The following is a 225,210-nucleotide window of genomic DNA, read 5'->3' as shown; positions in this document are numbered from 1 at the left end:
ACGTAGTAGATGGGCGTGGTGATGTAGAAGGGCTTGGACACGGCAACTCCGAGCCTTCCAGTCTACCGGCCCCGGCCCTGCTCGGCGAGTCAGGCCCGTCGGCCCTTCCAGCAGGTGGCCACATGGTCGTCCACCAGGCCCATGGACTGCAGGTAGGCGTACATGATCGTGGGCCCCACGAACGTGAAGCCCCGCTTCTTGAGGGCTTTGGACAGGGCCTCGGCCTCGGGGCTCACGGCGGGCACCTCTGCCAGGGTCTTCGGATGGTTCACCTTCGTCCTCCCGTCCACGAAGGCCCACAGGAAGGCGTCGAAGCTGCCGCACTCCTTCTGAACGGCCAGAAAGGCCTGTGCGTTCTTCCGGGCCGAGAAGACCTTGAGCCGGTTCCGGACGATCCCCGGGTCCTGGAGGACGGACTCCAGCTCGGCGTCCGTCATGGCGGCGACCTTCGCAGGATCGAGGCCTTGGAACAGTCTCCGGTAGGCCTCCCGCTTGCGCAGGACGGTGATCCAGCTCAGCCCCGCCTGGGCCCCCTCCAGCACCAGCTTCTCGAAGAGGCGTCGGTCATCGTGCTGGGGAACGCCCCACTCCTCGTCGTGGTAGGCCACGTAGAGCGGGTCTGTCCCGCACCACCCACAGCGAATCTTCCCGTCCATGCCTTCGTCCCTCCCCTACAAAAACAGGGCGGCGACGCCGCCCTGTTTTTCGCATGAACCTCAGGAAGCTTAAGCCTCCACCACCGTCGCCTTGATGATGCGGTCGTTGGCGCGGATGGCCTGGACCACCTTGATGTCGGCGTCGGAGGCGCACTGGCCGAAGACCGTGTGCACGCCATCGAGGTGCTGGACATTGCGACGGTCGCCGTTCACCACGAAGAACTGGCTGCCGCCGGTGTCCTTGCCGGCGTGGGCCATGGAGAGGGCGCCCAGCTTGTGCTGGTGGGGGTTGCCGGCGGTCTCGCACTTGATCTTCCAGCCGGGGCCGCCGGTGCCGGGCATGCCCGAGGCGCCGGGACGGGTGTTGGGGCAGCCGCCCTGGATGACGAAGTCGGGAATGACGCGATGGAAGGCCAAGCCGTCGTAGAAGCCCGATTCGATGAGCTTCACGAAGTTGGCCACGGTGCCGGGGGCCTCCTTGGGGAAGAGATCCAGGTTGATGTCGCCCTTGTCGGTCTGGAACAGCACACGGGTCATGGTTCACCTCTCTGCGTCAAACCACCAGAATAGAAGGCGGATCTCCCGGAGTCAGCATGAACTTCCTGCGCGCCCTGCCCTGCCTCTTCCTGGCCTTCGGCCTCCGGGCCCAGGCCCCGGGGCTCGAGGCCGTGGTCCGCGGGGGCGGAGACCTCACCCTCGATGGGATCCCTTATCGCCTGGAGCTGGCCTCCGTGGCCTCCATTCCGGCCCGGTCGGGCCTGCCGCCCCTGATCCGCCTGACAGGCCGTCTGGTCCCCGAGGAGCCCGCCCGCGCCTTCGACCTGGAGCTGAGCGTCCTCAAGAACGGTACTCTCTACCTGCTGCGTGTGGTGCGCCAGAAGTCCGGCGGTTACCCCGACTCCTGGGCCGCCACGGGAAAGACCCGGGTGCGGTTCACGCGGCTGGAAGACCGCAGCGGGGGGCGGCTGGAGCTGGCCTGCTCCGGTCCACTGACCGGCGTCATCGGCCGGAAGCCCAGGAACGCCACCTGGCACGGCTCCCTCTGGGCCGAGCTGCCCTGAGACCTCGGGGCCGTTGATCGCATATCATCAAAGGTTCCGGAGGTTTCATGAAGCTCCACCCCCTCGTTCCCGCCCTCGTGCTGCTGGGATCCGTCTCCTTCCTGGGTTGCCGCAAGATGCCCCTGACGCCCAAGACGCCCATCCCTGCGGGAACGGTCGTGTTCCGCTTCACGCGGAAAGTGCAGGGCCCGGTGGAGCTGAGTCTTGACGGAGCCCGCATCCCGGTCCAGCAGCTGCCCAAAGGGGCCACCAGTCTCATCGTGAAGGGCCTCGCCTCCGGCAAGCACCGCTTCTTCCTCACCAGCCAGCACGAGACCTTCAGCCCCGATCTCGGCGAGCTGGACATGGCTGGAGACAAAGGCCTCTACCAGATCACGCTGGTCCAGAAGCTGGATGCCGTCCTCTACGGCAAGCCGGATCCCCTGCCCACCGCCGAAGGGCTCCCCGGGGTGACCGCGGCCCTCGCCAGGTAGTGATGGCGCTGGTGGCCCGCACCCGTCGGGCGAACCTCACCGCAGACCTCATCATCGGAGGGCGGGGGACCCTGATGGACCGGTTCCTGGCCGCGGGCCTGCCCGTGGCTTCGGCCTGCTCAGGCCGGGGAGCCTGCGCCCGGTGTGTGGTCACGATCCTGAGCGGCGCCGCCCACCTGACGCCGCCCCGCCCCCATGAATCCCAGACGTTGGCTCGCAACGACGCAGGACCGGACCAGCGGCTCAGCTGCCAGTGCCAGATCACGGATCCGACCTCTGAGGTCCTTGCCACGACGGGCTACTGGTGACACGCGGGGCCTGGTTGTCCCTGGGCACCCTGCCCCTCCTGGCTGTGGGGGGATTCATGGCATGGAAGTCCCGGGCCGTCGCCAGAGAGCTGGTGGACCCGCCCTTCTACCGTCCCCAGCCTCTGTCGCGGGTGGAGGCCACCTACCGGGAGCTCGCCACTGGCGGGGATGGAGACCCCGGCGGCGTCTGGTCCTCCGAGGAAGTGGACGGCCTCCAGCTCTGGCAACTCCATCGACGCGCGCACTCCCCCGGCATCGTGCTGCTCCTCCACGGGTTCGGAGATGATCGCTGGGGAACGAGCCCGGCCCTGAAGTGGTTCCCGGAACTCGATGCGGCGATCTTCACCTATCGGCGGCGGGACGACGCCCTGCGTGCGGGCAGCGCAGCCCCCGCTGTGACCTTCGGCGTGAGCGAATCCCAGGAGGTGGTCCGCATGGTCCACCACCTGGAGGCCTCAGGCATCCCCCGCCGGAGGATCCTCCTCATGGGCCGGAGCCTGGGCGCCTCCGTGGGCCTCCTGGCCCTGGCGGACTTGGAGCGGGAGGGCCGCGGGCCCCTCGCCGGCCTGGTGTGGGAAGGGGCCCCCGCCAGCAGCCGCAGCTTCGCGGAGCGCCTGGTGCGCGGACCGGCGGACCGGTGGTGGCACCTTCTGGCTCCCCCCATCGGGGCCCTGGCCAGCCGAGGTGCGGGCCACATGGGCGGCTATGATCCCGCGGACACGGATCTGCTGCGCCGCACCAAGGGCCTCCGCTTCGCCACGCCCAGCCTCTGCTTTCTCGCCACCCAGGACCGCTTGGCCCCTCCCGAGGTGCAGCGGGCCATGGCCGCCCGATTCCTCACCAGCCAGGTGATCGAAGTGCCGACCTGGCACCTCCACTGCTCCGAGGTGCTGGGCCCCCGGTATGCCGGAGCCATCCGCGAGGCCACGGACGCCTGGTTCCGGAATGAGGAAGGGGGCCGCTGAGGGCCCCCTTTCCAGGTCGCGACGGATGGACGGGCTAGTCTTCCTCGTGGGCCGCGACCGTGGCGCGCAGCAGCTTGGGCGTGATGCGCTGGACGATGGGCTCGAAGACCTTGTTCACCAGCTCCTCGTCGTACTGGACCTCGGCGCCGGTGCCCGCCACCTTCACGCTGGTGTCGTTGACCTTGTCCTCGTCCTTCCAGGCGCCCAGGATCTCCCCGGTCTCCACTTCGATGAGACGGATGTCCAGACGGCCTGAGAACGAGGCCTTCTTCACGTTCACGCTGCCGGCCACCGCGCCGGCCGTGCTGTCGCCCGTGAGCTTGCCCACCAGGGCGCCCACGCCCCAGCCGGTGCCGAAGCCGCCCTCCTTGTAGGCGAAACGGGTGACCTTGCCGGTCATCACGTACTTCACGCCCAGCAGCTTGCCGATCTTCTGGACCGTGCTTGTGTCCACCTCGCCGCTCTGCTGGAAGTTCAGCTCCTCGCGGATCTCGGAGAGCCGCTCGCGCTCGATGACGCGGATCTTGCCCCGGCCCTTCTCCATGATCTCCGTGGTGAAGAGGTCGCGCAGCTGGTTGGAGATGGTGCCCATCTGGTTGCCCCAGCCGCCGAAGCGCCAGCCGTGCCAGGCATCCGGTGCGGCCTTGAATTCGAGAATGGCGATGCGGGGCAGCTTGGCCTTCTCTTCCTTGGAGAGTTTCTTCTGGGCAAGGGCCGGCGTGGCGACAGCCAGGGTGGCCAACAAGGCCAGGAGCAGCTTGCGGAAACGCATGGGGACTCCGAGGGTGGGGGTAGTTGGCTATTCGTCGATCAGCTTGCTGCGAAGCTCCTTGCCGAGCTTGAAATAGACCACACGCTTCGGCGGCACCTGGATGCTCTCGCCGCTGCGGGGGTTCCGGCCCTGCCGGGCCCGCCGGTCCCTCAGGCGGAAGCTGCCGAACCCGCGGAGTTCCACCCCTTCGCCGGTCCGGAGGGACTCGATGATGCTCTCCAGGAACGTGTTCACCAGGAGATCCGCATCCTTCTTTCCCAGTTCGAGCCGCTCCATCAAGTGCCGGGAGAGGTCAGCTTTGGTGAGGGTCTCCATCGCTTCCATGGGAACTCCGAAGGGGGTGAGGGCTCAGGTGGCTTGAAGGCAGTCCTCAATAAATCCCCATCCATGCCTCCCGGTCAAGGGGGATATCTTCACCCATTTGAAAAAAAGGGGGGCGATGCCCCCCTTTGGCCAAGCCATCGGGCAGATCAGTCCATGAGCCATTCGAGGAGGAACCGGGGGCCCTCGCCGCTGGCGCCGTGGGTCCGGTAGTCCCGTTCCTTGCCCGACCAGCTGCCGGCAAGATCCACGTGCGCCCATGAGGCGTCGCCCACGAATTCCCGGAGGAAGAGACCGGCGGTGATGGTGCCGCCCCACCGGATGCCGGTGATGTTCTTCAGGTCGGCCAGCGGGCTCTTCAGCAGCTCGGCATACTCCTCCACCAGCGGCAGCTGCCAGAGATGCTCACCCGCGGCGCTGCCGGCATCCAGCAGGCGGTCCACCAGCTTCTGGTCCGTGCCCATGACCGCTGACACGCCATCGCCCATGGCCACCAGGGCCGCCCCAGTGAGGGTGGCCAGATCCACCACGTGATCCGCGCCCAGTTCCCCGGCGTAATGGAGGAGGTCCGCCAGGACGAGCCGGCCCTCGGCATCCGTGTTGAGGACCTCGATGGTCTTGCCGCTGCGGCTGCGGAGGACGTCCCCGGGCTTGTAGCTGGTGCCCGAAGGCATGTTCTCCACCAGGCCCATGAGCCCAGTCACCTGGACCGGGATCTCCAGCTGGGCACAGGCGGCCAGGGTCGCGAGCACGATGGCCGCGCCGGTCATGTCGTCCTTCATGGTCTCCATGCCTGATGCGTCCTTGAGGGACAGGCCGCCGGAGTCGAAGCAGACGCCCTTGCCCACCAGCACCACGTGCTTCTTGGGCTTCTCCTTGGGCTTGTACTCGAGTTTCACCACCCTCGGGGCGCGCGGGCTCCCCTGCCCGACCGCCAGGACCGAACGGAAGCCACCCTTTTCCAGGGCGGGAACATCCAGCACCTCACAGTGGAGCTTGTGCTGCTTGGCCAATTTCACGGCCATTTCGGCGAACACTTCAGGATAGAGATCGCCCGCGGGGGTGTTGGCCAGGTCACGGACGCGATGGCAGGCGGCCACGCCGGCCTCGATGGCAGGCAGCTTGCGGCGGGCCTTCCGGGTATCGTCGCCGTTGGTGAAGATCTCGATGGACGAGAACTGCTTCGGGTCCTGTTTCCCGCCCTTGAACGTCACGAGGTCGTAGTTCGCGAGCAGCGTGCCCTCGGCCACGGCGGCCTGCACGGCGTCGTGGTCCAGGGTGGACGTGGATGGCGAGAGCACGCCGATCTTCTTCCACTTCTTCTTGAGGCAGAAGCGACCAGCGGTTCCCACCGCCTTCCGGATCTTGTTGAGCGTGACCTTCTCTTCGTCGCCGAGGCCGACAAGCACCATCCAGCGGCTCTCCTTGACGCCATTGGGATGATGAAGCGGCACAACTTCGAGATAGTCCGCCTTGAAATCCTCTTCATCCATCACCTGGCGCGCGACCTTGCTGATGGCAAGTGGCAGGCGATGGCGTTCACGCCCCGAGAACACGGGGACGATCAATGCGTCTCCCGCGAAGTCCTTACCCGTCTGTGAGCTGATATCCACTGAAGGCATGGAGGTTCCTCCTGGCCCAAGAGCCTAGGTCCTGATCGAAAAAAAGAAAAGCCTGTTTTTCGTCATTATTTGTCATGAACATCTGATTTATTAGCTGCAACTTTTTCAACACTAGCCATTAGAAGGAATTCCGGCCTCCAGTGGGATGATGTCCTCCATGGACCTCACCCCCCGGCACCGCCGGCCCATCCCTCTTCCCGGCCCCTGGCCCGACTGCGCCCAGGACCTGCTGAGGCGCGGGGCCGCCTGGCTCCATACCGGCTGCACCGGGGACGGGCTCCTCGGTCTGCCGGGGGGGCCGATCCTGGCTTCCCGGTGGTCCGGCGCCGCCTGGGCCAGCCGCCTGGATGGCAGGCCCTGGCCGGGGTCCCCCTGGGAAGCCCTGGAAGCGGCGCTTCCGGAACACCCCGGACCCTGGATCGGCGCGGCCTCCTTCGAGCTGGCCTGCGATGAGGCTTCGCTGCCCCGCCAGGAGTGCGCTCCCGGCACCCTGGGTCAGCATTGGCAGGGCATCCAACAGGCACTGCACGTCCAGAACGGAGAAGCCGAGCTGTGGTCCTGGAGCGAGGTGCCCCCGGACCCGGAGGCCTGGACATCCTTTCTCCGCCCCGGGGCCCCTTCCGAATCACCGTCCTTGAGCCTCCAGGCCCGCTGGACCGAGGCCGAACATCGGGCTGCCGTGGAAACGATCCGAGAGCGCATCCTCGAGGGTGGCTTCTATGTGACCAACCTCTGTGTTCCCTTTGATTCCATCTATCCAGGAGATCCCGTGGACCTGGCCCTGGGGGCCTTCAGGCGGGCCCGCCCGCCCTTCGGCGCCCTGCTGGACCTGGACGGCCTCCGGCTCCTCTCCTTGAGCATGGAGGGGCTCCTGTCTCGCCGGGGGAAACGGATCTGGTCCCAGCCCATCAAGGGCAGCGTTCCCCTGACGGGCGATGCGCCGCAGGACCAGCTCGCCGCCGAGGCCCTGGCCGCGGATCCCAAGGAGCGGGCCGAGCACACGATGATCGTGGACCTGGTGCGCAACGACCTGGGCCGCGTGGCGCGGACCGGCACCGTCACGGTGAGCCGCCCCATGCGCGTGGAACGCTACCCCACCGTCCAGCACCTGGTGAGCACGGTGGAAGCCGAGGCCCGTCCGGGGCTGGGACTGACCGACCTGCTTCGTGCGGTCCTCCCCGGCGGCAGCGTCACGGGGGCTCCCAAGCAGGCTGTCTGTGCGCATCTGGCCCGGACCGAGGCGGCGCCCCGGGGGTTCTATTGCGGGGCCCTCGGGTGGATCGCCCCCAACGGCGACCTCGACCTCGCCCTGCCCATCCGCACCGCCCAGATCCGCGGCGAAGCCCTTACCTACTGGGCCGGAGGGGGCATCACCCGGCGCAGCGACCCGGCCCGCGAGTGGGCGGAACTGTTCCTCAAGACGCGGGCGCTGACGGGGTGAGCGGGGTCCCAGCTCAAAAAGGGGGAAGACTTCCACGAAGGACACGAAAAAATCGCGTCCTTCGAATGCCAGCAGAGCTCTTCGGGGAGGCTTATCAGGACGAAGCGAAACTCGCCTCAGGCGGCGCTGGCCCGCTTCAGCAGCTCTTCGAAGCGCTCGAAGAGGTGGGCCCTGGGGCCCTTGGGCTGGCGCTTGAGGACCATGCCCGCCTGATCGGGGGTGCGTCCCCCCTTGTTCTGGTTGCAGATGAGGCAGCACCCCACCAGGTTCTGCCAGGTGGTGGAGCCGCCCTGGCACAGGGGGACGACGTGATCCACGGTCGTGGCCTTCCGCTGGCACCCTTCGTACTGGCAGAGGTAGTGATCCCGGCGCAGGACACGGCGCTCCAGCCGCCCGATGAGAAGCTTGGAATCGCTGCAGGCCTGAACGTTCGGGAAGATGATGAGTTCGAGACTCCCCTCCAGGCTCCCGTGCCGCTCGAAGGTGGCGGGGTTGAGCACGTGGGCGCGGCCCGCCACCACGGCGCAGAGGGCGCGCCTTCGGCTCACTTCCTGCATCGGGACATAGTTCCGGTCGACGGCAATCACCTCACCTGCCCCGTGACGTTCCCGGCCCTTCAGCATCACACCCCCGGATTGGGCCGTATCCTAAGACATTCCTCTGATTTGTGAAGTGAATTATTCTGCTTGATTGGATAAATAAGGCATAGATGATTTCTGGAGCTCCAGTGACAGGCCCGCAGGGCCGACCTCCGGAGCCGCCTCCACGCCGGCAAGCTTCTTTTCCATCTGGTCCCGCCGGGCCGCGACATCCCCCAGCTTGCCGCTGGCCTCCTCCAGCTTCCTCTGGACCGTCGCGAGGGCCGCGCCGAAGCGGCCGAACTCCGCCTTCACCTGGCCGAGCACCTTCCAGATCTCGCTGGTCTGCCGGCTGATGGCCAGGGTCTTGAAGCCCACTTGGAGGCTGTTGAGGAAGGCCGTGAGGGTCGTGGGACCCACCAGGATGACCTTGCATTCGCGCTGCAATCGCTCGAAGAGGCCCGGACGACGGAGGACCTCCGCGTAGAGTCCCTCGAAGGGAAGGAAGAGCAGCGCGAAGTCCGTGCTGCTCGGCGGCGCGATGTACTTGTCGCGGATGTCCCGGGCCTGGGAGAGCAGCCGGATCTCCAGGGCCTTGCCGGCAGCCTCCATGGCGACGAGGTCGCCGGTTTCGTAGGCTTCGGTGAGGCGCTGGTAGTCCTCCAGGGGGAACTTGGCGTCGATGGGAAGCCAGACGGGACCGCTCTCGTCAGGTCCAGGCAGCTTCACCGCGTATTCGACCACCTCCGGGGACCTCGGGCGGATGTGGACATTGGCCTGGTACTGCCCCGGCGACAGGAACTGCTCCAGCAGGGCTCCCAATTGCGCCTCGCCCAGGACACCCCTGGCCTTTACATTGGTCAGGGCCCGCTTGAGCCCGCCCACGTCCTGGGCCAGTCCCTGCATCTCACCCAGGCCGCGCTGAACTTGCTCCAGCCGCTGGGCGACCAGGTTGAAGCTCTCGCCCAGGCGCTTCTCCAGGGCCTCGTGCAGCTTCTCGTCCACGGTGCGGCGCATCTGCTCGAGCTTCGCCTCGTTGGCCGCCTGGATGGCGTCGAGCCGCTCCTGGACCTGCTGCTGGACCTGCCCGAGCTGGGCCGCCTGTTCAGCGCGGGAGGACCGCAAGGCTTCCTGGATCGTGGCCGAAAGCAGGCGGAACCCTTCCGCCAGCTTCTCGGCCTGAGCCGTCCGGAGCTCCCCGAGCTCCGCCAGCAGAGGCCTGATCTGGGCCGCGAGCGCCTGGTGCGATTCGGCACGGTCCCTGGAAGCCAACTCCTCGGCGTGGCGTCGCAGCGCTTCGAAGGGCGCAGGATCGGGGGGAGTCCGGCGCATGGCCGACCACGCGGCGAAGAGAGCCGCCAGACAGGCCATGAGGGAGAGGGCGAGGGAAAGGCTCATGCCCCATCATCGTCCGCTGGATCCGTCAGGGTATGTCCATTCGGCCCAACGCCCTTCGCCCTCGGGAACCAGCACTAGCTCGGCCACCCAGTCCGTGGGCCAGGGGCCGTCCTGGCCCGCCCACTCAACCACCAGCCGGTCCCCGGGTCCGATGGTCTCCTCGAGCCCCAGAGCCCAGGCGCCTTCAGGGCCCGGCCGGTAGAGATCCAGGTGGAAGAGGCGCCCCTCCGGCAGATCGTAGCGGTGGAGCACGGCATAGGTGGGCGAGGCCACCTCCTCCGGGTCGCCGCCCAACCCCCGCAGGAAGCCCCGGGTCCAGGTGGTCTTGCCCGCGCCCAGCTCGCCCCGCAGCAGCCAGGTTCCGCCCGGCGGCGTGACCTGGGCCAGGGCCTCGCCCAGGGCCTCGGTGGCGGCATCGTCGGCGAGGTACCGCTCAGCCACGCAGCAGCCCCGGCAGCTGGTCCGCCAGGTCCCGCGGCAGCAGGCCCGCCCCCGGTAGAAGATCGGCCGCGGCCCCATGGAACCAGGCGGCGGCGGCCACGGCCTCGCGCATGGGCAGGCCCTGGGCGCGGAAGCCCGCCACCATGCCCGCCAGCAGGTCTCCGCTTCCGCCGGTGGCCAGACCGGGATGGCCTGTGGGATTGATCCACAGGTCCTCGCTGGCGCCACCGGCCAGCACGCTCTGGGCACCCTTGAGCAGCAGGACGCCTGGCTTTCCGGCGGCCACCTGGCGGGCCTGGGCCAGGCGCTCATCCATCAGCAACGGCCGGGGCAGCCGGAACAGGCGCGCGAACTCGCCGGGATGCGGCGTGATGGCCGTGCCAGGGCGTTCCATCCAGCGTCCCCCTTCACCTTCCTTCAGGGCTGACGCGTCCAGAACCAGGGGCCCGTCCCATTCGGGCACCTGGGAGATGCCCCCTGGACCGGCGAGGAGGACATCGGCCTCGGGTGGCACGCTCCCCTGCCAAGGCCGCACCATGGCCTCGGGCACCTGGGCGGCCACCTCGGCGCGAACGTCAGGATCCGTCAATACGGTTACGAGGCCCGCGCCCACGCGCAGGGCCCCCAGGGCCGAGAGCACGGCGGCACCGCTCATGCCCAGGCTGCTCGCGCGGATGGCCACATGCCCGAAGCTGCCCTTGTGGGCGTCCCAGGCGCGCGGCGGGAGCGCGGGACGCTCCAGAAGCTGCAGGGCGGCCGTGGGCGTCCGATCGAGGGGAATGGGCACCACGGTGATGTCGCCGCAGGCCTCCCGCGCGGGCATCAGTCCGTGACAGACCTTGCGGTGCCCGAAGCAGGCCGTCCGCGTCGCGCGGACGGCTTCGCCCGGGATCTCCGCAGAACTGGGGTCCAGGCCGGAGGGCAGGTCCAGGGCGAGCACCGGAAGGCCGGACGCGTTCAGGGCCCGCGCCCAGGCCAGGGCCGCCCCCTCCAGAGGCCGCGAGGTACCCAGACCGAAGAGCCCATCCACCACCCACCCGCGCCAGAGCTGCATGGCCTCGGTGGGGGCCGCCGAGGTGCGGATTTCGCCACCGAGGCCCTTCCAGAGGCGGGCCTGGTGGGCCGCGTCGCCGCGCCACCCCGGCTGCGCCGATGGGGACCACACGGACACCTCCCGGCCCTCCAGGCGCGCGAGGCGAGCCAAGGCCAGGGCGTCGCCGCCGTTGTTGCCCGGGCCCGCCAGCACATGCACGGGTTCGCCTGCGGGAATCAGGGCCAGGGCTCCGAGGGCCGCATGCTCCTGGAGCACCAGGGACGGGATGCCCCAGCCTTCGATGGCCTGGCGCTCCGCGGCCCGCATGTCGTCGGCGGTGAGGAGGGGAATCATGGGAGCAGTCTAAGGCTCTTCAGCCAGATATGCCCGCAGTGCCTTCGGATAGAGTTCCATCTCCGCCGCATAGACCCGCCTCTGGAGATCCTCGGGGGTGTCGCCAGGAAGGACGGGGACGCGCATCTGGTCCAGGATCCGGCCATGGTCGTACTCGGCATCCACCAGATGCACGGTGGCCCCGGACTCGGCTTCGCGGGCTTCCAGCACAGCCCGGTGGACGTGCATGCCGTACATGCCAGGTCCGCCGAACCGGGGCAGAAGGCCCGGGTGGATGTTGAGGATCCGCCCCTCCCAGCGCCGGGGCACCGTCAGCTTCTTCAACCACCCGCAGAGGCAGATGACCTCCGCCCCGGCCTGTTCCGCCCGTCCGTAGCAGGCCTCCGAGAACGCCTCGTCCGAATCGAAATCCTTCCGTATGACCGCGACCGTGGGCAAACCCTCCGCCTCGAGCCGGGGGATGCCCCCGGCCTTGGCGGTGGAGGCGAGGCCCAGGACCGGAACGGCGGGCACACGGCCTTCCTGGCAGGCCCTGAGCAGGTTCAGGGCGTTGCCGCCGGTCCCGGAGATGAAGAGCGCGATCCGTTTCACTGGAGGGCCGTCAACACCGCCACGTCCGCGATGTCCTGGGGGCTGCATCCGCGGCTGAGGTCGTTGGCCGGGCGGGCCAGCCCCTGGAGCAGCGGACCCAGAGCCACGGCGCCGCCCAGGCGCTCCGTGAGCTTGTAGGAGATGTTCCCCGCGTCCAGGTCAGGGAACACCAGGACGTTGGCCCGGCCCGCCACCGGTGAGCCCGGCGCTTTCCGCTGGCCTACGGAGGCCAGGAGCGCGGCGTCCGCCTGCAACTCGCCATCCACGGCGAGGTTCGGCGCCCGCTCCTTGATGAGAGCCAGGGCGGCACGCACCTTGTCCACCCGGGCGTGCTCGGCGGAACCACGGGTGGAGAAGCTCAGGAGGGCCACGCGGGGCTCCACGTCCAGCACCCGGCGGGCATTCTCCGCCGAGGCCAGGGCGATGTCCGCCAGCTGTTCGGGTGTCGGATCCGGCACCACGGCGCAATCCGCGAAGATCATGGCGCCCTGCTCGCCGAAGGCGGTATCGGGATGGATCATCAGGAAGAAGCTGGAGACGGTCTTGATGCCGGGCGCGGCGCCGATGGCCTGGAGGCAGGCGCGCACCGTTTCCGCGGTGGTGTTCAGGGCGCCCGCCACCATGCCGTTGCAGGAACCCGCCTGAACCATCATGGCCCCGAACCAGAGTGGGTTCTTCACGGCCTCCAGCGCCTGGGCCTCCGTGATGCCCTTCGACTTGCGGCGCTCGAAGTAGGCCCCGGCCAACTCGGGCAACAGGGCGCTGGCGAGGGGATCCACCATCGCCGCCCCCTTCAGGGAGAGGCCCTGGGCCGCGCCCCGCTTCGCCATGTCGGTGGGGTCACCCAGCAGGGTGATGCGACCGAGCCCCTGGTCCAGCAACAGCTGGGCGGCCTGGAGGGTCCGGTCGTCCCGGCCCTCGGGCAGCACGATGTGGCGCTTGAGGACCTTGGCGCGATCGCGGAAGCGCGCCATCCAGCGGGCGTGATTGGCGTGGCTCATGGGAGTCTCCGGTGTCGGGTGGAGGGTTTGGGTGAAGGCGGGTCCGCCAGGAAGAGATGCGGGTCCTGGCCCGTCCGGTCGCAGAACGTGTCCGCCAGGCTGGGCGCGCCAGAGCTGGGCTCGTCGAGGTACACGGTTTCGACGCGGTGCATGGGCAGGAAGCGGGTGCTGAGGGCCACCTGGTCGGTCTGGCCCGTGCGGACGAGGGTGAGGACCTCCGCCCAGGGCGCGAGGTCGACGCCCCGGATGGCGATGCCCGCGGCCTCGAGCCCCAGGAGCCTGCCCCACACCCGCTCCCGCGGGGAGTGCAGCACCACCACCACGAGATCGCCGGAACGGAAGGGCATGGACAGAGGCATGGGTCGGCTCCAGGTCGATTCTTACAGGGCCGGACCTTCGACGATGAGACGGCCTTCGGTGAAGCCCTCCATCGCCCACCGGGGACCTTCGAATCCGTTGCCGCTGGCCCGCACCCCACCGAACGGGGCCGCATCCAGCCGGAAGGTGGGCGGCAGGTTCAGCAGGACGCCCCCGGCCCGCAGGCTCGCCTCCGCCAGGCGGAGGTGCCGCTGGTCCCGGCTGTAGGCGCTGGCCCGCAAGCCATAGCGCGTGGCGGCGGCCCGGTCGAGGCCCTCCTCGAAGCTGTCCACAGGCGTAAGCACCGTGATGGGGGAGAAAGCCTCCTCGCATTGGAAGGGGTCGTCTTCGGGCAGACCCGCAAGGATGGCGGGCGGCAACAGCGCCCCCTGCCGGGATCCCCGCAGGAGCACTTCGGCGCCCGCAGCCACCGCCCGGTCGAGGCCCTCGTCCATGCGGCGGGCCGTGGCCTCGTCGATGAGGGGACCGACCACGGTGGCGGGATCCATGGGATCGCCCACGGGCATGGCCTTCACGGCCGCCACGAAGGCCGGGGCGAAGGACTCCCAGAGGTTCCGGTGCACATAGATCCGCTGGGCCTTGGAGCAGCTCTGCCCCGCTCCGGCCACGGCGGCGGGCGCCAGCGAGCGCGCCACAGCCGCGGCATCCACCCCTTCATCCACCACCACAGCGCCGTTGCCGCCCAGCTCCAGAAGCAGCCGCTTGCCGGCGAGCACCTGCTCCAGATGCCGCCCTACCCGCTCGGAGCCGGTGAAGCTCACCGCCGCGATGCGCGGATCCTTCGCCATGGCCTCGGCCGAGACTGGATCCGAGGGCGCCAGCTGGAGCAGGCCGGCGGGCGCCCCGGTGCCCCGGCGGGCCGTCTCGAATGTGTCCCACAGCAGCGTCGAGGTGAGAGGCGCCTGGGGGCAGGGCTTCCAGATGGCGCTGCAGCCCGCGGCCAGGGCCGGTCCAAGCTTGTGGACCGCCAGGTTCACGGGGAAGTTGAAGGGCGTGATCGCCAGGACGGGTCCTACGGGGAAGCGCCGGAAAATCGCCCGGCAGCCATCCGCGCCGGCCATCAGGTCGTAGGGCACCGCCTCCTCCCCGAAGGTCCCGATCGCCTCGGCGGTTGCCCGGAGGGTCGCCTCGGCCCGGCCCACCTCGCCCCGCGCCAGGGTGATGGGCTTGCCGGTCTCCTGGGTCAGGAGACGCGCGAGTTCCTCTCTCGCGTGGCCCACCTCCCCGAGCCAGGCGTCGATGAGCCGCCTGCGCTCCAGGCGGGAGGCGGCCCGCCAGGCGTCGAAGGAGCTCAGGGCCGCTTCCACCATGCGTTCCCCCGCCGCTGTCACCATGGTCATCCCCCCCCTGGAAGGCCCAGGCTGCGCCCCGCCTCAATCCAGATTAACCCCGGCTGGGGAGCATGCGATTTGAGGTCAGTCACATCCGCGCCGACGGGGCATTGGCATGCTGGGCTAGAATCGAAGCCAGGAGCACTCCCATGACCAAGCCACTCGTCCCCGCCGATCTCCTGAAGCAGGTCCAGGCCGCGGACAAGCCGGTTCCAGTGTCCACCACCGGAAAACCGAAGGCCGATGCCCACCCCAAGCCTGTGGTCAAAGCTTCCGCCCGGCCCCAGGGCAAGAGCGGCGTCGCTCATACGCGAATGAGCAACCGCGGGAAATAGGCCCTGCGGGCACAGGTTTCAGAGAACCACCATCGCCAGAGCCGCCACCAGCGAGGCAGCCAGCATGGCGGTCAGGCGCATGCCGAAGGCACGGCCGCCGGAGATCCAAGCGAATCCGGCCTTGGCGAGGGTGTTCGCGCCGATGGCCAGGACGATGGCCAGGACGGCCGTCCGGGAATCCAGGCCGATCGAGTGGACCTGGCTGCTCACCGCCAGGGTAATGGGCGTCACATCCGCCAGTCCTGAGATCCCGGCCGTCACCAGCAGCCCCCGATCCCCGAACCAGGCCCGGGCCGCGGCCGACAGGAGCAAGACCGTGGCCAGGGCCAGGCCCCAGGCCAGGGCGCGTTTCAGGTGGAAGGGGTTGCGCAGGGGCATGTCGTCCGTACCGACACCCAGGCCCTCGCCGGACCGGTACATCCACCAGGTCGCAGCCAGCAAGGTCGCCACCATGGCTGCCATGGGCAGCAGGAGCGGACGGAGGAGACTCCCTCCGCCGACGACTCCCGCGAGGAAGGCCACGCGAACCGCCATGGTGGCGCAAGCCAGCATCACGGCCACCTGGCCGGCGCTCCGCATCGAAGGGTGCTCCCGGGCCTGCCTGGACATGGTGACGGCCACCACCGTCGAACTGACCATCCCACCCACCAGGCCCGTCAGCGCGGCCCCCCGCCTGGATCCCAGCACACGGCTAAGGGCGTACCCCAGAAAATCCACGGACGCCACCAGAGCCACCATCCACCCCACCTTCTGCGGCGAAAGCACGCCCCACGGATCCAGCACCCGGGACGGCAGCAGCGGCAGAAGGATGGCGAAGACGAGGAGCAGCTGCATCGCCGCGATCAGGTCCTCGCGATGGAGCCGGGGGATCCAGGCGCGGATCCAGGGCTTGGACAGCAGGAGCAGGGTCATGATCACGGCCAGCGCCACCGCCAGCAGGGCGTCCCGGGTGAGGAGCATGCCCAGCAGCGGCGCGGCCAGGGCGGCGACCTCCGTGGTCAGCCCGCGGTCCGGCGAACTGTTCCGGAAATAGAAGAGGCCGATCAGGATCGCCGCGAAGGCCTGGACGGCGATGGGCATGGCGAGGCTTCCGCCCCCCACCTTCACCGAAATCCAGCCCAGAAGGGTCAGCAGGGCGAAGGTGCGCGCCCCCAGGGCGCCCTGAAGGCCCTCGACGCGGTCGGTCTCGCGGCGGTTCAGCGCCTCCTGGCTCTCGCGGCTCCGCTCGAACCCGCTGCTCTCCCGCTCCAGCCCCATCATCAGGCCCAGGGCGGCGGCCATGATGGCTTCCTTCAGGGTGGAGAAGTCGAGGGTCAGCATGGTGCGCTCCCGTTGGTCTCTAATCGGCGGGATGCCAGGTTTGGATGTGGCTGATGCGTTTCAGGACTTCGGAGACCAGGCCCGGGGCCTCTGGACCGAGGCTCCTGACCTGGAACTGGTCAGCGCCGGAGAGGTGGACCACATGGACCGCTGCGCCGCCCGGGAAATCCGGATGCAGGCGGAGAGGGCGACCCAGGGACTCGAGATCCAACCCCTCAAGCCAGTCCTCCGGCAGCGGTGCGGTGCGAGCGCCGGGCACCCGTGCGCCGACCTCCCGGGCCTGGACCAGCACCAGGTGCCACCGACCCTCAGCTTTCCCGCGCCAGCACAAGAAGGGGGGAAGGTTGCCGAACCCGATGCCGCCCTTACGGATGTCCGGCCAGGCCCTCAAGGAAGCCAAGCCGGCCGCGTCCGCCGCCTCCATGGCCAGCGCCCCGAGATCCGGCGAGGCGGGGGGAATCCAGGGTTCCACGCTCCACATGCCGTCGAGCATGGCAGATCGGTTAGGCTGGGCCCATGGGTACGACGCGCCGACTGAAAAGGCCCGAGATGAACAGAGGGGGAAGGCCGTGAATCCCAAGCCCGTCATCGCCACCGGCCAGCAGATCGGCGCCGGTTGGAGCCCCGCCCTGTCCGTGGCCAAGGCCCTCGCCGCCCTGGCCGAGGCCCGCCGAACCGGGGCCGAGGCGGTCTATTGGCTGGCCGACGAAGACCATGATCGGGCTGAGGTGGCGTCCGTCGTCGGCGTGACTGGGGGCCGCCTCGCCCGTCACCGGTTCCGCTTCGACGCGAGGCTGGGCACAGCCACCGGCTGGCTGCCCTGGACCTCCGTCCACCAGGCCGAGGCGGAGGCCCTCTGGGGCCCCGTACCGACGCCCGATGAGCCCACTCTGCGCGGCCATGTCCTGGCCCTGGGTCGGGCTCTCTGGGATCGCGGTCTCCGTCCCTTCTCCCCCACGAACCCCACCGTGCGCCAGCCCATCCAGGCGGAACTGGAGCGCTGGCGGAGCCTTGGCCTGGAAGCCGACCTGGTCCGGCAGGCGGGGCGGCTGGAGGCGGAAGGCGCCCCGCTGCCCCTGGATCCCCGCGTGCAGGCCGCCTGGTTCTCGCTGGACCCCCGGACCGGCCATCGCGAGCGCCTGGACCCCGGCCAAACCCTGCCCGCGGGCCGTTGGCTCAGCCCCGGGGCGGCCATCCGTCCCCTGATGCAGTCCCTGCTGATGCCCGTGGCCGCGGTGGTCCTGGGTCCTTCGGAGCGTGCCTACTGGCGGCTCTGCGAGCCTCTCTGGGAACGCGTGGACCTTCCGGCGCCGAAGATCCTTCCGCGCCCCAGTGTCTACGTGGTGCCGACGGGCTTCCATGCCACCCCGGGCCACCTGGAGGCCCTGCGCCTGGGCGCCTGGGACCGCCTCGCCGCCTGGCCGGGCGAGCTCCCAAGTTCCAAGTTCCAGACCACGAATCCGGACGAAGGGTGGCCGGCCTCCCTCCAGGCCCGATTCCGGCAGGAGCAGGAGCGCACGCGACAGCGACTGGCAAAGCTGGACCGGCGCCTGCACAGGGAAGCGGCCGCAGCCATGGTGGGCGGTGACCCCGAGCGGCTCCGCCAGGCCCTCTTCCCTTTCGGCGCCCCCCAGGAGCGGGTCATCCCGGGCCTCACCTGGCTGAGGAACGAAGCCCTGCTGGAAGCCATCCTGGCGCGCATGGACGGCGCCCCCGTGATCTTGGTGGAGGAACCATGAGCCACGATTTGGATCTGCTCGCCCTTGGCGCCCACCCCGACGACGTGGAAGTCCACGTGGGCGGGATCCTGGCCCTGGCCTCGGATCGGGGGATGAGGGCGGCCATCCTGGATCTCACCAGCGGCGACCTCGGCACCCGCGGTACCGCGGAGACCCGCCGCGCCGAGGCGCAGGAGGCGGCACGAATCCTCGGCGTGACCCGCACGGTCCTCGATTTCCCCGACGGGAGGTTCACGGAGGATGAGGCCTTCCGAATCCGCCTCATGGCGGAGATCCGCCGGATGCGGCCCCGGGTGCTGATCCTCCCCGCCCCGGACGACCGCCACCCCGATCACCGCCGGGCCCATCGCCTGGCCCGGGAAGCCGCCTACTACGCGGGTCTGAAGAACTACCCCTGCCCCGGGACGCCCTGGCGGCCGGAGGCGGTGGCCTGGGCCGGCGGCGAGAACCCGGCCCAGCCGCACCTGCTGGTCGACGTGAGCGCTGTGTGGGCCCGCCGCATGGCCGCCTTCGACGCCTTCGGGAGCCAGTTCAACCAGGATCCCTCCCAGCCCGTCACGCGGATCGCCCATCCCGCCTTCCGCCGAGGTGTCGTGGGCCGGGCCATGCACTGGGGCTCCCTGCGCATGTGCGAATGGGCCGAGGCGCTCTGGTGCGACCTGCCCGTGCCGAAGGCGCTGCTGGAACTCGTGGGACGGCTGGACCCCCCCGCATGAACCGGTTCGAATCCGACCTGTTCGCGCAGATCCAGCGCCGGGGCGATGGCGTCCATGGCCGCGTGCTGGTGGCCTGCTCGGGCGGCGGGGATTCGACCGCGCTCCTCATGCTCCTGTGGACGCTCCGGAAGAGCCTGGACCTGGATCTGGCCGTACTCCACGCGGACCACGGCCTGCGCGCGGAGTCGGGGGAGGATGCGGACTTCGTGCGCCAGCTCTGCCGCGCCCTCAACCTGGATCTCGCCGAGGCCACCCTCGGCGTCAGGGCTCACGCGGATGCCCACCGGCTTGGCCTCGAGATGGCCGCCCGGGCCCTCCGGTGGGATTGGTTCCGCCAGGAAGCCAGGCAGAGCGGCGCGACAGCCGTGGCCACGGGCCACACCCTGGACGACCACACAGAGACCGTCTTCCTGCGCCTGACCCGGGGCGGCGGCCTGGGCTGCCTGCAGCCTCTGGCGCCGCGTCAGGGCCTCCGCTGGTCGCCCCTGGCGGAGATCCGCCGCGCCGATCTGAGGTCCTACCTGGCGGCCCGGGGCATCCCCTGGCGGGAAGACGCCAGCAACGCCGAGCCCTTCACGGCGCGGAACCGCTGGCGGCCCCTCCTCGACACCCTGCGGCGAGAGGCGCCCGACCTGGACCGCCATCTGTTCGAGACCCACCTCCAGGCTGAGGAGGCCAAGCACCTGGCGGGTCTGCTCATCGCTGGCTGGGAGGGCACCCGCTGGTCCATTGCCGATCATGGAATCACCTTCCAGCGAGGCGCGTGGGCCGAGCCGGAGCTGCGCTGGACGCTGGAATGCGCCTTCCGCCGACTCGACTGGCCGCGGGAGGCGGCCCTGTTGCGGGGCCTCGCGCCCTGGCTCGCCGCGCGCCTTGAGAGGGGCCGCAAGCCTTCCTCCTGGGGGAATTTCCATCTGGATTCCGAACCAGAGGGCGATTACGTGCATCTTAGGTTCAGCCGCCTTCCGGGGCCTAGTACACTGGAAGGACACTTGGGCGAAGGCCCGAAGGAGTGACCCTTTGAATTCCATGATGAAGAGCGTGCTGGTCTGGCTGGGCATCATCGCCCTCTTGGTGCTGGCCTTCCGCCAGATCCCCCAGAACAGCCGCCAGATCGAGATCCCCTTCTCGACCTTCTACACCGAGGGCGTCAGCGGCAAGTACAAGTCCGTCACGCTCTCCGGCTTCGATGTCGAAGGCACCTACAAGCAGCCCGACAAGAACCCCAAGACTGGCGAGGTCATCGAGAAGTTCCGCACCGTGGCCCCCCCCATGCAGGACCTGGGCAAGGTCATCCTCAGCTGGAAGACCGAGGGTCAGCTCGATGAGTTCAAGGCCGCCAAGCCCAGCGAGAACAACTTCGCCTATGTGCTCATGTTCTGGGCGCCCCTGCTCGTCTTCGTGGTGCTCTGGTTCGTGTTCATGCGCCAGGCCCAGATGGGCGGCAACAAGGCCCTGAGCTTCGGCAAGGCCCGCGCCAAGGGCCTCTCCAGCAGCGCCAAGCGCGTTACCTTCGCCGACGTCGCCGGCTGCGACGAGGCCAAGGAGGAGCTGAAGGAGATCGTGGAGTTCCTGAAGGACCCCGCCAAATTCGTGAAGCTGGGGGGCAAGATCCCCAAAGGCGTCCTGCTCATGGGCCCTCCGGGGACCGGCAAGACCCTCCTGGCCCGCGCCATCGCCGGCGAGGCCAAGGTCCAGTTCTTCTCCATTTCGGGCTCGGACTTCGTGGAAATGTTCGTGGGCGTGGGCGCCAGCCGCGTGCGCGACCTCTTCGAGCAGGCCAAGAAGAGCGCCCCCTGCATCGTGTTCATCGATGAGATCGACGCTGTGGGCCGCCATCGCGGCGCCGGTCTGGGCGGAGGCCACGACGAGCGCGAGCAGACCCTGAACCAGCTGCTGGTGGAAATGGACGGCTTCGAGGGCAATGAGGGCGTCATCCTCATCGCCGCCACCAACCGCCCCGACGTGCTGGATCCCGCCCTGCTCCGCCCCGGCCGCTTCGACCGGCGCGTGGTGGTGGACCGCCCCGACGTGAAGGGCCGCCACGAGATCCTGAAGGTGCACACCACCGACAAGATCCCCCTCAGCCCGGACGTGGACCTGGAAGTCATCGCCCGCGGCACTCCCGGCTTTGCCGGCGCCGACCTGGCCAACCTCTGCAACGAGGCCGCCCTCACCGCCGCCCGCGGCAGCAAGAAGTGGGTCGAGATGATCGACTTCGAGAACGCCAAGGACAAGGTCTACATGGGCGCCGAGCGCCGCAGCCTGGTCATGACCGAGGCGGACAAGCGCATCACCGCCTACCACGAGGCTGGCCACACGGTCGTGGCCCACGTGGTGCCCGACAGCGACCCGCTCCACAAGGTCACCATCATCCCCCGGGGCCGCGCCCTGGGCGTCACCTGGCAGCTCCCGACCACGGACCGCTACAACACCACCCGCGACTACATGGAGAGCCGGATCGCCATCGCCATGGGCGGCCGCATCGCCGAGGAGATCTTCTTCAACCAGCTCAGCACCGGCGCCGCCAATGACATCCAGCAGGCCACCGAGATGGCCCGCTCCATGGTCACGGAGTACGGCATGAGCGATAAGCTGGGCCCGCTGAACTTCGGCGGCGGCCAGCACGAGGTCTTCCTGGGCCGCGACTTCGCCCAGCACCGGGAGATCTCCGAGGACACCGCCCGCCTCATCGATGTGGAGGTGCAGGAGTTCGTGCTGCGCAACTACCGCCGTGCCAAGGCCGCCATCGAGGCCCACCGCGACAAGCTGGTGGCCATCGCCGAGGCCCTCCTGGTGCGCGAGACCCTCGACGGCGAGGACATCGACATCCTCATGAAGGGCGGCACGCTGCCCCCGCCCAAGGGCGGCGGCACGCCGTCCGCCCCGGCCACCGTGGAGGGGCCAAAGACCGATCCCGGCCTGAACCCCGCCCTCAAGCCCGCGTGAAGTCCGCACCGTTTCAATGGGGACCGCTCCTGGAGGGTGGTCCCCTTTTCCTTGGCATCCTCAATCTGACGCCGGACTCCTTCAGCGACGGGGGACGCTACCTGGATCCCTCTGCGGCCCTGACCCAGGCCCGGCACCTCGTGGCCGCCGGGGCCCGCATGCTCGACCTGGGTGCCGAAAGCACCCGCCCCGGATCCGCCGTGGTGGACGCCACCACGGAATGGGGCCGCCTGGAGCCTGTCCTGGCGGCGCTGCGGGATGCTCTGCCGGACATTCCCCTCAGCCTGGACACCCGGCACGCCGCGGTGGCTGCGAAGGGCCTGGACGCAGGGATCGCCGTCATCAACGACGTGGCTGGCCTGGCCGACCCCGCCATGCTGGAGCTGGCCGCCGGCTCCGCCTGCGGCCTCATCGCCATGCGCAGCCGGTGCCAGGGCGAGGGCTTCCTCATGCCCCCCTATGATGATCCCGCCCCGAAGGACGCGTCCCTGGCCATCGCGGAGCTGATGGGGGTCCGAGACCGCTTGCGGGGCGCCGGCATCGCGGACCAGCGCGTATTGCTGGACCCCGGCTTCGGCTTTGGCACCACCTTCGCCGAGGACCTTGCCCTCTGGAACGCCCTCCCCCGGCTGCCGGAGGCGCTTGTGTGGTCCGCCGCACGAATGTGCATCGGCATCTCTCGCAAGCGGTTCCTGGTGGCCCGCGCCGGCATGTCCCTCGCCCCGGATCAACGGGACGGCCTCACGGCCGCCGCCCACGCCGAGGCTGCGGGGTGGGGATACAAAGTCTTCAGGACGCACGCCATCAGGTAAACTTCCGGCATGAGTCTCTGCTACTTCGGAACCGACGGCATCCGCGGGGTCGCCCTGCGCTCCCCCCTCACCCTGGAAGAGGTCTCCCGCTGGGGCGCCGCCTGGGCCCAGGTGGCCCGGAAAGCCGGCGTAAAGCGGATGGTGATCGGCTGGGATCCCAGGTCCAGCTCCGGCCCCATGTCCGAGGCTTTCATCCTGGGCCTCGGGATGGGCCTGAGGGTACTGGTCCTCGGCATGGTCCCGACCCCGGCCGTGGCCTGGACCGTGGCCCATCTGAGCGCGGAGGGCCCCAAGACCTGGGGTCTCATGATCTCCGCCAGCCACAATCCGCCGGAGGACAACGGCCTCAAGGGCTTCAATGAACTGGGCGAGAAGCTGGAGGAAGATCAGGAACAAGCCATCGAGGCCGCCTTCGAGGCCATCCCCGAGCCGACCACCATCTCGATCCCCCCGGAGCATCTGGATCTCGGGCCCTACCTGAGGCACCTGGGCGGCATTGACCTGCCCCGGAACTTCGGCGTGGTCATCGACTGCGCCCATGGAGCCACGGCGGAGGCGGCCCAGGAGCTCTTCCGGGGCCCTGCCATCGACTGGATCGGTGTGCCCGCCGATGGCCCTTCCATCAACGTGGGCGTGGGTTCCACGCATCTCAACGCCCTGTCCGCAGCCGTGGTGGCTCGCGGCGCCCAGCTGGGCATCGCCTTCGACGGTGACGGAGACCGCTGCCTGCTGGTGGATGGGCGGGGCGACCTGGTGGACGGCGACCAGATGGTATGGCTGCTCGCCCAGGACCGCAAAGCCAGCGGGGACGCGCCGCCAGGCGTGGTGGGCACCGTGATGACCAACGGGGGCCTTGCCCAGGCCCTGGCCAGTGCGGAGATCCCCTTCGTCCGCACCCCCGTGGGGGACAAGTTCCTGCTGCGGGAGATGGCCAAGCGAGGCTGGGATCTGGCCGCGGAGGCCTCGGGGCACCTCATCCAGAAGCGCGTGGGCCCCAGCGGTGACGGCATGGCCGCCGCCCTCGGCATCCTCCGCGCGCTCTTGCATCGGCCTGCGGATCGCCGCTGGGCCTGGGCCTTCCGCCCCTGGCCCCAGCGTCTGGTGAATGTGGTCGCCAGAGACCGCCGCGATGTGGCGGCCTGCACGGACCTGGTCGCCGCCATGGCCGCCATCGACGCCCGCTGGGGCGAAGGCGTGCGCCAGGTGGTGCGCTGGTCCGGGACGGAGCCCAAGCTCCGCCTCATGGTGGAAGCCCAGGAGACCGCCTGGGTGGACCAGGCCCTCCACGAGCTCGAGACCGCCGCCCGCCGCGACCTGGCTCTGGCCTAGGAGCGGACATGGCCCCGGATGTCCGCCGCCCCGTCGACCGCTGGCTGGTGCTGTTCGCACTCGCGCTGGTGGCGGTCGGCATGGTGTGGATCTACTCCGCCTCCGCCATCAAGGCTTCCCAGAACCACGCGGCGGCCACCGCCTTCCTGACCCGCCAGCTCATGGGCGGCGTCATCGGCATCGCCTTCATGCTGGCGCTCTCCCAGGTGGACCTGGCGCCGCTCCAAGACCATTCCCGCCCGCTCCAGATCACGTACGGGATCCTGGTGCTCCTGCTGGTGGCGGTGCTCCTCTTCGGCCCCAAGGTCAACGGCGCCCACCGCTGGATCCGCCTGGGGGCCATGAGCCTCCAACCCTCGGAGCTGTTCAAGCCCCTGTCGGTGCTCCTCGCCGCCGGTTGGATGGTGCGCCACCGCGAGGCCTGGTCGAGCCATCGCGACGCCCTGCCCAAGCTCCTGGGCCTGGCCGGCATCATGCTGGTTCCTCTGGCTCTCATCCTGCGCGAGCCTGACTTCGGGACCTCGTTCCTCATTGTCTTCGTGACGTTGATGGTGGTCTTCCTCGGCGGTGCTCCGAAGTGGATCTTCGCCGTGGCCATCCCCGTCCTGGGCGCGCTGGGAACCGCCTTCGTGGTGCTGTCGCCCTACCGCCTGGCCCGGGTGACGAGCTTCCTCAATCCCTCGGCGGACCCTCTCGGCAAGGGGCATCAGGCGCTCCAGAGCCTTGTGGCTGTCGGCAACGGCGGCTTCATGGGCGTGGGGCTCGGCGGCGGCAAGCAGAAGCTCTTCTTTCTTCCCGAGGCGCACACGGATTTCATCTACGCGGTGATCGCCGAGGAAGCCGGCCTGATCGGGACTGTGGCGATCCTGGCGCTCTTCCTCGCGATCCTCTGGCGCGGCCACCGCATCGCCCGGCGCGTGAACGACCCGTTCCTGAAGTTGTGCGCCATGGGCTTTGTACTGCTGCTGGTGGTGCAGGCTCTGATGAACATGAGCGTGGTGCTGTCCCTGGCCCCCAACAAAGGCATCCCCCTGCCCTTCATATCCTTCGGCCCCAACAGCCTCATCGCCAGCCTGGTCTGCCTGGGGCTCCTGCTGGCCATCAGCAAGGAGGCCGGTTCAGCCTAGCTGGATCGGCTCGTCATCATCCTCATCCACCAGGATGATGTTGGAGCCGCCGCCGAGCAGCACCGCGTCCTCGTACATGTTCTTGAGCTTGGGCTCGAAACGGTCTGCCTGGGCCAGGCGCGGGTCGGGCTTCAGGTCCAGGGCCAGGCGCACGAGACCGCGGAGCGCGGCCGTTTCGAGCCCCAGGATCGCCGCATGGATCTTCAGGGGGTTGCCTGCTTCGGAGCTCCTGGTGCGGGTCGTGCTTACGAGAACGTCTCCCTCCCATCGCAGTTCCATCACGAGCGGCCGCAGATTCAACGGCTTGACCTGCTTGCGGCCCTCGATCCGCCCCTCTTTCTCCCAGAGCCATTCCGTCGCGGACAAGAAGCCCCTGGTCCGCTGCCTGGCGCCGTTCGCCAGGTCCGCGGGACAGGTCCAGCGCCAATGGGAAGCCTCGGCCAAGTCTGCCAACGACGAAGCGTAGGGGGGATGGGGCTCCCAGCGGTGGATCCGCAGGCCTTCTGGAAGGCGGTTGTTCAGGGCTGACATCAGAGCCTCGGGCGAACCGGAGGGTTCCACCCGGAGGACCACCGCCGCCCATTCGCAGAGCCCACCAGCCCCTGAGGGAAGCGGCAGTTCGAGATGCAGCGCTGGGCGGGGCCGCTTGCCAAGATCCAACGCCAACCGGATTCCCTCGAGGCGGAAGGCCTGGAGGAGAAGCGCATGCACCTCGCCCTCATCGAAATCGATGGCCTCGCCCTCTTTCGCATAGCCCACACGCACGCAGGCGCGCCGGGTGTCCAGCTGCCACGTCGCTTCGCGCCGCTTCTGGGACCGGGACGCCAGAGGCGCCAGGAGCGCGGAGATCTGCTGGAAGGATTGCGGGTCTGCAAGGTGGCGATCGGCGCGAACCAGGCAGGCCCCTTCTTCGATCAGGTCCTCTTCCACCAAAGATTGGATGAGGGCCGCCGGGTCGGCGTGCTTTCCGCGCAAGGCGTCCTGAAGGGCCCGCAGAGCGGCTGGTTCGCGGCTGGCTGATCCCTGCTCCATGGCGGCCAGAAGCGCCGAGAGACGGGCCTGCCGGGCCAAGGCCTCTGCGGGGATGGAGGGATGGTGAGTGCGCGCGTCCACGACTCCAGAATAGTGACGCCGAACCGGATGCGCCGATGAAACCCCACTTGGATGGGCGTGCAGAAATCGAGAAAGAATTCACCTCGTTACCGAGAAGAGGTGTTGGGATTTCCACATCCTTTGTGGGAAGCGCGACTGCAATCCGGAAGAATTCCTTCCATCTCAAGCCACTTGGGTCCGTGCTGATTTTTGGTGGCAGGTTCCCGCCTGCGGCGGCAGTTGACAGCTGTCGTCGGACTCGTTCCAACGAACATTCGGACACACCCTTTGCCTTCCGCCTGCGGACCCGCCAAGCTGGAATCCACATGATCCATGACCCTTACATCGTCCCTCCCCTGCCGGCCTCCTGGCCGTACGAACCCGGCAAGCCGCTCAAGCCGCTGGGCTGCCGCGTCAACCTCGACCTGCCCGGTCTGGGCGGTGGCTGGCGCATCTGCACGCCGGGCGGGCAGCTCATCACAGGCGAGGCCGTTCCCCTGGAAGGCGCCTTCGGCCGCGGGGGTATCCTGCGCGTCGGCGACCTCGTGATGCGCCCCTACCGCCGCGGCGGCCTCCTGCGCCACTTGAACGAGCGGACCTACCGCACCCACCTTCGGTTCGCCGCGGAGCACGCGGTCCACCGCGGCCTCTGGGAGGCCGGCTTCCCCACCGTCGAGCCGCTCGGCTATGCCTGGCGCCCCAGCGGTCTCGGAGTGGAAGGCGTGCTCTTCACGCGGTTGGCCGAAGGCGATGCCTGGCCGCGCCGGTGGGACTTGAGCCTCGAACGGGCCGGGGACATCCGGCGTGCCATCGCCGCCCTCGGCGAATGGGGCCTGTGGTCGCCCGATCTGAACGCCACCAACATCCTCCTGCCTCCCGGCGGCGGAGCCCTGGTCCTCGATTGGGATCGGGCCCAGTTCGAGCCCTCAGGCACCGACCTGCAGCCCCGCTACCGCCGACGGCTCGAACGCAGCCTCCAGAAGCTGAATGCGCCTGCGGAGGCCCTGGCCGTCATTGGATCTGCACCGCTTCCTTGATGAGCACCGGCTTCACGGGCAGGTTCAGGAAGTCGCTGCGCTTGTTGCTGGTCTTGACGGCCTTGATGCGATCCACCACGTCCATGCCCTTGATGACCCGGCCGAACACGCAGTAGCCCCATGTCTTGTCGTTGGCCTTGCCCTTGAAGTCCAGCGAGGGGTTGTTCACCACGTTGATGAAGAACTCCGCGGCGGCGCTGTGGGGATCCGGCGTCCGCGCCATGGCCACGGTGCCCCGCTTGTTCTTGAGCCCCGCCGCCAGGGCACGGTCGGCCTCATTGGGGATGGAGGCATCCGTGCGCTTCTTCCCGAGGTAGTCCACGTAGCCGCCGCCCTGGATCATGAACCCTGGAATGACGCGGTGGAAGATCGTGCCGTTGTACTGGCCCTTCCTCACGTACTTCAGGAAGTTCTCCACGGTGCGGGGCGCCGCCTGCGGCTCCAGCTCCATGACGATCACGCCCATGGACGTGGTGAGCTTCACCTGGGGCTTGGGGCCCGCGCTCAGGGCCATGGCGGCGAAGGACAGGAGGGCGGCGATCAAAGGTCGCATCGGGGATTCTCCAGGGGGGGTTCTCCAGCATAGCGTCACCTCTCCCCTGGTGCGCCAGAGGACAGACCCACCGTTGCAGGCAGATCGCCGGCGGCGTAGGGTGGAAGCCTCGCCACACGATATTTGAGGGAGCTGCCATGCCCGCCACCCAGCTCACCGTGAACGGCCGCGCCCGGACCGTGGACGCCGACACCGACACGCCGCTTCTCTGGGTCCTCCGGGACAACCTCGGGCTCACCGGCACCAAGTTCGGGTGCGGCCAGGGCGTCTGCGGCGCCTGCACGGTGCACCTGGACGGCCAGGCCGTGAAGTCCTGCCAGACGAGCCTGAAGGAGGCTGCCGGTCGCAGCGTCGTCACGGTGGAGGGCCTGTCGAAGGATCGCTCCCATCCCGTGCAGAAGGCCTGGATCGCCGAGGACGTGGCCCAATGCGGCTACTGCCAGCCGGGCATGATCATGACCGCCGCGGCCCTGCTCAAGCGCAAGGCCCATCCCACAGACCACGACATCGACGAGGCCTTCGCCGACCACATCTGCCGCTGCGGAACCTACCCCCGCATCCGCAAAGCCGTGAAGCGCGCCGCCGGAGGTGTGCAATGACCAGCCGGCGCGACTTCCTGAAGGTGACCGGCGCCGCGGGCGCGGGACTCGTGCTCGGACTCCACCTCGAAGCCAGACCCCGGTCTGGAGAGACCACCAAAACCGCCTTCCACCCCAACGCCTTCCTCACCATCCGTCCGGATGGCACGGCGCAGATCACCGTCCCCAAGACGGAGATGGGCCAGGGCGTGCGCACGGCCCTGCCCCTGGCCGTGGCCGAGGAACTGGACCTCGACTGGTCGAAGGTCGAGGTCGTCACCGGCCAGCCCGGCCCGGAGTTCAAGTCCATGCAGACCGGCGGAAGCACCAGCGTGAGCACCACCTGGACGCCCCTGCGCAAAGCCGGAGCAGCCGCCCGCGAGATGCTCAAGGCCGCCGCGGCCGCCCGGTGGAAGGTGGGAACCGCCCAGTGCCGCACCGAGAGAGGATTCGTGCTTGGGCCTGACGGGCAGAAGCTCGGCTATGGCGACCTCGCCGGAGCCGCGGCGAAGCTGCCTGTGCCGAAGGACGCCCCTCTGAAGAAAGCCGCGGACTACCGCCTGGTCGGCAAGCGCACGCCCCGATTCGACGGCCCAGCCATCGTCACCGGCAAGGCCATCTTCGGCCTGGATGTGCGCCGCCCGGGCCAGCGCTTCGCCGCTGTGTTGCGCTGCGCCGTGATCGGAGGGCAGCCGAAGGCCTGGGATGATGCCAAGGCCAAGGCCGTGCGGGGCGTGAAGGCCGTGGTGAAGGTGCCCACGGGCCTGGCCGTGATCGCGGACAGCACCTGGGCCGCCTTCAAGGGCCGGGACGCCCTGGCCGCCACGACCACCTGGGAAGAGGGAGCCGCGCGGGATTTCAGTTCCTCTGCACTCGCGGCCAAGATGAAAGCCGCCCTCACGGGCCCCGCCGACGACGCCCGCCGCGAAGGTGATCCCGCCAAGGTCCTGGCCGCAGCCGCCAAGGTGCTGGAGGCGGAGTACAGCTTCCCCTACCAGGCCCACGCCACTGTGGAGCCCATGAACGCCACGACTGCCCTGAGCGAGGGCGCGGCTGAGATGTGGATGGGCAGCCAGTCGCCGAACCGGGCTCAGGAGCGGGCCGCGGCCACCTTGGGGCTCAAGCCAGAGCAGCTGAAGGTGAATGTCGCCCTCATCGGCGGCGGCTTCGGGCGCCGGCTCGGCACAGACTTCAGCACCGAGGCCGCCCAGGTGGCCAAGGCCGCCGGCGGCGGGCCCATCCAGGTGGTGTGGGACCGGGAGGACGACCTCCGCCATGACCTGCACCACCCCGCGACGCTCCACCGCCTGCGGGCGGGGATCGACGGCGCGGGTGCCCTCGCGGCCTGGACCCACCGCATCGCCGGTCCCGCCGTGCTGCGCTCCTGGACCGGAGGCCAGAAGGCACCTTCGCAAGCCACCACGGAGACCAACGGCGCCTACGACATCCCCTACGCCATCCCTGCCGTCGCCGTGGACTTCGCGGAGGTCGAGGCGCCCACGCCCCTGGGATGGTGGCGCGGCATCCAGATCGTGCCCAACGTCTTCGCCCGGGAGTGCTTCCTGGACGAAGTGGCCCACGCGCTCGGAAAGGACCCGCTCCGCTTCCGACTTGATCTGCTCGGCAATCGGGGCATCGTCAAATTCGGCCGGGACAAGGCCGACATCCGTCGCCTGAAGAAGGTGCTGGAGGTGGCCGCCGCCAAGGCCGGCTGGGGCCGGAAGCTGCCCGCGGGCCGCGGCCTGGGCCTCGCCTGCCACGCCTACGACGGCCGCACCTACGCCGCCGAGGTGGCGGAGGTCTCCGTGGTGAAGGGCCGGCTCAAGGTCCACAAGGTCACCTGCGCCGTGGACTGCGGCCTGGTGGTGAACCCGTCAGGCCTCGAGTCCCAGGTGGAGGGCGGCATCGCCTTCGGCCTCTCCGCGTTGTTCTCTCAGATCACCTGGGAGAAGGGCCGCACGGTGCAGACGGGCTATCACGACTTCCCCGTGCTCCGCCTGGCGGACATGCCTGTGGTCGAGACCCATGTGATCCCCAGCGCCGAGGCCCCATCCGGCATGGGCGAACCCCCGGTGCCGGTGGCCATCCCAGCGGTGCTGAACGCGGTCTTCGCGGCCACTGGGAAACGGATCAGGAAAGTTCCCATTGAAGATGGATTGATCTAGTTTTTCATATCGCACCCTCGCTGGAGAAAGGGCGTAGCATGGGGGCCGCCATCCCAGATGGAGGTGCCCATGGCGGAGTACACCCTCTCGGTCAACGGCCAGTCCCATACGGTCGAAGCCTCCCCGGACATGCCCCTGCTGTGGGTGCTCCGCGACCGCATCAAGCTCACGGGCACCAAGTTCGGGTGCGGGCAGGGCCTCTGCGGCGCCTGCACCGTCCACCTGGGCGGGGAGGCCGTGCGGTCCTGCGTGACGCCGGTGAGCGACGTCGGCACCAAGCGCATCACCACCATCGAGGGCCTGGACCCTCACAGCGCCCACCCCCTTCAGAAGGCCTGGATCGAGGTGGACGTCGCCCAGTGCGGCTACTGCCAGACGGGCCAGATCATGACCGCCGCGGCCCTCCTGGCCAGGCATCCCAAGCCCACGGACCGGGACATCGACCAGGCCATGGGCGAGAACGTCTGCCGCTGCGGCACCTACCTGCGGATCCGCGAGGCCATCCACCGGGCCGCAGGCCAGCGGAAGGAGGTGGCCCCATGAGCACCACCCGCCGTGACTTCCTCAAGACCACCGGCGCCCTGACCCTGGCCTTCGCCCTGCCTGTGCGGCTGAAAGGCGCGGCGGCGCAGCCCACGGAATCCGCCTTCCAGCCCAGCGGCATGCTCCGCATCGACCCGGACGGCTCCGTCACCATCTGGGCCACGCGCACGGAAATGGGCCAAGGCGTCCGCACCAGCATGGCCATGGCCATCGCCGAAGAGCTTGAGGCGGACTGGTCCCGCGTGAAGATCCTCCAGGCCTCCACCGCACCGAGGTTCGGCGACCTCGGCGTCACCGGCGGCAGCCAGACCACCCTCTCCACCACCCAGGCCCTGCGCAAGGTGGGCGCCCAGGCCCGGGAGATGCTTCTCCAGGCCGGCGCGGACACCTGGGGCGTGGCCAAGTCCGAGTGCCTTGCCCGGGGCGGCCACATCCAGCACCCGCCCACGAAGCGGAGCCTGGCCTATGGCGAGCTGGCGGCCCGCGCCGGCAAGCTTACGCCACCGCCGGAGCCGCCGCTGAAGGCGCCCAAGGACTTCCGGATCCTCGGCAAGGATGCACGGCGCCTGGACGGCCCCGACATCGTGGCCGGAAAAGCCCAGTTCACCACGGACCTGCACCTGCCTGGCATGCTCGTGGCCAGCATCGAGCGCTGCCCGGTGTTCGGCGGGAAGGTGAAGTCCTTCGACGCCTCGGCCGCCCGGAAGGTGCCCGGCGTGAAGCAGGTGCTGGAGGTGCCCAGCGGCGTGGCCGTATTCGGCGAGGACACCTGGGCGGCCTTCGCGGGTCGCGAGGCCCTGAAGGTCCAGTGGGACGAGGGGCCGGCCGCCAAGATGGACAGTGCCTCCATCCGCAGGCAGTACGAGGAACGGCTCAAGACGCCCGGCAAGGTGGTGCGCCAGGCCGGTGATGCCGCCCAGGCCCTGCCGAAGGCCGCCAAGCGCATCAAGGCCACCTACGACGCGCCCTTCCTGGCCCACGCGACCATGGAGCCCATGGTCGCCGTGGCCGACGTGAAGCCTGGCCGCTGCATGATCTGGGCGCCCACCCAGGCCCCGGGCATGGCCCTGCCCGCCGTCGAACAGATCACCGGCCTGAAGGCCGACCAGATCGAGATCCAGGTCATGCTGGCGGGCGGCGGCTTCGGCCGCCGGGCCATGGCGGACTTCATCGCGGACGCCGTGGCCTGCTCCAAGGCCGTCGGCGCCCCCGTGAAGGTGCAGTGGACGAGACCCGACGATTTCCGGCACGACGGCTACCGCCCTGCCACGCTGCACGAACTGGAGGCGGGCCTGGACGCCCAGGGGCGGCCCTTGGCCTGGATGCACCGGTTCGTGGGGCCTTCCATCGCCGCCTCGAACCACTTCCCCTGGCCACCGGAGGCCACCGAGCTGGCGGGCGCAGCGGACCTGGCCTACGACATTCCGAACTTGCACGTGGAGTGGGGCCAGAGCGACACGCCCGTGCCCATCTGGTTCTGGCGCGCCGTGCCCGCCAGCTTCAATCCCTTCGTCACCGAGTGCTTCCTGGATGAGCTGGCCCACGCGGCCGGCAAGGACCCCCTGGCCTTCCGGCTGGCGCACTTGCCGAAGGCCCCCCTGAAGCTGGGCCAGCACACCTTCGATCCCGCCCGCTACCGCGCCGTGCTGGAGCTGGCCGCGGCCAAGGCCGGGTGGCGCACCCGCAAGCTGCCCAAGGGCCGGGGCCGAGGCATCGCGGCGCACGCCTACCTGGACTGCGGCACCTATGTGGCCCAGGTGGCGGAGGTGGAAGCCAAGGCGGGCGGCGGCATCCGCGTCCATCGCGTGGTCTGCGCCGTGGACTGCGGCATGACGCTGAACCCGGGGAACGTGAAGGCTCAGATGGAGGGCGGCATCGCCTTCGGTCTCAGCGCGGCCCTCTACGACGAGATCACCCTCAAGGATGGCCGCGTGACCGCCGACAGCTTCTCGGACCATCCGATCCTCCTGCTCCCGTCCATGCCCAAGGTGGAGGTCCACATCGTGCCCAGCGAACTGCCGCCGGGTGGCGTGGGCGAGCCGGGCCTGCCGCCACTGGCGCCCGCCGTGGCCAACGCGGTGTTCGCGGCCACCGGCATGCGCCTGCGCAGCCTGCCACTCCTTCCCCCGGCGCTGCGCAAGGCCTGATCGCAGGGCATAATCCCCTCATGCACAAGGAACTCCAGGACATCCTGGCGCTCGTCCGGGGCCGCGGAACGCCCGTGGCCCTGGCCACGCTGGTCCGCGTCGAAGGCTCCAGCTACCGCCGCCCCGGCTCCCGGCTTCTGACTGATGGCGAGCGGATCCTGCGCGGCTCCCTCAGCGGCGGTTGCCTCGAAGGCGAGGTCATGGCCCGCGCCCGGGAGGCCCTTGCCGACAGCCAACCCCGCCTGCTCCGCTACGACCTGCGGGGCGACGCGGATCTGGTCTGGGGCAGCGGCAGCGGCTGCGAGGGCCTGCTGGACATCCTGGTGGAACGCCTCGATCCCGCCACGCCACCCGAGTGGCTGGCCTGGGTCGAGCGGGCCCTCGGCTCGCGAACCCATCTCACCCTCCACACCGACCTGACTCCCGATCACTTGGGTATGCGCAGCATCTCCAACCAGCCGGACGCGCCGACATCCGGCTTCACCGAGACCTTCACCCCGGCGATCGCCCTTTGGATCCTGGGCGCCAGCGACGACAGCCGGCCCCTGGTGCGGATGGCCAAGGAGCTGGGCTGGCGGGTGGGCCTGCTGGATCACCGGCCCGCTTTCGCCCGGCCTGAGCGCTTCCCCGAGGCGGACGCCGTTCTCTCGGGCCATCCGGCCCAGCGGATCCCTGGGCTGGGACTGGACGCGCGCAGCGCGGTGGTCCTCATGACCCACAATTACTTGAAGGATCTGGAGGCCCTGCGCGCGCTGGCGGCTTCAGGAGCCAGCTATCTCGGCCTCATGGGCAGCCGAGCCCGTAGCGCGAAGATCCGCGAGGAGCTCGCCGCGGAAGGCATCTTCCCTGGAGACCGCCTGCACAGCCCTGTGGGCCTGGACCTGGGCGCGGAGGATCCCGAAACCATCGCCCTTGCGGTGCTGGCTGAGATCCAGGCCTCCTTCCGAGGTCGGACCGGCAACTCCTTGCGCGCCACGCGCACCACGGTATCGGCCCCGTGACCGCAGCCATCATCCTCGCCGCGGGCGAGGGCCGCCGCATGGGCCGCCCCAAGGCCCTGCTGCCCTACGAGGGAGAGACGCTCCTCCGCCGCGCCACCCGGACCGCCCTGGAAGCCGGATGCAGCCCGGTGATCGCCGTGGTGGGCGATTGGAACCCGGGGCTCGAGGGTCTCGATGTGCTGCCCGTCATCAACCCTGAGGCCGCGGAAGGCATGGCCAGTTCCATCCGGACGGGCATCGCCGCCCTCCCGCCGAAGACCCCGGCCGTCCTGATCCTCACGGTGGACCAGCCTGCTGTGGACACCTTCCTTCTGCGCCGCCTCCTGGCCCTGGCCGCCACCGACCCCGACCGTCCCGCCGCCTGCGCCTACGCGGGCACCCTCGGCATCCCGGCGGTGCTGCCCCGGCGCTGCTTCCCCGACCTACTCGCGCTGCGCGGAGACGTAGGCGCCAAGGCCATCCTCCTGCGGGAAGCCGCGCAAGGCCTCCCCTTCTCCGAAGGCGCCCGCGACCTGGACTTCCCCGAGGACCTTCCCCCGGACAGCATCAGGCGCTGAGGGCGGGCTCTGCCCGACCGAGGCGCGGGGGCCCGGGGGGACATCGCGAGCGAAGCGAGCAGGCGGTCCCCCCGGACAGCATCAGGCGCTGAGGGCGGGCTCTGCCCGACCGAGGCGCGGGGGCCCGGGGGGACATCGCGAGCGAAGCGAGCAGGCCTCCGCCTGGCGCCTCGCTCCCGCGAGGCTCCTGCTTCCGCTACGCGGCTCGCAGAGGCGGAGCCTCCCCCCCGGACAGCATCAGGCGCTGAGCGGGGGCTTCTTCTGCAGGTGGTCGTAACGCTTGCGCGCCTGCTCCAGCTCGGACAGGTGGGTGCCGGCCCACTCGCACAGGGCACCGAGGGGTCCGATCAGCGTGTGACCCAGCTTTGTCAGCTCGTACTCCGTGCGGGGCGGCACCTCTGGATAGACATGCCGGGACACGAGTCCGTCCCGCTCGAGCTTCCGGAGAGTCTGGGTGAGCATCTTCTGGCTGATGCCGCCCACCTGGCGGTGCAGGTCGCCGTAGCGCTGCTTCCCCTTCGCCAGCAGGTAGATGAGCAGGGTGGTCCACTTGTCCGCGATGAGATCCAGCGCTTGGCGCGTGGGGCATTGGGCGCTCAGGACGTTGGGTTCGAGGGAGCAGGCTTTACGAACCATGGGGTTCCTACCTTCCGAAATAGTGCCTACTTTCTTTTGGAATGTAAGCTTCCTAAGTTTGGGTCACGGGCCGATTGAATGCAATCGTCCAGATAGGAGCCAAAGATGACCCAGATCTCCATCGTGTTCCACAGCGGCTACGGCCACACCAAGGTGCTGGCCGAGCAGGTCAAGGCCGGTGCTGAGACCGTGCCAGGCGCCAAGGCCACGCTCATCCCCGTCGAGGACATCGAGGCGCACTGGGGGGACCTGGAGGCGGCGGACGCCATCGTCTTCGGCAGCCCCACCTACATGGGCAACGTGAGCGGCCCCTTCAAGACCTTCATGGACGCCAGCTCCAAGCCTTGGTACGAGCGCAAGTGGAAGGACAAGCTGGCGGCCGGGTTCACCATCAGCGGCAGCCCCAGCGGCGACAAGCTGAACACCCTCCAGTCGCTGATGATCTTCGCCATGCAGCACGGCATGGTGTGGATCGGCACGGCGGACCTCCCCGGCAGCGAGGAGGGCATCAACCGGCTGGGCAGCTTCAGCGGCCTCATGGCCCAGGCCGGCCAGGTGGCCCCTGAGGTCGAGCCCAACGAGGCGGACCGCAGGAGCGCGATGCGCCTGGGCCAGCGCCTGGCCGAGGCCTCCGTGCGCTGGGCCAAGGGTGCCTGACGAAGGCCACGGCGAGGCTGAAGCGATTGTCATGACCGGGAACCCCTCCAGATCCGTTAACCTGGAGGGGTTCCGCAGGAGCCTCCGAATGTCCGATCTCATCCAGCACCTGACCGACCAGACCTTCACCGAGGGCGTCGCCCATGGCTACACGGTGGTGGACTTCTGGGCCCCCTGGTGCGCACCCTGCCGCGAGCTGGCTCCCCTCACCGAGACTCTGGCCGCGGAGCTCGCGGGCAAGGTCCGTTTCGCCAAGCTGAACGTGGACGATTTCACTCCCCTCTCCGAGCAGTACGACGTCCTCAGCATGCCGACCCTGGTGATCTTCAAGGATGGCGAACCGATCGACCGGATCGTGGGCTCCATGCCCATCGACCAGCTGCGGGCCCGTATCCAGCGGTCCATCTGAAGCTCATTCCCACATCTGAATCCGAGGTAACCGTGAGCATCATTCCCGGCGACAGCCTGCTCCAACAGCTGAACTGGCGCTACGCCACCAAGAAGTTCGACCCTGCCAGGAAGATCTCTCCCGCGGACTGGGCGAGCCTCGAAGAGGCCCTGATCCTTACGCCTTCCAGCTACGGCCTCCAACCCTGGAAGTTCATCGTGGTCACTGACCCGGCCCTCAAGGCCAAGCTGCGCCCCGCCTCCTGGAACCAGTCCCAGGTCGAGGACTGCAGCCACCTGGTGGTCCTCACCGCCAAGCAGGACATCACCGAAGCCGATGTGGACCGCTTCGTGGCCCGCATCGCCGAGGTGCGTGGCGTCTCCACCGAGAGTCTGGCCGGCTACAAGGGCTACATGGTGGGCGACCTGGTGAAGGGTCCCCGCCACGCCGTCATCCAGGAATGGGCCGCCCGTCAGACCTACATCGCCATGGGCAACCTGCTGACCGCCGCCGCCCTGCTGGGCGTGGACGCCTGCCCCTTCGAGGGCATCGAGCCCGCCAAATACGATGAGATCCTGGGCCTCAAGGGCAGCGGCTACACCACCATCAGCGCTTGCCCCCTGGGCTACCGGGCGGCGGACGACAAGTACGCCGCCACCCCCAAGGTCCGGTTCGAAGCCAAGGACGTCGTCGAACATCGCTGAGCGGGCAGACCAAAGCACGCGCAGAGGGTAGCTGGGAGGACGGAGGCCGCAGAGGCGAAGGAAAATCCTTCCTCTGCGGCCTCCGCCTTCTCATTCTTTTCTTTGCGAGAGTATTTCGTCCTCGTGGCTTCCACTGGCATCCAAGGAGCAGCCCTATGCTGACCCGCACACTCGGAACCCAAGGACTCACGGTGTCCGCCCTGGGCCTCGGCTGCATGGGCATGTCGGACTTCTACGGCCATCGAGATGATGCCGAATCCACCGCCACCCTCCGCCACGCCGTGGACCGGGGCGTCACCCTCTTCGACACGGCCGATGTGTACGGCCCCCACACCAATGAGGTCCTGGTGGGCAGGGCCCTGGCTCCGGTGCGGGACAAGGTGGTCATCGCCACCAAGTTCGGCATCGTGCGCGACCCGGCCAATCCCGCGGCTCGGGGCGTCTGCGGGCGTCCCGACTACGTCCGCAGCTCATGCGACGCCAGCCTGAAGCGCCTGGGCGTGGAGATCATCGACCTCTACTACCAGCACCGGCAGGATCCCGAGGTTCCCGTGGAGGACACCGTCGGCGCCATGGCAGAGCTCGTGAAGGCCGGGAAGGTCCGCTTCCTGGGCCTGTCCGAGGTGAGCCCCGCCACCCTGCGCCGGGCCCACGCGGTGCACCCCATCAGCGCCGTGCAGTCCGAGTATTCGCTGTGGACCCGCGATCCCGAAGGCGGGCTGATCCAGGCATGCCGGGAGCTGGGTGTGGGTCTTGTGCCCTACAGCCCCCTGGGCCGCGGCTTCCTCACGGGCCAGATCAAGCGCTTCGAGGACTTCGAGCCGGACGACTACCGCCGGGACTCGCCCCGCTTCCAGGGGGAGAACTTCCAGAAGAACCTGGACCTGGTGGCCCGCCTCCAGGACATGGCGGCCGCCCGGGGCTGCACGGCCTCCCAGCTGGCCCTGGCCTGGGTGCTGGGCCAGGGGGGCGATGTCGTGCCCATCCCCGGCACCAAGCGACGGGATCGCCTGGACGAGAACCTGGGAGCCCTGGACCACGTGCTCTGCCCCGGCGAGCTCGTGGAACTCGGCGGCCTCTTCCCTCCGGGCGCCGCCGCGGGGGCCCGCTACCCCGAATCGATGATGCATCTGGTGGGCCGCTAGCATCCAAGGACACGGGAGGCGCCATGGCCCGCCGTACGGATGTCCCAGCTGACAATGTCCCAGGCCCCTTTTTCGTGGACCGCACCTGCATCGACTGCGGCACCTGCTATCAGTTCGCCCCAGAGACCTTCGAGGGCGGTGAGGACCGCGCGCGGGTGCACGCGCAGCCCGGCGATGCCCAGGCGCGCCTGCGGGCCGCCATGGCCCTGGTGGCCTGCCCGGTGGGGTCCATCGGGACGGACGACCGGACCGATGTCCCCGCGGCGACGAGGGCCTTCCCGCACCCTGTGGCGGAGGGCGTCTATTTCTGCGGCTACACCAGCGAGAAGAGCTTCGGCGCCTGGAGCTACCTGATCCGGCGGCCCGGGGGCAATGTGCTGGTGGATTCCCCCCGGGCCTCCGAGCCGCTCATGAAGAACCTGGAGACCCTGGGTGGCGTCGCAACCATGGTCCTCAGCCACCGGGATGATGTGGCCGACCATGCGGCCTACCACGCCCGGTTCCAGTGCGAACGGATCATGCACGTGGCGGACGGCTTCACCGGACTGGAGCACCCGGTGGACGGCGACGAGCCCATCCTGCTGGCAGAGGACCTCCTCCTCATCCCCACCCCGGGCCACACGGCCGGGAGCGTGTGCCTGCTGCACCGGGACATCCTCTTCACCGGCGACCACCTCTGGTGGAACCCGGTCCAGGGGCGCCTCTCGGCCTCGCGCACCTACAATTGGCACAGCTGGGCGCAACAGCTTGACAGTCTGCAAAGGCTGCTCGCCTTCGAGTTCACCTGGGTGCTGCCGGGGCACGGGAGCATCCACCACGCAAATTCCCCGGCGGCCATGCGGGCCGATCTGCAACGGGCCCTGGCTCTCCTCCGCCGGTCTTGATCGCCGTCCCGGGCGGGCCGTGGGAAACTAGGGGCCCTCCGTCGGAGTCCCCCATGACCACCGCATCCGAAGCCCCCGTCCTTTCCGCGCCCCGCGGCACCCACCTGCACTGCAAGGGCTGGGTGCAGGAGGCGGCCCTGCGGATGCTCATGAACAACCTGGATCCCGAGGTGGCCGAGCGCCCCGAGGACCTGGTGGTCTATGGCGGCCTGGGCAAGGCGGCCCGCAATTGGGACTGCTTCCATGCCATTGTGAAGGAGCTGAAGCACCTGAACGATGACGAGACGCTGCTGGTGCAGAGCGGGAAGCCCGTGGGCGTGGTGAAGACCCACCCCGATGCGCCCCGCATCCTCATCGCGAACTCCAATCTGGTGCCCAAGTGGGCCACCTGGGAGCACTTCCGCGAGCTCGACCAGAAGGGCCTGATGATGTACGGCCAGATGACCGCCGGGAGCTGGATCTACATCGGCAGCCAGGGCATCGTGCAGGGCACCTACGAGACCTTCGCCGAGGCGGCCCGCCAGCACTTCAAGGGCACGCTGGCCGGCACCTGGACGCTGACCGCCGGCCTGGGCGGCATGGGCGGCGCCCAGCCCCTGGCCGTCACCATGAACGGCGGCGTCGCCCTCTGCGTGGAAGTGGACCAGACCCGGATCCAGAAGCGCCTGGACACCCGCTACCTGGACGAGTGGACGGACAACCTCGACACCGCCCTGGCGCTGGTCCAGCAGTACGTGGACGCCCACGAGGCCCGCAGCATCGGGCTGCTGGGGAACGCCGCCGAGGTGCTGCCCGAGATCCTGAAGCGCGGCTTCCAGCCGGACCTCGTCACCGACCAGACCAGTGCCCACGACGAGTACAACGGCTACATCCCCGCGGGCCTCAGCCTGGAGCAGGCCGCCGCGATGCGGAAGGACCAGCCGGAGGCCTACGTGCAGCGGGCGCTCCAGTCCATGCGTACCCACGTGGAGGCCATGATCGAGTTCCAGCGCCGCGGCGCGATCACCTTCGACTACGGCAACAACATCCGTGCCCAGGCCCAGCGCGCCGGCTGCGGGAACGCCTTCGCCTTCCCGGGGTTCGTGCCCGCCTTCATCCGGCCGCTCTTCTGCAAAGGCATCGGCCCCTTCCGATGGGCGGCGCTCTCGGGTGATCCCGAGGACATCGCGGTCACCGATGCCGCCATGATGGAGCTGTTCCCCCAGAACGAGGGGATGATCCGCTGGCTGAAGGCCGCCAAGGAGAAGATCGCCTTCCAGGGCCTGCCCGCGCGCATCTGCTGGATCGGCGCCGGCGAGCGCCACCTGGCCGGCCTCAAGTTCAACGAGTTGGTAAGGACCGGCAAGGTGAAGGCGCCCATCGTCATCGGCCGCGATCACCTGGACAGCGGCAGCGTGGCCAGCCCCAACCGCGAGACCGAGGCCATGAAGGACGGCTCCGATGCCGTCAGCGACTGGCCGTTGCTGAACGCCATGACCGCTGTGGGCGGAGGCGCCTCCTGGGTGAGCTTCCACCACGGCGGCGGCGTGGGCATGGGCTACAGCCAGCACAGCGGCGTGGTCATCGTGGCCGACGGCACCGAGCGCGCCGACCGCTGCATCGCCCGAGTCCTCTGGAACGACCCCGCCATGGGCGTCTTCCGCCACGCCGACGCCGGCTACGGCACCGCCCGCGACCACGCCGAAGCCATCGGCCTGCACATCCCCATGAAGGGCTGACCATGTCCCGTCCCTGCCCCTGCACGTCCAAAAAGCCCTATGACCGCTGCTGCGGCCCCTTCCATGCGGGCACGGCCGCGCCGGAGACGGCGGAGGCCCTGATGCGCTCCCGCTTTTCCGCCTACGCCCTTGGCAAGGTGGACTACCTCATCGCCACCCGACCCGAGGCCAACCGGGCTGAGGAGAACCGCGACGAGCTGCTGCAGTACTGCAAGTCCGTGAGCTGCGTGGGGCTCAAGATCATCAGCAGGGAGAAGGGCGCCAAGGGCGATGACACCGGCGTAGTCACCTTCCACGCCAGCCTCCAGTCCAACGGACGCCGCACCCTCCACATCGAGACCAGCACCTTCGCCCGGGAGAACGGCCGCTGGGTGTACGTCGACGGGGTCGTGAAGTCCTAGGACCCGCCGTTCAGAAGACAACCAGGGTGCGAGTGCGCAGCTTGTGCACCAGCAGGCCCACCGGGATGAAGAAGATCCGGAGCGCGGGGCTGTGCCGACGACGGTCGTCTCGAGAGCGCAGGGCACGTCGCTCGGTTCCGGCTTCGCGATCGTAATTCAAGGGACTCTGACTGATCCGTCGATTCATCTTCGGGTCCCCTCCCGGCTAGAAATATACGGCAAGAAGGTAGGGTCCGCCCTAAATCGCTTCCATCACATCGGATTTGCCGGGTTGTGGGCCAGATCGGGTTCGAAAAAGGGTGTCGGCAAACCAGCCGGATTCGGACTGCGTCTGGCTTCGCCAGCTGACAGTCCCGCTCTGGGGTTGAGAAGGGGCGCCGACCCACTCTCGCGGGATTCGAACCGCACCCGGCTTCGCCGGGTGCCGGCCTTCTGCGGCGCGACATCTAGTCGCGCCTCGGGCGGTCCCACTCGACCCAAGATCCTCGCGGCGCATGCGCCGCGAGGGCAGGTTCGAATCCCGAAGGTATTACTCCAGAGAAAAGAGCCCCCCGCTCGGGGGGGCCCTTTTCTCTGGAGCCAACTACAGGATTCGAACCTGCGACCTGCTGATTACGAATCAGCTGCTCTACCAGCTGAGCTAAGTTGGCGCTGGCCTCCCAGTTTGCCCTGGGAGGCCGCTGGAATCAACTACTGGAGGAAGCCAGAGGGCAGCTTCATGTGGAGGTTCTTGACGAGAAAGGCCCACAGGTCGGCGCGCTCGGCGATGAGCTTGCGGGTGGGCTTGCCGGCGCCGTGGCCCGCGTTGGTCTCGATGCGGGTGAGGACGGGGGCGGAGCCGGCCTGGTCGGCCTGGAGGGTGGCGATGAACTTGTGGCTGTGGGCGGGCACCACGCGGTCGTCGTGGTCGCCTGTGGTCACAAGCGTCGGGGGGTACTTCACGCCGGGCTTCAGGTTGTGGAGTGGCGAGTACTTGATGAGGTTGGCGAAACCCTCCGGCGTGTCGCTGGACATGTAGTCGCTCTTCCACATCCACCCGATGGTGAAGGTGTGGTACCGCAGCATGTCCATGACGCCAACGGCGGGCAGGGCGGCGCCGAAGAGATCCGGGCGCTGCGTCATGCAGGCGCCCACCAGCAGGCCGCCGTTGGAACCGCCTTGGATGGCGAGCCGGGGGGTGCTGGTGTACTTCTGCGAGATGAGCCACTCGGCGGCGGCGATGAAGTCGTCGAAGACGTTCTGCTTCTTCTCCCGCTTGCCGGCTTCCCACCATTCCTTACCGTACTCGCTGCCACCCCGGAGGCAGGCCACGGCGTAGACGCCGCCCATCTCCATCCAGACCTGTGAAATGGGCGAGTAGCCGGGAGACTGGGCGATGTTGAAGCCGCCGTAGGCGTAGAGGAGCGTGGGGTTGGTGCCATCCAGCTTCAGCCCCTTCTTGTAGGCGAGGAACATCGGCACTTTCGTTCCGTCCTTGCTGGGATAGAAGACTTCCTTCACCTCGTACTCGGCGGGCTTGATGTCCACCTTGGGCTGGCGGAACACCGTGCTCTTGCCGGTCTTCAGGTCGTAGCGGTAGAGCGTGGGCGGCTGGTTGTAGGAGGTGAAGGTGTAGAAGGTCTCGGTGTCCTGGCGGCGGCCGTTGAAGCCGCTGAGGTTGCCCAGCCCCTCCGGCTTGATCTCCTTGAGGAACCGGCCCTTCAGGTCATAGAGCTTCACCACGTTGAGGGCATCCACCTTCCAGGTGATGGCCAGGGTATTGCCGAACAGATCGGCTCCCGCCAGGACGTCCCGGCCCTTCCCTTCAGGGACGATGGCTCGCCAGGCCTTCGGGCTCGGGTCCTTCAATTCCACGGCCACGATGCGATGGCGCGGCGCGCCGGCGTCGGTGTGCACGTAGAACGTATCGCCGTCATTGCCAAGGATGGAATAGGATCCGTCGTACTTGTCGAAGAGCGGCACGACGGGACTGCCGGCCTTGCGGAGGTCTTTCAGGAAGACGCGGTTCTTCCGCTCAGTGCCCTGGCGCTGAAAGATGACGAGCCAGTGGCCGTCGTCGGTGACCTGCGCGCCGAAGCCCCAGTCCGGCTGATCGGGACGCTCGTAGACCACCGCGTCCTTCCCGGCGGGATCGCCCAGCTTGTGGAAGAACAGCTTCTGGTTCTTGTAGACGGCGGTCAGGGCCTTGCCGGCCGCCACTTTGGGATAATCGGTGTAGTAGAACCCGCTGCCGTCCTTGGCCCAGTCGTTGACAGCCATGCGCCCGGCCGGGAAGGCATCCAGAAGGTCCGCGCCCGTGGCCACGGTGCGAACTTTCCAGGTGCTCACGTCGGAGCCGCCCTTGGACAGGCTGTAGGCCACGAAGGCGCCGTCCTCGCTGAAGCGCAACCCACCCAGGGCCACGGTGCCGTCCTGGCTCAGGGCATTGGGATCGAAGAGCACGCGGCCTTTCTCCTCCAGCCGCTCCGTGAGGTAGACCACGGCCTGGTTCTGGAGGCCGGAGTTGTAGGAGTAGACGTAGTACTTCCCGTGCTTGCTGGGCGCGCCGTACTTCTCGTAGTTCCAGAGGCGGGTCATCCGGGCCTCGATGGCCTTCCGCTCGGGGATCTGGTCGAGGTAGGCCCGCGTGACCTTGTTCTCGGCCTCCACCCAGGCCGCGGTCTCGGCGGAGTGGTCATCCTCCAGCCAGCGGTAGGGGTCGGCCACCTTGGTGCCGAAGTAGTTGTCCACCACGTCCGCCTTGCGGGTGGCGGGATAAGTCAACGGCGCCTGGGCCATGAGGGCGGTCGCCGCCAGGGCCAGCGCGCACGCGCGGGATCGGATGCAGGTCATCTGGGAACCTCCGGGAACATGGGGAGGTCCCCAGGATACATCGTAACACTATGTTTGCACCGGAAAACGCTATCGGGAAGGGTGGATCAAGGGGTCTTCAAGCCCAGGTTCTTCACCAAGAAGGCCAGCACATCGGCCCGCTCTTCGATGACCTTGGCCGTGGGCTTGCCTGCGCCATGTCCCGCGCTGGTCTCGATGCGGGTGAGGATGGGCGCCGGTCCCGCCTGCGCGGCCTGGAGCGTGGCCGTGAACTTGTGGCTGTGGGCAGGCACCACGCGGTCATCGTGATCGCCCGTGGTGACGAGCGTCGGCGGGTACTTCGTGCCGGGCTTGATGGTGTGCAGGGGCGAGTATTTCATGAGGGTCTCGAAGCCCTCCTTGGTCTCGCTGCTGCCGTAGTCGCTCTTCCAGCCCCAGCCGAGGGTGAACTTGTGGAAGCGCAGCATGTCCATGACGCCCACTTCCGGCACCGCGGCGCCGAAGAGGTCCGGTCGCTGGGTGAGGCAGGCGCCCACCAACAGGCCGCCATTGCTGCCGCCGTTGATGGCCAGCTTCGGCGTGGAGGTGATCTTGTGGGCGATGAGCCACTCGGCCGCGGCGATGAAGTCATCGAAGACGTTCTGCTTCTTGTCTTTGCGGCCTGCGTCGTACCACTCGAGGCCGTACTCCCCGCCGCCGCGGAGGTTCGGCATGGCGTAGACCCCGCCCATCTCCAGCCAGACCATGCGCGAGACGGAGAAGGCAGGCGTCAGCGACACGTTGAAGCCGCCGTAGCCGTACAGCAGGGTCGGGTTCTGGCCGTCGAGCTTGATCCCCCTCTTGTGCACCAGGAACATGGGGATCTTCGTGCCGTCCTTGCTGGGGTAGAAAACCTGCTCCACCTCGTAGTCCGCGGGCTTGAAGGCCACCTTCGGCGCTCGGAAGACGGTGCTCTTGGCGGTCTTCAGGTCCAGGCGGTAGATGGTTCCGGGGTAGGCGAAGCTGCCGAAGGTGTAGAAGGTCTCGGTGTCCTGCCGCCTCCCGCTGAAGCCGGTGACCGTTCCCAGGGTGGGCAGGGCCAGCGCGCCGGCCTTCTTCCCCTTCATGTCATAGAACTCCACGGCGGAATGGGCATCGCGCATCCAGGTGGCGATGAAGCGATTCCCCACGAGGGAGACGGATTCCAGGACATCCCGGCCCTTGGCCTGGGGAATGATCTCGGTCCAGCTCGCGGGCTCAGTCTGGCCCTTCCGGATGGCCACCAGGCGGTTGCGGGGCGCCCCCTGGTTGGTGACGACGAAGAAGCGGTCACCCTCGTTGTCGACCACGCCGTAGGAGGCGTCCATGCGGTCCAGGAAGGGCTCCACGGGGCTGCCGGGCTTCGTGAGGTCCTTGAGAAACAGGCTGGTCTCGGGGTTGGTGCCCTTGTTCCCGGTGATGACGAGCCAGCGACCGTCGTCCGTGACAGTGCCGCCGAGGTACCACTCGGGCTGATCCGGGCGCTGGTAGATGAGCGCGTCCTCGGACTGGGGTGTACCGAGCTTGTGGAAGTACAGCAGGTGGTTGTTGTTCACGCCCGTGAGCGCTCCGCCTTCCTTTGGGGCCTCGTAGCGGCTGTAGAAGAAGCCGGTGCCATCCTTCAGCCAGGAGGCGCCGCTGGCCTTGGACCAGCGGATCTCATCGGAGAGATCCTTCCCGGTGGCCACGTCCCGCACCTTCCAGGTCTGCCAGTCCGAGCCGGCCACGGAGACGGAATAGGCCATGAGGCCCCCATCCTCGGTGAAGCTCGCGCCGCTGAGGGCCACCGTGCCGTCCTTGCTCAGGGTGTTGGGATCAAGGAGCACCCTTCCCTTCGCCTTGGGGTCCTCCGTCACGTACAGGACCGACTGGTTCTGGAGGCCGGTGTTGTAGGAGTAGAAATAGCGACCGCCGCGCTTGAAGGGGGCGCTGAACTTCTCGAAGTCCCAGAGGCGGGTCATGCGCTCCCGGATCGTCGCCCGCTGGGGAATCTGGGCGAGGTAGGCGAAGGTGACCTTGTTCTGGGCCTCCACCCAGGCCTTGGTCTCGGCGCTGTTGTCGTCCTCCAGCCAGCGGTAGGGATCGGCCACCTTGGTGCCGAAGAAATCATCCACGACGTCGCCTTTCCGTGTGGGCGGATAGGTCAGGGGGGTCTGGGCGGACAAGGCGGTGGTGATGGCAAGAGCCATGGGGAGGATCCTCATGCGGTGGTCTCCAAACGGGCTGACATTCTCCCACCAACGAAAGGCCCATTCCCAGCCGTGCATGGCCGGCCGCTTGGTGGTAGGCTCCGGCCAGCCCTGGAGGTCTCTTTGGTCCCACCATCCAGCAAGAAAGTCTTCGTCCTGGATACGAACGTCCTCCTGCACGATCCGAACTCGATCCTCCACTTCCAGGAACACGATGTGGTGCTGCCCATCGTCGTCATCGAGGAGATCGACCACTTCAAGAAAGACCAGACCGAGATCGGCCGCAACGCGCGGACGATCTCCCGCATGCTGGACAAGCTCAGGGCCAGTGGCAGCCTCAGCCGCGGCGTGGCCCTGGGCGATGGCGGATCCCTGAAGGTGGATGTGGAGAGCCACCCCCTGGATCTCGGCATCCTCCGCGAGGACAAGCACAAGGCCGACAACCAGATCCTGGCCTGCGCCAAACAGCTTCTCGGCACGTCCAAGGAGAAGGTGGTCCTCGTCACCAAGGACACGAACCTCCGCATCAAGGCCGACGCCATCGGCATCCTGGCCGAGGACTACACCACGGACCGGGTGGAGATGGATGAGCTCTACTCAGGCCACAAAAGCTGGGAGGTGGATCCGGCCCAGGTGGACCTCCTCTACGACGGCGGCCTCCCGCCCGACCCCGAGCTGCACCTCCAACCCAACCAGTTCGTCACCTTGATGGACCGCTCCAACCCCAGCCACACAGCGCTGGCCCGCTTCATGGCCGGCGAGGCCCTTCTCCGGCCCATGCGCCGCATCGAGGCCTATCCCTGGGGGATCAAGCCCCGCAACCGCGAGCAGCAGTTTGCCATGGAGCTCCTGCTGGACCCCACGGTCCAGGTGGTCACCCTGGTGGGCAAGGCCGGCACCGGCAAGACCCTGCTGGCCATCGCCGCAGGCCTGCAGCAGGTGGTGGATGACGAGGCCTACGACAAGATCCTGGTCAGCCGCCCCGTCATGCCCATGGGACGCGACCTGGGCTATCTGCCCGGGGACGTGGGCGAGAAGCTGCGGCCCTACATGCAGCCCATCTACGACAACCTCGAATTCATCGTGGCCGCCAACACCGAGGCCCGGCGCCGCAGCACCATGACCGCCGGCCAGCTGGAGGAGGCGGGCTACCTCAGCGTCGAGCCTCTCACCTACATTCGGGGCCGCAGCATCCCCAAGCAGTACCTCGTGGTCGACGAGGCCCAGAATCTCACGCCGCACGAAGTGAAGACGATCCTCACGCGCGCGGGAGAAGGCACCAAGGTGATCTTCACGGGCGACCCGTACCAGATCGACAATCCCTACGTGGATTCCAGCACCAACGGTCTCAGCTTCCTCGCGGACCACTTCAAGCATCTCGATGTATCCGGCCACGTCACCCTGATGAAGGGTGAGCGCAGCAAGCTGGCAGAATTGGCGAGCAACCTGCTCTAGGAGCCCCATATGGCAGATTCCTCCTGGGACAACGGCGGGCACGGCGTCCCCCTCAAACCGGGCCTGCCCCTCTGGGCGAAGGTCGCCATGGGCTGCGGCATCGCCTTCCTGGTGGCCCTCGTGACCTGCGTGGGCGGCGTCGCCTATGTGGTCAACAAGGCCAAGAAGGATCCCGAAGGCTTCAAACAGAGGGCCATGAGCGCCGTGGCAGACCGGCTTCGTCCCGACTGGGAGGACTTTCGCGCCGTGGTGGAGCAGCTCCGGACACCAGAAGGCTGCCAGGCCTTGTACCGTGCAAATCCTGGACTCTCGAAGACCTGGCCCACCGAGTCCGAATTCCTGGATGCCTCTTCCAGGTGGCACAAGGAGATCCTCCCGGCCCCAGCCGAGCTGACCTTTGACCTCATGGAGCATGGCGGCCTGCAGATCAACCACACCTTCGGGAGTCAGGTCAAGGTGGGCTGGAGTCCCAAGGGAGGCCGGTCCGTCTACGTCACCTTCGAGCGCACTCGGAAGGCGGGCGACCGGGGTCCGCGCCTGGTCGCTGAGCTCGATGTCCGCTGACTGATCTGGATTGAGGATCTGCGGGTTTTCCGCCAAGATTCAAGCATGACCGCCGCTTTCGGATCCGTATCTGACGCCCTCGCCCTGCTCATGAAGGGCACCGTGACCTGCCACAAGGTGGAACAGCTGGAAGCGAAGCTGAAGGAGGGGCGGCCCCTGCGGATCAAGGCGGGCTTCGATCCCACGGCGCCAGACCTGCACCTGGGACACGGCGTGCTCATCCGCAAGATGGCCCAGTTCCAGAAGCTGGGCCACGAAGTGACTTTCCTCATCGGGGACTTCACCGGCCTCATCGGCGACCCCACCGGCAAGAAGGCCACGCGCCCGCCCCTGTCCCGCGAGGAGGTGCTGGCCAACGCGGAGACCTACAAGGCCCAGGTCTTCAAGATCCTCGATCCCGAAAAGACCAAGGTGCGCTTCAACAGTGAGTGGCTTGGCCCCCTGCACGGCGAGCAGTGGATCCGCCTGGCCTCGCGGTTCACCGTGGCGCAGATGCTGGAACGCAATGATTTCGCCAAGCGCATGGAGGCCCGTGAGCCCATCTCGCTTCACGAGCTGCTCTACCCCCTCACCCAGGCCTACGATTCCGTGGCCCTCCAGGCGGATGTCGAGCTGGGCGGCAATGATCAGCTCTTCAACCTCATGCAGGGCCGCATCCTCCAGGAGGCGTCGGGCCAGAAGCCCCAGGTGGTGCTCACGGTCCCCCTGCTGCTGGGCCTGGACGGCGTGGAGAAGATGTCGAAGTCCCTCGGCAACTACATCGGCTTCATGGAGGACCCGGACACGCAGTTCGGCAAGGCCATGAGCGCCAGCGACGGCCTCATGTGGGACTGGTACCTGCTGCTCACGGACAAACTCCCCGCCGAGATCGAGGTCCTCCGCCAGGGCCACCCCATGGACGCCAAGAAGGCGCTGGCCAGGCAGATCGTGTCCGATTTCCACGGCGCCGCCGCAGGCCGCGAAGCCGAGGAGCGCTGGGTGCGCCGGTTCTCCGAGCGCAGCCAGGAGGAGGCTCCCGAGGTCGCCATGCCCCCCACGGATGGCGAGGTCCCCCTCAGCCGCCTGCTGGTGGACCGCGGCTTGGCCGCCAGCCGCAAGGAGGCCGAGCGCCTCATCGGCCAGGGCGCCGTCAGCCTGGACGGCCAGAAGGCCGGGGATCCAGCCCTGCGGCTGGCGCTGCGTTCCGGCCAGTCCCTCCTGGTGAAGGTGGGCAAGCTCAAGCTCGAGCGCTGGATGATCTCATGAGCCTTCCGGCCCTCAAGGACCTCTTCGCCCGGCATCGGACAGGAGCCACCGGCCTGTGGCGCCTGGGCCTGGAACCCAACCGGATCGTCTATTTTGAAGCCGGGAACGTGGTGTTCGCCGCCAGCAGCCACCCCCAGGACCGCCTGACCCACCTGCTGGTGGAACGCGGCAAGCTCACCCAGGTCCAGCTCGACTACGCCATGGCCAACCTCAATCCGACCATGTCCATCGGGCGGAACCTCATTGAAATGGGGTTCATCACCCAGCGGGACCTGCTGGACGTGGCCCGGGCCCAGGTGGAGCGGGTGGTCTGGGCGGTCATGGCGGAAACCCTGGAGCGTCCGACCTTCGAGGCCAAGGCTCTGGATGCCTCCACGGTCCGTCTCCCCTTCGATACCCCGGGCATGCTGTTGGCGGGCGTGCTGAACCTCCAGGACCGCGAGCCCCTGCTGGCGGAACTTGGCCCCCTGGACCAGGTGGTGGCCCTGGAGGTCCCGAGCCTTCCCGAGCTCAACCTCCCCCCCGACCTGGTCCGTCTCCCCGATCTCCTGGGCGGCAAGCGAACCCTCCTGGACTTGAGCCGCGAGGCCGGGGTCGAACCCTTCCGCCTGGGGGCTTTCGCGCTGTACCTGAGGGAGATGGGCTGGGCCCGCCTGCAGATGGCGCCGCCGTCCCCCGAAGCTCCCCGGATCCCCGAACCGGAGCCGATCCTGATCGCGCCGCCTGTGGCGCCCCCCGCGGCATTGCCGGTTCCGCCGCCTTCTCCGGCCGTCCCCTCCCTGATCCAGGCCATCGAAGCCAGCCAGGTCCCCACCACGAACCTGGAGCACCTCTCCGAAGCCCTGGACCAGCTGGGCCCGGAGGACGAATGGGAGGAGGCCGGCCAGGGTGGCCTCCAGCCGCCGCTCTCGCAGGAACGCTCCCTGCCCATCCATCAGACCGCCGCGGGCAGCACGGAACCTCCTGATTTCGAATCACTTGAAGCTAGGAAGACCTCCCGACGCCCCCTCTACCTGTTCGGGATTCTTCTGGTGGTCGCGGGTCTGTGGGGCGGTCTGCGGTGGTACCAACGAAACCCTATCATTCTTCCGAAACTGGCCCAGTCTTCCCCGCTGAACCCTCCCGCGCCGGCACCGAAACCGGAGCAGCCCATCTCCGAGGCCACCCCGGGGGCCGAGGTGAAATCAGCGCCCAAGCCTGAGGCCCAACCCGCCCCGAACTCCGACGCGAAACCGGTTTCCGAACCGGCCCGGGCGGCCAAGCTGATTCCCCCGGCCCAGCCGAAGGTCGCTCCCAAGCCCTCGGTTTCCTCCCAGACTGAGCGCCTGAAGGCCATCCAGGCGGGCAACTGGAAGCTGGCCCACAGCCAGGGCCTGGCCCTGTGCGCCGCCAGCCACGGCAAGTGGTCCCTGCGCCTGGAAATCGCGTGCCAGGGCGATACGATCCAGCGCGCGGCCAGTCTCCTGAGGAGTCAGAATCCGGATCTCTTCCTCCTGCCCATGACCATGCGGAACGGACGCACCTGCCATCAGATCTTCCTCGGCACCTATGAATCGGAGGCCGCCGCTCTGGCAGCCGCTCGGCGGCTTCCGCCCCCCTTCCTGGCCGAGGGGAACCGTCCAAAGCCGTTCAAGGTGGACCAGATCCCCAGCCGGCAATAGGCATAAGCAGCGGTTTCGTTGCACATATTCCTATTCCAATTTGCAGTCCTTTACAAAAGGGCTAGGCTTCGCCATACTTTATATGTATACGAACTGGTCCATTAAACGTGACCTGTTGATCTTTGTTTGTGGAGCCCGATGCTGTCACCCTTCCATCCCACCAATTGGAGCAAGGCCTGTGCGCTCTGGATCCACGAGATCCACATCGCCTTCGACCCTCCGACGCCGGTGGACCCAGGCAAAGGCGGGTTTCTCAGAGTCATGCGCTGGAGCACCCCTCGGGTGGCCACCCTGGTCGCCCTCAGCTTCACCCTCCACTGCACCCGTCCCCCGGCGACCTACGCCTCCCCCTCCGCCGGTTCCCGCGATGGCGCCCGGCCTGCGGATGGCCAGGCCTACGTGGAGGAGGGTGTGGCCAGCTGGTATGGCGGGGATGACGATGGATTCGCTGGCCGGCAGACGGCCAGCGGGGAAATATTCGATCCCGAGCAGTACACCTGCGCCCACCGGACCCTTCCCCTGGGCAGCTTCGTGGAAGTCGAGAACCTGGAGAACCGGAAGCGTGCGGTCTTCCGGGTGAACGATCGCGGCCCCTTCATCAAGGGAAGGGTATTGGACCTCTCCAAGCAGGGCGCCAAGGACCTGGGGTTCCTGGGCCGTGGGACCGCCCGCATCCGCCTGCGGTCTGTGGATGCCATGGGCCTTCCCACGGCGCTGGATCCGGCCGTCGACCATGCGGACCCCTTTGTGGTCCAGGTGGCAGCACTTTCGGATCCCAAGAATATCGAGTCACTTACACGTGAACTTGAAAACACCTTCGGCGTCGTGACGCTCCAGAGCGCCACCACCCGCGGCGGCGTGGCCGTGAAGCGGGTCCGGGTGGGCAGCTATACCAGTCGCCAGGACGCGGAGCAGGCGGCCGAACGACTCGCCAAGCTCATGAAGGACCGCGGTGTCGAACCCTTCATCACCCGTCAGCGCTGACATGGTCCTGGGGGAACCGCCTGCTCGCTCCGCTCGCGATGTCCCCCCTGGGGCCCCTCACGTGGCGCCCGGGCCAAGCGCGCTCGCCACGCCTGATCACCTCCACCCCTACTTGATCATCCCGGCCGGGGGGCGGGGCCTGCGCATGGGCGGCGGCCTGCCCAAGCAGTTCCGCGATTGGGGCGGCCGCCCCCTGCTCCAGGCCACCGTGGAAGCCTTCCTGGCCCCCGGCATGCCCCACCTTGCAGGTATCGCCTTGGCCGTGCCTGAAAGCCACCTGGAGGAGACCCGCTCCTGGTCCTTCAGCGTGCCCTGCTGGGTGGTGCCGGGTGGCGACACCCGGCAGGCCTCCGTGTGGGCCGCCCTCCGGGCCCTGCCCGACCAGCCCCTCGCCCCGGTCATGATCCACGACGCCGTCCGGCCCTTCCCTCCGGCGGCTCCGTTATGGGAGGCCCTGGACGCGCTGAACCAGTTCGACGGCGTCCTGCTCGGCGAACCTTCCACCGACACGCTCAAGCGGGTGGACGAGAACGGTCGGGTGCTCGGCACCGAACCCCGGGAGGCCTTCTTTCGGGCCCAGACCCCTCAGATCGCGCGCCTGGGCACCTGGCTCAACGCCTTCCGCGCCGCCGACGCCTCGGGCTTCAATGCCACGGATGACGTCGCCCTCCTCGAGCGACTGGGCCTGGCGGTGAAGCTGATCCCCAGCCCCAGCTCCAACCTGAAGCTCACCACCCCCGAGGACTGGGAGCGCACTCGGCCAGGCTGACCACGGTGTGTGGTGGATGGACCCACATCCATCCCTTTTTCATAACAAGTCAAATCATGAAATGATTTGACTTGTATAACGGCACAGAAATGGCTTGTCAGTCTGCGAGGACGAACCATGCCCCGCAGCACCACACCCCAGACCCTGAGCCGCGAGATCACCCTCTCGGGCCATGGCCTGCATGGCAACCGGCCCTGCTCGGTGCGCCTGGTGCCCGTGGCCGAGCCTACGGGAATCCTGTTCGTCCACACGCCCACCGGCACCGCGATCCCCGCCAAGGCGGATCTGGCTGGCGATCTGGTGCTGGCCACCACCCTGGTGAAGGATGGCGTGCGCCTCCAGACCATCGAGCACCTGCTGTCGGCGCTCATGGGCCTGGAAGTGGAGCACCTCCGCATCGAGGTGGACGCCGAGGAGCTTCCCATTCTCGATGGCAGCGCCGCCCCCTGGGTGGAGGCGATCCTGCAGGCGGGCGTGAAGGCCCTGGAAGGCCGCCGCCGCTTCATGAAGATCACCCAGCCCATCGAAGTCCGGAACGGCGACCGCTGGATCCGGGCCCTCCCCTACGATGGCCTGCGCCTGCGCTACGTCATCGACTTCCCCATCCCCGCCCTGGGCCGCCAGAGCCGCGAACTGAGCCTCACCCCCGACAAGTACCGCCGGGAGCTGGGCTCCGCCCGCACGTTCTGCCTGGCACAGGAGATCGACTTGATGCGCGCCCGCGGCTTGGCGCTGGGCGGCAGCCTCGACAACGCCGTGGTCTTCGGCGCCGATGGCCCCCTGAACGAGTCCCTGCGCTACGAGGACGAAGCAGTCCGCCATAAGATGCTGGACCTGGTGGGCGACCTGGCGCTGCTCGGCGCGCCCCTGCTGGGCCTCGTGGAGGCCCATGCCGCCGGCCATGCCCTGCATGTCGCCTTGGCCCAGGCCATCCTCGCGACCCCCAGCTGCTGGGAGTGGACCGAGGAAACCGAGCCCGCCAGCGTGCGCTTCTTCTTCCAACCCGCAGGGCTCACCGCCGCGGCGCAGCCTGCCTGAACCGATTTCCGGTTGCGGCCCACGACAGGGACCTGTCAGCCTGTTCCCTTCACCCGAGAGGTGCATAGGTGTTACTTCATCTCCTTCAGTGACCTGACGAACCGGGCGGAATCGCCTGGGCAGGTGAGCGACTGGGTGGCCGCGCTGGCGCGGAACGGGGAGATGGAAGAGGACACGCGGAAGGCCGTCAAGGCCATCCTGGCGGACGTGTGCCGGGATGGCCTGAAGGCCGTGCTCGACTGGACGTTGCGTCTTGATGGCGTGGCCCTCGATCCCGCCGCTCTGCGCATTCCCGAAGCGGCCCTCCAGGCCGCCCGTGCGGACCTGGACCGCCGCCAGCCGGACCTCATGGCCGCCCTGCGGGAGATGATCGCCAACGTGCGCCGGTTCGCGGAGGGCCAGCGCGGCTGCCTGCGCGACCTGGAGCTGACCCTGCCCGGGGGCGGCACCGTAGGCGAGCGCTGGTGCCCCCTGAAGACCGCGGGCGTCTACATCCCCGGCGGGCGGGCCTTCTATCCGTCCACCCTTGCCATGACCGTCATCCCCGCCCAGGTGGCCGGCGTGGGCCGCATCGTGGGCGTGACGCCGCCCAAACCCCAGCCCACCCTGCCCCAGCCCTCGCAACCTAGGACCTGGGGCGTGGACCCCCTGGTGCTGGCCTGTGCGGCCGAGCTGGGCCTCACGGAGCTCTACCCCTTCGGCGGCGCGCAGGCCCTGGCCTGGCTGGCCTTCGGCGAACCCGCCGTGGACCTCATTGCCGGCCCCGGCAATCGCTTCGTGGCCGAGGCCAAGCGCCAGCTCATCGGCACCTGCGGCATCGACGCTCTGGCCGGTCCCACGGAGCTGCTGGTGATCGCGGACGGCAGCGCCGATCCCGCCTGGCTCGCCGAGGACCTCATGGCCCAGGCCGAGCACGACCCTGACGCCGCTGCCGTGCTGGTGAGCGCCGACCGCGCCCTGCTCAAGGCCGTGGAGGCCGAGCTCCAGGCCCGTGTGGAGGCCTCGCCCCGCCGCGCCATCCTCGAGCAGAGCCTGGGCGTCCACGGGCGGCTGGTCTGCGCCGAGCGCGACCTGGCCATCGCCCTGGCCCAGGCCTGGGCGCCCGAGCACCTCGAGCTCTGCGTCCGCGATCCGGAAGCGTGGCTGCCCTCGCTCACCACCGCCGGAGCCGTCTTCATCGGCAGCGCCAGCGCCGAGGCCTTCGGCGACTACGGCGCAGGCCCCAACCACGTGCTGCCCACGGACCGCAGCGCCCGCTACACCAGCCCCCTGGGCGTGGCCACCTTCCTCAAGCGCCAGAGCCTGCTGCGGCTCTCCACAACCGACGCGGCCGCGATGGCCCCCTGGGTCGAGAAGCTCGCCGAGGCCGAGGGCCTCACCCACCACGGCCGCAGCGCCGGCCTGCGCGGCCATCACCACCCCTAGGGAGCGCCTCCTCGCCGAGCGCTCCGTTCTGCTTCTTCTCACCTGGAAGCCTGGTTTCCTCCTACCCTCATCCCGAGTCGCCCATGTCCTTCCTCCGACCTGACCTCGCCGACCTGCCCGCCTACCGGCGGCCTCCCGAGCCGCCCACGGGCCTCCGCCTGCACATGAACGAGGCCGGGTCCGATTGGCCGGCCGAGGCCCGCGAGGCGCTGCTGGCGCGGCTCCAGTCCATGCCTTTCAACCTCTACCCCGAGCGCCAGGAGGAGCTCACCGAGCGCCTGCGGAGGCGCGTGGGCGCGCCCGAGGGCGGCCTGCTCCTGGGTCCCTCCAGCGGGGCCCTGCTCGACCACGTGGCCATGGCGGGCCTGAGCTTCGGCGACACGGTGGCCATCCCGGATCCGGGTTTCAGCCTCTATCCCATGCTGGTGCGCCGGAACGGCGGCCAGGTGCGCAAGGTGCCCCAGGGCGCGGGCTTTCCGCTGGAGCCCTGGTTCGAAGCGCTCGACTGCCGCCAGATCTGGCTGACCCTGCCCAACAACCCCACCGGCGCCTGGGTGTCTCCGACGGAACTGGAACCTCTGCTGGCCGCCGCCGCAGCCCGTCCAGTGCCGCCACTGGTGGTGATGGACGAGGCCTACGCCGAGTTTGCCCCGGCCACCCACCGCCTGGCCGTGGACCGCTATCCGAACGTGGTGCTGTTGCGCACCTTCAGCAAGGCACTGGCCTCCGCCTCCTGGCGCCTGGGCTACCTCCTGGGCGATCCTGCCCTGGTGTCCAAGCTGGCCACGCTACAGCTGCCCTACTCCATCCCCGCCGCCAGCCTGGAGGCCCTGGACGTGGCCCTGGACTTCGCGCCGGCCTTCGAGCCCGCCGTGCGGGCCCTGCCGGAGCGGCGCGACCGACTGGCGACGTCCCTGGCGACAACCCTGCCCGCGCACCGCGTCGCCCCCAGCGCCGGCAACTTCCTCCACGTGACGCCGGATCCTTCGGACACGCTGGAAGCCGAGGGCATCAAGGTGCGCCGCCTGCCCGGCACCGGTGCCGCGCGGCTCACCATCGGGACGGAGGCGGACACGGCCCGCGTGGCCGCGACCCTGGGCGCGGCGCTGCCGAAGCCTGCGCCGCGGTCCCGCCGCCGCCTGCTGGTGCTGGACATCGACGGCGTCCTCATCGACGCCGACCGCAGCTTCCTGGAGGCCGTGGCCCGGGCCCTGGCGGAGCTGCGGCCGTCCCTGCCCTGGTCCGATGGGGACTACCGCGCCTTCAAGCGCCTGGGCGGCTACAACAACGACTTCCGTCTCGCGGCCGGCGCCCTGGCCCTGGCCGAGGTGCATGGCGACGTGGACCTCCAGCCCGTGATCGAAGCGGCGGACCGCCGCGGCTTCCCGGAGCTCGACGCGCGGACGGAAGCCCTGGAGCCCGCGGCGCAGGTCGTGGTGCAGAAGCACTACGCGGACACCATCCGCCTGGAGCGCCCCCTGGTGGACCTCGCCGAGCTGCAGGCCACGGGCTGGGAGCTGGCGGTGCTCACCGGGCGGCCGCCCGAAGAGCTGGACTTGGCCTGGAAGGTGCTGGGCTTCTCGCTGCCCGCCGTCTGCGACGCCGCGCCCCACCTGCGCAAGCCCGAGCCTGCGGGCCTGCTCCAGCTGGCGGACGCCTACCGGGCGGAGGAAGTCGTCTTCGCCGGGGATACCGTCGACGACGCGCGCTGCCTGAGGGCGGCCGCGAGACTGAAACCCGAGGTGGCCTGGCGCTTCGCGGCCGTGGGCCCCGATCGGGCCCGCTTTGCCGCGGCAGCAGATGTCCAATCCGAGACCCTGCGCGACCTGCTGCCCACGCTGACCCAGGAGAAGCCATGAGAACTGCCACCCTGACCCGCGCCACCACCGAGACACGGGTGAAGCTGAGCCTCTCCCTGGATGGAGGTGAGGCCCGCATCCGCACGGGCCTGGGCTACTTCGACCACATGCTGATGCAGCTGGCGAGGCACGGCGGCTTCGGCCTCGAGGTGGAGGCCACCGGCGACCTGCCCGTGGACAGCCATCACCTGGTGGAGGACGTGGGCCTCTGCCTGGGGGATGCCCTGAAGTCCGCCCTGGGCGATCGGGCCGGCCTGGCCCGCTTCGCCCACGCCTACGTGCCGCTCGACGAGGCCCTGGCCCGCGTGGTCGTGGACCTCTCGGGCCGGCCCTGGTGCGAATTCCACGCGGACTTGCCGCCGGTCGTCCTCGGCGACGGCTTCCAGGTGGAGATGGTGCGTGAGTTCTTCATCGCCTTGGCCATGCGCGGCGGCCTCGCCGTCCACGCGGACCTCATCCGCGGCGTCAACACGCACCACAAGGTCGAGGCTCTCTTTAAGGCCCTGGCCAAGGCCCTTCACCAGGCCACCCGCCTCGAAGGCGCGGAGGTGCCCTCCACCAAGGGGACCCTGTCCGCATGAGCACCCTCACCCTCATCGACTACGACGCGGGGAACCTCGCCTCCCTGGAGGGGGCCCTGGAGCGCCTGGGCTTCAGCTACGTCCGGGCGGCCTCGCCTGATCAGGCCGCGGCGTCCGGTCCCGTCGTGCTGCCCGGCGTGGGCCACTTCGAGACGGCCCAGCGCTCCCTCCGCGAGCGGGGCTGGTGGTCCGAGCTGCCGGGCCTGGTGGCCGGCGGCCGCCCCCTGCTGGGCATCTGCCTGGGCCTCCAGCTGCTGGCCGAAGGCAGCGAGGAGGCCCCCGGCATCCCAGGGCTCGGCCTCATCCCCGGCCTGGTGCGGCGCCTGGGCCCCGGCGTGAAAGTCCCGAACATGGGCTGGTGCCAGGCGCGCCAGGCCCGCCCCCACCCGGCCCTTCCAGACGCCTCCGGCGCCTGGCTGTACTTCGTGCACAGCTATGCCCTGGAGCCCACGGACGACACCCTGCTCGTCGCCGAGCACGGCCGCCCCTTCGCGGCGGCCGAGGCCCGGGGCAGCGTGATGGGCTTCCAGCCCCACCCCGAGAAGTCCGGGCCCGACGGCCTGCGGCTGCTCCGCGCGGCGCTCACCTGGATGGGCGCTGCCGCTCCGGAGGCCCCATGCAGCTGATCCCGAGCCTGGACCTGATGGAGGGCCGCCTCGTGAGGCTGCGGCATGGCGACCGCAGCCAGGCCACTTTCTACGGCTTCACGCCCGAAGCCTGGGTGGAGCGCCTCGTCGCCGCGGGCGCCCGCCGCATTCACCTCGTGGACCTGGACGGAGCCTTCGGCGAGCCCCGCCAGGGCGCCTTCACCGCCTTCCCCGCCCGCTACCCCCAGGTCCGCTTCCAGCTGGGCGGCGGCCTGCGCGACCGTGCCGCCATCGAGGCGGTGCTGGCCCTTGGCTTCGACGCCGTGGTGGGCACGCTGGCGGTGGAACAGCCCTCTGCCCTGCGGGGCCTCCCGGGCGACCGCATCGTGGCCGCCCTGGACCTCAAGGGCCAGCGCATCGTCACCCGGGGCTGGCAGGCCCCCAGTGCCTGCGAGTCCACGGACGTCTTCGAGGCCCTGCTCACCCTGGGCTTCGACCGGGCCCTCGTCACCGATGTCAGCCGCGACGGCACCCTCGAGGGGCCGGGCCTGGAGGCCGCCGCCTGGGTCGCCCGGGAAGGCTTCCGTGTGCAGGCCTCCGGCGGCGTGAAGGACCTCTCGGACCTGCCTGCGTTGGCCGCGCTGCCGGGCGTGGTGGGGGCCATCAGCGGCAAGGCGCTCATGGAGGGCCACATTCCCCTGGAGGATCCGCACACCCGCGCCGCCCTGGAAGGAGGCGCCTGATGCCCGCCAAGCGCGTCATCCCCTGCCTCGACGTGAAGAACGGCCGCGTGGTGAAGGGCATCCAGTTCAAGCAGCTCCGCGACCTGGGACATCCAGCGGAGCTGGCCCGGCGCTACGACCAGGAGGGCGCGGACGAATTGGTCTTCCTCGACATCGCCGCCTCCCTGGAGAACCGCGGCACGCGGGAAGCCTGGGTCCGCGACGTGGCGCGGGAGCTGAGCATCCCCTTCACCGTGGGCGGTGGCGTCTCCAGCGTGGACGACGCCCGAAGCCTGCTGCGCGCCGGCGCCGACAAGGTGGCCGTGAACACGGCCGCCGCCCTGCGCCCGGAGCTCGTGGCCGAGCTCGCGGACGCCTTCGGAAGCCAGTGCGTGGTGGCCGCCGTGGACGTCAAGCGCGACGCCGACCTGGGCTGGCGCGTCTACCTCAAGGGCGGCACCGCGCCCACGGAGCTGGCGGCCGTGGAATGGCTCTGGGAGCTCAACGACCTCGGCGCGGGCGAGATCCTGCTCACCTCCATGGACCGGGACGGCACCGGCGACGGCTTCGACCTGCCGCTGCTGGACCTGGCCTCAGAGCTGCCCATCCCCCTCATCGCCTCCGGCGGCGCCGGCCAGGAGGTCCACTTCCTGGAGGCCCTGGAGCACGGCGCCGACGCCGTACTGGCCGCCACGCTCTTCCACGAGGGCATCCTGCCCATCCCCCGCCTCAAGGCCTACCTCGCCCAGCAGGGCCTCTCCATCCGGATCTGACATGGACCTCGACACGCTCCGCTACGACTCCCAAGGCCTCATCCCCGGCATCGTGCAGGATCGCGCCGGCGAGGTGCGCATGGTGGCCTGGCTCAACCGCGAGGCCCTCCAGCTCACCCTCGACACTGGCCTCGTCACCTTCTGGAGCCGCTCCCGCCAGTCCCTGTGGGTGAAGGGGGAGACCAGCGGGAACCGGCTCCGCCTGGTCGACATCCGCCCCGACTGCGACTCCGATGCCTTGCTCCTCGTGGCGGACCCCGAGGGCCCCAGCTGCCACCGCGGGACGCCGAGCTGTTTCGATGGCGATGCCTGGCCGGCCACCCTGCCCTGGCTGGGCCGCCTGGAGGCCCTGCTGAAGTCTCGCAAGGCGCTGGCGGATGTGGACGGCAGCTACACCCAGAAGCTCTTCGCGCAGGGCGTGGACCGCATCGCCAAAAAGGTCGTGGAGGAGGCGGGCGAGGTGGTCATCGCCGCCAAGAACGACAACCGCGATGAGTTCCTCGGCGAGGCCGCGGATCTGCTGTTCCACCTCGACATGCTGCTGCTCGAGCGCGGCGCCAGCCTGCTGGACGTGGTGGAGGTGCTCCACCGCCGCCACGCCGACCGCACGGGAGGGCCCGCCTGATGGCCGTCCGCACGCCCCACTTCCCCGACCTGCTCTTCAACTCCGCCGCCCGGCTCCGCCGCTGGGAAGGCGCCCTCATGGGCCACTTCGCGGCCCACGGCTACCGCGAGCTGCACCCCTCTCTCGTCCTGCGCGAAACGGTGCCCGAAGGCGCCCTGCGCTTCTTCGACGGCGACGACCTGGTGGCCCTGCGCTGGGACTTCACCGTGGCCCTGGCGGGCCTCCTCACCCGCACCTTCCCCGCGCCGCCGGACCGCGTGGCCTATGCCGGCGCCGTGTTCCGGCGGCCTGTGCAGCCCTGGGAGGCGGTGGAACGTTTTGAGGTGGGTTGCGAGCGCATCCAGCCCGAGGGCGAGCCCGCCGCCGAGGCCGACGTGGAGCTGGCCCGGCTGCTGATGGCCGTGCCCGGCCTCCTGGGCCTGAAGAGCGCCATCCTCCACCTGGGGAATGCGGCGCTGGTGCGCCGCCCCCTGGAAGCCGAAGGCCTGTTCGGCGAGCTGGCAGACGCCGTGGTGGCAGCCCTCTCCCGTCGCGCCCCCCACCGGGTGCGGGAGGCCCTGGACGGCCATCCTTCTGCCGCACGGCTGACGGCCCACGCCGAAGCCCTGCTCTCTGAGCTCGACGGCCCCGGAACCCTGGGCGCCCTGGCCGCCAGCCCCTACGCGACCCTGCTGGAGGAGGAAATGCACCACATGGACCGTGCCCTCCAGGCCCTCCTGCCCATCCTCCCGCCCAACCTCGAGCTGAGGGTGGATCTGGCGGACGTGGCCGGTCTCGGCTTCTACACGGGCCCCACCCTGCGCCTGTGGGCCCCCGGCGCCCAGCAGGAACTGGCGGCGGGCGGTCGCTACGACCGCCTATTCCCGGGCTTGGGCCGGCCCTGGCAGGCCGCGGGCTTCTGTGTTCGTCTGTCGCGTCTGCTCGACCTGGCCGTCACCCGCCCCGACCTGTTCGAGGAACCCCGATGAACCAGACCCTGCTCATCGCCTTTCCCAAGGGTCGGCTCGGCGACGAGCTGGTGCCCCTTCTGGCGGGCACGCCCCTGGCCCTCGACGCCGCGGCGCTGAAATCCCGCGTCCTGCGCATCCCAACCGCCACCCCCGGCGTGGCGGCCCTCCTGCTCAAGGGCGCGGACCTGCCACGCTACGTGGCGGCTGGCGTCGCCTCGCTGGGCATCGTGGGCTCAGACACCCTGGACGAGATGGACATGGACCTTTTGGAGCTGGCGGACCTGGGCTTCGGCGCCTGCCGCCTGTCGCTCTGCGCCAAGGCGGGCGTCAGTCTGGATGACCTGCGCGCCAAGCCCCACCTGCGCCTGGCCACCAAGTTCCCGAAGGCCACCGAGGCCTGGCTGGCCCGGGAGGACCTTACCGCCGAGCTGGTGCCCCTGAGCAGCAGCGCAGAGCTGGCGCCCCTGCTGGGCCTGGCGGACGCCATCGTGGACCTGGTGCAGACCGGTGGCACCCTCAAGGCCCACGGTCTCGTGGAGACGGCCATCCTCGGCCGCTCCTCCGCCCGCCTCGTGGCCGCCCGCGGTGCCTACCTCAGCGAACCCGGCCGCATCCGTCCCCTGGCGGACATGCTGCTCGGGGCGCTGAAGGCAAAGCGCTAGACCAGGAGCCGATCACCCGGATGCGCCCGGACGGACGCTGAGGACCTCCAGGCGCATCGTCCCGGCAGGTCGCCGCCACACGACCTCGTCGCCGGATTCGGCGTTCAGCAGAGCCTCGCCCAGCGGCGAGACCCAGCTGACCTTCCCCCGGGAGGGATCGGCCTCGTCCTCGCCGACGAGGGTGTACGTCGTGATGACGCCGGCTTCGTCGCAGACCTCCACGGTCGCCCCGAAATGCACCCGGTCCCTCGACTTGCCATCGGGGGTCACCAGAACGGCGCGGTTCAGTCGCTCCTGGTAGTAGCGCAGGTCGCGCTGGACGATGGCCAGCTCCTGGGGGTTGGCCAGCTTCCCCTCCGCCAGCAGCCGGCCCTGGCGGAGCTCCAGGGCCTCCTTCACGTCCTGCAGCTGCCGCAATCCGGCGGGCGTCACATAGTTCGTGTGGGGACTCTGGGGCCGATCGGGGAGGACTTCGGGGCGCCCCGCGTCATCCGGATCCTTGATGAAGGCTCGATTCACCGTGTCGCTCTGATATCGGTTGGGGGGGCATCCAGGGGTGCGTCCCTGAATGGTCGCAGCCCATGGTGAGTCCTGCGGCCGGATCAGATCAAGCCCCGGAGGCCCAGAACCGATTCTGGAGGCTACACTCAGGGCTTTCCTCTTTTCAGGACACCATGGACTCCCACCTCCGCCGAACGCCCATCGATGACGACCTGGGCCTGGGCCTCCAGGCCGGCCGCGATCGCGGAGTCAACAAGGACGGCTCCTTCAACGTCCGCCGCCTGGGCCTGCCACGCTTCCGCCTTTACGACCTCTACCACCACCTCATCACCATGGGCTGGGGGCGCTTCCTGGGGCTGTTGTTCCTGGCCTTTCTCGCCACCAATGCGATCTTCGCCTTGATGTACCTGGGCATCGGCATGGAACAGTTCACCCGCCAGGGGGGCATGGCATTCCGGGAGCGGCTGCAGGACGCGTTCTTCTTCAGCGCCCAGACCCTCACCACGGTGGGCTACGGCCACATCAGCCCCCAAGGGTTCCTCGCCAACGCGGTCGCCGCGCTGGAATCCCTCCTGGGCCTCCTGAGCTTCGCCCTGGCCACGGGCCTGCTCTACGGACGGTTCTCCCGGCCCCAGGCGTGCCTGCGGTTCAGCAACCTCGCCGTGATGGCCCCCTACCAGGGCTTCGACGGCTTCATGTTCCGCCTCGTGAACATGCGCAGCAACGAGCTCATCGAGGTGGAGGCCACGGTGAGCCTATCCCTCCAGGATCCGGCCTCGACCACCCGGCGCTTCATGCTGCTGCCCCTGGAGCGTCCGAAGATCCACCTGTTCCCCTCCAGCTGGACGGTCGTGCACCCCATTGATGAGACCAGCCCCCTGTTCGGCCTAACGGAAGCGGACCTCCGCCGTGCCAAGGCCGAATTCATCGTGCTCATCAAGGCCTTCGACGACACCTTCTCGCAGACCATCTACGCCCGGACGTCCTACACCGCCGACGAGGTCCGCTGGGGGGCCCGGTTCAAGCCCATGGCCTTCATCGGGCCGGACGGCATGACCGAGATGGATGTGGCGCGCCTGGACGCTGTGGAGGACCTGGCTCCCGCCCACCGGGACTGATCACGGGGGCGGGCTCAGCCCTGGACTTCGCCGTAGATGTTGTCCCGCTGCCAGGGCTCGTAGCCGGCGGCGCGGATCATGCGGGTCATCTCGTCCTTGTTCACGCTGTAGCACGTGCCCGCCGCGCTGACGACGTTCTCTTCGAGCATGAGGCTGCCCATGTCGTCGCAGCCGTAGTGCAGGGCCACCTGGCCCGTCTTGCGGCCCATGGTGACCCAGCTGCTCTGAATGTGCGCGAAGTTGTCGAGGAATATGCGCGCCACGGCGATGGTGCGGAGGTACTCCACGTCCGTGGGCTTGGGCACCTTCCCTTCCCAGGGCGTGTGGCCGCTCTGGAAGGGCCAGGCGGCGAAGGCTGTGTAGCCGCCGCCATTGTTCCGCGCCAGGGCCCGGTCCTGCTGGTCCCGCAGGGCCTCGAGATGCTCGATGCGCTCGGCCATCGTCTCCGTGATGCCGAACATCATGGTGCCGGTGGTCTTCACACCCTCCTCGTGGGCCGCCTCCATCACTTCCAGCCACTTCTCGCGACCGCCCTTGAGCGGCGCGATCTTCTTGCGGATGCGGTCCACCAGGATCTCCGCACCGCCGCCGGGGATGGAGCCGAGGCCGGCTTCGCGCAGGTCGGCGATGGTCTTGCCCAGGGTCTGGCCGCTGAGCTTCGCCATCATCTGGATCTCCACCGGCGAGAAGCCGTGGACCCAGATGCCCAGGTCATGGTGGAGGTAGCGAACCAGGTCCAGGTAGTAGTCCCAGGGCAGATCGGGGTTCACGCCGCCCTGCAGCAGGAAGCCGGTGCCGCCGATGGCCTGCGTCTCCTCGGCCTTCTGCTTCAGCTGTTCCTTCGTGAGCACGTAGCCGCGGGTGTCCCCGGGCTTGTGATAGAACGCGCAGAACGTGCAGTAGACATTGCAGACGTCCGTGTAGTTCACGTTACGGTCGATGACGTAGCTCACGCGACGGGGATCGTTGTGGCGATCCCTGGCGGCGGTGGCGGCCACGGCCAGGTCGGGCAGTTCCGCCTGCTCCATGAGCACCAGGGCTTCCGCGGCGGACACGCGACGGCCCTGGAGAACACCCTCCAGGATCGCCTCAGAGGTATCGAGGACCTTCAGCATGCCTAGACCTGGTACCCCATGACCTGGAGGCACCGGCGGCAGACGCACTCCTGACCGGGGATGCCGTGCTGGAAGTGCTCCAGCGTGTAGGGATTGCGGCACTTCTCGCAGATCTGGGTGGGCTCGGTGGTGGTCTTCGGGGCGTAGAGATGGGTGGGATCGGGCATGGCGGACTCCGGAACCTCCAGGATATCAAAGGCGGTCTCGGAGGACCGCCTTTGATTCGGAAACGTGGGAATGGCTACTCTTCGACGGCGCCGGCCTTGGCGCTTTCATGGGGCCGGTCGTTGCGCTTGCCCTGATGCTTGTGGGCCTGCACATCCAGCTTCTCGATGGCCTGGGTGATGCTGGCATACATGTCGGCGGTCGTGGCCGAGGCCACGAAGGCGTTTGCGCGGGTCTTCAGCGTGATCTCCGCCTCATGACGGTGCTTCTCCACACCCAGGATCACATGGACGTCGATGATGTCGTCCAGATAGGTGGCCATCTTGTCCAGCCGCTCTTTGGTGAACTGCTTGAGGGGCTCGGTGAGCTCCACGTGACGGCCGGTGTAGTGGACCTTCATGGGACACTCCTGAAAGGGGCCGGGTGGCCCGGGAATCGTGGAACCGGCGCAGGAGGGGCCTAGGCCCGCTACCGACGTCGACGCTGGGAGGCCGGAGGAATCTTGAGTTCCTCACGGTACTTGTTCACCGTTCGGCGGGCCACCTTGATGCCGTCCCGCTCGAGCAGGCCGGCGATGGCCTCGTCGGACAGCGGCTTGGCAGGGTCCTCGGCCTGCACGAACGCCTTGATGCGATGTTTGACCACGGTGGCGGAGATGTCCGAATCCTTGGGACGCGCCGAGAAGAAGTAGTTCAGGTCGTAGAGGCCCTGGGGCGTGTGGATGGTCTTCGCCTTCACCACACGGCTGATGGTGCTCTCGTGGAAGCCCGTGGCCTCGGCCACGTCGCGCAGCACCATGGGGCGCAGGCTCTCGATGCCGTGCTCGAGGAACTCCTTCTGGAGTTCCACGATCTGCGCGGAGACCCGCAGAACGGTGCGGTTGCGGTCCTCCACGCCCCGGATGAAGTCCCGCGCGCTGCGGAAGCGCTCGCGGATGAAGTCCTTGTCGGACTTGGCCTCGCTGGAGGCCAGGAACCGCTGGTAGTCGCCGTTCACGCGCAGGCGGGGGAGGCCCTCGTCGTTGAGGTAGATCTTCCAGTTCCCGTCCTCGCCCTTGAGCACCACCACGTCGGGCTTCACCACCCGCTCGCCCTCGGGGTCGAAGGCCCGTCCCGGCGAGGGGTTGAGGTGCTTGAGCTGGTCCATGGCCACGCACAGCTCCGCGTCCGTGCAACCCAGGGCGCGGCGCAGCTTGGCGCTGTCCCGCTGGGCCAGAAGGGCGGAGTGATCGTGGATGATGCGCACCGCCAGGTCGTCGGGCTCGGCGCCGGCGTGACGGAGCTGGAGCAGCAGGCTCTCCTGCACGGTGAAACAGCCGATGCCCGAGGGATCGAACTCCTGGAGCACATCGAGGGCTTCACGCAGGGCTTCCTCCGTGACGCCCATGTCCGCCGCCAGCGCGGCGGGCGTGGTCTCCACGGAGGGCTGATCCGGATCCAGACGCAGGAAACCTTTGGGGTCCAGGCGATCGATGAGGCGCTCCACCAGGGCGGCGCGTGGATCCTCGTGTTCCAGGGTTTCGTAGAGCTGACCCACCAGGTGGTCCTGGAGCGATTCATTGGCGCTGAGGCGGTCCTCCCAGGAGAGGCGATCCTCCTCCGGCAGGTTGCTGGTGCGGGGGAGATCCTGATCCCAGCTGTTCTCCGCACCCAACTCGGTCTCCTGGACCTGGGCCACCCCCTCCTCAGTGAACTTCTCCAGGTCGCTCTCGGGATTCATCTCACCCGCCGCATCCAGGATCGGTCCCAGATCCATGGTGTCCACCCCTTCGGGCAACTCCACGCCCTCGGCGGCCTGGTCGGAGGTGGCTTCCGTCACATCCGAATCCCGCCCTTCCTCGATGGCCTCGAGGGTCGGCACTTCGTCGCTGTCGTCGGCCAGCTCCAGCAGGGGGTTGTCCTCGAGCTCCCGCTCGATGGTCTGCGACAGTTCCTGCAGGTTCATCTGCCACAGCTTGAGCTTCAGCTGCATGGCAGGTGTCAGCGCGAGGGTCTGGCTCTGGGCCAGCCGCTGGGAGAGGTAGGGGCCCGCCACCATCAATCCAACCTGAACCGGTCGCCCAGGTAGACCCGGCGGATGTCCGGATCCTCTGCGATCTCGCTGGGCAGGCCGTGTTTCATGATCATCCCGTCCGCCAAGATATAGGCCCTGTCGGCGATCTGCAAGGTCTCGCGGACATTGTGATCCGTGATGAGAACGCCAATGCCTCGCGCCTTGAGGTCATCGATGAGGCCCTGGATCTCCAGTACCGACTTGGGATCCACACCGGCGAAGGGCTCATCCAGGAGCATGATCCGGGGTTCGGTCACGAGGGCGCGCGCCAGCTCACAGCGGCGTCGCTCGCCGCCGGAGAGGCTCATGCCCAGCGTGTCCCGCACCTTGCCCAGGTGAAAATCGGCCAGCAGCCGCTCGCAGCGGTCCTTCTGCTCCGCCTTCGGGATGGGCTGCAATTCCGCCAGCGCCATGAGATTTTCCCACACCGTCAAACCCCGGAACACGCTGGATTCCTGAGCCAGGTAGCCGATGCCCAGCCGCGCCCGCCGGTGCATGGGCAACGCGGTCACGTCCTGGCTCAGCCACCGGATGTCCCCGCGGTCCGGGGCCTCCACGCCCACCACCATGTAGAAGGTCGTCGTCTTGCCCGCGCCGTTCGGCCCCAGCAGCCCCACCACCTCGCCCATGCCCACGCAGAGGCTCACGTCCCGCACCACGGTGCGGTCGCCATATCGCTTCTGGAGGTTCACGGCCTCGAGGCAGGGGGTGGGCTCTGTCATGGTTCTATCAGAACATACTGCCCCGCCTGATGGCGTTGAAGGCGCGCGCCGTGACCGGCGCGCGGAATGGAAAAGGTTCAGCGGAGGGCGCGGCCGGGGGTGTATGGGGCCTTGGCGGCATCCAGAGTTTCTTCCAGGGACTTGAGCGCCACCTGCGCCGTGTCGAACCGGCTCTGGAACACCTTCAAGGCTTCCTCGGCCCAGGCCAGGTTCTGGCGCTGGGTGCCGGTGGGCAACTGGGTGGTGCCCCACACGCTGCCGGTCACGTCGCTGATGCGACCCACGATGCCAGGGCCCGTGGGCTCCTGGTACCTGGCCACGGTGGCGTCTCCGCTGAGGAGGGTGCGCAGGTCCTTCAGCTCCCCATGGAGCTTCCTCGCCTGCTCCAGACGCGTCGCATCGGTGGCAGGCGTCTCCAGCAGCGCCTTGCGGACGAAATCGAGGCGGGTCTGGACCTCGCTCAGCCGCTCGGAGGCGCCCATGGCCCGGCGCTGGGCCTCGCCCATGCGGGCGCAGAAGGCGCTGTACTCAGTCCACTGGGCTGCGGTGAGGCGGTCGGCGTCGAGGGGTTTCACGTCGAACGCGACGGGACCCGCCACGGGCTTCAGCACGCCATCCACCTGGAAGGAGAGGGTGGCCTGGTATCGCCCGGGCGCCGCCAGGGCGCCATGATCACCGTAGTCCCAAGGATCCCGGTCGCCCGCGGCCTTGAGGCGGATGGGGGACGGGTCCTGAAGGCGGAGGTCCCACGCCATGCGGTGAAGGCCCTTCTCGGGCTTCGCGGCAAGGCGCCGGACGATCTGCCCGTCGCCCGCGGCGATGGTCAGCACCACCGCGGGCGGGATCTCCCGGTCCTCGGCGCGGAGCGCGTCCCAGGCTGGAATGGCGGGGTCCTGGCCTGCCTTGGCGGCCTCCTTCTCCTTCTCGTGGCGCTGGCTCTTCAGGGCCCTCGGCTCCTCCTTCACGTGGTAGGTGAAGACGGCGCCGAAGGGCGGATTGGGCGAGAGGAAAAGCGAGTCGCCCTGGAAGGATTTCCCCGGTCCGCCGAATGGGACGGCGGGGATGTAGGCCTGGGCCGACCTCAGGCCGTAGAGGTGCGCTTCTGCCACGAAGTCCTCCGGCTTGGCCTCGCGCAGTGCCGTCAGGTCATCGAGAATGAAGAAGCCACGCCCGAACGTAGCCACCACCAGATCACCCTCCCGCGCCTGGATGGCCAGGTCCTTCACGGCGATGTTCGGCAGCTTGGAGAACTTCGACCAGGACTTGCCGGCGTCGAGGCTGAAGAAGAGGCCGAACTCCGTGCCGCAGTAGAGCAGCCCCTCCCGGGCGGGATCCTCGCGCACGGTGTAGACGCTGCCGCGCTCCGGCAGCCCGGCGGTGATGGATTCCCAGGTGCGCCCGCGGTCGCGGGAACGCAGCAGGTAGGGTCGGAAGTCGCCCGTCTTGTGGTTGTCGAAGGCCGCGTACACCGTGCCGACCTGGTGGGGGCTCGCCGACAGGCAGGACACGTAGGTCAGGTCGGGCACGCCGGGAAACCGGTCCGTCTTGCGCCAGGCCTTGCCGCCGTCCTCGCTGACCTGGAGCAGGCCATCGTCGGTGCCCACATAGAGCAGGCCCTCGGCCCGGGGACTCTCCGCCAGGGCCACGATATTGCCGAAGAAGCTGGTGGAGGTGTTGCGGGCCACGGCGTCCACGCCCCACACCTTGTCCATGATCTTGAGGCGGCTGCGGTCGATCTTCCGAGTCAGGTCCGGGCTCACGGCGGTCCAGTTGTCACCCCGATCGTCGCTGCGGAAGACCTTCTGGGCGGCGAAGTAGAGCCGCTTCCCGCTGTGGGGACTGATCAGCAGCGGTGCGTCCCAGTTCCAGCGGAAGGGCTCCTCGCCGGGCGCGGGCTGGGGCTGGAGCTCCACCCGCTCACCCGTGCGGCGATCGAAGCGGGCCAGGCCGCCGTACTGGCTTTCGGAGTACACGGTGTTCGGATCGTCCGGATCCACCTGGCTGTAGAAGCCATCTCCGCCCTGGGTCACGAACCAGTCCTGATTGGTGGAGCCGTGCAGGTTCCGCGTGCGGCTGGGGCCGCCCATGGAGAAATTGTCCTGGGTGCCGCCATAGATGGTGTAGAAGGGCTTCGCGTTGTCGACGGCCACCCGGTAGTACTGGATGACCGGCAGGTTGGCGGTGAAGACCCAGGTGGCGCCCCGGTCCCGGCTCTCGTACAGGCCGCCGTCGCATCCGGCGAGCAGGTGCTCGCTGTTCGCGGGGTCGATCCACAGTGCGTGGTTGTCCACGTGCTTGTGTTTCTCACCCACGCGGCGCCAGGTCTTGCCGCCGTCCTCGGTCACCTGCATCCAGGTGTCCATGGAATAGACGCGCTGGGGGTCCTTCGGATCGCAGAAGAGTTCCTGGTAGTACTGGGCGCTGCCGGAGACCTGCTCGTTGCGGCGCTCCCAGGTGCGGCCTCCATCCGTGCTCCGGAAAAAGCCGCCGGCCTTGTTGGCGGCTTCGATGGTGGCGTAGACCGTGTCCGGCTCGCCTTCGGGGACCGCCAGGCCGATGCGGCCCATGTCCTCCTTGGGCAAGCCATCCTTGAGCCGGGTCCAGGTCTGCCCGCCATCCGGGCTCTTGTGGATGCCGCTGCCCGGTCCGCCGTCGATCATGCCCCAGACGTGGCGCCGCCGCTGGTAGGTGGCCGCATAGAGGACGTCGGGATGCCGCGGGTCCATCACCACGTCGGTGACGCCCGTGTGCGCGTCGACCGTCAGCACGGCCTTCCAGGTCTTCCCGCCATCGGCGGTCTTAAAGAGCCCGCGCTCCCCGCCGTCGTTCCAGAGGGGCCCCTGCGCAGCTACGAAGACCACCTGGCTGTTGCGCGGATCCACGAGGATCTTGGCGATGTGCTCGCTGGCCTTGAGCCCCATGTTCTCCCAGTGCTTCCCGCCGTCGAGGCTGCGGTACACGCCGTCTCCGTAGGCCACCGAGCGCTGGGAGTTGTTCTCGCCGGTGCCCACCCACACCGTGTTCGGGTCATGGGGATCCACGGTCACGCACCCGATGGAGAAAGAACCTTCTTTGTCGAAGAGGGGCGTCCAGGTGGCGCCGGCGTTCACAGTCTTCCAGACCCCGCCGGAGGCCACGGCCACATACCAGGTGTCCGGCCTGTGGGGATCGACGGCGATGTCCGACACCCGTCCCGACGTGACCGCCGGCCCCAGGTTCCGGAGGGGCATGTCCACCAGGGGCGAATCCTTGCGGGCCTGCGCGGCCTTGGCCGGCGGGGCAGCCAGCACCGGCACGACCGCCAGAAGAAAGGCCAGGGATGGCAGGGACCGGAACCGGTTCATGGTGCCTCCTATTACGATGTTCAACCCATCATGCCCGAGACCGGCCGGGGATTCACCACCCGGGTCCCGCGCCCTTGCCGCGCACGCGGCCTTGCCATTTGGCTGTCTGTGTCCCGGGCTCGAGATCGAGGGCCTCGCCCTGCCCCTCGCCGAGGCGGCCTTTGAGCGTGACCGCGCCCTGGGCCTGGATCAGCTTCGCCGTGCGGTCCGGCCCCACCATGACCGTCACCCTGTCCGCCGCCAGCCGCCAGCCTTGGCCCTGGCACTCCACACCGCCGCTGAGCAGGATCTTCTGGCCTTCGCTCTGCCCCTGTTCGGCTCGCAGGTACAGGTCCCCGTCGGCCGCGGCCAGGGTGCCGTTCAGTCCTTCCGGGAAGGCCACCGTCTCCCCCTTCCTGAGGATGCGTGGGCCGGACAGGCGCTCCCGCAGGCGGCTCCAGGCCGCGGGCCGGCCAGTGAGCGACCAGAGCGTGTCCTCCCAGACAAGCCGGGCCCCCCGCAGATTGCCTCCGGAGAACAAGTTCACCTGCACCGGTCCTTCGATGGTCCACGAGTGGGGATCGCCCTGCCCCGCCCCGCCGCTGAAGGTTCCATCCTCGCCGCGGCCCATCACCGGGGACTGCAGCTTCCAGCGCCGAGTGGCCCGCTCCACGGAGATGCGTGGGGAGGACAGATTCCGCCGTCCCCAGGTGAGAATCGGATGCCCCTCCGCCACGGCGTGGCCCACAGGCAGGGACTCAGGAAGATCGCCACCCGGCTTTTCACGCATGAGCACCCGCGGAGCCCTGAGCACGAGGCGCTGGCCATCCATGGGTTGGTCCCACACCACGTTGCCCTCCAGGCGCAGCCCGGAGGGCGTCCACCGGGCACCCTCCGTGGAGAGAACCTCTTCGCCCTCGGGTCCCGGACGCCGGGCCCTGAAGGTGCGGAACTCCACCTGCTGGAAGGTCGCCCCCGGCGCGGGCCGGGGTGCCACGCCGCCCTTGGCGTCGCCGTGCCAGCCATCGGAGCGTTCGAAGGACAGGGGGCCCGGCCAGGTGACCGTGGCCGGGGTCAGGTCCGCCACCGAGGCCTGCAGTGACCCTTCGGTCAGGCGGGCCTTCACGCCCTCCAGATGGCCCGTCTGGAATCCGGGCATGGCCCAGAGCCGCTCGGCCTCCATGGCCTGGAGGGTGGCCGGTCCGGTCCCGGCGGGGGGGGCCTGCCAGCGCACGGGGCCCTGGTCCACGCGGAAGCGGCCATCCGCCTCGCGCCGCCACCCGGCGGGCAGGTACCATACGCCCCGGGCGGAGCCTTCCAGGGCCTCCCAGCGCAGGGGCGCCAGCCCCTCCCATTCCCCCCCGACCCAGCGCAGGGCGGGGCCGGCGTTCTCCACGCGCCCCTTGCCCAGGAGCGCTTTGGTGGCCGGATCGGCCACTTCCAGGTCCAGAGGGCCCTCGAGTGCCCACACCCCCGCCTGGCGGTGAGCCTTGGGCGACAACATGCGCCACTGTCCGGTCTGCTCATCCAGGCGCCCCGTCACCGTCTCCAGGTGGAGGTCCTCCTCCGAGCCTTCGATGGTCCGGTAGGTCAGCACCATTCGGTTGGGCCCCAGCTGCTCCGTGAGCGTCCCCAGGGTGCCCTTGGTGCCGGCGCCGAAGAGGGGATCGCCGCTCGCGGTCCGTCCGGGCATGCCTTCGTTGCCCACCATGAGGAAACGCAACGTGAAGCCCAGGGTCCCAGCCGCCAGGGCCCATCCCAGGCCCCGCCAGAGCGGGTGCCGTGCAGGGGGGAGATCCTGGAGCAGGGCCCGTACCTTCATGGCGCCATCTCCCCGAGCGGGGCATCCACCAGCCAGGAACGGCCCCAGCGGGCGCTGCCCTGGGGCGTGGCGGACACGCAGAGCCGATCCCCCACCTGCGGCTGTGCAGGGCGCGTGTGGCCGGCGAACCAGGTGACGGGATCCGACAGGCCTGCCAGGCGCAGCTTCCAGTGGTCGGCTCCGAACGAGGACGAGGAGGCCACCGGGCCCTCCAGCCTCGCCAGGGGGGGCGCGAACCCTTGGCCGAAGGGCTCCAGGCGGGCCAGATCCGCATCGTCCGGAAGGTCCCCAGGTGCGCCATCCACCAGGAGCGGCTGAATCGCTCGCCCTCTGGCCTGGGCCTGCGCAGCCTGTGACTGGGCGCCCCGCTCCAGGGCCTGGCGGACGAAGGCCAACCGCGAGGCCTCGAAGCTGAGGCCCGCGGCCGCCCGGTGGCCGCCGCCGCCCAGGATGAAAGGCTGGGCCAGGACCAGCAGCTCGCCGAGGTCATAGCCTTCCGGAGCCCGCAGGCTGCAATGCGCCACGCCGTCGATCACCGTGCAGACACCCGCGGGCCGTCCCGTGGCGCGCATGCGGTGGCCCGCCACGATGCCGATGACGCCCTTGTGGGCGGTGGGATCCAACGCCAGATCGAAGGCCGCGCCGTCCGGGCGCGGCAGACGAGAGGCCAGTTCCTCCTGGATGGCCCGGCGCTCCTGGTTGAGGGCCTCCACCCGGGCCATCAGCACCTCGGCCTCGGCAGCGTCCCGCGTGAGCAGGAGGCGCACGGCATCCTCCGCTCCACCCATGCGGCCCACGGCATTGAGCCGCGGCGCCAGGCCGAAGGCGATGTCCTGCCCGCCCAGGGCACCTTCCTTCTTCGCGGCCCGCAGCAGGGCCGCCAGGCCGGGGCCATTCTTCCCGCCCAGGGAATCGAGCCCCCGGCGTACCAGCAGGGCGTTCTCGTCCCGCAGCGGCATCACGTCCGCCACGGTGCCGATGGCCACCAGCTTGAGCATCCCGTCCAGGAAGGCCGCGTCGGCGCCCGTGGGGTGGGGCACGGCGCCGAGCAGGGCCTGGGCCAGCTTGAAAGCCACGCCCACCCCCGCCAGAAAGGGGTTGGCGTAGCCGTCGAGGTGGGGATGCACCACGGCGCAGGCTGGCGGCAGCTCCGGGCCCAGCGCATGGTGGTCCGTGATCACCCAGTCGAGGCCCAACTCCGCGCTGGCCTTCACCTCGGCCACGCTGCGCACGCCGCAGTCCACGGACACGATGAGCCCGGGGTCTCGGGCCTCCTTCAGCTCCCGGATGCAGTCCAGGTGCAGACCGTAGCCGTCCGAGAACCGGTTGGGGATGAAGAAGGAGACATCGGCCCCGATGCGCTCCAGGGCCCGCACCAGCAGGGCCGTGGCGGTGACGCCGTCCACGTCGTAGTCGCCGTAGACCACGATGCGCTCACGGGCCTCCACGGCGCGCCGGATGCGCGCCACGGCCGCATCCACGCCCGGAAGCAGGTGCGGATCCGTGCTCCGCGCCCATGAAGGGTCCAGCCGCCAGCCCAGGTCCTCGGGCCGGTCCACGCCCCGCAGCCAGGCCAACCGCGCCAGGCGCGGCTCCAGGTTCCAGGCCGCGGCCAGGGCCTTCCAGGGCGACGGCCCCGCCGGGATCTCCCGCCGGAGAGCCCAGATCTTGGCATCCATCTCAGCCCACGCTGCCCATGCGGGCGAACTTCTGGTACCGCTCCTCCACCAGCTGCTCGGCGGACAGCTCGGACAGCTCCGAGAAGGCCTCGATGACCGCCTCCTTGAGGGCAGCGGCCGCAGCGTCGAAATCCGAGTGGGCGCCGCCCAGGGGCTCCTTCACGATGCCGTCGATGACGCCCAGCTCCAGCAGGTGCGGGGCCGTGAGCTTGAGGGCCTCGGCGGCCTTGGAAGCCTGGCTCGCATCCTTCCAGAGGATGGAGGCGCAGCCTTCGGGCGAGATCACGGAGTAGATGGCGTTCTCCATCATGAGCACGCGGTCGGCCACGCCCAGGGCCAGGGCCCCGCCGCTGCCGCCTTCGCCCAGGACGATGGCCACCACCGGCACTTCGAGCTTGGCCATCTCCAGCAGGTTGCGGGCGATGGCCTCGGCCTGGCCGCGCTCCTCGGCGTCGACGCCCGGGTAGGCTCCGGGGGTGTCGATGAGGCAGAGGACGGGCCGCTGAAACTTCTCAGCCAGCTTCATGAGGCGCAGCGCCTTCCGATAGCCCTCGGGCTTGGGCATGCCGAAGTTGCGGAGGATCTTCTGCTTGGTGTCCCGGCCCTTCTGCTGGCCGATGATCATGACGGGGTTGCCCTCGATCCAGCCCATGCCGCCCACGATGGCCGCGTCGTCGCCGAAGCGCCGGTCGCCGTGCAGTTCTTCGAACCGCTCGCAGATGCGCTCCAGGTAGTCGAGGGTGTAGGGACGCTTGGGGTGGCGGGCGAGCTGGGCCCGCTGCCAGTCCGTGAGGTTCGTGAACAGCTCGGCCTTCAGCTTGTCCAGCTTCTTCTGCAGCTTTTCCCGTTCTTTCGACTGGGAGGGGTCCATCTCCATGGCCCGGATCTGGGCCTCCAGCTCGAGCACCGGCTTTTCCAGCTGCGAGAGATCCATGGCCTGTTCGGGTGTCGCGTCTTTCATGTGACCTCGGGTCAAGAAGAGGAACGAACCAGTGTAGCCGAGACTCCGGATTCAGGCTCCGTGCCGTTCCGGGGCGGTTGAGCGCAGAATCAGGAGGGAGCCGCCATGCTGACGTCACCCTTTCCCCTCCTTGGCCTCACCGGCGGCATCGCGGCGGGCAAGAGCTTCGTGGCAATACAGATGGCGGATCGGGGCTGGGCCGTGATCGATGCCGATGCGCTCGCCCGGGAGGCGGTGCGGCCCGGCGGCGACGGGCTGGCGGCCGTTGTGGCGGCCTTCGGGCCCAGCTGCCTCCAGGCGGACGGCACCCTGGACCGCGCCTGGATGGCCGTCCACGTGTTCGCGGACGACGGGGCGCGGGCCCGGCTGAACGCCATCCTCCATCCCCGCATCGAGGCCCTCCTGGCGGAACGCCTCCTGGCGCTCCCTCCCGGCACCCGCGGCGCTGTGCTGGACGCGGCATTGTGGGTGGAGCGGGGCCGAGCCCACCACTTCGACGCCTTCTGGGCCGTGGACGCTCCGGAGGACCTGCGGCTGGCGCGCCTCCAGGCCCGGGACGGCATGCCCCGGGAGGCGGCCCTGGCCCGGCTTCGGGCCCAGGCCTCGGCCCCGGAGCGCGCGCTCCATGCGGACCTGGTGATCCCCAACGACGGCAGGGATCTCGCGGAGATCCTCACAGGAGCCGAGGCCTCCCTTCTGTCAAACTGGAAGATCCGCCGCGCGCGGACCTGGAGATCGCCGATGCCTGCACCCTTCACCGCCGACCAGCTCCGCGAGGTCCTCACCATCCTGCTCGGCCGGGGCGGCGACTACGGCGAGGTCTTTGTGGAACGCCGGAGGGCCCACGCCCTGGGCATGGACGACGGCCGCATGGAGGATGTGCTCTCCTCCGAGACCTTCGGGGCCAGCCTGCGCCTGATGGACGGCGAGACCACCCGCTTTGCGGACCTCATCGCCCCCGCCTTCGAGGAATTGGTGGAGGCCGCCCGCACCCTCGCGGCGCCGGGCACCGGCTCGTCTGCAGACGTCCCCGCCCTGGCGTTGAAGATCCATCCCACCCCCAGCCCCGTGGAGCGGGATCCCGACACGGTACCCCTCGACGAGAAGGTGGCCCTGGTGCGCCGCGCCGAGGCCCTGGCACGGACGGAGGCCGAGGCCCTCCGGCCCGGCGCGCTGAAGCAGGTGTCCGTGGGCTACGGCGACAATACCCAACGGGTGTGGATCGCCGCGGCAGAGCGCAATGACGGCGTCTGGACCGGCCGCCTAACTGAAGACCACCGCACCCAGGGCGTCCTGCGGGCCAATGTCACCGCCGGCGATGGCAGCCAGCTCCAGACCGGTTACCAGGCCCTGGGCGAAACGCGGGGCTTCGAGCTGTTCACGGACGAGGCCGTGGCCCGCACCGTGAAGGAGGCCGTGCGCCTGGCCATCCAGGCCCTCGACGCCCAGCCCGCGCCTGCGGGCACCTTCCCCGTGGTGCTCAGCAGCAGCGCCGGCGGCACCATGATCCACGAAGCCTGCGGGCATGGCCTGGAGGCGGATCTCGCGCTCGCGGGCATGAGCGCCTTCGCCGGCAAGCTGGGCCAGAAGGTGGCCGCCGACGGCGTGACGATCATCGACGACGGCACCCTGCCCCACAAGCGCGGCAGCCAGGCCATCGACGACGAGGGCAACCCCGTCAGCCGCGTGGTCCTCATCGAGAACGGCGTGCTGAAGGCCTACCTGCAGTCCCGCAAGACCTCGCGGAAGATGACCACGGAGCCCACGGGCAACGGCCGCCGGGAGAGCTACCGCCACCTGCCCATCCCCCGCATGCGCAACACCTTCCTGGCCGCGGGAAGCGAGGCGCCTGAAGCCATCCTGCGCGACCTGGACCGCGGCCTGCTGGTGAAGCACATGGGCGGTGGCCAGGTGGATACCGTGACCGGCAACTTCGTGTTCCAGGTGACGGAAGGCTACTGGGTGGAGAACGGCGTGCCTAGGTATCCCGTGAAGAACGCCACCCTCAGCGGCTGCGGCCCCGAAGTGCTGAAGCAGCTCACCCGCATCGGCAGCGACCTCCACCACTTCGACATCGGCACCTGCGGCAAGGACGGCCAGGGCGTGCCCGTGAGCGACGCGCTGCCCACCATCCTCTGCCCCTCCCTGGTGGTCGGCGGCACCGCCGAGCCCCTGCCGAGCGTGATTTGACGGAAGCGCGCCTGCGGGTGGTGCAGGCCGACATCACCACCCTTGCCGTGGATGCCATCGCGAACGCCGCGAACAGCAGCCTCCTGGGCGGCGGCGGCGTGGACGGGGCCATCCACCGCGCCGCGGGACCGGGGCTGCTGGAGGAGTGCCAGGCCATCCGGAACCGCCAGGGCGGGTGCAGAACGGGACGGGCCGTCATCACGGGTGGTCACCGTCTGCCCGCGACGTTCGTGATCCACACGGTCGGGCCTGTCTGGCAGGACGGGGACTCCGGCGAGGACGACCTGCTCGCATCCTGCTACCACGAGAGCCTCCGCCTGGCCGAGACCCAGGGATGCCGCACCGTGGCCTTCCCCGCCATCAGCACCGGCATCTACGGGTTCCCCGCAGACCGCGCCGCCGGCATCGCCATCAGGGTCTGCCGCGAGTGGCTGGCGGCCCACGACCTCCCACAGACCATCACCCTCGTGGCCTTCGATGGCCCGGCGCTGGCGATCCTGCAGTCCGCCCTCAAGAAGGAAGCCTGACATGACCGATCCGTTCCGCACCTTCATTCCCGAGTCCCTCGAAGCGCGCCTCCAGGACGGCATCCAGCACGCCCTGAAGCTGGGCGCCGAGGGGGCCGAGGCTTTCGTCTCCGTGTCCCGCGGCCGCAAGGCCAAGGTGCAGAACGGCGCGCTCGAGGACCTCACCACCAGCAAGCGCGGGGGCCTGGGCGTGCGCGTGATCCGGGCCGGCGGCCAGGGCTTCCGCACCGGCCTGGCCACCACCACGGACCTGGCCGCGGCGAATTTCCAGGAGCTCTTCGCCCAGGCCTGGGAGCTGAGCGCCCTGGGGGACGAGGACCCCTGGCTGAGGCAGGCGGATCCCGAAGGCACGGATGATCTCCCCAGCCGCTTCGATGGCGCCGTGGAGGCCCTCACGCCCGAGCAGCGCATCGCCTGGGCGCTGGAGCTCGAAGCCGAAGCCCGGAAGGCCTCCCCGAAGGTCGCCGCCGTGCGGGAGTCGGCCTGGAGCGACGGCTCCGGCGCCAGCCTGCTGCTCACGCAGAAGGGCGTGCGGACGCCGGATGCCTGGTCCAGCTGCTCCGCGGCCATCGAGCTGGCCGTGGCCGATGGCGACGAGCGGCAGGCGGCCTGGCACTGGGACGTGGCCCGCCGGCCGGGCCTTGACCTCGCCGCCATCGGCGCTGAGGCGGCCCTCAAGGGCGAGCGGAAGCTCCATCCCCAGCGGCTGCCCGCCGGAAAGTACCCCGTGGTGCTCCACCCGGAGGTGGCCGTGGACCTGCTCGGCATCGTGGCCGGGATGCTCGACGCCGAGTCCGTGATCAAGGGCCGCAGCCTCTTCGCCGGCAAGCTGGGCGAACCCATCGCCTCGCCTCTCCTCACCCTGGTGGACGATGGCCGGCTCGCCGAAGCCCCGGGGCGCCCGGCCCTCGGCACGGAGCCCTGGGATGCGGAGGGTCTGCCCACGCGGCGCAACGTCCTCATTGAGGGCGGCACCCTGAAGACCTACCTCCACACCCTCAAGACCGCCGCTGAGCTGGGCCAGGCGCCTACGGCCAGCGCCGGCCGCGGCTTCGGCAGCCAGCCCGGTGCCACCACCTTCAACCTGTTCCCCCTGGCCGGGGACACCGCTCCCGACGCCTTGTACCGCATGGCCGGAAACGGCGTGCTCATCACCGAGATCATGGGCCTGCACACGGTGGATCCGGTCAGCGGCGACCTCAGCGTGGGCGCCTCGGGCCTCCGCATCCGCGACGGCGTGCTCGCCGAGCCCGTGGACAAGCTCACCTTCGCGGGCAACCTTCGGGACTTCCTCACCCGCATCGTGGCCCTGGGCAGCGACCTTCGCTGGTACGGCGGCAGCGCGGGGCTGAGCCTCCTGCTGGAGGACATCGCCCTGGGAGGCGCGTGATGGGCCGCGAATTCTGGGACACACGCTATTCGGAAGCCGAGCTGACCTACGGCGCCGAGCCCAACGATTTCCTGAAGGAGATGGCGCCGCGCATCCCGCCAGGCCCCGTGCTGGGGCTGGGCGAGGGTCAGGGCCGCAACGCCGTGCACTTGGCCACGCTGGGCCATGCGGTCACGGCCGTGGACCAGTCGGCGGTCGGCCTGGCCCGTGCCCGGGAACTGGCCATCAGCCGGGGTGTGGCACTCTCCACGGTGGTCGCCGACCTTGCGGACTTCGACTTCGGGACCGCCCCCTGGAAAGGCCCTTGGAGCGGCATCATCTCCATCTTCTGCCACCTGCCGTCGGCCCTTCGACGGGATCTGTACCCACTCTGCGCCGCGGCCCTCGTGCCCGGCGGGGTCTTGATCCTGGAAGGCTACACGCCTCGCCAGCTGGACTATGGTACCGGCGGGCCGAAGGAGCCGGATCTGCTAGACACCCTCGACGAGCTGCGGGGCCTCCTCCCCGGCCTGGAGCTGGAAGTGGGCCGGGAACTGCTGCGAGACATTCGCGAAGGCGCCCACCATCAGGGTCTCGGAGCCGTGGTACAGGTGGTGGCCCGCAAGCCCACCACGTGACCTTCCGGACCTGATCTGCAATCCTGGAATGTTGCCCAAGGACCTTCCATGAGCCTGGATTCCGCTCGCGCCTACCTCGCCTTCCCCCACCTGGAGCCGGAACTTCGGGCGGAGCTGGAGCCCATGCTCAAGGCTGCCGAGGCCGGAGATGCCAAGGCGGCGGCCGAGCTGGAAGACCGGTTCTCCGAGCCTCTCGCCTTCGGCACGGGAGGCCTCCGGGGCTTCATGGCCGCGGGGCTGCGCCGCATGAACCGACCCAACGTTCGCCGGGCCACCTTGGCCCTGGCTGCCGTGACCCAGCGCCGGGCCCCGGGCAAGAGGGTGGCCGTGGTGGGCTATGACACCCGGATCAACTCGGATGTCTTCGCCGCCGAGAGCGCCGCCGTGCTGGCGGCGGCAGGCTACCAGGTGTTCCTCGGCACCCGCCCCCTGCCCACGCCCTTCCTCTGTTTCGCCATGCGCCGCCTGGGCTCGGCCTGCGGCGTGATCCTCACCGCCAGCCACAATCCCAAGGAATACAACGGCTTCAAGGCCTACAACGACCTGGGCGGCCAGGTGGTGGAGCCTTGGGACGCGGAAGTGGAGGCCCACATGGCCGCCCTTCCCCTGGTGCCCGAGCCGCCAGTGGCGCCGGCCGGCCGCATCCAGCCCATTCCCGCAGAGGTCGAAGAGGCCTACCTCGCCATGGGCCAGGATCTGCTCCAGCATCCAGAGGCCTTCGAGGCCGCCCGCATCCTCTACACGCCCTTCCACGGCACCGGCGTGGCCTTCGTGCCCGCCCTCTTCGAGCGGGCCGGCCTGCCGCTCACCCTCAGCCCCAGCCAGGGCATCCAGGACGGCACCTTCCCCACCGCCCCGCGCCCCAACCCCGAGGAGCTCGCCGCCTACGCCGCGCCCCTGAAGGAAGCAGAGGCCATGGGAGCCGAGGTGATCCTCGCCAATGACCCGGATGCGGATCGCATCGGCGTGGTGGCCAAGCGCGACGGCGCCTGGGAGCTCATGTCCGGCAATGACCTGGCGGGCCTCACCCTGGATTATCTCTGCACCCAGAAGGGCCGCAGGGGCGCCGTGGTGAGCACCGTGGTGACCTCCGACTTCATGGCCGAAGTGGCCCGCCACCATGGCCTGCCCGTCGTGTGGACCCTCACGGGCTTCAAGAACATCGCCGTGTGCATGGACCGCCTGCTGGAACTGGGCGAGCCCTATGCCTTCGGGGCCGAGGAGAGCTACGGCATGCTGCTGCCGCCGGACCTCCGGGACAAGGACGGCGTCACCGCGGCCCTTGTGGTGGCCGAGATGGCCGGGCACTACAAGGCCAAGGGGCAGACTCTGTTCCAGGCTGTGGAGGCCCTCATGGCCCGGGTGGGCTCCTTCCACAACCGCCTGGTGAACCTGGAGGATCCCCGGCCGGGCGGGGCCAAGCGTTTTGCCGAGGCCATGGGCCGCATCCGCGCCGCGGGCCTGGCCTCGCTAGGCGGCGAGAAGGTCGTCAACTGGGAGGACTTCCAGACCGGCCTCTGGCATGGCGACGGCCGCACGGAACCCATCCTCGACCGCCCTGACCAGCGCGACCGTGCCCTGGCCATCCCGCGCAGCAATGTCCTCAAGTTCCGCCTGGAGAGCGGCGCCTTCGCCGCGTTCCGTCCCAGCGGCACCGAACCCAAGCTGAAGGTCTACCTCCAGGGACGCGGCGAGGCTTCCCAGCTGGACCGCCTGGAGGCCGAGGCCCGTTCCCTGCTCGGCCTTTGATCACCCCCAGAAAAAGGGCGGCGCCGTTGCCGGCGCCGCCCTTTTTCTGGAGCAGGAGGACTACTTCTTCTTGAAGGTGGTCAGCTTGCCCTCGGCCCAGCCGTGGCAGTCCTTGCACTGGGCTTCCTTGTACTTGGCGAGCATCTTGGTGGTCGCGGCATTGAACTTCTTGTCCTTCGGCGCGCCCTCGTGGCAGGCGGTGCACTTGGCGCCCTTCACGGTGGTCATCTTCGCCATGGCCGCCGGGGCGGCCGCGAGGATGAAGGCGGTGGTGAGGAGGGTGATGCGGCGCATGTCAGCTCCTTCATGGGGTGGTGATCCGATCCGCGCGGGATCAGGGTGAGGGGGAAAGGCAGATGGACGGCCGGAGTTCCGGTCGCGACCACCCGGCCCCACCCGGGAGGGCGGGGCGCGGATCTGCGTGGTCGTGGTGTGCCAAAGATCGGGTGGATCCGGTGCTGAGCGGCCTCAGTGCGCCAGGCGCGAGGTCATGGCGTAGATGATCAGGAAGAGCAGCACGAGGCCCACGCCGAAGAAGATGTAGCCGGCGCTGCGAGCGATGCCCTTCCAGGCTTCCCACTCGTCCTTGACGCGGAAGCTGTCCAGGCGGCCTTCGGCCACCAGGCGGTCATACCAGCGCTTCCGCTCGTGGAGCATTTCGGACTTCGAGATGCGGCCCGAGAAGATGACCGTATCCATGGGGAACTTCTCCAGCCGGAAATGGGTGTTGAAGAAGTGCACCGTGAAGATGAAGCCGGCTGCCAGCAGGGCCTCATCGGAGTGCACGATCAGCGAGACATTGATCATCCAGCCGGGCATGAACTTGCTGAAGAACTCCGGGAACCACATGATCAGGCCCGAGACGCCGATGGCGAAGACGCCCCAGAACACGGCCAGGTAGTCGAACTTCTCGAAGTAGGTCCACCGATCGAACTCGGGACGGGGCCCCTTGCCGAAGAACCAGCGGTTATGGGCCACGAAATCCTTCACATCCTGCTTGGTGGGGATCATGGAATCGGGATGGGCCATGGCCTTGAAGATGCGGCTAAGGCGGACGGCGCCGGTCTCTGGATCCTTCAGGAAGCCCCGGTTCCGCCAGAAGTGGCCCAGGGTGGTACCCACGTGCAGCGCGAAGTAGGTGAAGGTGATCACCGCCCCGAAGTGGTGGAGGGTGCGGGCGACATCAGCCCCTCCGAAGAACCGGAAGATCGCCTTGGCCCAGTCGGTGTAGTAGAACTTCAGCGGCATGCCGGTGATTGTCAGCAGCAGGAAGCTCGTCACCACCAGGATGTGGAGGAAGCGCTCGAAGGGCTGGAACCGAGTGAACTGCTCGTCATCCTCCTGGATTTTGATCTTGGCCTCGCGGAACTGCTTGGAGTCGTGGCGATAGAGCCAGACGGACCGGAACAGCCACAGGAGCGTGTGGGCACCGAACAGGGAGAAGGTGCACACAAGAAGCGTGGTCATGATCAGGAAGACGTAGTGCAGCACCGGATAGTTCTTGCGATCCATGGGGTTCGCGTGGGGCGCGTACTTCGCGAAACTGACCGAGGCATTGGCGTGGCACTGCTTGCACGTGTTGACGATGTTCGCCGGAGAGAGGTGCGAATTCGGATCTGAGGCCCTAAGGACATCGTGGTGGCCGTGACAGTCGTAGCAGGCGGCCACGGCGCTGGCGGTGTTGGCCTTTCCAAGCGCCATGGCCTTGCCGTGGTAGGTGTCGCGGTAGTGCTCCAGGCGGTCGGCGTGGCACTTGCCACAGACCATGTCGCTGCCAGCCTTGAAGTGGCCGCTCACAGGCGTCTCGATCTGGTGCGCCGAGTGGCACTGGATGCACACGGGCCCGCGGGGATCTCCCTTGGCCAGAAGCTGGCCATGGACGCTTTTGTTGTAGACCTCCTCGACCTTCACGTGGCAGCGGCCGCAGGTCTTGGCGACGTTGGCGTGGTTGATGGGCGAGCTGCGGTCCACGCTCCGCTTGATGTCATGGACGCCATGGCAGTCGTTGCAGCTCGGCGCCACGATGAGCCCCTTCACCAGCAGGGCCTTCCCGTGGATGCTCTCCTGGTACTGGGAGGCCACCGCCGGATACTTCATCTTGTATTCATCGGTGAGGTTCTTGTTGGCGTGGCACTTCGCGCAGGTCGTCGACAGGTTCATCTTGTAGACCGGCGAGTCCGTCTGCTTCACGGGCACGATGTAGTGATTCCCATGGCAATCATGGCAATAAGCCGCTGCCGTCGCCCCAAGGGTCTGGCTCACGCCATGGATACTGCCCGCGTAGTGCTTGGCCTGCTCAGCATGGCATCCATCGCAGTTCACATCTGTGTAGGTCTCAGTACCTTCCTGGTGCTTGTCCGTGAGTTTGACGTGGCAGTCCCGGCAAGATAGAGAGGCGTGGACCGAGGCTGCGAACCGCTGCCCGTCCACGAAGAGCGATTGCTTCGTGCCATTCACATCCTTGGTCATGTCCTTGTCGCTGTGGCAGTCGAAGCAGCTTTCCTTGGCGGCCGCCTTGGCAGGGGCGGCCTGCAGGGGCGCCGAGGCGAGGAGGAGGCCGGCGACGAAGGCCAGCAGCAGGCTTCCGCCGCGTCGCCTGGCGCCGGCGGGAGCCTGAGTATCGGTAAAGGTCCAGGTCATGGGGTTGGTTCCTATGGGGTGGGGAGGGGTCAGTGATGCGCTAAAGGGGGTGGCATCAAGCGTCGTGGTGTTGGGTTCCGTGCTTCTCGATCGTCTTCCGGTAGTACTCGGGCCGGGTTTCGCGCATGTGGTCCGCGGAGGCTTTGCCGTTCAGCCAGGCCAAGTCCATGGGGTAGACATCGGGATCGAAGATCACCAGGTACCAGTGCCAGACAAGGATGGAGAGCGTGGCCAGGATGGCTTCGTACCAATGGGCCGCCGTGGCCGCGTCCAGGACCCACTTCGGGAAGTGGCGCAGGCTCCAGTTCTCGGCCCACAACAGGACGCCCGTCACGGCCATCACCACGGTGCCCCACATGAAGGCCCAGTACTCCATCTTCTCGGGGTAGCCGAACATGCCGAAGGTGGGACGTTCCTTGATCAGGCCCAGGTTGAACCGGAACATGTTGAAGATGTCCTTGGCGTCCTGCCAGGAGGGGAGCAGCTCCACGAGGATGATGCGGTCCCGCTTCGACAGGGCGAGGTGGACGAAGTGGAACACCGTGCCCGCCATCATCACCACGGCCGCGATGCGATGGACCACACCGCGGAGGCTGGAATCAGGGTCGAAGGACTGGAAGAGCTTCACCCAGGCGGATTCCGGGAACTTCAGGGCGAAGCCCGTGATGACGAGGGAGATGAAGCTCACGATCACCATGCCGTGGGTGATCCGGAACGTCAGGTTCATGCGCGGGAAGCCCTCGTGGGTGGCGCCGTGGTGAGGTCCGCGCCGCAGCTTGGCCAGCCAGTCGAGGAAGTTGTGCAGCAGCATGAATCCGATGGTCAGGGGGATGAGGGCCAGGTAGGCCAACCGGATCCAGCGCACGGAGACATGCTCCGTCATGGTGGCCGTGCGCACGTGGATGGGGGCTGCCGCCAGCTTAGCCCCGGCGCCCGGATGACACTTCCCGCAGGTCTGGGCCAGGTTGGCCGGGTTCACCGTGGACCTGGAATCCGCCGAGGGCAGGATGTTGTGCACCCCATGGCAGGATGCACAGTTGGCGGCGGACTTCCCGCCACCGCGGACCGCGAGCCCGTGGAAGCTGTCCTGGTAGGCGGGGACCTTGTCGCCGAACCCGTAGCGGGTGTTCAGGCGCTCGTCCCCATGGCAACGGCCGCAGGTCGTGGCGGACACCCGGGCCGCGTTCACCAGGGAACCGGCCTCCGAGGGCGCCAGGATGTCGTGCTCGCCGTGGCAGGTCGTGCAGGTGGGGGAATCCTTGGAGCCGCGCTTCAGGGCGAGGCCGTGGATGCTGTCCGCGTAGGCGGCCTGGATGTCCGGGTGGCAGACGCCGCAGGTGTCCGCGACGTTGGCCCGGTTCACCTTTGCCTGGGGATCCCGCGAGGCGAGGATGTCGTGGCTGCCATGGCAATCGGAGCAGGAGGCCGCAGCGGCGTTCCCCTTGGCCACTTCGCGCCCATGGACGCTCAGACGGTAGGCCTCCACCGGCTTGACGAAGGGGATCTGGTGCTTGGAGAGGAAATCCGGGTTGGAGTGGCAGGTGCCGCAGGTGTCGGCGAGGTTCTTCTTGGCCACCTTCGAGGCGGGATCGCTCGCGCCGAGGATGGCGTGGGCTGGGCCGTGGCAGGAAGCGCACGTAGCCGCGTCGGTCATCCCGTTCTGCTTGGCGACGCCGTGGACACTCTTCTTGTAGGCCTTGACCTGGTCCGCGTGGCAGTCCGCGCAGTTCACCGGCGCGGGCTTGTCGGCATGGGGCAGCCTGGTGATGCTGCTGTGGCAGTCCGTGCAACCCATGCTTCCATGCTTGGTGGTCGCGAATTTCGCCAGATCGATGTCATGGCAGGCGACACAGTCGTTGGCTGAAGGGGGAGCGGCGGCGAGGAAGGCGGAGAGCAATCCAGCGAGCAGCAGACGCATAGCTACCTCACATGTCAGCTATCACCCTAGCGCGGTTACCTCCCAATAAGATACCTGATGGTGATTTAGATCACGGACCGATCCAGACCCGAAATCCTTGTATGTTCTTAGTTACATGTCGCTACAGATGTCGGAATTCATTGACAGGACACCCCACGAGTACAGAAAAAACCGGGCGGGAGACCCGCCCGGCGAGATCGGGAGCCCGCGTCAGCGGCTCACTTGCCCTTGTAGTCCTTCAGCCAGTTCAGGTCGACCTCGGCGGCCTTCTTCTTGGCCTTGGTCTCTTCGAGGAACTTGCCGCGCGCGGTCATCTCGCCACCCTTCTTGGCGGCGCCCACGTGGCAGGCCTTGCAGTCCTTGACGTCGGTGAAGCCCAGCTCCTGGGCCTTCTTGACGAAGGGCATCTTGGCCTGGGCGGGAAGAGCGAGGAGCAGCGCCGCTGCGGCGGTGAGGATGGCGATACGCATGATGCCTCCGGGATGGGGTCCCGCAGGAGCGGGACGGGTTGGTCACGGTAATGCAATTCGGATGCCTGGACCACTCCTTCAACCGACATTTCGGCCAACTGATGTGACCTAGAGCACCAGATGCTCCTGGTACTCCCCGAAGACGGCGCGGAGCGCGTCGCAGATTTCTCCCACCGTCGCTTCGGCCTTCACGGCGGCGAGGATGCGCGGCATGAGGTTCTCCGTGCCTTTGGCCGCGGCGGACAGCTCCGCCAGCCGCGCGGCGGTGGCGGCCTGGTCCCGGCCTGCCCGAACGGCGGCCACTTGGCTCCGCCGGGTCCCGCCCAGAGCCTCGTCCACCCGCAGGAGGTCCGGGGCGGCCTCGCCGCTGATGGCGAACCGGTTCACGCCGACTACGACCTGGGTGCCCTTCTCCACGGCCTTCTGGTAGGCATAGGCGGCGTTCTGGATCTCCCGCTGGGGCAGGCCCTTCTCGATGGCGGCGACCATGCCGCCCAGCTCGTCCACCTTGGCCAGCAGCGCCGAGGCCCGGGCTTCCAGCTCATCCGTCAGGGATTCGATGAGATAGCTGCCCGCAAAGGGATCCACCACGTCCGCCACGCGGGACTCATGGGCCAGGATCTGCTGCGTGCGCAGGGCGATCATGGCGCTCTGCTCCGTGGGGAGGGCCAGGGCCTCGTCCCGGCTGTTGGTGTGCAGGCTCTGGGTGCCGCCGCAGACCGCGGCCATGGCCTGCACGGTGGTGCGCACAATGTTGTTGTCCGGCTGCTGGGCCGTCAGCGTGCTGCCCGCCGTCTGCGTGTGAAAACGCAACATCTGGCTTTTTGCATCGGTCGTCTTGAAACGTTCCTTCATGATTCGTGCCCAGAGGCGGCGGGCGGCGCGGAACTTGGCCACCTCCTCGAAGAACTGGTTGTGGGCGTTGAAGAAGAAGCTCAGGCGCGGCGCGAAGGCCTCCAGCTTCAGGCCCGCATCCAGGGCCGCCTGCACATAGGCGATGCCGTCGCCCAGGGTGAACGCGATTTCCTGGGCCGCGGTGCAGCCCGCCTCGCGGATGTGGTAGCCGGAAATGGAGATGGTGTTCCAGTTGGGCACCTGGTCCGCGCAGAAGGCGAAGATGTCCGTGATGAGGCGCAGGCTGTGGCGCGGCGGAAAGATGTAGGTGCCACGGGCCATGTACTCCTTGAGGATGTCGTTCTGGATGGTGCCGCTCACCTTGTCCCAGGAAACTCCCTGTTCGTCCGCCACAGCCAGGTAGAGGGCCAGCAGCACCGAGGCCGGGGCGTTGATGGTCATGCTCGTGCTGACCTTGTCCAGCGGGATGTCCCGGAACAGCGTCCGCATGTCGTGGATGGAGCTGATGCTCACGCCCACCTTGCCCACCTCGCCCAGGGCCATGGGATGGTCAGGATCCATGCCGATCTGCGTGGGCAGGTCGAAGGCCACGGAAAGGCCGGTGGTGCCCTGCTCCAGCAGGTAGCGGTAGCGGGCGTTGCTCTCCTCGGCGGTGGCGAAGCCGGCGTACTGGCGCATCGTCCAGAGCCGGCCCCGGTACCCCGTGGGCTGCACATGCCGCGTGAAAGGGAACCTCCCGGGCGCGCCCAGGTCGCGCAGGGGATCATGGCCGGCGAGGTCCGCGGGCGTGTAGCTGTTCTTCAGCGGAATGCCCGAGCTGGTCTCGAAGGCCCCTTCGCGGAGTTTCGCGGGATCCTCCACCACCGTGAGCTGCGCGCGCACCTGGTCCAGAAAATCCTTCTGATACATGGGGCCTCCGTGGAATCCACGATAGCATCGGGACTCCGGCCCCTGGCGGGTCCTAGGTCACCATCACGATCTGGGATTCCCGGTCCTCCTGTTCCAGGACACTGGCAATCGCCTCCGCCGGCACCGCATGGCCGAACAGGAACCCCTGGGCGCCGTGGCACTGACGCTCCCGGAGGAAGGCAAGCTGTCCCTCGGTCTCCACGCCCTCGGCGACCACCTGCAGGTTGAGGCACGCGCCCATGGCGATGATGGCCGTGGCGATGGCGGCGTCGGTGGGGTTGTGCTCCAGATCGCGGATGAAGGACTTGTCGATCTTGAGGGTGCTGACGGAGAAACGCTTGAGCTGCGCGAGGGAAGAGTAGCCTGTCCCGAAATCGTCGATGGAGACGTGGATGCCTAGGGCCTTCACCTCGTCCAGCACGGCCACGGCCAGCGCCGGATTCTGCATGACCACCGTCTCCGTGATCTCCAGCTCCAGCCACTGCGGATCCAGCTCCGTCTCCTCCAGGATCCGCCGCACTGTGGCCGCCATGCCGGCCTGCTGGAGCTGGTAGCCGGAGAGGTTCACGCCGATGCGCATGGGACGAAGGCCCTGGGCCTGCCACCGGGCGCCCTGGCTGCACGCCTCGCGCAGCACCCACTCACCGATAGGGAGGATGAGACCGGTCTCCTCAGCCAGCGGAATGAACTCGGAGGGTGGGAGAAGGCCCAGATCGGGATGCTCCCAGCGGACCAGGGCCTCAATGGCGGTCATCCGGCCCGTGTCCACCTCCACTTTCGGCTGGTAGAGCACGCGGAACTCGCCGGCCTCCAGGGCGTGGCGAAGCCCGGTGGACAGCACGAGCCTCCGCTCGGCGTCCTGGTCCATCCCCGGATGATAGAACTGGTAGTTGTTCCTGCCCCGGCTCTTGGCGTGGTACATCGCGCTGTCGGCCTTCTTCACCAGGGCTTCGCCACCCTCGCCATCCTCCGGGAAGAGGCTGATGCCGACGCTGGCCGTCACGAAGATCTCCTGGCCGCCGATGTGGAAAGGCCGCGCCAGCGGTCTGAGAAGCCTTCCCGCCAGAGCCGAAGCCTCCTTGGGATCCTGCACATCGTTCAGGGTCACGATGAACTCGTCGCCCCCGATGCGGCTGACCGTGTCGCTTTCGCGGATCGCGGTCTTCATCCGTTGCGCGGCCTGGCGCAGGAGCTCGTCGCCCACCGCGTGGCCCAGGGTGTCATTGATCAGCTTGAAGCGGTCCAGGTCCACGAACAGCACCGCGAGGCTCCGGCCGGACCTCCGGGCCGCCTCCTGGGCCCCGTTCAGTTTCTCCAGCAGGGAGGCCCGGTTGGGCAGGCCCGTCAGGCCGTCGAAGTGGGCCATCCGAAAGAGCTGCTCCTCGGCCTGCCGCCGCGCAGTCACGTCGCGGCAGATGCACCAGACCATTCCCGGACGCCCGTCCTTGAGGGTCGGGGCGAGGTTCCCCTCGACGGAGATGCGGGTCCCGCTCCTGGCCAGGACGTCGGCCTCTATGGTGGTTCCCCGCGCCTCCTTCATGGCCCGCCCGAACTCCTTCAGCAGGCGGGCCCGGTGGTCCAGGTCGATGAGATCGAAGAAGGTGGTGGTCTCCAGGTCCTCGAGGCCGTACCCGAGGGTCCTCACCCAGAGGGGGTTGGCGTACAGGAATCGGCCTTCAGGCGTGAGGCAGACGATCAGGTCGTTCGCCGTGTCCACGAACTGCTGCAGCTGGGCCTCGCGGGCCTTCAGGGCCCGGTGCTCCCACCGGATGACTCCCATGAGGCGGGCCGTGATGAAGGCCACCGCCGCATTCAGGATCGCGGCCCAGGACCAGATCAAGCACAGGTAGAGCGGATTGGCGCCGAGGTCTGCCGAGGTGAAAGGCATGGCCACCGGGGGCAGAAGGCGGAGATAGTGCCCCGCCAGCATGAGGCCGTGCATGGCCCCGCCGATGGCGCCGACGGCCCAGACCTCTCGCGGGCGGGGCAGCAGGAAGGCCGCCTCCATGGTGGCGATCAGGTAGGCCGGCCAGAACCAGCTGGACGGCCCTCCGCTGAAGTGGATCAGGACCGTGATGAAGAAGAGGTCCAGCAGGATCTGGGCGTGATCCGAGTACCGGAACCCTCTCACACCGAACCAGCCCTGCTGGAGGACCAGGCTGTAGGCAGCCACGGAAGCCACGGCGCCTGCAAGAAAGGCCAGCTGGGCTTGGGTGAGGAAGACCCTGTAGGCGCTGACAGAAAGGATGCCGCCGGCGAAAAGCCCATAGGCGCCGATGATCGCCAGCAGGATCCAGCGGGCCATGGCCACCAGCCTCGCGCGGGTTTCCTGGTCGGTCCAAGGAGTGGTCCCGAGGGGCATCCGCCCGGCCGCCAGGAAGGCGCCTGAGTCGGTCTTCAGCCAATCTGCGGTTTCGGTCCAGGGTGGCACGGGCCTCCTTATTCATTACCCAATGGTCAACTGTCTGCGATCCCGAGAGAATCGTCAGTGATGGCCGTCACCCGACCGAAGGCCTAAATAGATGTAATATAAATTTTTATACATCAATTATCACATTTTTATACCAATTCAAGCTCGGATCACCCGCCCATCCAGCCCTCCTTCCTGCCTGCCATCCTCCGCACCCTTCCGGGCTGAATCCTCGCGAAGCTATGCTTCCAGAAACCCCGAGGAACCCGCCCATGCCGATGCCGCCCGCCACCCCCCCCGTTTCCTACCGCCTGATCAAGGGCGCCGATCTGTGGACCGACCAAGGCCAGCAGCACGGCCAGGCCGTGGTCGTGCGGAAGGGGAGGATCCTCGCGGTTGGCCCTGTGGAGGCGCTCGCCAAGGCCCATCCGAAAGCGCAGCAGGTCGAGCTCCCGGGTGGCACCCTCCTGCCCGGGCTCATCGAAGGCCATTCCCATGTGGGTGGACTGGGCGCCCTCAGCCGGAAGGCCAACCTCACGGGGCCGGCGGATCTTTCAGGCACGCTGGAGCGCCTCCGGGCCTGGACTGCGGCCCATCCCAAGGGCTGGCTGCTGGGACGGGGCTGGGACCAGAACCGGTGGCCGGGCAAGGCCTTCCCCAGGGCGGCGGACCTGGACGCCATCACGGGGTCCCGGCCCGCCTTCCTCCAGCGGGTGGACGGCCACGCGGCCTGGGTGAACACCGCCGCGCTGGCCCTGGCGGGCATCGGCCCCAAGACGCCGGATCCCGAGGGCGGACGCATCCTCAAGGATGCCAGCGGAAAGCCCACGGGCATCCTCCTGGATGCGGCCGTGCAGCTGGTGGAGAAGCTCATCCCCGAGCCCAGTGCCACCGAGCTGGAAGCAAGGCTCAAAGCAGGCCTTGCCACCCTGCGCGCCAACGGATTCACGGCCGTGGCCGACATGGGCGCGGGCGCGCGCGAGTTGGCCGCCTACCGGCGCCTGGCCGCCGCGGGGGCCCTGCCCATCCGCGTGTTCGCGTACATGAACCACGATCACGCGCTGATGCTGCGGGAACTTCGGCAGGGCCGGGCCAAGAGCCTGTCCTTCTTCCAGGTTCAGGGCGTCAAGTTCTACCTGGACGGCGCCCTGGGCAGCCGCGGGGCACGTCTGCTCGCCCCGTACGCCGATGAGCCCTCCACCCAGGGCCTCTGGGTCACGGATCCCGCCAAGGTCGCACTGGACGTCTCCATCACCATGCGTGCCGGGTTCCAGCCGGCCATCCACGCCATCGGCGATGCCGCGAACCGGGCTGCCCTGGACCTGATCGCCGCCGCCGAGCGCAAGGCCGGCCGCTCGAGCAACCTGCCTCCGCGCATCGAACACGCCCAGATCGTCACCGCCGAGGATGCGGCCCGCTTCGGCAAGCTCGGCGTCGTGGCCAGCATCCAGCCCGTCCACTGCACCTTGGACCACAGCTGGACTCCCGCCCGTCTGGGCCCCGATCGCGTGGACGAGGCCTTCCCCTGGCGGACCCTTGCGAACGGCGGGGCCCTGCTGGCCTTCGGGAGCGATGCCCCAGTGGAGGACCCCAATCCCTTCGTGAGCCTCGCGGCCGCGGAGACGCGCCAGGACCCGGCGGGCGATCCGCCCGGTGGCTTCCTGCCCGCGCAGCGCCTCACCCGCGCCGAGGCGATCCGCGCCTACACCGCCGGCAACGCCGCCGCCCTGGGCCATGCCAAGGAGCTGGGCACGCTCCAGAAGGGCGCTGTGGCCGACCTGTTGTGGGTCCAGGCCCCGCTGGGTTCCCTCTCCCCTGAGGCACTGCGGAAGGTGAAGCCCGGGCGGCTGTGGGTGAACGGGGTGGAGGTGCCCCTCGGGCACTGAAACAAGGACCTCCACGAAGGATACGAAGCAAGGCACGAAGGACACGGATGGATGGCCCTTCGTGCTTTTGTATTTCCCTTTGTGTCCTTCGTGGAGGTCTTTAACCTCGATGAAGACTGCCTCTGGAATACTGGAACCATGAGCCTCCGCCCCGCTTCCCCCCTGCTGGCCCCGTCCCTGCTCTCCGCGGACTTCACGCGGCTGGGCGAGGAACTTCGGACGATCGCCGCTGCGGGCGCCCAGGTGGTGCACGTGGACGTCATGGACGGCCGCTTCGTGCCCAACATCACCATCGGCCTGCCTGTGGTGGAGAGCCTGCGCAAGGCCACCTCCCTGCCCCTGGACTGTCACCTGATGATCGTGGAGCCCCTGCGCTATGCCGCTGACTTCGTGAAGGCGGGCGCCGACTGGGTGAGCATCCACCAGGAGGCCGATCCCCACCTGCACCGCACCCTGGCCGCCATCCGTCAGGCCGGCGGCAAGGCGGGCGTGGTGCTGAATCCGGGCACGCCCGTCGAGACTCTGGTGGATCTCGTCGGCGACTTCGACTTCGTGCTGCTCATGAGCGTGAACCCCGGCTTCGGCGGCCAGAGCTTCATTCCCCGGGTGCTCGACAAGGTGAAGCGCCTGGATGCCCTCCGGGCCCAGCGCGGCGTGCCCTTCTTCATCCAGGTGGACGGGGGCGTGAGTCTGAAGAACGCCGCGGACCTCATCCGCGCCGGAGCCGATTGCCTGGTGGCCGGCAACGCCGTGTTCAAGGCCGAGGATCCCAAGGCCGCCGTGGCTAGTCTGCTGCGCGAAATGGCCACCGGGCGGCAGGCATGAGGTTCGACCTCGAGCGCTACAACCGCCTGCTCTGGGCCGTGAACGGAACACTCCTGCTGGCGGGCCTGATCGTTCTGCTGATCACGGGCCTCACTGCGCTCTGGCCCTCCCGCGCCCGGGGGCAGAGCCTTCCGGCCGGCATCCCGGCGACCGCCGCGGATGCTCCCTCCCAGCCCGCCATCCTGCGCCTGGGCCTCCCGAAGTCCCTGAAGGGCACGGACACCCTGCTCGTTCCCGTGGAGGGACTCCCGCAGGAATCCGAGGAGCCCCGAGGCATCGGGAGCTACAGCAAGGGCGCCCCGAGCGTCCCGCTCTTCAACCTCCTCTTCGTGGACGCGAAGACGCTGGCCTCCCGGCCCCTGCTCTCCCGGAAAAGCCTCATCCTCCGCTACGACACCCTTGAGGATGGGGAAGAGACCAGAAGCGCCCGGGTCGACGGCCTGGTGGTGAGCATCGTCGATACGGACACGAACGGGAATGGCCGACTCGACGAAGGCGACGAGGCCCGGATCTGGCTCTGCGACGCGTCGGGCCGCAATCTTCGCGCGGTAACGGCCGCCGGAACCACATGCGGGAATTGGCACTACGACAGCCTCCGCCGAACGGTCTACCTGGTCGTGGAAACCCGGAGTGATGCTCGGAAGGCCGAATCGGCGGAGGTGCTCGCGGTGCCCATCGATGGCACCCAGCCAAGCCGCCCGCTTGCGTCGAAGGCGCAGATGGACGAGCTGCGGAACCTGCTGCAGCACTGATTCCGGCCACGCGGAAACCGTTTCCCAACAGGCCTGGGCGCTCCGACTCGGAGATTGGACCAGCATGGCCTGGCACTGATCCTGCTTTTCCAGCATCTTATCCAGTGCCTCCATCGAGGACGTGGAAAGGAGGAGCCCATGACGCGCCATCGAACGTCCAGCACTTTGGTTCTATCGCTTCTGGCAGTCCTGGCCATGCCGGCCTCGGCCCAGCACGACCGCCGGGAGGAAGGCTCCCGGCCTGATCGCCCGCGCGAGGGCCGCGCCCCCGAACGAGGCCCTGAGCGGAGCCCCGAGCGCGGCCGGGAGCAGCCCTCGCCCATGCGGGCCGCGCCCCAGGCACCCCGCCCCTCGAGGGATATGGAGCGGGCCCGCCCCATGCCCGGACCCGAACGCCAGGCCCGGCCCGAGCGGCAGGAGCGGCCGGAGCGCTTCGCCCGACCCGAAGGGCGCTCTGAAGGACGCCCTGAAGGACGCTTGGACCGGCGCGAGGCTCATGGCGCCATGAGGTCCCCCTCCGATCGCCGCGAAGCCTCCCGCCCGCAGGGTCGGGAGGTCCGCCCCTCTCCGCGCGCCGCCGAAACCGCCCGCGCCTGGCAGTCCCGGGACACCTGGCGCCGCGACGCCTGGCCGGCCCGGTCCAGCTGGCGTGAGCATCGCGCCCAGCACTGGGAGCGTGACCACCGGACCTGGGCCCAGCGCGGAGGATATGGCGGTTACCGCATTCCCGAGCCGCAGTTCGTCTCCCGATTCGGAGTCAGCCATCCCTTCCTCATCGGCAGCCGCCCGGTGATCTACCAGGGCTACCCCCGGTTCCGCTGCGGGGGCTACTGGTTCCTCATCGTGGATCCCTGGCCGGAGTTCTGGGTGGATGACTGGTACCTGGCCGATCGCGTGTACATCGACTACTACGGCGACGGCTACTACCTGGTCAATCCCCGCTACCCGGGCATTCGCATCGCGATCACGGTCTTCCTGTAGCGATCAGCGCCTCCTTGGCGCCGCGCCTCAGGCGCTTGACTTCCCGCTCCCGTCGCAGCGCCTCGGCCTTCGAGGCGCAGGCCTCGCAGTAGGCCAGCTCCAGGGGACCCCGGCCGCGGGTGTACTTTGCACCGCGGCCCTCCTGGTGCTGCTTCAACCTCGCCGCCACATCGAGCGCGATGCCGCAGTAGAGGGTGCCGTCGCCACATCGGAGCAGGTACACCCACCAGGTCATGGCGTCCGCCACGAAGGCGGAAAGGCCTCCGCCAGGATCTGTTCCGCCGTGGCGCCCTGAGTCGCGCGGAACCGCGCGGTGCTGAGGCAGAGGCCCACGTTGTGGCCCCAGCCACGCCCCTTCAGCCGGAGGGAACCGTCCGGTAGCATCTCGGCCTCGCAGACATTGCTGGGCCACGTGGTCCAGCCGTACCGCCGTCCTGCGGCGAGGCGCAGCGCCTCCACCGCGTAGGGCCCGGAGGCCCCGAGCATCATCCCGAGCTGCCCCGGCCTCAGGCCGACGGCCACATCCCGCTTCAGGACCGCGACCTGAGCGGCATCCAGCCTGCGTTCCCAGGCCACCCAGCGATCTCCCGGCACCTCCGGAGCGGCGCCGGCCTCGGCGGGCCCGTCGCCCCACACCGCCCGGGGGCTCAGCGGATGCCCGCCGGCGGAGCCCGTGAAGAAGGCCCAGCGGGAATCCAGGTTCAGGACCGGAGCCGCCTCTACGGCCCGGGTCGTACCCGGCATGGCCCCGCCTCGCACCACCGCGCAATGGGTCAGTGGACAGAGGGTGCCCTCCGGGTGCTGCCGGGGATGGCCCTCCAACCACCGATCCAGCACCGCGGCCAGGGCGCGCCGGGCCTCGAAGGGCGAATCGGCGCCGAGCTCCCCCTCGGTGGCCGCGGCGATCCAGGCCGTCCTGGAGGTCGTCCAGGCCAGGCGCCAGCCGTGGCGCTGGGCCCGGACCTGCACCGTGCCCCGAAGCGTCGCGATCGGAAAGCCAGCCTGGAACCGGATGGTCCCCTGGAAGCGCCAGACCCTCCCGAGGCGATGCGACAGGCGATGTCCATTCACGACCATGGGGCCCCGCAGGCGCTCCGCGGGCCAGACCACCGTGACGGTGGTCTCGGCCAGGACGGGAGCTTCCTTGACCCAGCGTTCCACAGTGGCACTGGTCTGGCCTGGCGTGGGCGGCAGGGGACCGCCGTTCAGCCAGGCCCGCAGCCAGCGATAGGCCCAGGCCTGCTCGCGGGTGGCGCCGGCCGCCAGGGCCCGGTCCAGGCGCGCCTGGACACCTGTCGGCGGGGCGGTGGGCCAGGTCTTGGGCGGTTTGGCATGACCTTCCGCCCACAAGCACCGCGCTTCCTCCACCCAGCGCCGGAGGTGCGCGTCCCGAAGGCGCCGGTGGGCCAGTTCGTGGCGCAGGATGGCGCCGAGGTCCCGCCGCCGCAGCTGCTCCCAGGGGCGAAGATGAAGGGTGTCTCCCAGCCACTGGCCACTGCGCCCCGGGGGCGCGCCCGTGGCCTTCTCGAAGGCGATCGAATCCGGGTGGAGTCGGACCCGCCAGGGCCCAGGTGGCCAGGGCCCGAACCCCGCCGTGGATGCGAAGGCCATCCGCAGCGAGTCCTCCAGCGCGCTCTGATTGGCGCCGTCTCCTTCGATCACCGGTGGCGTGAACGGCGGAGCGGGTGCCGGGGCAACCAGCAGGATCAAGGCTTCAGCCCCAGGATCTCCCGGATGCGCGTCATGCCCTCCTGCTTGCCCCGCCCCCGCGGCAGGTGGAGCACCACAAGGACCGATCGACGGCCGCCCGCTACCCAGGCGCTGGTGGCGGACGGATCGCCGGGCACCGGGCCCGTGCCGGTCTTGAACCACCAGTCCTCTTTGCCGAACAGGTCCTTCACCTCCACCCAGAAGCCCGCCAGGAAGCGCTTGCCGAAGGTGACGACCTCCGCCTGGCTCGGATCCATGAGCCAGCGCAGGAAGGCTTCGGGGCTGGTGCGCAGCAGGTCGCCGTCGCCCACCCAGGCTGCAGTCAGCGGCGGCAGCCCCTCGCCCGTGGGCATCCGGCGCCCGAGGAAGGGCTCGAAGGCCTCCTCGAGCCGGGCCCTGGCCGCATCCGGGCCGTAGTCCTGCACCCAGCGTTCACGGGAACCCGCGATCCAGGCCAGGAAGGCGAGGTTGCAGCTCTCCTGGAGGGCGAGTGCCAGATCCACGCGGCCATGACCTTCGCGATTCCAGCACACGAAGGGCCCATCGGCGCCCTTGCACCGGTACTGGACGCCGGAGGCGGACCACTCGCTCCCTTCCAGCTTCATCCAGACCAGCTTGGCGAGGCTGCCCATGGGAGCTTCCTTGCGCGCCTCGCCATAGGCATGCACCTCGCCATCCCCCAGGGTGATGGCGAAGCCTTCGCCGGGTCGGAGGATGGGTGCCCGGGCCGCGGCCACCACCGAGGGCGTGGGCCCGGCCTCAGGCGCCGGCTGGGCAGCCAGCAGGCAGGATGCGAGCAGGAGGCCGATCAACCTAGGGTTCCACATCGAAGGTCCCCAGCATGACCGGGCCGGAACCCGGCAGGATCAGGCGTTCCCAGGTCCAGCGGCGCTCCTGGTCCGTGCCGCCGTCGAGCACGGCCTCCACGTGGATGCGGGCAGGCTTGCCTCCCCGCCAGCCCCCGGTCCACTTCAGCGCGTAGGTGCCCGGTGGCGGCGTGTCATGGGTGTACTCGCCGGACCAGCGCAGCATGCCGCCCGAAGGCGTGCGGCGCCCACCCTGCGCCAGGGCCCCGTCCGGCTCCTGCACCTGGAGGCTGCCGCTGGCGTACTCATCGTTGACCTGGAGGCTTACCACCCGAAGCCGTGTGCGGGTGGTGGACACCCACCAGCTCCGGACCACTTTCAGGCCCGAATCCGGCTCCAGGATCTCCAGCCGGTTCTCGCCATTCTGGGCTGTGAGTTCCATGTTCAAGGAGGTGCCTACGCTGGCCTGCCACCGCATCGAGGCGCCATTGAGCCACACCAGCAGGGTGCGCGACCGCCAGGCGTTGCGGGCGGCCTCCGCCTCCCGCGCCAGCCGCTCTTTGCGCAGCTGATCGGCGGTGCGCGTGTCCTCGGCCGGCGGCTCATAGCCACCATCCTCCTCGTAGTCGAAGTACCGCGGCTGGGGTTCATCCTTGGGCGGGTTCGGATCCTTGGGATCCACCAGCTTCACCTTCAGCGCCACGGCGCGGTCGCCGGACCAGCCGCCCAGAGCCGGCGACACGTCCATGCGCCAGAGCTTCAGGTCCGGCACGTAGGCCGCGGCGGGCGCTTTGGCCGGGGGCGGTTTCTGCGCCCCGAGGAAGGTGGCCGACAGCAGCAGGGAGAGAACCAGCCCGGCCTTCATCGCGCACCTCCATCCACCACCTTCAGGTCCAGCCCGTCGCTGGTGACCCACTGCCCCTCGTTCGACATGAGGCTCAGCTTGGCGGGCCTGAGCCGGTAGTGGCCCGCCATGCCCGCCCGCAGGAGGATCCGGACGGTCTGCGTATCCCAGCTCCAGGTGTGGGGGAACAGGAACGTCACCTTGTCGGAATGCACCTCGATCCGCGGCTTCACCCAGCGGTCCGAGGCTCCTTCCTCGGTGAAGGACTTCCCTTCGAGCACGAAGCCCTCGAGCTTCACGGTGGGGTTGAGGCCGCCGGGGATGGGCACCTCCAGCATCACGTAGTCCGCGTCGCGGTCCGTGCGGAAGGACACCTGCATCCATGCCTCCTCGCCGGCCTTCATCGTCCCGGTCCAGGGCTGGCGGATCCAGCCCTGACTGGCATTGCCGGTCTCCTGGGGCGTCCTCAGGCGCCAGAGGTCCCGGGTCACGGACATGCGCAGCGCCGTGGACGCGTCGCCCTTGGGCACGCCCGCGGCGCTGCCGGGCACCTGGTAGGCGTAGGTCCACACGAGCAGTCCCCTGCCGCTGGCCGTGACCGTGACGGGCTTCGGCTCGGCCATGGCGAAGGTGCCAACCCGGGCTTCCCGGGCATTCCAGCGACGGGCCTGCGGCCGCTCCTTGAAGTCCCAGGTGGGGCCCCCCTGCACCGAGGCCTGGATCGCGAGCGCTCCCCAGTCCAGCTTGCGGGTCTTCAGCAGGTAGGGCAGCAGGTCCACGATCTGGCCCGTGCTCCAGGTGGAATACCAGCCATAGCCGCGGTATTCCGAGGCCAGGAACGTCTCGCCCTGGCGGATCAGCGGCGACTGCGGACGCACCAGGCAGAGGGCCTTCAGCGCCATCACCGTGGGCACCACGTCGCCGGAGGCATAGCCCCACCAGACGTCGCGCCGGCCCTCCCACCGGGCCAGGCCGCCCTTCACCACGGCGCGATGTTCCAGGCGCTCGGCCAGGGCCGCCGCCTTGGGATGCTTCGCCTGGGCGGCGGCCAGGGCCACCAGGGCCAGCACATGGTCGCCGGACCACCGGCCTTGGAGCACCTTGTCGGCCGCGCTGTCCACCAGCCCCGCGATGGGCTCGCCGGTTTGGGCCAGGGAGGCCAGCAGGAAGGCCGCATCCGCCTGGGGATCGGCGGTCTGCCCGTGGCTGTTCCGCTGGCGCTGGGTAGCCGTGGCCTGATCCGCCTGCCGCGCCACCTGCTGGAAGAGGTTCATGGCGGCGAGGCGGCCCCGGCGGTAGACGCCCTCATCCACGGCATAGCCCAGACGCTTCATGGTGGCGAAGCTCTGGATGGCATAGCCGGTGGTGTGGGGGTTGGCATCCAGGCCGAAGTCCTTGGGCGCGTACCAGCCCCAGCCGCCGTTGGGCTGCTGGTAGCCGTAGACCTTGAACACGCCGTCCCGGATGTTGCGGTCCAGGTTCGTGAGCTGCTTCCAGTCCAGGTCCGGCATGGCGCCCTGTTTCACCAGGTCGGCCACCAGCAGGTTGGGCACGAAGCTGGACAGGGTCTGCTCCACGCAGCCGTAGGGATAGCCGATGAGGTAGGGCAGCGAGGGCGCGGCCAGGTGCTCCAGGTTGCCCACGGGCGTGAGCACCAGGGCCGCCTCGCCCTTCGCCGAGGGAGGCGCCGGGATCGTGACCGTCTGGCTGCCGCCGTCCAGCAGGATGGAGCCTGAGAGGGAGGCCGGCACCAGCTGGTCCAGCACCGCGACCTTCTGCCGCTCGGCGTCCTTCAGGCCGCCGCCCTCCACCCGGGCCGTGACCGTCAGCGGGCCGGTCTTGTCCGAGAACAGCGGCAGGGCGAAGCGGTACTCGCCCTGGTCCTGGAGGGTGAAGGTGCCTTCGGGCGTTCCGGAGAAGCGGCCGTTCTGCACCTCCAGGCGGACCCGGCCCTGGATGGGCTGGCCCGAGAGGTTCCGCACCAGGGCGATGGCCCGGGCCTCCTCGCCCACGCTCAGCGTCCGCGGCAGCGTGAGGGCCACCTGCAGGGGCTTGGAGGCGGGCTTCGAGGCCCGTCCCACGCCCACCTTGGTGTCGGCGGTGATCGCCGTGGCCGTGGCCCGCCAGGCCGTGAGGTTGTCCGGCAGCACGAGGTCCACGCTCGCCTTCCCGTCCCGCCCCGCAGCCACGAATGGCGCCCAGTGGGCCGTGTCCTTGAAGTTCTGACGCACCTTCTCGTCGTCATCGGCCTTGAAGTCGCCCCGCTTCGTCTGCTTGAGGCTCCACACGGGGCGCTGGCGGCGCAGCAGGTCGTGGAAGCTCCAGTCCGTGGAGCCCGACCGCAGCACGCCGTGACGCCGCGTGGGATGGAAGAAGCGCACGGGATCGGGGTTCAGCTCCTGGCTCAAGGCGTAGATGGCCTCGTCCACCACCCCCACGCTGAGGTCCGCGGCGGCGGGCTTCCCGGCCGCGTCCTTCACTTCCACGGACACCTTCATGGGCTGGCCGGGCTGGTAGCGCTCCTTGTCCGTGGTAACGGCCACCGAGAGGCGGCGGTCCCGCTTCGGCACACGAAGGGGCACCTCGACCATCTGGCGACGGCCTTCGCTCACGATCTCGAAGACGGCCCAGGCGTTGGGCTGCATGGCGGCCGTGACGGGGATCTCGACCAGGGCGGTGGTGCCCTGGACGATCCGGCTCTGGTGCCGGCCAAGGTCCTCATGCTCCAGGGCCCAGTGCAGCGTCAGCTTGGGACGGGGCAGCTGCACGAGGATCCGGGCCGTGTCGCCCGGCTGGTACTCGGGCTTGTCCGCCGCCGCGCGGAGATCCGGCACCGCGGGCAGCGGCGTGCCCTCGGCCGCCACGGTGATCTGGCGCTGGGCGGTCACGGGGCGGCCCTTCGAATCGCGGGCCTCGGCCACCAGCAGGAAGGCGCCGCCTTCCGGGATGCTCAGCATGGCCTGGGGGCCCGGGGCGGAAGCCACGGTCTCGCCGGGCTTCAGGGCGTTGGGCCTGGACCACCAGTACGCGGTGTCCTTCTGCGCCACGATGCGGGCGGCGCGAAGGGAGATGGCCACGCCCGGCACCTCCTTGCCGTCCAGATCCAGGGCCCTGGCGGTGACCTGGAAGGGCTTCCCGGGCAGGGCCACCTGGCGGTCCGAGGCGATCATCAGTACCAGATCGCCGGCGGCGGCCCGCACCTGGGCCTGCCCGCTGTTCCGCTGACCCGATGCGTCGGCCACCTTCACCACCATCCGCCAGAGGCCGTCGCTCTCGGCCTTGAACGTGGGCAGATCCGCCTGGCCCTCCTCGTCCAGCTCCAGCTGGCCGCTCTCCATGAGCTCGGGTGCTGGGCCGGCGTCCTCGTCGTCCCAGATCCAGCGGGACTTCGGCGGCACCACCTTGTAGAGGAACCAGTCCGCCTTGGCGCCGCGCACGGCGGCGCCGTAGAAATACCTGGCGTTGGCGTGGAACGCCAGCGTGTCGCCCAGGCCCACCTTGGCCTTCGCCGCCGTGACCTTGACCTCGAAGGCGGGCTTCACGAACTGCTCAACCTTGAACTCCGCCTGGCCCGGCCCCTGCGGCCCCTGGAAGACGAGGCGGTAGAGACCCAGGCGGCCCGCGCCAGGGAGGGTGAACTGGGCGGCGTAGGTGCCCGTCTCCGCGTTCAGCAGCTTGGCATGGCCCTCGGTCACCTTCGTGTCCTCAGGATCGAGCACCGTGAAGGGGAGGTCCGCGGCGCCGCCCGCCACGCGGTTCTCGCCTTCCTCCACCCGGCGGAGGATGGCCTTGGCGAAGACCTCCTGGCCCGGCCGGTAGAGGGGCCGCTCGGTGAAGGCGTAGAGGCGCTGGCGCACGGCCGCGGAGCCCTGCCCCTCGCTGGCCAGCAGGGCGAAGCTCGCCCCGCTGCGGGCCACCACCACCCGCCGCACGCCGGGCGTGGCCGCGGCCTCGGCCGTTCCCGAACCGTCGAAGGCCAGGGGCTGGGCCTTCGGACCCTCGAGGATTTGGCCGGCGACGCCGGCCTTGGCAGAGCCGTCCCGCGCATCGACCGCCCGCACGCGAATCCGCGAGCCATCCTGTTCCGACAGCAGGGCCAGGTCCGTGACGAGCCACGGCACATAGGCCGCGTCGCTGCCGCGCAGCACTTCCACCAGGTACAGGCCGGCAGCCTGGGCTGGCAAGTCCACCCGGCTGAGGAAGCCATCGTCTCCGGACTCGTCGTCCGGATTTCCCTTCTTCCCGGCGAGTTCCTCGCTGATGCGGGGCACGAGTTCGGTGACGAAGGTGATCCCGGGTTGGCCTTCGATGGGCAGGGCAACACCTTCGCGGATCCGGTCCGGCGAGGTGCGGGCCGAGCGCAGGCGGTCGGCCTGCTTGGCGGCGTCCCGCAGGGCCTGGGTGGCCGTGCGGTGGACCGTGACGAAGGCGCGCCGGCCGCCCCACAGGACCGCCTCTCGCAGCAGGTCGAGGGGATCCTGGACGCCCCGGCCGCCTTCGGCCGCGGCCCGGCCCCGATCCGCCAGCACCTTCTTCAAAAGGGATTCGGGATCCTCCACGCGGTAGATGCGGATGCGCGCCTCGGCCGGGATGGGCCCGGCCGCCTCCAGCTGGCCAGGTTTCCCGGGCAGGGTGGGCCTCAGGTTGGCGAAGGCGCCGGTCCATCCGCCCTCCCGCCAGGGGGCCTCGGCGCCGCGCTTCTGGGCCGTGCCCATGGTGGGCACCAGCAGGATCGCGGGCAGCAGCAGGGTGATGAGCGGACGGAACCAGCGCATGTCAGGACCTGGGAGGGAGAGGTTCGGAGGCCGCGTCCGCCAGCACCCGCCAGCGGAAGAGGCCCAGGAACGCGGGGTTCTCGGGCAGGGGACGGAAGTCGGGATCGGGATGGTGCATCAGGTCGTCGAGGCGAGCCCGGCGGACCTCGCCGGGCTGCCGGGAGGCGCCGCTGCCTTCGGGACCCGTGTGGTAGAGCAGCATGGGCGCGCCATCCACATCAGGCCGTACGAAGGCCATGGCGTGGTCGGGCTGGGCGTGGGCCCCGCCCCGGGCGAAAAAGAGCAGGTCTCCCGGCTTCGCCTGGGCCAGATCGCGCCCCAGCGGCACGCAGGACAGTTGCCGGAGGAAGGCGCCCTTGGCGAAGGGACGGGGCCCTTCCGGTGTGGGGAATCCCTGACGCCACGCAGCCGCGAAGGCCGGCGAGGGATCCTGTCCGGGAGCGCCGTCCGTGAAGGCCACCCGGGCCCGCCAGCCCGCGGTGTGGGCCGCCAGGGCCTCCCGGAAGGCGAAGCGCAGCAGGCCGGCGCAGTCCCGCTGGGCGGGCTCCCAGGCGGGGCTGGGCGCCTCCACCTGCTGCTCCAGGAGCGCCACGAACCAATCCCGGAAGGCTTCACGATCACCTTCATCCAGGAGAGCAGCGGATCCGCCAGCGGCCCTTGGAATGGACAGAGACTGTCGGAATCCAGGCCAGGCGTGGATGACGGCCTGGGCAGGAGCCGTCGCGCGGAGGAAGAAGCCGTCCCGGCTGTCGCCCCAGGCCGCCGCCCCGTCCACCCCGGCCCCCCAGGCCGGCCGGCGCAGGCCCAGCAGGGACCGACTGTCCAGGCGGATCCTTGCGATGGGGTTGGACGGATCTGCTTCCAGGAACGCCTGGTGGCGCACCGGAGCCAGGGCCAAAAAGGCCACGGCCCCCGCGGCCAGGACCGCGGACAGATACCGGACTGGCGTCATCGCGGGCGCCCCTCCAGGCCCGCCGCGGTCCAGTTCCACTCGATGCGCACGGGCCCCAGGGCCTTCAGGGCGCCCAGGAAGGGCCCGAGGCTGGCCGCCAGCTCCGCGGCCGCATCATCCTGGCTCGAAGCCTCGCCGATCCACCATCCTCCGCCGCTGCGGCTGCGGAGGAAGGCCAGCAGCAGGTTCTCCAGCTCTGAGGAGGCCCGGGCGCCATCCACTTCCATGCGGGCCCAGGCCCGGAAATCGCTGTCGGCCAGCGTCGGCGCCTGGCCCTGGAGCCCTGCGGCCACGGCCTTCACAGCGCCCTCGTCCGTGCCCAGCACCAGCGTGTCGGCCACCAGGGTCCAGGCGGGCCGGAAGGCCTGGGCCGTGAGGATGCGGTGCAGCTCCGCCGAACCGAGCGCCTGCTTCTGGTTCTGGCCCTTGAAGAGCCGCGGCAGCACCTTCTTCAGGAGGTTCTCGGCCTGCGTCCGCCGGGCGGGATGCACCGGTAGGGCCAGAGCCAGGCTCGGGGCCATGCCGGGCTCGCCGAAGCCCCCGAAGGCGGTCACCTTCCCATCCTGCTGGAGCCGCATGGCCCGCCAGGGGTCCTCGCGCCGCAGCTTGGCCAGCTCGGTCAGGGCCGCTTTTTCGGCCCCCGTCAGCGGCGGCGCCGTCACCCAGCCGTTCCAGAAGAACGCCGCCCCCCGGAGGTCGAGGCAGGCCTGGAGGACCTGGGCGTCCTGGCGCAGGGCCGTCCGCTGGCGCTGGCGCTCCTGGGCGGCCGTGAGCGCCGCCTGATAGGCCTTCATCTGATCCGGGCTCAGGGCCCTGCCGCCGTCCGCGAACGCGGGCATCTGCGGCATCCGGAGTTCCGCGGCATCGTCCACGCGGAGGATCGCCTCCACCAGCTTTTCGGTGGGCCCGGCCCCCAGGGCAACCGCCAGAGCGCCGGTGCGTGGCGCAGCCTTGGCCACGAAGGGGTTGGGCCAGGTGCCCTGCTGCGCGTTCACCTGCCGACGGCGGAGGGCCTGGACCTCGAAGGCCGCATCCGCGCCGACGCGCGGCGCCAGCCAGAAGGAGAGCTCCGTGTCCGGCGCCATGGCCGACAGGGCCACGCGGGCCCATTCCGGGCGTTCCCCCAGGGTGGCCACGGGGCCGGGGAACAGCAGAGCGCGAAGGGGGGCCTCACGGTCGCTGATCCAGGTGCCCTCGGCCATCTGGATCAGGTGAAAGACGCCGCCTGATCCGCGCAGTTGCTGGACTTCCGTCGATGCGCCAGGGCCTGTCCATGTCACGACGCGGGACCGCGCACCGGAGCTGGATGGGTTCAGGCGCAGCAGGGCCATTGTCAGCTGGGTGCGCGCCGGCAGGTCCCCGGGGATGAAGACCAGCGTTCCCTGGATCTCATCCGCGTCGGGGCGCGCGGCGCCGTAGTGCAGCACCCAGGCCTCCCGGTTCGCCAGAGGTTCCAGGACAGGCGAGGCCTTCTTCAGCCAGGGCTCCAGGTGGCGTGCCGTAAAGCCCAGGCGGCTGCCCTGGGCCAGCGCCGGCAAAATGCCCTGCCCGTCGGGGCCTGTTCCGCCGCCGAGAGCCACCAGCTTCTCGAGGCCGGGGCGCAGCTGCTTCAGGTGGATGAGCACACCAGGCTGGGCGGCCCGCCCCAGCCCATTCGGCAACACCGCGTTCCCGCCCTGGGTGAAGAGCGCCGGGCTGGGGATCCACTGGAACCGCCAGCCGGCCTTGTCCAGGTGCAGGCCCAGCCCATGGGTCCAAGGGCGATCCACGCGGTCCGGAGGCCCGAGGTAGGCGAACGGATCCGCTCCGGATTGGCGGAAGCCGAGGCGGTGCAGGGCGAGAGCGACTTCCGGATCGCCGGTTTTCAGCCCCTCCGCAGCCCAGACCGAGGGCGTCCGCTGGCCGAGGAAGGCCAGCGCCGCGCGCCGGGCCTTCCCGCCCTGCTTGAGATGCTCCATGAACTGCTCCCACTGCTCGCCCTGGGTCATCTGGGTGAAGGGAACGGCCTGCCAGTTCCGCTGCCCCCGGGCATCCGTACGGTAGGTGGACCAGTGCGCGGCGTACTCTCTGGCCCAGGCTGGCACGGCTTCCTGGGCCATCGCGGGAGCCAGGATCGTTCCAAGCACACACAGACTCTGCGCGAGTCGCCTCATGCCACGCCCCTTGCCCCGCACTGGAACCTCCGATGTCGAGCGATGCTATCAAGCTGGCGACCTGGCGCAAGGGACCTCTTGGGAATTTTTTGCTGGCAGACTGGACCCATGTCGGACCGCCGCGTGCTCGTCAACCTCCAGGGCCTGCTGACCCCCGATCCCGCTCGGGCCTGGGTGGTGGATCGCATCCCCGACGCGGCCCTGGCCCTGGACGGCGGCCGGGTGGCCTGGCTCGGCCGGGCGGCGGATCTCCCGGCGGAATGGCAGGGCGCGCCCAAGGTGGATGGCGGCGGGGCCTGGGCCACGCCGGGCTTCGCGGATCCGCACACCCATCTTCTCTTCGGCGGAAACCGCTCGGGCGAGTTCAACCGGCGCCTCCACGGCGTCAGCTACCAGCAGATCGCGGCGGAGGGCGGCGGCATCCGGGAGACCGTCCGCGCCACGCGGGGCGCCACGATCGATGAGCTGGTGGTCTCCGGCGAGGAGCGGCTGAAGGCCTTCCGCGAGCGCGGTGTCGTCCACCTCGAGTGCAAGACCGGCTACGGCCTGGAACTGGAGGCAGAGTCGCGTCTCACCGCGGCCTACGAGGAGCTGCGGCGCCGGGGCTGGAGCTTCGACGTCACCCTGCTGCCCGCCCATGATCTGGCGCCCGAATTCGCCGGCGATGCCGAGGCCAACGCCCGCGCCGTGGCCGAGGAATGGCTGCCGGAGCTGGTGCGCCGCCACCCCAGCGTGGCGCGCTTCTGCGACGTGTTCGTGGAGACGGGCGTCTACACCGCCGATCAGGGCCGCCGCATCCTCGAGGCCGGCAAACGCCTGGGCCTGATCCCCCGTGTCCATGCGGACGAGCTCTCCTGGACCGGCGGCGCCGAGCTGGCGGCCGAGTTGGGGGCAGCCAGCGCCGACCACCTCATGTTCTGCAGCGAGGCGGGCATGAAGGCCATGGCCGCCGCAGACGTCACGCCCGTCCTGCTGCCAGGCACCACGCTGTTCCTCGGCATGCGGGACTGGGCCCCGGCCCGGAAGATGATCGAGGCCGGCTGCCGCGTGGCCCTGGCCACGGACTTCAACCCCGGCTCCTGCCCCTGCCTGGACCCCCTCACCATCCTGCGCCTGGGCTGCCTCCAGCTCCGCATGACCTTCGAGGAGGCCTTCACGGCCATGACGCTGCACCCCGCCCGCAGCCTCCGCCACGACGACCTGGGCCACCTCCACCCGGGCGCCCGCGCCGAGGTGCTGCTCTGGGACGTGGATGACATGCTGGAGCTGATCTACTGGGTCGGCGAGCCTTACCGGCCCAAATTCATTCACTCCTGATTCCACCGGATTGCACATACCTGAGTCCCAATATTGTTTTAAAAAAATCTGACGATATGTCTTGCCTGCGTTCTCTGGTCGCCTAAATTTCGGCCGGGATTTTTCGTCACCCATTTGGTGGCAGGCGGGCTGAAGTTCCAGCCCGTCGAAAGCCGTGCCTGATCATCTGATTCGCAGATGTTGGCGGGTTCTGTGAAAGGAACCTGTAGAGGCACGGGGATCGTGTGTCTCAGATGGTCCTGATCACCCTGACCATGCTGGACGACACCTTCGAGGGTGCGCGGCTCAGGTTCATGGGTGACACGCAAACCCAACGCCAGTGCGCCAAGATTGGCGCCTTTCAGGAGTCTGATATGAGCCTACGCACCCTTAGTCCACTCCTAACCTGTACGGTTCTTCTCGGGTCCTTGATCTCCTGCGGTGGACGTACCACTGCCGCCTTCAGTGCCAGTAGTTCCCCCAGCACAGAGGCACAGACCCTGTCTCAGGCCAAGGCGACCTCGGTGGTACCTCAGACTGGGATCATCACCGCCGTTTCAGGGGAGTCCTTGACCCTCCGCACGAGTGCGAAACAGACCTTGGTTTTCCAGGTGGATGCGGCCACCCATGTCCAGGGCTTTGCCAGGTGGGGCACAAACACCCTGATGGGCCTCGAGGTCGGCCAGCGGGTTCGAGTGTCCGCGGTTCCAGGAGGCGACGGAACCTTTATCGCCCGCCAAGTCGTCTGTCTCGCCTTCTCCGGATCGACCAGCCCCTTGAAAACATCCGGAGTGGACGAGCCTGTAGCCCGAATCTATCACCAGTCCGCCTACCGCGACCGCTCGGATGAAATGTTCGTCTTCGCAGGCCAGTCGGGGCCGAGTTGGACCAATGAGGTCAAGGACATGTGGTCCTATCACGTGGGCACCGACCACTGGCGCTACCTGGGCGAACAGCCGGCCGCTGTCGCCAATTCCTACAACCTCGTCTATGACCGATCGGCGGACCGCATCGTGGTCTACGTGACCATGGATGGAGACGGCAACATCCTAGAAACGCCGGAAACCTGGTCCTTCGACCCGGTAACCCTCGAATGGGAGAACCGCCACGCCTTGAATCCGCCCTCTGCACGGTTTGGGGCCATGATGGCCTATGACGGGCGCGCCCGGAAGACCGTTCTATTCGCTGGTGGAGATTTCAGCACCTGGCTTCCCCTCAACGACACATGGACGTACGACTTCGCCAGCAACACCTGGACGCAGTTGCAGACGGCCGACTCACCGCCGCGCATCAACTTCGGTGCGATGGCGTATGACCGAAGTGCCCGACTTATCGTTCTGTTCAGCGGCAACCATTGGTACGACTACTCCTTCGAAGGATGGAATATCGATGAAACCTGGACCCTGGACGTGCCCCAAGCCACATGGAAGCGCGTCTCGACGACGTTTGCACCGCCTCCCCGGACCTATCACCGCATGGTCTACGATTCGTGGCGCGGGGAGATGTTGATGTTCGGCGGATGCACGGGCATTGACCTTCCGGATGATCCTCTGATCCCCCAGAACGATATCTGGGCCTTCCACACTCGGACTGGGACATGGCGCCAGCTGGATGCGGGGAATGCGCCTGGTCCCAGAGGCTGGCACACCATGGAGTTTTCCAGTGACTCGGGCCGGGCGGTCGTGTTCGGTGGTGGCACCTCACGCGAAGAGCCCACCCAAAGCACCTGGGTCTATGCCACCATGCCCCATCGATGGCGAAATGTGCTGGATTGAACCCTGGACATGAGGATTCTGCCTTCCATTAAATCCGGCCATACCCAGAGACTGAAAAACGAAGCCCCGGGCCGATTCCCGGGGCTTCTCCTGCGAGTGAGGAAGGCCTACTGTTCGGCGTGCCTTGAGGCCTCCTGCACGATGGAGTAGATGCGTTCCTTGGCGCGGAGTTTGGTCTTCTTGAGCTCCACCTCTTCGAGGGACTCCTTGGCGGAGAGGGTGGGTTTCCTCTGGAGGTCGCACAGGCGCGTGTCCGCGGCCCTGTGCTCTTCCATGAGCTTTCGGAATTCGAAGTGCTCCTTCATTAGGCGCTCCTGGAGATCTGGGCGCAGGAAATCCATGAATCCTCCTTGCCTGGGCGGGCCTCTACCGGGCCCGCAGGGTGATCAGGTGGCCCAAGGGTAGGACCCCCCCGGGAGGCGTCAAGGGGCAATCAGGGGCTCTATGGAACCCGTTGACTTCCATCACTTCCATGCCATTCTCGGGCCATGTCCCTGGCCATCGACGCGCTGCTCCTGGAACGGGTGGACGGGGTCCGCCTGCTCGGGCCGCTGGACCTCCGCCTGGCCCCCGGGGACCGCCTGGGTCTGGTGGGAGAGAGCGGGTCGGGCAAGAGCCTGCTGGCGCAGGCCCTGTTCGGTGTCCTGCCTCCTGGAGTGCGGGTGGCGGGGGGAAGGTTCACGGCTTTCGGCATGCCCATGCACCGCCCAGGTCGGGAACGGGACCGCCTCCGGGGCGCCCGGATGGCCTGGGTGCCCCAGGACCCCCGGCAAATCATGAACCCCCTGCTGACCCTGACCCAGCACCTGACCCTGCTGCCGGGCGTCCATCGGAGAGAATCACCTGGGGCGGCCCTGGCCCGCCTCACCCCGCTGCTCGAGCGGCTGCGCCTGCCCACCACGCCGACCTTCCTGGACCGCTTCCCCCACCAGGTCAGCGGCGGCCAGAGGCAGCGGCTGGCGCTGGCCATCGCCCTTTCCTGCGATCCGGAGCTGCTGGTGCTCGACGAGCCCACCACGGCCCTGGATCCAGCGGCACAGCTGGCCTTCCTGGAGGTTGCGCTCGGTCTCCAGCGGGAGCGGAACCTGGGTTTTCTGTGGATCACCCATGACCTGGGCTTGGCGGCGCGGGCCTGCGACCGCCTGCTGGTGCTCTATGGCGGCGAGCCTGTCGAGACCGGACCCGCCGACCGCCTCCTTGAAACCCCGCGGCACCCCTACACCGCGCGCCTTCTGGCGGGCGCCCGGAGGCAGCCTTCCCGGGATGCCGGCTTCCTCCCCGCGCCCCAGGACCGCCCGCCGGGTTGCCCCTTCCAGCCCCGATGCCCCGACCCTGCCAGGACTTGCGGCACCTGGGGTCCCTGGCGCGGAAGTTCACGGGACGGCCTGCGTTGCGAGCGTCCGCTGGAAGCCGCGCGTCTCCCGTGAGACCATGGGATGCAAGGTCCCGCAGGCTGCGGGTCCGGAAAAAGGCTCCCCATGCTGACCTTGCCCCTGATGCGCGCCCTCACCTTCGACGACGTCCTGCTCGTCCCCGGCTACTCGGAGATCCACCCGAACCAGGTGGACCTGGGCACCCGGCTCACGAAGGACATCGGGCTGCGCATCCCCCTCCTGTCCGCCGCCATGGACACGGTGACGGAAAGCCGCATGGCCATCGCCCTCGCCCAGCTGGGCGGCATCGGCATCATCCACAAGAACCTCAGCCCCGAGCGCCAGGCGGAGGAAGTGGACAAGGTGAAGCGGTCCGAATCGGGCATGATCACGGACCCCATCACCATCGGGCCCGACGCGCCCATCCGGGACGCCGAGGCCCTCATGGCCAAGTTCCGCATCAGCGGTGTCCCCGTGGTGGAGGGCCACCGCCTGGTGGGCATCCTCACCAACCGCGACCTGCGCTTCGAGACCCGCTGGGAACTCCCGGTGCGCGAAGCCATGACCAAGGAGAACCTCATCACCGTGCCGGTGGGCACCACGCTGCAGGAGGCCAAGGGCATCCTGCAGAAGCACCGGATTGAGAAGCTGCTAGTGGTGGACGGCCAGGGCCAGCTCAAGGGCCTCATCACCGTCAAGGACATCGAGAAGTCCATCGAGTACCCCAACGCCTGCAAGGACACCCACGGGCGCCTGCGCGTGGGCGCCGCCGTGGGCGTGGGCAAGGAGCTGCTGGACCGCGCCGCGGCCCTGGTGGAAGCCAAGGTGGACGTACTCTGCCTGGACAGCTCCCACGGCCACAGCAAGGGCATCATCGACGCCGTGAAGGCCCTCAAGAAGGCGCATCCCGGCGTGGCCCTCATCGCCGGCAACGTGGCCACCTACCAGGGTGCCAAAGACCTGGCCGCCGCTGGCGCCGATGCGGTGAAGGTCGGCATCGGACCCGGTTCCATCTGCACCACCCGGATCGTCACCGGCGCGGGCATGCCCCAGATCACGGCCGTGGCGGAAGCCAGCCGGGCCTGCCGCGAGGCTGGCGTCAGCTGCATCGCCGACGGTGGCATCAAGTTCAGCGGCGACGTGGCCAAGGCCATCGCGGCGGGCGCCGATGCGGTCATGATCGGCAGCCTCTTCGCGGGCACCGACGAAGCCCCCGGCGAAACCATCTTCTACGCGGGCCGGACCTTCAAGTCCTACCGTGGCATGGGCAGCCTGGGCGCCATGAAGCAGGGCAGCAAGGACCGCTACTTCCAGGAAGGCAAGGACGACACCAAGCTCGTGCCCGAGGGCATCGAGGGCCAGGTGCCCTACAAGGGACGCATGGCCGATCTGGTCACCCAGCTCATGGGCGGCCTCCGCGCGGGCATGGGCCTCAGCGGCGGCGCCTCCGTCGCTGACTTCCAGCAGAAGGCCACCCTCGTCGAGATCAGCGGCGCCGGCCTCCGCGAGAGCCATGCCCACGACGTCATGATCACCAAGGAAGCCCCGAACTACCGGATGGAGTAGGGACGCCATCAGCTGCCGGCTATCAGCTGTCGGCCACTGATAGCTGACAGCCGACAGCTGACAGCCCAAACTAGACCGGAAGCCAGCCTCGGAGCCCCCATGTCCCTCCTCGTGAAGAACGTCCGCCTTGTGGATCCTGCGCAGAACCTGGACGGGCCGGGATCGCTGCTGGTGGTGGAGGGCGCGGTGGCGGCCATCGGGGCGGAGGCCGAGCACGACCTCCTCGCGGCCGGGGCCGAGGTGCTGGACGGCGGGGGCCTGGTGCTGGCCCCGGGCTTCGTGGACCTGCACGTTCATTTCCGCGAGCCGGGGCAGACCCGCAAGGAGAGCATCGAGACGGGCAGCCGGGCGGCGGTGGCGGGCGGATTCACCTCCGTCTGCGCCATGGCCAACACCAAGCCCGTGAACGACAGCGTGGCCATCACAGAAATGATGCTGACCCGCGCCGCGAAGGCCGACTTGTGCCGCTACTTCCCCATCGGGACCGTCAGCCGCGAGATGAAGGGCGAGGAGCTGGCGGACATGGGCACCTTGAAGGCCGCGGGCTGCGTGGCCTTCTCCGATGACGGCCTGCCCATCGGCAACTCGGCCCTGATGCGCCGTGCGCTGGAGTACACGCGCTGGCTGGAGGTCCCCGTGGTGGCCCACGAGGAGGATCGCGACCTGGCCGGCAAGGGCTACATGCATGAGGGTGCCGTGAGCGCGTCGCTCGGCTGTCTCGGCATCCCTGCGGCGGCGGAGGAGGCCATGGTGGCCCGGGACATCGTCCTGGCCGAGCACACCGGCGGCCACCTGCACCTGGCCCACCTCAGCACGAAGGGCTCCCTGCGCATGGTGCGCGAGGCCAAGGCCCGGGGGCTGAATGTCACCTGCGAGGTGACGCCCCACCACTTCGCGCTGTCGGACAAGGAACTGATGAAGTTCGACAGCGACTACAAGATGAACCCGCCCCTCCGCACCGAGGCCGACATCCAGGCGGTGCTGGAGGCTCTCGCGGACGGCACGGTGGACGCCATCGCCACGGATCACGCGCCCCACGGCTGGGACGACAAGGAAGTGGAGCTGCCCATCGCCGCCTTCGGCGTCATCGGCCTGGAGACCGCCCTGCCCCTCACGCTGGAGCTGCTGGTGAACCGCAAGGTCCTCAGCCTGGCGAAGGCCATCGCCCTGCTCTCCTGGAAGCCCGCCCAGGCCTTCCATCTGGACCGCCGCGGCCTCGGCAGCCTCCAGCCCGGCGCCCCCGCCGACTTCGTCCTCTTCGATCCCAGCGCCCAGGTCCAAGTGGACCGCGCCTTCATCCAGTCCAAGTCCTACAACACGCCCTTCAAGGGCTGGAACCTGCCAGGGAAGGTCGTCGGCACCTGGGTGGGCGGGAAGCGGGTGTGGGGCTGAGCCTCCCGCCTAAGAGCCTCTGAGAGGTCGCAACAAAACTCCGCGACGCTTCATAGACGGGCCAGCCTGCCGGCGGTCGCCTGTGGGCCGGACTCAGCCTGCCGACTGAATCCATGCGCCCGAAAGGGTGATGGAATCCCCCAAGGTCGGGTGGGTTCTCACGTCCGGCGCCAACGGATCCGACAGACCCGATCCAGGTGTAACCGGAAAACCGGCCAGATTTCTACTTAATGCAGATTATTTCCTATTAGACTTATGGTGTTGCAAGTCATAGTCAAGCAACTCAGGCTTGATGACTCCACCGGGAAGAACTCGAAAGGGAGGTCTGTGCTCCAGATGATTTCCAGAAAACCATGCGAAATCGACCCCGGCCAACAACCGCCTTCCCTCACCATGCAAGCCAAGGCATTACTTGCGCTTGCATGGCCAAGAACCCACGTGAAATTCGAAAGAGACTGGCGCAAGGCCTCCTCCGTGGTCGCCAAGCACTATGAAACTCCGAGCCTCACCCGTGTCGACGCCCTATGGATACCGGTCGATTCGGTATTGGAAAAGAACCGCGAGGAGAATGAGGTCTACCTGGAAGTGCTGCGTGCAAACGGGGCTCACCTGGAACAGACCCGCTATATCCAGGACATCCAGATCGGGAACCACGGACGGACCCTGGCTTCCGCTTTGGCGAAGGCAGAGGCGTTCCGGCTGCTCGCCCGGAGCGTCGAAAGGGATGGGATCCGTCGACCGGTCTTCCTGGCGGATGTGGCCGAGTTCGATCTCCCCTACAGGATGTTCCGATTCGATGGCCATCATCGGGCGATCTGCGCCAAGTACCTGGGCATGGATCTGGTTCCTGCCTGCGTCTTCAAGGTGACGCCACCCGTTGTTTCCAGGCATTGAAGACCTCGGGCAGCACGGAGACCCAGTTCGAGGATCACCGCGGAAGGGGTGTGGAAGCTTCATTGGCCATGCTGCAGGAAAGGCCTATCTTCAGCACCGGCGATAGCCACATGAGGAGGACGATATGAAAAACTATCACCTCGCCAAGGAAGGTAACGCCTGGAACCTCAAGCCTGAAGGAAGCAGCCGGCCAGTCGTCCATGCGATGACCAAGGCGGACGCGATCGGGCAGATGCGTGCCTACATGCACGACCACCCGGGTTCCGTGAAGATCCACAAGGAGGATGGCCAGATCCAGGAGGAGCGAACCTATCCGAGGTCTCTCGATCCGAGGGGCACTCGGGGCTGAGAGCCTGCCACCCTTCCATTGGCACCAGGCCCTGGCTGTCGGGCGGGGTAGCATGGGTTCATGCTTTCCGTCCTCCTCCTCTTCCTGCTCCCCGTTGGGGGCGGGATTCCGGCGGGGGTGCTGCTGGCGCAGTCCAAGGGGCTGGCCTGGCCCCTGACGGCAGGGCTGTACTTCGTGTCGGACGTGCTGCTGGCCCTCGCTTTCGAGCCCGTGCTGCGGCTGTTCGTGGCGCTGGGGCGGCGGGTGACGTTCCTGGCCCGGTTCGGCGCGGCCATGCGGGAGGCCATGGCCCGTAGCGCCGCGCATGTCGGCGGCCCCGGCGCAGGGCCAATCTCCCTCGTGATGATCGCCTTCGGCGTGGATCCCATGACCGGCCGGAGCGCGGCCCTGGCCGCGGGTCACGGCTTCCTGGCGGGCTGGGCCTTCGCCATCGCGGGCGACATGCTCTATTACGCGGTCATCGCCCTCACGACCCTGCGCCTGAACACGTGGATCAGGAACCCGAACACCACCATGTGGATTGTCCTCGGCGCCATGCTCGTCGTGCCGGTGCTGGTTCGGCGGGTCCGATCGGGATTCGCCCGGCCGGTCGGTGCGAAAGTTGTCTGATCGTCAAACACCGCAAGAGTCGGGTGGCTCGACTCCAGACAGAGCGGCATCCTCGAATCCAGGCTGAGGTGATCGAGAATCGTTCTCAACCTCGCCGTTTCCTTATCGAGGTGTCTTTGATGAACACGACGGTACGAGGCGGGGTCGCGGGAGATGCCGAAGCCATCGACTCCCTGGGCCGGAAGAGCTTCTCCTGGGCCTTCGGGGCGCTGTTCAGGGATGACGTGCTGGCCCGGTATCTGGACGGGACGTACTCCGCCGGGAAGATCGCCGGAAGCCTGGCCAAGGCGGCCAACCTCTACTTCGTGGCCGAAGCGGAGGGCTGTCTCCAGGGCTTCCTGAAGCTGAAGGCAGGAGGCACGGAGGCCTGGCAGGTCCAGAAGCTCTACGTGGATCCAGACCTGATCCAGAGCGGGATCGGGCAGCGGCTCATGCAAGCGGGCGAAGCGGCGATGAAGACCGGAAACGCTCCGTCCGCCTGGCTGGTGGTCTACACGGGCAATGCCCGCGCCATCCGCTTCTACCGAGGCCTGGGTTACACCGAAACGGGCGTGGAATCCCATGACTTCGAGGACATCCGGATCGAGTTCCGGCGGATGTCGAAGCCCCTCGTCCCTCCCACCGGCCCCTTTCCTGACGCGGATCCAGACTCAACCCAGCCCGACACCCCTCTCAGGAGCTTCCCTTGAACGGCGACCTCTACCTGGCCGATGTCCTCAAGCGCTTCCGCGAAGCGCGCATCCAGTGCGACCGCGCCCTCGCGCAGGTGCCCGTGGAACGCTGGACCCACCGGCTGGACCCGGAATCCAACAGCCTGGCCACGCTGATGCTGCACCTCTCGGGCAACATGCTCTCCCGCTGGACCGACTTCCTGACCACCGATGGCGAGAAGCCTGACCGCCACCGCGACACCGAGTTCGAGGATCCCGGGACTTTCGACCCGCGGGCCCTGCGCGACCGCTGGGAACGGGGCTGGGCTTGCCTCTTTGATGCCCTGGAAAACCTCACCGCCGCCGACCTCGACCGCGTGGTGACCATCCGGCACGAGCCTCATACCGTGCTCGAGGCCATCAACCGCCAGCTCGCCCACTACCCCTACCACGCGGGCCAGATGGTCTTCCTCGCGAAGCACATGGCCCCCGGCCCATGGCAGTCGCTCAGCGTCGCCAGGGGTGGTAGCGCGGCCTTTAACGCGGCCAAGATGAAGGACCAGTCCCAGGCCTGACGCCTACGCCCCGGAGTCCCCGTGCCACTCACCCCGAAAAGCCTGGTCTCCACCTGGGTCGAGGCCTTCAACCGCGGCGATGCCGAGGCCTTGGCCGCCATGTACCACGAGGACGCGGTGAACCACCAGGTGGCCGAAGCTCCGGTAGCGGGCCGGGAGGCGATTCGGGCCATGTTCGCGCGGGAGTTCGCGGCGGCGGAGATGGTGTGCCTGGTGGAGAACCTCTTCGAGGACGGCGAGTGGGCGATCCTCGAGTGGCGCGATCCCCTGGGCCTGCGTGGCTGCGGCTTCTTCCGCGTGGTGGAGGGGAGGATCGCCTTCCAGCGCGGCTACTGGGACAAGCTCAGCTTCCTCCGCCAGCACGGCCTGCCCATCCCGCCGGCCTGACCTCGGCCTCCGCGCCCATGTGCGGCGCCACCCTCGCCCGCGCGGTCTGCCCTGTTACCTGCCCTGTCACCTGCTGGGCCAGGTAGTCGGCGATGGTCTTGTGGACCTGGTGCAGTTCCTCCGGCGGGACGGAGAAGGTGCGGTCGCCCCGGTTGCGCCCCTGGGCATCCCTCAGGTTCAGGTGGATGCGGTACCCCCGGTCTTCCCGTTCCAAGGTCCAGGTGAGGATCAGCGCCGCCTTTGGCAAAGACCTCTCCGAGTCGGGCGTTTCGGCGGACTGGACGTCGAGGTTCGGGGCGTTCGCAAGGTCCTGCGCGAGCTGTCGGGACAGGGCGAAGGCGAAGTAGTCCACGGCAGGGTCGCCGGTGGCGTTGGACAGCGGAGTGACGACCAGGGTCACCATGTGCGTCCTCATGACCCCCCAGAGCATCACACCGGCGCCCAAAAAAACCAGCCCGAGGACGGCCCCCAACCACAAGGTCCAGGGACGCCACGGTCGACGGCCTCGAGTGGGAGTGAATGCGTCCATCCCGGAGTTCGAAGGAGGCCTGAACACCGGCATTGGGAAGGATCCGGAGGGCGGAGGGGGCTTGCCTGGGAGGGGGACCACCTTCCCCACGAAGCGGTAGCCCTTGCGGGGGATTGTCTCGATGAAGGCGGGGGCGTCCGCGGAGTCCCCAAGCACCTGGCGGAGGCGCCAGGCGGCCGCATTGAGACCATCCTCGAAGCCCACGTGGATGTCTCCGGACCAGACCCGCTTCTGGAGTTCCTCGCGCCCCACAATCTGGCCCGGCCTCTCGAGCAGGCAGAGCAGCAGCTTGAGGGGCTGGTCCTGGATCCGGACGCAATCCTCGCCCTTCCAGAGTTCGCCAGTGTGGGGGTCCAGCTCGAATCCGCCAAAGGCCAGCCGGGTCATCCGACGCTCCTGGGAGGCGTGGCAAGTATGGGACCGGTCAGCCGTTCATCAACATCCGATCTCACCCGGATCTAACCGGCCTCTTCTCCAGAAGAGATCAAGTCTGTCCCGCATTGAATCGGTCGTAACAACTCGATATTTTTATGCAATTACATCGTAAGCCATCGGTTATGGCGGGGAGAGGTGGTCTTTCCGAGATTTTTTTTCGCCGCAGCACCGGCTCGGCGCCACCCGGATCGGTCCGGGTCCCATTCATGGAGGTGGTCCATGTTCCGACCCACCACTTTGCTCGCCCTGGCTGCCCTCACTGCCACGCTCGCCGCCGAGGACTTCGGCCCTGTGGTGAAGGCAGCGGGCCTCATCTACCAGGGGAAAACCCATTTCGGCGTCGTCTGCGACTATGGCCGCAGCCAGGACCAGCTGGCCGACCTCCAGAGGGCCCTGCCTGAGGGAACCACCCTCACGGTGGTCGACGCGCGGCATCCCATGCAGGTGGGACCCGCCGGGTCGACGATCATCCATCGCGGCGTCCAGCTGCTGGCGCTCCTGCCCAACGATCCGCTGATCCGCGATGGTTCGCCCTGGGCCACGGCGCTGGTGCACCAGGTCAACGGCACCATCCCCGCTTTTGGCACCCGTCCCGAGGCCTTGAAGAATGGGTGCGTGATGGCCATGGGCCAGGCCACCAACTGGGAGCTGCTGTTCAATCCCAAGCTGCTGAACCTCGACCTGCAGAAGGGCGTCATCGAGGACATCACGATCACCCCCTGGCAGAACGGCACCAAGGGTGGACCCGCCACCCTGGACCTGGTGTTCCAGTACCGGTAGCCGCTGGTTCCGCCCCGAAGCGCCCCGCCCCGCGGGGCGCTTCTCATGGTCCTGGCGGTGAAGCCGCCGCGATGTGACGGTGCAGGTCCTCCAAGGGGCCATACAGGTACTCCGGGAGGTCCCCCCGGATCTGGGCCCGACCGAGCTGCCCCGCCACCATGGCCGCACCGTTCCGGGATGCCTGGAGAATCCTCGCGAACCGAGGGTCGGGGCGCAGCCGCTGCATCTCCGGGTTGGTCATCAGCCAATCCAGACAAGGAGGATTACCCAGCTCCACGCTCCGCAGGAGGAGTCGGAAGGCATCGTCGGTCAGCCCCAGCTTCACCAAGTAGGGTGCGTTGAACAGCACCGCGTTCCCGATGTCGATGGCCCGCACCTTCGGGCCCAGCCAGTGCACCAGCAGGCCCTTCGCGAGAGCCCGGGCCTCCACCTCCTGCCCGCGATCCACCGCGCACCAGAACCGGACCGTCGTGCCAACGGGCTTGCCGAGGCGCGTGATGTGCGCCTCCACCTCGTCCGGCCGGCCCAGTCGTGCCAGGGCGTAGGGCCGGACCGTGTGGTTGAGCAGCACGTGCTCAGGTTCCCGCAGGAGGGCCCGGTCCGCGATGGCCAGGGCCTCCTCGGCCCGCCCCATCCAGGCCAGACCGAGCGCCACGAAGGCGGGCCCGGTGAGGTCCATGGGATCCAGTTCCATGGATCGCCGGCCGCCGGCGATGAAGAGCTCCACCGACCCTGGCCCGGACAGGATGGTGGCCATGGTGATGTGGACCTGGGCCTGGTTCGGGGCCAGGCACACGCCCTTCACCGCGTATTCCACGGCCAGATCCGGATTCTCCCGCCGCCCCTGCACCTCCACGGCCCCCAGGAGGCTCCAGGCCAGCCCGCTACGAGAATCAATCTCCAGGGCCCGCCGCGCCCACCTGGCCTCGAGTTGACGCTCGGCTTCGCCCGCCGGGACTGTGCTCGCCTCGTGGGCGCGCCATCCATGCAGGCAGGCCAGTTGCACGGCGGCTTCGCTGTTGCGCGGATCCAGGCGGAAGGCCTTCTCGAAGGCGGCCACAGCCTGATCGAAGTCCTGGCTCCGTCCCAGCGCCCGGTACCGATACTGGAAGTGCCGCCCTTCGCCGAAGGCGAGCTCACCCTCGGAGCCAGTGGTCGGCCGGACGATGACCGGGCCAAGCCCTTCCTCCCGGGTCAGGGTCCGGGCCACGGCCTCCGCCGCGTCGCGTACCAGGGTGTTGTAGTCCGCCTGAGTTCCTTCGTACTGATGCCCCCACCGCACTTTCCAGGTCCGTGTATCGACCAGCTGCACGTTGAGGATCAGGTGCTTGGCGTTCTTCGTGATGGTCGTGACCACCAGGTGGTCCGCATGGTAGGCCTCCGTGACCCGGGCCAAGTCTCCCTTCCACTTCTCCATCTGGAAGCTGGACGGCGGTGCCTTCGTGTCCAGGCCTTCCACCTTCGAGAGGAGGGTGGACAGGGTGTTGGGCACCGCGTCCGTGAGGAAGGCCGACTCCTCGGCGCCGTACACCCGCGCGGGCAGGGCCAGGACGCTGGGCAGGTTTCTCGCCTTGGTCGCCAGCTCAGGGACGGGTTGCTGGCTCCGCAGCCAGGCGTAGATGCCCGCTGCGGTGCCCAGGAGGGCCAGGGCCAGCCCGGCGCCCAGGAACTGGAGCCCACGTGCCTGCGAGGGATAGCCTGAGCGCCCCAGGATCGGACGCGGCCCCAAGTCCGAACGGGCCGCGAAACGCAGGGCCTCCGCCATGGCCCGGGCGGTCCTGAACCGCTCGGCGGGGTCCTTCGCCAGGCAGACCCGCAGGATGCCCCCCAGGGGCGAAGGCAGCCTCTCCTTCCCACCCGGGAGCTCCGGCCGGTTCATCAGGATGGCCCGCATGGTCTCGCCAGGCGTGCTCCGCCGGAAGGGGTGGCCGCCCGTCACCAGCTCCCACAGAATCACCCCCAGGCTGAACAGGTCGCTTGGGGCTTCCAGGGCATGGCCGCGGACCTGTTCGGGACTCATGTAGTCGGCGGTTCCCATGACCAGGCCCGCCTCGGTGAGCCTCCCGGCCAGCTGGGGCGTCCCCGGCCTCAACCGTGGCGTATGCGGGTCGGACTGTTCCTTTCGCAGCTTGGCCAGGCCGAAATCGAGGATCTTCACATGACCATCCACGGTCAGCATCAGGTTCTCGGGCTTGAGGTCCCGATGGATGATGCCCTTGGCGTGGGCTGCGGCAAGACCATCCGCCACGGCCGCCGCAAGCTCCGCCGCCTGGCGCCAGGGCATGGGCCCGGTGGCCATCCGCTTCCGGAGGGTCTCGCCCTCCACCAGCTCCATCACGAGGTAGGGGAGCCCGCGGTGCTCCCCTGCGTCGAAGACCTGCACGACGTTCGGATGCGACAGGACAGCCATCGCCCGCGTTTCCTGTTGGAACCGCCGCAACCTCGCCGGATCCGAGGCAAAGGATTCGGCCAGGACTTTGATCGCCACGTCCCGGCCGAGCTTCCTGTCCCGGGCCCGGAAGACTTCTCCCATGCCGCCGGCGCCGAGGGTGCCCACGATCTCGTAGGCACCGAGCGACGAGCCGGGGGCAAGGGTTGGCATGGGACCTCCGCCTGCTGGAGGAGAAGGGGAGCCCGGGAAGGTTACCTCTTCAGATTCAGGCTGCCAACCGCTTTTTTCCTTGTTTCATGCTGTGTTTACGCGGATTCAATCACAATGTCTTCATGTCCAGCACGAACCGGTAGCGAACGTCGTTCTTCAGCATCCGCTCGTAGGCCTCGTTGACCTGTTGCACCGGGATGAGCTCGATGTCGGAGACGATGCCGTGCTCGGCACAGAAGTCGAGCATCTCCTGGGTCTCCTGGATGCCCCCGATGAGCGACCCGGTGAGGATCTTCCGGCCGCCGATGAGGGCGTGGGCGGCCACAGGCGTGGGTTCCGGCGGAACGCCCAGCAGCACCATGGCGCCTTCGACCCGGAGCAGGCCCAGGTACTTGTTGTAGTCGTGGGGCGCGGAGATGGTGTCGATGATGAGATCGAACTGGCCCGCCAGCCGCTTGAAGGTGGTGTCGTCCGAGGTGAGGCCGAAGTGGTGGGCGCCGAGCTTGCGGGCGTCGGCCTCCTTCGACTTGGAGGTGCTGAGCATGGTCACCTCGGCGCCCATGGCAGCGGCGATCTTCACAGCCATGTGGCCCAGGCCGCCCAGACCCACCACGCCCACCTTGTCACCCTTCTTGGTGTTCCAGTGGCGCAGGGGGGAGTAGGTGGTGATGCCCGCGCAGAGCAGGGGCGCGGCGGCGGCAAGGGCCAGCTTCGGGGAGACCTTCAGCGTAAAGGCCTCGTCCACGACGATGCTGGACGAGTAGCCGCCGTAGGTGGGCGTCACGCGATCCATCTCGGTGCTGTTGTAGCTCCAGGCGCAGCCCCTCTCGCAGAACTGCTCGAGCTTCCGCTGGCAGCTGGGGCAGGTGCGGCAGCTGTCCACCATGCAGCCCACGCCGGCCAGGTCGCCCACCTTGAAGCCCTTCACGTGGGCGCCCACGGCGGTGATCTTCCCGACGATCTCGTGGCCGGGAACCATCGGATACTTGGATCCGCCCCACTCGTCGCGCACCTGATGCAGGTCCGAGTGGCAGATGCCGCAGTAGGCGATCTCGATCTGGACATCGTGCGGTCCCACCGCCCGGCGCTCGATCTGGTGGGGGGCCAGCGGGGAGGTGGGAGAGGCGGCGGCGTAGGCTTTGGCGGTGGCCATGGGGAGCTCCTGGAAAAGACCGGAACTCCACTCTAGACCACGGGGCCTCGAGGTGAAGAAGGCACTTCCCGGTGCGTGGCCTCCGGACCTGGAGGTCCGCGATACCCCTCGCCTGCGGCCCGCTACAGCGGATGGAGCAGCATCAGGAACCACCCGACGGCGGTCAGGAGGGACAGGCGCGGATGGCCGCGGCCTTCCGGAGCGATGTCCACTTCGACCCGAGTCCGCCGGGGCCAGGGCTCATTCGGATCCGGAGTCTCCAGGCGGAGCGTGAGCAGCACGCTTCCGTCCCGGTACTGGAACGACCAGCCCCCGTCGTGGTGGGCCCTCCGCCACAGGAAGGTTTCCCCGTCCGTGAACCGGAGCAGCCCCCGTCCCAGGAACCCGGGATGGAATACAGCCAGATCCTGATCGACACCGGCCTCCCGGATGTGGACGAGCGTGGCCAGGATGCCGGTCTGCTTGAAGGTCCAGCGGCCCTCCGCCGTCTCCACCGTGGCGAAGGTCCGGCAGAGCGGCTCCAGGGACAGGCGCGCCAGCACCTCGTCGCCGGCATGGAGCTCGTACTTCGGCACCCTCACCATGGGATCCATCCATTCGAGAGGTGGCTTGCTGGCATTCCACATGGCTCTCATGGCGCCCCCCTTTCCCGCGGGCCGCGGTCCGCGCCACTCCAAAGGTACGTCCGGTCACGGGCCCGGGCATGGCAGCATCAGAGGTTCACTGGAGGTTTCATGCCCCGTCCCGCCACCCTGCCGACCGTGAACTGGCAGGCGGTGTTCGATTCCGGGCTCTCCTACCTCGCGTGGCTGGCCGCAGCGGAATCCCCGGAGCAGCGGGGCAAGATCGAGACCCAACATCGTGCCCTGACCCTGGACCCACCGACGGTGAGCGTCCTTGCCGCCCTGCCCCGGCCTGTGCATGTGATAGCCATCGCCGAGGACTGGTGCGGCGACGTGGTGCGCCACGTGCCCGTGCTACAGCGCCTGGCCGAGGCGGGTCCCAAGCTGGAGGTTCGATATATCAGCCGAATGCAGCACCCGGAGGTGTTTTCCCGCTTCCTCACCAACGGGGGGGAGGCCATCCCCAAGTTCATCTTCCTAAGCGACCGCTTCGTGGAGTGCGGGAACTGGGGCCCCATGCCCGAGCGCTGCAAGGACCTCATCGCCAGGGGCAAGGCCTGCGGCGACGTGGCCGCCGCGAGGAAGAAGGTGTCAGCTCTCTATGACCAGGACACGGCCTGCCGGGAGGTCATTGCTGAGCTCATGCGTCTGGTGGACATCGTCAACAGCCGTGAGCCCTAGCTTCCCTTCACCATCCGGAACATCAGGATGGCTCCGGCCGCGGCCACGTTGAGACTGTCCATGCCCGAGGCCATGCGGATGACCACGGCGCGGTCGCAGCGGGCCAGCTGGTCCGGGTCCAGGCCCGTGTCCTCGGGACCCATCACCAGGGCACAACGCCTGCCGGGCTGCCAGCGGCGAGCGTCTTCTGCCGTGGGCGTAAGCGCTGCCGCGACGACCTCCGAGCCCCCTTCCGCGAGCCTCCAGTCCGCCAGAAGGCTCCAGGGATCCTCCACCCGCCAAACCGGAATGCGCCACACGGCGCCCATGGAAACCCGCACCGTGCGGCGGCTCCAGAGGCCGGGCCCCGGACCCGCCAGCACGCCGTCCAGTCCCAAGGCGGCCGCGCTGCGCAACAGCAGGCCCAGGTTCTCGCCGTCGTAGAGCCTCGGGAGCACCAGCAGGCGCCGGGCCGAGAGCAGCATCGAGATGGGGGGAGGCGGCGGCACCTTCGCCAAGGCCATGAGGCCGCGGTGGAAGGAGAAACCCGCCAGCTCCGACAAGGCCTCCGGCTCAGCCACCAGCAGTTCCGTCCCTTCCGGAAGCAGGGCCCGCGCCGCTTCGGCGGCGGTGGTGGTCGCGGCCACCGACACGACCTGCAGGCGTCCCGCCCGGCCCGCCGACAGCAGATCCTCCACGAGGATCCGGCCCTCCGCAATGAAGCAGGAGCCATGCACCGGGTGCTCACGGGTGCTGGCAAAGCGCAGGTCGCGATAGGGTTCCCAGGGGTCGAAGGGCATGAGATCAGGGTAGCCCGCCGTCCTCCGGATCCTCTGGACCTTTGTAGGTGCCCACATTCAAAGCCCGCCTTCAGGGCCCACATTCAGGGATGGCCGGACCCCCGACCATTGAATTCGGATTAGAATTCAATGATGGCCTCCACCTCCATGCCTCCCAGCCCCACCCAGCGCGCCATCGACCGGCTCCCGGCCCACCTACGGCGCTACGTGGCGGCCCAGGACTATGACGCCTACACACCCCGGGACCATGCGGTCTGGCGCCATATCCTGCACCGGCTGGCGGGGCGCCTGAAGGACACGGCCCACGCCAGCTACCTGTCGGGCCTGGCGGCCACGGGCATCGGGCTGGAGCGCATCCCCAGCCTGGACGAGATGAACCTCAAGCTCGAGGGCCTGGGCTGGTCCGCCGTGGGCGTGCGGGGCTTCATCCCGCCGGCGGTGTTCACGGAGCTGCAGTCCCTGGGCGTGCTGGCCATCGCCGCGGACATCCGCAGCCACGAGCACATCGAGTACACACCCGCCCCGGACATCGTGCACGAGAGCGCGGGCCACGCGCCCATCCTGGCGGACCGCCGCTACGCGGACTATCTGAAGCGCTGCGGCGAGGCGGGCTTCCGGGCCATCGCCTCTGTGGAGGACCAGGCTGTCTACGAGGCCATCCGCAACCTCAGCGTGGTCAAGGAGGATCCCGACGCCACGGAATCTGAGGTCCACCTGGCCGAGGAGCGCCTGCGGGCCGCCTCCGCCAGCCGCCGCTACGTGAGCGAGAGCACCAAGGCCAGCCGCCTCTACTGGTGGACCGCCGAGTACGGCCTGGTGGGCGACCTGGCGGATCCCAAGCTCTACGGGGCGGGACTCCTCAGCAGCCTGGGGGAGGCGGCCCACTGCCTCACGTCCGCAGTGGCGAAGGTGCCCCTCAGCCTCGCCTGCGCGGACACCGAGTACGACATCACCCGCATGCAGCCCCAGCTCTTCGTGGCCCGGGACTTCGACCACCTCTTCGAGGTGCTGGAGGCCTTCGAGGCCACGCTCGGCTGGCGGCGGGGCGGCGACCATGGCCTCGAGGAGGCCCTGCGGGCGCGCACGGTGAACCACCTAGGGCTGGAGGGTGGCCTGGAGCTCACGGGCAAAGTGGTGGCGCGGATCCCCGCCCGGGGCGAGCTGGCGCCGGGCCTGGCCACGGCCCTGGCCCGGGTGGAGGGCCCCGTGATGCTGTCCCGGGGCGGCGTGGCGGAAGGCTCGCCCTGGCCGGGCACGGCCCTGGTGGCCTTCGGGAAGGGCACCCTGCCCCCCCGCGGCCCCTTCAGCCTGGACCTGCCCTCGGGTCTCTTCCTCACAGGCTTCCGTGTGGGCGAGCACGAGGTCATCAACCTGCGGGGCCACCAGGACGGCCGACCCCTGGATCTGCCCAGCTGGGCCCTGCTCTTCCTCAGTTCCAGCCTGCCCTCCGTCGCCGGGGGCCCCGCGGATCCAGGTGCCTGGGACCGCTGGTACGGCGCCCAGGGGACCTTCGCGGAGGGCGAGGCCGAAGCCCAGGCCCGGGCCCGCAAGGCGTCCTCTCTTCCCCCTGGCCTGGCCGACCTCTATCGGGAGACCCGGGCCCTGCGCGAAGCCGGAGACGGGCGGCGATTCCAGGCCCTGTCGGACCGGGCTCGGGCCTACCCGGATGAGTGGCTTCTGCAGGCGGAATTGACGGAACTGGAGGCCACCCTGGCCCAGGAGGCGCGGTCGTGAGTTGGATCGAACGGGACGGATGCCTGGTGAGGGAATTCCGGACGCCGGATTTCATGACCGCTTTCCGGATTGTGACCAGCGTCGTGGAACCTGCCGAGGCAATGAATCATCACCCAGATATCCTCTTTGGTTGGGGCCGCGTGCGGATCACCCTGACCACCCATGACGCAGGAGGCATCACGGAAAAGGACCACCAATTGGCCCGACTCATCGATGAAGCCGTCCTGCGGCTCGACCTGTAAGCCCGCCCCATCCTTGCCTGTCTTCACACTGGAAGGTCCGGTATTCTGAAATGTCCCAGAGGAACCCTTTGTTGAAAACATTGACGCCTCCCCACCGACCCTCGTCCTTCATCTCGAAGGCTTCTCTGCTGGCCGGCGCCGGGCTCCTGACCCTGGCCGCCCTCGGGTGCAACCGCGACCAGGTGAGTCACTACCGGGTGCCCAAGGAGTCCGCCGCCGCGCGGCTGGACGGCACGGGCCAGGAAGCCCCTTCCGGGCCCATGGGAATGCCGCCCGCCGATGGGGGAATGCCCGCGCCTCCAAGGCCGTCGGGCCAGGGTTCCCTCAAGTGGTCCCTCCCCCAGGGCTGGAGCGAGGTTCCCGGCGAGGGAATGCGCTTTGCCACCTTCAAGTCACCGGTGGCGGGCAAGAACGAAGCCACGGTGGTGGTGCTGCCTGGGGCCGCCGGCGGCGAGCTGGCCAACGTGAACCGCTGGCGCGGGCAGATCGGCCTGGGACCCATCGACGAGGCGGCCCTGGCTGCCGCCCGGAAGGTGGTGAATACCAAGGCTGGCGCGCTCAACGTCTACGACTTCACCAGTGAAGGACAGACGAAGAGCCGCATGGTGGCGGGCCTGATCTCCACCCCCGACGGCAACACCTGGTTCCTGAAGCTGACGGGGGACGCCGGTCCCGTGGCCAAGGCCAAGCCTGATTTCATGCGCATCCTGGAGAGCCTCCGCCTTGATTAAGACACTCGCCTCCCGCATCTGGAAGTTCTTCAAGTCCTTCCAACTCACCATCGTCCTGCTCGCCTGCCTGATGGCGCTCGTGGTGCTCTGCACCCTCGCCCAGGTGGAGATGGGCACCCAGGGCGCCGTGAACGCCTACATGCGCAGTTTCTTCGTGAAGCGGCAGGTCAGCTTCCTGCCCTTCCCCCTGCCTGTGTTCCCGGGGGGCGGCCTGGTGGGCCTCCTTCTCACCCTCAACCTCATCGCCAAGACGCTCGACATCCAGCGCAGCTGGACCAAGGCCGGCATGTGGCTGGTCCACGCTGGCCTGGTGATCCTGTTCGCGGGCGAGTTCGTGGCCGGCATGATGCAGGTGGACACCAACATGTCCATCGAGGTGGGCCAGACCGTCAACTACGTCCAGAGCTACAAGAACATGGAGCTGGCCGTCATCGACATCACCGATCCCACCTGGGACGAGGTCTACTCGGTGCCCGACACCCTGCTGGCCAAGGGCGGGTCCATCGCCATCCCCGATACGCCCCTCACCCTGAACGTGAAGCGCTACTACCCCAATTCGGAGCTGTCCAACCTGCCTCCGGGCGCGCCGCCATCCCTGGCGACCGCGGGCATCGGCCCCGGCGTCTCCGTCGTGGAGCGACCCACGGTCACCAACGACAACGAACTCAACACGGGGTCCGTGTTCGTGGAGCCCGTGGCCGGCGGCCGCAGCTACGGCGTCTGGCTGGCTTCCATGGCCCTCGGCGCGCCCCAGTCCTTCACCCACGAGGGGCACACCTACCTGCTCACCATGCGCCTCCGCCGCCAGTACCTGCCTTATGCCTTCACGCTGAAGCAATTCCGGCACGACGTCTATCCGGGCACCGACATCCCCAAGAACTTCTCGAGCCTGGTCCAGGTGGTGAACCCCTCCCGGAACGAATCCCGCGAGGTGCTGATCTACATGAACCAGCCGCTGCGGTACGAGGGCAAGACCTTCTACCAGGCGAGCTTTGGCAAGAACGACACCCTGTCCGTCCTTTCCGTGGTCGAAAATCCCGGCTGGCTTCTCCCCTATGTGTCCTGCGTGCTGGTCTCCCTGGGCCTGCTCGTGCACTTCGCCATCGTCCTGCGGCGCTCGCTGAAGCGGCGCCAGGACAAGAAGGAGGGCTGACATGACCTTCGTGCAGAAATACCTCGCCTGGGCCGCCGGGGCCCTCGCCCTCCTGGTCGCCCTGATCTTCGCCCTCCCCGGCGGGAAGGTCCGCGGCTTCGACGTCGCCGGCTTCGGCAACATCCCCATCCTCGAAGGCGGGCGCGTCAAGCCGCTGGATTCCGTGGCCCGCAATTCCCTGCTGGTCATCCACAGCCGCCAGGGCTTCCGCTACGACGGCCGCACGATCGGGCCCGACGAGTGGATCCTCGACGTGCTGTTCCGCCCCCAGGTGGCGGACCAGCAGCCCATCTTCGTCATCGATGATCCCGACGTCATCGGCCTCATCGGCGCCAAGCAGACAAAGAATCGGAACTACTTCAGCTTCGTCGACCTGTCCTCCCATCTAGAGGAGATCCAGAGGCAGGCCCAGACGGCGCAGCCCATCGCGCCCCAGAAGCGGACCCGCTTCCAGAGCGCCATCGTCAACCTGTTCGATCGCGTCTACCTCTACTACAAGCTGCGGAACACCCTCCAGCTGGCCGGCTCGCCGGGCCTAGGCTGGGAACTGCAGTCCATCAGCGATGCCGAGGCTTCCGCCCGCCACCAGGACCTGATGCAGCTGTCCCAGTTCCGCATCCTGCCGCCCCTCCCCGGTGGCAATCCCGATGCCTGGAAGAATGTGGGCGAGGGCCTCCGCGCCATGGCCGCTGGCCAAGGGGTCCACCCTGCCCTGGCCCCCCTCGCGCGGCTCAACGCGGCCTATGTCGCCAACGATGCCGCCAGCTTCAACCAGGCCCTGGCCGACATGGACGGGGTGGTCTCCACCCTCAAGCCCGGGGCCCTCAGCCACGCGAGCAACGAGGTCGTCTTCAACCGCGCCCAGCCCTTCTTTGTGGGCCTGTCGATCTACTTCGTGGCATTCATCGTCCTGTGCATCTCCTGGATCTGGAAGCCGGAGCTGCTGCGCCCCACCGCCTACTCGCTGCTCTTCGCGGGCGCCATCGTCCACACCCTGGGCCTGGCCGCACGCATCATCCTCCAGGGCCGCCCGCCGGTGACGAACCTCTACTCCTCGGCCATCTTCGTGGGCTGGGGCGCCGTGATCCTGGGCCTCATCGTGGAGCGGATGTACCGCAAGGGCTTCGGCACCGCCGTGGCCGCCGTGGCCGGGTTCGCCTCTCTGATCGTCGCCCAGAACCTGGGCACCGAGGGCGACACCATGGAGATGATGCGGGCCGTGCTGGACTCCAACTTCTGGCTGGCCACCCACGTGGTGACCATCACCATCGGCTACTCCGGCACCTTCCTGGCCGGTGCCATCGCCATCGCCTACGCCATCCGGAAGCACATCGTCCGCAAGGTGGACGTGGAGACGGACAAGGCCCTGGTGGACATGGCCTACGGCATCATCTGCTTCGCCCTCTTCTTCAGCTTCGTCGGTACCGTGCTGGGCGGCATCTGGGCCGACCAGTCCTGGGGCCGGTTCTGGGGCTGGGATCCCAAGGAGAACGGCGCCCTGCTGATCGTGCTCTGGAACGCCATCATCCTCCACGCCCGCTGGGCCGGCTATGTCCGCGAGCGCGGCACCATGGTGATGGCCATCTTCGGCAACGTCATCACCGCCTGCTCCTGGTTCGGCGTGAACATGCTCGGCGTCGGTCTGCACTCCTACGGCTTCATGGACCAGGCCTTCTACGCCCTCATGGGCTTCGGCCTGAGCCAGCTGATCTTCATGGCCATCTGCTACGCGCCGCCGCGTTTCTGGGAGCAGAAGCCCCACCACAAGGCTTGATGTCATTTTCATCCCTGCATAGCGGGCTCCCGATCGGGAGCCCGTTTTGCAGGTTGGAAAAGCGCCTGAAGGTCACTTCACCCTGCGGGTGACGCCTTCCACGTAGGTCTTGAAGGCATCGGGAGCGTTGGGTGGGGCGATCTCGAAGCGGACGGTGACGGCGTCGGCGGCCCCGCGGAGGTAGGTCAGGCGGAAGCGCGGGCCCGGGGCCGGTTCGCTGGTGAAGGCCGCGCCCTGGGGTATGGCGGCGGCCACGTAACGGATGACGTGGCCCTCGTTGTCGACGTAGAAGGCCTTGAGCTGGCCACCCTCCACGAAGACCGTCATCTGGTCCTCGTGATGAGCGGCCGGGCGGCCATTGGCCGCGGGGTAGTCGGCGTGGCTGCGCCGCACCAGGGCCCTCCCCTCCAGCTCGAACCGGAAGGAGGCCGCCCCGCTGGGGGAGCCGGGCTTCCCGTCCGATTCCCCCACCCAATCCCCGACAAGGAACCGCACGGGCTCGAAGAGGTCCGCCTTGGGCGCGGGCGCCTGCGCCAGCAGGGGCGCCGCCAGGGACAGGGCGAGAATGGATGAGCGCATGGAGCCTCCGGGAATCCTTCGAATCTACCCTCGGACGCGGCCGGCGGCCATCGCAGGACAGACCCGGTTCAGCCCAGCCTGGTGGTGCCCAGGAGGCCCTTGGGGTCCAGGTGCCGCTTGAGGGCCTGGTTCGCGGCCTTCACGGGTTCCGGGGTGTAGGCGTCGTAGAAGCGCTGGTTGTGGGGGCCGACCCCGTGCTCGGCGCTGTAGGAACCATCGAAGCCGCGAACCGCCAGTTCGTAGATCCGAGACTGCAGTTCCTCGACGATCATCGGCGTCGGCCTGGGTGACTCGGCCTCGTTCCACACGAGGTTGAGGTGGGTCCCGCCGTCGCCCCAATGGCCGAAGTCGCAGCAGCGGACGAAGGGGAAATCCTGGGCCAGCAGGGCCGCCGCGGCATCCGTGAAGGCCGCCATCCGGCTGCGGGGAACGCTGATGTCGAAGGCCAGCACCTTGCCCTCGTTCCGCAGGCTCTCGCTGATGTGGTGGCGGATGGCCCAGAAGTCCTCGGGCTTGCCCATGAAGACATCCGTGATGCCCTCGCCGCGCTCGTCTTCCAGGAAGGCGCCCAGGCGTTCCTCCAGCACCCCGGCCAGGTTCAGCGCCGCTTCCGGAAGCGTGGAGGACAGTTCCACCAGGGCGGTGTACGCAGGGGGCCTGGCGGCGCCGTAGGGGTTGCGGATGTCCTCGTGGTGCTTGAACACGGGGCCCAGGGCGTTGGCGCTGACGACCTCGTAGGCCGTGAACACGTCGGCCATATCCCCCTCCAGCGCCTGCAGGAGGGATAGCACGGCCTGGCCGGAGGCGCAGCCCACCAGGGCCGTGGCGTGCTGCCGGGGCACAGGCACCACCTGGAGCACCGCCCCGGTGATCACGCCGTACACGCCGCTGGTGCCCACGAAGAGCTGCTTGAAGTCCAGGCCCGTGTTGTTCTTCCGGAGGTGGTTCATGACCTCCACCACCGTTCCGTCCGCCAGCACCGCCTCCAGGCCCTGGAGGTTGTGGCGCACATCGCCGTACTTCAGGAGCCGGGTCCCGCCAGTGTTGGTGGCGATCATGCCGCCGATGCTGGGATCCGCCCCCAGGTCGATGGGGAACATGAGGCCGTGCTCCGCCAGCGCCGCGTTCAGCGCGCTGAGCAGCACCCCACCGTCCACCACCGCGGTGCGGTTGATGGGGTCGATCTCCAGGCGCTTGTTCAGGCGCTCCAGGCTGAGCACGAGCATCTCGCCGCTGGCATCCGGGTTGGAGGCGCCCACCAGGCCCGTGTTGGCGCCCTGGGGCATCACCCGGATGCCCCGCTCGTGGCAGTAGGCCATGACTTCGGACACCTGCTCCGTGGTCCCGGGTCGCACCGCCAGCAGGGCCCTGCCCTTCCCGTAGCGCCAGCCGTCCTCATAGCGGGCCAGATCGCTGGCCTCCGTCAGGACGGCATCGGCGCCCAGCATGGCGCGGAGATCGGCGGCGGCTCGGGCGGCATCGTGCATAACCGATTCTACTGGAGCCAGGCCTTCACCAGGCTCTCGAAGCGCTCCCCGCGCTGCTCGAAGTTGTCGAACTGGTCGAAGCTGGCGCAGGCTGGGCTGAGGAGCACCTGGTCGCCGGGATGCGCGAGGGTGAGGGCTGTCCGCACGGCCTCGTCAAAGACCGGCACAACCTCATGGGGCAGGTCGCCCAGGTCGCGGGTGAGCTGTGGAATCGCCTCACCCAGGAACACCAGGCGCCGCAGCTTGCCATCCAGAACCTCGCGCAGAGGCCCGTAGCTGGCGCCCTTGTCCGTGCCTCCCAGCAGCAGCACCAGCGGGCCCGGCAGGGCCCGGATGGCCGTAACCGTGGCATCCACATTCGTGCCCTTGGAATCGTTGTAGGCGCGCACGCCGGCCTTTTCTCCGCAGAAGGCGATGCGATGGGCCAGTCCCGGATAGGTCCGCAGCCCTTGGCGGATGGCCTCGACATCCGCGCCTCCGTGGCGGGCCAGGAGGGCGGCCGCCAGGGCGTTCTCCACGTTGTGGTCGCCGGGAATGCGCAGATCATCGCGGTGGAGGAGCACCTCGCCATGCAGGCGCAGGTGGCCCCCGGCATCGCACCAGGCCTCGCACTCGGTCCAGCCGAAGCAGGCAGTCCGCCCATCACCCGGCGCATCCTGCCACCACTCGGGATGAGCCACGGGAACAACCCGGAGATCGTCGGCGGTCTGCCGTTCGAAGATCCGCAACTTGGCTCGGCGGTAGGCCTCCAGCGTGCCGTGGCGAGCGAGATGGTCCGGCGTCAGATTCAGGAATGCCGCGCCCTCGGCATGGAAGGCCGCCACGGTCTCGAGCTGGTAACTGCTCAGCTCCACCACATAGACCGCTCCTTGGGTGCCCGCGGTCACGGCCTCCATGACGGGAGTGCCCAGGTTGCCGCAGGCCACCGCAGGCAGGCCTGCCGCCTTGAGCAGGTGGGCCACCAGATCCGTGGTGGTGCTCTTGCCATTGGTGCCCGTCACGGCCAGCACACGGCTCCCGTCGCGCCGGTCCCGGAGCGCGCGGTGGGCCAGCTCCACTTCGCCGATGACAGGGATTCCTCGAGAAATGGCAGCTGCGACAAAGGCCGTGCTGGGAGGAATCCCGGGGCTGATGACAAGTTCGCCGCAATGATCCAGGAGCGATTCAGGATGGCTGCCCCACACACCGGGAATGCCCGCTCGGGCCAACTCAAGCTCCAAGGCGGGATCGGGCCCGGGCCGGCTGTCCGTCAGCACCACGGCCCGCCCTTGCGATGCGAGGAAACGGACCGCCGCCAAGCCCGAACGTCCCGCTCCCATGACCACGGTGCGCATGTCGCCCCCCCGATTCCAGCGTAACCCGCGACGGACCTTCCTGCATGTGAGCACGTGGCGCGCGACAGCGCTACACTGGACGCAGGACCCTTGCACGAGTGCGGAGTGGCCATGCCCAAGGGCATCCTGGAAAGTCTGTTGAGCGGAGAGGGCACGATCGTGCCTCACGTCCAGCCCATGTACCGGCTGCAGGACAATCGCATGGTGGCCCAGGAGTATCTGGCCCGTCACCTGGACAAGGCAGGCATCGCCCATCCCGTCGGGCCGATCCTGCAGAACCCCACCCTCCCACCGGAAGACCGGCTGACGCTGGACCTGCGCTTTCTCGACGCCACCTTCGCAGCCCTGGCCCAGCGCGGAACCGGCAGCCACCTCCACTTCGTGAACCTCGAGCCCGTGAGCCTGGAAGCCCCGGGATTCTGGGCGCGCCTGCCGCGCTGGCTGGAAGCCCTGTCCTTTCCCGTGGAATGCGTGGTGATGGAGTTCACCGAATCCCAGGGCATGCACGACCTCGAGGCGCTCCAGACCTACGCCAAGCGGCTGCGCGACGTCGGACTGCGCGTGGCCGTGGATGATCTCGGCGCGGGCGTGGCGAGCCTCACGCAGATGGCGCGACTGGCGCCGGACTACATCAAGGCCGACCGGAGCCTCGTGGAGCAGGTCCACCGCAGGCCCTACCAGGCCGCCCTCCTCAACGCCCTCTCCCACTTCGCCCGGCACATGTGCATCGGCTTCATCGCCGAAGGCATCGAAACGATGGAGGAGCTCGAGGCCGTCATGGACGCGGACGTGCCGTGGGGCCAGGGCTTCATCCTGGGCCAGCCGTGGCCCACGCGGCCGAAGCCTATCGCAGCTTCAGAGAGCTGAGGGCCAGGATCGAGCACACGATGGCGGTGATCCAGAGGCGGATCACCACTTTCGTCTCCTGGAGTCCGCCCAGCTCGAGGTGGTGGTGGAAGGGCGCCATGCGGAAGATGCGCTTGCCGCCGCGCAGCTTGAAGCTGCCCACCTGAAGGATGACGCTCACGGCTTCCAGCACGAAGAGGCCGCCGGCGATGACCAGCAGCACTTCTTGCTTGATGACCACAGCCACGGTGCCCAGCGCCCCGCCCAGGCCAAGGGATCCTGTGTCGCCCATGAAGACCTCGGCCGGGTGGGCGTTGAACCACAGGAAGCCCAGGCAGGCCCCGGCCATGGCGCCCATGAAGACCGACAGCTCGGCGCCGCCGGGGACGTGGGGCACCACCAGGTAGGCCGCGATCTTCGCGTGGCCCACCACATAGGCCAGGATCGCGTAGGTGAGCGACACGATGAGCGTGCCGCCGATGGCCAGGCCATCGAGGCCGTCCGTGAGGTTCACGGCGTTGCTCGTGCCCACCATCACCAGCCAGATCCATGGGATGAGGAACACGCCCACGTTGGGCCGGAAATTCTTGAAGAACGGCATGGAAAGCTGGCTGGTGGCGGCGCCGCGCAGCCCGAAGTGCAGGATCAGCCAGGCCACCAGCAGCGAGATCCCCGTGAGGAGGAGCATCTTCTGCCAGCTGGTGAGGCCGAGGTTCTGCTTCTTGAGCAGCTTCTGGGCATCGTCGAAGGCCCCCACGGTGCCGAAGCCCAGCAGCGCCATGAGCGCCACCCAGATGGCGCCGCTCTTGAGGTCGCACCAGAGCAGCGTGGACACGGTGATCACCAGCAGGATGAGGATGCCGCCCATGGTGGGGGTTCCCGCCTTCTTCTGGTGGTGCTCGGGACCCTCGCCGCGGATGTGCTGGCCCATCTTGAGGGCCGTCAACGTCCGGATCACCCAGGGCCCCAGCACCAGGCTGAGGATCATCGCCGTGGCCGCCGCCATGGCCGTCCGGAAGGTCACGTACCGGAAGACGGAAAACCCGGGAATCACGTCACGGAAGGGGTAGAGGAGCCAAGGAAGCATGGGGGGTCCGGAATTCTGAAGACTTGAGGGCCGAGGACTGAGGACTGAGGACTGAGGACTGAGGCCTGGGGACTGGGGACTGGATCAGTGGGCGAGGAGCCACTCGACAGCGCGTTCCGTGCGCCAGAACCGGCTGCCTTTCACCAGGATACGGGCTCCCGGCGGGATGGCGGATAGACCTGCGGCGGCGTCGCGCAACGAGTCGAAATCAGGGAACGACACGGCGCGGAGGCCGAAGCCCTCCGCGTAGTCCTCCGCGAAGTCCCCGTAGGCCCAGAGTCGGGACAGCCCCAGGGCCTTGAGGGCGGCACCGGTCTCGCGGTGGATCCGCGCCGAATGCGCCCCCAGTTCCCTCATGGAACCGAGGACCGCCACCGCCTCTCCGCCTGGCAGGTCCAGCAGAGCGTGGGCGCAGGCCAGGATGGAGTCGGAGCTGGCGTTGTAGCTCTCGTCCAGCACACACCCGCCACCGGGCATCCCGTGGAGCCTGCCCCGGCCCGGTTCCGGCACGACCGATCCCAGGCCGGCCGCCACGCGCTCTGGATCGTGGCCCGCATGGACAGCCAGGGACGCGGCCAGGGCGGCGTTGCGCACCTGGTGTTCTCCGGGGAGCTGGATTCGAACCGGGAACGTGCCCTTGGGTGTGCGCAGGTGGAACGCCTCTCCTGCCGCCCCCAGGGACTCGACGCCCTCCCAGCCGAAGGGATGCCCCTCGCCCACCGCCAGGGCCTCGGCATGACGGGCCCAGGGCTGCTCCGCGATCCAGCGGCACCAGGGGTCCGAAGCGAGGTGAGCCCATACTCCACCTCGCGCCAGGCCAGCCACCAGCTCACCCTTGGCCTCGGCGATGCCTTGCTGTCCCTGGGCGAAATTCTCGGCGTGGGCGGTGCCCACCAGGGTGATGAGACCGAAATCCAGGGGGGCGATCTCGGTGAGGCGCCGGATTTCCCCGGGCGTGCTCATGCCCATTTCCAGCACCGCCGCACCGAGCCCTTCAGGCAGGGTGGCCAGGGCCTCGGGCATGCCCAGGGTGTTGTTGCGGTTCCCAGGGGTCCTCCACCCGCCCACGGCCGCCGCCAGCAGTTCTTTGGTGCTGGTCTTGCCGACGCTTCCGGTGACGCCGAACACCGCCTTGGGGCGCACCGCGGCCAGTCGGGCCTGGCCCCAGCGCTGGAGCGCGGCCAGGGTATCCGGCACCACGAGCTGTGGACACCCGCTGTCCACCGGATGGTCCACCAGCAAGCAGGCGGCTCCCTTCTCCACCGCCTGGGGGACGAACTCGTGCCCATCCCGCTCGGCCCGCAGGGCCACGAAACAGGCGCCAGGCTCGAGAGTCCGGGTATCCAAGGAAAGCGAGGACGGCACCACGGCGCCGTCGCCCAGGATCTCGCCGCCCACCTGGGAGGCGGCCTGGAACAGCGACCAGAGGCTCGTAGATGGGCTCATGGCTGCTCCTTCGCCGAGGCCCGCCGCAGACGGTCGCGAACCGCCAGCCAGGCCTCATCTTCTGGCGGGCGCTCCATGAAGATACGCTCGCAGCCTGCGTCGTCCAGTTCGTGGAGGAGGGCGTAGAGCCTCGCCCCGACCATATCCGCATCCAGGGGCAGGAGGATGCCCCGGACCCCCGGGGGAAGCGGGGGGAGGGTTCCGAGGGCCACGTACGCCACGGAACCCGGTGTCTCGCGCAAGGTTTCCCGCAAGCCTGACCCTGGCGCCACCAGCTGCAGCCGGGCCCGGGGGGCGTAGTGGCGCTCGGCCATGCCGGGAGCCGCCTGGCGGTCGCCCGCCCGGACCGCCCCTGCCCAGAGGTCCACGGGGCCGACCAGGACCTCGAGGTCGGCCGGTGGGATGGGCCCGGGGCGGAGCACGCAGGGCCGGTCGCTGGACAGGTCCAGGATCGTCGATTCCAGGCCCGCCTCCGTCGGCCCCCCATCAAGGATGAGGTCCACCGCCTCGCCCAGGCTGGAGGCCACGTGCTGGGCCAGCGTGGGGGACAGGTGCTGGCTTCGGTTCGCGCTGGGCGCAGCCAGGGGGCGCCCGGTGGCGCGGATCAAGGCCAGAGCCACCGGATGGGCCGGGCAGCGCAGGGCCACCGAAGGGCCGCCGGCACGGACGATGGAAGGCACGGTGCCTGAGGCGGGCAGGACGAGGGTCAGCGGTCCGGGCCAGAACCGCTCCGCCAGCTCCTGTGCCGCGGGGGACCAGCGGGAGACAAGCGCCTGGGCGGAGGCCGCGTCCGCCACGTGGAGGATCACGGGATTCGTGGCCGGGCGCCCCTTGGCGGCATAGATCCGGGCCACCGCCGCCGGATTCAGGCCGTCGGCCCCCAGGCCGTACACGGTCTCCGTAGGGAAGGCCACCAGGCCCCCCGCACGCAGCAGAGCCGCGGCTTCCGCAATGGCCGGATCCGACGGGCCCGCGACAGGAAGGATCCGCGTCATCGGCTGCCCCGCAACGCGGCTTCGACGGCCACGCGGTCGCTGTAGGGGTGCTTCACGCCATGGATCTCCTGGTAGGGCTCGTGGCCCTTTCCCGCCAGCAGCAGCAGGTCGCCGGGGCGGCAGTCGGCCAGGGCCTGCCGCACGGATTCCTGCCGGTCCGCGTTGCGGTGGTAGCGGGCGCCATCGGTGCGCAGGGCCTCCGGGATGCCCGGAGCTGCGTCATCCAGGATGCGCTCGGGATCCTCGCTCCGCGGGTTGTCGCTGGTGTGCCAGAGCACGTCCGCCCCGGCGGCCACGGCCGCGGCCATGAGCGGCCGCTTGGCGCGGTCGCGATCGCCCCCGCAGCCGAAGAGCACGTGCAGGCGGCCGCCCGGCGGCAGCAGGCGGCGACCCTCCGCCAGCAGCTTCTCCAGGGCATCCGGCGTGTGGGCGTAGTCCACCATCACGCCGAAGGGCTGGCCGCAGTCCACGCGCTCCAGTCGTCCGGGCGCGCCCTGGACCATGGGGACGGCGGGCACCAACCGGTCCAGGTCGAAGCCCGCCTCGGCGCAGGCCGCCAGGGCCGCCAGCAGGTTGTACACGTTGAACCGGCCCAGGAGCGGGCTCCTGACCTCCCAGCTCCGATGCTCGGTGGCCAGGGTGAACCGGGTTCCCATGGGTCCCAGGTCCAGATCCCGGGCCTGGTAGCGGGCGGCGCGATCCACCGCGTAGCTGGCGTGGCCTTCGCGTTCCACCAGGGTTCGGCCCCAAGGGTCGTCGGCATTCACGAGAAAGCGGTCGCACTGAGCCACCAGTCGGCGCTTGGCCTCGAAGTAGGCCTCCATGGTGCCGTGGTAGTCCAGGTGGTCCTGGGTAAGGTTCGTGAAGACGCCGACCTTGAACCGCGCGCCGTGGACGCGTCCAAGACAGAGGGCATGGCTGCTCACCTCCACCGCGGAAGCCGCATCGCCGGCCTCCACGCTTCGGCGCAGCCAGCGGTAGAAGGCTGGGCTTTCCGGCGTGGTGCGGACCGCCTCCTCCTCCACATCCCCGGCCGCGTTCAGCACCGTGCCCACCAGGCCGCAACCGAGGCCGGCTCCCCGCAGAAGCTGCCGGATGAGCGTGGTGGTGGTCGTCTTGCCGTTGGTGCCCGTGACGCCGATCAGCGCCAGGCACTCATCCGGCGCGCAGTGGAGACGGCGGGCCAGGTCGGCCATCTGGAGGCGGGGAGCGCCGGTGAAGGTGCAGTCAGCGACGCCTTCCGGCGTAGGCACGCCGGAAGCAGAAAAGATCGCGCTCGCGCCCTGCGCCAGGGCCTGCGGCACGAAGGCGGCGCCATCGGCCTTCTCGCCCTTGAGGGCCAGGAAGCCCCAGCCAGGGCGGACTTCGCGGCTGTCGCTGGTGAGATCCGCCACCTCGACTTCCGGCCCGGAGCGGCGCACGGCCAGGCCATCGATGAGCACGTCCAGCTTCATGGCATCCCCGCCTTGATCTTCACCGCCGTGCCCGGCTCCAGCGGGGTTCCCGGCGCAGGGCTCTGCCCCACCACGTGCGTGGCGGTGGTGCCGGGCGCCGCGTCCACCTTCGGATTCCCGCCTACCAGCACGACACGATGGATGGCGGCCTTGAGGCTAAGGCCCTGGAGATCGGGGACCCGGCCCCGTTCCACGTGCAGGGCGGCCTCATCTGTTTCACTTACCGGCCAGTCACGCAGGGACAGCTTCAAGTCCGCCTCCCGGTCGGGATCCGGAGAGGTCTGCCGGAACCGCAGGATGCCGTCGCCGATGCGCTTGAAGAGGGGCGCCGCCACGTCGCCGCCGGTGGTATCCCCGGCGGGGTCGTCCAGCATCACCAGAACCCCGAACTGGGGCTTGTCGGCCGGGAAGAACCCCATGAAGGACGCGAAGTGGCGCTTGGGGTCGTACTGCCCGTCGATGAGCTTGCGGCTCGTGCCCGTCTTGCCGAAGGCCTCGACGCCGTTGTCGAGCTTGGCCTTCTTTCCGGTCCCCTGGGTGATGACGCCCTTCAGGGTCTCCTTCATGAGGTTCGCGGTCTCCTCGCTGATGACCTGCCCGCGCACGGTGGGCTTGAACTCCTTCAGCAGCAGGCCCTTGTCGTTGTAGATGCGCTGCACGAGGATCGGCTGCATGAGCTTGCCGCCGTTGGCCAGGGCGCAGCCGGCCATGAGGATCTGCAGGGGCGTGGTGCTGAGGCCGTAGCCGTACGACATGGTGTACTGGGTGGGCACGCTCCAGCGGTCCGGCGCGATGAGGCGGCCGGAGCTCTCGCCGGGGAAGTTGAGCCCCGTCGCGTCGCCGAAGCCGAACTTCCGCAGGTACTGGTAGTGCACCGCCGGGTCGAGGCGGATGCCGATCTTCGCGGCGCCGATGTTGGAGCTCTGCCAGAGCACTTCCTCGAAGGTGAGGAGGCCGTGGCGGTGGGTGTCCGTGATCGGCGGGACCTTCGCGCTGTACTGCCAGCGGCCCGACATGCAGTCGATGCGCTCGCCCAGGTGGATCTTGCGCTCCTCCAGGGCCATGGCGGCTGTGAAGATCTTCATGGTGGAGCCGGGCTCGTACACATCCTCCACCGGGTGCACCTTGCGGGCTGCCTTCTGGCGCTCCAACTCACGATTGAGCTCTTCACGCTCCGCGGAGGAAAGCTCGGACTCGGCGCGATTGCGGAACTTCTTGGGCAGGATGTGGTTCGGGTCGAAGGTGGGCGTGCCGGCCATGGCGAGAATCTCCCCGGTGCGGGGGTCCACCACCACCGCGTAGGCCGTGCGCGGTCGCGAGAGGCGCACCCCCTCTTCGAGCGTGTCTTCCACGATGTGCTGGATGGAGGCGTCCAGGCTGAGCTGGAGCGAGGCCCCGTTCACGGGGATCCTGCTGTAGTTCTCCTGGAGGATGAGCAGCTTGCCGTGGGCGTCCTTGGGGGCGATGAGCTCGCCCTTCACGCCCGCCAGCTGCTTGTCGTAGGTCTGTTCGATGCCCAGCTGGCCCAGGCCGTCGATGTTGGTGAAGCCGATGATCTGCGCCGCCAGGCTGCCCCGCGGGTAGAAGCGCTGGCTCTCGGGCTGGAACTCGATGCCATCCAGGTTCAGGGCCCGCACGGCGGCCGTCTTGACCGGAGGCAGGTGCCGCTCCAGGTAGACGAAGGTCTTCTTCCGCAGGAGCTTCTCCAGAACCTGGGCCCGCGTCTGCTCCAGAATGGGAGCCAGCTTCGCCGCCACAGTGGCGGCCGCTTTGCGGTCAGGATCGCCCCACTGCCGCTCCTCCCCCCTTCCCGGCTTGTAGTCCGGGTAGAACACGCGGGGATCGACGAAAAGGCTCTCCACCTTGATGGAAATGGCGAGCGGCTCCCCTCGCCGGTCCCGCAGCTCGCCCCGGATGGGGGGGATCGGCACGATGGTGGTGTGCTGCTGATCGGCCCTGGCCTGGTATTTCCGGTGCTCAATGCCCTGCAGCCAGAGCAGGCGCAACAGGATGAGCAGGGCCCACAGGGCCATGCCGCCCATGATCCAGGGCAGGCGCTGGTTCAGCAGATCCTGGGGATCCTGCCGGCCCAGGAGGCGGCGGGACACGCGGGGCTCGGTGGCGAAGCGGATGGACACGGGAAGGCCGGGGCGGGATGGAACGGTGGCGAGGGCGGCGGCCCCCTGCCTACAGACTACAATCCATCGGACGACACCGGGCGGAGCTTGGCCAGGCGCTGATCTTCCGGGGTGAAGCCGCGGCGGACCAGGTGGCTCTGCTTGCGGGGCTGGAGCCCGGCCTTCTCGGCATAGCTCTGGACTGCCTCATCCCGCTGGTAGCGGCTGCGCTCCAGCAGGAGCTTGCGCTGGAGCTCCTCCTCCTTGCGGATCCGCTCCTTCAGGTCGCCCATGGCGTAGCCCAGTCGGGTGCTCTGGATCTTCAGGTACGCCAGGACGCCCAGGGGCATGGCCAGCGCCAGCACCAGGAGCAGCATGCGCAGGATGCCTTCGCTCTCGACCGTCCGGACGGGAGCGGTGGGGCTGGGCAGGATTCCGGCAGCCATGGTTGACCTCGATCAGGGGAGGCGCTCGGCCACGCGGAGGCGGGCGGAGCGGGAGGGGGGATTCGCGGCGGCCTCGGCCTCGCTGGGCGCGAGACCACCGGGATGGATGAGCTTGAGTGTCTTGGGGAGGACGGCCGGGGCCGTGCGGCCGGGGCCGTCGTAGATGCCCGCGAGGCGTCGCAGCGTCTGCTTGACGATGCGGTCCTCCAGGCTGTGGAAGCTGATGACGGCCAGGCGCCCACCGGGGCGCAGGTGTCCGGCGGCGGCTTCCAGGGCGGCGGCCAGCCGGTCCAGCTCCCCGTTCACGGCGATGCGGATGGCCTGGAAGGTGCGGGTGGCGGGGTCGCTATGGCCTTTGCGCTTGGCTGGCTCGCGGGGAATGACCGTGTAGACGGCTTCGGCCAGGTCCTTGGTGGTGGCCAGCCGGCCTTCGCGGTGCGCCCGGAGGATGGCGCGGGCGATGGGCCGGCTGGCACGCTCTTCGCCGTACTGGTAGATCGCGTCGGCCAGGCTTTCGTCGGTCTGTTCCGCGATCCACTCCACGGCAGTGGGACCGGAGGTGGTGTCCATGCGCATGTCGAGGGGGCCTTCGTCCCGGAAGCTGAAGCCGCGCTCCGGGCTCCGGAGCTGCAGGGTGGAGACGCCCAGGTCCGCGAGGATGGCGTCGAAGCCGCCGGGGGCGGATTCCGCCTTCCAGGCCAGGAAACGGGCATCGTCCCAGAGGTCCTCGTAGGCGCAGGCCAGGATCTCGAGGCGGGCATCGTCGCCCAGGCGGCGCCGAGCCTGGTAGCGGGCCTCGGGGTCGCGGTCCACGCCCAGGTAGCGGGCTTCCTTGTCGCAGCGGGCCAGCAGGGCTTCCGCGTGACCGCCCAGGCCCAGGGTGAGGTCCAGGATCCGGGCGGCCGGCGGCAGCACCAGGTTGTCCAGCACCTCCTGGAGCAGCACGGGGACATGAACGGGGATCGTCATCATCAGATCCCCAGGTCCGCGAGCTGGGCCAGGTCCTCGGCACCCAGGGGTTCGGCCGCCAGGCGGCGCTCGAAGCCGGCCTTGTTCCACAGGGCCAGGTGGTCCATCTGTCCCAGCACGGCCACCTCGCCGGTGAGCTGGGCGGCCTCCCGCAGGATGGGCGGAATGACGAAGCGGCCCTGGGCGTCCGGCTCCACCTCGCTGCCGAAGTACGCCGTGGTCTCCAGGAACTTGCGCTTGGCGGGACTGGTGGACGGCAGGGCTGCCAGCCGGGCCTCGATGGCTTCCCAGACCGGCAGGGGGTAGAGGCGGGCGGAGCGACCGTCCAGGGAGGTCAGGTAGTGCCGCAGGGCGCCGGGACCTTCACGCAGAGCTTCGGCCCCCTCGCCCTGGGCGAAGGATTCGAGCTCGGCCTTGAAGGAGGAGGGGAGCTTCAGTCGTCCCTTCTCGTCCACCGTGGCCGGTGAATTACCGCGGAGTCGCAGCACCGGCATCGCCTTTCAACTGCGGCCTCAGGAGATACCAGGGGGAAGGAAGAGACCACTTTGATCCACTTCAGACCACTTTTCTCCACTGAGAACCACTTCAAAGTCTAGAAAGGCGGCGGGATGTCACAAGCGGAAATAAAAGCGAAAAAGACACGCAAACTGCCCTTTCTCACTGGGAATGGCGGGATTCTCAGCCTCGTGGCCAAGCTCTCATCCCCATGGCGAGGGTTCTCACAACAGCGTTTTGGTCTATTTTCGTTTTTTTTCTAATAGCAGGAGTTACATTCACTTCGATCTGCATTGACCCCAGCTCCTCCGACATGGACCACAGCCCATGGCCGCCCCTGCTTTCCGGACACTCGACGACATTCAGCGGACTGGCCCCGCGACCAGCGAGGAAGTGGCCAGGCTGATACTTGGGGACACGTTCTTTGTGGACCACCTGGAGGACAAGGGGGAAACCATCGGTCCCCTTCCCTCCGTGATCGCACATCACAGGGAGTGGTCCGTTCCTCCAGGCTTGGCCTCAAGGGAGACAAGTGAATCTACGGCCGAATAGCTTTGGTCCTCGTACCGCCTAACGATCGAAAGACTGGACGGCGAGTGGACGAGGAAGGAACTGCGGAAAGCCAAGGCAGGAATATTCACGGCCAGCTTTAAGGCGTTCTTGGAGGCGGCCAACTTCCTAGGAGTCGGTACCTCACGCCAATTCAGAAGCCTTGGCCTGTCCCGCCGGACATACTTCTATTGGGCAAGCAAAGTGAAGAACGGAAGGCCCATTAGCGATCAATACCACCTCGATTTCAAGCTTTGGCTAGTCTGGAAATGGTTGGAATTGGCCACAAAAAAAATCCCAGATGAGGACCTTGTTGCAACGTGGTTCCAGACCCCGAATGAGCTGCTTTCGAAGGCTAGCCGAAGCCCAATCGATGTGCTTTTCAATTTCGATGGCAGGCGTCGCCCCAGGGTTCTACGGATCCTCCTTGGTATGCCCACACCCACCCAGGCCTCGCTATAGCGGAGCGATGAGCCCGGCGTCGATCAGGTGGCGCGCCTTGTCATTGAGCTCCGTCCGAATGACAAGACCCTTCAGTACCGGTGACCCCCCTCTCAGAAGGAGGCTGTGAGGCTTACCCCAAACCCCATGTCAGCCGTGTTCTCGTTGTGGGTGATGTTGTTGAGATACCGAAAGGTGAAAATCAAATTCTTTTTCATCTGCCAATGGAAACCCAGGTCGTGCTGAAGGCTGGGTCGGTCCAACTTCTGATAGGGCTGTTTCGGAAGGAAGCCGCTCTGAAGATAGAGCTGTAGGAAGGGCCGGATCTTCTGCCATCGTCGACATTCCCACGTGCCGTGAACTCCCCAGGCATCACGGAAGCTGCCGAAGGCCATGGTGTTGTAGGTGGCAGATCCACCGGGCCGATGAATGAACCCGAACCCGCCATAGAAGACATGTCGCGGACTGGGCTGCCACCTCCCCGTAAGCCCAAGGGACTGATCCCAGCCGGAGCGGAAGACATCATAGGTCGTAGTCAAAGGTGGCTTGACGGACAGAAACATAGACAAGGTCCAGGTTGTCCCTCCTGAAACTCGATGAACCAGCCCGACCGTAGGGTCCTCCGTCTTCCCCCGGATGTGTTGATCGCTATAGAAAACCAGTTGGCCATGGGTCATCACCATGAGCGTCACTTGGTTTTGCTTCACCAGGTCTCGCCCGAACTGCTCAAATCCAACCTTATGAAAATCCTCGATGACACCATCCAGGACCCCACCCCCTTGGCTCTGGAATGGAAGCTCCGCCCAGACGTCGGTCTGATCCGTAAGGCCGTAACGAACTCGAAGGGAAGTCCGGGCGGTCTCCTCGTCGAAGAAGAAGACAAGGGGGATCGAAGCGTACTCCGCGGCATGGGCGAGCACAAACTCCCGGGTGATCGCAAGCCGTCCCTGAGCATCACGCGGCGCTTGGTCTTTCAGAATGTCCGAGAACTCAAACGTGTTCGCTTGCATGTGATCCATGGATACCCGCCAGTGTCCCCGCCCTACGGGGGTGGGGTCCACCGGCTGGTAGGCCATTGGGAGCGAGAAGAGGGGGAACATCTCTCTCGTCGGGGAGGGCCCCATTTCCATTGGCTCCTGGGCATGGAGAGGGATGTGACCCGTCAACAGGAGTGCCCAATGGAAGCCGAGTGCTCTCACCCAAGTGGATGAAGATGCCTGGTGTGATCTCATGTGGCATGCTCCAATTCCCGCCTAACCTTTCGGGCCGGCATGGTGCAAGAACGGTGCTCCGGGTCTCGTGATCAGGTGCCGTGGACCAAGACAAATACGCTTTGCTACTGGATGAAAGGCTCTGGCCTTCAGGCGGCTTGCAGGTAGGGTTTGGACCGACGGGCCGAAGGCGGATGTCGAAGTGCGCCGAGGCGTGTAATTCCAGCCAAGCCTTAACTAGGGATCACCAACTGAACCAGTCGCCCTTAGACCGTGCTCGATCTGGGTCCCGATATCTTCCTTTCATTGGGATTCAGGCTCGAGGTAATAGTCCGGGATTCCCAATCCATTCAGGTTGAACCTGAGGAAGTGGGTCACCAGGCGCGGCACGTCGTCCTCGTCAGAGGGCGGCTCATTCAGAAGTCGGGCAAGGATGTCCTGGTGGCAGAGGAAGAAGACCAGCTGTGCATGAATACTCATTCCCATCCGCACTAGCCCATCGTGATCCAGGTCGGATCTGAGAACGCGAAGGCAGCGGTTCAAATACTCAATGTGTGGCTGAATCGCTTCCATCAAACTACCCATGGATTCCTCAGGTGGGTAGATCATGGATTTCGCGATGAGAACCAGGACAGCTCGTTCAAGTTCAGGTTCTTTGTCGGGGGGAAGGTTGGACTTCTGGCGGAGGCTCATCCGGATGAATTCGCGAATGTAGGCTCGAAGTGCGGTGACCGCTTGTCGAAGCACCGCAGACTTGCCCGCAAATGGGCCAACTGGCAATGGCGGCATTGGCAATGTCTTGGCGGTGTGTATTGCCATCCGGGAGGCGAGGTGGAGGGAGGCGGCATGCAGACCGGCCTTTCCCCCGAAGTGGAAGGAGATGAGGCTGCTGTTGACTCCTGCCGCATCGGCGATCTCTCGGATGGAGGCGCCTTCGAACCCCTTCTCGGCAAAAATGCGGATGGCGGCCTTCAGTAGCATCAGTCGCGAGTTCGTGATCGGCGCAGGCGTTTTCAGGTTGTCTCTGGAGTCAGTCATTGATTTAAACCTCCTCCGAGCAGTCGATCCAGCTCGGCGCGCGTGAGATCAAGTCCCAGGCGAGCGGCGAGAAGTTCGGCCTCGGAAGCAGTGGCCTCGGCATCCGCTTCCAACTTTTTTGAGACTGGAATCAGTCCGGACTTGTGCTGATTCCCGGCCAGACGGGCCTTTTCAACGTTCATGGCATTCGCATCTTCAGCGGCCTCTGACAGGATTCGCGCCGTTTCCAGCTTACGGAGCAGCCGATCGAGATCGATCTCAGTACGGTTGCGCACCCGGTCGTAGTTGCTCGAGGCTTGGCTCGCCAGGGCAGCCCGCTGGTGGACCACACCGGATCGCTTGCCCCAGTCAAAAATGGTCCAACTCAGGGAGAGCCCGTAGGAGGTGGAGTTGGCCTGGACGAAAGGAAGTCCATCCTGGTGGGTCTGACGGATGAAGGCACCCAGTTCAGGAATGTATTCGGATTTGCCTGCCTTGAGGGCGCTGCGGCTCTTCTCGAGCGACGCCTGGGCTACTGCCAGATCGGGATTGGACTTCCGGATCTGATCCAGCATCGCTTCACGCGCTGGAAGCGGCCGTGCTTCAGTGGAGACAGGGGCAAGGTCCAGAGGTGTCTGAAGGGGTTCACCCATCAAGTCGTTGAGTTCCGACGCGAGATCAGAGGCTGTGGCCTGAGCGGTACTCAGCTTGTAGCGGTTCTGGAGGAGCTTGGCCCGACTCCCGATTTGCTGCACCTTCAGGGCATTCCCCGCTTTGACGGCATCTTGGGCATCCAGATCCTGGGATTCGGCCGCAGCCACGCCTGCCTGAGCAGCCGTGATTTGGGCCTGAGCGATCAGAAGGCCGTAGTAAGCCTGGCGTGTCTGATAGGCGATCTCGGTCTCCATCTTTCGCAGCTCGGCCTTTGCCCCCCGCTCCTCGGCAGAGGCGACCTCGTTCCCATGGTGGATCTTGAAAAGCTGGGTGAGGGGCTGGCTCAAGGTGATGTTCTGATAGAAAAGATGCGTCTTACCCTGGCCCAGGTTGGCGTCCTGGGTCGGGAAGGGACCTAGGCCAGGAACGTTGCCAAGAGAGCCCGCAGGAATGGTCATGAAGGGCTGATCGTTGCGCTTCAACCAGGTGGCATCCATTGCGAGTTGCGGGAAGTAGTCGGCTCGCGCCGTGCGTTTCTTCCCCGCTGCCTCATCGACCTTGGCCCGTGCGATGCGGATGGCCGCACTGTGGTCGAGGGCGCTGGCCACAGCCTGCTCGAGCGTCAGGTGCTTCGGTTCCGACACCCCCGCACTGAGCGGGGACGCCAGGACCAAGGCCAGGATGAACATCGGGATGACCGAAACCACCCGGCTTCCAGTGGATGAGCTCTCTTTGGACCGGAACACGAGCACGTAGATGACGGGGACCACCAGAAGCGTGAAGAACATCGAGAAGATCAGACCGACCGCGAGGACGCTGGCCAGAGGGCTCCACATCTTCGAGCCCGAAAGAACCATGGGTGTTACACCGACGGCCGCAGCCATGGTGGTGAGGAAGATGGGTCGCAGTCGACGCTCACCGGCGAGGGTGGCGGCCTCCACAAGGGGGATACCCTCGCGCAGCTTCTCCTTGATGTAGTCGATGAGGATGATGGCGTTCCGGACCACGATGCCGCAGAGGCTGATCATGCCCATGAAAGCCGTGAAACCGAAGGAATTGCGGGTTATGAGGAGGCCCACGACCACACCAAAGAGCGAAAGTGGAATGGAAGCCATGACCACAAGGGGTTCGACCAGGTTCCGGAACTGGATCATGAGGATGAAGAAGATGGCCAGGAGACTGATGCCAAGGGCCACAACCATCTCGGGCTGTGTTTCTTCCTGGTTGGCAAATTCGCCGCCCAGTTCGAGCCGGTACCCGGGAGGAAGCTTCAGAGCCTTCACCTTCGGCAGAGCGTCCTTGAGGATGGAAGAGGCATAGGTCCTCGGGGCCTGGAGGCAGCGGACGGTCAGGGTGCGCACGCCGTTCCTGCGCACGAGACGGCTGGTCTGCCACGTGGGAGCGAGATCCGCGATGGCCCGCAGAGGTACCTTCCCGTTGGTGATGGAAGAACCGACGTACGTGTTTCGCACATCATCGAAGGTGGCTCGGTGGGCAGGGTCGACCCTCAGGACGAGGTTCACCGCCCGGTCGCCCTCCCAGAACGTGCTGACGGGTGCACCATCGAAGGCGCCATAGAGGAGGTTCGACACGCCCATGTGGGTGATGCCCAGGCGGTTGGCCAGCTCCGTGTTGAGGTCCACATTGATCATGGGGGAGTCGTTCCGGTAGTCGGTGTGGAGGAACTGGGCCCGGGGGTCCTTCTGGAGGATGTCCCCGATCTGCTCACCGATGGCTTTCAGCTTCGCCTCGTCATCCCCGGAGATCCGGAATTCGATGGGCGCCTCCATCACAGCTCCCTGCTGGAGTTCCTGAACCAGGACCATGCCCTCGGGCGCCAGGCGTGCCAGGCGTGACCGGAGCTCCTCCACGAGCGCCGTGGTGGCCTTCACGTCCACCGTGTTCACGATGAACTGGCCGTAGGCCGGATCGGGCTGCTGTGGGTTCACGTTGTAGTAGAAGCGGGGGGAGCTCTGCCCCACGAAGCCGGCAAGGTGAGTCACCCGCTTGTCGCGGAGGAGTTCGCCCTCGATGCGCTTCATGGTGGCGTCTGTGGCCTCGATGCGTGTTCCCTGGGGCATCCAGAGGTCAACGACGAACTGGTTGCGTTCGGCGTTGGGGAAGAATTCCTGGGGGACAAACCGGAATAGGAAGGCACCCAGGACGATTCCTGCCACGCCCAGACCGACCGCGAGCATGGGCTTGGACATGAAGTACGTGATGGCCTTCTTGTAGGCGACCTGGAGGAGATCCAGGGCATTGAACTTCTTGACGTGATCCGTAGGTTCCGCGTCGTGGTCGTGCAAGCCCTTGTGGATGAAGGTTCGGCAAAGGAGCGGGGTGACGAAGACCGCCACGAGGAAGGAGACGGAGAGGGCTACCGCCACGGTGATGGGGAGGGCCAGGATGAACTCACCGGCACTTCCGGAGATGATGATCAGAGGCAGGAAGGAGGCAATGATCGTGAGGGTCGCCGCCAGCACCGGAACGAGCACTTCCGTGGCGGATCGCCAGGCAGCCTCGGGTCGCGGGACCTTGTGGTCCAGCAGCTCCACGTAGTTGTCGGCGATGACGATGGCGTCGTCTACGACGATGCCGAGCACCACGATCAGGGCTGCGATGGAGACCTGGTGGAGTTGGATCCCGAAGACGTTCATGACGGCGATGGTCGTCAACATGGTCGTCGGGATGGCCAGGGCCGCGATGAGCGAGACCCGGAAGGGCAGCAGGAGGACCGTCACGACGATGACGCACCCGATGGCGATGAGGAACTCACGGCCCATGTGGGTCATCCGCTCTTCCACGACCTGCGGCTGGTTTGCGATGTAGTCCATGTGGAGATCGGGCGGGAGCATGGGTTTGACCCGGTGGTTGAGCACCTCGGTCACCTTGTTGCCCATCTCGACGATGTTGTGACCTTTCTGCATCTCCACGGAGATCATCAGGGCGGGCTTGCCGTCGTAGCGGACCATGAATTCCGGATCCTGGTACCGACGCTCCACACTGGCGAAGTCCCCGATGTAGATTGGCTGACCGGTCGGGGACATGCCGACCATCACCTTCTTGATCTGTTCTTCCGTATTGAAGGACCCCGTCGTGTGGAGGGGGATCTGGCCGTTGTCTGTGCGGGCGTTCCCGGCGGCCTGAATCTCGTTTCTTTGATTCAGCGCTCCCACGATCTGCCGGGGATCCGTGAAGTACTGGCTCATGCGCTCGAGGCTGCTGGTCACCCAGATCTGTTCGTTCTGCCGGCCGTAGACCGCGATCTTCCCGACTTCGGGCACGGTGCGAAGGGCATCCTGGATCGTGTCCACGTAATCGCGCAGCTCACGGTAGCCGTAGCGTTCGCCGCTCACACAGATGAGCATGGCCACGGTGTCTCCGAAATCCGAATCCACCACCGGTCCCATCACCTCGCCCGGCAATTCGGTGGCCTTCACCAGGTTCATCTCGTGGCGCAGCTTCGCCCAGAACACATCCGGAGTCTTGACGTTCTTCTCCAGCTCCACGTTGATGATCGCGAGGCCAGGTCGGCTGGTGGAGTAGGTCTTCTCCTTGCGCACTTCCTGGAACTTGAAGATGTGCGATTCCAGCGTCTTGGTGACCTGCTTCTCCACCTGTTCCGTGGTGGCACCAGGATATATGGCGGCGACGATCCCGGTCCGGATGGTGATGCTCGGGTCCTCGGTACGAGGCATGCCCATCAGGGCGTGGATCCCCAGCGCCACGGCCATGATGACGAGAATGGCCGTGATGGTCGGGTAGCGTAGGAAGGCTTTGATGGCTTTGTTCATGGCTACTTACCCCCCTGGACGGGTTCGGCGATCATGCCGTTACGCAGGGTGTTCTGGCCGGCCACCACGATGGACTCGTTCCCTGTAAGGCCGGATCGAATCTGGATGCTGCGCCCGTACACCGCCCCCACTTCCACCCGCTTCGAGTAGACCCGCTGCTGATCGGGGAAGAACTGAAATACCTGGGTGGCGCCTTGGGGATCCCGAACGATGGCTTCGGATGGCAGGGTGAGCATGTCCAAATGCTGCGATCCGGTGATGGAGACCTCGGCAACCATGCCCACCTTGAGCTCACGTTGCGGATTGGGGACGCTGACGCGAGCCATGTAGGTTCGCGTCGCAGGATCGGCTGAAATGTTCACCACCCGCACGCGGCCCTGGAAGAGGCGGCCGGGCAAAGCGGGAATCGTGATCGAGGCGGACTGCCCCACCTTCACGAGCCTTACGTCGGTTTCGGGGATTCCGACGTTCACCTCAATGGGATCCAGCTGCGCGATTTCGAAGACGGGCTGGCCTGCGCCCACCATGACGCCCGGCTCCACCATCCGCCGCGCGATGAAACCGTTGATGGGTGCCACCAGCCTGGCTTCGGTCAGGTTCTTGCGAGCCACGCCTTCCCCGGCGATCGCCTGCTGAAGCTGCTCGCGGGAGGCGTCCCGGGCCGCAGTAAACTTTGCGAAATCATTGGGCGCCAGGCTCTGAGTGTCGAACAGCTGCTTCATGCGGCGGAATTCCTGGTCTGCCTGGTCCGCTCCCGCCCTTGCAGCCGCCACCTGGGCACGGGCTGCTTCCATCGCATGGGCGAGGTTCTCGGAATCCAGGACGGCCAGGAGCTGTCCTTTCCGCACTGGCTCACCTTCCCTCAGAAGGACCTGAACCGCCCGGCCCGGCACCTGAAAGGCCACCATGGAGGATCCACCCTGGGGCGTCAAGGTGCCGCTGACGCCAACGCGTTCCAGTTCCTGGACACGGGTGGGCTGTGCCACCGAGATGTTGGCCTTGGCAGTCTCAACGGCCTCTTGGTGACTGCCGCAGGCAAGGGTCAGGCACAGAGGAGATAGGATGAGAAGTTTGCGGTGCATGGAATTCTCCTGAAATGGGAAAAGGTCAGTCCTTGGAAAGGGATTCGACTTCCTCGATGACGGCTTCGATGAATGGGGTTGGACCTTGCAGCAAACACCCGGCTCGGCGCATGGCCGCGAGCATTGCTTTGCCACGGGCATCCACGAAGGAGACCTCAGATAAGTCCACGACGACTTCCCAGTGACCGGGAATTCGGGGGGAGGCATCCATCCACACCCTGAAGAGTTCGTCCACCCAGGGATGGATGACCTTCCCTTCTAGGCGCAGCCGCACAGCTTCTTGTTCAGATTCAACATGGATTCTCAGCACACAGAACCTCCATTCACGGAGCCCTATGCGCACACTTGATGCCAGTTTGTTCAAACAATTTTAACTCTTTTTATATTAATATTTGTATCGAAAGAGCCTGCCTCTGCTCCGAAGACGACATCGTCGCCCCGAGACGACATGGAGTCTCGCGACTTCATGTCGTCAGTTGGCTCGGCCAAAGGAGTCCTTGTGCCTCGGCGTGAGAGATGCCGTGCTTCTGCCCAGGAAAGGCGTCGATGCCTCCGGCTCACCCAGGCAGTAGAGGCACAGCGGGCTGGGTGGAACGGGCCGTGTGGGAGGTCCTTCCCCAACCTCCCTGGTAATCATGTTCCCGTACGAGTTCCGAAGGGCCCGAGGCCCCACAGGCCTCATGCAGCAAGGAGCCCTTCACCCTTCGATTCATGAAGAGAATCCGGACCTTCGATCAAGGAAGGAACCACTTCGCGTCAATCCCGAAGCATGGAGCGGGATGGGGTGCGATCGGATTCAGTGTGAGGTGCTATGAGGTCCAGCAGCCCCGTCAAAGCGGGTTGATCCCTCACCCCTTGTCTCGGATCCAGCTTGTAAGGAATCTCGGCGTGCCCCCACCAGAGCTTTCGTGCGCCATGTCGCTCGAATATCTCAATGACTGGAACCCGGGTGCGTGGGGACGACTCCTCAGTGAACGTGGTCAGGACAATTTGGAAATCCGCCTCCTGAGGCAGCGCCATCCGGTAACCCTTCTCCATGAGTCGGTCAGACACCAATGGCTTCAACTCTTCGAAGGGAATGGTCCGCATATTCCAGATGCAAAGCGCTGAATCTGGCTGGCTATCGATGCAGAACGTCTTCATGGTGGTGAGGCGATCCTCCTCCAGGGAGGTGCCGGTGAAATTGAGCCTCCTGCATGAGAGCAGTGCCTGGAGTAGAAGCAGAGCACACAGGAACGCCACACCTCGAATCAGCGTTCGCACCGCTTGACTCGGAGGAGCACTGGCCCGCCTTTCGGCCTGGTGCCCTTTTTCATCGTGGATTCGTGGCACCTCGGGCCTCCAATCATGAAGCCCCTGGGCACACACGATGCCAATCTTCCAATAGCACTCAAATCGCGAAATCAATGCGATTTAGCTTGTACCTGTCGACTCCATTCATGGACCATTCTGCTTTGACGAGACGACATGACGTCTCGCGACTTCATGTCGTCATTTGGGCCGATCAAGTCCGAGACGCTTCATCTTGGAATTCAGGGTTGTGCGTTTCAGGCCAAGGCGCGCAGCTGCGCCGTGAGGCCCCCCCACAGCGCCCCCGCTCGCCTTCAGAGCCTCCAGGATGCCCTGGCGTTCCAGGTCTTCGTAGGTCTGGGCAGCGGCAACTGGTGAGTGGACCGCCGGCAGGATCATCTCACCCATGGGCACATGCAGGTCCGGACCTGGGCTGAGGATCACCGATCGCTCCACCAGGTTCTGCAATTCCCGGATGTTTCCAGGCCAAGGCCATCGAACCAAGAATTCCATGGTTTCGGCAGGAATGCGCACGATGCGCTTGTCCATGGCCCTGGAAAACTTCTGAGTGAAATATCGGACCAAGTTGGGAATGTCCTCCTTGCGATCACGCAGCGGCGGGACCCGGACCGGAAACACATTTAGGCGGTAAAACAGATCCCGGCGGAAGCTCCCATTCTCGACCATCTGTGCCAGATCCTGATGAGTCGCGGCGATCAACCGCACATCGACTCGAAGGGTTCGGGTGCTGCCCAGGCGTTCAAATTCTCGCTCCTGAAGGGCGCGTAGAAGCTTTGGCTGAAGCTCCAGGGGGAGGTCACCAATTTCGTCCAGGAACAGGGAACCCAGGTGGGCAAGCTCGAATCGGCCGACCTTTCTGGCGATGGCTCCTGTGAAGGCCCCTCGTTCATGGCCGAACAGCTCGCTCTCCACCAGACCCATGGGGATGGCCGAGCAGTTGAGCTTGATGAAGGTGCGTTCCTTCCGTTTGCTCCGCTCATGGATGGCTCGCGCCAGCAGTTCCTTGCCAGTTCCGGTTTCTCCCAGCAGGAGGACCGTGGCGTCGGAGGGGGCCACAGTTTCAATCTGCTGCAGGACCTTTGCGAAAGATGGGCTAGCACCGACCATCTCTTGGGTTGCGAAGTCCTGGGCCCTTTCCTCTTCCAGATACAGCTTTTCCTCCACCAGTTTATCGTGTGAGTGGCGGATGTCCTGGAAGGCCATTGCGTTATCCAATGCGAGAGCAATCTGGCCCGCGACGAGTTCCAGCAGGCGCAGGTTGGCCCCTTGGAAGCCAAGCTCCTTTTGGCTTCCCAGACTCATCACTCCCAACGCCTTACCTCGGGAATGCAAGGGAATGAGGCAGATGGACTGGATGTGCTCCTGCTGTAGCAGTCGGGCAAGCTCAGGCGGTTGAAGAGCGGCGATCCGAGCCGGATCGAGGATATCGATCTGCTTGGTGTCCAGGGCCCTGCTAGCCAACTCCAGGGATTCAGGGACCTGATCGCCAATTCTGAACTGCCCCCGAGAGCGAGTGAAGTCCAAGAGCCGAAGACGCTCCATGGTACCTTTCGACTCCAGTGTGCTCAGGGTCATGAAATCGTGGTGCGTGCGCTCCCATAAGGCCGACGAGATGGCCACGAATAGCTGCTCTGGGTCCAGGTTGTTCAGAAGAAGCTTGTTGATGTGCAGCACGAGTCGCAGCTCGTCGCGTTCTTGCGCCAGCTGGTCCAATCGGCGACGGAGCCCCTGCAGCACCATCAGTTTGCGAGATACACCTTGCCACCTGCGGTGACCCGCGAATTTCTCTCGCGCCGCGTTCTGATTCGGACTCCGGCCATGGTGGGAGGGGGGTGTCACGTGGTCGTCTTGCATGGGACATCCTTCTTCGGGGTTACATCATCGGGGCAGGATGGAGATCTGCACGTCGCATGTGTCGGTTCATTTCCCCTTGGATCAAGTGGGTCGTTCGTCCAGGCCGACAGGCATCATACGTGGAATTGAGTTCGATGCACCTCGCATAGGCGATCTACCGAACGATCGCCAGAATTCGAGTTCACCCGTGACGAAATAGAGTCCTCGCGACGAAATCAAGCCACTGAGAAGGGCACTAAGGCAACTGCACCAGGCCTCATGTATTAGTAAATTTTAATTTGATTCTTGTTATAATAGATCATACATCCTGGCATCTTACCTGCCCTTACTACACCGATCCGATTGGGAGGTGAAGGATGGGGCCGATTTCTGTGGGAAGCCTGACGAGATACATGCGAACGGTTCCGTTGGTGATGGTCGCCCTCCTTCTACCTGCGATCAGCCTCTTGGCTTCGGATATCACCCTTAACCAAACCAGCATTGACCACGGTCAGGAACGGGAACAGATCCAGCTTTGGTCGTCCCGATTCATGCGTATCAACCAACCTGGAAATCAAGTGGACTTTCTGTTCGATTTCACCCAGGGAGTTTCCTACCACATCGATCACGACAAGAAGCTCATCCAGAAGATGAACTGGGATGACCTTGAGATTGCAGCGAAGGTTCTTGGAGAGAGGTTGAAGAACCTGCCTCCCTTGATTCAGAAGGCGTTGGGTGCCAACGATCCTCCCGTCTCCGTGGTGGACCAAGGTTCTGAGATCATCCTGGACCGCGAGTGCCACAAGTGGAAGATCGTCGTGGGCCCGGCGACCATCGAGACCAGCAATGATCCGTCGGTCACTCCTCCGGTACCCGCTATCCCCTATCAGCGCTTTCTCAGGCTTCATACCGTCATCGGTCAGCCACAGACCAATGCTGGCCCACTCCTCAAAGCCGGTGAAGAACTGGCCAGAGTGCAAGGCCTCGCCCTGAAGTACCGCATCGTACTACCCATTGCCGGGCAGACGACCACCATCACCACTCATATCGAAGAAGGGCCCATCCCTCCCTCAGCCTTCGAACTGCCTTCGGACTACCAGATGGAAGACTCAGGCAAGAAGATGCTGGAGAACTTGGGCGTATACGTCAGTCATTCTGTTCCTGTAAGCCAGGTCCAGCCGTGTTCAGGGATCTGAGGACTGTTGTCAGCCCGTGGCGGCGATGGGTGGCCATCGGCCTGCTGCTGACGGCAGGCGTTCTGGCCGTCTCAGTGCTGGGCGATGGCCACGGCTACCCCGTGCTGGTGCGGGCGCGTGAGCTTGTGTTCTGGGCCCTGGGCTCCTACCTGGGAATCCGGATATTCACCCATCTGCTGCTGGACCCGCTGCTGAGCCACTGGCGTACCTCCACCCCCGGGTTCGCCCGGGATCTGGTGGTGGTGGTTCTGTACCTGAGTGCATCCGTGTTTCTGCTGCACAGGTCTGTGGGTGTGAACCTGGGCACCCTAATGAGCACCGGGGCCATCGCTGCCGCAGTGGTGGGCCTCTCACTGCAGGAGACCCTTGGCAACTTGTTCGCCGGCGTCTCCATGAGCCTGGCTCCGGCGTTCCGTGTCGACGACTGGGTGGAGGTCACGGGCAACCTGAGGGGCGGCAGCGGTCAAGAGACCTTCATCGGCCGCGTGGATGCCATGACCTGGCGCACGGTCCAGATCATCACCGAAAACGGAGATACCAGCATCTTTCCCAACCGGATCCTCGCCCAGGCGGTGGTCACCAACCTCTATGCCCCTTCAGGCCTGCACCGGCGCACCCTGAAGGTGACCGTGGCGCCCCACGACACCATGGTGGCCACTCTGGCAGCCATGGAGCAGGCCCTGGGTGGCATCCCCCACCCTCCAGACCACAAGCCCGAGGTCAGATCCCACAGCTTCGACATGGGCGGGGTGGTGTTAGAGATTCGGTTCTGGGCCCTGGGTTGGCGGGACGGCCGGGCTGCCAACTACCAGGCCGTGCGGATTGCCCAGACCGTATTGAATCGGATGGGGGTGCCCCTGATGGGCATCCACGGCCCCACCCCCACCAGGACCGAGCTGATGGTGCTGCGTGACAATGTCCTGGAGGACCTTCTGGATCGCTTCGGACTTCCCCGGGAGTGGGCCCCGGAACTCAAGAAGGGCGTGGTCCTGCGCCGGTCCGAGCCTGGCGAAGGGGTGATCCGGGAAGGGGATCCAGGCGAATCCCTGTTCATGGTCATGACGGGCACCTTGCAGGCCGTGAAGGTGGTCGAGCGATTCGAACCTTACACCGGGCTGTTCTGGGAAGTGATCGGGGAACTCGGTCCCGGCGACTGGTTCGGCGAAGGCTCCTTGCTCACAGGCGCCCCTCGCCGTGCCACGGTGGTGGCCGCGACAGCCTGCGAGCTGGTGGAAGTACCCAAAGTCGCCTTTGAGCGCATTCTGCGAAGCGCCCCCCATCTGGTGGAGGGTCTGGTCGAGCTGAAGGAATCCAGATCCGGGCACATGGCTGACTTGCCCAAGGCGGCCAATCGCCGAGACTTGGCGCGGGTGGAGATTAAGCGCTGGTTCGGGCTCTAAATCCATATGCGAAGTTTCCTTGCCATCCTCTTCCTGAGTTTCTGCCTCGGGGCGCAGGCCCAGGAACGCCTCGCGCTGACCGTGAGTCCGCCGGACCAGCGGTTCCGTTTCCTGCCGGTGCTCCACGCCCCCGGCGAGCGCCCCCTCGTGCTGGCTCTGCGGGGCGGGAGCGCCAAGGGCCTGGCCCACGCCGGCGTGCTGCGGCGCCTGGAGGAGGAAGGCTGGCACCCCGAGGGAATCGTGGGCACCAGCGCCGGCAGCTTCGCGGCGGCGCTCTACGCCAGCGGTTTCGGTGGGGTCGGGGCCGAGCGGATCTTCCTGCGCCGGGACTACTCCCTGGTGCTCGATGATCGCCGGCGGACGCCGGGCCTGAGCGCCTCCGAGGACGAGGAACGGCATGGCACCTTGATGGGACTCTCCTTCGTCGGCGGTCGGCCCATCCTGGTTCCAGGTGAGGAGCGCGCGCGCCGCCTGCGGATCGGCCTGTTCGAAACCCTGGCCCGGGCTCAGGCGCTGGGTGGCTCCGACTTCGACCGGCTTGGTTCACGCCTGCGGATTGTGACTTCCAGCCTCACGCGGGGCGAGGCCCGCATCCTGGCCGAGGGGGACCTGGTGGATGCGGTGAAGGCCTCCATGTCCATCCCGGGGCTGTTGGCCCCCGTGACCATCGGCGATGAGCGCCTGGTGGACGGCGGCCTGGTGGAGAACCTGCCCGCCATGGCAGCCCGCTCGGCCTTTCCCGGCGCCCGCATCCTCGCCGTGAACATCGGGCGCACCTGGGATGCCACACCACCTTCCGACATCCTAGCCCTGCTGGACCGTAGCCTCGACCTGGCCATGCGGGTCACCGAAGCACGGAGCGAGGCGAATTCGGATCTGGTGATCCGGCCCGAGACCGACAAGGTGGACGAGTTCGCCTACCGGGGCAAGGAGTCCCTGCTCTTCGAGGCTGGCGCGGCCGCCCTAAGTGGCGCCCTGCCCCAGTTGGAGTCCCTCCTGATGACGGATGCCGGGGTTCCGGCCGCAGCCACCCTGAGGGTGGATGGCCCCGGCCATCCTGATCTGGCTGGGTTGCTGGCCGACACCCGGCCGGCCGCCGGTCCCTGGTGCCGGGCCGACCTCTGGCGCCTGCTCCGCCGCGCCCACCGGAGGCTGCCTCTGGATCGGGCCTGGGTGGACTTGCCCGCTACTCCTGAAGGCGAGGCTACCTTCCACTGGGAGCCTGCGGCTCTCATCCAGCGGGTACAGTTGGACCTGCCCGCGGACTGGGCCACGGCCTACAAGGCCCGAGTGGCCCAGAGCCTGCGCGAGCGGGGCCTGGTCCCGGGGCAGCCCTTCCACGCCGCACGCTTCGGACTGGCTGAACAGGAACTCCTCGCCGAGGCCGTCGGCAAGGGCGCAGCCATGCTGGATCTGCGGGGCAGCGGTTTCGCCGACGGGGTGCTCACCCTCGCGGTGCGTGAGCCCAGCCTGGTGCGCGTCGAAGTGGAGCCCGGCCCCATGGCGGCCTCCACCCGCGCCATCGCCCAGGGGTTGGAAGGCCAAGCGCTTCGCGCCTCGGAACTGGAGGAGGTACTGGGACGCACCCAGGACCGCATGGGCATCCAGCGGCTGGAGACTCGCCTCCAAGAGCGCGAAGAGGGCCTTGTCCTCAACCTCCGCCCCGTGGGCAGCCAACCCACCCTGCTGAACCTCACCCTAGCCTACGAAAGTGACTGGGGCCCGCACGGCGGCGTCCTTATGCGAGGCCGGAACCTCTTCGGCGGCGGCGAGAGCGGCTCCATCGAAGCGGTGGCCGACAACCTCCAGAAGCGCCTGGAGGGACACGTGGCCTGGAGCTTCCCCTCCCTTCCAGCCTTGTCGCTGGGGGCTTTCGGCTCCTGGTCGCAGAACGACGTGCGTGGCGGCGTCCTGTTCGTGGAGCCCCTGGCGGACCTAGCCTCGCGCTTCACCCGGAAGGAATTGGGCGTGGAGGCCATCCTGCGCTGGGGCAAGGAGGATCGAGCCCGCTTCGGCCTCGCGGCCTTCCAGCACAGGGGCACCTTCACCCGCGCCGGGACCGACACCGACACGCCGAATGCCACGGTGGTGCGGGGCTGGCTGGAGTGGGACGATCTGGACTTCCACACCATCCCCACCGAAGGCACCCTCCTGCGCATTTCGGCGGACCGGAGCCTCTCCGTGGAAGGCGAGGCCCGCCCGTATTGGCGCAGCTATGCCCGGGCCAAGCGCCACCAGCCTCTGAGCTCCAACTGGGGACTGATGTTGGACACCGAAGTGGCCCTGTCGAAGGATGCGCCGCCGGATCGCCTGTGGATCGCGGGCGGCAGCGATTCCTTCATCGGCACCCGCAGTGCCGCCTACCTCATGCCGAACTTGGCGGCCCTAAAGATCGGCCTGCCCTACACCAAGGCTTCGATGGTGGGCACGGGCTGGCAGATCGGCCCCCGCTTTGACGTTGGTCGGGCCTCGGACCAGCCGTCCACTCTGGGCGATGGCCTGCGCCTCGAAGGGTTGGGCCTGGTGGCCAGGACTGGCTTCCGGGAATTCTTCATGGAGCTTTCTGCTGGCCGGGTGCACCTCCACCGAGGCTCCGCTTCCCAGCACGAGAACCGGGTGTCGATCCTCCTGGGCGCCCGGCCTTTCGATCTATGGCGGCGGAAGTAGCTCTTCAGGTTAAGGCAATTGTACCGTCTCCCTCACTTACTAACTCCTGAAGTGGCATGCGATGCCCTGAGCCTTGCCAGCGACGGATTTATATTCTCGATCCCCATCTCGCTTGCAAACAGGGTCTATCAGATTCCGCTGAGGTCTGAGGATGAACCTTGCCGAAAATTGCGTGAGAATTAATTCTCATTACAACCTTCACGAACAGAATCAATTCAAAAGCTCCTAGACCGATTCGGTCTTATTTATTGTAATATCTAATTTTGCATCATTCCGGCCAAATGCAATGCGAATCCGCACGCAAAGGCGTGTCTTTTTCGCTAAATATGAATAGAAGGTAACCGGGTTCAGTTCAAAGGCAGAGCTTCCCGCCCAGGGGCTTGCCGCCGAGGAGGTGGAAGTGGAGATGGAACACGGTCTGCCCCGAATCGGGCCCCGAGTTGGTGAGGAGGCGCCAACCGCTGGCGGCGACCCCGAATTCCTGGGCCAGGCGCGCGGCCACCTGGGGGATGCGCCCCACGGCCTCGGCGATCTCGGGTGTCATGTCCGCCGGGCCCTCGCAGTGCGCCTTCGCGATGATCAGAAGGTGCACCGGCGCCTGGGGCGAGATGTCTTTGAAGGCGAGCAAGCTGTCATCTTCATACACTAGGGTCGCGGGAATCTCCTTCCGCGCGATCTTGCAGAACAGACATTCGTTCCTAGCGCTGCCCATCAGGACCCCCCATGTTCCACATCATCTTGCACCAGCCCGAGATTCCGCAGAACACCGGAAGCATCGGGCGCCTCTGCGTGAACAACGGGGCGAAGCTCCACCTGATCCATCCCCTGGGCTTCGACACCAGCGACTACTACCTGCGCCGGGCGGGACTGGACTACTGGGAGAAGCTGGAGCCCACCCACTACGAAAGCTGGGAGGACTTCCTGGCCCGCAACCCCGCTCGGCGACTGTGGTTCTTCAGCACCAAGGGCGCCAAGCGCCACACCCAGATCCCCTGGGCCTTCGGGGATGGGCTGGTCTTCGGGAAGGAGACCGTGGGTCTGCCCGACGCCATCCTGGACGCCCACAAGGACCAGCTGGTGCGCATCCCCATGATCGGGGACCACCACCGCAGCCTGAATCTCGCACAGGCAGTGGCCATTGGCCTTTACGAGGCGCTGAGGCAGACTGAAAACTGGTAAATCGCCCCACCGGAGCCTCCATGAGCCAAGCGCCGATCCGCGTCGTCATCGCCAAGCCGGGCCTCGATGGGCACGACCGCGGCGCCAAGGTCGTGGCCCGCGCCCTGCGGGACGCCGGCATGGAGGTGATCTACACCGGCCTGCGGCAGACGCCCCAGCAGATCGCGGCCGCCGTGGTGCAGGAAGACGCGCGCGTGCTGGGCCTGAGCATCCTCAGCGGCGCCCACAACCAGATCTTCCCCGAAGTCATGCGGCTGCTGAAGGAGCAGGGCGCGGACGACGTGCTGGTCTTCGCCGGCGGCATCATCCCCGACGAGGACATCCCCGGCCTCAAGGCCCTCGGCATCCGCGAGATCTTCCAGCCCGGCACGAACACCGACGACGTGGTGGCCTTCATCCGGAAGGAAGTCCGCGACTGATGGCCAAGACCAGCCCGCTCTTCGAGTGCACGGCTTGCGGCGCCCGCCATCCCAAGGCCCTGGGCAAGTGCACGGCCTGCGGCGCCTGGGACACGGTGCAGGAGGTGCGCGGAAGCCTGAAGCGCGACCTCCAGCGCGCCGGATCGGCCTATTCGCAGAGCCACTACACGGGCCCCGTGGCACTGCCGGACGTGGAAGTGACGGACACCCAGCGCAGCCCCACGGGGCTTGTCGAGCTCGACCGCGTGCTGGGCGGCGGCGTGGTGCCGGGCATGGTGGTCCTCCTCGGTGGTGAGCCGGGCATCGGCAAGTCCACTCTGCTGCTCCAGTGGGCCGCGCAGGCAGGAGAATCAGGCGTGGAATCCGGGCTTGGCCCGGAGGACACGCGGGGAGCGCGAGGGGGACGCAGAGAGAGCGAAGCGAACGGGCGGTCCCCCTCGTCTAGTACCGTCCTCTACGCCAGCGGCGAGGAGAGCGAGCGCCAGATCAAGCTGAGGGCCCAGCGCCTGGGGGCCGAGAACCCCGGCATCCACCTGCTGGCGGAGACGGACGTGCGCCGCATCATCGAGGAGGCCGAGCGCATGAAGCCGGACCTCCTGCTGGTGGACAGCATCCAGACCCTCTTCGATCCCGACTTCGAATCCAGCGCCGGCAGCGTGAGCCAGGTGCGCGGCTGCGCCGCCATGCTCACCCGCTGGGCCAAGACCACAGGCACGCCCCTGGTGCTGGTGGGCCACGTCACCAAGGACGGCGGCCTGGCCGGCCCGAAAGTCCTGGAGCACCTGGTGGACACCGTGCTGGCCTTCGAGGGCGACCGGCACCACCACCACCGCCTCCTGCGGGCCCTCAAGAACCGCTTCGGCGCAGCCTTCGAGCTGGGCGTCTTCGCCATGACCGAGAAGGGCCTGGTGCCCGCCGAGGGCAATCCCTTCTTCCTGGACGCCGAACCCCGCCCTGGCTGCGCCGCCACCGTGGTGCTCAGCGGCACGCGTCCCATGGTGGTGGAGATCCAGGCCCTGGTGGCCGCCGCGGGCCTGGGCATCCCCCGCCGCACGGCGCTCGGCATCGACGGCCAGCGGCTGTCCATGCTCTGCGCCGTGGCCGAGCGCCGCGGCGGCGTGCAGCTCCACGACCGCGACGTCTACGTGAACGTGGCCGGCGGCCTGGAGATCGAGGATCCCGCCGCGGACCTGGCCGTCATCGCCGCCCTGTGCAGCAGCGCCACGGGCCGGCTGCTGGCGGAGAAGGGACTCTTCATGGGCGAGGTCGGATTGACGGGAGAGGTCCGCCCCGTGGCCCAGCTTCCGCTGCGTCTCCAGGAGGGCGCCCGCCTCGGTTTCGCCTGCGCCGCCGTGCCCCGCCTGGGGCTGGAGGGACGGAGCCCCCTCGACCTCTTCCCCGAGACCAGCGTCGAGCGCCTGCGGGGCAAGGCCTGGCTGAAGGGCGTGGTGGAAGAGTAGGCCGTGTCCCCCATCCAGCCTATGCTCTTCCGATGACCTGGAGACCCGTCCCGCGGGCGGAAGTGGATGCCCACTCGCTGCCCCTCGATCCCAAGCAGGGCTATCTGCTGTCGCGCCTGGATGGGACGCTGGACATCCCTACCCTGGCCGCCCTCACGGGGCTGGAGCAGGATCAGCTGACGGGCATGCTCGGGGAGCTCGTCGCCCTGGGAGCGGTGCTGCCAGAGGCGCCAGCACCCGCGCCGCGGCCCGTGGCCCCTCCCCCGGCTCCGTTGGTTCCGGTGCTGGAATCCGCCCCAGACGAGGAGGCGGAGGAAGCGGAATCTCCCGCCTCGGCCGCCCGGACGGCGACCCACCGCCAGCTCTTCGAGCACCAGCTGCACCCGAAGCCGTTGGACGAGCGTGTGGCCCTGGCCCGGACCGCCGTGGAGCCCGAGCTGAGCGCCTGGTGCTTCGACCCCACCGCCGAGGTGATCCGTTCGGTGCTGGAGAATCCCCAGGTGGGCCCTGTCCACGCTCGCCTCATCGCGGCCCACCATCGCACCGCGGCGGGCCTGGAGGCCCTGGGCGGACGGGCGGGTTTCACAAACGACACCGGCGTGCGCCGGGCCCTCCTCCAGAATCCGCTGCTCCCGGCCGGCCTCTACCGTCGGCTCTGGTCCGCCCGGCGTCTGGCGGAGCAATACCTGGTGGCCACCTCCCGCGACGCGCCGGAACAGGTGCGCGCCATGGCCCGGGATCTGCTTCGCGCCAGCTTCACCCAGCGCACGGGCGAGGAGAAGGCCGAGCTCATCCTCACCACCGAGGGCCGCTGTCTGGCGAGCCTGGTGGGCCTCACCCTGGACGGCCACGCCACCGCCCTGCTCTGCCGCCGCACCTACGTCTCCACCCTGCTCATCCAGAACCTGGGCCGCTGGAGCGCCACGCCACCTCAGCTCATCGCCCACCTCCGGCGCCAGGACGCCGTGAAGCGCAACGCGCCCTTGCGACAGCTGCTGGAACGGCATCCCAATGCGGGCTAGCTGCTGCGGGCCGACTGCTGCGAGCTGATGACCGCGAGCTGAGCTACCTCGTCACCCAGGTAGCGAAGCTCATCCAGAGCCCGGTTCCGGCCAGGGCCAGGCGCAGCCAGTGCGACAGGATGACGAAGAGCCCGCCCCACAGGAAGGCGGGGTGCAGGCGGCCCGTGCGGCGGCGGTCGTAGATCGCGCAACCGATCACCGCGAGGTCCGTCAGGCCAAAATAGGCCAGAGGTCCGGCCTTGGCGATGGCGTCGAGGGGAATCCTCGCGATGGCCGCCGCGAGGATTCCCACGCAGGAGAGCAGCATGAGCCGCTTGTGGTAGTCCCCCCGGGCCCGCAACCAGAGGCCCGTGCCCACCAGCGTACCGAACGCCACCATGTCCCCGAGGGGCACCACCAGGAAGATCAGCGGCGGCGGCCCCGGAGAACGCCCCAGACGCGCGGCGTTGATGGCTGTCATCGTGCCGATGACCAGCACCGCCACGGCGAGGAAGGCGCCGAGCATCCCAAGCTGCCGGTGCAGGTCCAGCCGGCGAACCGCCACCAGCCGCGTCTGCACCACGAACAGGCCGAACCAGAGGCTCATGACCAGTCCGTGGAGATGCAGCATGGGAGACAGCGTCGGAGTGCCGAAGACCGCCTTGAGGTAGTACGTCTTCGCGAAGCCGAGGACCACGATGGCCGCCACCGCCCAGGCCGCGAACGTGTAGAGGCGGTGTGGAGGTGCGAGTGCGATGGGGCGCGAATCAGGGGCCATGTCCATTCTCCGGGATGGGATCCCATGGGTGAGGCACTTCGGGAGTGGTCCATCCAAACTAAGCTCATGAGACACAAAATCAATTGCAAATTAACGACATTATTTAATTTCATGAAATGAATCATGCAGGCCCTTCCCCCCGAGGCGGTCCCGCTCCCTCCGCTAGACTGGCGTCATGACAGGCATGGAGGCAGGGATGGCCGGATCCGACGAGCGCGACTATGTCCTCGGGACGCACTGGGAGGAGATCGAGCGGCTGGGTCTGCAGCACCGGGTCTGGCGTCCCCAGGTGCTCGAGTGCTGGCGGCGGGCGGGGATCACCACCGGCTCCCGCGTGCTCGATGTGGGCGCCGGTCCCGGCTACGCCACGTTGGACCTGGCGGAGATCGTGGGGCCGACGGGCGAGGTCCATGCGGCCGAGCGCTCGGGAAACTTCCTCCAGCATGCCCGCGGGGCCTGCCAGGCGCGCGGCCTCGCGAACGTCCGCTTCCACGAGCAGGACCTCATGGCGGGCCCCCTGGAAGTGGCGGACATGGACGCGACCTGGTGCCGCTGGGTGGCTTCCTTCGTGTCCGATCCCGCGAAGCTGGTGGCCACCGTGGCCCGGGCCCTGAAGCCCGGCGGCGTGGCCATCTTCCACGAATACCTGGACTATCGCACCTGGCGCCTGGCGCCCCCCTGCCCGCCCTTGGAATCGTTCGTCTCGGAGGTCATGGCCAGCTGGCGGGCCTCCGGCGGCGAGCCGGACATCGCGCTCTCCCTCCCCACCCTGCTCGAGGCCGCCGGCCTTACCGTGACGCGCCTCGAGCCGAAGATCTTCGTGATCCCGCCCACGGATTTCATCTGGAAGTGGCCCTCCGCCTTCGTGGAGACCAACCTCCTGCGCCTCCTGGAGCTGGGCCGGGTGGATGAGGCATGGGTCCGCTCCGTGCGCGAGGCCCTCCGCGCCGCCGAAGCCGATCCGAAGACCCTGATGATCACGCCCATGGTCCTCGAGATCGTGGCGGAGCGGCGGGGCTGACTGAAGGCAGCGACACACGCGGAGGTCGCGGAGAAGGCTGAGGGAGGCAGAGGAGATCCGGCAACAGCCTGACGACGATCTTCTCTGCCTGCCTCCGCTTCTTCAGCGACCTCCGCGTGTGTCCTCTTGTCAGATCAGTTCCGGGCTTCAGGCGTAGACGCGCTGCAGCCCCGGATCCTGGGTCAGCTCCTCGATGAGGTCGCGGACGCTCACCAGCTCGCGGAGCTTGGCGCCGTTGCTGCCCGTGAAGAAGAGGCCATTCTCCTCGTCGCCCTTCATGGCGTCCGCCAGGCGGTCGGCGATGCAATAGCCCACGGCCGCGGCGCCCTTGCCGTGGCCGCAGGGCGACAGGCAGTTGCTCACGCAGCGGACCTGAGGGGCGGTGCCCTCTTCGATGCGGCGCTGGAGGCTGGTGCGCACCCCCCGGGCAGGCAGGCCCACGGGGGACTTCATGAGGCCGATGTCCTCGGCTTTCGCCCGCAGGATGACCTCCTTGAAGATGGGCGAGGCGTCGCACTCGAAGGTGCCGATGAAGCGGGTGCCCATCTGAACGCCGGAGGCGCCCAGGGCCAGGAACTTCTGGATGTCCGCGTGGTCCCAGACGCCGCCGGCCACCAGGATCGGGAAGTCGCCCCACTTGTCCCGCTCCTCGATGACCTCGGGCAGGATGTTCTCCAGCGTGTGGGCCGGATCGGCGCAGCCCTCGTGGCTGAAGCCCTGATGGCCGCCGCTCTCGGGGCCCTCCAGCACCACCGCGTCCGGTAGGCGGCTGAACTTCCGCTGCCACTGCTTGCAGATGACCTGGAGCGCGCGGCCCGAAGACACGATGGGCACCAGGGCCACGTCCGCGTCACCCACCATGCCCGGCAGACCCAGGGGCAGGCCCGCTCCGGACACGATCATCTGGGCGCCGCCGGCCAGGGAGGCCTTCACGGCGGCCTCGTAGCCCTCGATGGCGCAGAGGATGTTCACGCCCACGGCGCCTCGCCCCTCGGCGCGCTCGCGCGCGGCCCGGACGATCCACTCCAGGGCCTTGGGGGGGTTCAGCGAATCGGTGCCGTCGGGCCGCCCCAGGCGCATCTTGGGGCTGGCGGAACCGTGGTAGCCCGTGCCGATGGCGGAGACCAGGCCCACACAGCCCTCGTGGGCCACGGCCCCGGCGAGGCCCTCCCAGGAGATGCCCACACCCATGCCGCCCTGCTGGATGGGATAGGCCAGGTCGAGGTTGCGGATGCGCAGGCGAGGCAGCGTGCAGGCACCCTTGCGCACCAGGGACTGGGCCATGGAATCGAGGCCCGCCATGAGCCGGGTTCGGAAGGCCGCCAGGGGCGAGGCGTCCAGGAGGGAGGGCGTGCGGGGCTGGAGGCCCACGGCGCCGTCGGCCATGGCCTGCCGGGCTTCGGCCTCGGTGTCGGCGGTGGCCACCACGGGGAGGCCCAGGTGCCGAAGGGCCGCCACCAGGCCCGCCCGGGCCAGGAGGCCCGAGGCGCCGCCAGCCTTGGCCTGGGCCGCCTCCTCGGCGTTCTGCACGGCCACGATGCGGGGCAGGTTCGCGTGGCGGAGCAGGGCCAGGGTGGGGGGCAGCTCCGCCGTGTGGAGCAGGAAGGCCACGCCCGCCTCGCGGGCGGCGGCCATGACCGAATCCGCGCTGTCCCGGAGGCCGCGCAGGTCCAACCCAATCCGGGCGCCCTCGCGCATGGAGGCTTTCAGTTCCTGCAGGCGTTCCCGCAGCTTGGCGGTATCCGGAAAGGCTTCGGTGCGCGGCAGGGCCCAGCCCCCCGCACGGAGGAAGGCGGCCTGGAAATCCAGGGACCCGGGCGCCTGCCAGCCCTGGAGGGTCGGCAGGGACGCGGTGTTGAAGAAAGACTCGGACATGCTTGGCTCCGTGGGAGCGGAAATGGCTTTTCTCCCAATGTCATTCTGAGGCCTTTCCCCCTGTGACGGGGTTCAACCTTCTACTCGAAGTCAAAATCGGTCGCCTGGAATGGCTGCGAGATCCGGCGGCAAAAGCCGCCGGATCTCGCAGCAGGGAATGGCACAGCTTTAAAAGCTGTTTTGTCAGCCCTTGGCGGCCGGGGCCGGGGCCGGAACCTCGACGGGATCCAGGAAGGGCATCATGCGGCGCAGCTCGCGGCCCACCTGCTCCAGCGGGTGGTCGTAGTCGGCAGCCCGCTGGGCTTCGAACCACTTCCGGCCCGTGCGGTTCTCCTCCAGCCAGGCCTCGGCGTAGCGGCCGTCCTGGATCTCCTTCAGGATCTCCTTCATTTCCGCCTTGGTCTGGGCAGTCACGATGCGGGGGCCCCCGGTGTAGTCGCCGTATTCGGCGGTGTCGCTGATGCTGTAGCGCATGTAGCTGAGGCCGCCCCGCTGCATCAGGTCCACGATGAGCTTCAGCTCGTGCAGGCACTCGAAGTAGGCGATCTCGGGCTGGTAGCCCGCTTCCACCAGGGTCTCGAAGCCGGCCTTCACCAGGGCGCTGGTGCCGCCGCAGAGCACCGCCTTCTCGCCGAAGAGGTCCGTCTCGGTCTCCTCGGTGAAAGTGGTCTCCAGCACGCCCGCCCGGGTCAGGCCGATGGCCGCCGCGTAGGAGAGCGCCACCGCCAGGGCCTGCCCGCTGGCGTCCTGGTGGACGGCCACGAGGCCCGGTGTGCCGCCCCCTTCCACAAAGACCTCGCGGACGCGGTGGCCCGGGCTCTTCGGGGCCGCCAGGCTCACGTCCACGCCTGCGGGCACCTCGATGCAGCCGTAGCGGATGTTGAAGCCGTGGGCGAACATCAGCGTCTTGCCCGGGGTGAGGTGGGGCGCGATGGATTCCTGGTAGAGCGCCGCCTGGCCCGTATCCGGCGTGAGCACCATGACCACGTCCGCCCAGGCCGCGGCCTCGGCGGGGGTGGTGACGGTGAGGCCCTGGGCTTCCGCCTTGGCGCGGGAGGCGGAACCGGCGGGGAGGCCCACGCGGACGTGGACCCCGCTGTCCTTGAGGTTGAGCGCGTGGGCGTGGCCCTGGGAGCCGTAGCCCAGGATGGCGACCTTGCGGGCGCGGATGAGGCCGAGGTCGGCGTCGTAGTGGATCTTGGCCATGGGAGGCTCCTTGGGTGGATGGGCGGTGGGTGGAAGGAAGGGTCAGACGGACATGGCCTGGTTGCTGGGCGCGGGGGTGGGGGCGCGACGGGGGACTTCCGGCGAGGCCCGCGGGCCACGGGCCATGGCGACGGCCCCGGTTCGGCCCAGCTCGAGGATCCCGAAGGGCCGCAGGGCGTCCACCAGGGCGTCGATCTTGTCGGGGCCGCCGGTGCATTCGATGGCGAGGCTGTCGCCGGCAATGTCCACCACGTTGGCCCGGAAGACTTGGGCGAGCTGGAGGACCTCGGATCGCACTTCCAGGCCCGCCGCCACCCGGATGAGGGCCAGGTCCCGAACCACCTTGGGCCGGTCCCCCAGCTGCTGGACCTCGAGGACGCTCACCTGCTTCTTGAGGTGCTCCACCGCCAATCGCACGGTAGCTTCTTCGGCGTCCACGACGACGGTCATGCGGGACTGGCGGGGTCGCTCCGTGGGGCCCACGGTGAGCGAGTGGATGTTGAACCCGCGGCGGCGGAACAGCGAGGCCACCCGCGTCAGCACGCCCGGTTCATCATCGGTGTAGACCACGAGCACATGGGGCATGGGGTTCCTTTCAGACGGGGTCGGACCCGGTTTCGGCGATGGCGCTGGCGCCGACCTGGGAACTGGGACGGCGGATCATCTCGTGCAGGGCAGCGCCGGCGGGGACCATGGGATAGACGCTGTCCTCCTGCTCCACCCGGAACTCGATGAGAGCCGTGCCCTCGACGGCCCGGGCCGCGGCCACGGCGCTGGCGAGGTCCGCCCGCGTGTCCACGCGCTGGCCATGGATGCCGAAGGCCCCGGCCAGCTTCACGAAGTCCGGCGACAGGATGGGCGTCGCGGCGTAGCGGCCCTCGTAGAACAGGGCCTGCCACTGGCGGACCATGCCGAGGAAGCCGTTGTTGATGATGGCGATGTTCACCTTCACGCCCTCCTGCACGGCGGTCATCAGCTCGGCGAAGGTCATCTGGAAGCCGCCGTCCCCCGCCACCACCCAGACCTCGGCCTCGGGCCGGGCCAGCTTGGCGCCGATGGCGGCGGGGAGGGCGAAGCCCATGGTCCCGGCGCCCCCGCTGGTGATGAGGCTGCGCTCCGCGTCGTGGTGGTAGTACTGGGCCTCCCACATCTGGTGCTGGCCCACGTCCGTCACCACCACGGCGTTCCCGCCCGTGAGGCGCCAGAGGTCGTGCATCACGTGGGCCGCGTAGAGGTGGCCGTCATCGGGCAGGTTCTTGATGTCGCGCACGGCGGAATCGCCCCGCCAGCCGCGGATCTGCTTCAGCCACTTGGACCGGTCCGCCACGGGGATGTCCGGCAGCAGGGCCCGCAGGACCGTGAGCAGGTCCCCGGCGATGGCCACGTCCACGGGCACGTTCTTCCCCAGCTCGCTGGCGTCGATGTCGATGTGGATCTTCTTCGCGTGGGGGGCGTACTCCTTGAGCTTGCCGGTCACGCGATCGTCGAAGCGCATGCCGAAGGCCAGCAGCAGGTCCGCCTCCTGGATGGCCTTGTTCACCCAGGCCTCGCCGTGCATGCCCATCATGCCGAGGCTGAGGGGATGGGTGGCGGGCACGGCGCCCAGTCCCAGAAGGGTCAGGGCGAAGGGGATGTCCGCCCGCTCGGCCAGGGTCAGGACTTCGGCCCGGGCGCCGGACATCTGGATGCCGTGGCCCGCCAGGATGATGGGCCGCTTGGCGTGGCGGATCAGCTCCAGGGCCCGGGCCAGGGCCTCGGAATCCAGGGGCGGCGGCAGGTGGCGCAGGTGCCGGATGGGCTCCGCCGCCTCCCAGTCGAGATCCGCGCGGCCCTGCTGCGCGTCCTTGGTGATGTCCACCAGCACCGGTCCCGGGCGTCCGCTCTTCGCCACGGCGAAGGCCTCCCGCAGCACGGGCACGATGTCCGCGGCCCGCGTCACCAGGTAGTTGTGCTTGGTGACGGGCAGCGTGATGCCCGTGATGTCTACTTCCTGGAAGGCGTCCGTGCCCAGCACGCCGGAGCCCACCTGGCCCGTGATGGCCACCATGGGTGTGGAGTCCATCATGGCCGTGGCCAGCCCCGTCACCAGGTTGGTGGCGCCGGGACCGGAGGTCGCCACCACCACACCCACGCGGCCCGAGGCCCGGGCATAGCCGTCTGCCATGTGCACGGCGCTCTGTTCGTGGCGCACCAGCACGTGCCGGATGGAGAAGTCCACCATGGCGTCGTAGGCGGGCAGGATGGCCCCGCCCGGATAGCCGAAGACGGTGGTGACGCCCTCCCGTGTCAGGCATTCCCAGATGAGCTGGGCCCCGGTGTGCGTTCCCGCTTTGCTCACGGTCCCTCCTTCACTGGGCCAGGGTGATGGCGCCCTCGGCCGCGCTGGCGACCGTGGCGGCGTACTTGGCGAAGACGCCCGTCCGGTAGCGCGGCGCCGGGGCCTTCCACTCGGCCCGGCGCCGGGCCAGCTCGTCTTCGGGCACCTTCAGGTCCAGCCGCCGAGTGGGAATGTCAAAGACCACCGTGTCCCCCTCGCGCACCAGGGCGATGGGGCCGCCCACGGCCGCTTCCGGGGCCACATGGCCCGCCATGAGACCCCGGGTGGCCCCTGAGAACCGGCCGTCGGTGAGGAGCGCCACGGACTCGCCGAGCCCCGCGCCCACCAGGGCCGCGGTGACGCCCAGCATCTCGCGCATGCCGGGGCCACCCTTCGGGCCCTCGTAACGGATCACCACCACGTCGCCGGGATCGATGCGGCCCGCCTGCACGGCCGCGAAGGCGTCCTCCTCGTGCTCGAAGACCCGCGCCGGGCCCGTGTGGTGCAGGCGCTCGTGGCCCGCCACCTTGATGACGCAGCCCTCCGGCGCTAGGCTGCCCCGCAGGATCACGAGGCCACCGCTGGGCTTCAGGGGCCGGTCGAAGGAGCGCACCACCTCCTGCCCCGGCGTCTCCGGCGCGCCGGCCAGCTCCTCGCCCAGCGTGCGGCCGGTCACAGTCAGGGCCGCGCCGTGGATGAGGCCGCCCTCCAGCAGGCGGTTGGCCACCAGGCGGATGCCGCCCGCGGCGTGGAGGTCCGGCGCCATAAACCGCCCGCCGGGCTTCATGTCCGCCAGCAGCGGGGTGCGCGTGCTGACGCGGTCGAAGTCCTCCAGCGTGAAGGGCACGCCCGCCTCCCGGGCCAGGGCCAGGTAGTGCAGCACGGCATTGGTGGAGCCGCCCGTGGCCGCCACGGCCGCCACGGCGTTCTCGAAGGCCTCGCGGGTGAGGATGGCGCTGGGGCGCAGATCGCGCTTCAGCAGCTCCATCACCAGGCGTCCACAGGTCTCAGCGGCCTCGCCTTTGCGGGGATCCTCCGCCGGGATGCCGTTGAGGCCCATGGGGCTCAGGCCGATGAGCTCCAGGCTGGCGGACATGGTGTTGGCGGTGAACTGGCCGCCACAGGCACCGGCCCCGGGACAGGCCGCATCCTCCACTTCCTTGAGGCCCGCGTCGTCCAGCTTGCCGGCGCTGTGGGCGCCCACGGCCTCGAAGACATCCTGCACCGTGAGGTCCTTGCCGCCGCAGTGCCCCGAGGCCGTGGAGCCGCCGTAGAGGATCAGGCCCGGAATGTCGAGCCGGGCCAGAGCCATGGCCACGCCGGGGTTGGTCTTGTCGCAGCCGGAGAGACAGACCAGGCCGTCGAAGGCGTTGCCCCGGGCCACCAGCTCGATGGAGTCGGCGATGACCTCGCGGCTCACCAGGGAGGCCTTCATGCCCTCGGTGCCCATGGTGATGCCGTCGCTGATGGAGACGGTGCAGAACTCCATGGGCGTGCCGCCGGCGGCGCGGACGCCCGCCTTCACGCGCTCCGCCAGCGCCTGCAGGTGGTAGTTGCAGGGACCGATCTCGGTCCAGGTGTTCGCGATGCCGATGATGGGCTTCGCCAGGTCCTCGTCCGTAAAGCCGATGGCCTTGAGCATGGCCCGGGCCGGGGCGCGATCGGGGCCCTGGGTGATGACCCGGCTGCGGCGGTTGAGCGGTTGTCCTGCGTCTGACATGGTCTTCCTCTGTGGAAGGCCACCGACCTCGGGGTGCAGGACCGGATGTGGAAAGGCCCCGCATCGTTCGAGGTGCGGGGCCGGTTTCGGTTGGTTCCGAGAACGTCTAGAAGGCCCCCACCTCGCCGCTAATCATCAGCACGGCGGGAATGCCCACCAGGCCGGCCACGGGGCGCACCACCGCGGGCGACATCGCCGCGGCAGCCGAGTGGACGGGGTGGGAGAGACTCATGGGCGATGAGTCTTGGGGATGGCGCGGGAAAAGTCAACCGTGAAGTCAGGCCATATCGGGGAGTCATGGAAATCCTCAGGAGAACCTCTGTTCAAGGGGTCGTGTCGATGTGGAAAGGCCCCGCCTGGGTGCGGGGCCGGGATCCGGATGCTGCCGTCCCCGCCCCTAGCCCGTCAGCCGCAGAACCAGCCCAGGCAGCCCGGAAATCACGCCGATGGTCCCTACCACGAAGGTGGGGGTCGCGTCGGCGGAGGCGGAGACGGGGAGCATGGGTCGGGTTCCGGGTCGGGGGTTCAAAGATGGTGGCGGGCGCCCTCGGGCGAGCCGCACCAGGCGTAGGCGGAGTCAGCCAGCCGGGCACCCTTGGCGCCGGGGGGGCGGATGGCGTCGCGGACCTTGGCGCCCAGGGCCTGGGTGCCGTGATGGTGCTTGAGGCCCCCCAGGTCCGAGGTGCCATGGCCGCCCTTGAGGACGCAGTCCACCGCGGATTCCAGGGCGCGGGCCTCCGCCTCGAGCCGGAGGCTGTGGCGGAGCAGCATGGCCGCCGAGAGGATGGTGCCGATGGGGTTGGCCGCGTCCTTCCCGGCGATGTCCGGCGCAGAGCCGTGGATGGGCTCGTAGAGTCCTACGGGACCACCCAGGCTCGCCGAGGGCAGCAGGCCCAGCGAGCCCGCGAGCACCGCGGCTTCGTCGCTGAGGATGTCCCCGAAGAGGTTCTCCGTCAGTACCACGTCGAAGTCGCGGGGCCGGGTGATGAGGGCCATGGCGAAGCTGTCCACGTAGGCGTGGCTGACCTTGACCGTGGGATAGGCGGGCGCGAGCTCATCCACCACCTGCCGCCAGAGGCGGGAGGTCTCCAGCACGTTGGCCTTGTCCACGGAAACCAGCAGCCGCCGCCTGGAGGCGGCCAGCTCGAAGGCCACCCGGGCGACCTGCTCGACCTCGGTGCGGGTGTACGGCAGCGTGTTCACGGCCCGCTCCTCCGAGAAGGACCGGGGCTCTCCGAAATAGAGGCCGCCGCCCAGCTCCCGGACGATCATCAGGTCCGTGCCGTGCACCACCTCCGGGCGGAGCGGCGAGGCATCCTCCAGGGCCGGATGGACCTTGACGGGGCGCAGGTTGGCGTAGAGGCCCAGGGCGCGCCGCAGGCGCAGCAGGCCCGACTCGGGCCGCTGCTCGCGCGGGTGGCGGTCCCAGGCGGGCCCGCCCACGGCGCCCAGCAGGACGGCGTCACTGGCCTGGCACGCGGCGAGGGTGTCCGCCGGCAGCGGATCGCCCGTGGCGTCCACGGCCGCCCCGCCGACGAGGGCCTCCTCCAGGTGGAACTGGTGGCCGAAGGCCTTGGCCACGGCGGCGAGGCAGGCGGCCGCCTCGCGGACCACTTCAGGGCCCACGCCGTCGCCGGGAAGAAGGGTGATGCGGGCTTCCACGTTCAGACTCCCCAGAGGTACTGGTCAGCGTCCGCCCCGTCCTCCGGGGGCGGGGCGGGCAGCGCGGCGGCCTGGACGGCAATGTCCGTCCTGGCGTCGGCGGATTCAAGGCCTTGCGGCAGGGTTTCCTTCATCACATCACCTCCTGGCGGCGGACGGGACCGGCGGCGGGCGTCTCGGCGGAGCGGCGTGCGAACAGCACCTTGTTGGAGGCGTTCAGGTAGGCCCGGGCGCTGGCCTCGACAATGTCCGTGCTGGCGCCCTTCCCCCCTTGGACGACGCCGCCGAACTCGACCTGGACGAACACCTCCCCCACCGCGTCCGCGCCGCCCGTGATGGAATGCATCCGGAAATCCACGAGCTTCCCCTTCAGGCCCGTGAGCTTGTCCACCGCCGCGAAGACCGCGTTGACAGGGCCGTCGCCCATGGCGGTCTCCGTGGCCTCCCCCGCCTCGCCGGCCAGGGTGACCAGGGCCGTGGCGAACATGGCGGTGCCCGCCGTGGCCTGCACCGCGCGGAGCTTGAAGGCCTCGGGAATGTGCGCGAGCCCGTCGCGGACGATGGTCAGGAGGTCCTCGTCGAAGATCTCTTTCTTCTGGTCGCTGAGCTTGGTGAAGAGCTTGTAGGCCTTCTCCAGGGCCGCCTTGTCCAGGGGATAGCCCAGCTCCTCGAAGCGCTTGCCCAGGGCGTGGCGGCCCGAGTGCTTGCCCAGCACCAGGCTGGTGCGGTTCGCCCCGACGGATTCGGGGGTCATGATCTCGTAGGTGGAGCGGTGGCTCAGCATGCCGTGCTGGTGGATGCCGCTCTCATGGGCGAAGGCGTTCTTCCCCACGATGGCCTTGTTGGGCTGCACCTGGACGCCGGTGATGTTGGCGAGGGTCTGGCTGGCGCGGGTGATCACCTCCCGGTGGATGCCCGTCTCGTAAGGCAGCGCGTCCCGGCGCACGGACAGCGCCATGACCACTTCCTCGAGGGCGGCGTTACCGGCCCGCTCGCCGATGCCGTTCACCGTGCACTCCACCTGGCGGGCCCCCGCGGCCACGGCCGCCAGGGAGTTCGCCACGGCCAGGCCCAGGTCGTTGTGGCAGTGGACGCTGATGGTGACGCCTTCGATGCCCGGAACCTTGTCCCGCAGGTACCGGATGAGGCGGCCGTACTCGTCGGGCACGGTGTAGCCCACGGTGTCGGGCACGTTGAGGACGGTCGCCCCCTCCTCGATGGCCGCGGTGAACACCGCCACCAGGAAGTCCCAGTCGCTGCGGGTGGCGTCCTCGGCCGAGAACTCCACGTCCGGCGTGAAGCCCTTGGCCGTCCGCACGCCCTCGCGGATCATGGCCAGGGCCTCTTCGCGGGTCTTCTGGAGCTTGTACTCCAGGTGGATGTCCGACGTGGCCAGGAAGGTGTGGATGCGCGGCCGGGCGGCGCCGGAGACCGCCTGCCAGGCGCGCTCGATGTCCCTGGGAAGGGCGCGGCAGAGGGCGGCGATGACGGGCTTCCGGCACTCCCGGGCCACGGCCTGCACGGCGGCGAAGTCATCCTCGGAGGCCACCGGGAAGCCGGCCTCGATGACATCCACGCCCAGGGCCTCCAGCTGGCGCGCCATCAGCAGCTTCTCGTCCAGGTTCATGCTGCAGCCCGGCGACTGCTCTCCGTCGCGGAGGGTGGTGTCGAAGATGGCGATCCGCTCACTGCCCATAAAGGACTCCTGGACCGGCCGGGGCCGGAGGGATCACCAAAAGATCCTCCCATCCAGCCCATAAATACATTTAATTTTTTTTATGATTACATAAGTAATACTTAAAACCCTACACTTCCCGACGGAGGGTCCATGGACCTCGGACAGCTGGAAACGTTCCTGGTGGTCGCGCGCGAGAAGAGCTTCTCCCGCGCGGCGGAGCGTCTCTTCCGCACCCAGCCCGCCGTGAGCCTCGCCCTGAAGCGCCTCGAGGAGGAGCTGGGCGAGACCCTGGTGGACCGCACCACCAAGGGCGGCACCCTCACAGACGCGGGCGCCACCCTGCTCCCCCTGGCCCAGCGCATGTTCGACCTGCGCCAGGAGATCCTCGACACCTTCGGGGCCCTGAAGGGCCTCCAGCAGGGCCGGCTGAACGTGGGCGCCAACGAGAGCGTGTCCGAGTTCCTGCTCCCCCGGATCCTCCTGGCCTACCAGCAGGCCTGGCCCGCCATCAAGATCCAGGCCTACCGCCAGACCTCGGAGCGCATCCCCACCGAGGTGCTGGAGCGCCGGCTGGACGTGGGCTTCGTCTCCTACGACGCCCTCCATCCCGAGCTGGTGAGCGAGGTCATCCACCGGGACCGCATGGTGCTCGTGGTCCCGCCCGGACACCGACTCGCGAAGCGGAAGAACGTCAGCATCACGGACCTGGGGGAGGAGCGCTTCGTGGCCCACAACGCGCCCACGCCCACCCGGACCGCTATCATCGAGCTGTTCGCCCGCTGCAACACCCCCCTGCGCCTCACCATGGAGCTGGCCTCCATCGCCACCATCCTGGAGTTCGTGAGCCTGGGAGCCGGACTGGCCATCCTGCCCCGCATGACCACCACCGCCGCCGTCCGCGAGGGCCGGGTGGTGGAGATCCCCGTCCGCGAGCTCCAGGTGGAGAAGCTCATTCGCATCGTCACCCGCCGCGAGGCGGCCCTGTCCCCCGCCACGCGGGCCTTCCTCGACCTGATCCGCGCCATCGACTTCGACCACCCCGACCCCGCTCCAGCAAGGAAGAGCCCATGAGCCCGCGCACCCTCTACGACAAGATCTGGGACGAGCACCTGGTGGCCAACCGCGCCGACGGCACCAGCCTGATCTACATCGACCGCCACCTGGTCCACGAGGTCACCAGCCCCCAGGCCTTCGAAGGCCTCGTCCTGGCCGGGCGCGCCCTGCGTCGCCCCGCGAACATCCTGTCGGTGGCGGACCACAACGTGCCCACCGTCGACCGCGAGAAGGGCATCGCCGACGAGACCTGCCGCCTCCAGGTGGAAGCCCTGGAAGCCAACGTGAAGGCCCACGGCGTGCCCTACATCCCCCTCCTGGATGACCGCCAGGGCATCGTCCACGTGGTGGGGCCCGAGCAGGGCTTCACGCTGCCCGGCACCACCGTGGTCTGCGGGGACAGCCACACCAGCACCCACGGCGCCTTCGGGGCCCTGGCCTTCGGCATCGGCACCAGCGAGGTCGAGCATGTCATGGCCACCCAGACCCTGCCCCAGCGCCGCTCGAAGAACCTGCGGGTGCGCTTCGAGGGGGACCTTCCCGAGTGGACGGGCGCCAAGGACATGGCCCTGCGCCTCATCGGCCAGATCGGCACCGCCGGCGGCACCGGCTGCGTGATGGAGTACACGGGCCCCGCCGTCCGCGCGCTCACCATGGAAGGCCGCATGACCCTCTGCAACATGAGCATCGAGGGCGGCGCGCGCGCGGGCCTGGTGGCCCCGGACGACACCACCTTCGCCTACGTGGCGGACCGGCCTCTCGCTCCGAAGGGCGAGCTGTGGGACGCTGCCGTGGCCCACTGGCGCACGCTCGCCTCCGATCCCGGCGCCGCCTTCGACCAGGAGGTGGTGGTGGACCTCCGCGGCATGGCCCCCCAGGTCACCTGGGGCACGAGCCCCCAGTGGGTCACCGACATCACGGGCCGCGTGCCGGATCCCGCCCAGGCCCGCAACGCGGAGGAACGGGAGGCCATCCTGCGCGCCCTGGACTACATGGGCCTGGAGCCGGGCACGCCCATGGAGGCCATTCCCATCCAGGCGGTGTTCATCGGCTCCTGCACCAACGGCCGCATCGAGGATCTTCGCGAAGCCGCGCTCGTCGCGAGAGGCCGGAAGGTGGCTTCGGGCGTACGGGCTCTGGTGGTGCCCGGCTCCGGCCTGGTGAAGAGGCAGGCCGAGGCCGAGGGCCTGGACCGCGTCTTCCTCGAGGCTGGCTTCGAGTGGCGCCAGCCCGGCTGCAGCATGTGCCTCGGCATGAACGAGGACCGGCTGGCGGCCGGCGTGCGCTGTGCCAGCACCAGCAACCGCAACTTCGAGGGCCGCCAGGGCCGCGGCAGCCGCACCCATCTGGTGAGCCCGGGCATGGCCGCCGCCGCCGCCGTGGCGGGCCACTTCACGGATGTCCGCCGCATGGAGGTGCCGCGATGAAAGCCTTCACCACCCTCACGGGCATCGCCGCGCCCCTCCTCCGCGCCAACGTGGACACGGACCTCATCATCCCCAAGCAGTTCCTCACCACGCTGGTGCGCTCGGGCCTGGGCCGCCACCTCTTCCACGAGATCCGCTACAGCCCCGAGGGACGGGAGCTTCCGGATTTCCTGCTGAACCGCGAGCCCTATCGGCAGGCCACCATCCTGCTCTCGGGCCCGAACTTCGGCTGCGGCTCCAGCCGCGAGCACGCCCCCTGGGCCCTGCTTGACTTCGGCATCCGCTGCGTCGTCGCCCCCAGCTTCGCCGACATCTTCTTCAACAACTGCTTCGCCAACGGGATCCTCCCTGTGGTCCTGCCTGCGGAGCAGATCGCGCAGCTCGCGGAAGCGGAGGGCCCCCTCACCGTGGACCTGCCGGCCCAGACCATCTCCGGCGGCGGGCGGTCCTTCCGTTTCGAGATCGAGCCGGCGCGCAAGACGACCCTGCTGGAGGGCCTGGACGAGATCAAGCGCAGCGAGGCGAACCTCGCCGACATCGAGGCCTACGAGACCCGCCGTCGCGCCGAGGCGCCCTGGCTGGCCGTGAGCGGGCGCTGAGATCCATCGGAAAAACCGGAACGCGAAGAGCGCGAACGAATGCGCGAAGACCGCGAATGGAAGGCCGGCCCGAAGAAAGGCATCCTTTCATCCTTCGCGCTTTTCTTCGCGCGCTTCGTGTTCCGCGTTTTCAGCTGAATGAAGCCTCCTCGCCGGCGCTACCCTGGAAGGCCAACCTGCATCCGAGGTTCCGCCCATGAAATCCATGACCGCCTTCGCCGAGGTCGTCCGGCCCCTGGCCGCCGGACAGCTCCGCCTGACGCTGCGCAGCGTCAACCACAAGGCGCTGGATCTCAGCCTGCGCCTGCCCCCCGCCCTCTTCGCCCTGGAGGCGGGTCTCCGCGCCCAGGTGCGCGAAGCGGGGTCGCGCGGGAAGCTCGACCTCGCGGTGGAGGTGCAGGACGACCCTTCTCTCGAGCCTCGCCTGAACCGCGCCCTGCTGCGCGCCCTCGCCAAGGGCTGGCAGGAGGACGCCGAATGGCTGAACCTGCCCCCCATGACGGCGGAGGCCTTCTTCCGGGTGCCCGGTGCCTTCCAGGCCCCGGACCCGGATCTGGCGGAGCGGCTGGAGGCCCCCGTGCGTGAGGCCATGGCCGCCCTGCTGGAGCTCTGGAACGCGGGCCGAATCCGCGAAGCCGAGCGCCTGCGGCCGTTCTTCGAGGATGGGCTGGCCCGGCTGCGGTCCCTGCACGAACGCCTCAAGGCCGAAGCCGAACAGCAGGCCGCCGAACTCCCCGGCCTCTACCGCCAGCGCATCGAGCAGCTCCTGGAGGACGCGCGCCTCGCCGGCCAGCTCCCCGCCGAACGCCTCCTGGCCGAAGCGGGGATCCTGGCCGAACGCCAGGACGTTCGTGAAGAGCTGACCCGCCTCGCCGCCCACCTGGACGACTTCGCCGAGCGCCTCACCGCCGGCCGCCTCGAAGGCAAGGCCATCGACGTGTGGTGCCAGGAAGTCCTCCGCGAACTCAACACCACCGGCAGCAAGTGCAAACGCATCGCCATGACCCGCGCCGTCATGGAGGCCAAGGGCGCCCTGGATCAGATCCGGGAGCAGTCGGCGAATTTGGAATAGGTCAGAACCCCAGCGGATCGTAGGGCAGCTCGGTGCTGCTCCGCCAGGCGCCGAAGAGGCGTGTGCGCGTCCAGTCCGCGGCATCCGGCCTGAGGCGCCGCATGCGGCGGGAGAGGAACCACACGGTGCCGTCCTTCATGCGGAATTCGTCGTAGGGGGCGAGACGGGCCTTCGCCATGTCCTCCGGAGTGACCTGCCCGGGGAACGCGGCCCAGGCCCAGCGGCGGACGGCCAGGCCCTCGGCCCAGGCGCGACTCTCCAGCAGGGCCGGATCGGTGCTGACCCGCACGCCCGCCAGCCCGGGGCGCCCGGGGGTGAACCGCCCGAAGCGGGTCAGTGTCATCCCCTGCCGCACGAACGGCCCGCTGCCGGGGACCCGCCAGCGGGTGAGCAGGTCCGGCAGGCCTTTCTGGGGGGTCCTGAAGCGCAGATCCAGCGTGGCGCCATCGATCAGGCGAGAGGTTCCTCCCAGCTTTCCCAGGTCGGGCTCGAGGGCCTTGGCCACCCGGGGCGCGTCAAGCACGGTCCCGTCCTGCATCCGCCACCCTGGCCGGACCCCGAGGCGCCACCGGCGACCATGCCGCGACCCCTCAAGCGTCGACAGCAACTGTCCCGTCCACTCGCCTTCCGGCGCCTTCGCCACCAAGGCGAGGTCGGACTGGGCGGCCAGGAAGGCCTCGACGCCGGGGCCCGCGGGCAGCAGGGCCTCCACCACCGCCTCGTCCTCGCCGAACTCGGGTTGGCCGGGCACGAACAGGGCATCACCTGGAGCCAGCGGCACCGGTACCAGCGCGTCCTGGTACAGCCAGTACCCGCCCGCGGCCAGGGCGGCCAGCGCAAGGGTCAGGAGGGCCAGGCGGAGCTTCATGTCAGGCGGTCCGCAGGAGGTGGGCCAGGGGCTCGATGCGGCGCAGGGCCTCTTCGATGTCGGCCATCTCGATGTCCCGGTGGGGGATGAAGCGGATGGCCGATCCCACCGGCAGGGCGCGGACGCCGACGGCTTCCAGGGCGGCCAGGGCCGCGGCGGCGTTGGGCACGGGCACCAGCAGGATGTTCGTCTCGGGCGCGGGAGCCGCGATGCCGAAAGCCCGCATTCCCTCTGCCAGCCTCCGGGTCTTGGCGTGGTCTTCGACGATGCGGGGCAGGTAGTCCAGGGCCACCAGGCCCGCGGCCGCCACCACGCCGCCCTGGCGCACGCCGCCTCCCAGCATCTTGCGGAGCCGCCGGGCCTCGGCCACGGCGGACTTCGACCCGCAGACGAGGGAGCCCATGGGCGCGCCCAGGCCCTTGCTGAGGCAGACCTGCACCGTGTCGGCGCCCTCGGTGAGGGCGGAGGGCGGAAGCCCCAGCGCCGCGGCGGCGTGCCAGATCCTCGCGCCGTCCAGGTGCACCGCCAGCTTCGCGGCCTTCGCGGCGGCCACGAGGGCGCGGTGCTCCTCCCGCGGCGTCACGGTGCCGCCGGCGAAGTTGTGGGTGTTCTCCAGGCAGAGCAGGGTGGTGTGCAGGGTGTAGTAGGGGCCAGGCGTTCCCGCGGCCTTCGTCACCTGGGCCGGCGTGGGCCGGCCGGGGCCGCCTTCCCAGGCCAGGGCCTCGGGCATGCCGCCCGCCAGCCATGCGGCCGTGCCCAGCTCGGACCCCAGCACGTGGGCCTGGGCCGGCGCCAGGAAGCGGTCGCCCCGCTTGAGGTGCAGCATCAGGGCGATGAGGTTGCCCATGCAGCCCGACGGCACCCAGAGGGCGGCCTCCATCCCGAGCAGCTCCGCCACCCAGCCCTCCAGGCGGACCATGGTGGGATCGCGCTCCAGCACGTCGTCTCCCACTTCCGCGGCCGCCATGGCGGCACGCATCTCCTTCGAGGGCTGGGTCACGGTGTCGGAGCGGAGGTCGATGGATCGCATGGGGAGATTCAAGCATGGACGAGCGGTGAGGGTTGACAAAACAGGTTTGCGCTACAAACTTGTTTCATGCCCAAAAACGGACCTGACCCCAGAGCCATCCTCGACCTCGACCGGATCGTCCACGAGCCGGCCCGGCTGGCAATCCTCACCGTCCTGGCCTCCGCGGAGGAAGTGTCCTTCCTCTTCCTCCAGCGGGTCACAGGGCTGAGCAAGGGCAACCTCTCGAGCCACACCCAGAAGCTCGAGGCGGCGGGCTATCTGGAGACCGTCAAGGCCTTCCAGGGCCGCATCCCCGTCACCAGCTTCCGCATCACGGAGGACGGCCGGACCGCCCTCCGCGCTTACCAACAGCAGCTCCGGGCCCTGCTCCCGAAGGAAGGAAAGCCATGAACACGCCGGACTTGAAGGCCCTCGAATCCCTGACTCGGGACTATGCCGCGTTCCAGGCCCGCAAGAGCGGCCTGGCCACAGCCCTGGGCGGTCTCATGGCGGTGCTCTTCCTGACGGCGCCGATGTACGTCGATGCGCTCGGTATCCGCCTGATGGGGCGCTACCTCCTGGAATACCTGCTGCTCGCGCCGTTTGTCTGGCTGATCCTGAAAGCCCTCCTGGGCCGCGTCCTCTATCGCGATCTTGGCGAGGTCAAGGCCATCCCGGATGCCGCCTACGAGCGCCGCCGGTGGTTCTGGATCCTGGGCATCGCCCTGTTTATCGGTGTTTTCCTCATTCTCTGCATCCTGGGGTTCGCTTCCGGGTTCCTGCACGCCATCCCGGCGGGCGCATGCGTGAGCATGCCTTCCCTGGGCGCGCTCTGGCTCCCCCTCCTCTACCTAGCCCCCATGCCCTGGATGCTCCGCGGCATCGAAGAAGCGCGGGCCTACGCCGTCCTGGTCGGCGAGTGCATGCTCTGGTTCCTGGCCTCGTTCCTGGCCTTCTGGAGCACCCGGTCCTATCGTCAACCCTCCATGGAAACCGCCACCACCATCGTCCAGATCATCCTGGTAGTCCTCCTGCTGGCCATCCTCATCTGGAGCGCCCTGGCCATGGTGCGCGGCTGGAAGGAACACCGTGAGTACCTGGCCATCCTGCGGGCGCTTCCGCGGGAGGCCTGATTCCTCTGGCACACTGTTTCTTTGCGCCGAGGGACTGAATGAACCTGCTGCACGCCATCCTCCTGGGATTGATCCAGGGCCTGACGGAATTCCTGCCGGTATCCTCCACGGCGCACCTGACGCTGGCGGAGCACCTGATGTTCGGCGGGCGGCCCATGCCGCTGGCCTTCGACGTCCTGCTGCACGGGGGCACGCTGATCGCCCTGATCATCTACTTCCGCCGGGAACTGCTCCAGGTGGCCATGGGCTGCGTGGGCCGGGATTCCGAAGGCCGGAAGCTGGCGCTGTGGCTCTTCATCGCCATGATCCCCACGGGGGTCTTCGGCCTCGCCACCAAGGCGGTCAAGGAGGCGGCGAAGGAGCACCTTTGGGTCTACGGGATCGGGCTGATCTGCACCGCCGGCCTCCTCTATCTGGCCAACCGCCTGAGTCGCGAGCGGATCAACCTGCGCCATGAGGACCAGGCGGGGCGCGGGATCAGCGACCTGCGCGCCTCGGACGCCCTCGCCGTGGGCGCCATCCAGGGCATCGGCGGCGGCTTCGGGTTGTCGCGGTCCGGGTCCACCATCTCCATGGGCGTGTTCCAGGGCCTGCGCCTCCCTGAATCCACGCGGTTCAGCTTTCTCTTGGGGGTGCCCACGATCGCCGCCGCCGCGGCCGTGGAGCTCCGGGGCCTGTTGAAGCCCATCCTGAAGCACCAGCCCCTGCCCGCGGACCTGGCCTTCCCCGCGGGATCGGCCTCCCCCGCCCTGCTCTGCGGGATCGGCGTCCTGGCGGCGGCCATCTCGGGGTACCTGGCCATCGGCCTCCTGGACCGCTTCACCCGGAAGCCGAAGCTCAATGGCTTCGCAGTCTACTGCCTGGGCCTGGGCCTGGTGATGCTGGCACTCAGCGCCACGGGTGCCCTCGGCCACCACTGAAGGCCCGGCCGCTCCCGTTCGCCGGCCGGTTTGGCCCATTCGCCGGTCCCCGGGCCAGGGGAGCACGCTTCCCCCTACACTGGGGCCTGTCCTTCCGGAGGTCCGGTGATCCAGCTCCACGAGGTCCACAAATCCTTCACGGTGAAGGACAGGAAAACCCATGTCGCCAAGCGGATCGACGCGGTGCGTGGGATCTCACTGGAAGTGAGGCCGGGTGAGATCTACGGCCTGCTGGGCCCCAACGGCGCCGGCAAGTCCACCACCCTGCGCATGATCGCCGGGCTCATGGATCCGGATGCGGGCTCCATCCACGTCTGCGGCCACGAGACCCGCCAGGCGCCGGAGGCGGTGCGCGGGTGCCTGGGCTACCTCAGCACGGACATGGGGGTCTACGCCCGCTTCACGCCCAGGGAGCTGCTGCGGATCTTCGGCGAATTCCAGGACGTGGACCCGCGGATCGCCGAGCGCCGGGGCATGCACCTGCTGGAGAAGCTCCAGCTGGCGGATTTCGCGGACGTGAAGATGGAGGGGTTCTCCTCGGGGCAGAAGCAGAAGGTGAGCATCGCCCGAGCCCTGCTGCACGACCCCAAGGTGGTGATCTTCGACGAGCCCACCACGGGCCTGGACGTCCTCACCGCCAAGACTGTCCTGGACCTGCTCGGCATCATGCGCGAAGAGGGCCGCACGGTGATCGTGTCCACGCACGTCATGCCCATGGTGGAGGACATCTGCGATCGTGTGGGCATCATCTTCGACGGCAAGCTGCATGGCGACGCGCCGCCCAGGGACCTGCTGCTCTCCCGGCGCGCGAAGACCCTCGATGAAGTCTTCTTCCAGCTGGCGGCGGAATCCGAAGTCGAAGGAGGCCACTGATGCGCGGCGCCCTGCTCATCGCCAAGAAGGAGTTCCTGGAGCTCTCCAAGGACCGCAAGACCCTCTTCTTCGCCTTCGTGCTGCCCTTCCTCCTCTACCCGGCCATCTTCGGCATGATGGCCAAGATGGCGAAACGGGATGAGGCCCAGAACCGCGGCAAGGCCAGCCGCATCTATCTGGCGGATGCATCCGGCGCCCTTACCGGGACGCTGCGGTCCGATCCGAAACGCTTCGAGCTGGTGCCAAAACCCGAGGGCGACCTCAGGCAGGCTGTCCGGGACCAGAAGCTGGACCTGGTCCTGGAGGCGGATCCCGGGGCGATGGAGGCGCTTCAAAAGCACGAGACCTTCTCCCTGACCGCCACCGTCGATGAAAGCGAGCACACCTCGGAGCTGGCCTTGAGGCGGGTCAAGGAAGCCCTGCGAAACCAGGAGAAGAGCTGGATCCAGACCCGGCTCGAGGGCCTTGGCGCGTCCCCCCAGCTGGCAGAGCCCCTGAAGCTGGACGTGAAGAACGCCGCGGACCCGGCCCTGGAGATGGGCAAGGTCATGGGGCGGATCCTCCCCTACCTGCTGATGATCATGATGTACACCGGATCGATGCAGCACGGGATCTACGCCACAGCGGGGGAGAAGGAGCGCCACACCCTCCTGAGCCTCATGGCCACCCGCCTGCCGAGGAACCAGATCATCCTCGGCAAGCTGCTCTACATCTTCAGCATGGGCGTGATCGCGGCCCTGCTGAACCTGCTGAGCATGGGCCTCTCCATCCCCTTCATGACCGGCGGGGCCACGAGTTCCATGCAGGCCCTGGCGGCCGTGGCCAACCCCATGACCCTGGGCCTCACCTTCATGATCATGGTGCCGCTGGGCCTCTTCTTCTCGAACTTCATCCTGCTCATGGGCATCCAGGCCCGGAACACCATCGAGGCGGGCAGCGCCATCACGCCGGGCATCTTCCTGGTCGTGTTCCTGGGCGTGTTCACCATGGCCCCGGGCGTGGACAAGATGCCTTTCCTGACCTATGTGCCCGTGGTGAACGTCTGCCTGTCCCTCCGCAAGCTCTTCAGCCAGCAGTTCGACCAGCTCGAATACCTCGTGGCCTTCGCCATGACGGTAGGCCTGGCGGGGCTCATGACCTTTGTCTCCACCCGGCTCCTCAACCGCGAAAAGGCCTTGTTCAAGGCTTGACGGCCGATTCCGGGGCGCCGCCATGGGATTTGCCCGGGGAAAGCTGTCATCCTATAGTTTCTCCAAGGCTTCCAGAGGATCCCGTATGGCTACGAAAGCCAAGTCAGAACAAGCTCCCAAGTCCACCCACGCCCCGGCCGGCCAGCCATCTCCGTTCGCGGAGGCGTTCGCGAAGGCCGTGAAGCTGGTGGACGGCGGCAAGCACGCCGAGGCCGTGAAAGCCCTGGACACGCTGATGGAAGAAGCCCGGACCGCCGGTGACTGGGCCGTCAAGCGCCGGGCCGAGGTCTATCGCGCCCTGGCCGAATCGAAGCTGCATCCCCCCAAGGCCGCCGCGGCCGACGCCATCACCGAGATCCAGGCCTGCCTCAACCGGCGCGATACGGATGGCGCCCTCAAGCTCCTGGAGAAGGCCATCAAGTCGCACCCCGCTCAGGGCACCCTGCACTACCTGCGCGCCGTGGCCTTCGCCCAGGCCGAGAACGCCGAGGCCTCCGCGGAAAGCATGAAGAAGGCTGTGGAGCTCGACGGCGACCTGCTCTTCCAGTGGCACATGGAGCCGGACTTCAACTCCGTCCGGAAGTCGCCGCTCTTCGCCTTCACCGAAGGCCACTAGGCCAGCAGGACCATCCTCGTGCCGGGCCCCCTGGGTCTCCATGCCGACCAGCCGCTGAAAGTGGTGGCCCTGGGCGGGGGCACCGGCCTCGCCGCGCTGCTGCGGGCCCTGAAGCGCGAGGCGGGGCGGAGCCGCGACCCCTGGAAGCTCACGGGCATCGTCACCGTATCCGATAACGGCGGATCCTCCGGCCGGCTCCGCGACGAGCTGGGCGGCATCCCGCCCGGGGACCTCCGCAACTGCCTCTCGGCGCTGACGCTGGAGGATTCGGCGCTCTCGGACCTCCTGAACTACCGGTTCAAGGGAGACGGCAGCCTGTCGGGCCACTCCCTGGGAAACCTGATGCTCTGGGCCCTGGCGGATTTGACGGGAGATTGGGTCCGCGCCATCCGCCAGCTCTCGGGGGTGCTGGTGACGGTGGGACGCCTCTTCCCCTCGACCGTGGTTCCCATCACCCTCTGCGCCGAGGACATGGACGGGTGCCTCTATCAGGGCGAGACCGCCGTGGGCTCCTGCCGCCCTCCCCTGGCCCGCCTCTGGATGGAGCCCGCGGACGCCGAGCCCCTGCCCGAGGCCGTGCTGGCCCTCCTGCGGGCGGACCTGGTGATCCTCAGCCCAGGCAGCCTGTACACCTCCACCATCTCCAACCTCCTGCTCTCCGAGCTGCAGGAAGCGGTAGCCATCTCCCGGGCCCCGGTGATCTACGTGGCCAACCTCATGACCGAGCCAGGGGAATCCTCCGGGATGGACCTGGAGAACCATGTGGCCGCCATCGCCGCCTTCGGGCGCGTCGGCATTTCGGCGGTGATCGCCAATTCGGCGCCGCTCCGCCCCGACATGCTCGCCCGGTACCGGGAGGAGGGTGGCGAGCCCATCTCCGCGCCCGCCAGCGAGGTCCTGGGCATTCCCGTGCACCGGTTCCCCCTGCTGGATCCAGAGGCCCCCATGGCGCGGCACCACCCCGACCTGCTGAACCAGGCCATCCGCGCCACCCTGGACCGGCTCTGACGAAAGCCAGATCGGCCGCGGATCAGGCGGCGCGAAGCTTGGATATTCCTGATCGTCCTGGGTTCCAGCCAAGGATCGAGGTACCCTTGACGGAACGGGAGGCAAGGTCTTGGCCCTGAGCGGTGATCTGGCGACGATGGGCCTGGAAGACCTCTTCCAGTGGCTGGCCGTCGGCAAGAAATCCGGCGTGCTGGAGCTCCGCGGTCCCCTGCACACCAAGCGCGTGGCGCTCCATGAGGGCCGCATCACCAGTGTCTGGTCCTCCGATCCCAGGGAGTACCTGGGCCAGTACCTGCTCGCCTTCAACCGCATCACCGAGGACCAGCTGCGCGAGGCCCTGGCCACCCAGGAGGACGAGCAGCAGCTGCTCGGACGCATCCTCGTCGATCGCCACCTGGTCACCGAGGCGGAGATCCGGCGCATCGTCCAGGTGAAGGTCGAGGAGAGCATCTACGACACGTTCCTCTGGAGCGTGGGCAGCTTCGACTACCACGACGGTGTCGATTCCCATCAGAAGTCCATGCTGCTCAGCCTCGACGTCACCGGCATCGTGCTGGAGGGCGCGCGCCGGATGGATGAATGGAAGCGCATCCGGCGGATCATCCGGGGCGGCGACGCCGTGCTCGCGCCCATCCCCGAGGCCATCGCCGAACGCCTGCCCCTCGCCCCCGAGGACGCGGACATCCTGGCGCGCATGGATGGGCAGGTCCGCGTGGACCAGCTCATGCTCACCATCCGCATGCCCGAGTACAAGATCAACAAGCTGCTCTTCGACCTCCACGAGAAGGGCCTGGTCCGCATCGTGGATCCAGGCGGCGGGCTGGGCGAGAACCCGAGCCTCCACCTCCAGCGGGCCCGCGCCTTCATGGAGACGCAGAAGCTCCAGGAGGCCCAGGAGGAGCTTCGGCGCATCCTCCAGGATCAGCCCAGACACCTGGACGCGGGCCGGATGATGGCCGTGGTCCAGAACCTCCTGGAGGACAAGAAGCTGGATCAGGAGCTGGTGCCCGAATTGGCGGTGAGCCTGGATCAGCTGGTGACCACCGATCTCGGATCCAACGAGGCCTTCCTGGCCACCCGCGTGAACGGCCTGTGGTCGATCCGCGACATCCTGTCCATCGCGCCTTTCGAGCAGGATGAATGCCTTGCCATCTTCTCCCGCCTCATCAAGCGTGGGATTCTCAGGACATCGAAACCCATCAAGGGGAGCGATCAGGCGGGTGCCGCCCTGCGCTGATCCCCCCGGATCCGGAGGTGCCATGCGGATTGCCATCGCCCTGCTGCTGATCACCCTGCCCCTCGCTGCGGCGAAGAAGCCCACGGCCGCCCAGCTCCAGGCCCAGGTGAAGCGGCTCACGGAAGAGCGGGACAGCCTCAAACAGCGGCTCGCGGCCACCGAGGACATCCAGCAGGAACTGGCCGCGGCCCAGAAGGCCCGGGACCTGTCCAAGACCGAGGCGGAGGCCGCCCGGAAGGAGCTGGACCAGGTCCGCGCCTCGCTCAAGGAGAACGAGCGGGGCGGCGACGCCATCCTGAAGGACGTGAAGGCCGCCCGCCAGGAGGCCGAGGATGCCAAGGCCGAGGCGGCGAAGCTCCAGGCGGAGAATGAGCAGCTTCGCGCCAAGGCGAGCGCTGTTCCAGTGGAGGGCGATCTGGTGGTGTTGAGCCAGGATGTCCAGCCCGCCCGCCCCATCAACCTGAACCGGGTGGTTCCGCGCCTGAAGTCCTCGGGCTTCTTCAAGGCCCGGCCCAAGGGGGTCGTCGTGGTGAACGTCCTGGTCAACGAGAAGGGCGAAGTGGTCGCCTCACGGCTGATCCAGGGCCTTCCCGGGGACGGTCCCGACGAGAAGGAAGCGGACGAGGCCTGCGTGGAAGCGGCGAAGAAGCTCGTCTTCGACCCGGCCGCCTCGTTGGACGGCAAGACGCGCTTCAAAGTCTGGCAGGGCGTGGGGTTCTATTTGGATTGAGGCTTCAGGCTTCGGTCCTCAGTCCTCAGTAAAGGACGGGGAGGGCGAGGTGTCACTGAGGCCTGAGGACTGAGGACCGAGGCCTGCCTACTCCCGCTCACCCCAGGGGCTGGGCTCGCCGATGGCCCATCGGGCCTCGTACCACACCTTCTCCAGGCAGAGGCCCTCGGGCGGGGCGGTGAGGCCGGCCTGGGCGCGGTCCCTCGCGGCGATCAAAGCGCCGAGGGAAGCCGGGTTCCGCTTCCCCTTCCCCACTTCCACCAGCGTGCCGGTCATGATGCGGACCTGGTGCATGAGGAAGCTGCCGCCTTCGAAGATGAGGTCCAGGCCGCCTTCCATCGGTTCCAGGCGAAGGGCGTGGATGGTGCGCACGGGCGTCCTCGCCACGCATTCTGCACAGCGGAAGCTGGAAAAGTCATGGGTCCCCAGCACGTGGCGCGCAGCCTCCGCCATGGCCGCGAGGTCGAGCGGCGCCGCCTGGTGGACGTGCCAGCGGAACGGCGCCATCAGCGGATCCTCTGACGGCCCAAGGCCCAGCCGGTAGACGTAGCGCTTGGCCACGGCGTGCTGCCGGGGGAAGAAACCCTCTGGGGCTGGTTGCGCTCCCATCACCCGGATGTCCTTCGGCAGATGCGCGTTCAGCGCGGCCAGGAGCCGGTAGGGGTCCCAGGCCCGCGCGGTGTGGATCAGCACCCCCTGAGCGCGGGCATGCACGCCCGCGTCCGTGCGCCCTGTGCCCTGGGGCATGGGTGCTTCCGGATCGAAGGCGCGCAGCGCCTTCCACAGGTCGCCCTGCCCGCTCCGCAGGCTCGTCTGGATCTGCCAGCCGTGGAAACCCCCGCCCGCGTAGGCCACGGTGAGGAAGTAGGGATGTGCCATAGGACATCATAGGCCGCGAACCGCCTCTGGCGCCCCTTCCGCGGAGGGGCTTCAGCCCAATGGCCCGTTCTACGGTGATCTGCGACATCCATGGCACTTAGGCTCTAGCGTTTCCGGCCATTCATGTGTTCCATGACACCCAAGAATCCCAAGGGCGGCCGATCTGCGATTTTTTTTGAAAGAAAAACCTTGACCACGCTGCGTCTGCGGCGTAGCTTCTTGGCAGTTTAGGAAATACAGTATTCATCGGCCTTTCCGGGCCAGTGATATTCGAAAATCCAATAGGTACGGTCGTCTCCACACGGAGCCGATTCCGTTTTCCTCAACCCGGGGACACAGATCCCCAAATTCGGAGGTTTCCATGAACAAGGCTGAACTGGTCAGCGCCGTCGCCGATAAGGCCGGTATCACCAAGGCCCAGGCCGCTGCCGCCCTCGACCAGGTGCTCGGTGGCATCGCTTCCGCCCTGCGCAGTGGCGACAAGGTCACCCTCGTGGGCTTCGGCACCTTCTCCGTCGCCAACCGCGGCGCCCGCACCGGCCGCAACCCCCGCGACAACAAGCCCATCAAGATCGCTGCCAAGAAGGTCGCCAAGTTCAAGCCCGGCAAGAAGCTGGCTGACGAAGTCAACGGCAAGGGCGGCAAGAAGCGCAAGTAGGATCAGGCTGGCCGGCCCTGCCGGACACCAGGATCTCAGGACCCGCTTCGGCGGGTCCTGTTTTGTACCAAAAGCCTTTTTTTATTTATTAATGGTCGGGCATGCCCCTGAAGCCACAACTGGCCTGCCTTCTCGGTTTCCTGTGGATGGCAGGCGGTAAACCCCTCTTCTCTTTGTGATGGGGCCGAATCCATCGAAGCGTGTCTGGCGATCATCCTGTGTCATCCTGGAATTTCGCCATGGATGCCACCCACCCCAGCGCCCCGCCCGTCGCCCTGTGCCTGGGCGGGATGGATCCGTCCGGCGGGGCAGGCCTGTTGCGGGATGCCCTGGCCCTGGCGGAGCTGGGCTGCCAACCCATGGCGGTGAGCCTGGCGGAGACCCTCCAGAATGGCCTGGGCTGCTCACGGATCGACGCGCCCGCCATGGACCCGGTCCAGCGCCTGGAGGCCCTCGCCCCCCACCTGGCGGGCCGCTGGGGCGTGAAGGTCGGCCTCTGCGCCCTGGAGGCGGACACCTTCCGCCGCCTATGTGCCACCCTGCGCCACCTCGCCCCGCCCGTCCGGATCTGGGATCCCATCCTCGCCCCCAGCGCTGGCGTGGGCCTGCACGATGGCGGGGACCTCCGCCGCCTGGCCGCGGATCTGCTGCCCATGGGCGGCTGGGTGGTGAGCCCCAACCGGGGCGAGGCCGCCGCCTTCGCCGGCCTGCCACCGGAGGCCATCCGCACCGCGGATCCCTCGGCCCTCGCGACCCCCTGGCTCGAAGCCGGGGCTGCCGCGGTGTGGCTCAAGGGCGGGCACGCCGCCGGCGAGGTGGTGCAGGATCTGTGGATCACCCGGGACGGGACCGAGGCCCTGGATGCCGCGCCCCGGCTGCCGGGCCAGCGCCGGGGCACGGGGTGTCTCCTGTCGGCTTCCTGGCTGGGTCTGCGTCTGCGAGGGCGGGATGACCGGGCCGCGGCCCGGGAGGCCGCCCGCCGTCTGCGGGAGCGCTGGGATCAGGCCTTCACTCCGGGCGGGTTGGGACGGCCCATGTTCGCGCCCATGCCCGTCCCCCTTGGATCAGCTGCCGGGGAGGCCCGGTGACGGAGCACGAAGGTCGGGGCTTCATCCTGCGCACGGCGACGGACGGGCCCTGGGCCGGCTGGGCCGGGTCGCGCTTCCTCGAGGAGGGCCTGGCCTCGGTCCATGCGGCGCCTGGACGGGCCCTGGCCCGGCTCATGAACCTGGTGTCCCTGCTTCCGGGAGGCTTCGGCCTGGTGTGGGACCACCCCCCCGCCTGGATGGAAGCCCTGCCCTCCGAGTCGCGCCAGGGCTGGTGGGAGGCCATCTCGGCCATCCCCGGCCTCGCCCTGCACCTGGGTCCGGAGGCCGCTGCCCAGCTCCCGGGCGGCGCCTTCCGCGCCTGGCTGCATGCTCCGGAAGCGCCGGAAGGCCCCTTGGGCGAAGTCTGGCGCCAGGGGGTCATCGGCTGGGTGCCGCGGGCCGGGACCGCCTGGCGCCTGCCGGACCTGGGCACCCCAGCTCCTGGTGATGAAGTGCCGCCGGGCTGGCTCTGGGGCGAGGTGATCCTGCCCCTCGGCGCGCTTTCCACGCTGGCCTCGGGCGAGGCGCTTGCCGCGGCCATGTCCGAAGCCCAGGGCTCGGCGGAACGGGGCCTGGCCCAGCGCATGTCCGCGAATGCCTGGGTGGACCTGCCTTTCCTGCGCCGCACGGCGGGCTGGCGCCTGGCCCTGGCGGGCGGCATCGAGTTCCAGCGCGCTGGCGGCGCCTGGCCCGCGGCCTTCGGCCAACTGCGCGCCCTCAAGGCCCTGCTCCAGGAGCGTCTGAGGACACCCATCCACCTGGGTGCCTGCGGCGATCCCGTCGTGGCGGCCCTGCTTGGGCGCCAGGCCCTGCGCGAGGGTCTGCCCTGGCGGGCGAGCCTGCCCCTTCCTCCAGCGCCCGGGGCCTTCACCCCCGGCCTCGCCGCGGATCCCCGGGATCCCGCGCCCATCGAGGCCCGCGCCCTCCAGCCCGCCGGCTGGACCGAGACCCTGGACCACCCGCCGACGATCCTGCTGCGCGTGCCCGCGGTGCCTCCCGAAGCCGGGGCGCAGGCGATGCTGGCCCAGATCCAACCCGCCCCAGCCCTCCGCTGGCTGCCGCCGGATCTCCCGCCACCATCGCCCTTCGATCCCGACCGCCCCTGGTCCCCATCTGCGACCTTCCCCTTCCCGGCCGATCCCGGAAACGGGGTTCAGCGGGGGCTCTTCGAGGAATTCGAATAATCCAGGGTCCGCCCCCGCTGGTACCGTGGAACCCGGAGCCGCCATGTCCGCCGAACACCTCGAACAGCGTTCACGAGTTCGCGTCGCCCTCCTGTCCATCACGGCGGGCGTGGCCGTCCTGGGGCTGAAGTACCTGTCCTTCCTGCTGTCGGGTTCGGTGGCCCTGAAATCCGACGCGATCGAGAGCGTCGTGAACGTGGTGGCGGCCATCTTCGCCCTGGGCGCCGTGGTCTTCGCCGGCAAGCCCGCGGACAAGGAGCACCCCTACGGGCACGGCAAGATCGAGCACTTCAGCGCCGCCTTCGAGGGTGGCCTCATCTCCCTGGCCGCGGCCTTCATCCTCTTCGAGGCCGCCAACGGGCTCATCCACGGGGTGGAACTGAAGAACCTGGGCCTGGGCCTGGTCGTGAACTTGGCTGCCGGCGCCCTCAACGGCCTGCTGGGCTGGTTCATGCTCTCCCAGGGCCGCAAGACGCGGTCCAAGGCCCTGGAGGCGGATGGACACCACATCCTGTCGGATTTCTGGACCACGGTGGGCATCGTCGCGGGCCTGCTGGCCGTGAAGCTCACCGGCATCAAGTGGCTCGACCCCGTCATGGCCATGGTCGTGGGCCTGCTGCTGGCCCGCACGGGCTTCCGCCTGGTGAAGGAATCCTCCCAGGCCCTGCTGGACATGGAAGACCCCGAGGTGCTGGCAAAGGTGCTGGCCGCCATGAACCGCGTGCGGACTTGGGACATCATCGCTGTCCACGAGATGCGCACCTTCCGCTCGGGCCGCTACACCCACGTGGACGTGCACATGGTGGTGCCCGAGTACTACCCCGTGCGCCAGGCCCACGACCTCTGCGAAGGCTTCGGCAAGCGCGCGCTGGAAGGGGCCGACATCGAAGGCGAAGTGCACACGCATGTGGATCCCTGCGGCCGCCTGTACTGCGAGCGCTGCCCGGCAGAAGCCTGCGCCATCCGACGCACCCCCCACACCGGCGATGCGGTTTTCGCCCTGGAGGAGGCCACGGCCGCCGGGCCAGCCTGAGCCGTTAGACTCTTCTCCATCATCATCATGAGGCCCCCATGTCCGAGCCCCTCCTGATCGCCAAAGGTGCGTCCGACCTCGCCCTGCTGCCCCGCATGGCCAACCGCCACGGCCTCGTGGCCGGCGCCACCGGCACGGGCAAGACCGTCACCCTGCGGACGATGGCCGAACGGTTCTCCGCCATCGGCGTGCCGGTCTTCCTGGCGGACGTGAAGGGCGACCTGCCCGGCCTCTGCAAACCCGGCGGCGACAACCCCAAGGTGGTCGAGCGCGTCGGCCAGCTGAAGCTCGAGGGCTTCGAGTACCAGGGCTTCCCGGTGACCTTCTGGGATCTCTACGGACACCAGGGGCACCCGGTGCGCACCACCGTCAGCGACATGGGCCCCCTGCTCTTCGCACGGCTGCTGAACCTCAACGACACCCAGGGCGGCGTGCTGAACCTGGTGTTCAAGATCGCCGATGACAACGGCCTGCTGCTGCTGGACCTCAAGGACCTGCGCAGCATGCTCCAATTCGTCGGCGACCACGCAGCCGAGTTCAAGACCCAGTACGGCAATGTCTCCGCCGCCAGCATCGGCGCCATCCAGCGCGGCCTGCTGGAGCTGGAGAGCCAGGGCGGCGAGGTCTTCTTCGGCGAGCCGGCGCTGGACCTCGACGACCTCATGCAGACCGATTCCAAGGGCCGGGGCGTCATCAACATCCTGGCGGCGGACAAGCTCATCAACGCCCCCAAGCTCTACGCCACCTTCCTGCTGTGGCTGCTGTCGGAGCTCTTCGAGCGCCTGCCCGAGGTGGGCGACCCCGAGAAGCCCAAGCTGGCCTTCTTCTTCGACGAGGCCCACCTGCTCTTCAACGACGCGCCCGACGCGCTGCTCGACAAGATCGAGCAGGTGGTGCGCCTGGTGCGTTCCAAGGGCGTGGGCGTCTACTTCGTGAGCCAGAACCCCCTGGACATCCCCGAGAAGGTGCTGGGCCAGCTCGGCAACCGCGTGCAGCACGCCCTGCGCGCCTTCACCCCGCGCGATCAGAAGGCCGTGAAGGCCGCCGCCGAGACCTTCCGCGCCAACCCCCAGCTGGATGTGGCCACGGCCATCACCGAGTTGGGCGTGGGCGAAGCCCTGGTGTCCCTGCTGGACGAGAAGGGCCGCCCCGGCATCGTGGAGCGGGCTTTTATCTGCCCGCCCGAGAGCCAGCTATCGCCGATAACCCCGGAGGAGCGGCAGCAGGTCATCAAGACCTCGCTGTTGGCGGGTCACTACGAACAGGCCGTAGATCGGGAAAGCGCCTTCGAGAAGCTGAAGGCCCGCGCCGAGCAGGCCATGCAGCAGGAAGCCGCCGAGGCCCAGGCCCAGGCGGAAGCGAAGGCCAACAAGGAGCCCGCCCGTCGCAGCGACTCCATGATGGAGGCCTTCGGCAAGAGCGTCATCCGCGCCGCCGGCAGCTCCATCGGCCGCCAGATCATCCGCGGCGTCATGGGATCCATCTTCGGCGGTGGTGGACGGCGCCGCTGATCAGGCCGCCTGGTGCCTCAGGGCGTCAATGGCGGCCAGGAGGGCCTGGGGGTCGCTGGCGGCGTGAAGGTTCTGGCGGAAGCCGTGCCCGCCGGGCACGCCCTTGGTGAACCAGGCGCCGATCTTCTTGATCTTGTGCAAGGCCTCGCGGGGCTCCAGCAGGTCCAGCAGGATCTGGAAGAGCCGCAGCGTGGCGTCGATCCGCATGTCCGTGGTCACGACGAGTTCCGGGTCCAGGATCTGGCGGAACAGGAACGGGTTGTAGAGCGCCCCGCGCCCGATCATCACGGCGGCGCAGCCGGTCTCCTCCACCATCCGGAAAGCGTCCTCCCTCGCGTTCACATCCCCGTTGCCGATGATCGGGTACGAGGTGCCCGCCTCCACGGCCCGGGCGATGATGCTCCAGTCCGCGTGGCCCTCGTACTGCTGGGCCCGGGTGCGGGGGTGGATGGCCAGGGCCTGCACGCCCGCGGCCTCGAACATGCGCAGGAAGTCCAGGAACTCGCCCCGCTCCTTCTGTGACGCGTCCCAGCCGGCGCGCATCTTCACCGTCACGGGCACCTTCACGGCCTTCACCATCGCCGTGACGCAGCGCTCCGCCAGGCGGATGTCCTTCAGCAGCGCCGAGCCAGCCCCGCCCTTGGTGACGTTGCTGGCCGGGCAGCCCATGTTCAGGTCCACCAGATCGGCGCCCGCAGCCTGGCACAGCGCCGCGCCCTCCGCCAGCGCCTCGGGCCGCCCGCCGGAGATCTGCATGGAGAGTGGCCGTTCGCCGGTGGCCGCCATCATGCGCTCCGCCTTCACCGCGTGCCGGATCAGCGCCTCGCTGCTGATCATCTCCGAGACCGTGAGCCCCACCCCGCCGATCTCCCGGATGAACTTGCGGAAGGGCTGATCGGTGATTTCATGCAGCGGTGCCATCACGAGGCGGTTGGGCACCTCGATGTCGCGGATGTGGAAGGGGGAATGGGGGAAGGTCATGGCCGGTCCGACCTTCCAGTGTAACGGGGGCTCCGGATTCATCCTGGGGCCAAATTCGGAGCCAGAGGCCTCGCCCTGGGAGGGAGGGACCCCTTCACATCCTCGAATCGTCGCAGACCAGGACGATCTTCCCGATCACTCCCCCCCTCCCCAGCAGCTCCTGGGCTTCCCTCGCGGCGGAAAGCGGCAAGCGCTGGGCAACGAGCGGCTTGATCCTCTGCTGCTTGAGCAGATCCAGCAAAGTGGTGAGATCTTCACGGAACTGCGCCGGTCGCAGCCGCTTCAGCGTCTGGATGCTGTAGGGGACCACCCGCTTGCGACCCGGCAGGACCCAACCCCCGAGGATGTAGAGCAGGTAGATGGGGATTCCATGGAGCCGGTTGCGACGGCCGGCACGGCCGGCATCCAATCCCTCACCGCGCAGGGTGGTGGTATTGCCGTACCCCACCACCCTTCCTCCAGGCCGCAAGGCCTCTCGGGATTGCCAAAGATGGGCCCCCCCGATGGGGTCGAAGACAGCGTCGACGCCCTCGCCGGTGAGGCGCCGGATTTCGGTCACGAAGTCCTGATCCCGGTAATCGATGGCTGTCGCGCCCAGCCCTGAAACGATGGACGCGGAGCGCTGGGAGCAGGTGCCGTACAGCTCCAGGCCGGCGAGGCGCCCGAGCTGCAGGAGCGCGGTTCCCACCCCGCCAGCCGCGCCATGGATCAGTGCGCGCTGCCCCGGCTTGGCCTTGGCGGAACGATGCAGCATCTGATAGGCGGTGATGTAGTTGAGGACGAGGCTCACGGCCTCTGCAGGATCCAACCCGGAAGGCACCGGGACGAGTTCCCGCTGCGGCAGGCAGACGAACTCTGCGTAGGCGCCATGGATCGGCATCGCAGCGACCACCTCGCCTGGCGTCACTCCTGTGACCCCGGGGCCAGGCAGATCCACCACTCCGATCAAGTCCCAGCCTGGCGTATAGGGTACCGGGGGAGTCTCGGGGTGGATGCCCTCCCGCGCCATGATGTCGGGCATGGCGACCCCTGCGGCCAGCACCTTCACCCGGACCTCACCGGCTTCCGGCTCGGGGCAAGCCTCCTCGATCACCTGAAGTGCCTCGGGCCCGCCGTAGTGGGAAACAACGACTCGCATGTGTCTCATGGGCTCTCCTCGTTCGTGGATCCCACTCGAGGTGGGCGTGACGAAATGCCGGACTGCCTGATGCGACTGCGAAAGAACCTGGTGAGACCTGTGATGAGAGGGGAATGCGTACCGGAAGGCGTGGGCCCGGCCGGGATCAATTCCCCAGGAGACCGCCACATGATAGTCGGCCCGTCGCCGGGTTGGGTCGGCGGGGCCGAGGACCGGCAGCGCCGGCCTGGGCATCCCGCCTGGCTATCGCCTTGGCGCGGGCTCCTGGAGGTTCGCCAGGAACTCATCGTTGGTCTTGGCCTTGCCCAGGCGATCCACGAGCAGCTCCATGCTCTCGCTGGGGCCGCTGGCGCTGAGAATCTTGCGCAGCACCCAGATCTTGGCCAGCTTGGCGGCGTCGATGAGCAGGTCTTCCTTGCGGGTGCCGGACTTCTGGATGTCCATGGCGGGGAAGATGCGCTTGTCGCTGAGCTTGCGGTCCAGCACGATCTCGCTGTTGCCGGTGCCCTTGAACTCCTCGAAGATCACGTCGTCCATCCTCGAACCGGTCTCGATCAGCGCCGTGGCGATGATGGTGAGGGAGCCGCCGGCCTCGATGTTGCGTGCCGCGCCGAAGAAGCGCTTGGGGCGCTGGAGGGCGTTGCTGTCCACGCCGCCGGAGAGCACCTTGCCGCTGGGGGGTACCACGGTGTTGTACGCCCGGCCCAGGCGCGTGATGGAATCCAGCAGGATCACCACGTCCTTCTTGTGCTCCACCAGGCGCTTGGCCTTCTCGATGACCATCTCGGCCACCTGGACGTGTCGGGTGGCGGGCTCGTCGAAGGTGCTGGAGACCACCTCACCCTTCACGCTGCGCTCCATGTCGGTGACCTCCTCGGGCCGCTCGTCGATGAGCAGGACGATGAGGAAGACTTCCGGGTGGTTGGCGGTGATGGAGTTGGCGATGTTCTGCAGCAGCACGGTCTTGCCCGTGCGGGGCGGGGCCACGATGAGGGCGCGCTGGCCTTTGCCCAGGGGCGTCATCAGGTCCATGACGCGGGTGCTGATCTCCTGGGCGTCCCGCTCCATGCGCAGGTGGTGCTTCGGATAGAGCGGCACGAGGTCATCGAAGTGGGCGCGGTCCTTGGCCACCATGGGCGGATCGAAGTTCACGGCATCCACCCGCAGCATGGCGAAGAACTTCTCGCCCTCCTTGGGCGCGCGGATCATGCCGGAGAGCGTGTCGCCGGTGCGCAGGTTGAACTTGCGGATCTGGCTGGGCGAGATGTAGATGTCCTCGGGACCCGCCAGGTAGTTCTGGTCGGGGCTGCGCAGGAAGCCGAAGCCCTCGGGCAGAACCTCCAGCACGCCCTCGGCGAAGAACTGCCCCTCGCGCTCGGCCTGGGCCTGGAGCACCCGGAACACCAGCTCCTGCTTGCGCATGGCGAGCGGATTCTCGATCTGCAGATCCTTCGCCAGTTCGGCGAGCTTGCCGATGGAGAGTTCCTTGAGCTCTTGCAAGCTCAGGACGGCCGGGGACTGAGAAGGGGTGGCCATAGGTCACCTCAGGGGCAGGGCGAGTCGGAAGTGGCTCGGGGAAGGATGTATGGTAGGCCAGTTTCCCTTATCGGCCAAACCCGGCATCGACTTTATCCATGAAGTCCCGAACCCTGGCCACGAATCCTTTGGGGTCCTCGACAGGGTAGGCGTGGCCGATGCCTGGCACGACCTCGAAGCGGCTCCCGGGAATGCGCTGGGCCGTCTCCAGGCATTTCCAGGGGGGGGTGAGGAGGTCCTCGGCACCGGAGAGCACCAGGACTGGAGCTTGGATGAGACTCAGACGCTCACGGATGTCCCAGCCCAGGATCCCCCGGATCTGGTGCAGGTTGCCATGCATGGGCTTCCCGGAGCCGCCCGTCACCACCTGGTGGTAGGCCCGCAGGACGCCGTGTCTGGCCTCCAGGAACGCGTCGCCCCAGAGGAAGGGTGCCACGGCGTCGAACTGCATGAGCGGGCCGCCTACCTCCAGACAGCGGGCCCAGTGCTCGGCCTTGAGGGCCATGGCGAAGTCGATGCGGGGCATGGCGCTGGTGAGCACCGCCCCGGCAAAGGCGCCGGGATGGGCGGTGAGCAGCTCCAGGCTCATGGCGCTTCCGTTGGAGAGACCCACGAGCCAGGGGCGCTCCACGCCCAGGGCCCCGAACAGGTCCCATGCGTCCGCGGCAAGCTGGGGAGTGGGATAGGGGCCCGCGTCCGGCGCGTCCGACTTCCCCTGCCCTCGGCTGTCGAAGGTGAGGATGCGATAGCGCCCCGTCAGGCCCGGCAGCACGCCGGCCCACATGGTCGTGTCGGACAACAGGCCGTTCAGCAACACCAGCCATGGGCCATGGGGATTCCCCTGCACGCGGTAGTGGAGCTTTACACCCGAAGGGAGCATCGCGAAAGTCGGGACCGGCCTCATATCTGCACCTTGCTGTGTGGGCCCTGACTACCCCCCGATCGCGCAGGACATCTAGTCCTGCGCTCCCGCTCCTCGCTGCGCTCGGTCGCGGAGGGGGCCCCGTCCCACATGGTCGTGTCGGACAACAGGCCGTTCAGCAACACCAGCCATGGGCCATGGGGATTCCCCTGCACGCGGTAGTGGAGCTTCAGGCCCGAGGGCAGCGTGGCGAACGTAGGTTGGGCGCGCATCAGCCCCTCAGCTCTGCAGGCTGGTACTGCGCCTCGAAGCGCCAGGCGCCGTCCTCCCAGCGGATGACGGTGCAGCTGGCCTTCTTCACCTCGAGGCTGCGGCCCGTGAGGTGGAAGATCAGCTCGCCGAGGAAGGGTTGGTGGCTGACGAGCGCCAGGACACCACCCGGCATTTCGGCCGCCAGCCCACGCAACCAGAGATCGGCTTGCGGAGGGTTGCCTTCCGGCACGACCAGCAGGGACGTCTCCATGGGGAAGACCCCGGCGGCTTCCTGGAGGCAGGCCATGGTCTCCATGGCGCGCCGGTAGGGGCTGCTGAATCCCCTGGTGGGGCGGTGGCCGCGGGTCACAAGCCCCTTCATCGCCGCGCGGGTCCTGGTCCAGCCTTCCCGGGTCAGGGCCCGGTCCGCATCGCGCTGGCCAGGCAGGGCATCCTCTGCGATGCCGTGGCGGATGAGGAGGATCGAAGTCATGCCGTGATCTTACCTCCCCCGCGACGCCTTCCACGCCAGTCGTGCTTCCCGGCGGCGGTGCGCCGCGAGGTAGCGGGCGTCCTCCGCGTAGGTGGCTGGGTGGATGGTCGGCACCGGCTGGGGGCGGAGGTCGTCATCGACATTCACGAACGTGAAGACGCAGCTGTTGGATAGGTTCGTCTGGGTCCGGTCGCGGCTCACACGGATGATGTCCGTCTCCACGCAGACGCTGGTGCTTCCCGAGTAGACGGCCCGGCTGAGGAACTGCAGCTTGTCACCCATGCGCACCGGCTGGACGAAGTTGATCCGGTTCACGGCCACGATGACGGGCCGGTGGGGCGCCACCTGCTCCACGCAGATGGCCGACTGTTCGAAGGCCTGGCGGATGAGATGTCCCCCGAAGATCTTGGTGGGAACATTCTCGTGCTCCGGATAGGTGCGCTCCCAGCCACTGGTGACACACTCTGCCGCCATCAGCCCCTGGAAGCCGGGGGCATCCTGGGCCGCGTGCAGGGACGCCAGCAGGGCATATTCTTCGCGGCTGGGCGGCTCCTGGGCCTGATGCAGCTGCTGGCGGTAGCTTTCCCGCCGCGCGATGGCGCGCTCCCAGCGCCGGACCGCCAGGGCATCGCCGGGTTCGAAGCCAGGCAGGACCAGACTCTCCGCCCCGGCCCTGGCCGTGCTGCGGGCCACCATGGTGAAGTAGCAGGAGGCGATGTGGGCGGCGGGCAGACCCGCTTCCGCCGGGTGCTCCACGCGGATGCCCACCTCCAGGCTGGTGCGCCCCACGAAGTTGACCCGGGCCCGAAACACCAGGTCGCGGTGCACGTCCGCGGCGCTGCGCACGAAGATGTTGTCGATGGCCGCCGTCACCACCCGGGCCTGGGGATGGGTGCGGCGCACGTAGTCGAGGGCGCACTCTTCCGCGACCTTGTCGAGCACCTCGAGGATCAGGCCGAAGCGCACGTTGGCCGGAAGGTCCTGGTCGAGCACCATGTAGCGCCGTCGCAGGGATGGATCGGAACCCAAAGGGACGGTGAGGATGCGGTCTTCGGGATCAGCCATGGACCAGTATGGCGGAAGGTTGTCGGTACAGAATTGGAATATCCCTTTGAAATTACTGGATTTCGTGAGAGCCTTCCTGTTTGGGCCTCTCCCGGCTGGCGCTGTCTGCCATCTTCTGCGGGAACAGCCCCGGGAGACATCGTGAACGACCTGACCTTCGCAGCCCTTGGCTGCAGCGAAGCTCTGCTGGCCGCCCTGGCCAAGCGCGGCTTCGAGACCCCCATGCCCGTGCAGGCTCAGACCTTCAAGCCGGGCCTCGAAGGGCGCGACCTGCTGGTGCAGAGCCGCACCGGCTCCGGCAAGACCCTGGCCTTCGGCCTTCCGCTGCTGCACCGCCTCGCGGACGAACGCCATCCCCAGGCCCTCATCCTCGCGCCCACGCGCGAGCTCGCCCAGCAGGTGGGCGCTGAGCTGCACAGCCTCGTGCCCAAACTGCCCATCGCCTCCCTCGTGGGCGGCGTGAGCTACACGCCGCAGCTGCGCGCCCTCAGCATGGGCGCGCCCGTGGTGGTGGGCACGCCGGGCCGCGTGATGGACCACCTGGAGCGCGGGACGCTGGACCTGGGCCGCGTCAGCATGATCGTCCTCGACGAGTGCGACGAGATGCTCAACATGGGCTTCCTGGAAGATGTGGAGACCATCCTCGCCAAGGTGCCCGCGGGTCCCCAGACCTATCTGTTCTCGGCCACCCTGCCCGCCCCCATCGCCAAGCTGGCGAAGCGGTTCCTCAAGGACCCGGTCCAGATCCAGCTCGCGGAGGCCGGCGAACACGCCGTGCATGCCGACATCGCCCACACCCCCGTGCTGGTGCCTGACCACCAGCAGGTGCGCGCCCTCGTGAACCTGCTGCTGAAAGACGAGCCCAGTGCCGCGCTCATCTTCACCAAGACCAAGGCCCAGACCGAGGAAGTCGCCGAAGAGTTGACGGTCTCCGGCCTCCCCGCGGCCTTCCTGCACGGCGACCTGGCCCAGGCGACCCGCACCCGCATCCTCGGCCAGTTCAAGGATGGCAAGCTGCGCTACCTCGTGGCCACGGACGTGGCGGCGCGGGGCCTCGATATCGGCGGCCTTCCCCTGGTGGTGCACGTGGGCATCCCCACCCAGCTGGAAAGCTACATCCACCGCAGCGGCCGCACGGGCCGCGCCGGTGCGAAGGGCACCAGCCTCGCCCTCGTGAACTGGAAGGAGAGTCGCATCCTGCTGGCCTGGGGCCGCCGCGGCGGACTGAAGCTGGATTGGCGCGCCGTGCCCACGCCCGCGGAGATCCGGGAGGCCCAGGCCGCCAAGCTCCTGGACGGCATCCAGGGCGCCGCCAGCGCCGCCCTGCTCGCCCAGGCCACCCAGCTGCTGAAGGACGCCGACCCCGTGCGCCTCGTCGCCGGCCTCCTGGGGCTGGTCCAGGCCGAGAAGTCCGCGGGGTTCGATATCCCGAACGAGCCTGAGAAGAAGGCCAAGCCCCGCTTCGACACCCCCCGCGAGCGCAAGGAGGGCGGTCCCCGCCCCCAGCGTTCCTACGCGGAACGCAGCGCCACCCGCGGGGAGGTTCCCCGACCCGATTCCGCCTTCTCCAAGACCCGCCCCGACGGCAGCTTCAAGGCCCGCCGCGAGTTCGACGAGAAGCCGCGCCCCTACCAGAAGCCCAAGCCGGAGGCTGACACTCGCCCGCGCCGCACCTGGGAGGAGCGCCCCGCTCCCAAGGACACGCCCCGCCCCTGGAAGACCACGCCCGCGAAGGCGTGGAAGAAGAAGTAGCCTTGCATCCTCCTAATCTCCAGAACAAAGGGCGCCGATCGGCGCCCTTTGTTCTGGAGGGGGTGAACCACGGGTCACCCGTTCGGATCCGTCGCGTTCAGATCCACGGGCTTGGGTGCCTCGACCTTGGGGGGCTGGCCCCAGACACGGTTCTCCACGGGCTGGGCGGCCGCCTTGTCCCGGGCCTCCTTCACCTTCTGGATGGCCTCGGCGTCGCTGCCGGACTTGGGCACGGTCCCGGGCTTGAAGGCCAGGTGGAGCACCTTGTCGGCCGTGGCGGAGGTCGCCAGCAGGCCCGTGTAGCGGTCGATGTCCGCCCATTCCATGCCCTCGGGCGCCTGGAAGTCCTCCTTGGGGGTGGTGGGGAGCGCCGCCTTCATGAAGTCCACCCAGATGGGCAGCGCCACTTTGCCGCCGTCGGCCCCGCGGTAAATGGTCTTCTTTTCGTCCAGCCCCACCCACACACCACACACCACGCGGGTGGAGAAGCCGATGAACCAGGCATCCGTGTGATCATCGGTGGTGCCGGTCTTGCCGGCCACGGGCCAGTTCAGGTCGTTGCTCTTGGCGCCGGTGCCGCTGGTGGCCACGCCCTGGAGGCACTGGATGAGCTGGTAGGTGCTCTGCGCGTCCAGCACCTGCTCAGTGGCCGCTCCGCTGTGGGTTTCGAGAACGCGGCCATTGCGGTCCACTACCTTCTTGATGAAGAAGGGGACCGGCGCCTGGAGACCGTCGTTGGCGATGGTGGCGTAGCCGCGCACCATCTCCTTCAGCGTCAGGTCGGCGGAACCGAGGGCCATGCTGGGATAGGGGGGGATGTTGCTGGTGAGCCCGCACTTGCGGGCGAAATCGACGACGTTGAGGACGCCCGTCTCCTCCAGCGTGCGGACGGCGGGCACGTTCCGGGAATCCCGCAGGGCCTCCCAGATGGGGATGGGGCCCCAGAAATCCCGCTCGTAGTTCTTGGGCTCGTAAGGCTTCACGCCACCGCGCAGGGGCTTGTATTCGGAGGTGCCGTCCGGAAGGGTCACGGTCATGTAGTCCACCGTGTTGACGAAGCGCGTGGGCACGTCCAGGACCATGCTGGCGGGCGTCTTGCCGGCCGTGAACGCCGCACCGTAGACGAAGGCCTTCATGGTGGATCCCACCTGGCGCTGCGCCTGCATGGCCCGGTTGAACTTGGAGCGGTTGAAGTCGTAGCCGCCCACCATCGCACGGATCTCGCCTGTCTTCGGGTCCAACGCCATCAATGCGCCTTCCACCTGGGGCTCCTGGTCCAGTTCCAGGGTCTTCGGCGTGCCGTCATCCGCCGCCTTCACCAGAAAGAGGGGCGCGGCGCCGCGAGGCAGCAGCTTCTGGGGATCCTTGCCGATCCAGGCGAAGGCGCTGTCGGGGACCTCGAGGGTGGTCTTGCCGATGCGCACCTGGGCCTTGCCGCCCTTCCAGGCGAGGATCACGCCCCGAACGTTGTCGCCGGCCTCGAAGTAGCGCTTCCATCCGTTGAGTTGTGTCGTATCGGGATCCGTCACGAACTGCACGGCATCCTTCCGGAATCCGCGACGGCGATCCACCGCCTTCAAGCCATTCCGCACGGCCTCGTTGGCGGCTTCCTGCCAGTAGCTGTCCACGGTGGTGGTCACTTCCAGGCCGCCGTTCAGGACCTGCTCACGGCCGTACTTCTCGTAGAGGTACTTGCGGACCTCTTCCACCACATAGGGGGCCACGGCCTCCTCGCGGGCGTTCTCGCGGGCCAGGCGGATGGGCTTGTCCATCAGCAGGCTGGCTTCCTGCGCCTTGAGGTAATCCTCCTTCACCATCCGGAGCAGCACGTGGTTGCGCCGGGCCTTGGCGGCGGCGCGGGCCTTGGGGTCGGGATTGTAGGGGTTGTACCAGTTCGGATTCTGGACCAGCCCCGCCAGCAGGGCGCATTCCTCCACGTTCAGCTGGGGGGCGCTCTTGCCGAAGTAGAACTCCGCAGCAGCCTCGATGCCGTAACGCCCGCCGCCGAAGTACACCTCGTTGGCGTACATCTCCATGATCTGCTTCTTGGAGTAGGCCTTCTCCAGCTTGCGGGCGAGGATGATCTCCTTCAGCTTGCGGTCCAGGCGCTTCTGGCGCTTGGCGGTGACCGTGCGGATGAGCTGCATGGTGAGCGTGGAGGCGCCCTCCCGCCGCCGGCCGAAGCTGGTGATGAAGTTCACGCCCGAGCGCATGATGCCCCGGGCGGAGACGCCGCTGTGGCTCCAGAAGTCCGAGTCCTCGGTGGCCACGAGCGCGCTCACAAAGGCCTTGGGGATGTCGCCGTAGGGGATCACCACCCGGTGCTCCTCGGCGAAGATGCCGATGACGTTGCCGTCGTGATCCAGCACCTTGGTGATGGTCTTGGGCACGCGCAGGGCGAACAGCGTGAGGAAGCTGTCCGCGTCCCGCGAGAGCACGGACCAGGACACCGCCAGGGTGGCCGCGCCGGCCACTGCCAGGGCCAGGAAGGCCCACAGGGCGCGCCCGATCCAGCGCCGGGCGGGGGATGAGTGGGATGCCTGGTTCGAAGCCATGGGACAAGGATAGCGGTAGAGTGTTGCCATGCCCCAGCGATTGATCCTCGTGGCCAAGGCCAAGTCTCCGCACCTGGTGTCCACCTTGCGCGAGGCGGTGCCGCCGTTCCTCGATCGGGACTGGGCGGTCAAGGGCGAGCCGGCCCTGGCCGAGGCCTGGGCCCAGGCCGGCCTGCCCTCTGCGAAGCTGACCCTGGATCCGGATCTCGGCACGGCAGATCCCGTCGCGGACCTCTGCCTGGTGCTCGGCGGCGATGGCACCCTGCTGCATGCGGCCCGCCGCGTGGGCATGCGGGGCACCCCCATCCTGGGCATCAACCTCGGCTCCCTGGGCTTCCTCACCGCCCATCCCGTATCCGAAGCCGCCGCCACCGTGCAGGCCTTTCTGGCGGGAACCCTGGCGGCCGACCGACGTCCGACCCTGGAGGTGGAACTCTGGCGCGAGGGCCGTCAGATGGTGCGGCAGACGGTGCTGAACGATGCGGTGGTGGCCAAGGGCGCCCTGGCCCGCATCATGGACATGCACCTGCGAGTCGGCAACGAGGATGCCGGCCCCATCAAGGCCGACGGCCTCATCGTGGCGACGCCCACGGGATCCACCGCCTATGCGCTGTCCGCGGGTGGGCCCATCCTGCATCCCAGTCTTGAGGCCTTCGTGGTCGCCCCTATCTGCCCACATACCCTGACCCTCCGCCCTTCCGTGGTGCCCGCCTCGCGCCCCATCAGCATCACCCTGGAAGAAGCCGAGGACGCCCACCTCACCCTGGACGGCCAGGTGGGGCACCGGCTGTTTCCCGGCGATGAGGTGCGGCTCTGCCAGGCCCAGACACGCATCACCCTCCTCCAGCGCCCGGGCCTGGACTTCTTCGCCCTGCTCCAGCAGAAGCTGCATTGGGGGGATCGGTGATGTTCAGTCCTGAGTCCTCAGTCCTCGGTCCTCATTCTGGAATCTGAGCGGCCCGGCGGGCCGGCCCTTGGTTTCCTTTGGGCCGTTCAGGCGGGTCGGCGCCGACCTGGAGCCATCGGCGCGCCGCCCCCAGGACTGAGGACTGAGGCCTGAGGACCGGGGACGACCAGTGGTCTGTCCCCCACAGACCGCCCGCGCCGGGGCCCATTCCTGACCTTTCGGTCGGTGGCGGTCTGCGCCGGAGCCCGCTTGTGACCACGCGCACACGGGGTGGGCATGACACTTCCCCGTGGTAGGACCTGCGTCCCTGCATGGAGTTCCCATGGCCCTCAAAGAACGACCGAAACCTTATCTGCTGCCGGAGTACTGCAAGGGCTGCGGCCGGTGTCTCGACGCCTGCGCCAAGGATTGCATCCACCTCAGCGACCAGATCAACCCCCTGACGGGCCTGGTCCCGGTCGAGCTGGACCTGACGAACTGCAACGCCTGCGGCCTCTGCATGGACGCCTGCCCCGAGCCCTACGGCCTGCGGCCCGCCCATGAGGGCGAGATCCAGGACTTCGAACTGGAGGATCCCGCCAAGCTCTTCGGCGTGAAGCCCAGCGACGCGCCCGAGCCCGTGGACATGCCCTCGGAAGTGCTGCCGCTGCCCCGCACCGAGCCCCTGGTCATCAAGGGCACCTACGCCTCGGCCCTGGGCGCCCTGCTGGCGGGCTGCCGCCACGTCTACGGCTACCCCATCACCCCCTCCACCGAGGGCGCCGAGCTGATGGCCAAGTTCCTGCCCAAGCTCGACGGCACCTTCATCCAGGCCGTCAGCGAAGTGGCCACGGTGAACATGATGTACGGCACCGCCGGCGCGGGCCTGCCCACCATGACCTTCACCTCCTCGCCGGGCTTCAGCCTGATGCTGGAGGGCGTGTCCTACATGATCGGCGCGGAGCTGCCGGGCGTCTTCGTGGACGTCATGCGCGGCGGGCCGGGCCTGGGCAACATCGCCCCCGAACAGTCCGACATCAAGCTGGCCTGCCACGGCCTCGGCCACGGCAACACCCAGGCCATCACCCTGGCGCCCTCCACGCCCCAGGAGATGCTCGACCTGACCATGCTGGCCTTCGAGCTGAGCTTCAAGTACCGCAACCCCGTCATCCTCCTCGGGGACGGCTACCTGGGCCAGATGACCGGCAAGGTGCAGCTGCCCGAGACCATGATCAAGCCCGGCATCCCCAAGTGGGCGGTCTACGGCGACGCCATGCACCGGAAGAACGTCATCACGTCGATCTTCCTGACCGAGTCCGACCTCGAGGCGCACAACGTCCACCTGAACGCCAAGTACGAGGCCATGCAGGTGGAGGCTCGCGCCGAGTCCTTCCTCTGCGACGATGCAGAGGTCGTGCTCATCGCCTGCAACACGCCCGCCCGCACCGCCAAGGGCGCGGTCCAGGAGCTGCGGCACCAGGGCATCAAGGCCGGCCTCTTCCGGCCCATCACCCTCTGGCCCTTCCCCGTGGAGGACCTGAAGGCGGCCATCCAGGGCGCCCAGCGCATCGTGGTGGTGGAGGCCAGCGCCGGGCAGCTGGAGGACGAGATCCGCCTCGCCCTCAGCAAGGCCGGCGTCCACCAGTTCCCCGAGATCGAATCCGTGCGCCGCATGGGCGGCGTCCTTCCCCAGCAGAGCGAAATCATGACCCGGGTCCTGGGTCGGAAGGAGGTGCTCGCATGAGCAAGGCCAGCGTCTTCTACGACAAGTTCGAGCGCCACTCCCACGGCGAGGGCCTGAAGGGCCACGCCACCCACTACTGCCCCGGCTGCGGCCACGGCCTGGCCCACAAGTACCTGGCCGAGGCCATCGACGAGCTGGGCATCCAGGACCGCACGGTGGCCGTGAGCCCCGTGGGCTGCTCCGTGTTCCTCTACTACTACTTCGATGTGGGCAACACCCAGGCCGCCCACGGCCGCGCGCCCGTGGTGGCCCTCGGCCACAAGTTCGCCAACCCGGAGAGCGTCGTGGTGAGCTACCAGGGCGACGGCGACCTGGCCTCCATCGGCCTCGCCGAGACCGTGGCCACGGCCCAGCTCGGCGCCCCCATCACCGTCATCTTCATCAACAACGCCATCTACGGCATGACGGGCGGCCAGATGGCCCCCACCACGCTGATGGGCCAAACCAGCTCCACCAGCCCCTCGGGCCGCAACGAGTACAACGGCCAGCCCCTGAAGATGGCCGAGCTCATCGCGGGCCTGGACGGCCCCGTCTACGTGGAGCGCGTGGCCCTCTACGACGCCAAGCAGCGCATCAAGGCCAAGAAAGCCATCCACAAGGCCATGAAGCTCCAGATGGAAGGCCGCGGGTATTCCTTCATCGAGGTGCTGGCCGAGTGCCCGACCCACCTGAAGATGAACCCCGAGGACACGGAGAAGTGGGTCAAGGAGTGCATGGAGCCCGTCTATCCGCTGGGCGTAAAGAAGGACCTCACCGTCGATCCCTGGTTCAAGCGGAACGCCCCCTGCTTCAAGGGCGAGAAGATCCTCAGCCTGGCCGGGGCCACCTCGGAGCACCCCGAGCGCCACTGCAAGGGCTTCCCCACGCATCTGGCCCCCAATGACATCTCGCTGAAGCTCGCCGGCTCCGGCGGCGACGGCGCCCAGACGGCGGCCATGCTCATCGCCCGGGCCGCCATCAGCGAGGGCTTCGACGCCACCCACATCCCCAGCTACGGACCCGAGAGCCGCGGCGGTACGTCCTACGCCGATGTCCACGTGGCCGAGGACGAGGTGCTGAACCCCGGGTCGCCCGATCCCCAGGTGCTCATCGCCTTCAACGCCCCCAGCCTGGCCAAGTTCGGCCCCACGGTCCGCAAGGGCGGCTTCGTCATCTACGACAGCTCCGTGGTGACCGACGCCCCCGTGCTGGATCCCAGCATCCGGATGTTCCCCGTGCCCTTCACCGGCATCGCCACCGACCTGGGCAAGGCCGTGGTGAAGAACATCGTGGCCCTGGGCGCCCTCCAGGCCGCCACGAACATCTTCCCCAAGGACACCCTGCTGGGCGCGATCCGCACGGCCCTGAAGGACAAGTGCGCCCTGATCCCCCTCAACGAAGAAGCCTTCGCCTGGGGCATCAAGTCGGTGGAAGCGCTCGACAAATAGGTCCGCAATCCCAGGAGGCAGCCATGACGGACATCGCCATCCAGACCACCCTCAACGCTGAGGAATGGAAGATCGTCATGGCCCTCCGGGAGATCCCGGACAGCCCGCTCCGCGCCAAGGTCTCCGGCCTCCTGGCCGAGCTGGCGCGGTTCATCCAGCAGCCCCGCTGCCTGGGCATGCAGAGTGACGGTTTCCCCTGCGGGAGCCCCCACACCAGCTGCGAGGAATGCCAGCACATGCTGAACGTCCTCGACGATCTGGCCGGGAGGATCCCGCTCCAGGGCTGAAGGCCTTCCGAGGTGGGTTAAGCTGAAGCTCCAACCACCTCGAGGACATCATGACCAAGCTCGCCCGGGCACTGGCCTGCCTGATCGGTACCGCGGCCGTGGTCCAGGCGCAAGGCGCGCCTTCGGACCCCTGGGCCCCTGTCCGCTTCCTGGTGGGGGAATGGCACGGCGCCATCACGGGAGACCAGGGGACGGGAACGGCCACGCGCCGCTACCGCTTCATCCTGAGTGGCCAGTTCCTCCAGGAGCGGAGCATGGCCAGCTTCCCGCCCCAGCCCCTCCACCCCGACGGCACGGTGGCCAGCCATGCAAGTTTCCTGGCCTACGACACCGCTCGGAAGGCCCTGGTGTTCCGCCTCCTGCGCCAGGAGGCGTTCAGCGGCACCTTTGTCCTCTCCCCCACCCAGAGCCAGCCCACCAAGCTGGTCTTCGAAAGCGTGCAGCTGGACAGCGCCGCCACGTCGAAGGCCCGGGAAACCTTCGAACAGATCTCCCCCGAGGCCTATGTGGAGACCTTCGAGGTCGCCGAGGCCGGAAAGCCGTTCTCGGTCCGGAGCCGCATCCAATTCAAGCGGCGTCAGCCCTAGCCGGTGATCTTCTTTTGGATCTAGCCATTAATCGCTATTTTCATACCGTGAGCATGACAAACAGCGGCATTTGACGGCGGGTCTTGGAAAAGGACTTGCAGGACATCATCGGGTCCGCATATTTCCATCTGCGCCACCGTCTCCCCCCCGCTCCGCCGACAAGGCCCGGCTCTCGAACCGTCGCCAGGCCCCTTCCCTCTGGGTGGCGTGATCTGAACCTCCCACAGGGCCCCCGGGCCGCTTCGCCTGCGACATGCGGGCCGAGGGGATTCTGTGCCCGTGCTTCTTCCACTCCCTATTCCAGGAGGCATTGCCATGCGCAAGCAACTGCTGTCCTCCCTGCTGGCCCTGGCCGCCGCGATACCCTTCGTCACGTGCGGCGGCAGGTTCGGCGTCGACAAGGAAGGCAACCGAACCCTCGTCCTGCTCCACACCACGGACGAACATTCCCGCCTGCTCGGCGTGGGCCCAGAGGTCGACGGCTACCCGGCCCTCGGCAAGTCCCCCCAAGGGAAACTGGTGGGGGGCATCGCCCGGCGTTCCTCCATCCTCGCCGCAGAGCGGAAACGCGCGGACGTCCTGCAAGAGAGCAGCCTGACCCTCTCCTCGGGCGACAATCTCATGGGCACCCTGTTCCAGGCCGCCTCCACCACGGCCTCGCCGGACTACCGGGCCCTCAAGGCCCTGGGCTATGACGCCACCACCCTGGGCAACCACGAATTCGACGCGGGCCCCGCCTACCTGGCCGGCGCGCTCTACGCGGCCCAGGCCCAGGGCGGGATGGTTCCCATCATCGCCAGCAACATCCACTTCTCCGGGGATGCGTCAGCGCCCGACGCAGCCCTGGCCAGCCTCTACGATCCCACCGGCCAGGACGCCACCAAGCCCATCCGGCCCTACCTGGTGATCCGGGCCACCAACGGGCTGAAGGTCGGCATCCTGGGCGCGCTGGGGACTGTCCCGGCCGCCGTCGCTCCCCTCAAGGCCCCCGTCTCGTTCACCGTGCCGGAAGATCCCAACCAGGAACTGCAGACGCGGGTGGACGAGCTCCGGAACACCGAGAAGGTGGATCTGGTGGTTCTGCTGGCCCATGCGGGAACGGAACCCGACACCCCCGAGCTGGGCGAGAGCTACCAGATCGCCCGGAACATCGCCGGCATCGACGTGATCCTCAGCGGCCATGCCCATGTGACCACTCCGCCATTCCTGGTGGCCAACGCGACCACCGGGAAGAACGTGATCATCGTGGAACCCGGCTGGAACGGGGAGGCCGTGGAGCGGCTCGTGCTCAAGGTCAGGCAGGACGGGACCGTCCAGATGGATGCGGAGCAGACCACCCTGATCCCCGTGGATGACCGCACCCCCGCCGATCCCAGGATGAGGGACCTGGTGGACGAGGCCATCCAGGCCCTCGAAACCCCCGAAGAATGGACCGGCGCCGGCCAGTCCATGCTCGAGCGGACCCTCAGCGACATCGAGGGCGCCCCCGTGGTGAACGATCCGAAGGCGACCGGCGACCTGTTCTTCCGGAAGCTGGGCGCCACCACCTTCGAGCTGAGGACCAGGCCCCGCAAGGAGACTGGCATGCTCCGCCTCGCGGCCGACTCGATCCTCGCCGAGGCCGAAGCCTCCGGCGGGCCCACCCACGTGAGCCTCACCTCCTACGGCAACGTCCGGGACGGCATCCACCTTGGCTACAGCGGCACCATCGCGATGTCCGACGCCTTCAGGGTCTACCCCATGGGGCTGGGCCCCGATGCCCTGGGACACGACACCCCAGGCTACGGACTGGTGCGCGTGGCCATCCCCGCCATCGAGCTGAAGGCCATCCTCGAGGTGACCGCCACCTATCCCTTCGTATCCATCGAAGGCGCGGACCAGTACGTGCTGCCCTCTGGCGTCTCATTCACCTTCGATACCTCCCGTCCCGTCTTCGATCCGGCGGACCCGGGCAATCCCGCCAAGGGGCGGGTCACCCGGATCGCCTTCGCCAGCAACCACGCGGCCCTGGACACCTTCGACTTCCCGATCTTCGATTTCACCTATTCGCCAGTCGGATGGCTGAACGCGGACTATCCCTACATGCCGGTGGTCGTGGCCACGGACGTGTACCTCGCCCTGATGGCCCAGACCCTGGGGCTTGCCTACTGGCTGCCGGACGCCACGGCGGCGGATTTCGCCGGCGGGACCAACCTGGTGACGAACATCGGCCAGGTGATGCTCTTCCGGTCCACGGACGGCTCCTCGATCAAGGCCTACGAGGCCTTCGCGAAGTACGTGCGTGCCCAGTGCCAGGCCAATGGCGGCGTTCTCCCCTCCCGCTACGATGACTTGTCGGCCGAGGGAGCGGCGCCCAGGCGGGCCATCGGCACCGGCCCCGGCACGGAGTGACCCCCTGGTTGAACCCATCCGTCAGGATTGATAGGGAAACCGCAGGAGAATCCCCTCTCCTGCGGTCTTCGCCATTCGAGCCTACAACCCGCCCCGCAGGTTCGCGATGGTGCGGAGACCCCCGTCATCGGAGGGCCTCAGGAGGGCCACCAGCCGACCCTCGTGCAGGGCCCGCAGGGGCGCGCAGGGATCGGGGAAACCTTCGGGCATGGGCCAGGTCGCCGGCACCGTCTCTCCGGCCGGAATGACCCGGCCGTGGGCCAGATGATCGGCCTCCACGTCGGACAGCAGGCGCGTTGGGCACCAGGACAGCAGGTCTTCGCCGGTGAGCAGGCGCTCCCGGCCTTCGCCGGGATCCGCCCAGGGGCCGATGGCCGTGCGATGCAGCGCGGTCAGGTGGGCACCGCAGCCCAGGGCGCGGCCCAGGTCCCGGGCCAGGCTGCGCACGTAGAAGCCGCCGCGGCAGGTGAGTTCCAGGGTGCTGCGGCCAAGCTGACCCGGGCGTAGGTCGTGGGAGATCCACCGTGCGCAGAGCAGGAAGACCCGGCAGGGCTTCATCACCACGTCCTCGCCCCGATGCGCCTTCTTGTAGGCCGATTCGCCATCGATCTTCTTGGCGCTGGTGGCCGGGGGCACCTGGTCCGTCCAGCCTAGGAAGGGCACCAGGGCTGCGTCCAGGGATGCAGGCGTCAGGTGCGCGGCCGGGACCTCCGACACGGGCTTCCCGTGCAGGTCGCAGGTATCCGTCTCCATGCCCCAGGCGACTTCGGCCACGTAGGTCTTGGGCAGGGGATGCATCAGCTCCATGAGGCGGGTGGCCTGGCCCGCCATCACCAGCAGCAGGCCATCCGCGAAGGGATCCAGCGTGCCGCCGTGGCCCAGGGCCAGCTTCTTCTGTCCGGCCTCGAAGGCCCGGCGCTTGAAGCCCCGGATCACGTCAAAGCTGCTCTGGCCCACGGCCTTGTGGACGAGGTGGATGCCCGGTTCGATCATTCAAGATTCCGCGGGGTCCGCAGCCTCGGGATCCGCGGGCCGCGCGGCCCGTTCCCTCTCGATCTCCGCCAGCAGGGTCTCCATGTGGTTGCCTTCCTCCAGCGTGCCGTCCGGGAAGAACCGCAGCTCGGGGACCCGGCGCATCTTGAGGCGGGAGGCCAGCTGGCTGCGCAGGAACCCGGCAGCGCGGCCGAGGGCCTTGCGGGTGAGGGCGTCCTGGGCCTCCTGGTCGCCGCCGTTGGGGGGCAGCACCGTGAAGTACACCTTGGCCACGCTGCGGTCCGGCGAGAGGCGCACGGCGGTGAGGGTGAGGAATCCGAGCTCCGGGTCGCGGAGCTCGCGCTGGATCAGGTTCGACAGCAGGAAATGGATCTGGTCTTCGAGGCGTTCAGGGCGCTGCATGGGCTTCCTTCCGCCCCCATTCTACCGGGCTCGGAGGTGTTAGCCTTCCTCGATGGCCGACTGGTTCGAAACCTGGTTCGACGAGGACTATGCCCTGCTCTACGCGCACCGGGACGCGGAGGAGGCCAGTTTGGCCGTGGCCCTGGCCCTGCGCGAGGCCCCGGAGCTGGCGCGCGGCCCCGTGCTGGACCTGGGCTGCGGTGCGGGCCGTCACCTGGAGGTCCTGCGGCGGACCAACCCGCAGGCCTTCGGCATGGATCTCTCCGCCGCCCTGCTCCGCCGGGCTGCCGCACGGCTTCGACCCTGGCTCCTCCGCGGTGACATGCGCGCCCTGCCGGTGAAGGACGGGGCACTCTCCGGCGCCTGCCTCTGGTTCACCCCCTTCGGCTACTTCTCCGATGCCCAGAACCGTGCGCTGATGCTGGACCTCGGGCGTGTCCTCCGCCCTGGCGGCGCGCTCCTCATGGACTACCTCAATGCGGGGCTGGTGGCGCGCGAGCTGGTGCCCGAGGACACGCTGGAACGCTCGGGCGTTCGGGTCCAGAGCCGCCGCGCCATCGAGGGCGGCCGCATCGTGAAGCGCATGACGATCACGCAAGTGGACACAGGCGAGACCCGCCAGGTCCTGGAGAGCGTGCGCCTCTACCAGCCCACCGACATCGAGGCCCTGGCCACCGACGCTGGGCTGCGGTTGCGGACCGTGAAGGGCACCTACGCCGGAGGCTCCTTCACCGAGGACAGCCCCCGCTGGATCGGCCTCTTCGAGAAGCTTCCGACAGCTGAGAGCTGAGAGCTGACAGCCGATAGCTGACAACCGCATCTTCCGTCAGAATGGATCTTTCCAAGAGCAAGGAGCAGCCATGGGCTTCCAGTCGGTGCGGGATCTCAATGTGAAGGGCCATCGCGTCTTCCTGAGGGCGGACCTCAACGTGCCGCTCAAGGAGGGCCACATCACCGATGCCACCCGGATCCGCGAGACGCTCCCCACGCTGAAGTGCCTGCTGGAGGGCGGCGCCTCCGTGGTGCTCGCCTCCCACCTGGGCCGCCCCGAGGGCAAGGGCTTCGAGGCCGCCTTCAGCGCCGCCCCCGTGGCCGCCTGGCTGAAGGAGCAGGGCTTCGACTGCCGCCTGGCCAGCTACGTGAACGGCGAGGCCGTGGAGGCCGAGGCCGAGGCCCTGAAGCCCGGCCAGGTCCTGCTGCTGGAGAACCTGCGCTTCGAGAAGGGCGAGACGAAGAACAAGGAGGACTTCGCCGCCAGCCTGGCGAAGCTGGCGGACACCTACGTGAACGACGCCTTCGGCGCGGCCCACCGGGCCCACGCCTCGGTGAGCGGCATGGTCGCGCACTTCCCCAAGGACCGCGTGGCCGCGGGCTTCCTCATGGAGAAGGAGCTGAAGGCCCTCGGGAAAGTCACGGAGAACCCGGACAAGCCCCTGGTGGTGATCTTCGGTGGCGCCAAGGTGAGCGACAAGATCGAGCTCATCCAGAACTTCCTGGGCAAGGCCGACGCCATCCTCGTGGGCGGGGCCATGAGCTACACCTTCCTCAAGGCCCAGGGCTTCCAGATCGGCAAGAGCCTCTGTGAGGAGGACAAGCTGGAGCTGGCCCTGGACCTGCTGAAGCAGGCCGAGGCGAAGGGCACGCGCCTGCTGCTGCCCCTGGACCACGTGACGGCCGCCGAGTTCAAGGAGGACGCGGACTGCGCCATCACCGTGGACCAGAACATCCCCGCGGACCGCATGGCCCTGGACATCGGACCCGAGACCGTGGCCGCCTACGCCGGGGAGATCCGCGCCGCCAAGAGCCTCCTCTGGAACGGCCCCATGGGCGTCTTCGAGATGGCCTCGTACGCCGCTGGAACCCTGAGTGTGGCCGAGGAGCTGGCCGAGGCCGCCGGCAAGGGGGCCTTCGTGCTGGTGGGCGGTGGCGATAGCGTGGCCGCCGTGAACAAGGCCGGGGTGGCCACCCGCATGAGCCATGTTTCCACGGGGGGCGGCGCCAGCCTGGAGTTCCTCAGTGGCCTGGAACTGCCCGGCGTCGCGGCCCTTCAGCGCTGAACAACCCCAGGGCAGGACATGCCCAGTCCGTGAATCACTGGTAGCCTCTAGGTCTCCCCCAGCGGATTGCCGCGCCCTGCTGCCGTCGACCGGCCCTGTGCCACTCAGGAGGTTTCCATGCGCTTTGTCGTCGCCAACTGGAAGATGAATTTCCTGTCCAACCAGGCCCGCAACTTCTGCGAGGCCTTCCTGGCGGATTACGCCCCATCGCCCTCGGTGACGGCTGCCATCGCCCCGCCCTTCCACCTCCTCCGGCCGGTGGCCGACAGCCTCCGGAGCCGCCAGGTACGGGTCTTCGGGCAGAACGGCCACGCGGAACCCAAGGGCGCCTACACGGGCGAGATCTCCATGGCCCAGCTGCAGGACTGCGGCTGCTCGGGGGTGATCCTGGGCCACAGTGAGCGCCGCCAGCTCTTCGGGGAAACCGACGAGGCCCTGGTAGCCAAGGTGAAGGCCGCCCGGGACTGGAATCTGCTCCCCCTGCTCTGCGTGGGCGAGACCCTCGAGGAGCGGAAACAGGGCCGGACCCTGGAGGTTCTCGGCCGCCAGCTCTCCATCCTGGCGAAGACCGGCCCCACGCCCCTCTGGGTGGCCTACGAGCCGGTGTGGGCGATCGGCACGGGCCTCCGCGCGGAAGTTGGGCAGATCCGCCAGGCCCACGGGTTCATCAACACGAAGATCGCTGAACACATGAGCCTGAATTTCGGCCCGGTACCCATCCTCTACGGCGGCAGCATCACCCCCGAGAACTTCCCAGAGCTGCTGGAGATCCCCGAGGTGGCCGGCGGTCTCGTGGGCGGCGCCAGCCTGGATCCCGCCAAGTTCGGCGCCCTGGTGAAGCAGGCGGGCTGATCAATCCCGATCGAGGAAGCGGCCCGCCACCTCCAGGGCGAGCCCCATCAACCCGGCGGCCGTGAGCCATGAAGGCGGCGCGCCGGTCTGCGGCTCGAGATCCAGGCCGGCCGCGGGCTGCGGCGCCTGGGCCCGCCGGGCCTCCTTCAGGTCCTCCAGCTCCCGTGCCCGTGCACGGTCCAGGCCACCACCCGCGATGAAGGCGAGCAGGCGGCGCAGCTCGTCGCGGTCGAACCAGAGACCGTGGGCCTTGCAGACATCCAGCACCACACCGGACCGCCGGGCGTAGTTCACCCGGTTCATGCGCTGCCCGCAGGCGGGACAAGGACGGTACTGCACTGGCTCCAGCGCCGCGGCGGACGAGAGCGGCGGCGCCGGAAGGGCTCCCAGCACGGCACCTTGGCGCTCCCGGCTGGCGCCCAGCTGCTCGAACACGGTCCGGTCCAGCCACAGGCCGCCGCAGGCCAGGCAGCCCTGCGTGTCGAGGCCTCCGACCTGGCTGGCGGCAAGCGGCTTCGCGCAGGCGGGACAGGGGGACCCGTCGGCCACGGTCGGCGTCCTGGGGACCATCGCCGCGCCGCAGGAAGGGCAGTGGTCCGCCGAGAGCGGCACCAAGGCGAAACAGGCGGGGCAGGCCACCGTGGCGAGTTGGGCGTGGCAATAGGGGCACTGGGGCACGTCCGGCGGGACCGGTGCGCCGCAGCCGGGGCAGCGGAGGGCCTTGGCTTCCATCAGTCCTGCTTCGGTTCGGGCTTAGAAGGCGCGGGCTCATCCTTCTTGGCAGCGGGCTCCTGATAGAAGCGCTGCTCCGCCAGCCGCATCCAGTGGAACTCGGAGGAAAGTTTCTGCACCACGACGCGGGCGAAGCCCTTGGCCTCCTCCTCGCGGATGCGGCCGTCATCGTCCCGCGAGCCGGGCGGCAGCGGATCCATGGCCTCGACCACCTCGGAGGGCTCGATGGCCTCGGTCCATAGCGGTTCAGGGTTCCCCGGCTGCACCAGCCGGACTTGGGCCCGGACCACCTGGGGACGATAGCCCAGCCGGTCCCGGGTGTTCTGCTGCGCCATGGCCGCCTGGCTGCCGGCCCAAAGCCCCCAGAAGAGCCCGTCCACGACGCCCCAGCCCCGGTTGCCCGAAGCGGCGCTCAGGGCGCCCACGGAGGCCCCCACCGCCACGCCCACTGCCGTGGGACTGGGCTGGCCAGGGGCAGGAGAGACATCCCGGATATCCACCTGGAGTTCCGCCGACCCCACCGGCGGCTTCACGCCCTCGGGCACCACCACCACGCGGGTGGCCAGATGGGCTCGCAGCGCCGAGGCGTATTCCTTCTGGAAGGACTCCCGGTCCGCCAGGCCCGACGGCAGGCTCACAGACACGCTCACGGGACCGGGCTGTCGCCGGAAGGCCTCCACCTCGGGGCGGACGCAGCCAACGGCCAGCGAGAGAGGAACGAGGAGCAGGATGGGGGCGCGCCGCATGGGACCTCCGCGCCCAAGTCTGGGGGCGCCTGCGCCCTGTGTCCAGGCGCTCGTCCCACCTGGGCGCTAGAATCGAGCTTCCCTGCGAGGCCGCATGCTCATCCTCATGGAACCCACCGCCACCCGTGAAGAGGTCGGCGAAGTCATGGCCCTGCTGGAATCCGCCGGTATCCGCTGCCAGGTGAACGAGACGCCGGAGGCCCTCAGCATCGTGGCGCCGAACGCCTCCAAGGCGCTGAAGCCTGATCGCATCGAGCCCATGGCGGGCGTGCGCCGGGTGGTGCCCATCACCAGTCCCTACAAGCTCGCCAGCGCGGACGCGGCCGCAGGCCGCACGGTGGTGGACGTGCGTGGCGTGAGGATCGGCGGGCCCGATCTGGTGCTGGTGGGGGGTCCTTGCGGCGTCGAGAGCCGGGAGCAGCTCTTCACTGTGGCCCGCTACGTGGCGGAAGCCGGCGTGAAGCTCCTCCGGGCCGGCGCCTTCAAGCCCCGGACCAGCCCCTACGCCTTCCAGGGCCTGGGCATGGAGGGCCTGCGCCTGCTGGAGGAGGTCCGGGCCGAGTTCGACCTGGGCATCGTGACCGAGGCCACGGAAGTCGAAACCTTCGACGATGTGGAGCGCAGCGCGGACATGGTTCAGATCGGCGCGCGCAACATGCAGAACTTCGCCCTGCTGCGCAGGGCCGGGCGCAGCGAGAAGCCCGTGCTCCTCAAGCGGGGTCCCGCCGCCACCCTGGAGGAATGGCTCTACGCCGCGGAGTACGTGCTGGGCGAGGGCAACCGCAACCTGGTGCTCTGCGAGCGCGGCATCCGCACCTGGTCCGATCACGCCCGCAACACGCTGGATGTGAGCGTGGTCCCGGCCGCGAAGGCCCTCACGCACCTGCCGGTCATGGTGGATCCGAGCCATGCCACGGGGCGACGCGACCTGGTGATCCCCTGCGGCCTGGCGGGCGTGGCCGCAGGTGCGGATGGCCTCCTGGTGGAGACCCACTGCAACCCCGAGAAAGCTCTGAGCGACGGGCCGCAGGCCCTGCTGCCCTCGGATTTCATCCGCCTGGTGGAGCGGGCCAGGGCCGTGCACCAGGCCCTGCGGGCTCCCAGCCTCACAGGGCTCTGGATGTAGGTTCCGCCCTGTGAGAGACTAGGAGGTTCGGAGTTTCCATGAATGGCCTCGCCCTCGCACTTCTGATCCTCTTCGGTGTCCTGCTCATCGGGACGATCCTGCTGCAGCCCGGCACCAAGGGCGGCCTCGGCGCCTCCTTCGGCGGCGGCGGCGCGAACTCCGCCTTCGGCGCCCAGGGCGCCACGCCCTTCCTCTCCAAGGCCACGTACTGGCTGGCCGCCGGCTTCCTGGGAACCACGCTGCTCATCGAAGTGATGATCATCCGCGGGAGCCGCTCCGTGCTGGAGAAGATCTCCGACAAGCCCGCGGCCACGGCGCCCGCGCCCGCTCCCGCCGTTCCCCTTCCCGCGCCCGCGCCCTCGCACGCGACCGAGAAGAAGTAGGTCCTCCCCGCGCGAAACCGGGCATTGACCGCGTCCGCGCTTTGGGTGAAGATGGTTGTTCCACGTGCCCGCGTGGTGAAATTGGTAGACACGCCATCTTGAGGGGGTGGTGGCCACAAGCCGTAGCAGTTCGAGTCTGCTCGCGGGCACCAAACGAAACGAGCGCCATCCGGCGCTCGTTTTTTGGTTTCAGGCTGGAGGCGGACGCCTACCGGAACACTTCGGTCAGCTTGATGCCGCCGCCGCCCTCGGTGCCGCCGGCCAGGAGCACGTCGCCCGACAGCAGGCGCGTCGCCGTGTGGCGGTAGCGGGTGGTCAGGTTCGAGGTCAGCAGGGTGCTCTTGGACAGGAGCGGATCGAACACTTCGAGCGTGGCCGACGCGAGGGAGCCCTCGCCCTGGGTCCGCCCGTGGGCCAGGAGGATCCGCCCATCCGTAAGAAGGGTGGCCGTGTGGTGGCTCCGGGGCCGGAGCATGCTCCCCGCGGCGGCGAAGGTTCCCGTGGCTGGATCGTAGATCTCCAGGGAGGAGGACACATCCGTGTCCGGCAGGTCCGGCGTGGTCCCTCCGGCGATCAGGACGCGGCCATCCGGCAGTGGCGTCGCCGTGTGCCCGTACCTGGCCTGGGCCATGCTCCCTGTGGGCGTGAACGTGCCCGTGGCGGGGTCGTAGAGCTCGGCGGAGGCCCAGGTCAACTCCGGGCATCCGTACAAGCAGGTGCTGTTCCGCCCGCCGGCGATGAGCACCTTCCCGTCCGGCAGGCGAGTCGCCGTGTGGCCGGTCCGGGGTGAAGCCATGGACCCCGACGGGGTGAACGCACCCGAGGCGGGGTTGAAGATTTCCGAGGTGGACGTGGCGTAGACATCCGAACCCGTGGCGGGCAGCCCGCCTGCCAGCAGGACGCGCCCATCCGTCAGCTCCGCCGCCGCGTGGAGCATCCGGGTGGCCGTCAGGGTCCCCACCGCACGCGGGCCGGTTCCGGCCTCGTAGACCTGGGCGGTGGACAGGACGCTCGTGCCGTAGACACCTCCCGTCAGCAGCACGCCACCCCCCGGGAGAACCGAGGCCTGGTGGGCCCAGCGCCTGGTCCCGAGGTCGCCGGCCGGGATGAAGGCCCCTGAGGAGGGCAGGTACCGCTCGAGCTGGCTGGACTCCATCCCGCCCGCCAGCAGCACGCTGCCGTCCGGCAGCAGGGTGGCGCTGTGGTCCGAGCGGGTGAACTGGGCGGGGGCGGCCGGGACGAGGCTGGCCAGGTATGCGGAGACCGTCACGGGCGCCTCGGCGACGGCCCCGGGGACCTGGCTGCTCGTGGCCCGGAGGTGGTAGGTCCCGGCCGTGAGTGGCGCCTGGTACCGACCACTGGCGTCCACCGTGCCACCCTGGGGCTCCACCACCGAGAAGGCTGCCGGAACCGCATGACCCTGGGCGTCCTCCGCCCACACCTGCAGGGCGCCACCCACCTTGATGTCGCTGGTGGCGGGTAGGAGCTTCAGCGCGACGGGAGCCGGGGTTGCGACGGCGCCGGAGCCCCCGCCGCCGCAGGCCCAGATGGTGGCCAGCCCTGCCCCCACTCCGAGGAACACCAGCGTCGAACGGAATGCCTCAGCCATAATTTTCATCATTCATCCATGAAAAAAGAATGATTCTAATGCGGGTCGAACGTTCCGAATACCCCCAATTTCGCTGCCAGGAACTCGCCGTCTCGCCTGCGAACCGTCCGGGCGGCCGGGCCCCTGAATGGTAGGGTCTGGGTATGTCCTGGCCTCCCGCCCCCGCCCTTCTCGCCCCCCTGGCTCCCTGGTTCGAAACCTCCCGACGGGACCTGCCCTGGCGGGCCGCGGACCTCGACGCGCCCCATCCGGATCCCTATGCGGTTTTGGTTTCCGAGCTGATGCTCCAGCAGACCCAGGTGGCCACGGTGGTCCCCTACTTCAAACGCTGGATGGATCGCTTTCCCACGCCGCAGGACCTCGCGGAAGCTGATGAGGACACCGTCCACAAGGCCTGGGAAGGCCTCGGCTACTACCGCCGCGCACGGTTCCTGAAGGCCGCCGCTGGGAGCATCGCCGCCGAGGG

Annotated in this window: 207 protein-coding genes and 2 tRNA genes (2 of these 209 only partly in view); 112 read left to right on the top strand and 97 right to left on the bottom strand. The window is 68.2% G+C overall.

The window, feature by feature from the left end; translation table 11 throughout:
• The 3 genes from metG to ML539_RS04495 form a co-directional block, all read right to left on the bottom strand.
• Nucleotides 1-41, bottom strand: the 5' portion of a protein-coding gene (gene metG, locus ML539_RS04505; protein WP_243321056.1) for a methionine--tRNA ligase. 1,861 nt of this gene lie to the left of the window's left edge; 41 of the gene's 1,902 nt are visible here — the first part of the coding sequence; it begins with the start codon at nucleotides 39-41; its stop codon lies off the left edge, out of view.
• 48 nt (nucleotides 42-89) lie between these two features.
• Complete coding sequence (locus ML539_RS04500) at nucleotides 90-656, bottom strand: DNA-3-methyladenine glycosylase I (RefSeq protein WP_243321054.1); 567 nt, start codon at nucleotides 654-656, stop codon at nucleotides 90-92.
• 69 nt (nucleotides 657-725) lie between these two features.
• Nucleotides 726-1,193: a peptidylprolyl isomerase gene (locus ML539_RS04495; RefSeq protein ID WP_243321052.1), complete on the bottom strand. Its 468-nt coding sequence runs from the start codon at nucleotides 1,191-1,193 to the stop codon at nucleotides 726-728.
• Nucleotides 1,194-1,249: 56 nt separating this feature from the next.
• Here ML539_RS04495 and ML539_RS04490 point away from each other — a divergent pair, with 56 nt between their 5' ends.
• From ML539_RS04490 to ML539_RS04475, 4 genes are read left to right on the top strand one after another with little or no spacing between them, the layout of a single operon-like run.
• Nucleotides 1,250-1,717, top strand: a complete 468-nt coding sequence (locus ML539_RS04490) for a hypothetical protein (protein WP_243321050.1) — start codon at nucleotides 1,250-1,252, stop codon at nucleotides 1,715-1,717.
• A 47-nt stretch (nucleotides 1,718-1,764) separates the two neighbouring features.
• Nucleotides 1,765-2,190: a hypothetical protein gene (locus ML539_RS04485; protein ID WP_243321048.1), complete on the top strand. Its 426-nt coding sequence runs from the start codon at nucleotides 1,765-1,767 to the stop codon at nucleotides 2,188-2,190.
• 11 nt (nucleotides 2,191-2,201) lie between these two features.
• Complete coding sequence (locus ML539_RS04480; protein WP_243321046.1) at nucleotides 2,202-2,498, top strand: 2Fe-2S iron-sulfur cluster-binding protein; 297 nt, start codon at nucleotides 2,202-2,204, stop codon at nucleotides 2,496-2,498.
• A gap of 56 nt (nucleotides 2,499-2,554) precedes the next feature.
• Nucleotides 2,555-3,463: an alpha/beta hydrolase gene (locus ML539_RS04475; RefSeq protein ID WP_243321044.1), complete on the top strand. Its 909-nt coding sequence runs from the start codon at nucleotides 2,555-2,557 to the stop codon at nucleotides 3,461-3,463.
• Between the two features lie 34 nt (nucleotides 3,464-3,497).
• Here the strand turns inward: ML539_RS04475 and ML539_RS04470 are convergent, their stop codons facing one another.
• From ML539_RS04470 to ML539_RS04460, 3 genes are all read right to left on the bottom strand, one after another.
• Nucleotides 3,498-4,235, bottom strand: a complete 738-nt coding sequence (locus ML539_RS04470) for a CsgG/HfaB family protein (protein ID WP_243315857.1) — start codon at nucleotides 4,233-4,235, stop codon at nucleotides 3,498-3,500.
• Between the two features lie 27 nt (nucleotides 4,236-4,262).
• On the bottom strand, nucleotides 4,263-4,559 hold the full coding sequence (locus tag ML539_RS04465; protein WP_279341050.1) for an HU family DNA-binding protein: 297 nt from the start codon (nucleotides 4,557-4,559) through the stop codon (nucleotides 4,263-4,265).
• A 146-nt stretch (nucleotides 4,560-4,705) separates the two neighbouring features.
• Nucleotides 4,706-6,178, bottom strand: a complete 1,473-nt coding sequence (locus tag ML539_RS04460; protein WP_243321042.1) for a leucyl aminopeptidase — start codon at nucleotides 6,176-6,178, stop codon at nucleotides 4,706-4,708.
• Nucleotides 6,179-6,335: 157 nt separating this feature from the next.
• Between ML539_RS04460 and ML539_RS04455 the strand changes: the two genes are divergently transcribed.
• The gene (locus ML539_RS04455) at nucleotides 6,336-7,619 is read left to right on the top strand and encodes an anthranilate synthase component I family protein (protein ID WP_243321040.1); all 1,284 of its coding nucleotides are present in this window, start codon (nucleotides 6,336-6,338) and stop codon (nucleotides 7,617-7,619) included.
• 116 nt (nucleotides 7,620-7,735) lie between these two features.
• Here the strand turns inward: ML539_RS04455 and ML539_RS04450 are convergent, their stop codons facing one another.
• The 8 genes from ML539_RS04450 to ML539_RS04415 all read right to left on the bottom strand — a co-directional run bounded on the left by ML539_RS04450 (nucleotide 7,736) and on the right by ML539_RS04415 (nucleotide 14,733).
• Nucleotides 7,736-8,167 (bottom strand): HNH endonuclease, encoded by a 432-nt coding sequence (locus tag ML539_RS04450; RefSeq protein ID WP_243321039.1) that lies wholly within the window; start codon nucleotides 8,165-8,167, stop codon nucleotides 7,736-7,738.
• 129 nt (nucleotides 8,168-8,296) lie between these two features.
• A complete protein-coding gene (rmuC, locus tag ML539_RS04445) occupies nucleotides 8,297-9,595 on the bottom strand; it encodes a DNA recombination protein RmuC (RefSeq protein ID WP_243321036.1) in 1,299 nt (432 codons plus the stop codon).
• Between the two features lie 6 nt (nucleotides 9,596-9,601).
• On the bottom strand, nucleotides 9,602-10,036 hold the full coding sequence (gene tsaE / locus ML539_RS04440; protein ID WP_243321034.1) for a tRNA (adenosine(37)-N6)-threonylcarbamoyltransferase complex ATPase subunit type 1 TsaE: 435 nt from the start codon (nucleotides 10,034-10,036) through the stop codon (nucleotides 9,602-9,604).
• Nucleotides 10,029-11,423, bottom strand: coding sequence for an NAD(P)H-hydrate dehydratase (locus ML539_RS04435; RefSeq protein WP_243321033.1), 1,395 nt, complete (start codon nucleotides 11,421-11,423; stop codon nucleotides 10,029-10,031). Before ML539_RS04435 ends, tsaE begins: the two co-directional genes overlap by 8 nt.
• Before the next feature lie 9 nt (nucleotides 11,424-11,432).
• Nucleotides 11,433-12,014 carry a phosphoribosylglycinamide formyltransferase gene (locus ML539_RS04430; RefSeq protein ID WP_243321030.1) on the bottom strand — a complete coding sequence of 194 codons (582 nt, stop codon included), beginning with the start codon at nucleotides 12,012-12,014 and terminating at the stop codon, nucleotides 11,433-11,435.
• Nucleotides 12,011-13,015 (bottom strand): phosphate acetyltransferase, encoded by a 1,005-nt coding sequence (gene pta / locus ML539_RS04425; protein ID WP_243321029.1) that lies wholly within the window; start codon nucleotides 13,013-13,015, stop codon nucleotides 12,011-12,013. The genes ML539_RS04430 and pta overlap by 4 nt, the downstream gene beginning before the upstream one ends.
• Nucleotides 13,012-13,374, bottom strand: coding sequence for a hypothetical protein (locus ML539_RS04420; protein WP_243315894.1), 363 nt, complete (start codon nucleotides 13,372-13,374; stop codon nucleotides 13,012-13,014). The genes pta and ML539_RS04420 overlap by 4 nt, the downstream gene beginning before the upstream one ends.
• Before the next feature lie 21 nt (nucleotides 13,375-13,395).
• Nucleotides 13,396-14,733, bottom strand: a complete 1,338-nt coding sequence (locus ML539_RS04415) for an aldehyde dehydrogenase family protein (protein WP_243321025.1) — start codon at nucleotides 14,731-14,733, stop codon at nucleotides 13,396-13,398.
• 140 nt (nucleotides 14,734-14,873) lie between these two features.
• Between ML539_RS04415 and ML539_RS04410 the strand changes: the two genes are divergently transcribed.
• Nucleotides 14,874-15,059 carry a hypothetical protein gene (locus tag ML539_RS04410; RefSeq protein WP_243321023.1) on the top strand — a complete coding sequence of 62 codons (186 nt, stop codon included), beginning with the start codon at nucleotides 14,874-14,876 and terminating at the stop codon, nucleotides 15,057-15,059.
• An 18-nt stretch (nucleotides 15,060-15,077) separates the two neighbouring features.
• Here the strand turns inward: ML539_RS04410 and ML539_RS04405 are convergent, their stop codons facing one another.
• The gene (locus tag ML539_RS04405; protein ID WP_243321021.1) at nucleotides 15,078-16,379 is read right to left on the bottom strand and encodes an MgtC/SapB family protein; all 1,302 of its coding nucleotides are present in this window, start codon (nucleotides 16,377-16,379) and stop codon (nucleotides 15,078-15,080) included.
• 19 nt (nucleotides 16,380-16,398) lie between these two features.
• Nucleotides 16,399-16,872 carry a hypothetical protein gene (locus ML539_RS04400; protein ID WP_243321020.1) on the bottom strand — a complete coding sequence of 158 codons (474 nt, stop codon included), beginning with the start codon at nucleotides 16,870-16,872 and terminating at the stop codon, nucleotides 16,399-16,401.
• Between the two features lie 76 nt (nucleotides 16,873-16,948).
• Between ML539_RS04400 and bshC the strand changes: the two genes are divergently transcribed.
• The 7 genes from bshC to ftsW are packed head-to-tail and all read left to right on the top strand — an operon-like array spanning nucleotide 16,949 to nucleotide 25,051.
• On the top strand, nucleotides 16,949-18,118 hold the full coding sequence (gene bshC, locus ML539_RS04395) for a bacillithiol biosynthesis BshC (protein WP_243321018.1): 1,170 nt from the start codon (nucleotides 16,949-16,951) through the stop codon (nucleotides 18,116-18,118).
• Entirely contained in the window at nucleotides 18,115-18,834 is a 720-nt protein-coding gene (bshB1, locus tag ML539_RS04390) for a bacillithiol biosynthesis deacetylase BshB1 (RefSeq protein ID WP_243321016.1), read from the top strand. The genes bshC and bshB1 overlap by 4 nt, the downstream gene beginning before the upstream one ends.
• A complete protein-coding gene (gene tilS, locus ML539_RS04385) occupies nucleotides 18,831-19,850 on the top strand; it encodes a tRNA lysidine(34) synthetase TilS (RefSeq protein ID WP_243321014.1) in 1,020 nt (339 codons plus the stop codon). The genes bshB1 and tilS overlap by 4 nt, the downstream gene beginning before the upstream one ends.
• Before the next feature lie 16 nt (nucleotides 19,851-19,866).
• Complete coding sequence (gene ftsH / locus ML539_RS04380; protein WP_243321012.1) at nucleotides 19,867-21,783, top strand: ATP-dependent zinc metalloprotease FtsH; 1,917 nt, start codon at nucleotides 19,867-19,869, stop codon at nucleotides 21,781-21,783.
• Nucleotides 21,780-22,595, top strand: a complete 816-nt coding sequence (folP, locus tag ML539_RS04375) for a dihydropteroate synthase (RefSeq protein WP_243321010.1) — start codon at nucleotides 21,780-21,782, stop codon at nucleotides 22,593-22,595. The genes ftsH and folP overlap by 4 nt, the downstream gene beginning before the upstream one ends.
• Nucleotides 22,596-22,604: 9 nt before the next feature.
• Nucleotides 22,605-23,924 (top strand): hypothetical protein, encoded by a 1,320-nt coding sequence (glmM, locus tag ML539_RS04370; RefSeq protein WP_243321008.1) that lies wholly within the window; start codon nucleotides 22,605-22,607, stop codon nucleotides 23,922-23,924.
• A gap of 8 nt (nucleotides 23,925-23,932) precedes the next feature.
• Complete coding sequence (gene ftsW / locus ML539_RS04365) at nucleotides 23,933-25,051, top strand: putative lipid II flippase FtsW (RefSeq protein ID WP_243321005.1); 1,119 nt, start codon at nucleotides 23,933-23,935, stop codon at nucleotides 25,049-25,051.
• On the opposite strand, the gene ML539_RS04360 is transcribed toward ftsW, so the two are convergent.
• Nucleotides 25,043-26,164: a TIGR03936 family radical SAM-associated protein gene (locus tag ML539_RS04360; RefSeq protein WP_243321003.1), complete on the bottom strand. Its 1,122-nt coding sequence runs from the start codon at nucleotides 26,162-26,164 to the stop codon at nucleotides 25,043-25,045. The genes ftsW and ML539_RS04360 overlap by 9 nt on opposite strands.
• Nucleotides 26,165-26,469: 305 nt before the next feature.
• Here ML539_RS04360 and ML539_RS04355 point away from each other — a divergent pair, with 305 nt between their 5' ends.
• Nucleotides 26,470-27,180 carry a lipopolysaccharide kinase InaA family protein gene (locus tag ML539_RS04355; RefSeq protein ID WP_243321001.1) on the top strand — a complete coding sequence of 237 codons (711 nt, stop codon included), beginning with the start codon at nucleotides 26,470-26,472 and terminating at the stop codon, nucleotides 27,178-27,180.
• Here ML539_RS04355 and ML539_RS04350 read toward each other — a convergent pair.
• On the bottom strand, nucleotides 27,155-27,733 hold the full coding sequence (locus ML539_RS04350) for a peptidylprolyl isomerase (protein WP_347710731.1): 579 nt from the start codon (nucleotides 27,731-27,733) through the stop codon (nucleotides 27,155-27,157). The genes ML539_RS04355 and ML539_RS04350 overlap by 26 nt on opposite strands.
• Before the next feature lie 137 nt (nucleotides 27,734-27,870).
• Between ML539_RS04350 and ML539_RS04345 the strand changes: the two genes are divergently transcribed.
• The 6 genes from ML539_RS04345 to ML539_RS04320 all read left to right on the top strand — a co-directional run bounded on the left by ML539_RS04345 (nucleotide 27,871) and on the right by ML539_RS04320 (nucleotide 34,724).
• A complete protein-coding gene (locus tag ML539_RS04345; RefSeq protein WP_243320997.1) occupies nucleotides 27,871-28,332 on the top strand; it encodes a (2Fe-2S)-binding protein in 462 nt (153 codons plus the stop codon).
• A complete protein-coding gene (locus tag ML539_RS04340; protein ID WP_243320995.1) occupies nucleotides 28,329-30,476 on the top strand; it encodes a molybdopterin cofactor-binding domain-containing protein in 2,148 nt (715 codons plus the stop codon). Before ML539_RS04345 ends, ML539_RS04340 begins: the two co-directional genes overlap by 4 nt.
• 69 nt (nucleotides 30,477-30,545) lie before the next feature.
• Nucleotides 30,546-31,019 (top strand): (2Fe-2S)-binding protein, encoded by a 474-nt coding sequence (locus ML539_RS04335; protein ID WP_243320993.1) that lies wholly within the window; start codon nucleotides 30,546-30,548, stop codon nucleotides 31,017-31,019.
• On the top strand, nucleotides 31,016-33,166 hold the full coding sequence (locus tag ML539_RS04330; RefSeq protein WP_243320991.1) for a xanthine dehydrogenase family protein molybdopterin-binding subunit: 2,151 nt from the start codon (nucleotides 31,016-31,018) through the stop codon (nucleotides 33,164-33,166). The genes ML539_RS04335 and ML539_RS04330 overlap by 4 nt, the downstream gene beginning before the upstream one ends.
• 20 nt (nucleotides 33,167-33,186) lie before the next feature.
• Nucleotides 33,187-34,167, top strand: coding sequence for an XdhC/CoxI family protein (locus ML539_RS04325; RefSeq protein ID WP_243320989.1), 981 nt, complete (start codon nucleotides 33,187-33,189; stop codon nucleotides 34,165-34,167).
• The gene (locus ML539_RS04320) at nucleotides 34,164-34,724 is read left to right on the top strand and encodes a nucleotidyltransferase family protein (protein ID WP_243320987.1); all 561 of its coding nucleotides are present in this window, start codon (nucleotides 34,164-34,166) and stop codon (nucleotides 34,722-34,724) included. Before ML539_RS04325 ends, ML539_RS04320 begins: the two co-directional genes overlap by 4 nt.
• 237 nt (nucleotides 34,725-34,961) lie before the next feature.
• On the opposite strand, the gene ML539_RS04315 is transcribed toward ML539_RS04320, so the two are convergent.
• Nucleotides 34,962-35,360, bottom strand: coding sequence for a helix-turn-helix domain-containing protein (locus ML539_RS04315; protein WP_243293811.1), 399 nt, complete (start codon nucleotides 35,358-35,360; stop codon nucleotides 34,962-34,964).
• A 105-nt stretch (nucleotides 35,361-35,465) separates the two neighbouring features.
• Here ML539_RS04315 and ML539_RS04310 point away from each other — a divergent pair, with 105 nt between their 5' ends.
• From ML539_RS04310 to ML539_RS04280, 7 genes are all read left to right on the top strand, one after another.
• The gene (locus ML539_RS04310) at nucleotides 35,466-36,017 is read left to right on the top strand and encodes a flavodoxin family protein (protein WP_243320985.1); all 552 of its coding nucleotides are present in this window, start codon (nucleotides 35,466-35,468) and stop codon (nucleotides 36,015-36,017) included.
• Between the two features lie 88 nt (nucleotides 36,018-36,105).
• On the top strand, nucleotides 36,106-36,426 hold the full coding sequence (trxA, locus tag ML539_RS04305; protein WP_243320984.1) for a thioredoxin: 321 nt from the start codon (nucleotides 36,106-36,108) through the stop codon (nucleotides 36,424-36,426).
• A gap of 32 nt (nucleotides 36,427-36,458) precedes the next feature.
• The gene (locus tag ML539_RS04300; protein ID WP_243320982.1) at nucleotides 36,459-37,109 is read left to right on the top strand and encodes an NAD(P)H-dependent oxidoreductase; all 651 of its coding nucleotides are present in this window, start codon (nucleotides 36,459-36,461) and stop codon (nucleotides 37,107-37,109) included.
• Between the two features lie 155 nt (nucleotides 37,110-37,264).
• Entirely contained in the window at nucleotides 37,265-38,254 is a 990-nt protein-coding gene (locus tag ML539_RS04295) for an aldo/keto reductase (RefSeq protein WP_243320980.1), read from the top strand.
• 23 nt (nucleotides 38,255-38,277) lie between these two features.
• Nucleotides 38,278-39,138, top strand: coding sequence for an MBL fold metallo-hydrolase (locus tag ML539_RS04290; RefSeq protein ID WP_243320978.1), 861 nt, complete (start codon nucleotides 38,278-38,280; stop codon nucleotides 39,136-39,138).
• Nucleotides 39,139-39,191: 53 nt separating this feature from the next.
• A complete protein-coding gene (gene hutU / locus ML539_RS04285; RefSeq protein WP_243320976.1) occupies nucleotides 39,192-40,856 on the top strand; it encodes a urocanate hydratase in 1,665 nt (554 codons plus the stop codon).
• A gap of 2 nt (nucleotides 40,857-40,858) precedes the next feature.
• A complete protein-coding gene (locus tag ML539_RS04280) occupies nucleotides 40,859-41,257 on the top strand; it encodes a YchJ family protein (RefSeq protein ID WP_243320974.1) in 399 nt (132 codons plus the stop codon).
• 10 nt (nucleotides 41,258-41,267) lie between these two features.
• Here the strand turns inward: ML539_RS04280 and ML539_RS04275 are convergent, their stop codons facing one another.
• From ML539_RS04275 to ML539_RS04260, 4 genes are all read right to left on the bottom strand, one after another.
• Nucleotides 41,268-41,417, bottom strand: coding sequence for a hypothetical protein (locus ML539_RS04275; RefSeq protein ID WP_243320971.1), 150 nt, complete (start codon nucleotides 41,415-41,417; stop codon nucleotides 41,268-41,270).
• Nucleotides 41,418-41,831: 414 nt separating this feature from the next.
• Nucleotides 41,832-41,907 (bottom strand) — tRNA-Thr (locus tag ML539_RS04270).
• Between the two features lie 40 nt (nucleotides 41,908-41,947).
• The gene (locus tag ML539_RS04265; protein ID WP_243320969.1) at nucleotides 41,948-44,089 is read right to left on the bottom strand and encodes a prolyl oligopeptidase family serine peptidase; all 2,142 of its coding nucleotides are present in this window, start codon (nucleotides 44,087-44,089) and stop codon (nucleotides 41,948-41,950) included.
• An 86-nt stretch (nucleotides 44,090-44,175) separates the two neighbouring features.
• Nucleotides 44,176-46,290, bottom strand: coding sequence for a prolyl oligopeptidase family serine peptidase (locus tag ML539_RS04260; protein WP_243320967.1), 2,115 nt, complete (start codon nucleotides 46,288-46,290; stop codon nucleotides 44,176-44,178).
• Nucleotides 46,291-46,398: 108 nt separating this feature from the next.
• Here ML539_RS04260 and ML539_RS04255 point away from each other — a divergent pair, with 108 nt between their 5' ends.
• From ML539_RS04255 to hisG, 16 genes are all read left to right on the top strand, one after another.
• Nucleotides 46,399-47,730 carry a PhoH family protein gene (locus ML539_RS04255; RefSeq protein ID WP_243320966.1) on the top strand — a complete coding sequence of 444 codons (1,332 nt, stop codon included), beginning with the start codon at nucleotides 46,399-46,401 and terminating at the stop codon, nucleotides 47,728-47,730.
• 9 nt (nucleotides 47,731-47,739) lie between these two features.
• Nucleotides 47,740-48,294, top strand: a complete 555-nt coding sequence (locus tag ML539_RS04250) for a hypothetical protein (protein WP_243320963.1) — start codon at nucleotides 47,740-47,742, stop codon at nucleotides 48,292-48,294.
• Between the two features lie 45 nt (nucleotides 48,295-48,339).
• Nucleotides 48,340-49,539 carry a tyrosine--tRNA ligase gene (tyrS, locus tag ML539_RS04245; RefSeq protein WP_243320962.1) on the top strand — a complete coding sequence of 400 codons (1,200 nt, stop codon included), beginning with the start codon at nucleotides 48,340-48,342 and terminating at the stop codon, nucleotides 49,537-49,539.
• Nucleotides 49,536-51,200 carry a DUF4388 domain-containing protein gene (locus tag ML539_RS04240; protein WP_243320960.1) on the top strand — a complete coding sequence of 555 codons (1,665 nt, stop codon included), beginning with the start codon at nucleotides 49,536-49,538 and terminating at the stop codon, nucleotides 51,198-51,200. The genes tyrS and ML539_RS04240 overlap by 4 nt, the downstream gene beginning before the upstream one ends.
• Nucleotides 51,201-51,338: 138 nt before the next feature.
• On the top strand, nucleotides 51,339-52,184 hold the full coding sequence (locus tag ML539_RS04235; RefSeq protein WP_243320958.1) for an SPOR domain-containing protein: 846 nt from the start codon (nucleotides 51,339-51,341) through the stop codon (nucleotides 52,182-52,184).
• Nucleotides 52,185-52,296: 112 nt separating this feature from the next.
• Nucleotides 52,297-52,953: an IspD/TarI family cytidylyltransferase gene (locus ML539_RS04230; protein ID WP_243320956.1), complete on the top strand. Its 657-nt coding sequence runs from the start codon at nucleotides 52,297-52,299 to the stop codon at nucleotides 52,951-52,953.
• A 117-nt stretch (nucleotides 52,954-53,070) separates the two neighbouring features.
• Complete coding sequence (gene lpxC / locus ML539_RS04225) at nucleotides 53,071-53,991, top strand: UDP-3-O-acyl-N-acetylglucosamine deacetylase (protein WP_243320954.1); 921 nt, start codon at nucleotides 53,071-53,073, stop codon at nucleotides 53,989-53,991.
• A gap of 123 nt (nucleotides 53,992-54,114) precedes the next feature.
• Nucleotides 54,115-55,416 carry a histidinol dehydrogenase gene (gene hisD, locus ML539_RS04220; protein ID WP_243320952.1) on the top strand — a complete coding sequence of 434 codons (1,302 nt, stop codon included), beginning with the start codon at nucleotides 54,115-54,117 and terminating at the stop codon, nucleotides 55,414-55,416.
• 83 nt (nucleotides 55,417-55,499) lie between these two features.
• Nucleotides 55,500-57,275: an aminotransferase class I/II-fold pyridoxal phosphate-dependent enzyme gene (locus ML539_RS04215; protein WP_243320949.1), complete on the top strand. Its 1,776-nt coding sequence runs from the start codon at nucleotides 55,500-55,502 to the stop codon at nucleotides 57,273-57,275.
• Nucleotides 57,272-57,856 carry an imidazoleglycerol-phosphate dehydratase HisB gene (gene hisB / locus ML539_RS04210; protein ID WP_243320947.1) on the top strand — a complete coding sequence of 195 codons (585 nt, stop codon included), beginning with the start codon at nucleotides 57,272-57,274 and terminating at the stop codon, nucleotides 57,854-57,856. The genes ML539_RS04215 and hisB overlap by 4 nt, the downstream gene beginning before the upstream one ends.
• On the top strand, nucleotides 57,853-58,482 hold the full coding sequence (gene hisH, locus ML539_RS04205; RefSeq protein WP_243320945.1) for an imidazole glycerol phosphate synthase subunit HisH: 630 nt from the start codon (nucleotides 57,853-57,855) through the stop codon (nucleotides 58,480-58,482). Before hisB ends, hisH begins: the two co-directional genes overlap by 4 nt.
• Complete coding sequence (locus tag ML539_RS04200; protein WP_243320942.1) at nucleotides 58,473-59,186, top strand: 1-(5-phosphoribosyl)-5-[(5-phosphoribosylamino)methylideneamino] imidazole-4-carboxamide isomerase; 714 nt, start codon at nucleotides 58,473-58,475, stop codon at nucleotides 59,184-59,186. The genes hisH and ML539_RS04200 overlap by 10 nt, the downstream gene beginning before the upstream one ends.
• Entirely contained in the window at nucleotides 59,186-59,938 is a 753-nt protein-coding gene (hisF, locus tag ML539_RS04195; RefSeq protein ID WP_243320940.1) for an imidazole glycerol phosphate synthase subunit HisF, read from the top strand. Before ML539_RS04200 ends, hisF begins: the two co-directional genes overlap by 1 nt.
• Before the next feature lies 1 nt (nucleotide 59,939).
• Complete coding sequence (gene hisIE, locus ML539_RS04190) at nucleotides 59,940-60,563, top strand: bifunctional phosphoribosyl-AMP cyclohydrolase/phosphoribosyl-ATP diphosphatase HisIE (protein WP_243320937.1); 624 nt, start codon at nucleotides 59,940-59,942, stop codon at nucleotides 60,561-60,563.
• Entirely contained in the window at nucleotides 60,563-61,531 is a 969-nt protein-coding gene (locus ML539_RS04185) for an ATP phosphoribosyltransferase regulatory subunit (RefSeq protein ID WP_243320936.1), read from the top strand. Before hisIE ends, ML539_RS04185 begins: the two co-directional genes overlap by 1 nt.
• Nucleotides 61,528-62,175, top strand: a complete 648-nt coding sequence (gene hisG / locus ML539_RS04180) for an ATP phosphoribosyltransferase (protein WP_243320933.1) — start codon at nucleotides 61,528-61,530, stop codon at nucleotides 62,173-62,175. Before ML539_RS04185 ends, hisG begins: the two co-directional genes overlap by 4 nt.
• 12 nt (nucleotides 62,176-62,187) lie before the next feature.
• Here the strand turns inward: hisG and ML539_RS04175 are convergent, their stop codons facing one another.
• Nucleotides 62,188-62,694, bottom strand: a complete 507-nt coding sequence (locus ML539_RS04175) for a GreA/GreB family elongation factor (RefSeq protein ID WP_243320932.1) — start codon at nucleotides 62,692-62,694, stop codon at nucleotides 62,188-62,190.
• Between the two features lie 155 nt (nucleotides 62,695-62,849).
• Here ML539_RS04175 and ML539_RS04170 point away from each other — a divergent pair, with 155 nt between their 5' ends.
• Nucleotides 62,850-63,794, top strand: coding sequence for an ion channel (locus ML539_RS04170; RefSeq protein ID WP_243320930.1), 945 nt, complete (start codon nucleotides 62,850-62,852; stop codon nucleotides 63,792-63,794).
• A gap of 14 nt (nucleotides 63,795-63,808) precedes the next feature.
• Here the strand turns inward: ML539_RS04170 and ML539_RS04165 are convergent, their stop codons facing one another.
• The 9 genes from ML539_RS04165 to ML539_RS04125 all read right to left on the bottom strand — a co-directional run bounded on the left by ML539_RS04165 (nucleotide 63,809) and on the right by ML539_RS04125 (nucleotide 75,633).
• On the bottom strand, nucleotides 63,809-64,909 hold the full coding sequence (locus ML539_RS04165) for a CofH family radical SAM protein (protein ID WP_243320929.1): 1,101 nt from the start codon (nucleotides 64,907-64,909) through the stop codon (nucleotides 63,809-63,811).
• Between the two features lie 2 nt (nucleotides 64,910-64,911).
• The gene (locus ML539_RS04160; RefSeq protein WP_243286011.1) at nucleotides 64,912-65,076 is read right to left on the bottom strand and encodes a hypothetical protein; all 165 of its coding nucleotides are present in this window, start codon (nucleotides 65,074-65,076) and stop codon (nucleotides 64,912-64,914) included.
• Nucleotides 65,077-65,150: 74 nt separating this feature from the next.
• Nucleotides 65,151-65,474, bottom strand: coding sequence for a ribosome-associated translation inhibitor RaiA (gene raiA / locus ML539_RS04155; RefSeq protein ID WP_243286010.1), 324 nt, complete (start codon nucleotides 65,472-65,474; stop codon nucleotides 65,151-65,153).
• Between the two features lie 68 nt (nucleotides 65,475-65,542).
• Nucleotides 65,543-67,111, bottom strand: a complete 1,569-nt coding sequence (gene rpoN / locus ML539_RS04150; RefSeq protein ID WP_243320927.1) for an RNA polymerase factor sigma-54 — start codon at nucleotides 67,109-67,111, stop codon at nucleotides 65,543-65,545.
• Nucleotides 67,111-67,848, bottom strand: a complete 738-nt coding sequence (gene lptB, locus ML539_RS04145) for an LPS export ABC transporter ATP-binding protein (RefSeq protein ID WP_243320925.1) — start codon at nucleotides 67,846-67,848, stop codon at nucleotides 67,111-67,113. The genes rpoN and lptB overlap by 1 nt, the downstream gene beginning before the upstream one ends.
• A 77-nt stretch (nucleotides 67,849-67,925) precedes the next feature.
• Nucleotides 67,926-71,192 (bottom strand): sialidase family protein, encoded by a 3,267-nt coding sequence (locus tag ML539_RS04140; protein ID WP_243320923.1) that lies wholly within the window; start codon nucleotides 71,190-71,192, stop codon nucleotides 67,926-67,928.
• Nucleotides 71,193-71,244: 52 nt separating this feature from the next.
• Complete coding sequence (locus tag ML539_RS04135; RefSeq protein ID WP_243320920.1) at nucleotides 71,245-72,993, bottom strand: hypothetical protein; 1,749 nt, start codon at nucleotides 72,991-72,993, stop codon at nucleotides 71,245-71,247.
• Nucleotides 72,990-74,672: a DHH family phosphoesterase gene (locus tag ML539_RS04130; RefSeq protein ID WP_243320918.1), complete on the bottom strand. Its 1,683-nt coding sequence runs from the start codon at nucleotides 74,670-74,672 to the stop codon at nucleotides 72,990-72,992. Before ML539_RS04130 ends, ML539_RS04135 begins: the two co-directional genes overlap by 4 nt.
• Before the next feature lies 1 nt (nucleotide 74,673).
• Nucleotides 74,674-75,633, bottom strand: coding sequence for an acetyl-CoA carboxylase carboxyltransferase subunit alpha (locus tag ML539_RS04125; protein WP_243293846.1), 960 nt, complete (start codon nucleotides 75,631-75,633; stop codon nucleotides 74,674-74,676).
• A 105-nt stretch (nucleotides 75,634-75,738) separates the two neighbouring features.
• Between ML539_RS04125 and coaE the strand changes: the two genes are divergently transcribed.
• Genes coaE through ML539_RS04100 form a run of 5 tightly spaced genes read left to right on the top strand, consistent with a single transcriptional unit; the run spans nucleotide 75,739 to nucleotide 82,106 of the window.
• On the top strand, nucleotides 75,739-77,823 hold the full coding sequence (coaE, locus tag ML539_RS04120; protein ID WP_243320917.1) for a dephospho-CoA kinase: 2,085 nt from the start codon (nucleotides 75,739-75,741) through the stop codon (nucleotides 77,821-77,823).
• Complete coding sequence (locus ML539_RS04115; RefSeq protein ID WP_243320915.1) at nucleotides 77,820-78,350, top strand: O-acetyl-ADP-ribose deacetylase; 531 nt, start codon at nucleotides 77,820-77,822, stop codon at nucleotides 78,348-78,350. The genes coaE and ML539_RS04115 overlap by 4 nt, the downstream gene beginning before the upstream one ends.
• A gap of 1 nt (nucleotide 78,351) precedes the next feature.
• Entirely contained in the window at nucleotides 78,352-79,740 is a 1,389-nt protein-coding gene (locus ML539_RS04110) for a TldD/PmbA family protein (protein ID WP_243320914.1), read from the top strand.
• Entirely contained in the window at nucleotides 79,740-80,357 is a 618-nt protein-coding gene (locus ML539_RS04105) for a class I SAM-dependent methyltransferase (protein WP_243320912.1), read from the top strand. The genes ML539_RS04110 and ML539_RS04105 overlap by 1 nt, the downstream gene beginning before the upstream one ends.
• Nucleotides 80,358-80,405: 48 nt before the next feature.
• A complete protein-coding gene (locus tag ML539_RS04100) occupies nucleotides 80,406-82,106 on the top strand; it encodes a phospho-sugar mutase (RefSeq protein ID WP_243320910.1) in 1,701 nt (566 codons plus the stop codon).
• Between the two features lie 60 nt (nucleotides 82,107-82,166).
• Here ML539_RS04100 and ML539_RS04095 read toward each other — a convergent pair whose 3' ends face one another.
• The 6 genes from ML539_RS04095 to ML539_RS04070 form a co-directional block, all read right to left on the bottom strand.
• Nucleotides 82,167-82,400 (bottom strand): cytochrome c3 family protein, encoded by a 234-nt coding sequence (locus ML539_RS04095; RefSeq protein WP_243320907.1) that lies wholly within the window; start codon nucleotides 82,398-82,400, stop codon nucleotides 82,167-82,169.
• A gap of 174 nt (nucleotides 82,401-82,574) precedes the next feature.
• Nucleotides 82,575-84,746: a cytochrome b/b6 domain-containing protein gene (locus tag ML539_RS04090; protein WP_243320904.1), complete on the bottom strand. Its 2,172-nt coding sequence runs from the start codon at nucleotides 84,744-84,746 to the stop codon at nucleotides 82,575-82,577.
• Between the two features lie 55 nt (nucleotides 84,747-84,801).
• Nucleotides 84,802-86,664: a cytochrome c3 family protein gene (locus tag ML539_RS04085; protein ID WP_243320903.1), complete on the bottom strand. Its 1,863-nt coding sequence runs from the start codon at nucleotides 86,662-86,664 to the stop codon at nucleotides 84,802-84,804.
• A 218-nt stretch (nucleotides 86,665-86,882) separates the two neighbouring features.
• The gene (locus ML539_RS04080; protein WP_243293854.1) at nucleotides 86,883-87,134 is read right to left on the bottom strand and encodes a hypothetical protein; all 252 of its coding nucleotides are present in this window, start codon (nucleotides 87,132-87,134) and stop codon (nucleotides 86,883-86,885) included.
• A gap of 108 nt (nucleotides 87,135-87,242) precedes the next feature.
• Nucleotides 87,243-88,898 carry a methylmalonyl-CoA mutase family protein gene (locus tag ML539_RS04075; protein WP_243320901.1) on the bottom strand — a complete coding sequence of 552 codons (1,656 nt, stop codon included), beginning with the start codon at nucleotides 88,896-88,898 and terminating at the stop codon, nucleotides 87,243-87,245.
• 52 nt (nucleotides 88,899-88,950) lie between these two features.
• Nucleotides 88,951-91,329, bottom strand: coding sequence for an EAL domain-containing protein (locus ML539_RS04070; protein WP_243320899.1), 2,379 nt, complete (start codon nucleotides 91,327-91,329; stop codon nucleotides 88,951-88,953).
• A gap of 251 nt (nucleotides 91,330-91,580) precedes the next feature.
• Between ML539_RS04070 and ML539_RS04065 the strand changes: the two genes are divergently transcribed.
• The 4 genes from ML539_RS04065 to ML539_RS04050 all read left to right on the top strand — a co-directional run bounded on the left by ML539_RS04065 (nucleotide 91,581) and on the right by ML539_RS04050 (nucleotide 95,752).
• Nucleotides 91,581-93,194 carry an amidohydrolase gene (locus ML539_RS04065; RefSeq protein WP_243320895.1) on the top strand — a complete coding sequence of 538 codons (1,614 nt, stop codon included), beginning with the start codon at nucleotides 91,581-91,583 and terminating at the stop codon, nucleotides 93,192-93,194.
• 138 nt (nucleotides 93,195-93,332) lie between these two features.
• Complete coding sequence (gene rpe, locus ML539_RS04060) at nucleotides 93,333-94,019, top strand: ribulose-phosphate 3-epimerase (RefSeq protein ID WP_243320893.1); 687 nt, start codon at nucleotides 93,333-93,335, stop codon at nucleotides 94,017-94,019.
• The gene (locus ML539_RS04055; RefSeq protein WP_243320890.1) at nucleotides 94,016-94,771 is read left to right on the top strand and encodes a hypothetical protein; all 756 of its coding nucleotides are present in this window, start codon (nucleotides 94,016-94,018) and stop codon (nucleotides 94,769-94,771) included. Before rpe ends, ML539_RS04055 begins: the two co-directional genes overlap by 4 nt.
• A gap of 138 nt (nucleotides 94,772-94,909) precedes the next feature.
• The gene (locus tag ML539_RS04050) at nucleotides 94,910-95,752 is read left to right on the top strand and encodes a hypothetical protein (RefSeq protein ID WP_243320888.1); all 843 of its coding nucleotides are present in this window, start codon (nucleotides 94,910-94,912) and stop codon (nucleotides 95,750-95,752) included.
• On the opposite strand, the gene ML539_RS04045 is transcribed toward ML539_RS04050, so the two are convergent.
• The 7 genes from ML539_RS04045 to ML539_RS04015 are packed head-to-tail and all read right to left on the bottom strand — an operon-like array spanning nucleotide 95,736 to nucleotide 106,992.
• Complete coding sequence (locus tag ML539_RS04045; RefSeq protein ID WP_243320887.1) at nucleotides 95,736-95,999, bottom strand: GIY-YIG nuclease family protein; 264 nt, start codon at nucleotides 95,997-95,999, stop codon at nucleotides 95,736-95,738. The two genes, ML539_RS04050 and ML539_RS04045, sit on opposite strands and share 17 nt — an antisense overlap.
• The gene (locus tag ML539_RS04040; RefSeq protein WP_243320885.1) at nucleotides 95,984-97,462 is read right to left on the bottom strand and encodes a hypothetical protein; all 1,479 of its coding nucleotides are present in this window, start codon (nucleotides 97,460-97,462) and stop codon (nucleotides 95,984-95,986) included. Before ML539_RS04040 ends, ML539_RS04045 begins: the two co-directional genes overlap by 16 nt.
• Nucleotides 97,459-98,274 carry a hypothetical protein gene (locus ML539_RS04035; RefSeq protein WP_243320883.1) on the bottom strand — a complete coding sequence of 272 codons (816 nt, stop codon included), beginning with the start codon at nucleotides 98,272-98,274 and terminating at the stop codon, nucleotides 97,459-97,461. Before ML539_RS04035 ends, ML539_RS04040 begins: the two co-directional genes overlap by 4 nt.
• 1 nt (nucleotide 98,275) lies before the next feature.
• The gene (locus ML539_RS04030) at nucleotides 98,276-99,133 is read right to left on the bottom strand and encodes a hypothetical protein (RefSeq protein ID WP_243320881.1); all 858 of its coding nucleotides are present in this window, start codon (nucleotides 99,131-99,133) and stop codon (nucleotides 98,276-98,278) included.
• Nucleotides 99,130-103,887 (bottom strand): MG2 domain-containing protein, encoded by a 4,758-nt coding sequence (locus ML539_RS04025; protein ID WP_243320879.1) that lies wholly within the window; start codon nucleotides 103,885-103,887, stop codon nucleotides 99,130-99,132. The genes ML539_RS04030 and ML539_RS04025 overlap by 4 nt, the downstream gene beginning before the upstream one ends.
• Nucleotide 103,888: 1 nt before the next feature.
• Entirely contained in the window at nucleotides 103,889-104,839 is a 951-nt protein-coding gene (locus ML539_RS04020) for a DUF1175 family protein (RefSeq protein WP_243320877.1), read from the bottom strand.
• A complete protein-coding gene (locus ML539_RS04015; protein ID WP_243320875.1) occupies nucleotides 104,836-106,992 on the bottom strand; it encodes a hypothetical protein in 2,157 nt (718 codons plus the stop codon). Before ML539_RS04015 ends, ML539_RS04020 begins: the two co-directional genes overlap by 4 nt.
• Before the next feature lie 108 nt (nucleotides 106,993-107,100).
• On the opposite strand from ML539_RS04015, the gene hutI reads away from it, so the two are divergent.
• Together hutI and ML539_RS04005 are read left to right on the top strand one after the other, a co-directional pair.
• Nucleotides 107,101-108,309, top strand: a complete 1,209-nt coding sequence (hutI, locus tag ML539_RS04010; protein WP_243320873.1) for an imidazolonepropionase — start codon at nucleotides 107,101-107,103, stop codon at nucleotides 108,307-108,309.
• Nucleotides 108,310-108,542: 233 nt separating this feature from the next.
• The gene (locus ML539_RS04005; protein ID WP_347710730.1) at nucleotides 108,543-110,063 is read left to right on the top strand and encodes a kelch repeat-containing protein; all 1,521 of its coding nucleotides are present in this window, start codon (nucleotides 108,543-108,545) and stop codon (nucleotides 110,061-110,063) included.
• A gap of 107 nt (nucleotides 110,064-110,170) precedes the next feature.
• On the opposite strand, the gene ML539_RS04000 is transcribed toward ML539_RS04005, so the two are convergent.
• Nucleotides 110,171-110,404 (bottom strand): YdcH family protein, encoded by a 234-nt coding sequence (locus tag ML539_RS04000; protein ID WP_243293868.1) that lies wholly within the window; start codon nucleotides 110,402-110,404, stop codon nucleotides 110,171-110,173.
• Nucleotides 110,405-110,551: 147 nt separating this feature from the next.
• On the opposite strand from ML539_RS04000, the gene ML539_RS03995 reads away from it, so the two are divergent.
• The 9 genes from ML539_RS03995 (at nucleotide 110,552) to ML539_RS03955 (ending at nucleotide 117,858) form a co-directional block, all read left to right on the top strand.
• Nucleotides 110,552-111,490: an ABC transporter ATP-binding protein gene (locus tag ML539_RS03995; protein WP_243320870.1), complete on the top strand. Its 939-nt coding sequence runs from the start codon at nucleotides 110,552-110,554 to the stop codon at nucleotides 111,488-111,490.
• 51 nt (nucleotides 111,491-111,541) lie between these two features.
• A complete protein-coding gene (gene guaB, locus ML539_RS03990) occupies nucleotides 111,542-113,002 on the top strand; it encodes an IMP dehydrogenase (protein ID WP_243285979.1) in 1,461 nt (486 codons plus the stop codon).
• A gap of 99 nt (nucleotides 113,003-113,101) precedes the next feature.
• Nucleotides 113,102-114,394: a dihydroorotase gene (locus ML539_RS03985; protein WP_243320868.1), complete on the top strand. Its 1,293-nt coding sequence runs from the start codon at nucleotides 113,102-113,104 to the stop codon at nucleotides 114,392-114,394.
• 255 nt (nucleotides 114,395-114,649) lie between these two features.
• A complete protein-coding gene (locus tag ML539_RS03980; RefSeq protein ID WP_243320866.1) occupies nucleotides 114,650-115,288 on the top strand; it encodes a hypothetical protein in 639 nt (212 codons plus the stop codon).
• Between the two features lie 124 nt (nucleotides 115,289-115,412).
• A complete protein-coding gene (locus tag ML539_RS03975) occupies nucleotides 115,413-115,637 on the top strand; it encodes a DUF2188 domain-containing protein (protein WP_243320864.1) in 225 nt (74 codons plus the stop codon).
• A gap of 60 nt (nucleotides 115,638-115,697) precedes the next feature.
• On the top strand, nucleotides 115,698-116,246 hold the full coding sequence (locus tag ML539_RS03970) for a hypothetical protein (RefSeq protein WP_243320862.1): 549 nt from the start codon (nucleotides 115,698-115,700) through the stop codon (nucleotides 116,244-116,246).
• Between the two features lie 119 nt (nucleotides 116,247-116,365).
• Nucleotides 116,366-116,935, top strand: coding sequence for an N-acetyltransferase (locus tag ML539_RS03965; RefSeq protein WP_243320860.1), 570 nt, complete (start codon nucleotides 116,366-116,368; stop codon nucleotides 116,933-116,935).
• Nucleotides 116,932-117,471: a DUF1572 family protein gene (locus ML539_RS03960; RefSeq protein ID WP_243320858.1), complete on the top strand. Its 540-nt coding sequence runs from the start codon at nucleotides 116,932-116,934 to the stop codon at nucleotides 117,469-117,471. Before ML539_RS03965 ends, ML539_RS03960 begins: the two co-directional genes overlap by 4 nt.
• Nucleotides 117,472-117,492: 21 nt before the next feature.
• A complete protein-coding gene (locus tag ML539_RS03955; protein WP_243320856.1) occupies nucleotides 117,493-117,858 on the top strand; it encodes a nuclear transport factor 2 family protein in 366 nt (121 codons plus the stop codon).
• Here the strand turns inward: ML539_RS03955 and ML539_RS03950 are convergent.
• The gene (locus ML539_RS03950) at nucleotides 117,815-118,774 is read right to left on the bottom strand and encodes a winged helix-turn-helix domain-containing protein (RefSeq protein ID WP_243320854.1); all 960 of its coding nucleotides are present in this window, start codon (nucleotides 118,772-118,774) and stop codon (nucleotides 117,815-117,817) included. The two genes, ML539_RS03955 and ML539_RS03950, sit on opposite strands and share 44 nt — an antisense overlap.
• Nucleotides 118,775-119,041: 267 nt before the next feature.
• Here ML539_RS03950 and ML539_RS03945 point away from each other — a divergent pair, with 267 nt between their 5' ends.
• Nucleotides 119,042-119,602 (top strand): hypothetical protein, encoded by a 561-nt coding sequence (locus tag ML539_RS03945; RefSeq protein ID WP_243320853.1) that lies wholly within the window; start codon nucleotides 119,042-119,044, stop codon nucleotides 119,600-119,602.
• Nucleotides 119,603-119,645: 43 nt separating this feature from the next.
• Here the strand turns inward: ML539_RS03945 and ML539_RS03940 are convergent, their stop codons facing one another.
• From ML539_RS03940 to ML539_RS03930, 3 genes are all read right to left on the bottom strand, one after another.
• Nucleotides 119,646-122,204: a serine/threonine-protein kinase gene (locus ML539_RS03940; RefSeq protein WP_243320851.1), complete on the bottom strand. Its 2,559-nt coding sequence runs from the start codon at nucleotides 122,202-122,204 to the stop codon at nucleotides 119,646-119,648.
• 109 nt (nucleotides 122,205-122,313) lie between these two features.
• Nucleotides 122,314-123,357, bottom strand: coding sequence for an NAD(P)-dependent alcohol dehydrogenase (locus tag ML539_RS03935; protein ID WP_243320849.1), 1,044 nt, complete (start codon nucleotides 123,355-123,357; stop codon nucleotides 122,314-122,316).
• A gap of 122 nt (nucleotides 123,358-123,479) precedes the next feature.
• Entirely contained in the window at nucleotides 123,480-123,992 is a 513-nt protein-coding gene (locus tag ML539_RS03930) for a hypothetical protein (RefSeq protein ID WP_243320847.1), read from the bottom strand.
• Nucleotides 123,993-124,091: 99 nt separating this feature from the next.
• On the opposite strand from ML539_RS03930, the gene ML539_RS03925 reads away from it, so the two are divergent.
• Nucleotides 124,092-124,661, top strand: coding sequence for a thioredoxin family protein (locus tag ML539_RS03925; protein ID WP_243320845.1), 570 nt, complete (start codon nucleotides 124,092-124,094; stop codon nucleotides 124,659-124,661).
• On the opposite strand, the gene ML539_RS03920 is transcribed toward ML539_RS03925, so the two are convergent.
• Nucleotides 124,658-125,440 carry an RNA methyltransferase gene (locus ML539_RS03920; RefSeq protein ID WP_243320842.1) on the bottom strand — a complete coding sequence of 261 codons (783 nt, stop codon included), beginning with the start codon at nucleotides 125,438-125,440 and terminating at the stop codon, nucleotides 124,658-124,660. The genes ML539_RS03925 and ML539_RS03920 overlap by 4 nt on opposite strands.
• Nucleotides 125,441-125,572: 132 nt before the next feature.
• On the opposite strand from ML539_RS03920, the gene ML539_RS03915 reads away from it, so the two are divergent.
• From ML539_RS03915 to ccsA, 5 genes are all read left to right on the top strand, one after another.
• Complete coding sequence (locus ML539_RS03915) at nucleotides 125,573-127,174, top strand: aromatic amino acid hydroxylase (protein WP_243320841.1); 1,602 nt, start codon at nucleotides 125,573-125,575, stop codon at nucleotides 127,172-127,174.
• A 53-nt stretch (nucleotides 127,175-127,227) separates the two neighbouring features.
• A complete protein-coding gene (locus tag ML539_RS03910; protein ID WP_347710738.1) occupies nucleotides 127,228-127,416 on the top strand; it encodes a 4a-hydroxytetrahydrobiopterin dehydratase in 189 nt (62 codons plus the stop codon).
• An 80-nt stretch (nucleotides 127,417-127,496) separates the two neighbouring features.
• A complete protein-coding gene (locus ML539_RS03905) occupies nucleotides 127,497-128,147 on the top strand; it encodes a hypothetical protein (RefSeq protein WP_243320838.1) in 651 nt (216 codons plus the stop codon).
• Nucleotides 128,140-129,300, top strand: a complete 1,161-nt coding sequence (locus tag ML539_RS03900; protein ID WP_243320836.1) for a cytochrome c biogenesis protein ResB — start codon at nucleotides 128,140-128,142, stop codon at nucleotides 129,298-129,300. Before ML539_RS03905 ends, ML539_RS03900 begins: the two co-directional genes overlap by 8 nt.
• Nucleotide 129,301: 1 nt before the next feature.
• Entirely contained in the window at nucleotides 129,302-131,074 is a 1,773-nt protein-coding gene (gene ccsA, locus ML539_RS03895) for a cytochrome c biogenesis protein CcsA (RefSeq protein WP_243320834.1), read from the top strand.
• A 72-nt stretch (nucleotides 131,075-131,146) separates the two neighbouring features.
• On the opposite strand, the gene ML539_RS03890 is transcribed toward ccsA, so the two are convergent.
• The 3 genes from ML539_RS03890 to murD all read right to left on the bottom strand — a co-directional run bounded on the left by ML539_RS03890 (nucleotide 131,147) and on the right by murD (nucleotide 134,474).
• Nucleotides 131,147-131,653 (bottom strand): hypothetical protein, encoded by a 507-nt coding sequence (locus ML539_RS03890; RefSeq protein ID WP_243320833.1) that lies wholly within the window; start codon nucleotides 131,651-131,653, stop codon nucleotides 131,147-131,149.
• A gap of 68 nt (nucleotides 131,654-131,721) precedes the next feature.
• The gene (locus ML539_RS03885; protein WP_243320831.1) at nucleotides 131,722-133,140 is read right to left on the bottom strand and encodes an FAD-binding oxidoreductase; all 1,419 of its coding nucleotides are present in this window, start codon (nucleotides 133,138-133,140) and stop codon (nucleotides 131,722-131,724) included.
• Between the two features lie 8 nt (nucleotides 133,141-133,148).
• Nucleotides 133,149-134,474 carry a UDP-N-acetylmuramoyl-L-alanine--D-glutamate ligase gene (murD, locus tag ML539_RS03880; RefSeq protein WP_243320827.1) on the bottom strand — a complete coding sequence of 442 codons (1,326 nt, stop codon included), beginning with the start codon at nucleotides 134,472-134,474 and terminating at the stop codon, nucleotides 133,149-133,151.
• A gap of 111 nt (nucleotides 134,475-134,585) precedes the next feature.
• On the opposite strand from murD, the gene ML539_RS03875 reads away from it, so the two are divergent.
• Complete coding sequence (locus ML539_RS03875; RefSeq protein ID WP_243320825.1) at nucleotides 134,586-135,341, top strand: EAL domain-containing protein; 756 nt, start codon at nucleotides 134,586-134,588, stop codon at nucleotides 135,339-135,341.
• On the opposite strand, the gene mraY is transcribed toward ML539_RS03875, so the two are convergent.
• The 15 genes from mraY to ML539_RS03800 all read right to left on the bottom strand — a co-directional run bounded on the left by mraY (nucleotide 135,319) and on the right by ML539_RS03800 (nucleotide 156,242).
• Nucleotides 135,319-136,407, bottom strand: coding sequence for a phospho-N-acetylmuramoyl-pentapeptide-transferase (gene mraY / locus ML539_RS03870; RefSeq protein WP_243320823.1), 1,089 nt, complete (start codon nucleotides 136,405-136,407; stop codon nucleotides 135,319-135,321). The two genes, ML539_RS03875 and mraY, sit on opposite strands and share 23 nt — an antisense overlap.
• An 84-nt stretch (nucleotides 136,408-136,491) precedes the next feature.
• Nucleotides 136,492-137,853, bottom strand: a complete 1,362-nt coding sequence (gene murF / locus ML539_RS03865; RefSeq protein ID WP_243320820.1) for a UDP-N-acetylmuramoyl-tripeptide--D-alanyl-D-alanine ligase — start codon at nucleotides 137,851-137,853, stop codon at nucleotides 136,492-136,494.
• Complete coding sequence (locus ML539_RS03860; protein ID WP_243320818.1) at nucleotides 137,850-138,848, bottom strand: L-threonylcarbamoyladenylate synthase; 999 nt, start codon at nucleotides 138,846-138,848, stop codon at nucleotides 137,850-137,852. Before ML539_RS03860 ends, murF begins: the two co-directional genes overlap by 4 nt.
• Nucleotides 138,845-140,302: a UDP-N-acetylmuramoyl-L-alanyl-D-glutamate--2,6-diaminopimelate ligase gene (locus ML539_RS03855; protein WP_243320816.1), complete on the bottom strand. Its 1,458-nt coding sequence runs from the start codon at nucleotides 140,300-140,302 to the stop codon at nucleotides 138,845-138,847. The genes ML539_RS03860 and ML539_RS03855 overlap by 4 nt, the downstream gene beginning before the upstream one ends.
• Nucleotides 140,299-142,440: a penicillin-binding transpeptidase domain-containing protein gene (locus tag ML539_RS03850; protein WP_243320815.1), complete on the bottom strand. Its 2,142-nt coding sequence runs from the start codon at nucleotides 142,438-142,440 to the stop codon at nucleotides 140,299-140,301. Before ML539_RS03850 ends, ML539_RS03855 begins: the two co-directional genes overlap by 4 nt.
• 56 nt (nucleotides 142,441-142,496) lie before the next feature.
• Nucleotides 142,497-142,865: a hypothetical protein gene (locus tag ML539_RS03845; protein WP_243293897.1), complete on the bottom strand. Its 369-nt coding sequence runs from the start codon at nucleotides 142,863-142,865 to the stop codon at nucleotides 142,497-142,499.
• A gap of 12 nt (nucleotides 142,866-142,877) precedes the next feature.
• Nucleotides 142,878-143,837 carry a 16S rRNA (cytosine(1402)-N(4))-methyltransferase RsmH gene (gene rsmH, locus ML539_RS03840; RefSeq protein WP_243320814.1) on the bottom strand — a complete coding sequence of 320 codons (960 nt, stop codon included), beginning with the start codon at nucleotides 143,835-143,837 and terminating at the stop codon, nucleotides 142,878-142,880.
• Nucleotides 143,837-144,328, bottom strand: coding sequence for a hypothetical protein (locus ML539_RS03835; protein ID WP_243320812.1), 492 nt, complete (start codon nucleotides 144,326-144,328; stop codon nucleotides 143,837-143,839). Before ML539_RS03835 ends, rsmH begins: the two co-directional genes overlap by 1 nt.
• Before the next feature lie 1,104 nt (nucleotides 144,329-145,432).
• On the bottom strand, nucleotides 145,433-146,329 hold the full coding sequence (locus tag ML539_RS03830) for a DUF3187 family protein (RefSeq protein WP_243320810.1): 897 nt from the start codon (nucleotides 146,327-146,329) through the stop codon (nucleotides 145,433-145,435).
• A 504-nt stretch (nucleotides 146,330-146,833) separates the two neighbouring features.
• Nucleotides 146,834-147,568: a TetR/AcrR family transcriptional regulator gene (locus tag ML539_RS03825; protein WP_243320808.1), complete on the bottom strand. Its 735-nt coding sequence runs from the start codon at nucleotides 147,566-147,568 to the stop codon at nucleotides 146,834-146,836.
• Nucleotides 147,565-151,995, bottom strand: a complete 4,431-nt coding sequence (locus ML539_RS03820; protein WP_243320805.1) for an efflux RND transporter permease subunit — start codon at nucleotides 151,993-151,995, stop codon at nucleotides 147,565-147,567. The genes ML539_RS03825 and ML539_RS03820 overlap by 4 nt, the downstream gene beginning before the upstream one ends.
• 2 nt (nucleotides 151,996-151,997) lie before the next feature.
• On the bottom strand, nucleotides 151,998-153,077 hold the full coding sequence (locus tag ML539_RS03815; RefSeq protein WP_243320803.1) for an efflux RND transporter periplasmic adaptor subunit: 1,080 nt from the start codon (nucleotides 153,075-153,077) through the stop codon (nucleotides 151,998-152,000).
• A 25-nt stretch (nucleotides 153,078-153,102) separates the two neighbouring features.
• Nucleotides 153,103-153,387: an STAS domain-containing protein gene (locus ML539_RS03810; protein WP_243320801.1), complete on the bottom strand. Its 285-nt coding sequence runs from the start codon at nucleotides 153,385-153,387 to the stop codon at nucleotides 153,103-153,105.
• 446 nt (nucleotides 153,388-153,833) lie between these two features.
• On the bottom strand, nucleotides 153,834-154,220 hold the full coding sequence (locus ML539_RS03805; protein ID WP_243320799.1) for a hypothetical protein: 387 nt from the start codon (nucleotides 154,218-154,220) through the stop codon (nucleotides 153,834-153,836).
• A 348-nt stretch (nucleotides 154,221-154,568) separates the two neighbouring features.
• Complete coding sequence (locus ML539_RS03800; RefSeq protein WP_243320797.1) at nucleotides 154,569-156,242, bottom strand: sigma 54-interacting transcriptional regulator; 1,674 nt, start codon at nucleotides 156,240-156,242, stop codon at nucleotides 154,569-154,571.
• Nucleotides 156,243-156,634: 392 nt separating this feature from the next.
• Here ML539_RS03800 and ML539_RS03795 point away from each other — a divergent pair, with 392 nt between their 5' ends.
• Genes ML539_RS03795 through ML539_RS03785 form a run of 3 tightly spaced genes read left to right on the top strand, consistent with a single transcriptional unit; the run spans nucleotide 156,635 to nucleotide 161,484 of the window.
• Nucleotides 156,635-157,417, top strand: coding sequence for a hypothetical protein (locus ML539_RS03795; protein WP_243320794.1), 783 nt, complete (start codon nucleotides 156,635-156,637; stop codon nucleotides 157,415-157,417).
• A gap of 29 nt (nucleotides 157,418-157,446) precedes the next feature.
• Nucleotides 157,447-158,817 (top strand): mechanosensitive ion channel family protein, encoded by a 1,371-nt coding sequence (locus ML539_RS03790; protein ID WP_243320793.1) that lies wholly within the window; start codon nucleotides 157,447-157,449, stop codon nucleotides 158,815-158,817.
• A 6-nt stretch (nucleotides 158,818-158,823) separates the two neighbouring features.
• Nucleotides 158,824-161,484 (top strand): patatin-like phospholipase family protein, encoded by a 2,661-nt coding sequence (locus tag ML539_RS03785; protein ID WP_243320791.1) that lies wholly within the window; start codon nucleotides 158,824-158,826, stop codon nucleotides 161,482-161,484.
• 352 nt (nucleotides 161,485-161,836) lie between these two features.
• Here ML539_RS03785 and ML539_RS03780 read toward each other — a convergent pair whose 3' ends face one another.
• Entirely contained in the window at nucleotides 161,837-162,196 is a 360-nt protein-coding gene (locus tag ML539_RS03780; RefSeq protein WP_243320789.1) for a histidine triad nucleotide-binding protein, read from the bottom strand.
• Between the two features lie 11 nt (nucleotides 162,197-162,207).
• Here ML539_RS03780 and ML539_RS03775 point away from each other — a divergent pair, with 11 nt between their 5' ends.
• The 4 genes from ML539_RS03775 to ML539_RS03760 are packed head-to-tail and all read left to right on the top strand — an operon-like array spanning nucleotide 162,208 to nucleotide 165,564.
• Entirely contained in the window at nucleotides 162,208-162,663 is a 456-nt protein-coding gene (locus ML539_RS03775) for a tRNA (cytidine(34)-2'-O)-methyltransferase (protein ID WP_243320786.1), read from the top strand.
• A 20-nt stretch (nucleotides 162,664-162,683) separates the two neighbouring features.
• Nucleotides 162,684-163,082: a cobalamin B12-binding domain-containing protein gene (locus tag ML539_RS03770; RefSeq protein WP_243316299.1), complete on the top strand. Its 399-nt coding sequence runs from the start codon at nucleotides 162,684-162,686 to the stop codon at nucleotides 163,080-163,082.
• Entirely contained in the window at nucleotides 163,082-164,542 is a 1,461-nt protein-coding gene (locus ML539_RS03765) for an AAA family ATPase (RefSeq protein ID WP_243320784.1), read from the top strand. The genes ML539_RS03770 and ML539_RS03765 overlap by 1 nt, the downstream gene beginning before the upstream one ends.
• A gap of 32 nt (nucleotides 164,543-164,574) precedes the next feature.
• Nucleotides 164,575-165,564: a hypothetical protein gene (locus ML539_RS03760; RefSeq protein ID WP_243320781.1), complete on the top strand. Its 990-nt coding sequence runs from the start codon at nucleotides 164,575-164,577 to the stop codon at nucleotides 165,562-165,564.
• Nucleotides 165,565-165,607: 43 nt separating this feature from the next.
• Here ML539_RS03760 and ML539_RS03755 read toward each other — a convergent pair whose 3' ends face one another.
• Entirely contained in the window at nucleotides 165,608-166,321 is a 714-nt protein-coding gene (locus ML539_RS03755) for a hypothetical protein (protein ID WP_243320779.1), read from the bottom strand.
• A 196-nt stretch (nucleotides 166,322-166,517) separates the two neighbouring features.
• Between ML539_RS03755 and ML539_RS03750 the strand changes: the two genes are divergently transcribed.
• Entirely contained in the window at nucleotides 166,518-167,342 is an 825-nt protein-coding gene (locus tag ML539_RS03750) for a methyltransferase domain-containing protein (RefSeq protein ID WP_243320777.1), read from the top strand.
• Nucleotides 167,343-167,489: 147 nt separating this feature from the next.
• Here ML539_RS03750 and ML539_RS03745 read toward each other — a convergent pair whose 3' ends face one another.
• From ML539_RS03745 to ML539_RS03715, 9 genes are all read right to left on the bottom strand, one after another.
• Entirely contained in the window at nucleotides 167,490-169,217 is a 1,728-nt protein-coding gene (locus tag ML539_RS03745; RefSeq protein WP_243320775.1) for a nitronate monooxygenase family protein, read from the bottom strand.
• A gap of 183 nt (nucleotides 169,218-169,400) precedes the next feature.
• Entirely contained in the window at nucleotides 169,401-170,423 is a 1,023-nt protein-coding gene (ilvC, locus tag ML539_RS03740) for a ketol-acid reductoisomerase (RefSeq protein WP_243320772.1), read from the bottom strand.
• A gap of 42 nt (nucleotides 170,424-170,465) precedes the next feature.
• Nucleotides 170,466-171,008 (bottom strand): acetolactate synthase small subunit, encoded by a 543-nt coding sequence (ilvN, locus tag ML539_RS03735; RefSeq protein WP_243320771.1) that lies wholly within the window; start codon nucleotides 171,006-171,008, stop codon nucleotides 170,466-170,468.
• 10 nt (nucleotides 171,009-171,018) lie between these two features.
• On the bottom strand, nucleotides 171,019-172,761 hold the full coding sequence (gene ilvB, locus ML539_RS03730) for a biosynthetic-type acetolactate synthase large subunit (protein ID WP_243320769.1): 1,743 nt from the start codon (nucleotides 172,759-172,761) through the stop codon (nucleotides 171,019-171,021).
• A gap of 10 nt (nucleotides 172,762-172,771) precedes the next feature.
• Nucleotides 172,772-174,460, bottom strand: a complete 1,689-nt coding sequence (gene ilvD, locus ML539_RS03725; RefSeq protein ID WP_243320766.1) for a dihydroxy-acid dehydratase — start codon at nucleotides 174,458-174,460, stop codon at nucleotides 172,772-172,774.
• Between the two features lie 106 nt (nucleotides 174,461-174,566).
• Nucleotides 174,567-174,692 carry a hypothetical protein gene (locus ML539_RS15385; RefSeq protein ID WP_279341434.1) on the bottom strand — a complete coding sequence of 42 codons (126 nt, stop codon included), beginning with the start codon at nucleotides 174,690-174,692 and terminating at the stop codon, nucleotides 174,567-174,569.
• A 293-nt stretch (nucleotides 174,693-174,985) separates the two neighbouring features.
• Entirely contained in the window at nucleotides 174,986-176,122 is a 1,137-nt protein-coding gene (leuB, locus tag ML539_RS03720; RefSeq protein ID WP_243320764.1) for a 3-isopropylmalate dehydrogenase, read from the bottom strand.
• Nucleotides 176,123-176,124: 2 nt separating this feature from the next.
• Nucleotides 176,125-176,256, bottom strand: a complete 132-nt coding sequence (locus ML539_RS15380) for a hypothetical protein (RefSeq protein WP_279341433.1) — start codon at nucleotides 176,254-176,256, stop codon at nucleotides 176,125-176,127.
• A complete protein-coding gene (locus ML539_RS03715; protein WP_243320762.1) occupies nucleotides 176,256-177,818 on the bottom strand; it encodes a 2-isopropylmalate synthase in 1,563 nt (520 codons plus the stop codon). The genes ML539_RS15380 and ML539_RS03715 overlap by 1 nt, the downstream gene beginning before the upstream one ends.
• 132 nt (nucleotides 177,819-177,950) lie before the next feature.
• Between ML539_RS03715 and ML539_RS03710 the strand changes: the two genes are divergently transcribed.
• The 4 genes from ML539_RS03710 to ML539_RS03695 all read left to right on the top strand — a co-directional run bounded on the left by ML539_RS03710 (nucleotide 177,951) and on the right by ML539_RS03695 (nucleotide 181,951).
• Nucleotides 177,951-178,871, top strand: a complete 921-nt coding sequence (locus ML539_RS03710) for a LysR family transcriptional regulator (RefSeq protein ID WP_243293923.1) — start codon at nucleotides 177,951-177,953, stop codon at nucleotides 178,869-178,871.
• The gene (gene leuC / locus ML539_RS03705) at nucleotides 178,868-180,280 is read left to right on the top strand and encodes a 3-isopropylmalate dehydratase large subunit (RefSeq protein WP_243320760.1); all 1,413 of its coding nucleotides are present in this window, start codon (nucleotides 178,868-178,870) and stop codon (nucleotides 180,278-180,280) included. The genes ML539_RS03710 and leuC overlap by 4 nt, the downstream gene beginning before the upstream one ends.
• A complete protein-coding gene (gene leuD / locus ML539_RS03700) occupies nucleotides 180,277-180,879 on the top strand; it encodes a 3-isopropylmalate dehydratase small subunit (protein ID WP_243320758.1) in 603 nt (200 codons plus the stop codon). The genes leuC and leuD overlap by 4 nt, the downstream gene beginning before the upstream one ends.
• Before the next feature lie 196 nt (nucleotides 180,880-181,075).
• Nucleotides 181,076-181,951, top strand: a complete 876-nt coding sequence (locus tag ML539_RS03695) for a DUF1732 domain-containing protein (RefSeq protein ID WP_243320756.1) — start codon at nucleotides 181,076-181,078, stop codon at nucleotides 181,949-181,951.
• Between the two features lies 1 nt (nucleotide 181,952).
• Here ML539_RS03695 and ML539_RS03690 read toward each other — a convergent pair whose 3' ends face one another.
• The gene (locus ML539_RS03690) at nucleotides 181,953-182,819 is read right to left on the bottom strand and encodes a hypothetical protein (protein ID WP_243320754.1); all 867 of its coding nucleotides are present in this window, start codon (nucleotides 182,817-182,819) and stop codon (nucleotides 181,953-181,955) included.
• A 1-nt stretch (nucleotide 182,820) separates the two neighbouring features.
• Nucleotides 182,821-183,849 (bottom strand): GntG family PLP-dependent aldolase, encoded by a 1,029-nt coding sequence (locus ML539_RS03685; protein WP_243320752.1) that lies wholly within the window; start codon nucleotides 183,847-183,849, stop codon nucleotides 182,821-182,823.
• A gap of 66 nt (nucleotides 183,850-183,915) precedes the next feature.
• Between ML539_RS03685 and ML539_RS03680 the strand changes: the two genes are divergently transcribed.
• The 9 genes from ML539_RS03680 (at nucleotide 183,916) to ML539_RS03640 (ending at nucleotide 191,535) form a co-directional block, all read left to right on the top strand.
• Nucleotides 183,916-184,239 carry a transcriptional regulator gene (locus ML539_RS03680; protein ID WP_243320750.1) on the top strand — a complete coding sequence of 108 codons (324 nt, stop codon included), beginning with the start codon at nucleotides 183,916-183,918 and terminating at the stop codon, nucleotides 184,237-184,239.
• The gene (locus tag ML539_RS03675; RefSeq protein ID WP_243320748.1) at nucleotides 184,236-184,961 is read left to right on the top strand and encodes a hypothetical protein; all 726 of its coding nucleotides are present in this window, start codon (nucleotides 184,236-184,238) and stop codon (nucleotides 184,959-184,961) included. The genes ML539_RS03680 and ML539_RS03675 overlap by 4 nt, the downstream gene beginning before the upstream one ends.
• A gap of 38 nt (nucleotides 184,962-184,999) precedes the next feature.
• Nucleotides 185,000-185,881 carry an undecaprenyl-diphosphate phosphatase gene (locus tag ML539_RS03670; RefSeq protein ID WP_243320745.1) on the top strand — a complete coding sequence of 294 codons (882 nt, stop codon included), beginning with the start codon at nucleotides 185,000-185,002 and terminating at the stop codon, nucleotides 185,879-185,881.
• Nucleotides 185,882-185,986: 105 nt separating this feature from the next.
• Nucleotides 185,987-186,754, top strand: a complete 768-nt coding sequence (locus tag ML539_RS03665) for an ABC transporter ATP-binding protein (protein ID WP_243320743.1) — start codon at nucleotides 185,987-185,989, stop codon at nucleotides 186,752-186,754.
• A complete protein-coding gene (locus tag ML539_RS03660) occupies nucleotides 186,754-187,944 on the top strand; it encodes an ABC transporter permease (RefSeq protein ID WP_243320741.1) in 1,191 nt (396 codons plus the stop codon). Before ML539_RS03665 ends, ML539_RS03660 begins: the two co-directional genes overlap by 1 nt.
• A gap of 85 nt (nucleotides 187,945-188,029) precedes the next feature.
• Complete coding sequence (locus tag ML539_RS03655; RefSeq protein ID WP_243320739.1) at nucleotides 188,030-188,560, top strand: hypothetical protein; 531 nt, start codon at nucleotides 188,030-188,032, stop codon at nucleotides 188,558-188,560.
• A gap of 18 nt (nucleotides 188,561-188,578) precedes the next feature.
• Nucleotides 188,579-189,568: a uridine diphosphate-N-acetylglucosamine-binding protein YvcK gene (gene yvcK / locus ML539_RS03650; RefSeq protein ID WP_243320737.1), complete on the top strand. Its 990-nt coding sequence runs from the start codon at nucleotides 188,579-188,581 to the stop codon at nucleotides 189,566-189,568.
• Nucleotides 189,569-189,677: 109 nt separating this feature from the next.
• Complete coding sequence (locus ML539_RS03645; RefSeq protein ID WP_243320735.1) at nucleotides 189,678-190,805, top strand: DUF4388 domain-containing protein; 1,128 nt, start codon at nucleotides 189,678-189,680, stop codon at nucleotides 190,803-190,805.
• 22 nt (nucleotides 190,806-190,827) lie between these two features.
• The gene (locus ML539_RS03640; protein WP_243320733.1) at nucleotides 190,828-191,535 is read left to right on the top strand and encodes a hypothetical protein; all 708 of its coding nucleotides are present in this window, start codon (nucleotides 190,828-190,830) and stop codon (nucleotides 191,533-191,535) included.
• A gap of 87 nt (nucleotides 191,536-191,622) precedes the next feature.
• Here the strand turns inward: ML539_RS03640 and truA are convergent, their stop codons facing one another.
• Nucleotides 191,623-192,414, bottom strand: coding sequence for a tRNA pseudouridine(38-40) synthase TruA (gene truA / locus ML539_RS03635; protein WP_243320732.1), 792 nt, complete (start codon nucleotides 192,412-192,414; stop codon nucleotides 191,623-191,625).
• Nucleotides 192,415-192,775: 361 nt separating this feature from the next.
• On the opposite strand from truA, the gene ML539_RS03630 reads away from it, so the two are divergent.
• The 5 genes from ML539_RS03630 (at nucleotide 192,776) to ML539_RS03610 (ending at nucleotide 197,888) form a co-directional block, all read left to right on the top strand.
• Nucleotides 192,776-193,072 carry an HU family DNA-binding protein gene (locus ML539_RS03630; RefSeq protein ID WP_243285920.1) on the top strand — a complete coding sequence of 99 codons (297 nt, stop codon included), beginning with the start codon at nucleotides 192,776-192,778 and terminating at the stop codon, nucleotides 193,070-193,072.
• 239 nt (nucleotides 193,073-193,311) lie between these two features.
• Complete coding sequence (locus ML539_RS03625) at nucleotides 193,312-194,160, top strand: bifunctional hydroxymethylpyrimidine kinase/phosphomethylpyrimidine kinase (protein WP_243320729.1); 849 nt, start codon at nucleotides 193,312-193,314, stop codon at nucleotides 194,158-194,160.
• The gene (locus ML539_RS03620; RefSeq protein ID WP_243320728.1) at nucleotides 194,157-195,344 is read left to right on the top strand and encodes a hypothetical protein; all 1,188 of its coding nucleotides are present in this window, start codon (nucleotides 194,157-194,159) and stop codon (nucleotides 195,342-195,344) included. Before ML539_RS03625 ends, ML539_RS03620 begins: the two co-directional genes overlap by 4 nt.
• A gap of 43 nt (nucleotides 195,345-195,387) precedes the next feature.
• Nucleotides 195,388-196,377, top strand: a complete 990-nt coding sequence (locus ML539_RS03615; protein WP_243320726.1) for a cation diffusion facilitator family transporter — start codon at nucleotides 195,388-195,390, stop codon at nucleotides 196,375-196,377.
• Nucleotides 196,378-196,415: 38 nt separating this feature from the next.
• A complete protein-coding gene (locus ML539_RS03610) occupies nucleotides 196,416-197,888 on the top strand; it encodes a helicase HerA-like domain-containing protein (protein WP_243320725.1) in 1,473 nt (490 codons plus the stop codon).
• Here the strand turns inward: ML539_RS03610 and dusB are convergent, their stop codons facing one another.
• The 7 genes from dusB to ML539_RS03575 form a co-directional block, all read right to left on the bottom strand.
• A complete protein-coding gene (dusB, locus tag ML539_RS03605) occupies nucleotides 197,889-198,869 on the bottom strand; it encodes a tRNA dihydrouridine synthase DusB (protein ID WP_243320723.1) in 981 nt (326 codons plus the stop codon).
• Nucleotides 198,870-198,963: 94 nt separating this feature from the next.
• Nucleotides 198,964-200,016 carry a medium chain dehydrogenase/reductase family protein gene (locus ML539_RS03600; RefSeq protein ID WP_243320722.1) on the bottom strand — a complete coding sequence of 351 codons (1,053 nt, stop codon included), beginning with the start codon at nucleotides 200,014-200,016 and terminating at the stop codon, nucleotides 198,964-198,966.
• 234 nt (nucleotides 200,017-200,250) lie between these two features.
• On the bottom strand, nucleotides 200,251-201,513 hold the full coding sequence (rho, locus tag ML539_RS03595) for a transcription termination factor Rho (protein ID WP_243288058.1): 1,263 nt from the start codon (nucleotides 201,511-201,513) through the stop codon (nucleotides 200,251-200,253).
• Between the two features lie 97 nt (nucleotides 201,514-201,610).
• Nucleotides 201,611-202,423, bottom strand: coding sequence for an alpha/beta fold hydrolase (locus ML539_RS03590; RefSeq protein WP_243320720.1), 813 nt, complete (start codon nucleotides 202,421-202,423; stop codon nucleotides 201,611-201,613).
• Between the two features lie 20 nt (nucleotides 202,424-202,443).
• Nucleotides 202,444-202,677 (bottom strand): hypothetical protein, encoded by a 234-nt coding sequence (locus ML539_RS03585; RefSeq protein ID WP_243320717.1) that lies wholly within the window; start codon nucleotides 202,675-202,677, stop codon nucleotides 202,444-202,446.
• Entirely contained in the window at nucleotides 202,677-203,150 is a 474-nt protein-coding gene (locus tag ML539_RS03580; RefSeq protein ID WP_243320715.1) for a histidine phosphatase family protein, read from the bottom strand. The genes ML539_RS03585 and ML539_RS03580 overlap by 1 nt, the downstream gene beginning before the upstream one ends.
• A gap of 9 nt (nucleotides 203,151-203,159) precedes the next feature.
• Nucleotides 203,160-204,215: an acyl-CoA thioesterase gene (locus ML539_RS03575; protein WP_243320714.1), complete on the bottom strand. Its 1,056-nt coding sequence runs from the start codon at nucleotides 204,213-204,215 to the stop codon at nucleotides 203,160-203,162.
• Nucleotides 204,216-204,356: 141 nt separating this feature from the next.
• Here ML539_RS03575 and ML539_RS03570 point away from each other — a divergent pair, with 141 nt between their 5' ends.
• Nucleotides 204,357-205,967 carry a DEAD/DEAH box helicase gene (locus ML539_RS03570; RefSeq protein WP_243320712.1) on the top strand — a complete coding sequence of 537 codons (1,611 nt, stop codon included), beginning with the start codon at nucleotides 204,357-204,359 and terminating at the stop codon, nucleotides 205,965-205,967.
• A gap of 74 nt (nucleotides 205,968-206,041) precedes the next feature.
• On the opposite strand, the gene ML539_RS03565 is transcribed toward ML539_RS03570, so the two are convergent.
• Nucleotides 206,042-208,522 carry a PBP1A family penicillin-binding protein gene (locus ML539_RS03565; RefSeq protein ID WP_243320710.1) on the bottom strand — a complete coding sequence of 827 codons (2,481 nt, stop codon included), beginning with the start codon at nucleotides 208,520-208,522 and terminating at the stop codon, nucleotides 206,042-206,044.
• 28 nt (nucleotides 208,523-208,550) lie between these two features.
• Between ML539_RS03565 and ML539_RS03560 the strand changes: the two genes are divergently transcribed.
• The 6 genes from ML539_RS03560 (at nucleotide 208,551) to ML539_RS03535 (ending at nucleotide 215,844) form a co-directional block, all read left to right on the top strand.
• Nucleotides 208,551-209,429: an NAD(+)/NADH kinase gene (locus ML539_RS03560; protein WP_243320708.1), complete on the top strand. Its 879-nt coding sequence runs from the start codon at nucleotides 208,551-208,553 to the stop codon at nucleotides 209,427-209,429.
• Nucleotides 209,430-209,751: 322 nt separating this feature from the next.
• The gene (gene vorB / locus ML539_RS03555) at nucleotides 209,752-211,152 is read left to right on the top strand and encodes a 3-methyl-2-oxobutanoate dehydrogenase subunit VorB (protein WP_243320706.1); all 1,401 of its coding nucleotides are present in this window, start codon (nucleotides 209,752-209,754) and stop codon (nucleotides 211,150-211,152) included.
• A complete protein-coding gene (locus ML539_RS03550; protein WP_243320705.1) occupies nucleotides 211,149-212,579 on the top strand; it encodes a 2-oxoacid:acceptor oxidoreductase family protein in 1,431 nt (476 codons plus the stop codon). The genes vorB and ML539_RS03550 overlap by 4 nt, the downstream gene beginning before the upstream one ends.
• A 23-nt stretch (nucleotides 212,580-212,602) precedes the next feature.
• Nucleotides 212,603-212,866 carry a hypothetical protein gene (locus ML539_RS03545; protein ID WP_243320704.1) on the top strand — a complete coding sequence of 88 codons (264 nt, stop codon included), beginning with the start codon at nucleotides 212,603-212,605 and terminating at the stop codon, nucleotides 212,864-212,866.
• A 50-nt stretch (nucleotides 212,867-212,916) separates the two neighbouring features.
• A complete protein-coding gene (locus tag ML539_RS03540; RefSeq protein WP_243320701.1) occupies nucleotides 212,917-213,453 on the top strand; it encodes a hypothetical protein in 537 nt (178 codons plus the stop codon).
• A gap of 315 nt (nucleotides 213,454-213,768) precedes the next feature.
• Complete coding sequence (locus tag ML539_RS03535; RefSeq protein ID WP_243320698.1) at nucleotides 213,769-215,844, top strand: 5'-nucleotidase C-terminal domain-containing protein; 2,076 nt, start codon at nucleotides 213,769-213,771, stop codon at nucleotides 215,842-215,844.
• A gap of 81 nt (nucleotides 215,845-215,925) precedes the next feature.
• Here the strand turns inward: ML539_RS03535 and truB are convergent, their stop codons facing one another.
• A complete protein-coding gene (truB, locus tag ML539_RS03530; protein WP_243320695.1) occupies nucleotides 215,926-216,837 on the bottom strand; it encodes a tRNA pseudouridine(55) synthase TruB in 912 nt (303 codons plus the stop codon).
• The gene (gene rbfA, locus ML539_RS03525; RefSeq protein WP_243320693.1) at nucleotides 216,838-217,239 is read right to left on the bottom strand and encodes a 30S ribosome-binding factor RbfA; all 402 of its coding nucleotides are present in this window, start codon (nucleotides 217,237-217,239) and stop codon (nucleotides 216,838-216,840) included. It lies immediately after the preceding gene.
• Nucleotides 217,240-217,291: 52 nt separating this feature from the next.
• Here rbfA and ML539_RS03520 point away from each other — a divergent pair, with 52 nt between their 5' ends.
• From ML539_RS03520 to tpiA, 3 genes are all read left to right on the top strand, one after another.
• Nucleotides 217,292-218,029, top strand: coding sequence for a class I SAM-dependent methyltransferase (locus ML539_RS03520; protein ID WP_243320691.1), 738 nt, complete (start codon nucleotides 217,292-217,294; stop codon nucleotides 218,027-218,029).
• Between the two features lie 70 nt (nucleotides 218,030-218,099).
• Nucleotides 218,100-219,296, top strand: coding sequence for a phosphoglycerate kinase (locus tag ML539_RS03515; RefSeq protein ID WP_243320688.1), 1,197 nt, complete (start codon nucleotides 218,100-218,102; stop codon nucleotides 219,294-219,296).
• A 117-nt stretch (nucleotides 219,297-219,413) separates the two neighbouring features.
• Nucleotides 219,414-220,148 carry a triose-phosphate isomerase gene (gene tpiA, locus ML539_RS03510; protein WP_243320686.1) on the top strand — a complete coding sequence of 245 codons (735 nt, stop codon included), beginning with the start codon at nucleotides 219,414-219,416 and terminating at the stop codon, nucleotides 220,146-220,148.
• On the opposite strand, the gene ML539_RS03505 is transcribed toward tpiA, so the two are convergent.
• Nucleotides 220,149-220,880 carry a zf-TFIIB domain-containing protein gene (locus ML539_RS03505; RefSeq protein WP_243320684.1) on the bottom strand — a complete coding sequence of 244 codons (732 nt, stop codon included), beginning with the start codon at nucleotides 220,878-220,880 and terminating at the stop codon, nucleotides 220,149-220,151.
• Entirely contained in the window at nucleotides 220,880-221,626 is a 747-nt protein-coding gene (locus tag ML539_RS03500; protein ID WP_243320682.1) for a hypothetical protein, read from the bottom strand. The genes ML539_RS03505 and ML539_RS03500 overlap by 1 nt, the downstream gene beginning before the upstream one ends.
• A 94-nt stretch (nucleotides 221,627-221,720) precedes the next feature.
• Between ML539_RS03500 and aroF the strand changes: the two genes are divergently transcribed.
• The 3 genes from aroF to ML539_RS03485 all read left to right on the top strand — a co-directional run bounded on the left by aroF (nucleotide 221,721) and on the right by ML539_RS03485 (nucleotide 223,287).
• Nucleotides 221,721-222,752 (top strand): 3-deoxy-7-phosphoheptulonate synthase, encoded by a 1,032-nt coding sequence (aroF, locus tag ML539_RS03495; protein ID WP_243320681.1) that lies wholly within the window; start codon nucleotides 221,721-221,723, stop codon nucleotides 222,750-222,752.
• Nucleotides 222,753-222,790: 38 nt separating this feature from the next.
• Nucleotides 222,791-223,135 (top strand): preprotein translocase subunit SecG, encoded by a 345-nt coding sequence (gene secG / locus ML539_RS03490; RefSeq protein WP_243320678.1) that lies wholly within the window; start codon nucleotides 222,791-222,793, stop codon nucleotides 223,133-223,135.
• 66 nt (nucleotides 223,136-223,201) lie between these two features.
• A tRNA-Leu gene (locus ML539_RS03485) sits at nucleotides 223,202-223,287 on the top strand.
• 56 nt (nucleotides 223,288-223,343) lie between these two features.
• On the opposite strand, the gene ML539_RS03480 is transcribed toward ML539_RS03485, so the two are convergent.
• A complete protein-coding gene (locus ML539_RS03480) occupies nucleotides 223,344-224,744 on the bottom strand; it encodes a kelch repeat-containing protein (protein WP_243320677.1) in 1,401 nt (466 codons plus the stop codon).
• A 143-nt stretch (nucleotides 224,745-224,887) separates the two neighbouring features.
• Between ML539_RS03480 and ML539_RS03475 the strand changes: the two genes are divergently transcribed.
• A protein-coding gene (locus ML539_RS03475) for a hypothetical protein (RefSeq protein ID WP_243320675.1) crosses the window boundary here: on the top strand, nucleotides 224,888-225,210 show its start. The gene runs 772 nt beyond the window's last position; 323 of the gene's 1,095 nt are visible here — the first part of the coding sequence; it begins with the start codon at nucleotides 224,888-224,890; its stop codon lies beyond the right edge, outside the window.

Source organism: Geothrix sp. SG200 (assembly GCF_022808935.1).
Lineage (GTDB): Bacteria > Acidobacteriota > Holophagae > Holophagales > Holophagaceae > Geothrix > Geothrix alkalitolerans.
This window is presented reverse-complemented; position numbering and strand designations above follow the sequence as displayed.

Bases quoted from the DNA above. Each gene is read 5' to 3' on its own strand.
- ML539_RS04500 (WP_243321054.1), bottom strand. From the start codon at position 656: ATGGACGGGAAGATTCGCTGTGGGTGGTGCGGGACAGACCCGCTCTAC.
- ML539_RS04495 (WP_243321052.1), bottom strand. From the start codon at position 1,193: ATGACCCGTGTGCTGTTCCAGACCGACAAGGGCGACATCAACCTGGAT.
- ML539_RS04490 (WP_243321050.1), top strand. From the start codon at position 1,250: ATGAACTTCCTGCGCGCCCTGCCCTGCCTCTTCCTGGCCTTCGGCCTC.
- ML539_RS04485 (WP_243321048.1), top strand. From the start codon at position 1,765: ATGAAGCTCCACCCCCTCGTTCCCGCCCTCGTGCTGCTGGGATCCGTC.
- ML539_RS04475 (WP_243321044.1), top strand. From the start codon at position 2,555: ATGGCATGGAAGTCCCGGGCCGTCGCCAGAGAGCTGGTGGACCCGCCC.
- ML539_RS04470 (WP_243315857.1), bottom strand. From the start codon at position 4,235: ATGCGTTTCCGCAAGCTGCTCCTGGCCTTGTTGGCCACCCTGGCTGTC.
- ML539_RS04465 (WP_279341050.1), bottom strand. From the start codon at position 4,559: ATGGAAGCGATGGAGACCCTCACCAAAGCTGACCTCTCCCGGCACTTG.
- ML539_RS04460 (WP_243321042.1), bottom strand. From the start codon at position 6,178: ATGCCTTCAGTGGATATCAGCTCACAGACGGGTAAGGACTTCGCGGGA.
- ML539_RS04455 (WP_243321040.1), top strand. From the start codon at position 6,336: ATGGACCTCACCCCCCGGCACCGCCGGCCCATCCCTCTTCCCGGCCCC.
- rmuC (WP_243321036.1), bottom strand. From the start codon at position 9,595: ATGAGCCTTTCCCTCGCCCTCTCCCTCATGGCCTGTCTGGCGGCTCTC.
- ML539_RS04435 (WP_243321033.1), bottom strand. From the start codon at position 11,423: ATGATTCCCCTCCTCACCGCCGACGACATGCGGGCCGCGGAGCGCCAG.
- pta (WP_243321029.1), bottom strand. From the start codon at position 13,015: ATGAGCCACGCCAATCACGCCCGCTGGATGGCGCGCTTCCGCGATCGC.
- ML539_RS04420 (WP_243315894.1), bottom strand. From the start codon at position 13,374: ATGCCTCTGTCCATGCCCTTCCGTTCCGGCGATCTCGTGGTGGTGGTG.
- ML539_RS04415 (WP_243321025.1), bottom strand. From the start codon at position 14,733: ATGACCATGGTGACAGCGGCGGGGGAACGCATGGTGGAAGCGGCCCTG.
- ML539_RS04410 (WP_243321023.1), top strand. From the start codon at position 14,874: ATGACCAAGCCACTCGTCCCCGCCGATCTCCTGAAGCAGGTCCAGGCC.
- ML539_RS04405 (WP_243321021.1), bottom strand. From the start codon at position 16,379: ATGCTGACCCTCGACTTCTCCACCCTGAAGGAAGCCATCATGGCCGCC.
- ML539_RS04400 (WP_243321020.1), bottom strand. From the start codon at position 16,872: ATGCTCGACGGCATGTGGAGCGTGGAACCCTGGATTCCCCCCGCCTCG.
- bshB1 (WP_243321016.1), top strand. From the start codon at position 18,115: ATGAGCCACGATTTGGATCTGCTCGCCCTTGGCGCCCACCCCGACGAC.
- tilS (WP_243321014.1), top strand. From the start codon at position 18,831: ATGAACCGGTTCGAATCCGACCTGTTCGCGCAGATCCAGCGCCGGGGC.
- ftsH (WP_243321012.1), top strand. From the start codon at position 19,867: ATGAAGAGCGTGCTGGTCTGGCTGGGCATCATCGCCCTCTTGGTGCTG.
- glmM (WP_243321008.1), top strand. From the start codon at position 22,605: ATGAGTCTCTGCTACTTCGGAACCGACGGCATCCGCGGGGTCGCCCTG.
- ftsW (WP_243321005.1), top strand. From the start codon at position 23,933: ATGGCCCCGGATGTCCGCCGCCCCGTCGACCGCTGGCTGGTGCTGTTC.
- ML539_RS04355 (WP_243321001.1), top strand. From the start codon at position 26,470: ATGATCCATGACCCTTACATCGTCCCTCCCCTGCCGGCCTCCTGGCCG.
- ML539_RS04350 (WP_347710731.1), bottom strand. From the start codon at position 27,733: ATGCGACCTTTGATCGCCGCCCTCCTGTCCTTCGCCGCCATGGCCCTG.
- ML539_RS04345 (WP_243320997.1), top strand. From the start codon at position 27,871: ATGCCCGCCACCCAGCTCACCGTGAACGGCCGCGCCCGGACCGTGGAC.
- ML539_RS04340 (WP_243320995.1), top strand. From the start codon at position 28,329: ATGACCAGCCGGCGCGACTTCCTGAAGGTGACCGGCGCCGCGGGCGCG.
- ML539_RS04335 (WP_243320993.1), top strand. From the start codon at position 30,546: ATGGCGGAGTACACCCTCTCGGTCAACGGCCAGTCCCATACGGTCGAA.
- ML539_RS04330 (WP_243320991.1), top strand. From the start codon at position 31,016: ATGAGCACCACCCGCCGTGACTTCCTCAAGACCACCGGCGCCCTGACC.
- ML539_RS04325 (WP_243320989.1), top strand. From the start codon at position 33,187: ATGCACAAGGAACTCCAGGACATCCTGGCGCTCGTCCGGGGCCGCGGA.
- ML539_RS04315 (WP_243293811.1), bottom strand. From the start codon at position 35,360: ATGGTTCGTAAAGCCTGCTCCCTCGAACCCAACGTCCTGAGCGCCCAA.
- ML539_RS04310 (WP_243320985.1), top strand. From the start codon at position 35,466: ATGACCCAGATCTCCATCGTGTTCCACAGCGGCTACGGCCACACCAAG.
- trxA (WP_243320984.1), top strand. From the start codon at position 36,106: ATGTCCGATCTCATCCAGCACCTGACCGACCAGACCTTCACCGAGGGC.
- ML539_RS04295 (WP_243320980.1), top strand. From the start codon at position 37,265: ATGCTGACCCGCACACTCGGAACCCAAGGACTCACGGTGTCCGCCCTG.
- ML539_RS04290 (WP_243320978.1), top strand. From the start codon at position 38,278: ATGGCCCGCCGTACGGATGTCCCAGCTGACAATGTCCCAGGCCCCTTT.
- hutU (WP_243320976.1), top strand. From the start codon at position 39,192: ATGACCACCGCATCCGAAGCCCCCGTCCTTTCCGCGCCCCGCGGCACC.
- ML539_RS04280 (WP_243320974.1), top strand. From the start codon at position 40,859: ATGTCCCGTCCCTGCCCCTGCACGTCCAAAAAGCCCTATGACCGCTGC.
- ML539_RS04265 (WP_243320969.1), bottom strand. From the start codon at position 44,089: ATGACCTGCATCCGATCCCGCGCGTGCGCGCTGGCCCTGGCGGCGACC.
- ML539_RS04260 (WP_243320967.1), bottom strand. From the start codon at position 46,290: ATGAGGATCCTCCCCATGGCTCTTGCCATCACCACCGCCTTGTCCGCC.
- ML539_RS04250 (WP_243320963.1), top strand. From the start codon at position 47,740: ATGGCAGATTCCTCCTGGGACAACGGCGGGCACGGCGTCCCCCTCAAA.
- tyrS (WP_243320962.1), top strand. From the start codon at position 48,340: ATGACCGCCGCTTTCGGATCCGTATCTGACGCCCTCGCCCTGCTCATG.
- ML539_RS04240 (WP_243320960.1), top strand. From the start codon at position 49,536: ATGAGCCTTCCGGCCCTCAAGGACCTCTTCGCCCGGCATCGGACAGGA.
- ML539_RS04235 (WP_243320958.1), top strand. From the start codon at position 51,339: ATGCTGTCACCCTTCCATCCCACCAATTGGAGCAAGGCCTGTGCGCTC.
- lpxC (WP_243320954.1), top strand. From the start codon at position 53,071: ATGCCCCGCAGCACCACACCCCAGACCCTGAGCCGCGAGATCACCCTC.
- ML539_RS04215 (WP_243320949.1), top strand. From the start codon at position 55,500: ATGTCCTTCCTCCGACCTGACCTCGCCGACCTGCCCGCCTACCGGCGG.
- hisB (WP_243320947.1), top strand. From the start codon at position 57,272: ATGAGAACTGCCACCCTGACCCGCGCCACCACCGAGACACGGGTGAAG.
- hisH (WP_243320945.1), top strand. From the start codon at position 57,853: ATGAGCACCCTCACCCTCATCGACTACGACGCGGGGAACCTCGCCTCC.
- ML539_RS04200 (WP_243320942.1), top strand. From the start codon at position 58,473: ATGCAGCTGATCCCGAGCCTGGACCTGATGGAGGGCCGCCTCGTGAGG.
- hisF (WP_243320940.1), top strand. From the start codon at position 59,186: ATGCCCGCCAAGCGCGTCATCCCCTGCCTCGACGTGAAGAACGGCCGC.
- hisIE (WP_243320937.1), top strand. From the start codon at position 59,940: ATGGACCTCGACACGCTCCGCTACGACTCCCAAGGCCTCATCCCCGGC.
- ML539_RS04185 (WP_243320936.1), top strand. From the start codon at position 60,563: ATGGCCGTCCGCACGCCCCACTTCCCCGACCTGCTCTTCAACTCCGCC.
- hisG (WP_243320933.1), top strand. From the start codon at position 61,528: ATGAACCAGACCCTGCTCATCGCCTTTCCCAAGGGTCGGCTCGGCGAC.
- ML539_RS04170 (WP_243320930.1), top strand. From the start codon at position 62,850: ATGGACTCCCACCTCCGCCGAACGCCCATCGATGACGACCTGGGCCTG.
- ML539_RS04165 (WP_243320929.1), bottom strand. From the start codon at position 64,909: ATGCTGAAGGTCCTCGATACCTCTGAGGCGATCCTGGAGGGTGTTCTC.
- ML539_RS04160 (WP_243286011.1), bottom strand. From the start codon at position 65,076: ATGCCCGATCCCACCCATCTCTACGCCCCGAAGACCACCACCGAGCCC.
- raiA (WP_243286010.1), bottom strand. From the start codon at position 65,474: ATGAAGGTCCACTACACCGGCCGTCACGTGGAGCTCACCGAGCCCCTC.
- rpoN (WP_243320927.1), bottom strand. From the start codon at position 67,111: ATGGTGGCGGGCCCCTACCTCTCCCAGCGGCTGGCCCAGAGCCAGACC.
- lptB (WP_243320925.1), bottom strand. From the start codon at position 67,848: ATGACAGAGCCCACCCCCTGCCTCGAGGCCGTGAACCTCCAGAAGCGA.
- ML539_RS04140 (WP_243320923.1), bottom strand. From the start codon at position 71,192: ATGAACCGGTTCCGGTCCCTGCCATCCCTGGCCTTTCTTCTGGCGGTC.
- ML539_RS04135 (WP_243320920.1), bottom strand. From the start codon at position 72,993: ATGAAGGTACGGGCCCTGCTCCAGGATCTCCCCCCTGCACGGCACCCG.
- ML539_RS04130 (WP_243320918.1), bottom strand. From the start codon at position 74,672: ATGGATGCCAAGATCTGGGCTCTCCGGCGGGAGATCCCGGCGGGGCCG.
- ML539_RS04125 (WP_243293846.1), bottom strand. From the start codon at position 75,633: ATGAAAGACGCGACACCCGAACAGGCCATGGATCTCTCGCAGCTGGAA.
- coaE (WP_243320917.1), top strand. From the start codon at position 75,739: ATGCTGACGTCACCCTTTCCCCTCCTTGGCCTCACCGGCGGCATCGCG.
- ML539_RS04110 (WP_243320914.1), top strand. From the start codon at position 78,352: ATGACCGATCCGTTCCGCACCTTCATTCCCGAGTCCCTCGAAGCGCGC.
- ML539_RS04105 (WP_243320912.1), top strand. From the start codon at position 79,740: ATGGGCCGCGAATTCTGGGACACACGCTATTCGGAAGCCGAGCTGACC.
- ML539_RS04100 (WP_243320910.1), top strand. From the start codon at position 80,406: ATGAGCCTGGATTCCGCTCGCGCCTACCTCGCCTTCCCCCACCTGGAG.
- ML539_RS04095 (WP_243320907.1), bottom strand. From the start codon at position 82,400: ATGCGCCGCATCACCCTCCTCACCACCGCCTTCATCCTCGCGGCCGCC.
- ML539_RS04090 (WP_243320904.1), bottom strand. From the start codon at position 84,746: ATGACCTGGACCTTTACCGATACTCAGGCTCCCGCCGGCGCCAGGCGA.
- ML539_RS04085 (WP_243320903.1), bottom strand. From the start codon at position 86,664: ATGCGTCTGCTGCTCGCTGGATTGCTCTCCGCCTTCCTCGCCGCCGCT.
- ML539_RS04080 (WP_243293854.1), bottom strand. From the start codon at position 87,134: ATGCGTATCGCCATCCTCACCGCCGCAGCGGCGCTGCTCCTCGCTCTT.
- ML539_RS04075 (WP_243320901.1), bottom strand. From the start codon at position 88,898: ATGTATCAGAAGGATTTTCTGGACCAGGTGCGCGCGCAGCTCACGGTG.
- ML539_RS04065 (WP_243320895.1), top strand. From the start codon at position 91,581: ATGCCGATGCCGCCCGCCACCCCCCCCGTTTCCTACCGCCTGATCAAG.
- rpe (WP_243320893.1), top strand. From the start codon at position 93,333: ATGAGCCTCCGCCCCGCTTCCCCCCTGCTGGCCCCGTCCCTGCTCTCC.
- ML539_RS04055 (WP_243320890.1), top strand. From the start codon at position 94,016: ATGAGGTTCGACCTCGAGCGCTACAACCGCCTGCTCTGGGCCGTGAAC.
- ML539_RS04050 (WP_243320888.1), top strand. From the start codon at position 94,910: ATGACGCGCCATCGAACGTCCAGCACTTTGGTTCTATCGCTTCTGGCA.
- ML539_RS04030 (WP_243320881.1), bottom strand. From the start codon at position 99,133: ATGAAGGCCGGGCTGGTTCTCTCCCTGCTGCTGTCGGCCACCTTCCTC.
- ML539_RS04025 (WP_243320879.1), bottom strand. From the start codon at position 103,887: ATGCGCTGGTTCCGTCCGCTCATCACCCTGCTGCTGCCCGCGATCCTG.
- ML539_RS04020 (WP_243320877.1), bottom strand. From the start codon at position 104,839: ATGACGCCAGTCCGGTATCTGTCCGCGGTCCTGGCCGCGGGGGCCGTG.
- ML539_RS04015 (WP_243320875.1), bottom strand. From the start codon at position 106,992: ATGAGGCGACTCGCGCAGAGTCTGTGTGTGCTTGGAACGATCCTGGCT.
- hutI (WP_243320873.1), top strand. From the start codon at position 107,101: ATGTCGGACCGCCGCGTGCTCGTCAACCTCCAGGGCCTGCTGACCCCC.
- ML539_RS04005 (WP_347710730.1), top strand. From the start codon at position 108,543: ATGGTCCTGATCACCCTGACCATGCTGGACGACACCTTCGAGGGTGCG.
- ML539_RS04000 (WP_243293868.1), bottom strand. From the start codon at position 110,404: ATGGATTTCCTGCGCCCAGATCTCCAGGAGCGCCTAATGAAGGAGCAC.
- ML539_RS03995 (WP_243320870.1), top strand. From the start codon at position 110,552: ATGTCCCTGGCCATCGACGCGCTGCTCCTGGAACGGGTGGACGGGGTC.
- guaB (WP_243285979.1), top strand. From the start codon at position 111,542: ATGCTGACCTTGCCCCTGATGCGCGCCCTCACCTTCGACGACGTCCTG.
- ML539_RS03985 (WP_243320868.1), top strand. From the start codon at position 113,102: ATGTCCCTCCTCGTGAAGAACGTCCGCCTTGTGGATCCTGCGCAGAAC.
- ML539_RS03980 (WP_243320866.1), top strand. From the start codon at position 114,650: ATGGTGTTGCAAGTCATAGTCAAGCAACTCAGGCTTGATGACTCCACC.
- ML539_RS03975 (WP_243320864.1), top strand. From the start codon at position 115,413: ATGAAAAACTATCACCTCGCCAAGGAAGGTAACGCCTGGAACCTCAAG.
- ML539_RS03970 (WP_243320862.1), top strand. From the start codon at position 115,698: ATGCTTTCCGTCCTCCTCCTCTTCCTGCTCCCCGTTGGGGGCGGGATT.
- ML539_RS03965 (WP_243320860.1), top strand. From the start codon at position 116,366: ATGAACACGACGGTACGAGGCGGGGTCGCGGGAGATGCCGAAGCCATC.
- ML539_RS03950 (WP_243320854.1), bottom strand. From the start codon at position 118,774: ATGACCCGGCTGGCCTTTGGCGGATTCGAGCTGGACCCCCACACTGGC.
- ML539_RS03945 (WP_243320853.1), top strand. From the start codon at position 119,042: ATGTTCCGACCCACCACTTTGCTCGCCCTGGCTGCCCTCACTGCCACG.
- ML539_RS03940 (WP_243320851.1), bottom strand. From the start codon at position 122,204: ATGCCAACCCTTGCCCCCGGCTCGTCGCTCGGTGCCTACGAGATCGTG.
- ML539_RS03935 (WP_243320849.1), bottom strand. From the start codon at position 123,357: ATGGCCACCGCCAAAGCCTACGCCGCCGCCTCTCCCACCTCCCCGCTG.
- ML539_RS03930 (WP_243320847.1), bottom strand. From the start codon at position 123,992: ATGAGAGCCATGTGGAATGCCAGCAAGCCACCTCTCGAATGGATGGAT.
- ML539_RS03925 (WP_243320845.1), top strand. From the start codon at position 124,092: ATGCCCCGTCCCGCCACCCTGCCGACCGTGAACTGGCAGGCGGTGTTC.
- ML539_RS03920 (WP_243320842.1), bottom strand. From the start codon at position 125,440: ATGCCCTTCGACCCCTGGGAACCCTATCGCGACCTGCGCTTTGCCAGC.
- ML539_RS03915 (WP_243320841.1), top strand. From the start codon at position 125,573: ATGGCCTCCACCTCCATGCCTCCCAGCCCCACCCAGCGCGCCATCGAC.
- ML539_RS03910 (WP_347710738.1), top strand. From the start codon at position 127,228: ATGACCGCTTTCCGGATTGTGACCAGCGTCGTGGAACCTGCCGAGGCA.
- ccsA (WP_243320834.1), top strand. From the start codon at position 129,302: ATGACCTTCGTGCAGAAATACCTCGCCTGGGCCGCCGGGGCCCTCGCC.
- ML539_RS03890 (WP_243320833.1), bottom strand. From the start codon at position 131,653: ATGCGCTCATCCATTCTCGCCCTGTCCCTGGCGGCGCCCCTGCTGGCG.
- ML539_RS03885 (WP_243320831.1), bottom strand. From the start codon at position 133,140: ATGCACGATGCCGCCCGAGCCGCCGCCGATCTCCGCGCCATGCTGGGC.
- murD (WP_243320827.1), bottom strand. From the start codon at position 134,474: ATGCGCACCGTGGTCATGGGAGCGGGACGTTCGGGCTTGGCGGCGGTC.
- ML539_RS03875 (WP_243320825.1), top strand. From the start codon at position 134,586: ATGCCCAAGGGCATCCTGGAAAGTCTGTTGAGCGGAGAGGGCACGATC.
- mraY (WP_243320823.1), bottom strand. From the start codon at position 136,407: ATGCTTCCTTGGCTCCTCTACCCCTTCCGTGACGTGATTCCCGGGTTT.
- murF (WP_243320820.1), bottom strand. From the start codon at position 137,853: ATGAGCCCATCTACGAGCCTCTGGTCGCTGTTCCAGGCCGCCTCCCAG.
- ML539_RS03860 (WP_243320818.1), bottom strand. From the start codon at position 138,848: ATGACGCGGATCCTTCCTGTCGCGGGCCCGTCGGATCCGGCCATTGCG.
- ML539_RS03855 (WP_243320816.1), bottom strand. From the start codon at position 140,302: ATGAAGCTGGACGTGCTCATCGATGGCCTGGCCGTGCGCCGCTCCGGG.
- ML539_RS03845 (WP_243293897.1), bottom strand. From the start codon at position 142,865: ATGGCTGCCGGAATCCTGCCCAGCCCCACCGCTCCCGTCCGGACGGTC.
- rsmH (WP_243320814.1), bottom strand. From the start codon at position 143,837: ATGATGACGATCCCCGTTCATGTCCCCGTGCTGCTCCAGGAGGTGCTG.
- ML539_RS03835 (WP_243320812.1), bottom strand. From the start codon at position 144,328: ATGCCGGTGCTGCGACTCCGCGGTAATTCACCGGCCACGGTGGACGAG.
- ML539_RS03830 (WP_243320810.1), bottom strand. From the start codon at position 146,329: ATGCAAGCGAACACGTTTGAGTTCTCGGACATTCTGAAAGACCAAGCG.
- ML539_RS03825 (WP_243320808.1), bottom strand. From the start codon at position 147,568: ATGACTGACTCCAGAGACAACCTGAAAACGCCTGCGCCGATCACGAAC.
- ML539_RS03820 (WP_243320805.1), bottom strand. From the start codon at position 151,995: ATGAACAAAGCCATCAAAGCCTTCCTACGCTACCCGACCATCACGGCC.
- ML539_RS03815 (WP_243320803.1), bottom strand. From the start codon at position 153,077: ATGCACCGCAAACTTCTCATCCTATCTCCTCTGTGCCTGACCCTTGCC.
- ML539_RS03805 (WP_243320799.1), bottom strand. From the start codon at position 154,220: ATGAAGACGTTCTGCATCGATAGCCAGCCAGATTCAGCGCTTTGCATC.
- ML539_RS03800 (WP_243320797.1), bottom strand. From the start codon at position 156,242: ATGCAAGACGACCACGTGACACCCCCCTCCCACCATGGCCGGAGTCCG.
- ML539_RS03795 (WP_243320794.1), top strand. From the start codon at position 156,635: ATGCGAACGGTTCCGTTGGTGATGGTCGCCCTCCTTCTACCTGCGATC.
- ML539_RS03785 (WP_243320791.1), top strand. From the start codon at position 158,824: ATGCGAAGTTTCCTTGCCATCCTCTTCCTGAGTTTCTGCCTCGGGGCG.
- ML539_RS03780 (WP_243320789.1), bottom strand. From the start codon at position 162,196: ATGGGCAGCGCTAGGAACGAATGTCTGTTCTGCAAGATCGCGCGGAAG.
- ML539_RS03775 (WP_243320786.1), top strand. From the start codon at position 162,208: ATGTTCCACATCATCTTGCACCAGCCCGAGATTCCGCAGAACACCGGA.
- ML539_RS03770 (WP_243316299.1), top strand. From the start codon at position 162,684: ATGAGCCAAGCGCCGATCCGCGTCGTCATCGCCAAGCCGGGCCTCGAT.
- ML539_RS03765 (WP_243320784.1), top strand. From the start codon at position 163,082: ATGGCCAAGACCAGCCCGCTCTTCGAGTGCACGGCTTGCGGCGCCCGC.
- ML539_RS03760 (WP_243320781.1), top strand. From the start codon at position 164,575: ATGACCTGGAGACCCGTCCCGCGGGCGGAAGTGGATGCCCACTCGCTG.
- ML539_RS03755 (WP_243320779.1), bottom strand. From the start codon at position 166,321: ATGGCCCCTGATTCGCGCCCCATCGCACTCGCACCTCCACACCGCCTC.
- ML539_RS03750 (WP_243320777.1), top strand. From the start codon at position 166,518: ATGGCCGGATCCGACGAGCGCGACTATGTCCTCGGGACGCACTGGGAG.
- ML539_RS03745 (WP_243320775.1), bottom strand. From the start codon at position 169,217: ATGTCCGAGTCTTTCTTCAACACCGCGTCCCTGCCGACCCTCCAGGGC.
- ilvC (WP_243320772.1), bottom strand. From the start codon at position 170,423: ATGGCCAAGATCCACTACGACGCCGACCTCGGCCTCATCCGCGCCCGC.
- ilvN (WP_243320771.1), bottom strand. From the start codon at position 171,008: ATGCCCCATGTGCTCGTGGTCTACACCGATGATGAACCGGGCGTGCTG.
- ilvD (WP_243320766.1), bottom strand. From the start codon at position 174,460: ATGTCAGACGCAGGACAACCGCTCAACCGCCGCAGCCGGGTCATCACC.
- ML539_RS15385 (WP_279341434.1), bottom strand. From the start codon at position 174,692: ATGAGTCTCTCCCACCCCGTCCACTCGGCTGCCGCGGCGATGTCGCCC.
- ML539_RS15380 (WP_279341433.1), bottom strand. From the start codon at position 176,256: ATGAAGGAAACCCTGCCGCAAGGCCTTGAATCCGCCGACGCCAGGACG.
- ML539_RS03715 (WP_243320762.1), bottom strand. From the start codon at position 177,818: ATGGGCAGTGAGCGGATCGCCATCTTCGACACCACCCTCCGCGACGGA.
- ML539_RS03710 (WP_243293923.1), top strand. From the start codon at position 177,951: ATGGACCTCGGACAGCTGGAAACGTTCCTGGTGGTCGCGCGCGAGAAG.
- leuC (WP_243320760.1), top strand. From the start codon at position 178,868: ATGAGCCCGCGCACCCTCTACGACAAGATCTGGGACGAGCACCTGGTG.
- leuD (WP_243320758.1), top strand. From the start codon at position 180,277: ATGAAAGCCTTCACCACCCTCACGGGCATCGCCGCGCCCCTCCTCCGC.
- ML539_RS03695 (WP_243320756.1), top strand. From the start codon at position 181,076: ATGAAATCCATGACCGCCTTCGCCGAGGTCGTCCGGCCCCTGGCCGCC.
- ML539_RS03690 (WP_243320754.1), bottom strand. From the start codon at position 182,819: ATGAAGCTCCGCCTGGCCCTCCTGACCCTTGCGCTGGCCGCCCTGGCC.
- ML539_RS03685 (WP_243320752.1), bottom strand. From the start codon at position 183,849: ATGCGATCCATCGACCTCCGCTCCGACACCGTGACCCAGCCCTCGAAG.
- ML539_RS03680 (WP_243320750.1), top strand. From the start codon at position 183,916: ATGCCCAAAAACGGACCTGACCCCAGAGCCATCCTCGACCTCGACCGG.
- ML539_RS03675 (WP_243320748.1), top strand. From the start codon at position 184,236: ATGAACACGCCGGACTTGAAGGCCCTCGAATCCCTGACTCGGGACTAT.
- ML539_RS03670 (WP_243320745.1), top strand. From the start codon at position 185,000: ATGAACCTGCTGCACGCCATCCTCCTGGGATTGATCCAGGGCCTGACG.
- ML539_RS03660 (WP_243320741.1), top strand. From the start codon at position 186,754: ATGCGCGGCGCCCTGCTCATCGCCAAGAAGGAGTTCCTGGAGCTCTCC.
- ML539_RS03655 (WP_243320739.1), top strand. From the start codon at position 188,030: ATGGCTACGAAAGCCAAGTCAGAACAAGCTCCCAAGTCCACCCACGCC.
- ML539_RS03640 (WP_243320733.1), top strand. From the start codon at position 190,828: ATGCGGATTGCCATCGCCCTGCTGCTGATCACCCTGCCCCTCGCTGCG.
- truA (WP_243320732.1), bottom strand. From the start codon at position 192,414: ATGGCACATCCCTACTTCCTCACCGTGGCCTACGCGGGCGGGGGTTTC.
- ML539_RS03630 (WP_243285920.1), top strand. From the start codon at position 192,776: ATGAACAAGGCTGAACTGGTCAGCGCCGTCGCCGATAAGGCCGGTATC.
- ML539_RS03625 (WP_243320729.1), top strand. From the start codon at position 193,312: ATGGATGCCACCCACCCCAGCGCCCCGCCCGTCGCCCTGTGCCTGGGC.
- ML539_RS03615 (WP_243320726.1), top strand. From the start codon at position 195,388: ATGTCCGCCGAACACCTCGAACAGCGTTCACGAGTTCGCGTCGCCCTC.
- ML539_RS03610 (WP_243320725.1), top strand. From the start codon at position 196,416: ATGTCCGAGCCCCTCCTGATCGCCAAAGGTGCGTCCGACCTCGCCCTG.
- dusB (WP_243320723.1), bottom strand. From the start codon at position 198,869: ATGACCTTCCCCCATTCCCCCTTCCACATCCGCGACATCGAGGTGCCC.
- ML539_RS03600 (WP_243320722.1), bottom strand. From the start codon at position 200,016: ATGAGACACATGCGAGTCGTTGTTTCCCACTACGGCGGGCCCGAGGCA.
- ML539_RS03590 (WP_243320720.1), bottom strand. From the start codon at position 202,423: ATGCTCCCTTCGGGTGTAAAGCTCCACTACCGCGTGCAGGGGAATCCC.
- ML539_RS03585 (WP_243320717.1), bottom strand. From the start codon at position 202,677: ATGCGCGCCCAACCTACGTTCGCCACGCTGCCCTCGGGCCTGAAGCTC.
- ML539_RS03580 (WP_243320715.1), bottom strand. From the start codon at position 203,150: ATGACTTCGATCCTCCTCATCCGCCACGGCATCGCAGAGGATGCCCTG.
- ML539_RS03575 (WP_243320714.1), bottom strand. From the start codon at position 204,215: ATGGCTGATCCCGAAGACCGCATCCTCACCGTCCCTTTGGGTTCCGAT.
- ML539_RS03565 (WP_243320710.1), bottom strand. From the start codon at position 208,522: ATGGCTTCGAACCAGGCATCCCACTCATCCCCCGCCCGGCGCTGGATC.
- ML539_RS03560 (WP_243320708.1), top strand. From the start codon at position 208,551: ATGCCCCAGCGATTGATCCTCGTGGCCAAGGCCAAGTCTCCGCACCTG.
- vorB (WP_243320706.1), top strand. From the start codon at position 209,752: ATGGCCCTCAAAGAACGACCGAAACCTTATCTGCTGCCGGAGTACTGC.
- ML539_RS03550 (WP_243320705.1), top strand. From the start codon at position 211,149: ATGAGCAAGGCCAGCGTCTTCTACGACAAGTTCGAGCGCCACTCCCAC.
- ML539_RS03545 (WP_243320704.1), top strand. From the start codon at position 212,603: ATGACGGACATCGCCATCCAGACCACCCTCAACGCTGAGGAATGGAAG.
- ML539_RS03540 (WP_243320701.1), top strand. From the start codon at position 212,917: ATGACCAAGCTCGCCCGGGCACTGGCCTGCCTGATCGGTACCGCGGCC.
- ML539_RS03535 (WP_243320698.1), top strand. From the start codon at position 213,769: ATGCGCAAGCAACTGCTGTCCTCCCTGCTGGCCCTGGCCGCCGCGATA.
- truB (WP_243320695.1), bottom strand. From the start codon at position 216,837: ATGATCGAACCGGGCATCCACCTCGTCCACAAGGCCGTGGGCCAGAGC.
- rbfA (WP_243320693.1), bottom strand. From the start codon at position 217,239: ATGCAGCGCCCTGAACGCCTCGAAGACCAGATCCATTTCCTGCTGTCG.
- ML539_RS03520 (WP_243320691.1), top strand. From the start codon at position 217,292: ATGGCCGACTGGTTCGAAACCTGGTTCGACGAGGACTATGCCCTGCTC.
- ML539_RS03515 (WP_243320688.1), top strand. From the start codon at position 218,100: ATGGGCTTCCAGTCGGTGCGGGATCTCAATGTGAAGGGCCATCGCGTC.
- tpiA (WP_243320686.1), top strand. From the start codon at position 219,414: ATGCGCTTTGTCGTCGCCAACTGGAAGATGAATTTCCTGTCCAACCAG.
- ML539_RS03505 (WP_243320684.1), bottom strand. From the start codon at position 220,880: ATGGAAGCCAAGGCCCTCCGCTGCCCCGGCTGCGGCGCACCGGTCCCG.
- ML539_RS03500 (WP_243320682.1), bottom strand. From the start codon at position 221,626: ATGCGGCGCGCCCCCATCCTGCTCCTCGTTCCTCTCTCGCTGGCCGTT.
- aroF (WP_243320681.1), top strand. From the start codon at position 221,721: ATGCTCATCCTCATGGAACCCACCGCCACCCGTGAAGAGGTCGGCGAA.
- secG (WP_243320678.1), top strand. From the start codon at position 222,791: ATGAATGGCCTCGCCCTCGCACTTCTGATCCTCTTCGGTGTCCTGCTC.
- ML539_RS03480 (WP_243320677.1), bottom strand. From the start codon at position 224,744: ATGGCTGAGGCATTCCGTTCGACGCTGGTGTTCCTCGGAGTGGGGGCA.